Source organism: Corynebacterium afermentans subsp. lipophilum (assembly GCF_030408375.1).
GTDB classification, from domain to species: Bacteria; Actinomycetota; Actinomycetes; order Mycobacteriales; family Mycobacteriaceae; genus Corynebacterium; species Corynebacterium lipophilum.
On the sequence record NZ_CP046530.1, the window covers coordinates 57,672 to 284,735 of the forward strand.

At 65.9% G+C, this 227,064-nt stretch carries 204 protein-coding genes, 8 tRNA genes, 1 other RNA gene and 1 pseudogene (2 of these 214 running past the window's edge); 124 read left to right on the plus strand and 90 right to left on the minus strand.

The annotated features are described in order from the left end of the window. A protein-coding gene (locus CAFEL_RS00210; protein ID WP_194559957.1) for a hypothetical protein crosses the window boundary here: on the plus strand, positions 1-6,288 show its 3' portion. It extends 2,247 nt beyond the left edge of the window; the window shows 6,288 of its 8,535 coding nt (coding positions 2,248-8,535); its start codon lies off the left edge, out of view; the stop codon is at positions 6,286-6,288. Between the two features lie 148 nt (positions 6,289-6,436). Here the strand turns inward: CAFEL_RS00210 and CAFEL_RS00215 are convergent, their stop codons facing one another. Further along, positions 6,437-7,456, minus strand: coding sequence for an endonuclease domain-containing protein (locus CAFEL_RS00215; RefSeq protein WP_194559958.1), 1,020 nt, complete (start codon positions 7,454-7,456; stop codon positions 6,437-6,439). A 250-nt stretch (positions 7,457-7,706) separates the two neighbouring features. On the opposite strand from CAFEL_RS00215, the gene CAFEL_RS00220 reads away from it, so the two are divergent. The 4 genes from CAFEL_RS00220 (at position 7,707) to CAFEL_RS00235 (ending at position 12,694) form a co-directional block, all read left to right on the plus strand. Continuing rightward, positions 7,707-8,258 (plus strand): LURP-one-related/scramblase family protein, encoded by a 552-nt coding sequence (locus CAFEL_RS00220; protein WP_194559959.1) that lies wholly within the window; start codon positions 7,707-7,709, stop codon positions 8,256-8,258. 500 nt (positions 8,259-8,758) lie between these two features. Then, positions 8,759-10,087, plus strand: coding sequence for a hypothetical protein (locus CAFEL_RS00225; RefSeq protein WP_194559960.1), 1,329 nt, complete (start codon positions 8,759-8,761; stop codon positions 10,085-10,087). Positions 10,088-10,155: 68 nt separating this feature from the next. Continuing rightward, positions 10,156-11,508: an MFS transporter gene (locus CAFEL_RS00230; protein ID WP_194559961.1), complete on the plus strand. Its 1,353-nt coding sequence runs from the start codon at positions 10,156-10,158 to the stop codon at positions 11,506-11,508. Next, on the plus strand, positions 11,501-12,694 hold the full coding sequence (locus tag CAFEL_RS00235; protein ID WP_194559962.1) for a copper oxidase: 1,194 nt from the start codon (positions 11,501-11,503) through the stop codon (positions 12,692-12,694). Before CAFEL_RS00230 ends, CAFEL_RS00235 begins: the two co-directional genes overlap by 8 nt. On the opposite strand, the gene CAFEL_RS00240 is transcribed toward CAFEL_RS00235, so the two are convergent. Continuing rightward, entirely contained in the window at positions 12,675-13,058 is a 384-nt protein-coding gene (locus CAFEL_RS00240) for a cupredoxin domain-containing protein (protein ID WP_194559963.1), read from the minus strand. The two genes, CAFEL_RS00235 and CAFEL_RS00240, sit on opposite strands and share 20 nt — an antisense overlap. A 92-nt stretch (positions 13,059-13,150) precedes the next feature. Between CAFEL_RS00240 and CAFEL_RS00245 the strand changes: the two genes are divergently transcribed. Then, a complete protein-coding gene (locus tag CAFEL_RS00245) occupies positions 13,151-13,837 on the plus strand; it encodes a winged helix-turn-helix transcriptional regulator (RefSeq protein WP_194559964.1) in 687 nt (228 codons plus the stop codon). On the opposite strand, the gene CAFEL_RS00250 is transcribed toward CAFEL_RS00245, so the two are convergent. Then, positions 13,834-15,006, minus strand: a complete 1,173-nt coding sequence (locus CAFEL_RS00250) for a globin domain-containing protein (RefSeq protein WP_194559965.1) — start codon at positions 15,004-15,006, stop codon at positions 13,834-13,836. The genes CAFEL_RS00245 and CAFEL_RS00250 overlap by 4 nt on opposite strands. A 57-nt stretch (positions 15,007-15,063) precedes the next feature. On the opposite strand from CAFEL_RS00250, the pseudogene CAFEL_RS00255 reads away from it, so the two are divergent. The 4 genes and pseudogenes from CAFEL_RS00255 to CAFEL_RS00265 all read left to right on the plus strand — a co-directional run. Beyond that, positions 15,064-16,302, plus strand: a pseudogene (locus CAFEL_RS00255) (glutaminase); the annotation flags it as partial. 18 nt (positions 16,303-16,320) lie between these two features. Further along, a complete protein-coding gene (locus tag CAFEL_RS11195; protein ID WP_353959482.1) occupies positions 16,321-16,686 on the plus strand; it encodes an SRPBCC family protein in 366 nt (121 codons plus the stop codon). A gap of 57 nt (positions 16,687-16,743) precedes the next feature. Next, entirely contained in the window at positions 16,744-17,988 is a 1,245-nt protein-coding gene (locus tag CAFEL_RS00260; protein WP_194559967.1) for an ATP-binding protein, read from the plus strand. 10 nt (positions 17,989-17,998) lie between these two features. Then, positions 17,999-19,156, plus strand: coding sequence for an alpha-amylase family protein (locus CAFEL_RS00265; RefSeq protein WP_194559968.1), 1,158 nt, complete (start codon positions 17,999-18,001; stop codon positions 19,154-19,156). Here the strand turns inward: CAFEL_RS00265 and CAFEL_RS00270 are convergent. After that, the gene (locus CAFEL_RS00270; protein WP_194559969.1) at positions 19,135-19,710 is read right to left on the minus strand and encodes a hypothetical protein; all 576 of its coding nucleotides are present in this window, start codon (positions 19,708-19,710) and stop codon (positions 19,135-19,137) included. The two genes, CAFEL_RS00265 and CAFEL_RS00270, sit on opposite strands and share 22 nt — an antisense overlap. Before the next feature lie 191 nt (positions 19,711-19,901). Between CAFEL_RS00270 and CAFEL_RS00275 the strand changes: the two genes are divergently transcribed. Further along, positions 19,902-20,900, plus strand: a complete 999-nt coding sequence (locus CAFEL_RS00275; protein WP_194559970.1) for an endonuclease domain-containing protein — start codon at positions 19,902-19,904, stop codon at positions 20,898-20,900. Positions 20,901-20,989: 89 nt separating this feature from the next. On the opposite strand, the gene CAFEL_RS00280 is transcribed toward CAFEL_RS00275, so the two are convergent. Then, a complete protein-coding gene (locus CAFEL_RS00280) occupies positions 20,990-22,300 on the minus strand; it encodes a M20/M25/M40 family metallo-hydrolase (protein WP_194559971.1) in 1,311 nt (436 codons plus the stop codon). A gap of 41 nt (positions 22,301-22,341) precedes the next feature. Between CAFEL_RS00280 and CAFEL_RS00285 the strand changes: the two genes are divergently transcribed. Both CAFEL_RS00285 and amn read left to right on the plus strand, forming a co-directional pair. Beyond that, on the plus strand, positions 22,342-22,929 hold the full coding sequence (locus tag CAFEL_RS00285; protein WP_194559972.1) for a TetR/AcrR family transcriptional regulator: 588 nt from the start codon (positions 22,342-22,344) through the stop codon (positions 22,927-22,929). A 9-nt stretch (positions 22,930-22,938) separates the two neighbouring features. After that, positions 22,939-24,297 carry an AMP nucleosidase gene (amn, locus tag CAFEL_RS00290; RefSeq protein WP_194559973.1) on the plus strand — a complete coding sequence of 453 codons (1,359 nt, stop codon included), beginning with the start codon at positions 22,939-22,941 and terminating at the stop codon, positions 24,295-24,297. 3 nt (positions 24,298-24,300) lie between these two features. On the opposite strand, the gene CAFEL_RS00295 is transcribed toward amn, so the two are convergent. Continuing rightward, the gene (locus tag CAFEL_RS00295; protein WP_194559974.1) at positions 24,301-25,530 is read right to left on the minus strand and encodes a dicarboxylate/amino acid:cation symporter; all 1,230 of its coding nucleotides are present in this window, start codon (positions 25,528-25,530) and stop codon (positions 24,301-24,303) included. Between the two features lie 136 nt (positions 25,531-25,666). Between CAFEL_RS00295 and CAFEL_RS00300 the strand changes: the two genes are divergently transcribed. The 3 genes from CAFEL_RS00300 to CAFEL_RS00310 are packed head-to-tail and all read left to right on the plus strand — an operon-like array spanning position 25,667 to position 28,486. After that, entirely contained in the window at positions 25,667-26,599 is a 933-nt protein-coding gene (locus tag CAFEL_RS00300) for a Sir2 family NAD-dependent protein deacetylase (protein WP_194559975.1), read from the plus strand. Next, complete coding sequence (locus tag CAFEL_RS00305) at positions 26,596-27,669, plus strand: glycosyltransferase 87 family protein (protein WP_194559976.1); 1,074 nt, start codon at positions 26,596-26,598, stop codon at positions 27,667-27,669. The genes CAFEL_RS00300 and CAFEL_RS00305 overlap by 4 nt, the downstream gene beginning before the upstream one ends. Next, positions 27,596-28,486 (plus strand): CAP domain-containing protein, encoded by an 891-nt coding sequence (locus tag CAFEL_RS00310; RefSeq protein ID WP_194559977.1) that lies wholly within the window; start codon positions 27,596-27,598, stop codon positions 28,484-28,486. Before CAFEL_RS00305 ends, CAFEL_RS00310 begins: the two co-directional genes overlap by 74 nt. Here the strand turns inward: CAFEL_RS00310 and CAFEL_RS00315 are convergent. Together CAFEL_RS00315 and CAFEL_RS00320 are read right to left on the minus strand one after the other, a co-directional pair. Continuing rightward, positions 28,421-29,206, minus strand: a complete 786-nt coding sequence (locus CAFEL_RS00315; protein WP_194559978.1) for a serine hydrolase — start codon at positions 29,204-29,206, stop codon at positions 28,421-28,423. The genes CAFEL_RS00310 and CAFEL_RS00315 overlap by 66 nt on opposite strands. Beyond that, positions 29,207-30,262 carry an ROK family transcriptional regulator gene (locus CAFEL_RS00320; RefSeq protein WP_194559979.1) on the minus strand — a complete coding sequence of 352 codons (1,056 nt, stop codon included), beginning with the start codon at positions 30,260-30,262 and terminating at the stop codon, positions 29,207-29,209. 66 nt (positions 30,263-30,328) lie between these two features. Here CAFEL_RS00320 and CAFEL_RS00325 point away from each other — a divergent pair, with 66 nt between their 5' ends. Next, a complete protein-coding gene (locus CAFEL_RS00325) occupies positions 30,329-31,972 on the plus strand; it encodes a DUF885 domain-containing protein (RefSeq protein WP_194559980.1) in 1,644 nt (547 codons plus the stop codon). On the opposite strand, the gene CAFEL_RS00330 is transcribed toward CAFEL_RS00325, so the two are convergent. Then, the gene (locus CAFEL_RS00330) at positions 31,947-32,936 is read right to left on the minus strand and encodes an AbrB family transcriptional regulator (RefSeq protein ID WP_194559981.1); all 990 of its coding nucleotides are present in this window, start codon (positions 32,934-32,936) and stop codon (positions 31,947-31,949) included. The two genes, CAFEL_RS00325 and CAFEL_RS00330, sit on opposite strands and share 26 nt — an antisense overlap. Before the next feature lie 18 nt (positions 32,937-32,954). Here CAFEL_RS00330 and CAFEL_RS00335 point away from each other — a divergent pair, with 18 nt between their 5' ends. Continuing rightward, a complete protein-coding gene (locus CAFEL_RS00335) occupies positions 32,955-33,704 on the plus strand; it encodes a TSUP family transporter (protein WP_194559982.1) in 750 nt (249 codons plus the stop codon). Here the strand turns inward: CAFEL_RS00335 and CAFEL_RS00340 are convergent. After that, positions 33,687-35,138 carry an amino acid permease gene (locus CAFEL_RS00340; protein ID WP_194559983.1) on the minus strand — a complete coding sequence of 484 codons (1,452 nt, stop codon included), beginning with the start codon at positions 35,136-35,138 and terminating at the stop codon, positions 33,687-33,689. The genes CAFEL_RS00335 and CAFEL_RS00340 overlap by 18 nt on opposite strands. A gap of 88 nt (positions 35,139-35,226) precedes the next feature. Here CAFEL_RS00340 and CAFEL_RS00345 point away from each other — a divergent pair, with 88 nt between their 5' ends. Beyond that, entirely contained in the window at positions 35,227-35,871 is a 645-nt protein-coding gene (locus tag CAFEL_RS00345) for a Rib/alpha-like domain-containing protein (RefSeq protein WP_194559984.1), read from the plus strand. On the opposite strand, the gene CAFEL_RS00350 is transcribed toward CAFEL_RS00345, so the two are convergent. Next, positions 35,852-37,954, minus strand: a complete 2,103-nt coding sequence (locus CAFEL_RS00350) for an ATP-dependent RNA helicase (protein ID WP_194559985.1) — start codon at positions 37,952-37,954, stop codon at positions 35,852-35,854. The genes CAFEL_RS00345 and CAFEL_RS00350 overlap by 20 nt on opposite strands. 25 nt (positions 37,955-37,979) lie before the next feature. On the opposite strand from CAFEL_RS00350, the gene thpR reads away from it, so the two are divergent. Next, a complete protein-coding gene (gene thpR, locus CAFEL_RS00355) occupies positions 37,980-38,522 on the plus strand; it encodes an RNA 2',3'-cyclic phosphodiesterase (RefSeq protein ID WP_194559986.1) in 543 nt (180 codons plus the stop codon). On the opposite strand, the gene CAFEL_RS00360 is transcribed toward thpR, so the two are convergent. Continuing rightward, entirely contained in the window at positions 38,519-39,841 is a 1,323-nt protein-coding gene (locus CAFEL_RS00360) for an HNH endonuclease signature motif containing protein (RefSeq protein ID WP_194559987.1), read from the minus strand. The two genes, thpR and CAFEL_RS00360, sit on opposite strands and share 4 nt — an antisense overlap. Before the next feature lie 232 nt (positions 39,842-40,073). Between CAFEL_RS00360 and CAFEL_RS00365 the strand changes: the two genes are divergently transcribed. From CAFEL_RS00365 to CAFEL_RS00375, 3 genes are read left to right on the plus strand one after another with little or no spacing between them, the layout of a single operon-like run. Further along, positions 40,074-40,700, plus strand: coding sequence for an alpha-ketoglutarate-dependent dioxygenase AlkB (locus CAFEL_RS00365; protein ID WP_290172057.1), 627 nt, complete (start codon positions 40,074-40,076; stop codon positions 40,698-40,700). Beyond that, entirely contained in the window at positions 40,697-41,269 is a 573-nt protein-coding gene (locus CAFEL_RS00370) for a LysE family translocator (RefSeq protein ID WP_194559989.1), read from the plus strand. Before CAFEL_RS00365 ends, CAFEL_RS00370 begins: the two co-directional genes overlap by 4 nt. After that, positions 41,266-41,976 carry an SDR family oxidoreductase gene (locus tag CAFEL_RS00375; protein WP_194559990.1) on the plus strand — a complete coding sequence of 237 codons (711 nt, stop codon included), beginning with the start codon at positions 41,266-41,268 and terminating at the stop codon, positions 41,974-41,976. Before CAFEL_RS00370 ends, CAFEL_RS00375 begins: the two co-directional genes overlap by 4 nt. Here the strand turns inward: CAFEL_RS00375 and CAFEL_RS00380 are convergent. After that, the gene (locus CAFEL_RS00380) at positions 41,973-42,998 is read right to left on the minus strand and encodes a CapA family protein (RefSeq protein ID WP_194559991.1); all 1,026 of its coding nucleotides are present in this window, start codon (positions 42,996-42,998) and stop codon (positions 41,973-41,975) included. The two genes, CAFEL_RS00375 and CAFEL_RS00380, sit on opposite strands and share 4 nt — an antisense overlap. Before the next feature lie 17 nt (positions 42,999-43,015). Between CAFEL_RS00380 and CAFEL_RS00385 the strand changes: the two genes are divergently transcribed. Then, a complete protein-coding gene (locus tag CAFEL_RS00385) occupies positions 43,016-43,303 on the plus strand; it encodes an RNA-binding S4 domain-containing protein (RefSeq protein ID WP_034996824.1) in 288 nt (95 codons plus the stop codon). Beyond that, positions 43,303-43,986, plus strand: a complete 684-nt coding sequence (locus tag CAFEL_RS00390; protein ID WP_194559992.1) for a VOC family protein — start codon at positions 43,303-43,305, stop codon at positions 43,984-43,986. The genes CAFEL_RS00385 and CAFEL_RS00390 overlap by 1 nt, the downstream gene beginning before the upstream one ends. On the opposite strand, the gene CAFEL_RS00395 is transcribed toward CAFEL_RS00390, so the two are convergent. The 7 genes from CAFEL_RS00395 to CAFEL_RS00425 are packed head-to-tail and all read right to left on the minus strand — an operon-like array spanning position 43,983 to position 53,711. Next, positions 43,983-44,660, minus strand: a complete 678-nt coding sequence (locus CAFEL_RS00395) for a hypothetical protein (RefSeq protein WP_194559993.1) — start codon at positions 44,658-44,660, stop codon at positions 43,983-43,985. The two genes, CAFEL_RS00390 and CAFEL_RS00395, sit on opposite strands and share 4 nt — an antisense overlap. Further along, on the minus strand, positions 44,624-46,504 hold the full coding sequence (locus CAFEL_RS00400; RefSeq protein ID WP_194559994.1) for a M13 family metallopeptidase: 1,881 nt from the start codon (positions 46,502-46,504) through the stop codon (positions 44,624-44,626). The genes CAFEL_RS00395 and CAFEL_RS00400 overlap by 37 nt, the downstream gene beginning before the upstream one ends. Further along, the gene (locus CAFEL_RS00405; RefSeq protein WP_194559995.1) at positions 46,497-47,348 is read right to left on the minus strand and encodes a cutinase family protein; all 852 of its coding nucleotides are present in this window, start codon (positions 47,346-47,348) and stop codon (positions 46,497-46,499) included. Before CAFEL_RS00405 ends, CAFEL_RS00400 begins: the two co-directional genes overlap by 8 nt. A 4-nt stretch (positions 47,349-47,352) precedes the next feature. Further along, the gene (locus CAFEL_RS00410; protein ID WP_290172059.1) at positions 47,353-50,532 is read right to left on the minus strand and encodes an arabinosyltransferase domain-containing protein; all 3,180 of its coding nucleotides are present in this window, start codon (positions 50,530-50,532) and stop codon (positions 47,353-47,355) included. Between the two features lie 10 nt (positions 50,533-50,542). Further along, entirely contained in the window at positions 50,543-52,372 is a 1,830-nt protein-coding gene (locus tag CAFEL_RS00415) for an arabinofuranosyltransferase (RefSeq protein ID WP_194559997.1), read from the minus strand. Between the two features lie 20 nt (positions 52,373-52,392). Next, the gene (locus tag CAFEL_RS00420; protein WP_194559998.1) at positions 52,393-53,037 is read right to left on the minus strand and encodes a response regulator transcription factor; all 645 of its coding nucleotides are present in this window, start codon (positions 53,035-53,037) and stop codon (positions 52,393-52,395) included. Further along, positions 53,034-53,711, minus strand: a complete 678-nt coding sequence (locus CAFEL_RS00425) for a sensor histidine kinase (RefSeq protein WP_194559999.1) — start codon at positions 53,709-53,711, stop codon at positions 53,034-53,036. Before CAFEL_RS00425 ends, CAFEL_RS00420 begins: the two co-directional genes overlap by 4 nt. Before the next feature lie 83 nt (positions 53,712-53,794). Between CAFEL_RS00425 and CAFEL_RS00430 the strand changes: the two genes are divergently transcribed. Both CAFEL_RS00430 and CAFEL_RS00435 read left to right on the plus strand, forming a co-directional pair. Further along, entirely contained in the window at positions 53,795-54,469 is a 675-nt protein-coding gene (locus CAFEL_RS00430) for an ABC transporter ATP-binding protein (RefSeq protein WP_194560000.1), read from the plus strand. Beyond that, positions 54,466-55,857 carry an FtsX-like permease family protein gene (locus CAFEL_RS00435; RefSeq protein WP_194560001.1) on the plus strand — a complete coding sequence of 464 codons (1,392 nt, stop codon included), beginning with the start codon at positions 54,466-54,468 and terminating at the stop codon, positions 55,855-55,857. The genes CAFEL_RS00430 and CAFEL_RS00435 overlap by 4 nt, the downstream gene beginning before the upstream one ends. 82 nt (positions 55,858-55,939) lie before the next feature. Here CAFEL_RS00435 and dprE2 read toward each other — a convergent pair whose 3' ends face one another. From dprE2 to CAFEL_RS00450, 3 genes are read right to left on the minus strand one after another with little or no spacing between them, the layout of a single operon-like run. After that, a complete protein-coding gene (gene dprE2, locus CAFEL_RS00440) occupies positions 55,940-56,704 on the minus strand; it encodes a decaprenylphospho-beta-D-erythro-pentofuranosid-2-ulose 2-reductase (protein WP_194560002.1) in 765 nt (254 codons plus the stop codon). Between the two features lie 12 nt (positions 56,705-56,716). After that, positions 56,717-58,114 carry a decaprenylphosphoryl-beta-D-ribose oxidase gene (gene dprE1 / locus CAFEL_RS00445; protein WP_194560003.1) on the minus strand — a complete coding sequence of 466 codons (1,398 nt, stop codon included), beginning with the start codon at positions 58,112-58,114 and terminating at the stop codon, positions 56,717-56,719. A gap of 21 nt (positions 58,115-58,135) precedes the next feature. Beyond that, a complete protein-coding gene (locus tag CAFEL_RS00450; protein ID WP_194560004.1) occupies positions 58,136-58,372 on the minus strand; it encodes a hypothetical protein in 237 nt (78 codons plus the stop codon). A 25-nt stretch (positions 58,373-58,397) separates the two neighbouring features. Here CAFEL_RS00450 and CAFEL_RS00455 point away from each other — a divergent pair, with 25 nt between their 5' ends. Together CAFEL_RS00455 and CAFEL_RS00460 are read left to right on the plus strand one after the other, a co-directional pair. Then, a complete protein-coding gene (locus tag CAFEL_RS00455; protein WP_194560005.1) occupies positions 58,398-59,180 on the plus strand; it encodes a hypothetical protein in 783 nt (260 codons plus the stop codon). Between the two features lie 11 nt (positions 59,181-59,191). After that, entirely contained in the window at positions 59,192-59,620 is a 429-nt protein-coding gene (locus tag CAFEL_RS00460; protein WP_194560006.1) for a GtrA family protein, read from the plus strand. Here CAFEL_RS00460 and glfT1 read toward each other — a convergent pair. After that, positions 59,607-60,509 (minus strand): galactofuranosyltransferase GlfT1, encoded by a 903-nt coding sequence (gene glfT1, locus CAFEL_RS00465; protein ID WP_194560007.1) that lies wholly within the window; start codon positions 60,507-60,509, stop codon positions 59,607-59,609. The genes CAFEL_RS00460 and glfT1 overlap by 14 nt on opposite strands. Before the next feature lie 54 nt (positions 60,510-60,563). Between glfT1 and CAFEL_RS00470 the strand changes: the two genes are divergently transcribed. Further along, positions 60,564-61,571, plus strand: a complete 1,008-nt coding sequence (locus CAFEL_RS00470) for a putative endonuclease domain-containing protein (protein ID WP_194560008.1) — start codon at positions 60,564-60,566, stop codon at positions 61,569-61,571. A gap of 87 nt (positions 61,572-61,658) precedes the next feature. Here CAFEL_RS00470 and wzt read toward each other — a convergent pair whose 3' ends face one another. Then, positions 61,659-62,465 carry a galactan export ABC transporter ATP-binding subunit Wzt/RfbE gene (wzt, locus tag CAFEL_RS00475; protein WP_194560009.1) on the minus strand — a complete coding sequence of 269 codons (807 nt, stop codon included), beginning with the start codon at positions 62,463-62,465 and terminating at the stop codon, positions 61,659-61,661. A 17-nt stretch (positions 62,466-62,482) separates the two neighbouring features. Next, complete coding sequence (wzm, locus tag CAFEL_RS00480; RefSeq protein WP_394354791.1) at positions 62,483-63,394, minus strand: galactan export ABC transporter permease subunit Wzm/RfbD; 912 nt, start codon at positions 63,392-63,394, stop codon at positions 62,483-62,485. A gap of 81 nt (positions 63,395-63,475) precedes the next feature. Here wzm and CAFEL_RS00485 point away from each other — a divergent pair, with 81 nt between their 5' ends. Next, positions 63,476-64,687 carry an aminotransferase class V-fold PLP-dependent enzyme gene (locus CAFEL_RS00485; RefSeq protein WP_194560010.1) on the plus strand — a complete coding sequence of 404 codons (1,212 nt, stop codon included), beginning with the start codon at positions 63,476-63,478 and terminating at the stop codon, positions 64,685-64,687. On the opposite strand, the gene CAFEL_RS00490 is transcribed toward CAFEL_RS00485, so the two are convergent. Next, entirely contained in the window at positions 64,684-65,619 is a 936-nt protein-coding gene (locus CAFEL_RS00490; RefSeq protein WP_194560011.1) for an NAD(P)H-quinone oxidoreductase, read from the minus strand. The two genes, CAFEL_RS00485 and CAFEL_RS00490, sit on opposite strands and share 4 nt — an antisense overlap. A 130-nt stretch (positions 65,620-65,749) precedes the next feature. On the opposite strand from CAFEL_RS00490, the gene CAFEL_RS00495 reads away from it, so the two are divergent. Both CAFEL_RS00495 and CAFEL_RS00500 read left to right on the plus strand, forming a co-directional pair. Further along, a complete protein-coding gene (locus CAFEL_RS00495; protein WP_194560012.1) occupies positions 65,750-65,896 on the plus strand; it encodes a hypothetical protein in 147 nt (48 codons plus the stop codon). Positions 65,897-65,981: 85 nt separating this feature from the next. Further along, positions 65,982-66,069, plus strand: a tRNA-Ser gene (locus CAFEL_RS00500). A gap of 1,104 nt (positions 66,070-67,173) precedes the next feature. Here the strand turns inward: CAFEL_RS00500 and CAFEL_RS00505 are convergent. Further along, entirely contained in the window at positions 67,174-67,746 is a 573-nt protein-coding gene (locus tag CAFEL_RS00505) for a hypothetical protein (RefSeq protein WP_194560013.1), read from the minus strand. Between the two features lie 109 nt (positions 67,747-67,855). Between CAFEL_RS00505 and CAFEL_RS00510 the strand changes: the two genes are divergently transcribed. After that, complete coding sequence (locus tag CAFEL_RS00510; protein ID WP_194560014.1) at positions 67,856-70,018, plus strand: SdrD B-like domain-containing protein; 2,163 nt, start codon at positions 67,856-67,858, stop codon at positions 70,016-70,018. Positions 70,019-70,084: 66 nt separating this feature from the next. Here the strand turns inward: CAFEL_RS00510 and CAFEL_RS00515 are convergent, their stop codons facing one another. Then, entirely contained in the window at positions 70,085-70,582 is a 498-nt protein-coding gene (locus CAFEL_RS00515) for a hypothetical protein (protein ID WP_194560015.1), read from the minus strand. An 85-nt stretch (positions 70,583-70,667) separates the two neighbouring features. Here CAFEL_RS00515 and CAFEL_RS00520 point away from each other — a divergent pair. Next, a tRNA-Ser gene (locus CAFEL_RS00520) sits at positions 70,668-70,758 on the plus strand. A gap of 2 nt (positions 70,759-70,760) precedes the next feature. Further along, positions 70,761-70,833 (plus strand) — tRNA-Arg (locus tag CAFEL_RS00525). A 199-nt stretch (positions 70,834-71,032) separates the two neighbouring features. On the opposite strand, the gene CAFEL_RS00530 is transcribed toward CAFEL_RS00525, so the two are convergent. Next, on the minus strand, positions 71,033-73,507 hold the full coding sequence (locus CAFEL_RS00530; protein ID WP_194560016.1) for a beta strand repeat-containing protein: 2,475 nt from the start codon (positions 73,505-73,507) through the stop codon (positions 71,033-71,035). 138 nt (positions 73,508-73,645) lie between these two features. On the opposite strand from CAFEL_RS00530, the gene mgtE reads away from it, so the two are divergent. The 4 genes from mgtE to CAFEL_RS00550 all read left to right on the plus strand — a co-directional run bounded on the left by mgtE (position 73,646) and on the right by CAFEL_RS00550 (position 83,286). Beyond that, a complete protein-coding gene (gene mgtE, locus CAFEL_RS00535; RefSeq protein ID WP_290172063.1) occupies positions 73,646-75,007 on the plus strand; it encodes a magnesium transporter in 1,362 nt (453 codons plus the stop codon). A 98-nt stretch (positions 75,008-75,105) separates the two neighbouring features. Further along, positions 75,106-75,181: transfer RNA gene (locus CAFEL_RS00540), tRNA-Arg, on the plus strand. A gap of 791 nt (positions 75,182-75,972) precedes the next feature. After that, positions 75,973-80,916: a carboxypeptidase regulatory-like domain-containing protein gene (locus tag CAFEL_RS00545; protein ID WP_290172064.1), complete on the plus strand. Its 4,944-nt coding sequence runs from the start codon at positions 75,973-75,975 to the stop codon at positions 80,914-80,916. 183 nt (positions 80,917-81,099) lie between these two features. Next, positions 81,100-83,286 (plus strand): hypothetical protein, encoded by a 2,187-nt coding sequence (locus CAFEL_RS00550; RefSeq protein WP_194560019.1) that lies wholly within the window; start codon positions 81,100-81,102, stop codon positions 83,284-83,286. Positions 83,287-83,299: 13 nt separating this feature from the next. Here CAFEL_RS00550 and CAFEL_RS00555 read toward each other — a convergent pair whose 3' ends face one another. Further along, positions 83,300-84,304: a prephenate dehydrogenase gene (locus CAFEL_RS00555; RefSeq protein WP_194560020.1), complete on the minus strand. Its 1,005-nt coding sequence runs from the start codon at positions 84,302-84,304 to the stop codon at positions 83,300-83,302. A gap of 50 nt (positions 84,305-84,354) precedes the next feature. Between CAFEL_RS00555 and CAFEL_RS00560 the strand changes: the two genes are divergently transcribed. The 6 genes from CAFEL_RS00560 to tgt all read left to right on the plus strand — a co-directional run bounded on the left by CAFEL_RS00560 (position 84,355) and on the right by tgt (position 89,448). Further along, on the plus strand, positions 84,355-84,837 hold the full coding sequence (locus CAFEL_RS00560; protein ID WP_194560021.1) for a tRNA adenosine deaminase-associated protein: 483 nt from the start codon (positions 84,355-84,357) through the stop codon (positions 84,835-84,837). A gap of 29 nt (positions 84,838-84,866) precedes the next feature. Further along, complete coding sequence (locus CAFEL_RS00565; protein WP_194560022.1) at positions 84,867-85,301, plus strand: nucleoside deaminase; 435 nt, start codon at positions 84,867-84,869, stop codon at positions 85,299-85,301. Positions 85,302-85,377: 76 nt separating this feature from the next. After that, positions 85,378-85,605, plus strand: a complete 228-nt coding sequence (locus CAFEL_RS00570; RefSeq protein ID WP_194560023.1) for a CsbD family protein — start codon at positions 85,378-85,380, stop codon at positions 85,603-85,605. A 38-nt stretch (positions 85,606-85,643) separates the two neighbouring features. Further along, positions 85,644-85,731: transfer RNA gene (locus CAFEL_RS00575), tRNA-Ser, on the plus strand. A gap of 109 nt (positions 85,732-85,840) precedes the next feature. Then, a complete protein-coding gene (locus tag CAFEL_RS00580; RefSeq protein ID WP_194560024.1) occupies positions 85,841-88,204 on the plus strand; it encodes an MMPL family transporter in 2,364 nt (787 codons plus the stop codon). After that, on the plus strand, positions 88,201-89,448 hold the full coding sequence (gene tgt, locus CAFEL_RS00585) for a tRNA guanosine(34) transglycosylase Tgt (protein ID WP_194560025.1): 1,248 nt from the start codon (positions 88,201-88,203) through the stop codon (positions 89,446-89,448). The genes CAFEL_RS00580 and tgt overlap by 4 nt, the downstream gene beginning before the upstream one ends. 57 nt (positions 89,449-89,505) lie before the next feature. Here tgt and CAFEL_RS00590 read toward each other — a convergent pair whose 3' ends face one another. Both CAFEL_RS00590 and CAFEL_RS00595 read right to left on the minus strand, forming a co-directional pair. Next, on the minus strand, positions 89,506-90,858 hold the full coding sequence (locus tag CAFEL_RS00590; protein WP_194560026.1) for a hypothetical protein: 1,353 nt from the start codon (positions 90,856-90,858) through the stop codon (positions 89,506-89,508). Between the two features lie 560 nt (positions 90,859-91,418). Beyond that, positions 91,419-92,060, minus strand: coding sequence for a queuosine precursor transporter (locus tag CAFEL_RS00595; protein ID WP_228496316.1), 642 nt, complete (start codon positions 92,058-92,060; stop codon positions 91,419-91,421). A 19-nt stretch (positions 92,061-92,079) separates the two neighbouring features. Between CAFEL_RS00595 and gluQRS the strand changes: the two genes are divergently transcribed. Continuing rightward, on the plus strand, positions 92,080-93,000 hold the full coding sequence (gene gluQRS, locus CAFEL_RS00600; RefSeq protein WP_194560028.1) for a tRNA glutamyl-Q(34) synthetase GluQRS: 921 nt from the start codon (positions 92,080-92,082) through the stop codon (positions 92,998-93,000). A 2-nt stretch (positions 93,001-93,002) separates the two neighbouring features. Here gluQRS and CAFEL_RS00605 read toward each other — a convergent pair whose 3' ends face one another. Both CAFEL_RS00605 and CAFEL_RS00610 read right to left on the minus strand, forming a co-directional pair. Next, a complete protein-coding gene (locus CAFEL_RS00605; RefSeq protein WP_290172065.1) occupies positions 93,003-94,727 on the minus strand; it encodes an alkaline phosphatase D family protein in 1,725 nt (574 codons plus the stop codon). Between the two features lie 131 nt (positions 94,728-94,858). Then, positions 94,859-94,947, minus strand: a tRNA-Ser gene (locus CAFEL_RS00610). Between the two features lie 122 nt (positions 94,948-95,069). Here CAFEL_RS00610 and ffs point away from each other — a divergent pair. From ffs to CAFEL_RS00640, 6 genes are all read left to right on the plus strand, one after another. Further along, positions 95,070-95,165, plus strand: an RNA gene (gene ffs / locus CAFEL_RS00615) — signal recognition particle sRNA small type. A gap of 21 nt (positions 95,166-95,186) precedes the next feature. Then, positions 95,187-96,467, plus strand: a complete 1,281-nt coding sequence (locus CAFEL_RS00620) for an aspartate aminotransferase type Ic (RefSeq protein ID WP_194560029.1) — start codon at positions 95,187-95,189, stop codon at positions 96,465-96,467. A gap of 10 nt (positions 96,468-96,477) precedes the next feature. Then, positions 96,478-98,646, plus strand: a complete 2,169-nt coding sequence (locus tag CAFEL_RS00625; RefSeq protein WP_194560030.1) for a DNA polymerase III subunit gamma and tau — start codon at positions 96,478-96,480, stop codon at positions 98,644-98,646. Positions 98,647-98,685: 39 nt separating this feature from the next. After that, positions 98,686-99,048, plus strand: a complete 363-nt coding sequence (locus tag CAFEL_RS00630) for a YbaB/EbfC family nucleoid-associated protein (protein WP_194560031.1) — start codon at positions 98,686-98,688, stop codon at positions 99,046-99,048. Between the two features lie 63 nt (positions 99,049-99,111). After that, positions 99,112-99,738, plus strand: coding sequence for a recombination mediator RecR (gene recR, locus CAFEL_RS00635; RefSeq protein WP_194560032.1), 627 nt, complete (start codon positions 99,112-99,114; stop codon positions 99,736-99,738). A gap of 103 nt (positions 99,739-99,841) precedes the next feature. Next, positions 99,842-100,933: an HNH endonuclease signature motif containing protein gene (locus CAFEL_RS00640; RefSeq protein ID WP_194560033.1), complete on the plus strand. Its 1,092-nt coding sequence runs from the start codon at positions 99,842-99,844 to the stop codon at positions 100,931-100,933. On the opposite strand, the gene CAFEL_RS00645 is transcribed toward CAFEL_RS00640, so the two are convergent. From CAFEL_RS00645 to CAFEL_RS00670, 6 genes are all read right to left on the minus strand, one after another. Next, positions 100,930-101,643: a type 1 glutamine amidotransferase gene (locus tag CAFEL_RS00645; RefSeq protein WP_194560034.1), complete on the minus strand. Its 714-nt coding sequence runs from the start codon at positions 101,641-101,643 to the stop codon at positions 100,930-100,932. The two genes, CAFEL_RS00640 and CAFEL_RS00645, sit on opposite strands and share 4 nt — an antisense overlap. After that, on the minus strand, positions 101,636-102,934 hold the full coding sequence (locus tag CAFEL_RS00650; RefSeq protein ID WP_194560035.1) for a MurT ligase domain-containing protein: 1,299 nt from the start codon (positions 102,932-102,934) through the stop codon (positions 101,636-101,638). The genes CAFEL_RS00645 and CAFEL_RS00650 overlap by 8 nt, the downstream gene beginning before the upstream one ends. A gap of 10 nt (positions 102,935-102,944) precedes the next feature. Continuing rightward, on the minus strand, positions 102,945-103,937 hold the full coding sequence (locus CAFEL_RS00655) for an exonuclease domain-containing protein (protein ID WP_194560036.1): 993 nt from the start codon (positions 103,935-103,937) through the stop codon (positions 102,945-102,947). A gap of 14 nt (positions 103,938-103,951) precedes the next feature. Next, positions 103,952-105,196: a hypothetical protein gene (locus CAFEL_RS00660; protein WP_194560181.1), complete on the minus strand. Its 1,245-nt coding sequence runs from the start codon at positions 105,194-105,196 to the stop codon at positions 103,952-103,954. Between the two features lie 56 nt (positions 105,197-105,252). Continuing rightward, on the minus strand, positions 105,253-107,064 hold the full coding sequence (gene leuA / locus CAFEL_RS00665; protein ID WP_194560037.1) for a 2-isopropylmalate synthase: 1,812 nt from the start codon (positions 107,062-107,064) through the stop codon (positions 105,253-105,255). Positions 107,065-107,246: 182 nt separating this feature from the next. Beyond that, a complete protein-coding gene (locus CAFEL_RS00670) occupies positions 107,247-108,098 on the minus strand; it encodes a DMT family transporter (protein ID WP_194560038.1) in 852 nt (283 codons plus the stop codon). Between the two features lie 90 nt (positions 108,099-108,188). On the opposite strand from CAFEL_RS00670, the gene CAFEL_RS00675 reads away from it, so the two are divergent. Further along, entirely contained in the window at positions 108,189-109,454 is a 1,266-nt protein-coding gene (locus CAFEL_RS00675; RefSeq protein ID WP_194560039.1) for an aspartate kinase, read from the plus strand. Positions 109,455-109,465: 11 nt separating this feature from the next. Beyond that, positions 109,466-110,491 carry an aspartate-semialdehyde dehydrogenase gene (locus CAFEL_RS00680; RefSeq protein WP_194560040.1) on the plus strand — a complete coding sequence of 342 codons (1,026 nt, stop codon included), beginning with the start codon at positions 109,466-109,468 and terminating at the stop codon, positions 110,489-110,491. A gap of 122 nt (positions 110,492-110,613) precedes the next feature. Here CAFEL_RS00680 and CAFEL_RS00685 read toward each other — a convergent pair whose 3' ends face one another. The 9 genes from CAFEL_RS00685 to CAFEL_RS00725 are packed head-to-tail and all read right to left on the minus strand — an operon-like array spanning position 110,614 to position 119,236. Continuing rightward, entirely contained in the window at positions 110,614-112,131 is a 1,518-nt protein-coding gene (locus CAFEL_RS00685) for a YkvI family membrane protein (protein ID WP_228496317.1), read from the minus strand. A gap of 25 nt (positions 112,132-112,156) precedes the next feature. Continuing rightward, positions 112,157-112,714 carry a YdhK family protein gene (locus CAFEL_RS00690; protein ID WP_194560041.1) on the minus strand — a complete coding sequence of 186 codons (558 nt, stop codon included), beginning with the start codon at positions 112,712-112,714 and terminating at the stop codon, positions 112,157-112,159. A 24-nt stretch (positions 112,715-112,738) separates the two neighbouring features. Beyond that, positions 112,739-113,278, minus strand: coding sequence for an RNA polymerase sigma factor (locus CAFEL_RS00695; protein ID WP_194560042.1), 540 nt, complete (start codon positions 113,276-113,278; stop codon positions 112,739-112,741). Positions 113,279-113,290: 12 nt separating this feature from the next. Continuing rightward, a complete protein-coding gene (locus tag CAFEL_RS00700; protein WP_194560043.1) occupies positions 113,291-113,605 on the minus strand; it encodes a Na+/H+ antiporter subunit G in 315 nt (104 codons plus the stop codon). Positions 113,606-113,607: 2 nt separating this feature from the next. Further along, complete coding sequence (locus tag CAFEL_RS00705) at positions 113,608-113,874, minus strand: cation:proton antiporter (protein ID WP_181890126.1); 267 nt, start codon at positions 113,872-113,874, stop codon at positions 113,608-113,610. A 3-nt stretch (positions 113,875-113,877) separates the two neighbouring features. Further along, entirely contained in the window at positions 113,878-114,315 is a 438-nt protein-coding gene (locus tag CAFEL_RS00710) for a monovalent cation/H+ antiporter subunit E (protein ID WP_194560044.1), read from the minus strand. Next, on the minus strand, positions 114,315-115,862 hold the full coding sequence (locus tag CAFEL_RS00715; RefSeq protein WP_194560045.1) for a monovalent cation/H+ antiporter subunit D family protein: 1,548 nt from the start codon (positions 115,860-115,862) through the stop codon (positions 114,315-114,317). The genes CAFEL_RS00710 and CAFEL_RS00715 overlap by 1 nt, the downstream gene beginning before the upstream one ends. Beyond that, positions 115,862-116,323 carry a sodium:proton antiporter gene (locus CAFEL_RS00720; RefSeq protein WP_194560046.1) on the minus strand — a complete coding sequence of 154 codons (462 nt, stop codon included), beginning with the start codon at positions 116,321-116,323 and terminating at the stop codon, positions 115,862-115,864. The genes CAFEL_RS00715 and CAFEL_RS00720 overlap by 1 nt, the downstream gene beginning before the upstream one ends. Positions 116,324-116,326: 3 nt before the next feature. Further along, on the minus strand, positions 116,327-119,236 hold the full coding sequence (locus CAFEL_RS00725) for a DUF4040 family protein (protein WP_194560047.1): 2,910 nt from the start codon (positions 119,234-119,236) through the stop codon (positions 116,327-116,329). Positions 119,237-119,384: 148 nt separating this feature from the next. Between CAFEL_RS00725 and CAFEL_RS00730 the strand changes: the two genes are divergently transcribed. Next, positions 119,385-120,773, plus strand: a complete 1,389-nt coding sequence (locus CAFEL_RS00730) for a hypothetical protein (RefSeq protein ID WP_194560048.1) — start codon at positions 119,385-119,387, stop codon at positions 120,771-120,773. Positions 120,774-121,136: 363 nt separating this feature from the next. Continuing rightward, a complete protein-coding gene (locus CAFEL_RS00735; protein ID WP_194560049.1) occupies positions 121,137-124,367 on the plus strand; it encodes an alkaline phosphatase in 3,231 nt (1,076 codons plus the stop codon). A gap of 86 nt (positions 124,368-124,453) precedes the next feature. Here the strand turns inward: CAFEL_RS00735 and CAFEL_RS00740 are convergent, their stop codons facing one another. From CAFEL_RS00740 to CAFEL_RS00750, 3 genes are all read right to left on the minus strand, one after another. Next, a complete protein-coding gene (locus CAFEL_RS00740; protein WP_194560050.1) occupies positions 124,454-125,200 on the minus strand; it encodes a hypothetical protein in 747 nt (248 codons plus the stop codon). Positions 125,201-125,439: 239 nt separating this feature from the next. Beyond that, positions 125,440-125,516 (minus strand) — tRNA-Pro (locus CAFEL_RS00745). Positions 125,517-125,600: 84 nt separating this feature from the next. Then, the gene (locus CAFEL_RS00750) at positions 125,601-126,497 is read right to left on the minus strand and encodes a metallophosphoesterase (RefSeq protein WP_290172066.1); all 897 of its coding nucleotides are present in this window, start codon (positions 126,495-126,497) and stop codon (positions 125,601-125,603) included. A 24-nt stretch (positions 126,498-126,521) separates the two neighbouring features. Between CAFEL_RS00750 and CAFEL_RS00755 the strand changes: the two genes are divergently transcribed. Then, positions 126,522-126,971 (plus strand): GatB/YqeY domain-containing protein, encoded by a 450-nt coding sequence (locus CAFEL_RS00755; RefSeq protein ID WP_194560052.1) that lies wholly within the window; start codon positions 126,522-126,524, stop codon positions 126,969-126,971. Here CAFEL_RS00755 and CAFEL_RS00760 read toward each other — a convergent pair. Beyond that, the gene (locus tag CAFEL_RS00760) at positions 126,968-129,391 is read right to left on the minus strand and encodes a penicillin-binding protein (RefSeq protein WP_194560053.1); all 2,424 of its coding nucleotides are present in this window, start codon (positions 129,389-129,391) and stop codon (positions 126,968-126,970) included. The genes CAFEL_RS00755 and CAFEL_RS00760 overlap by 4 nt on opposite strands. Positions 129,392-129,570: 179 nt before the next feature. Here CAFEL_RS00760 and CAFEL_RS00765 point away from each other — a divergent pair, with 179 nt between their 5' ends. The 4 genes from CAFEL_RS00765 to CAFEL_RS00780 are packed head-to-tail and all read left to right on the plus strand — an operon-like array spanning position 129,571 to position 131,410. Next, the gene (locus CAFEL_RS00765; RefSeq protein WP_194560054.1) at positions 129,571-129,930 is read left to right on the plus strand and encodes a WhiB family transcriptional regulator; all 360 of its coding nucleotides are present in this window, start codon (positions 129,571-129,573) and stop codon (positions 129,928-129,930) included. A 15-nt stretch (positions 129,931-129,945) separates the two neighbouring features. Beyond that, positions 129,946-130,101, plus strand: a complete 156-nt coding sequence (gene sp36, locus CAFEL_RS00770) for a Sp36 family protein (RefSeq protein WP_076590059.1) — start codon at positions 129,946-129,948, stop codon at positions 130,099-130,101. Continuing rightward, positions 130,102-130,557 carry a RidA family protein gene (locus CAFEL_RS00775; protein WP_194560055.1) on the plus strand — a complete coding sequence of 152 codons (456 nt, stop codon included), beginning with the start codon at positions 130,102-130,104 and terminating at the stop codon, positions 130,555-130,557. Between the two features lie 40 nt (positions 130,558-130,597). Next, positions 130,598-131,410, plus strand: coding sequence for an MBL fold metallo-hydrolase (locus CAFEL_RS00780; protein WP_194560056.1), 813 nt, complete (start codon positions 130,598-130,600; stop codon positions 131,408-131,410). Between the two features lie 174 nt (positions 131,411-131,584). Here the strand turns inward: CAFEL_RS00780 and glxR are convergent, their stop codons facing one another. After that, the gene (gene glxR, locus CAFEL_RS00785) at positions 131,585-132,268 is read right to left on the minus strand and encodes a CRP-like cAMP-activated global transcriptional regulator GlxR (protein WP_034996942.1); all 684 of its coding nucleotides are present in this window, start codon (positions 132,266-132,268) and stop codon (positions 131,585-131,587) included. A gap of 264 nt (positions 132,269-132,532) precedes the next feature. Between glxR and nth the strand changes: the two genes are divergently transcribed. Genes nth through CAFEL_RS00805 form a run of 4 tightly spaced genes read left to right on the plus strand, consistent with a single transcriptional unit; the run spans position 132,533 to position 135,733 of the window. Beyond that, on the plus strand, positions 132,533-133,306 hold the full coding sequence (gene nth, locus CAFEL_RS00790) for an endonuclease III (RefSeq protein WP_194560057.1): 774 nt from the start codon (positions 132,533-132,535) through the stop codon (positions 133,304-133,306). After that, positions 133,303-133,836 carry a TlpA family protein disulfide reductase gene (locus CAFEL_RS00795; protein ID WP_194560058.1) on the plus strand — a complete coding sequence of 178 codons (534 nt, stop codon included), beginning with the start codon at positions 133,303-133,305 and terminating at the stop codon, positions 133,834-133,836. Before nth ends, CAFEL_RS00795 begins: the two co-directional genes overlap by 4 nt. Then, positions 133,837-134,535 (plus strand): NUDIX hydrolase, encoded by a 699-nt coding sequence (locus CAFEL_RS00800; protein ID WP_194560059.1) that lies wholly within the window; start codon positions 133,837-133,839, stop codon positions 134,533-134,535. It abuts the gene before it with no gap. Between the two features lie 10 nt (positions 134,536-134,545). Beyond that, entirely contained in the window at positions 134,546-135,733 is a 1,188-nt protein-coding gene (locus tag CAFEL_RS00805) for a MarP family serine protease (RefSeq protein WP_194560060.1), read from the plus strand. Here CAFEL_RS00805 and CAFEL_RS00810 read toward each other — a convergent pair. Further along, positions 135,723-136,280, minus strand: coding sequence for a phage holin family protein (locus tag CAFEL_RS00810; RefSeq protein WP_194560061.1), 558 nt, complete (start codon positions 136,278-136,280; stop codon positions 135,723-135,725). The genes CAFEL_RS00805 and CAFEL_RS00810 overlap by 11 nt on opposite strands. A gap of 119 nt (positions 136,281-136,399) precedes the next feature. Between CAFEL_RS00810 and CAFEL_RS00815 the strand changes: the two genes are divergently transcribed. Next, positions 136,400-137,425 carry an acyl-CoA thioester hydrolase/BAAT C-terminal domain-containing protein gene (locus CAFEL_RS00815; protein WP_194560062.1) on the plus strand — a complete coding sequence of 342 codons (1,026 nt, stop codon included), beginning with the start codon at positions 136,400-136,402 and terminating at the stop codon, positions 137,423-137,425. A gap of 7 nt (positions 137,426-137,432) precedes the next feature. Here CAFEL_RS00815 and CAFEL_RS00820 read toward each other — a convergent pair whose 3' ends face one another. Beyond that, the gene (locus CAFEL_RS00820) at positions 137,433-138,245 is read right to left on the minus strand and encodes an HAD family hydrolase (RefSeq protein ID WP_194560063.1); all 813 of its coding nucleotides are present in this window, start codon (positions 138,243-138,245) and stop codon (positions 137,433-137,435) included. 179 nt (positions 138,246-138,424) lie between these two features. Here CAFEL_RS00820 and ssd point away from each other — a divergent pair, with 179 nt between their 5' ends. The 7 genes from ssd to CAFEL_RS00855 all read left to right on the plus strand — a co-directional run bounded on the left by ssd (position 138,425) and on the right by CAFEL_RS00855 (position 142,667). Then, a complete protein-coding gene (gene ssd, locus CAFEL_RS00825) occupies positions 138,425-139,441 on the plus strand; it encodes a septum site-determining protein Ssd (protein WP_194560064.1) in 1,017 nt (338 codons plus the stop codon). Then, positions 139,442-140,563 (plus strand): TadA family conjugal transfer-associated ATPase, encoded by a 1,122-nt coding sequence (locus CAFEL_RS00830; RefSeq protein ID WP_194560065.1) that lies wholly within the window; start codon positions 139,442-139,444, stop codon positions 140,561-140,563. Next, positions 140,560-141,303, plus strand: coding sequence for a type II secretion system F family protein (locus CAFEL_RS00835; protein WP_194560066.1), 744 nt, complete (start codon positions 140,560-140,562; stop codon positions 141,301-141,303). Before CAFEL_RS00830 ends, CAFEL_RS00835 begins: the two co-directional genes overlap by 4 nt. Continuing rightward, the gene (locus CAFEL_RS00840) at positions 141,300-141,848 is read left to right on the plus strand and encodes a type II secretion system F family protein (protein WP_194560067.1); all 549 of its coding nucleotides are present in this window, start codon (positions 141,300-141,302) and stop codon (positions 141,846-141,848) included. Before CAFEL_RS00835 ends, CAFEL_RS00840 begins: the two co-directional genes overlap by 4 nt. Before the next feature lie 76 nt (positions 141,849-141,924). Continuing rightward, positions 141,925-142,083, plus strand: coding sequence for a DUF4244 domain-containing protein (locus CAFEL_RS00845; protein ID WP_228496346.1), 159 nt, complete (start codon positions 141,925-141,927; stop codon positions 142,081-142,083). Next, positions 142,083-142,352 (plus strand): hypothetical protein, encoded by a 270-nt coding sequence (locus CAFEL_RS00850; protein WP_194560069.1) that lies wholly within the window; start codon positions 142,083-142,085, stop codon positions 142,350-142,352. Before CAFEL_RS00845 ends, CAFEL_RS00850 begins: the two co-directional genes overlap by 1 nt. After that, a complete protein-coding gene (locus CAFEL_RS00855; RefSeq protein WP_194560070.1) occupies positions 142,353-142,667 on the plus strand; it encodes an Rv3654c family TadE-like protein in 315 nt (104 codons plus the stop codon). 12 nt (positions 142,668-142,679) lie between these two features. Here CAFEL_RS00855 and CAFEL_RS00860 read toward each other — a convergent pair whose 3' ends face one another. Beyond that, positions 142,680-145,025, minus strand: coding sequence for a DEAD/DEAH box helicase (locus tag CAFEL_RS00860; protein WP_194560071.1), 2,346 nt, complete (start codon positions 145,023-145,025; stop codon positions 142,680-142,682). A gap of 180 nt (positions 145,026-145,205) precedes the next feature. Between CAFEL_RS00860 and CAFEL_RS00865 the strand changes: the two genes are divergently transcribed. After that, positions 145,206-145,409 (plus strand): cold-shock protein, encoded by a 204-nt coding sequence (locus tag CAFEL_RS00865; RefSeq protein WP_034996968.1) that lies wholly within the window; start codon positions 145,206-145,208, stop codon positions 145,407-145,409. A gap of 44 nt (positions 145,410-145,453) precedes the next feature. Here CAFEL_RS00865 and CAFEL_RS00870 read toward each other — a convergent pair whose 3' ends face one another. Continuing rightward, positions 145,454-146,080 (minus strand): DedA family protein, encoded by a 627-nt coding sequence (locus tag CAFEL_RS00870; protein WP_194560072.1) that lies wholly within the window; start codon positions 146,078-146,080, stop codon positions 145,454-145,456. Positions 146,081-146,216: 136 nt separating this feature from the next. Here CAFEL_RS00870 and topA point away from each other — a divergent pair, with 136 nt between their 5' ends. Together topA and CAFEL_RS00880 are read left to right on the plus strand one after the other, a co-directional pair. Next, on the plus strand, positions 146,217-149,087 hold the full coding sequence (topA, locus tag CAFEL_RS00875) for a type I DNA topoisomerase (protein ID WP_194560073.1): 2,871 nt from the start codon (positions 146,217-146,219) through the stop codon (positions 149,085-149,087). 154 nt (positions 149,088-149,241) lie between these two features. Continuing rightward, entirely contained in the window at positions 149,242-150,279 is a 1,038-nt protein-coding gene (locus CAFEL_RS00880) for an HNH endonuclease signature motif containing protein (RefSeq protein WP_194560074.1), read from the plus strand. A 54-nt stretch (positions 150,280-150,333) separates the two neighbouring features. Here CAFEL_RS00880 and CAFEL_RS00885 read toward each other — a convergent pair whose 3' ends face one another. Continuing rightward, positions 150,334-151,857 carry an adenylate/guanylate cyclase domain-containing protein gene (locus CAFEL_RS00885; RefSeq protein WP_194560075.1) on the minus strand — a complete coding sequence of 508 codons (1,524 nt, stop codon included), beginning with the start codon at positions 151,855-151,857 and terminating at the stop codon, positions 150,334-150,336. Between the two features lie 37 nt (positions 151,858-151,894). Here CAFEL_RS00885 and CAFEL_RS00890 point away from each other — a divergent pair, with 37 nt between their 5' ends. The 5 genes from CAFEL_RS00890 to CAFEL_RS00905 all read left to right on the plus strand — a co-directional run bounded on the left by CAFEL_RS00890 (position 151,895) and on the right by CAFEL_RS00905 (position 154,339). Beyond that, positions 151,895-153,094 (plus strand): DNA polymerase III subunit delta', encoded by a 1,200-nt coding sequence (locus CAFEL_RS00890; protein WP_194560076.1) that lies wholly within the window; start codon positions 151,895-151,897, stop codon positions 153,092-153,094. A gap of 65 nt (positions 153,095-153,159) precedes the next feature. Then, positions 153,160-153,235 (plus strand) — tRNA-Thr (locus tag CAFEL_RS00895). 150 nt (positions 153,236-153,385) lie between these two features. Then, positions 153,386-153,787 carry a DUF6941 family protein gene (locus tag CAFEL_RS00900; RefSeq protein WP_194560077.1) on the plus strand — a complete coding sequence of 134 codons (402 nt, stop codon included), beginning with the start codon at positions 153,386-153,388 and terminating at the stop codon, positions 153,785-153,787. Then, positions 153,780-154,013, plus strand: coding sequence for a DUF4258 domain-containing protein (locus CAFEL_RS11200; RefSeq protein ID WP_194560078.1), 234 nt, complete (start codon positions 153,780-153,782; stop codon positions 154,011-154,013). The genes CAFEL_RS00900 and CAFEL_RS11200 overlap by 8 nt, the downstream gene beginning before the upstream one ends. Before the next feature lie 2 nt (positions 154,014-154,015). Continuing rightward, positions 154,016-154,339 carry a DUF2283 domain-containing protein gene (locus CAFEL_RS00905; RefSeq protein ID WP_194560079.1) on the plus strand — a complete coding sequence of 108 codons (324 nt, stop codon included), beginning with the start codon at positions 154,016-154,018 and terminating at the stop codon, positions 154,337-154,339. A gap of 558 nt (positions 154,340-154,897) precedes the next feature. Here the strand turns inward: CAFEL_RS00905 and CAFEL_RS00910 are convergent. Both CAFEL_RS00910 and CAFEL_RS00915 read right to left on the minus strand, forming a co-directional pair. Next, a complete protein-coding gene (locus tag CAFEL_RS00910) occupies positions 154,898-155,287 on the minus strand; it encodes a tyrosine-type recombinase/integrase (protein WP_194560080.1) in 390 nt (129 codons plus the stop codon). A gap of 444 nt (positions 155,288-155,731) precedes the next feature. Then, positions 155,732-157,357 (minus strand): AMP-binding protein, encoded by a 1,626-nt coding sequence (locus CAFEL_RS00915; RefSeq protein WP_194560082.1) that lies wholly within the window; start codon positions 157,355-157,357, stop codon positions 155,732-155,734. Between the two features lie 53 nt (positions 157,358-157,410). On the opposite strand from CAFEL_RS00915, the gene CAFEL_RS00920 reads away from it, so the two are divergent. From CAFEL_RS00920 to CAFEL_RS00930, 3 genes are read left to right on the plus strand one after another with little or no spacing between them, the layout of a single operon-like run. Then, on the plus strand, positions 157,411-158,235 hold the full coding sequence (locus CAFEL_RS00920; protein WP_194560083.1) for a GDSL-type esterase/lipase family protein: 825 nt from the start codon (positions 157,411-157,413) through the stop codon (positions 158,233-158,235). A 9-nt stretch (positions 158,236-158,244) separates the two neighbouring features. Then, positions 158,245-159,339 (plus strand): S-(hydroxymethyl)mycothiol dehydrogenase, encoded by a 1,095-nt coding sequence (locus CAFEL_RS00925; RefSeq protein WP_194560084.1) that lies wholly within the window; start codon positions 158,245-158,247, stop codon positions 159,337-159,339. Continuing rightward, the gene (locus CAFEL_RS00930; RefSeq protein WP_194560085.1) at positions 159,340-159,960 is read left to right on the plus strand and encodes an MBL fold metallo-hydrolase; all 621 of its coding nucleotides are present in this window, start codon (positions 159,340-159,342) and stop codon (positions 159,958-159,960) included. On the opposite strand, the gene CAFEL_RS00935 is transcribed toward CAFEL_RS00930, so the two are convergent. The 11 genes from CAFEL_RS00935 to CAFEL_RS00985 form a co-directional block, all read right to left on the minus strand. Continuing rightward, positions 159,957-160,316, minus strand: coding sequence for a DUF2304 domain-containing protein (locus CAFEL_RS00935; protein ID WP_194560086.1), 360 nt, complete (start codon positions 160,314-160,316; stop codon positions 159,957-159,959). The two genes, CAFEL_RS00930 and CAFEL_RS00935, sit on opposite strands and share 4 nt — an antisense overlap. Then, a complete protein-coding gene (gene ppgS / locus CAFEL_RS00940) occupies positions 160,313-161,002 on the minus strand; it encodes a polyprenyl-phospho-N-acetylgalactosaminyl synthase PpgS (protein WP_194560087.1) in 690 nt (229 codons plus the stop codon). Before ppgS ends, CAFEL_RS00935 begins: the two co-directional genes overlap by 4 nt. 13 nt (positions 161,003-161,015) lie before the next feature. Then, a complete protein-coding gene (locus CAFEL_RS00945; protein ID WP_194560088.1) occupies positions 161,016-161,813 on the minus strand; it encodes a glycosyltransferase in 798 nt (265 codons plus the stop codon). A 2-nt stretch (positions 161,814-161,815) separates the two neighbouring features. Next, the gene (gene rfbA / locus CAFEL_RS00950) at positions 161,816-162,679 is read right to left on the minus strand and encodes a glucose-1-phosphate thymidylyltransferase RfbA (RefSeq protein ID WP_194560089.1); all 864 of its coding nucleotides are present in this window, start codon (positions 162,677-162,679) and stop codon (positions 161,816-161,818) included. A gap of 15 nt (positions 162,680-162,694) precedes the next feature. Further along, complete coding sequence (locus tag CAFEL_RS00955) at positions 162,695-164,023, minus strand: sugar nucleotide-binding protein (protein ID WP_194560090.1); 1,329 nt, start codon at positions 164,021-164,023, stop codon at positions 162,695-162,697. Position 164,024: 1 nt separating this feature from the next. Next, positions 164,025-165,008: a dTDP-glucose 4,6-dehydratase gene (gene rfbB, locus CAFEL_RS00960; protein WP_194560091.1), complete on the minus strand. Its 984-nt coding sequence runs from the start codon at positions 165,006-165,008 to the stop codon at positions 164,025-164,027. A gap of 6 nt (positions 165,009-165,014) precedes the next feature. Further along, complete coding sequence (locus CAFEL_RS00965; RefSeq protein WP_194560092.1) at positions 165,015-166,193, minus strand: hypothetical protein; 1,179 nt, start codon at positions 166,191-166,193, stop codon at positions 165,015-165,017. After that, a complete protein-coding gene (locus tag CAFEL_RS00970) occupies positions 166,190-167,437 on the minus strand; it encodes a M1 family metallopeptidase (RefSeq protein ID WP_194560093.1) in 1,248 nt (415 codons plus the stop codon). The genes CAFEL_RS00965 and CAFEL_RS00970 overlap by 4 nt, the downstream gene beginning before the upstream one ends. An 11-nt stretch (positions 167,438-167,448) precedes the next feature. After that, positions 167,449-169,416 carry a prolyl oligopeptidase family serine peptidase gene (locus CAFEL_RS00975; RefSeq protein WP_194560094.1) on the minus strand — a complete coding sequence of 656 codons (1,968 nt, stop codon included), beginning with the start codon at positions 169,414-169,416 and terminating at the stop codon, positions 167,449-167,451. A gap of 1 nt (position 169,417) precedes the next feature. Then, positions 169,418-170,539, minus strand: coding sequence for an alpha/beta hydrolase (locus CAFEL_RS00980; RefSeq protein ID WP_194560095.1), 1,122 nt, complete (start codon positions 170,537-170,539; stop codon positions 169,418-169,420). A 345-nt stretch (positions 170,540-170,884) separates the two neighbouring features. Further along, positions 170,885-172,315, minus strand: a complete 1,431-nt coding sequence (locus CAFEL_RS00985) for an alpha/beta hydrolase (RefSeq protein ID WP_194560096.1) — start codon at positions 172,313-172,315, stop codon at positions 170,885-170,887. 80 nt (positions 172,316-172,395) lie between these two features. Between CAFEL_RS00985 and lpdA the strand changes: the two genes are divergently transcribed. Continuing rightward, positions 172,396-173,808: a dihydrolipoyl dehydrogenase gene (gene lpdA / locus CAFEL_RS00990; RefSeq protein ID WP_194560097.1), complete on the plus strand. Its 1,413-nt coding sequence runs from the start codon at positions 172,396-172,398 to the stop codon at positions 173,806-173,808. Positions 173,809-174,302: 494 nt separating this feature from the next. Here the strand turns inward: lpdA and CAFEL_RS00995 are convergent, their stop codons facing one another. Next, positions 174,303-174,767: an SRPBCC family protein gene (locus tag CAFEL_RS00995; RefSeq protein WP_034997061.1), complete on the minus strand. Its 465-nt coding sequence runs from the start codon at positions 174,765-174,767 to the stop codon at positions 174,303-174,305. Positions 174,768-175,033: 266 nt separating this feature from the next. Between CAFEL_RS00995 and CAFEL_RS01000 the strand changes: the two genes are divergently transcribed. The 7 genes from CAFEL_RS01000 (at position 175,034) to CAFEL_RS01030 (ending at position 181,369) form a co-directional block, all read left to right on the plus strand. Beyond that, the gene (locus tag CAFEL_RS01000; protein ID WP_194560098.1) at positions 175,034-175,807 is read left to right on the plus strand and encodes a succinate dehydrogenase cytochrome b subunit; all 774 of its coding nucleotides are present in this window, start codon (positions 175,034-175,036) and stop codon (positions 175,805-175,807) included. A gap of 21 nt (positions 175,808-175,828) precedes the next feature. Further along, complete coding sequence (locus CAFEL_RS01005; RefSeq protein ID WP_194560099.1) at positions 175,829-177,907, plus strand: fumarate reductase/succinate dehydrogenase flavoprotein subunit; 2,079 nt, start codon at positions 175,829-175,831, stop codon at positions 177,905-177,907. Continuing rightward, complete coding sequence (locus tag CAFEL_RS01010; RefSeq protein WP_194560100.1) at positions 177,907-178,656, plus strand: succinate dehydrogenase/fumarate reductase iron-sulfur subunit; 750 nt, start codon at positions 177,907-177,909, stop codon at positions 178,654-178,656. Before CAFEL_RS01005 ends, CAFEL_RS01010 begins: the two co-directional genes overlap by 1 nt. 100 nt (positions 178,657-178,756) lie before the next feature. Beyond that, on the plus strand, positions 178,757-179,125 hold the full coding sequence (locus tag CAFEL_RS01015; protein WP_194560101.1) for a hypothetical protein: 369 nt from the start codon (positions 178,757-178,759) through the stop codon (positions 179,123-179,125). 83 nt (positions 179,126-179,208) lie between these two features. Continuing rightward, on the plus strand, positions 179,209-180,492 hold the full coding sequence (locus CAFEL_RS01020; RefSeq protein WP_194560102.1) for a DUF445 domain-containing protein: 1,284 nt from the start codon (positions 179,209-179,211) through the stop codon (positions 180,490-180,492). A 14-nt stretch (positions 180,493-180,506) separates the two neighbouring features. Next, complete coding sequence (locus CAFEL_RS01025) at positions 180,507-181,049, plus strand: CGLAU_01105 family protein (RefSeq protein WP_194560103.1); 543 nt, start codon at positions 180,507-180,509, stop codon at positions 181,047-181,049. 44 nt (positions 181,050-181,093) lie between these two features. Then, the gene (locus CAFEL_RS01030; protein ID WP_194560177.1) at positions 181,094-181,369 is read left to right on the plus strand and encodes a DUF2516 family protein; all 276 of its coding nucleotides are present in this window, start codon (positions 181,094-181,096) and stop codon (positions 181,367-181,369) included. A 14-nt stretch (positions 181,370-181,383) separates the two neighbouring features. On the opposite strand, the gene CAFEL_RS01035 is transcribed toward CAFEL_RS01030, so the two are convergent. The 3 genes from CAFEL_RS01035 to CAFEL_RS01045 are packed head-to-tail and all read right to left on the minus strand — an operon-like array spanning position 181,384 to position 183,473. Next, positions 181,384-182,163, minus strand: a complete 780-nt coding sequence (locus CAFEL_RS01035; RefSeq protein ID WP_194560104.1) for an LmeA family phospholipid-binding protein — start codon at positions 182,161-182,163, stop codon at positions 181,384-181,386. 9 nt (positions 182,164-182,172) lie between these two features. Beyond that, positions 182,173-182,982, minus strand: coding sequence for a class I SAM-dependent methyltransferase (locus CAFEL_RS01040; RefSeq protein WP_194560178.1), 810 nt, complete (start codon positions 182,980-182,982; stop codon positions 182,173-182,175). Then, a complete protein-coding gene (locus tag CAFEL_RS01045) occupies positions 182,982-183,473 on the minus strand; it encodes a DUF2505 domain-containing protein (protein ID WP_034997073.1) in 492 nt (163 codons plus the stop codon). The genes CAFEL_RS01040 and CAFEL_RS01045 overlap by 1 nt, the downstream gene beginning before the upstream one ends. 24 nt (positions 183,474-183,497) lie before the next feature. Between CAFEL_RS01045 and CAFEL_RS01050 the strand changes: the two genes are divergently transcribed. Then, positions 183,498-184,499 (plus strand): UDP-N-acetylmuramate dehydrogenase, encoded by a 1,002-nt coding sequence (locus CAFEL_RS01050; RefSeq protein ID WP_353959473.1) that lies wholly within the window; start codon positions 183,498-183,500, stop codon positions 184,497-184,499. 309 nt (positions 184,500-184,808) lie between these two features. On the opposite strand, the gene CAFEL_RS01055 is transcribed toward CAFEL_RS01050, so the two are convergent. Both CAFEL_RS01055 and CAFEL_RS01060 read right to left on the minus strand, forming a co-directional pair. Next, positions 184,809-186,545, minus strand: a complete 1,737-nt coding sequence (locus CAFEL_RS01055) for a long-chain-fatty-acid--CoA ligase (RefSeq protein WP_194560106.1) — start codon at positions 186,543-186,545, stop codon at positions 184,809-184,811. Between the two features lie 33 nt (positions 186,546-186,578). Beyond that, positions 186,579-188,273, minus strand: coding sequence for a long-chain-fatty-acid--CoA ligase (locus tag CAFEL_RS01060; RefSeq protein WP_194560107.1), 1,695 nt, complete (start codon positions 188,271-188,273; stop codon positions 186,579-186,581). A gap of 143 nt (positions 188,274-188,416) precedes the next feature. Here CAFEL_RS01060 and CAFEL_RS01065 point away from each other — a divergent pair, with 143 nt between their 5' ends. Continuing rightward, the gene (locus tag CAFEL_RS01065; RefSeq protein ID WP_194560108.1) at positions 188,417-189,403 is read left to right on the plus strand and encodes a MinD/ParA family ATP-binding protein; all 987 of its coding nucleotides are present in this window, start codon (positions 188,417-188,419) and stop codon (positions 189,401-189,403) included. A gap of 127 nt (positions 189,404-189,530) precedes the next feature. Next, the gene (mshA, locus tag CAFEL_RS01070) at positions 189,531-190,793 is read left to right on the plus strand and encodes a D-inositol-3-phosphate glycosyltransferase (protein ID WP_194560109.1); all 1,263 of its coding nucleotides are present in this window, start codon (positions 189,531-189,533) and stop codon (positions 190,791-190,793) included. A 9-nt stretch (positions 190,794-190,802) separates the two neighbouring features. Here the strand turns inward: mshA and CAFEL_RS01075 are convergent, their stop codons facing one another. The 3 genes from CAFEL_RS01075 to CAFEL_RS01085 are packed head-to-tail and all read right to left on the minus strand — an operon-like array spanning position 190,803 to position 194,281. Continuing rightward, on the minus strand, positions 190,803-191,948 hold the full coding sequence (locus CAFEL_RS01075; RefSeq protein ID WP_194560110.1) for a chymotrypsin family serine protease: 1,146 nt from the start codon (positions 191,946-191,948) through the stop codon (positions 190,803-190,805). Positions 191,949-191,958: 10 nt separating this feature from the next. Then, complete coding sequence (locus tag CAFEL_RS01080; protein ID WP_194560111.1) at positions 191,959-193,116, minus strand: chymotrypsin family serine protease; 1,158 nt, start codon at positions 193,114-193,116, stop codon at positions 191,959-191,961. A gap of 52 nt (positions 193,117-193,168) precedes the next feature. Beyond that, positions 193,169-194,281, minus strand: a complete 1,113-nt coding sequence (locus CAFEL_RS01085) for a chymotrypsin family serine protease (protein WP_194560112.1) — start codon at positions 194,279-194,281, stop codon at positions 193,169-193,171. Between the two features lie 147 nt (positions 194,282-194,428). Here CAFEL_RS01085 and CAFEL_RS01090 point away from each other — a divergent pair, with 147 nt between their 5' ends. From CAFEL_RS01090 to CAFEL_RS01100, 3 genes are read left to right on the plus strand one after another with little or no spacing between them, the layout of a single operon-like run. Next, entirely contained in the window at positions 194,429-195,175 is a 747-nt protein-coding gene (locus tag CAFEL_RS01090; RefSeq protein ID WP_194560113.1) for a phosphoglyceromutase, read from the plus strand. A 12-nt stretch (positions 195,176-195,187) separates the two neighbouring features. After that, a complete protein-coding gene (locus CAFEL_RS01095; protein ID WP_290172067.1) occupies positions 195,188-196,363 on the plus strand; it encodes a sensor histidine kinase in 1,176 nt (391 codons plus the stop codon). 1 nt (position 196,364) lies between these two features. Next, positions 196,365-197,054: a response regulator gene (locus CAFEL_RS01100; RefSeq protein ID WP_063937711.1), complete on the plus strand. Its 690-nt coding sequence runs from the start codon at positions 196,365-196,367 to the stop codon at positions 197,052-197,054. A 16-nt stretch (positions 197,055-197,070) separates the two neighbouring features. On the opposite strand, the gene CAFEL_RS01105 is transcribed toward CAFEL_RS01100, so the two are convergent. Next, the gene (locus CAFEL_RS01105; RefSeq protein ID WP_194560114.1) at positions 197,071-197,979 is read right to left on the minus strand and encodes a DUF3109 family protein; all 909 of its coding nucleotides are present in this window, start codon (positions 197,977-197,979) and stop codon (positions 197,071-197,073) included. A gap of 33 nt (positions 197,980-198,012) precedes the next feature. On the opposite strand from CAFEL_RS01105, the gene CAFEL_RS01110 reads away from it, so the two are divergent. The 5 genes from CAFEL_RS01110 to CAFEL_RS01130 all read left to right on the plus strand — a co-directional run bounded on the left by CAFEL_RS01110 (position 198,013) and on the right by CAFEL_RS01130 (position 201,420). After that, on the plus strand, positions 198,013-198,978 hold the full coding sequence (locus CAFEL_RS01110; protein WP_194560115.1) for a Ppx/GppA family phosphatase: 966 nt from the start codon (positions 198,013-198,015) through the stop codon (positions 198,976-198,978). Then, positions 198,978-199,898, plus strand: a complete 921-nt coding sequence (locus tag CAFEL_RS01115; RefSeq protein ID WP_194560116.1) for a hypothetical protein — start codon at positions 198,978-198,980, stop codon at positions 199,896-199,898. Before CAFEL_RS01110 ends, CAFEL_RS01115 begins: the two co-directional genes overlap by 1 nt. Positions 199,899-199,929: 31 nt before the next feature. Continuing rightward, positions 199,930-200,739, plus strand: a complete 810-nt coding sequence (proC, locus tag CAFEL_RS01120; protein ID WP_194560117.1) for a pyrroline-5-carboxylate reductase — start codon at positions 199,930-199,932, stop codon at positions 200,737-200,739. Positions 200,740-200,917: 178 nt separating this feature from the next. Then, a complete protein-coding gene (locus CAFEL_RS01125) occupies positions 200,918-201,109 on the plus strand; it encodes a helix-turn-helix domain-containing protein (RefSeq protein ID WP_194560118.1) in 192 nt (63 codons plus the stop codon). Positions 201,110-201,318: 209 nt separating this feature from the next. After that, a complete protein-coding gene (locus CAFEL_RS01130; protein WP_003855542.1) occupies positions 201,319-201,420 on the plus strand; it encodes a 30S ribosomal protein bS22 in 102 nt (33 codons plus the stop codon). Between the two features lie 172 nt (positions 201,421-201,592). Here the strand turns inward: CAFEL_RS01130 and CAFEL_RS01135 are convergent, their stop codons facing one another. Further along, positions 201,593-202,600: an HAD family hydrolase gene (locus CAFEL_RS01135; RefSeq protein WP_194560119.1), complete on the minus strand. Its 1,008-nt coding sequence runs from the start codon at positions 202,598-202,600 to the stop codon at positions 201,593-201,595. A gap of 84 nt (positions 202,601-202,684) precedes the next feature. On the opposite strand from CAFEL_RS01135, the gene CAFEL_RS01140 reads away from it, so the two are divergent. From CAFEL_RS01140 to CAFEL_RS01185, 10 genes are all read left to right on the plus strand, one after another. Beyond that, a complete protein-coding gene (locus CAFEL_RS01140; RefSeq protein ID WP_194560120.1) occupies positions 202,685-202,921 on the plus strand; it encodes a glutaredoxin family protein in 237 nt (78 codons plus the stop codon). 46 nt (positions 202,922-202,967) lie between these two features. Continuing rightward, positions 202,968-204,293 carry a glutamyl-tRNA reductase gene (locus tag CAFEL_RS01145; protein ID WP_290172068.1) on the plus strand — a complete coding sequence of 442 codons (1,326 nt, stop codon included), beginning with the start codon at positions 202,968-202,970 and terminating at the stop codon, positions 204,291-204,293. Continuing rightward, the gene (hemC, locus tag CAFEL_RS01150; RefSeq protein WP_194560122.1) at positions 204,294-205,175 is read left to right on the plus strand and encodes a hydroxymethylbilane synthase; all 882 of its coding nucleotides are present in this window, start codon (positions 204,294-204,296) and stop codon (positions 205,173-205,175) included. Positions 205,176-205,596: 421 nt separating this feature from the next. Beyond that, complete coding sequence (locus tag CAFEL_RS01155; RefSeq protein ID WP_194560123.1) at positions 205,597-207,333, plus strand: uroporphyrinogen-III synthase; 1,737 nt, start codon at positions 205,597-205,599, stop codon at positions 207,331-207,333. 48 nt (positions 207,334-207,381) lie between these two features. Then, entirely contained in the window at positions 207,382-208,383 is a 1,002-nt protein-coding gene (gene hemB / locus CAFEL_RS01160; protein ID WP_394354793.1) for a porphobilinogen synthase, read from the plus strand. 10 nt (positions 208,384-208,393) lie between these two features. Beyond that, the gene (locus tag CAFEL_RS01165) at positions 208,394-208,990 is read left to right on the plus strand and encodes a hypothetical protein (protein ID WP_194560125.1); all 597 of its coding nucleotides are present in this window, start codon (positions 208,394-208,396) and stop codon (positions 208,988-208,990) included. A 3-nt stretch (positions 208,991-208,993) separates the two neighbouring features. Continuing rightward, on the plus strand, positions 208,994-209,515 hold the full coding sequence (locus CAFEL_RS01170) for a hypothetical protein (RefSeq protein WP_194560126.1): 522 nt from the start codon (positions 208,994-208,996) through the stop codon (positions 209,513-209,515). Further along, the gene (locus tag CAFEL_RS01175; protein WP_194560127.1) at positions 209,512-212,118 is read left to right on the plus strand and encodes a heavy metal translocating P-type ATPase; all 2,607 of its coding nucleotides are present in this window, start codon (positions 209,512-209,514) and stop codon (positions 212,116-212,118) included. Before CAFEL_RS01170 ends, CAFEL_RS01175 begins: the two co-directional genes overlap by 4 nt. An 11-nt stretch (positions 212,119-212,129) precedes the next feature. Then, entirely contained in the window at positions 212,130-213,179 is a 1,050-nt protein-coding gene (hemE, locus tag CAFEL_RS01180) for a uroporphyrinogen decarboxylase (RefSeq protein ID WP_194560128.1), read from the plus strand. Then, positions 213,179-214,627 carry a protoporphyrinogen oxidase gene (locus tag CAFEL_RS01185; protein ID WP_194560129.1) on the plus strand — a complete coding sequence of 483 codons (1,449 nt, stop codon included), beginning with the start codon at positions 213,179-213,181 and terminating at the stop codon, positions 214,625-214,627. The genes hemE and CAFEL_RS01185 overlap by 1 nt, the downstream gene beginning before the upstream one ends. Here CAFEL_RS01185 and CAFEL_RS01190 read toward each other — a convergent pair. Together CAFEL_RS01190 and CAFEL_RS01195 are read right to left on the minus strand one after the other, a co-directional pair. Further along, positions 214,624-215,040, minus strand: a complete 417-nt coding sequence (locus tag CAFEL_RS01190) for a type II toxin-antitoxin system VapC family toxin (RefSeq protein WP_194560130.1) — start codon at positions 215,038-215,040, stop codon at positions 214,624-214,626. The two genes, CAFEL_RS01185 and CAFEL_RS01190, sit on opposite strands and share 4 nt — an antisense overlap. Continuing rightward, positions 215,037-215,444: a FitA-like ribbon-helix-helix domain-containing protein gene (locus CAFEL_RS01195; protein WP_194560131.1), complete on the minus strand. Its 408-nt coding sequence runs from the start codon at positions 215,442-215,444 to the stop codon at positions 215,037-215,039. Before CAFEL_RS01195 ends, CAFEL_RS01190 begins: the two co-directional genes overlap by 4 nt. 98 nt (positions 215,445-215,542) lie before the next feature. Here CAFEL_RS01195 and CAFEL_RS01200 point away from each other — a divergent pair, with 98 nt between their 5' ends. Next, on the plus strand, positions 215,543-216,304 hold the full coding sequence (locus CAFEL_RS01200; protein WP_194560132.1) for a DedA family protein: 762 nt from the start codon (positions 215,543-215,545) through the stop codon (positions 216,302-216,304). A gap of 199 nt (positions 216,305-216,503) precedes the next feature. On the opposite strand, the gene CAFEL_RS01205 is transcribed toward CAFEL_RS01200, so the two are convergent. After that, the gene (locus CAFEL_RS01205; RefSeq protein WP_194560133.1) at positions 216,504-217,340 is read right to left on the minus strand and encodes an NAD(P)-dependent oxidoreductase; all 837 of its coding nucleotides are present in this window, start codon (positions 217,338-217,340) and stop codon (positions 216,504-216,506) included. A 20-nt stretch (positions 217,341-217,360) separates the two neighbouring features. Between CAFEL_RS01205 and hemL the strand changes: the two genes are divergently transcribed. From hemL to CAFEL_RS01245, 8 genes are read left to right on the plus strand one after another with little or no spacing between them, the layout of a single operon-like run. Continuing rightward, positions 217,361-218,686 carry a glutamate-1-semialdehyde 2,1-aminomutase gene (gene hemL / locus CAFEL_RS01210; protein ID WP_194560134.1) on the plus strand — a complete coding sequence of 442 codons (1,326 nt, stop codon included), beginning with the start codon at positions 217,361-217,363 and terminating at the stop codon, positions 218,684-218,686. Continuing rightward, positions 218,687-219,289, plus strand: a complete 603-nt coding sequence (locus CAFEL_RS01215) for a histidine phosphatase family protein (RefSeq protein ID WP_194560135.1) — start codon at positions 218,687-218,689, stop codon at positions 219,287-219,289. An 8-nt stretch (positions 219,290-219,297) separates the two neighbouring features. After that, positions 219,298-219,870 carry a TlpA family protein disulfide reductase gene (locus CAFEL_RS01220; protein ID WP_194560136.1) on the plus strand — a complete coding sequence of 191 codons (573 nt, stop codon included), beginning with the start codon at positions 219,298-219,300 and terminating at the stop codon, positions 219,868-219,870. Next, positions 219,871-220,644 carry a cytochrome c biogenesis CcdA family protein gene (locus CAFEL_RS01225; protein ID WP_194560137.1) on the plus strand — a complete coding sequence of 258 codons (774 nt, stop codon included), beginning with the start codon at positions 219,871-219,873 and terminating at the stop codon, positions 220,642-220,644. Beyond that, positions 220,645-222,309 (plus strand): cytochrome c biogenesis protein ResB, encoded by a 1,665-nt coding sequence (locus tag CAFEL_RS01230; RefSeq protein WP_194560138.1) that lies wholly within the window; start codon positions 220,645-220,647, stop codon positions 222,307-222,309. It begins immediately after the preceding gene. 30 nt (positions 222,310-222,339) lie between these two features. Then, positions 222,340-223,317, plus strand: a complete 978-nt coding sequence (gene ccsB / locus CAFEL_RS01235; RefSeq protein WP_194560139.1) for a c-type cytochrome biogenesis protein CcsB — start codon at positions 222,340-222,342, stop codon at positions 223,315-223,317. Then, positions 223,317-224,336 (plus strand): UDP-glucose 4-epimerase GalE, encoded by a 1,020-nt coding sequence (gene galE, locus CAFEL_RS01240; protein ID WP_194560140.1) that lies wholly within the window; start codon positions 223,317-223,319, stop codon positions 224,334-224,336. Before ccsB ends, galE begins: the two co-directional genes overlap by 1 nt. Next, entirely contained in the window at positions 224,333-224,590 is a 258-nt protein-coding gene (locus tag CAFEL_RS01245) for a helix-turn-helix domain-containing protein (RefSeq protein ID WP_194560141.1), read from the plus strand. The genes galE and CAFEL_RS01245 overlap by 4 nt, the downstream gene beginning before the upstream one ends. Before the next feature lie 222 nt (positions 224,591-224,812). On the opposite strand, the gene CAFEL_RS01250 is transcribed toward CAFEL_RS01245, so the two are convergent. Next, complete coding sequence (locus CAFEL_RS01250; RefSeq protein WP_070844923.1) at positions 224,813-225,130, minus strand: hypothetical protein; 318 nt, start codon at positions 225,128-225,130, stop codon at positions 224,813-224,815. 40 nt (positions 225,131-225,170) lie between these two features. On the opposite strand from CAFEL_RS01250, the gene CAFEL_RS01255 reads away from it, so the two are divergent. Continuing rightward, a complete protein-coding gene (locus CAFEL_RS01255) occupies positions 225,171-225,482 on the plus strand; it encodes a DUF4229 domain-containing protein (protein WP_194560142.1) in 312 nt (103 codons plus the stop codon). Between the two features lies 1 nt (position 225,483). Here the strand turns inward: CAFEL_RS01255 and CAFEL_RS01260 are convergent, their stop codons facing one another. Both CAFEL_RS01260 and CAFEL_RS01265 read right to left on the minus strand, forming a co-directional pair. Further along, the gene (locus CAFEL_RS01260; RefSeq protein WP_194560143.1) at positions 225,484-226,242 is read right to left on the minus strand and encodes an ATP-binding cassette domain-containing protein; all 759 of its coding nucleotides are present in this window, start codon (positions 226,240-226,242) and stop codon (positions 225,484-225,486) included. Next, positions 226,243-227,064: the 3' portion of an ABC transporter permease gene (locus CAFEL_RS01265; protein ID WP_194560144.1), read on the minus strand. It continues 195 nt past the right edge of the window; only the last 822 of its 1,017 coding nucleotides appear in the window; its start codon lies beyond the right edge, outside the window; its stop codon occupies positions 226,243-226,245. It abuts the gene before it with no gap.

The window sequence follows — 227,064 nt, forward strand, 5'->3', positions numbered from 1 at the left end:
GACGTCCTCGCAGCGAACGCTAAGAAGATGGAGATCACGTACCGCGTGCGCAACACCGGTGTCGGCGAGGTCAAGGGCATCACCATCGCCGACGAGGTCACCGAGGGCGAGGACATCCCGAACCTGGCAGACAAGCTCGCTGCTGTCGAACCGTTCGACCTCGCGCCGGGCGCGTTCAAGGACGTCACCATCGAGGTGACCGCGCCAAAGGGCGGCCACGTCAACGTGGCTAAGCCGGTCGTGCCGCCGGTGACCGTTCCGGCCACCACGATCCCGGGCACCACGAACCCGAACACGACCATCCCGCCGACCACGGTTCCGGAGCGCGAGGTGACTCCGACGACGACGCCGTCCGACGATGCGCGCTCGAACGTTGTGAAGCTGGAGCTGCTCAAGGACATCTGGAGCAACGACACCAACAACTGGAAGACCGCTGACAAGGTCGATGAGGCCGCAGACGCCGCAGTGGTGGACGCCAACGGCAAGATGCGTATCCGCTACACGGTGAAGAACACCGGTTCCTTGCCGGTTTCCGGCATCGGCATCGTCGACGAGGTCACCGAGCTGACCAAGGGCACCGACGAAGACAAGCAGGCGCTGACTGACGCAATTAACGCCGAGCTGGAGAAGTACGGCAAGGACTTCACGCTGCAGCCGGGCAAGTCCCGTGCAGTTGAGATCTCCGTGGACGCGCCGAAGCAGCGCCACATCAACGTGGCTAAGGTGACTGCACCGCCGGTGACTACGCTGCCGGGCTCCACCATCCCGGGTACCACCGTGATGACTACCACCAACGGCTCCACCGTCCCGGTGACCACCGTGACCCCGCGTGTGGTTGAGCCGTCCACCGTCACCCCGAACACCCCGTCCAACACCGCGCACGCGACCCCGACCTCCTCGACGACTCCGGTTGTCCCGGCTCCGGTTGATCCGCAGTTCGCGGTGGAGAAGCTGGGTAACCAGTCTGGTATCTCGCTGGAGCGCAACAAGGACGGTAAGTACGGTTACTCTGCTGAGTACACGATCCGCGTGCGCAACACCGGCCAGGTTGCCGGTGAGCACGCGAAGGTGTGGGATGTGCCGGTGCGCGGTGTCGGCTTCGACATCAACTCCGTCACCATCGACGGCACCGAGGTCAAGCCGAATTCCGGCCGTTACCTCATCAGCGACAAGGCTGAGCTCGCAGTTGGCGAGTACAAGGACTACCAAGTGGTGGTCAACGGCACCCTCGCCGATAAGGCTGCAGACGCGCTGCCGGCCGCTGTCGGTCAGTGCGAGGCTGTGACCCCGGGTAACCCGGGTGCTGGATCCGGTCTGGTCAACACGGTGCAGATGGCGGGCGATTCCGATGGCCCGGACAACAACATCGTCTGCGAGCCGGTTGAGCTGCGCCGCCTGAACATTGAGAAGCGCATCGACGGCCGCGAGTCTGCGCCGGTTACCCCGGGCGAGAAGATGGAGATCTGGTACCGCGTCCGCAACACGGGCAACGTCACCCTCTCCGGCATTACGCTGGCAGACCAGATCAAGGAAGACAACAAGGAGCTCCAGGCGGAGATTGACGCTGAGATCGCCAAGATCGAGGCGTTCGACCTCGCGCCGGGCGAAGTCAAGGATGTGACGTTCGAGGTCACCGCGCACGAGGGCGAGCACACCAATGAGGTCGAGGCCCAGGTGCCGGAGACCACCGTGCCGGGCACGACCCGCCCGGAGACCTCCATCCCGGAGACCACCGTCCCGCCGGTGACCGTCCCGGGCACCACCAACTCGGAGACCACGGTTCCGGAGACCACCATTCCTGGCTCGACCATCCCGGCGACGACCATCCCGGGCACCACTGTGCCGGGCCGTTCGGTCCCGCCGACCACGGTGACCGCCACCGCGCACGCGAACTCGCCGAAGCTGGAGATCAAGAAGTACATCAACGGCTACGACGACGGCACGCAGGTGGCGCCGGGCGAGGACATGGAGATCCTCTACCGCGTGGCCAATACGGGCTCTGTGCGTATCGACGGCATCCGCCTCGACGACGAAGTCACCGAGGCCGCCGACGAGCAGGTGTCCAAGGCGCTTCAGCGCGACATCAATGCCGCGCTGAAGAACGAGGCGCCGTTCGCGCTGGAGCCGGGTGAGGTGCGCGAGGTTCGCATTACGGTGCCGGCGCCGGCTGGCGGTCACGTGAACGTCGCAAAGCCGATCGTTCCGCCGGTGACCGTCCCGGGTACCACGATCCCGGGTACGACGAACCCGAACACCACGGTGCCGGGTACGACGGTGCCGTCGACGGTGGTCACCGTGACCACCCCGTCGGACGACGCCCGCTCGGATTCGCCGATCCTGGACATCAAGAAGTACATCAACAACATCGACGACGGCGACATTGTCACCCCGGGCGATGACATGGTGATCACCTACCGTGTCTTCAATAAGGGCAACGTCGACGCCAAGGGCGTCACCATCGCCGACGAGGTCACTGAGGGCTCCAAGGCAACCAAGGCGGACCTGACCAAGCAGATCAAGGCGGAGCTGGACAAGCTCAAGCCGTTCGATGTCCCGGCCGGCGGCTACCACGACGTGGAGATCACGGTCAAGGCACCGGAGGGCGGTCACGTCAACGTGGCACGTCCGGTGGTGCCGCCGGTGACCGTGCCTGCGACCACCATCCCGGGCACGACGAACCCGCGCACCACGATTCCGGAGACCACGGTCCCGGAGCGCGTGGTCACGCAGACGACCACCCCGTCCGACGACGCCCGCTCCGATTCGCTGCAGCTGGAGATCCTCAAGGACATCTTCAGCCTGGAAGACAACGAGTGGCACGCCGCCGACTCCGAGGACGACGCGGCGGTTGTGGACGCGAACGGCAAGATGCGCGTGCGCTACACGGTGACTAACACCGGTTCCGTCACGCTCAGCGACATCGACATCATCGATAAGGTCACCCGCCTGGACGAGGGCGACCAGCAGGCGCTCACCGATGCGCTCAACGGTGCGCTCGAGGCTGAGGGCCGCGGCTTCACCCTGAAGCCGGGCGAGAAGAAGGTCGTCGAGATTACTGTCGACGCACCGAAGGGCTACCACGTCAACGAGGCCATCGCGACGGCCCCGGCGGTGCCCACCACCCAGACGCAGGTCTCCTCGGTGCCGGGCACCACCGACGCCACGACGACGGTGCCGGGCTCGCTGACCACCACCGTGGTCACCACCGAGAAGACGCCGAACGTGCCGACGAACACCGCGCAGGCAACGCCGACCACCTCGGCAACCACCCCAGTGCCGCCGCCGGTCACGACGACTGTGGCGCCTGAGCAGCCGCAGTTTGCCGTCGAGAAGCTTGGCGCCCGTGCGGGCAACGTTGCGCTGACCCGCAATGAGGAGGGCAGCTACGACTACTCCAACGAGTACGTCATTCGCGTGCGCAACTCCGGCCTGGTCGACGGCGAGCACGCCACCATCTGGGACGTGCCGCTGCGCGGCGCTGGCTTCACGGTCAACGAAGTGACTGTCGACGACAAGGCTGTGGAGGTCGAAAACGGCCGCTACAAGGTCGCCGACGCCGCCGCGCTGAAGGCAGGCAAGTACAAGGACTTCCACGTCACCGTCACCGGCACGCTGGCTGAGGCCGCGGCGAACAACCTGCCGGAGGCTGTCGGCCAGTGCACCGCCGAGGGTGCGAACCCGGGTGCGGATTCCGGCCTGGTCAACGTGGCCAACATGTCCGGCGACTCGGACGGCCCGGGCAACAACGTTGTCTGCACGCCGGTTGAATTGCGCCGCCTGAACATTGAAAAGCGCATCAACGGCCGCGAGGACGCCTCCGTCACTCCGGGCGAGAAGATGGAGATCTGGTACCGCGTTACCAACACCGGCAACGTGGAACTGAACGACATCGCACTCGCGGATCAGATCCGCGAGGACGACCCGGAGCTGCAGGAGGAGATCAACGCGGAGCTGGCCGAGAAGGCCAAGCCGTTCAACCTTGCGCCGGGCAACTTCCAGGACATCCGCATCGAGGTCACCGCGCCGGAGGGCGAGCACGTCAACGAGGCACGCGCCGAGGTGCCGGAGACCACGGTTCCGGAATCCACCCGTCCGGGCACCACGATCCCGGGCACGACCGGCCCATCCACCACGGTGCCGCCGGTGATCATCCCGGAGACCACCATCCCGGGCACCACTGAGCCGGGCACGACGGTGTCCACCACCGCGCGTGCGAACTCGCCGCTGCTTGAGGTGAAGAAGTTCATCAACGGCCGCGACGAGCACGCCCTGGTCAACGCCGGCGACGACATGGACATCACCTACCGCGTGACCAACAATGGCACCCTGCCGATCCGCGACATTCGCCTCACCGACGAGGTGCAGGAGGACAACGCCGAGCTGCAGCAGGCCATCGACGCCCAGCTGGGCAAGGTCGCCCCGTTCGCGCTGGAGCCGGGCGAATCTATGGACGTGACCGTGACCGTGAAGGCCCCGGCCGGCCGCCACGACAACGTCGCGGGCGTGACCGTGCCGCCGGTGACCATCCCGGCCACCACGATCCCGGGCACCACGAACCCGCACACGACCGTGCCGGGTACCACGGTGCCGTCGACAGTGGTGACTGTGACCGCGCCGCCGGATGACGCCTCCTCCGACTCCCCGCAGCTGGAGATCCTCAAGGAGATCAAGCGCGAGGACGAGGGCGACGACGCATGGCGCGACGCCGAAGAAGCCGGCGACGCACTGCCGATCGGCGAGGGCGAGCCGATGCAGCTGCGTTACACGGTGACCAACACCGGTTCGGTGGCGCTCGAGGGCGTGGATGTTGTGGACAACGTCACCCGCCTGGACGAGGGCGACGCCGACGAGTTCACCGCGCTGATCAACGACGAGCTGGAGAAGGCAGGCCGCGGGCGTGCCCTCGAGCCGGGCGAATCCGCCAAGATCGTGATCACGGTGGCGGCGCCGGCTGGCTACCACGTCAACGAGGCGATCGCGACCGCCCCGCCGGTCACCGCCACCGAGACTGTGGTCAGCTCCGTCCCGGGCACGACCAATGAGACGACGACGGTTCCGGGCAGCTTCGTCACCGAGACCACGGTGGTGGAGCGCACCCCGAACACGCCGACGAACAAGGCGCAGTCCACCCCGACCACGGGTGCGGCACCGTGCGAGTGCGAAGTCACCACCATCACGGAGACCCCGGATCCGGTGACCACCACCTTGGCAGGTGAGCTGACCACCATCACCCCGGACCCGGTGACCTCTGAGGTGACCATCACGGAGACCCCGGACCCGGTCACCTCCGAGGTGACCACCACGGAGATCCCGGAGCCGATCGTCACCACTGTGGTGCAGACGCAGGATCCGATCACGGTCACTCGCACCACGCCGGTCACCACCGTGCAGACGGTGACGCCGGAGCCGCAGACGGTGGTCACCACCGTTGAGGGTCCGGAAGTGACCACCACGCCGGATGTTCCGGGCCAGGTGGTTGTGGTTGTGGACGACTCCGGCAAGACCGTCACCGAGGTCGCACCGACCCCGGTGGATGGCTACACCCCGCCGGTGACCGCGACGGCAACGTACACGCTGCCGCCGGTGGTCACGGAGACACTGCCGCAGGTCACGGTCACTGAAGTGGGGACGAGCACCCCGGCCGTGGTCACCCCGACGGGCACGCCGGACGAGGGCAGCGTCCTCGGCCGCTGTGTGGCCAACGCGGTGCGCTCGCCGATCCTGTACATGGTGCCGCTGCTGCTGGCGGGCCAGGTGCTGGGTGAGGTCGCAGCCCCGTACGTCAAGGCGGTCAACGACCAGTTCAACCAGATCTCCGCGGAGATCCAGGACGAGATCCGCCGCAAGACGCCGAACTTCGGTCACGGCCGTCGCGGTCACGAGAACGAGCAGGTTGCCGAGCTGCGCGCGAAGGCCGAGGCCGCCAACCGCATGCTGCAGGAACTGGCAATGCGCCCGGAGGTGCAGGAGTACGGCCAGTGGGCAGCCATCGCCGCGGGCGTGGTTGTCGCGGGCTCCGTCCTCTACGATTGGTGCACCAACGAGGCTGGCGAGGCGTTCACCGCCATCGGCCCGAACAAGTCCAGCTCCATCGACGACGTTCGCGTGGGCGGCTCCTCGCTCCGCGGCCGCGGCGATGAGGCCGAGACCATCGTCGCGCCGGTGACCGACACCAACGCCGACGAGGCAACTGGCGAGGCTGAGGATGGTTCCTCTGAGGGATCCTCGGATGGATCCTCCGGCAGCTCGGATGGCTCCTCTGACGGATCCTCCGGCTCCTCGAAGTAACCCCTCGAGCGCGTAGAACCCCGGCAGGTCGAACCACCTGCCGGGGTTCTTTGCTGCCCGAGCCCTTTGCCCGAGCCCCTTGCCTCGCAAACCAGGAGCAAGCACCCAGGAGCATGGGCCTAAAACGGCTTTCCTCCGGTGTGCTTGCTCAGGGTCTGCGGAACATGTCGACGGCTTCCTGCAAGTCCGGCGGCAGCGCCACGTTGCGCCCCGGTCCGATCGGTGTGTAGCCCTTCGGCTTCACCTGCACGGGAAGCAGGCCCCGGGCAGCCGGCCACGCGTTGCGGATGCGTTGGATCAAATCGTCTTCATCGCCCCAGAAGTTGCTGGTGTAGAAGTGCAAGACTTTGTATCCGCGCTCGGCGAGCCAGTCGTCACGCACACGCTGCTTGCGCAGTACGTCATGGGGGACCTCCTCGTATTTTTCCCACCCGTCGACCTCCACGACGAGGTTGTCGCCGATGAGGAAGTCAACCCGGTACGGTCCGATCGCCGCCTGGGTGCGGTACGGGACCCCGTGGGCATCGAGGATCAGGCGCAGGAGGGACTCGTAGGGCGAATCCGAAAGTTTGCTGGCCAGCGGGAGCGCTTTGCGGGCGTTGGCGATTCCTTTCGTGCCGGCGAGCCGGGAGATGGTGGCGCGGAACTGGTGCAGCAGTTCCGCGTACAGGTGGTCGCCGTGGCCGGAGAGCACGCTGTCTATCGCTATGACGCCTTCGCGCACGCCGCGTTCACGGGCAATGTCGATGGCGGTGCGGATCGCGTTGGTGTAGCGCACGGGCCCGTCATAGATGATGTCGGCTTCCGGGATCTGCCGGTGGCGGTACTCGTACCCGGTCCAGCCGCCTTTGGTGGAGGCCGGGCGCCCATTCGGCACCGCAAGCGTGACGGGTTCGTTGCGTGCGATGGTCCACACACCGTTCAGCCTGGCTGCCGAGCAGTCGATGAGTACCGCGCGTCTGCTTTGGCACCCGGCTGCGTAGCACCGCAAAAACGCCCGCTGGTACTCCTTGAGCTTCTTCCACGTCGCGGCGCAGAAGTAGATCGACTTGGTCAGCTGCACCATCTCGCCGTCACTGATGCGCCGGTGCGTTTCGGTGTCCACGGACGACACCCTCCGCAGGTCGACGAGCTTTTCCCGCAGCTCTTTCTTCCGCGTGTCTTTCATTAGTCCCCCCCCTTGACTAATTACCCCGCTGCGGAGACTACCGGAGGCGCGTTGCTTCCGCCTGCGCACCCCTCACAGACCCTGAGCAGAACCCCCGGAGCATGGGCCGAAAACAGCCATGCTCCGGGGTGATTCCTCCTGGTTTGCGGGAAAGAGGCGGGAAAAGCGGCGGAAAAGGCAAAAGGTGAGGACCGACACTTTACTGCCCGGAACCCTTGTGCAAGCTGAGAGTCAGCGTTAGGGTGCGCGTGTGTTTACGGAACGTGAGGTCGTCGTAAAGCAAACAAAAGCTCTTGGCCGCGACACGTTCGCGATTGAGGGACCGGGTGGGACCCCGCTGGGCACGGCCCGTCAGACACTCAAGATGAGCGATTTGGTCAAGGCGTCGCGCGGGGTGGAGGTCTTCGATGCGGATGGCGCGCATGTGCTGAGCATTGAGGATCCGGTGAACTTCATCCGCGATAAGTACATCGTGCACCTGGTCACCCCGCCGCTGCAGCTGGCCAAGCTGACAAAGCGGTTTTCCTGGATCGGGGCGAAGTTCGATGTGGAGATGGCTGGCCTGCCGGACGTGCAGATCCAGGGCCAGGCCTTCCAGCTGAACTACACACTGACCAGCCAGGGGCGCGTGGTCGCGCGCGTGGACGCCGAGTATTCCGGCATGGGGCGGATGCTCATGGGCAAGACCAGCTACCGGGTGCGCATTGAGCCCGGGCTGGACGAGCGCCAGCACGCGGCGGTCATCGGCATCACGCTGGCGATTGACATGCGCCGCGCGAAGATGCGCAGGAACTCGAGTTAAGGGGCTTTTTGCTTTGCGACGGCTCCGTGGCCCCGCAGCGGGGGTAAAAAACGGGGGTAGGGGGTAAAACGGGATTGCTGAACAATCCGCCGATCTTTGAACAATCCGGTGCACACACCGGTATTTCACGGGAAAAACCGGGCTACCTGAGAGGCAATGAGTTGTATGTTCAACCCGAATGCGCTGGTAGAGCCGTGATTAGTCAGCATTATGCAAGAAAACACCTGAAAGTGCATAGTATGCAGTTGTGGTGGATTGTTCAACCATCTAACGCCGCGCGCGGTTCGATCGTTCAACAAAGCTGACGAAATCGCGGAAGTACCACCCGGATTGCTGAACAATCCGCAGGCCACAATGGGTGGAAACGTTGAACAATCCGGAAAGAATGTTCAACGATTTCAAGGTTTTTTCAGGCTTTCCCCGAGCGGTTTACCAGCGCATATTTGGTGCATAAACTCGTGGATGTAACAAAGAGAACACACCATCAAGGAGTCACCGAGATGCGAGCAGCATTCCGAAACACCATCGCCGCAGTAGTTGCCGCCGCCATCGCGGTGTCCGGCGTTACCGTCGCAGGCGCAGCTGAGGAGGTTCAGCTAGCGCCAGTGCGCACTAACACCGCAACGCTTATCGACTCCGATGGCGACGGCATTCCGGATATCTGGGAGGAACAAGGCGTCGTGTTAGCCGACGGCACGGAAATCCCCCTGCCGGACTGGGGCGCGGACCCCAACCGCCCGGATGTGTTCCTCCAGCTGAATTGGATGGCTTCCGAATACGACACTCTGGGCTGCAACACGTCCGCCGCCCGCGAGTGCGCAAGCGCCAACCGCACCTCCTACGCCCCGTCGACGCAGGCCCTGGATGATCTGGTGGACCTGTTCGACGATCACGGTATTAACCTGCACATCGACGCCGGTGCGCACTACACCAACATCGCCAACTACACCGATACTCACGGCGGCGAGAGCATCGACTACCGCGACGTCTACTTCAGCCCGAGCCGGCACGAGGCGTTCCAGCTCATCGACAACATCAACGCCCTCGGCGAGCGCGACAACATCTTCCGCTCCGGCGTACTCGGCGACCGGATGCGTGCAGGCTCGAATGCCACGGGCCTGTCGCTGGTGGGCGATAACGCCTTCTACATCGCCAACCCAGGCGGGCGCGCCACCGACATGCAGGTGCGCAACACCATCCTGCACGAGTTCGGCCACACGTTGGGCCTGCGCCACTGGGGTGCCGCCAAGTACGTCGAGGACTTCGCTGAGGGCTCGCCGATGCAAGACGGCTACCACTCGGTGATGAACTACAACCACCAGTTCGACTACTTCAACTACTCCGAGCAGCCCTACTTCGCCAACACCCCGCAGGGTAGGGTGTTCATCCCCGCCGACTGGGACAGCCTGGAAATCGACAGCCCGCGTATCGGTGTCTACGCCGAATCCATCGGCGCCCGCGCCGACATCGCCGACAAGGCAGACGTTGAAGAGGTTGCACAGCCCGAGGAAAACGTCGAGACCACCCAGCCTGCACCCGTCGAGGTCGCCGAAGAACACGCAATGGTCGAGCTCGTCCCGGCCGAAGAAATCACCGAGGAACCAGCCGTAGACGCCGAGTCCCAGCCGGGTGCCACCCCCACCACACCGGCCCAGGACGAACCCAAGGCCCACCCCAAGGTCGAAGAAGTCAAACCCGCCAAGGCAGACACCCCGAAGCAGACCAACAACCAGACCAACAACCAGCCCAACATCGCAATCATCATCGGCGGTGTCATCGCAGCCCTAGCAGCCCTCGGCATCGGCGCAGCATTCTTCGCAATGCGCTAAGAGCAACAAATACACAGAGTGCGTCCCGCAACCGGGGCGCACTTTTTTGTGCGCGGTACCATCTGCCCATGACTAAGGCGCAGCGCTGGGGATTTTTCGCGGTGGTTTCGCTCGGGCTACTCATGATCGGCCTGGATAACTCCATCCTCTATACGGCGCTGCCGGCGCTGGAGCACGCGCTCGGCGCGGGCCCGGAGCAGGGCCTGTGGATCATCAACGCGTACCCGCTGGTGCTCTCCGGCCTGCTGCTGGGCACCGGCGCGCTGGGCGACAGGGTGGGCCACCGCCTGATGTTCATCGTGGGCCTGACCATCTTCGGCCTGGCCTCCCTGGGTGCGGCGTTCGCGCCCGGGCCGCTGGAGCTGATTGTCGCGCGCGGGATTCTCGGTATGGGCGCGGCGGTGATGATGCCGGCCACGCTCGCGCTGATCCGCCTGACGTTTCCGGACGAGCGCGAGCGCAACACCGCCATCGGCATCTGGGGCTCGGTGGCGGTGGCGGGCGGCGCGCTCGGCCCGGTGGTCGGCGGCGCGCTGATCCAGCATTTCTGGGTCGGCTCCGTCTTCCTCATCAACGTGCCCATCGTGGTGATCGCGCTGGTGCTCACCGTCGCGCTCGCGCCGGAAAACCTGCCCAACCCGGACAAGCAGTGGGACGTGGTCTCTTCCTTCTACGCCCTGGTCGCGCTGTCGGGCCTGACCATGGCCATCAAGCAGGCCGCCCAAAGCCCCGCCTCCACTCTCGCCGCCCTGGCCGCGGCCGCCGTCGGTGCATGGTTGTTCGTGCGCCGCCAGCACCGCCTCGTGGACCCGCTGCTGACCTTCGACATCTTCCGCTCCCGCCTGTTCACCGGCGGCGTCCTCGCGGCAGCCGGCGGCATGTTCGTCCTCGCCGGCGCCGAACTGATGACCACGCAGAAGCTGCAGCTTGTCGACGCACTCACGCCCCTTACCGCCGGCGCCACCGTCGCCGTGATGGCCTTATCCGCCATCCCGGCCTCCGTCCTCGGCGGGGCATATCTGCACAAGATCGGCTTCCTGCCGTTGATCACGGGAGGGTTTTTCGGGGCGGTAGTGGGGGCGGTGGCGTTGGCGACCGGATGGACGTCGATAGGCATGGTGCTTTTGGGGCTGTCCGCTGGTTCGGTGATGAGTGTCTCCTCGATCGCGATCATCGGGTCCGCCCCGATGCACCGCTCCGGGATGGCCGCGGGTGTGGAGGAGGTGTCCTACGAGCTGGGCACGCTGGTTACCGTGGCGCTGACGGGGTCGCTGCTGCAGGCGGCGCTGGACCGCGGGGTGGAGTACACGGACGCTTACAACGGGGTGATCGGCGTGCTGGCTGCGGGCGCCGCGTGTTTTGCTGTGGCCACCTGGTGGTGTTTCCGCGACAACCCGAAGTCTGGAGGAGTCGATGCCTGACATGAACCCCCGCGCGTGGCACCGCAAAGCCTCGCGCCCGGTGAGCATCTGGATGGCGGTGTTCATCCTCGTCGGCCTTGCGCACCCGTTCATCCCGGACGGGTCGTGGCTGCTCATCCACATTTTCACGCTGGGGATTTTGACCAACTCGATTATGTTGTGGTCCCAAAACCTCACCGAGCGCTTCTTGGGGCAAAAGCTTGACCACGCTTCACGGCCCGCCCAACTGACCCGCACCTACCTCTTCAACGCCGCCACCATCGCCGTGCTGGTGGGGCAGCTTGCCCGGTGGTACTGGCTGGTGTGGGTTGGTGCTGCGGTGGTGGCGGTCGTGCTGGCCTGGCACGCGGCGGTGCTGGTGCGCCAGGTGCGTTCGGCGCCGCGCCAGCACGCCGGGGTGTTGGGCTTTGTCGCCTCCGCGTGCTGCCTGCCGGTGGGTGCCGTCTTAGGCGCGGCGCTTTCCGCGGGGCTGCCGGGGCAGTGGCATTCCGCGGTACGCCAGGCGCACATGTTCACCAACGTGGGCGGCTTCGTGGGGTTCGCGGCGATGGGTGCGTTGAGCGTCCTGTTCCCGGCGATGTGGCGCACCCGCGGCCAGGATCGCGTCGGCGTGGCGCTCGCGCTGGCCGGCATTGGTGTTGCTGTGGCGGTGGCGGGCTCGCTGCTGCGTCTGCCCGTGGTGGTGGGCGCGGGCACCGTGGTGATCCTGGCCGGCTGGGTGTGGCTCTACCAGGGGTTCGTGGCCAGCGCGCTGACGGTGCTCAAGGATCCGCGCGACCGTGTGACCTACCCGGCGCTGTCCGCGCTGTTCGCGGTGACCTGGCTTATCGGCGGGCTGACCTGGTATGCGGTGCGCCTGTTCGGCGGGGCGGGGGAGATTCCCACCCTGCCGCTGCTGCTCGGGTTCGCCGGCCAGCTGCTCATTGGCACCATGAGCTACCTCATGCCCACCACCATGGGCGGCGGGCCGGCGGCGGTGAAGGCGGGTCTGCGGGAGCTCAACCGGGGCGCCTACCTGCGCGCCGGCCTGTTCAATGCGTCGCTTCTGGCCTGGCTCGTGGTGGACAACTCGCATGCCCGCATCGTGCTGTCGTTTGTCGCCTTCGGTGTGCTGGTGGCGTTTCTGCCGCTCATGGCGCGTGCAGTGAAGGCGCAGGTGGCCGTGATTAGATCACGTCGACCTTAAACGTCATCCCCATCGTCTTGTGCCCGGCGATGGTGCACCACCCGCGGGTGTCCTTGTTGAATTCCCCGAAGTAGGTCGTGCTGGCCTCGCCGGGGGAGAGCCGGCCGGAGTTGGCCTCCCCGATTTTCAGGTCGTGCTCCTTCTCGCCGTCGTTGACCAGGTTGACCACCAGCTTGGTGCCGCGCGGGACCTCGATCCGGTCGGGGACGTAGCGCATACGCTCGATGCGCACGTCCGCGGTGACAACGTCGTCGCCGGTGGGCAGTTCACCTTCTTGGGACTGCGTGATCACCGCCGTAGCGGCGACGGCTGCGACACCCGCGGCGACAACCGTCCACGCTGCAGCATCTACCGCACGTGACATCGGGTCAGCTCCTCCCAAAAACCAAGTTGTCCAACATCTTAGATTGGAATATAATGCGGACGTAACAACAAGCCACTTCCAGGAGAACGCGTATGGAACGCCCTCGCGCGCCCCGTCCCGCCGGTGATTTGCTCAACGCGGTCGGCCACCTCAGCCTAAAGCAGCTCGAGGTGTTTCACGTGATCCAGGAAAACCCGGACGGCATCCAGGTCGCCGAAATAGGCAAATCCCTGGGCATGCACCCGAACACCGTGCGCGGCCACCTGGAGGAGCTCCTGTCTGCGGGAGTGGTCTCCCGCCGCGTCGCCCCCGGCACCGGCCGCGGTCGCCCCTCGCACGTTTACACCGCCCGCGTGGCGCGCACGAACCTGGCCTCTCATTCCATGATCGCCCTGGTGGAGGTGCTGGCCAGCACCCTGGCCGACCAGGACACCGACAGCGCGAAGCGTCTCGGCCGCCAGTGGGCCGAGCGGGTGAACACCCGCCGCCACGAAAACCTGCGGGTGGACCTGGACACCGCGGAGCGCCACACTTGCCAGACCCTGCGCGAAATGGGCTTCGACCCGGTGCCGCGCCCAGACGCCACCAGTGCCAAGGTGCGCGAGATCGGCCTCAACGCCTGCCCCTTCATTGCCGAAGAGGGCGTCCGCCCCGCCCCGGTGGTCTGCGCGTTGCACGAGGGCTTTTTGGACCGGGGCGCCGGCGACGTGGAGGCGCAGCTTATGCCGCACGACCGCCCCGGCCAGTGCGGCACCCGCCTGACCAAACGGGAGGTTTAGGCCACCAGCCAGTCGTTCGGGCTAAACAGCTCGTAGTACACGTTGGCGGGGGCCTTCTCAGCGGGCAGCTGCATCAGGTCCTCGCGCAGCGCCTGGAGGAAGCCGGTGCCGCCGCAGAGGTACACGTCCGCGCCGGCGAGGTCGAGCGCGCCCACGTCGACGCGCTCAGCGTCGCCGCGGAAGTAGGTCTGCAGCGACCCATCCTTCAGTTCATCCACCAGCTCGCGGGTTTCCTGCGCCTGCGCCCAGGATTCCTCGGAGTCGTCGGAATGCACGTACGTCACCCGGCGCGGGTCATCGCTCTGCGCCAGGTGGCGGAGGATGCCGGTCAACGGAGTGGAGCCGATGCCGGAGGAGATCAGCACGACCGGCCGCTCGCCCGGCTGCAGCACCAGGTCGCCGGCGGCCAGTGTCACGTCCACGGTATCGCCGACATCGACGCGCTCCTGCAAAAACGTGGAGACCTCGCCGTCTTTCTGCACCGCGATGCGGTAACGCGCCGGGCTGCCTTCGATGATGGAGTATTGGCGCAGCTGACGTGCGCCGTCGTCAAGCTTGACGCCTATAGACGTGTACTGGCCCGGCTTCGGCTGCGTAAAGTCGCCCTCCACGGTGAAAGCTGTCACGGTGCTCGAAAGATCGGTCTTTTCCACCACCGTGCCGCGGCGGAACACGTCGCCGTCGGCGACCCCGTCGGAGGCGTAGAGGTCCTTCTCGGCCTTGATCAGCACGTCTGCCATGAGCCAGTACACCGCGCTCCACGCCTCTGCCACCTCGGGCGTGACGGCGTCGCCGAGCACCTCTGCGATCGCGGCCATCAAGTTCTCGTACACGATCTGGTACTGCGCCTCGGTCACGCCGAGGGAGACGTGCTTGTGGGCGATGCGGTCGAGCATGACCACCGGGTCGGGCGCGGAGTCGTCCACAAGATGCGAGGCGAACTTCACCACTGACGCCGCGAGCGCCTTCTGCTGCGCCTGCTGCTTTTGATTGCCGCGGTTGAACAGGTCGGAGATGAGCTCGGGGTGGGCCGCGAACATCTTGGAGTAGAAGGTGTTCGCAATGGTCTGGATGTTTTCGCCCACCGGTTGGAGCGTCGCCTTGACGGTGTCGGCGTGCTCCTGGGAGAGGTGTGCGTGCGTTGAATCTGGGAGTGTGTCGTTGTACATAAACCCGATTATATCCGTTTTAAATTCCTTCGCAGGGTGGGCCTCTACACTTGCCCTATGCTCTCGTCAGTCAACGACCACCTCCAGGCCATCGTGGACAACGTCCGCGACCAAGACAGCGGCGAACTCGCCGACTACATCGACGTGCTCAAAAACGCCGATCCGGACAAACTCGCCCTGGCCATGTGCACCACGGACGGCCACCTGTACGCCATCGGCGATGCGGACTACGAATTTTCCATCCAGTCCATCTCCAAACCCTTCGTCTACGCACTCGCGCTGGACATGTACGGCCCCGATGAGGTGCACCAGCACGTGGGTGTGGAGCCGTCCGGCGAGGCGTTCAACGCACTTTCGCTTGACGACGACGGCCGCCCCGCCAACCCCCTCATCAACGCCGGCGCCATCACGGTCAACCAACTCATCGGCGGCCCCGACATCCCGGTAGAGCAGCGCAGCGAGAAACTGCGCGACTACTTCTCCCGCCTGGCCGGCCGCGAGCTGACCATGGACCAGCGCGTGCTCGACTCCGAACTGGAAAGCGCCGAGCGCAACAAGGCGTTCGCCCACATGCTTCGCGACGGCGGCATGATCACCGACGACGCCCACGACGCCGTGGCCAGCTACATCGCCCAGTGCGCAGTGCTGGTCACCGTCGGCGACCTCGCCACCATGGCCGCCACGCTGGCCAACGGCGGCACCCAACCCGTCACCGGCGAGAAAATCCTCTCCGCCGAAGCGGCGCGCCTCGCCCAGGCTGTCATGGTTTCCGCGGGCATGTACGACGCCTCCGGCCAGTGGATGGTCAACGTGGGCATCCCCGCCAAATCCGGTGTGGCCGGCGGTCTGATCGGCACACTGCCCGGGCAGCTCGGGATCGCGTCGCTAAGCCCGCGGCTGAACAAGCAGGGCAACTCGGTGCGCGGCGTGAAAATCTTCCGCGAACTGTCCAAGTCCATGGGGCTGAACCTGCTGTCCTCCAACTTCTACCTCGCGCCGGGCATTAAGTCCGTGGAGCGCCGCGAGGGCGCCGACATCGTGGAGCTGCAAGGCATGATCAACTTCACCGCCGCCGAGAAGATCCTGCGCGGGCTGGCGCAGCGCCGCCTCCACGGCGAGAAACTGATCTTCGACGTCTCCAACGTCACCGGCTTCAACAAAGCCGGCCGCGACCTGATCAAAGACGGGCTGATGAAGTACAAGGACGACGGTTTCGAGGTGGCCATCTACGACCCGGACCACACCCTGTCCGACTGGACCTTCGCCGACGGCACCACCGCCCAAGCCATCCGCGACTTCACCGCCTCCTTCTCCGTGCCAGCCACCCGCGAGGAGGTCTACCGCGCGATCACCAAACCCAACAGCTGGTGGGACCAGAAGGTCGAGGGTGAGGCCGGCGTGAAAGGCGGCGAGTTCCACGCCGAGGAGGGCGACTTCTCCGTGCAAGAAGCCGACGACGGCAAACGCGTGGTTTGGAACGTCGAACCCACCGAAGGCGAATGGGACGACACCTCGCTCATCTTCGACATCTCCGAAGACGACGACGGAGAAACCAAGGTCAATTTCACCCACCGCGGCATGCGCCCGCACGACCGCGGCTACGAAGAAATTGCCAAGACCTGGAAGGACCGCATCGCCAAGGGCCTGCAGCCTTTGATCAACCGGGAGGAAAATTTGTAGCGTTCAAGACGGAAAATTCGTAGCGTAGGAGACGGAAAATTAGTAGTGTAGGGCGCTATGAGTTACCTTCCGCGAGCTGTCGACGCGCAGCTTGACCAGCTCATTTCGCACGCTGCGGCAATTGCGCTGGAAGGGCCTAAAGCAGTAGGAAAAACCGAAACCGCGCGTCGCCGCGCCTCCACCGTTATGCGGCTGGATACGCAGGAGGGCGCCGGCGTGCTCGCCGCCGACCCCAACTTCAGCGCAGAAAAATCCGGCACAATCCTCATCGATGAATGGCAACGCCACCCTGAGTCCTGGGACTATGTGCGCCGCGCTGTCGACGAGGGCGCCGCGCCCGGCCGTTTCCTCCTCACCGGGTCAGCCACACCGGCGGCGGGCACGGACACACACAGCGGGGCCGGTCGAATCCTATCCTTACGAATGCGGCCGTTGGCGCTGTTTGAACGGGCGGGGGCGGAGCCGTCGATAAGCATGGGCGAGCTGTTCCAGGGCGGGGCAGCAATCGCAGGTGAGACCGACAAAACGCTCAAGCACTACATCGACGCCATCGCATCCGGCGGCTTTCCCGGGTTCTATGAGGCGCCCCCGGCGCTGCGCAACCAGCAGCTCGACTCGTACCTTGCACGCGTGGTGGACCGTGACCTGCCGGAGCAGGGCTACACCGCGCGCAACCCGGCGGCGCTGATGAACTGGCTGGCGGCGTACGCGGCGGCGAGCTCGACCACCACGAGCTACCAGGAGATCCTCGACGCCGCGACGCCCGGGGAGTCCAACAAGCCCGCCAAAACCACAACCATGGTGTACCGCGAGAAACTCGCCGAGGTGTGGATGCTGGACCCGGTGCCGGCGTGGGACATGCGGCGGTCCCCGTTCGCGGGCCTGGCAAAGGCGCCGAAGCACCAGCTCGCGGATCCCGCGTTTGTGCTCCGGCTTTTGGACATTCCCGCCGCGAAGCTGACCGGCCGGTTCAACTACCTGCTTGGCCCGCTCTTCGAGTCCCTGGCGACGTTGTCGGTGCGGGTGGCGGCGCAGGCGTCGTTCGGCAGCGTCGGCCATTTCCGCACCGTGAAGGGCGACCGTGAAGTGGACCTGATCGCGCAGGATCAAGACGGCGCCATCGTGGCGTATGAGGTCAAACTCGCCGCGAACATCAGTGACGACGACGTGAAGCACCTGCTGTGGCTGCGGGAGAAGTTGCCCGACGATGTGGTCGACACCGTCATTCTCACCACCGGCACCCGCGCCTACCGCCGCCCGGATGGTGTCGCGGTCGTGCCCTTGGCGTTGCTCGGTGCGTAGGCTCGAACCCATGCTGGACCGCACAATCTGGTGGCACGTTTACCCGCTGGCCGCCCTCGGCGCACCGATCCGCGAGGAGCACGACACCGCCCCCCGCCTCCGCGCCCTCGATCCGTGGCTGGACTACCTGGTGGAACTCGGCTGCAACGGCCTTTTGCTCGGCCCCATCTTCGCCTCCGCCACCCACGGCTACGACACCCTGGACCACTTTCGCATCGACCCCCGCCTCGGCGATGAGGAGGACTTCGCCTGGCTTATCGACGAATGCCGTGCCCGCGGCATCCACATCATGTTGGACGGAGTGTTCAACCACGTTGCCCGCACGCACCCGTGGGTTGAGCAGGGCCTGGCCGGCGACACGGATTGGGAGGGCCACGGTGAGCTGGCCACCCTGCACCATTCGGATCCCGCTGTCCGCGACGCGGTGGTGGAGATCATGCTGCACTGGCTGCGCCGAGGCATCGCAGGCTGGCGCCTCGACGTCGCGTACGCCGTGCCCGCCGACTTTTGGGCCGACGTGCTCGCGCGCGTGCGTAAAGAGTTCCCCGACGCGATGTTTTTGGGGGAGGTCATCCACGGGGACTACTCGTCGATAGGCAAGGCCGGCTCCCTGGACGCCGTGACCCAGTACGAGCTGTGGAAGGCGACCTGGTCCTCGCTGGTGGACGCGAACTTCTGGGAGCTCGCCCACGCACTCGAGCGGCATCCGACTGACGTCTTGCCCAACACGTTTGTGGGCAACCACGACGTGGACCGCATCGCCTCCACCGTTGGCGAGGAGAAGGTAGTGCTGGCCGCGGCGGTGCTGATGACGGTGCCCGGCATGCCGTCCATTTACTACGGCGACGAGCAAGGCTTTACCGGCGTGCGCGGTGAAAGCTGGTCCGCCGACGACGCAGTGCGCCCCGCCCTGCCCGCATCACCCGCGGAGCTGTCGCCTTTAGGTAGCTGGCTGTTCACCGAGTACCAGCGGCTGATCGGAGTGCGCCGCCGCAACGCGTGGCTCACCCGCGCGTCGGTGGAGGTGCTGGACAAGACCAACGAGACCATCTCGTTTACGTGCAGCGACGGCGAGCACTCCCTGCAGACGGACCTCTGGCTCACGCCCACCCCCGGCGTGCGGGTGCACTCAGGCGGTGACGAGCTCTACAGCTGGATGTTGAAGTAAGCCAGGATCTGCGCCAGCGCCTGCTGAATCATCTTGATGATGTCCGGCAGCTGCAGCGTAGTGATATTCGCCACCGGCACGTCGAAGGTGGGCGCACCCGCCGGCGCGAGGTTGATCCGCTCCGGGATCTGCGGGCTGACGTTCAGGTTCTGGGGGTTCTGTGCCTGCTTCGGCTGCTGCTGGTTGCTCTGGGTGTTCTGCTTCGGCTGGGCCTGTTGCTGGTTGCTCTGGGTGTTCTGCTTCGGCTGATTCTGTGCAGGCTTCGCACCGCCCTGCGTGCCCTTGAGGCCGCAGCGGTTCGCGGCTTCGTCGACACGCGAGAGTGCGTCCAGGATCTGCGGGCCGCGGCGGTCGAACGCGGCGATCGCGCGCGCCTGGCGGACTTTCTGCTGGTAGTCGGCGTCGTTGGTCCAGTAGCGGGAGGCCTGGTCGCAGGAGATTGGGCCGGACGGCATCTTGGCCAGGGCGTCGTCGATGGCGTCGGCGCCGCCGGTCGGGGCAAGCGCGACGGTGCCGGCGAGGGTGGCGGTCATTGCAAGGGTGCGGATCTTCATGCAGGCCAGTATGTCACGGATGGGGCAAATGTGGCAGAAGTGACGGCCCCTGGAGACAGACCCTGTCCGCTAAACCCTGGGATCGCGACAAAATCGGCCGATCCCAGGCTTTGGATCCCAGGGTCTGTGCAAGGGGCGCCGACCCGACGGGTGAGGTACGCTGCCAGGCGGGGACAAACAAGGGGGAAATCATGGACAGTGCTCGCCGGAGCGAACTTATCGGCCAGCTTGTGGACATGCGCCGCATCCCAGCGCACGACACCGACACCCGCACGAAGTTGATAGACGGCGGCCTGCACCGCCTGACCAAGTCGCTCTACTTTGACCGCGAAGCATGGGACGATCTGAAGCGTCATGAGCAGGACTATCTGCGGTGTTACGCGGCGTCGTCGCAAAGCATAAAGGCGGTGTTGGTGGGCAAATCGGCAGCGCGCCTGTGTGGCGTATGGACGATTCAGCGCAAGAACGAGCCAGTGACACTCGCCGACCCGGATGGGCGGCCGACCTCGCGAAAAGGTACATGGACCGGGTACGAATACCGCTACATGACGGTGCCTGAAAGCGACATCGTGCGAGAGGGCACGCAACGGTTCACCAACGCGGTGCGCACCGCCATCGATATCGCGCGCGAGCACGGCGTCGAAGAGGGCATCGTCGCCATAGATAGCGTCCTGTCCGGGCACGACGAGCGCACCGCGCAGGCGATTGTCGACGAATTCAGCCGAACCATCGCGCGCATGGCCGGAACCCGGGGCATCGCCAAAGCACGCGAAGCCCTCGCCCGCGCCAACAGGCTCTCTGAGTCTCCGTACGAGTCGATGCTTCGCACAATCTTTGAACGCTATGGCGTTCCGTTCCACCAGCAGGCGCAAATCGGCCGGTACAGGGTCGATTTTCTCGTCGGGGAAAACGTGGTGGTCGAGGTGGACGGGGACGAGAAGTTCGAGACAGACCCGGTTGAAGCGGGGCGGCGTCAGCGCATCCGGGAAGACTGGCTGCGCGAGCAGGGCTACGAGGTGCTGCGGGTGTATCCCAGCCAGATCCGGCGCAACGAGCTGACGGTGATTCAGCGCTTGCGGGAATGTTGGGGCCGCGCCCAGCAACGCGTGCCGGTGTCCGAGCCGGCGTGGCAGTGGTACCCGCAGGGGCCGGGTAGGCAGGTTCACCTCCCGGCCGGGTTTGCGGCCTAGCCAAACCCTGTCCGCCAAACCCTGGGATCGCGCAAAATTCGGACGAACCCAGGGTCAAGATCCCAGGGTTTGCGCAGGAGGGGGAAGCCCTAAGCCCCGACGAAGCGGCGGATCAGGGAACGGTACGCCCGCACGGTCAGGTCCACATCCTCCACGGAGACGGATTCATCGTGGCTGTGCAGCTGGCCCAGCACGGAGCCCAGCGTCTCCTCGCGGGCGTGCAGGGCGAACCCGTATCCGACGCCTTCGTTACGACGGGCAAAGCGCAGGTCCGACCCACCGGCCGCGATCGTGGGCACGACTGGCACGCCGGGGAAGAATTCGTCGAAGGTCTGGCAGATGGCGTCGTAAAGTGGCCCGGAGGTGGGGGAGACGGTCCCGTCTTCCGTGATGAGGTGGGTGATCTCCACCTCATCGGCGAGCTCGCCCAACGCAGAACGCAACAGCGAGTCGATCTCTTCCTGCGTCTGTCCGGGCAGGGGGCGGATGTCCAGCTCCAGCCACGCCTCGGACGGCAGGACGTTGATGCCGTTGCCCGCGCGCAGCACGGTCGGGGAGATGGTCAGGTGGCTCATGGCGTGGGAGTAGCTCTCCAGCTGGCCGAACGCCTCGTAGCCCTCTCCACGCATCAGGGCCGCCTCGGTCGCGGGGTCGAACTTCCAGGCGCGGACGTAGCCTTCCCAGATCTCGTCGGCACGCACCTCCGGTTCGATGGCGGCGACGCGCCGGGCCACCTCGGCGATCTTCGCCACCGCGAGATCTCGGCCATAGGGCGCAGAGCCGTGGCCGGCGTCGCCGTGGACGGTCAAGCGCCGCTGGCCGGCGCCCTTCTCGCCGACGACGACTGCCAGCGCGTCGGAGCCGTCCGCAGCGGGAATGTGCGAGCCGCCCTCCTCGGACAGGCAGTTCTTCCAGGAGAACTTTCCGTGTTCGGCCAGCCACTTCGCGCCGAGCCCGCCGCGGGCCTCCTCGTCGGCGCAGCCCACGAAGGTCAGGGTGCCGCGCGGCCTCTCCCCGCGGGCCACGTCGCGCACACACGCCGCCATCGCCGCGGTGATGTAGAGCATGTCGGTAGCACCCCGGCCGTACACGCGCCCGTCAATGATCTCGCCGCCGAACGGGTCGGTGGTCCACTTGTCCTCGTCTACGGGCACGACGTCGGTGTGGCCGAGGAGCGTCAGCGGCTCGGCGTCGGGGTCTGTGCCCTCCACAGTGAAACTGATGGACACTCGTCCAGGGTGCGGCTCGTAGCGTTCCACACTTACGTCGGTCCCCGCGAAGAAGGCCTCCAACGTGTCGGCGTTTCTTTCCTCCTGCCCAGAATCTGCCGAGAAATAGTTGACGCATCCATTCCGGATCAGGTCTTGCAAGAGTGCCAGGGTGTCATCGGTTAGGCTCATATCACAAAAGCCTAACGTCCAAAGTTTTTGGAGAGCCAAGGATGAACTACGACCTGCCCGGCCGCCGGTCTGACAGCACCGACCCGCGCGCCCTTCGTACCCGCAAGGCACTTGTCGACGCAGTGCTTCGCCTCCTCAACGACCACGAGGTGGCCGACCTCAATGTGTCCCAAATCGTGAAAGAGGCTGGGGTGAGCCGCCAGGTGTTCTACCAGCACTTCGCCGACCGTGACGCGCTCATCCTCGCCGCTGCCGCGGACTGGGTACTGGACGCTTACGAGCGCTTCGCGGAGCGTTTCGAGATCGACCAGAACTTCGAGGCATCAGTCGTCGAACTTGCCAGCGTCGTCGACGGAAAGAACGAAGCCGCTGTACGCCTGATCGATTCCCCGGTGCACACCGTGCTGGACAACGAGGTGCAGCGCGTCATGCAGGACACGATGCGCGAACAGCTGCTGCCGCGCGCGAAGCAGTGGGGGGATGCGGACGCCGAGCTCGTCGCCGACATGTCCCGCGTCTACGTCGCCGGCATCCAGCGCCTCATTGAGCAGTGCGTCCGCGAAGGCTGCACCGCGGAGGAGATCGGGCGCCGCGCCGAAGCCGTGCGCCGTGTGCTCATTCGTGAGTAGCCTGGCTGCATGTGTGAGGTACCGGAGGTCGTCGCAAAGCTGAAAGCCCTCTACGAGCAGTCGTGCGAAATCGCGCGCTCGGGGGAGTTCGACCGCTACGGGGAGGTGCGGTACCCCAAACTCACGGTGGAGGTGGAGCAGTGGCGGCCGATCGACCGCTCCGAGCCCTTCGGCTACGTCGACGAGGCCGGCACCTACTCCGCCGTCATCTCGCGCCCGGACCTCATGGAGCCGTACCTGACGGCCCAGCTTGAGGCGCTGACCTCCAACTATCCATGTTCGGTGGAGGTCGGGTACTCCGATGTGGCGATCCCGCCCGCCTACATCAAGGGCATGCCGCCTATCGACGAAACCGCGAACCTGCCGCGCCCCACCCTGGATGAGGTGCACGACGCGATTGTCGACGGCCACTGGGACGCCTTCACCGGCGACGAAAAACCGCTGTTCCACTTCGGGCCGCAACGCTTCGACCTCGCGCTGGCAAGGTTAGAGCACTACACCGGCATCGAAGCCGACTCGCTGCAGCGCTTCATCCTGTTCACGAACTACGCCATGCACGTGACCGAGTTTGTGAAGTTCGGGCTGCGCGAGCTGTCTGATCCTGACTCGCGCTACACGCGCCTGGTGCTGCCGAGCGGGGAGACCGTGTCCGACACCGTGGCGCTGGAGGACCTGGAGCTGGAGTCGAAGTTCCAGATGCCGCGCTACGACCTGGTCACCGAAAACGGCGACGGCATCACCATGATCAACATCGGCGTCGGGCCGTCCAACGCGAAGACCATCACTGACTCGCTGGCGGTGCTGCGCCCAGAGGCCTGGATCATGATCGGCCACTGCGCCGGCCTGGACGCGCGCATGCGCATCGGCGACTTGATCCTGGGCAACGCCTATGAGCGCCACGACCACGTGCTCGACGACTACCTGCGCCGCGAGCTGCCCATCCCCGCCGTGCCGGAAATCCAGCGCACGCTGGAAAAGGCGGTGTCCAAGGTCTACGGGTCGGACGCGTCGCTGATGCGCACCGGCACCGTGTTGAGCACCGGCGACCGGAACTGGGAGTGGAAGGACCCGCGCGACCTGTGGGAGTGGCTGCGCGGCTCCACCGCGGCGGCCGTGGACATGGAATCGTGCACCATCGCCGCCAACGGCTACCGCTACCGCGTTCCTTACGGCACCCTGCTGGCGGTGTCCGACCTGCCGTTGCACGCGGTGCCGAAGCTGCCCGCCGGCGCCCAGGCGTTCTACTCCAACTCGAAGGAAGCCCACGTCATGTGCGCCGTCCGGGCCGTGGAGAAGCTCGCGCGGCACCCAGAAAGATTGCGCACGCGCAAACTGCGCCGCGCGATCGGCGAGGTGCCGTTTAGGTAGGGCCTACCAGCGGGATTCGTCGAGGATCTTCTCGCGCTTCGCCACCACCGTCGCCACGACGGACTGACCGGTGACGTTGACGGCGGTGCGGCCCATGTCCACGATCGGGTCCACCGCAAGCAGCAGGCCCACGCCGGCGAGCGGCAGGCCCAGGGTGGACAGGGTCAGGGTGAGCATGACGGTCGCGCCGGTGGTGCCGGCGGTGGCCGCGGACCCCAGCACGGACACGATCACGATGAGCACGTAGTCCGAGATGGACAGGTCGATGCCGTAGAACTGCGCCACGAACAGGGCGGCGATGGCGGGGTAGATGGAGGCGCAGCCGTCCATTTTGGTGGTTGCGCCGAGCGGGATGGCAAAGGAGGCGTACTCGCTGGGCACGCCCATAGCTTCCTCGGTGGTGCGCTGGGTTACCGGCATCACGCCCATGGACGAGCGGGTGGCGAAGCCCAGCGTGGTCACGGGCCACACGCGGCGGAAGAACTCCAGCACCGGGATGCGGTGCGCGGCCAAAACAACGGGGTAGAGCACGAAGATCACCAGCGCCAGGCCGATGTAGATGGCCAGCACGAACTTGCCCAGCGAGCCGAGCGCGTCCCAGCCGTAGGACGCCACCGCGTTGCCGATTAGGGCGGCGGTGCCGATCGGGGCGAGGCGGATGATCCACCACAGCACCTCCTGGACCACCTTGAGCAGGGATCCGGAAAATTCGATGAACGGCTCGGCGGCCTTGCCCACGCGCACCGCGGCGATGCCGAGCAGCAGCGAGACCACCAGGATCTGCAGGACGTTGAACTTCACGGACTCGCCGGACACACCTAGGCCGAGGATGTTGGAGGGCACCACGGAGTTCAAAAAGCCCATCCACGAGCCTGTCGACGTCGGCTCCGCAGCCGTGCCCGCATCCACCGAGGTGTTCGCGCCGGGCTTGATCACCAGGCCGACGAGGATGCCAATGACCACGGAGAAGAACGCGGTGATGGCGAACCACACCAGGGTCTGCACGGCCAGGCGCGCGGCGTTGGTGACCTGGCGCAGGTTGGCAATGGAGGTGACCACCGCGGTGAACACCAGCGGCGGGATCAGCAGTTTCAGTAGCTGGACGTAGGTGGATCCGACCCAGTCCAGGGTGTCGGCCAGCGGCTGGACGTCCACGGCGATGAAGCCGAGGATGAGGCCGATGATCAGGCCGTAGATAACTTGTGCGCCGAAGCTAGTTGCCCACTTAGGCACGAGCGGCTCCTTCTAGACAGATGTGTTCACTTATGTAATAAAGACGTGGATAAACTACTCCTTCAGCCCGAAAACACAAACCGGACAACTAGACAACACGGTCTGTTACGGGCCCAAGGGATAGACTCCCCAGACGATGGAACCCCACTTCGACGACCCAGCTATCGCCATGGCGCACCGCTCCGCCGTGCGCTCGATCGAGCGGGTCGTCACCGAAACCACCGCGCCCACCCCGAACGCCAAAGCCAAGATCCTCGATCAATTAGGCAACCCAAAAACCCTGGTCATCACCGGCGCGGGCATCTCCACCGATTCGGGGATTCCCGATTACCGCAGCAAAAACGGGCGCCTGACCAAGTCCCGCCCGATGACGTTCCAGGAGTTCGCGCACTCGCCGAGGCAGGTGCACCGCTACTGGGCCCGCGCGTTCGTGGGCATGCGCTACATGCGCCAGGCCCGCCCCAACCGCGCGCACTTCGCGCTGGTTGAGCTGGAGAAGGCGGGGTTGATCCGCGGCATCATCACCCAAAACGTCGACGGGCTGCATACTCAGGCCGGCTCCGGCAACGTCATCGCGCTGCACGGGGACATGGAGCACGTCGTCTGCCTCGACTGCAAAACGCTGCACGAGCGTTCGCTTATCGACGCCCTGCTCACCGCCGCCAACCCCACCTACTTCGACTCCGTGGAAGTCGAGGGCTCCATGCTGAACCCGGACGGCGATGTGGAGCTCAAGCGTTCCGACGTTGAGCGTTTCCGCATGATCGCCTGCCCGACCTGCGGCAGCCACAGGCTCAAACCGCATGTTGTGTACTTCGGCGAGGGGGTGCCGAAAAAGCGCAGACTAGCTGCGGATGCTTGGTTAGAGGAATCCACAGGCGTGATCGCGATCGGCACCTCGCTGGCGGTGATGAGCGGCTACAAGTTCATCCTCGACGCGAAAAAGCAGGGCAAACCCACCGCCGTGATCAATGGTGGGCCGGGCCGCGCCGACGCGAAAGTGGACACGCTGTGGAGGGTCAACATCGCTGACGCGCTCGACGACATCCTGGACGGGCTCGACCTGTGATCGGCCTTCTCTTCCTGCTGGCGTTTTCAATCTGGCGCTACATCGACTCGGGCCTGCCCAACGCGTTCACCACCGAGTTCCCCAGCGACCTCAAGGTCTATCTCCTGGGCGGCGAGAAGGTCGCCGAACACCTGCCGCTCTACGACGCCGACCTGCTTCCCGGCCTGCCGTTTACCTACCCGCCGTTCGCGGGCGTGGTGTTTTCGTGGCTGACGGAAAGCACCGCGCTTGGTATCGCGTGGAAAGCATTATCCGTGCTGGTGGTTCTGCTCGTGGTGCGCGCGTCCACAAGCAAACATGCCCTCTTGCTTACCGCGGTGTTCGTGCTGTGTCTCTCCCCGGTGCAGGGCACCCTGTTTTTCGGCCAGGTCAACCTGCTGCTCATGGGGTTGGTGTGCCTGGATTTCCTCCCCCGTTACAGGCTTCCCGGCATCGGCGTCGGGCTCGCCGCGGGGTTGAAGCTCACGCCGGCGTTTTTCATCCTCCTGCTCATTCAACAGCGCCGGTGGGGTGCGGTGTTCATTGCCGCCTTCACGTTCCTGTGCACCGTGGCCACCGGATTTTCCGAGGTCGCAGACGCGAAGACCTTCTGGACCGACGCCATCTTCCGCACCACCCGCATCGGCGCCGACGACAATCCGGGAGCGCAGTCCATCCGCCAGGTCCTCGCCCGCGCCGGCTACGACGAGTTGTGGCTCTGGCTTGTCCTTAGCGCGCTGGTCACAGCCCTCGGGCTTTTTGCTTCTCGACGAGCTCCCGCCCCCCTCGCCGTCTCCTTCATCGGTATGACGGCCTGCCTGGTCAGCCCGTTTTCCTGGTACCACCACTGGGTGTGGATCCTGCCGATGCTGGCATACGTTTACAACCGCTGGGGCGCGATCGTGCTCGCGCTGTTTATGGTGCCGTTTGCGTCGGTGAACGTGCTCCACGCCTCGCAGCTGCTGTTCACCCTGGTCCCAGTCGGCTTTATGCTCTGGTACACGCTACTCTCAGATTATGCGCACCCGTTTATTCGCCGCGACAACCGCGGCCGCCACCGCCCTGACGCTCGCCCCGTTCGCCGCCGCTGACCCGGCGCCTGTCACCGGAGTGGAGCTGAACCAGCCCGCCGACCAGGTCATCGCCGTGGAGGCGAAGTTCAACCTCACCTCCGACCAACAAATCGCCATGCGCGAGCTGCGTAAGCTGCGCGCCGACATGTGGGACCGCAACGTGCCGTTCAACGGCACCACCCTGCGCCAGGCCGCCGCCCAGCACGGCCTGACCACCCGCGACGCGTACGTCAACGCCGCCAACTACGACGCCGGTCTGTCCCGCATCGCCCTGCAGCGCGGCGCCGAGGCTGCGAAGTTCTTCCGCCACCAGCGCCCGTACAACTCCACCTGCACGAACAACTGCGGCGACATCAAAACCGCCACGTACAAGGGCAAGGCCGCGCCGGGGGAGAACCTGCACTCCACCGCCAGCATGGACAAAGCGATGCAGGGCTGGGGCTACGACGAGGTAGGCGACCTCATCCGCGCGAACGGCCACTTCAACAACGGCAACGGTCACCTGCACAACCTGTTGGACCCGCGCATGCGCTACTACGGCTTTGCCAGCGTGGTCACCGCTGAGGGCGAGGCCAGCGTGACCTCCACTTGCGGCGTCGGCGCCGGCAACGAGGGCATCGAGGGCGCGCGGAACACCGTCCTGCACCGCCCGGCCAACGGCAGGGAAAAGCCCAGCACCACCCCGAAGAAGCTCATCTTCGGCGGTTCCGGTTCATCCTCGTCGCCCAGGGAGATCCTCAGCATCATCGCCACTGTGCTGACGGTGCTGTCAGTGCTGCAGACCCTGTACAGGTTCGTCGAGCCGCAGCTTCAAAACTTCCGCCACCTTGTCTAGTGCGGCCGTAGTGTCGTCGTAGCTGCCGTCTTCGCTGCGCGCGCCGATGGCTACCCCGTAGCCGTCGAACCAGCCGAACTGGCGGGTGTGCCAGGAGCCGTCGGTCTCGTCGTCGGACCAGCCGCCCTTGAACGGCACGGTCTCTAGCGTGCCTAGGCCGTAGGACTGGTCTTCGGCGATGTGGTGCATCTCCATGATCACTGGGTCGTCCTCGTCCTGCTGGCTGAGGTAGAACGCGTAGCGCGCCTGTCCGGGAAACGACCAGCTGGTGGTGCCGAAGGCGCCTTCCACCTGCACCTTGGAGCCGGACTTGGCAATCTCGTCGCGGACCTTCTCCCCGGCTTCTTTGTCGCTGCCCATGCAGTCCCACAGGGCGCGGGCGGAGTCGTTGTCGGACCACTCGATGGAGGCTTCGGTGAGTTCCTCGACGTACTCCTCGCCGTAGTCGCAGTGCTCCACCGCGGCGCGGGCGATGGGGATCTTGATGGTGGACCAGGCCGGTAGTGCGTAGAGGGATCCTGTTTGCGTCATCTCGGAGCCGTCGAAAAGCGCGACGCCCACCTCAGTGCCCGTCTCCTTCTCAATTGCGGCCACCTCTTTGTCCAGCCCCTCCAAGGGGTCGGGCGCGGGTTGGGTGGTCACCTCGGTGTGCAACGGCTCGGCCTCCTGGGCGGCACAACCGGCCAGGAGCAGCACGCAAGCCCAAACGGCGCGCTTCATCTACGCCCCCGCCACCTTCAGCGGCTCGCGCAGCACGTAGTCCAGCGCCACGGCGCGGGCGATGTCGCGCACGACCTCGCGGTGGGTGGGGATCAGGCGCAGCTCCGGGCTGCAGTTCGCCTCCGAGCGCACGGTGCGGGCGAACGGGGCGGAGGCCAGCGGGTCGTCGATAAACGCGCTGCCCGCCACCACCACCGTCGCGGGGGAGTAGTTACTGCACAGTCCCGCCACCAGCGAACCTAGGCCCCGCGCGCGGCGGTCCAGCGCGTAGCGGGTGTCCTCGCGCGAGTCGGTCACCGCGTCTTTGAGCGTGTGAATATCCTCCACGCCGATGGCGTCGATCAGGCCCCGGGTGGTCAGCTCGCCCTGCTCCACCTCGATCGGCTCCACGCCGTCCGGGTGGGAGATGGCGCAGGCGATGGAGTCGTCGGCGAACAGCGCCATCACCGACGGGATGTTCAGCGAGGCGGTGGACTGCATCTCCGAGCCGACAATCGCGCTGGAGATGGAGGAAACCTCCACCGGCACCGAGAACTGCTCGCGAAGCTGGTCACCGATGTCCACGCCGTCCCAGCCCAGGTTGGGCGCGAAGACCTTGCCGCCTTCACGCACCGTGCCGGAAGTGGTCACGCCCACGGTGCGGATGGGCCGCTCCAGCTTGGTGGTCATCTGGTTCAGCTCCGCCATCATGGACTGTATGAAGTCGTCCTCGCTGACGTTTTTCACCGTGATGTCCATGTCGCGGCACAGCAGCGTGCGGCCCTTCAGGTCGAACAGGGCCACGTAGGTGGATTCGGTGCCCACCGACACGCCCGCGTGCACGCCGGGGGTGTCCGCCAGCTCCAGCGGGATGGTGGGGCGGCCGCGCCCCTTGGACTGGGTCAGGTCGTTGCGCTCGGTGACGTAACCTGCGTCCACCAGCGCGGAGATCGCGCGTGTGACGGTTGGCTGGGACAGGCCGGTTGCTTTCACAAGATCGCTTCTCGACGTCGTCTCGTGCAGCCGGATAAGGTGCAGACACTTAGCTGCGGGCGTTCGCGGGCGTGAGAAGGGCATATGAATATATTTACCTGGACCCTGACGTAATTGTCCATTTGGCCAGCTCCGATACAATCGCTCGGCATGACCAACGAAAGCTGGCGCGAGCCGTCCTTATTGGACGCCACTTGTGAGGACTTCGTCTACGACCTCGCCGAGATCAGCCCCACCCTTGCCACCCAGATCGGCATCGACGGCCACGACGGGGAGCTGCAGGATTTTTCCCCGGACTACTGGGGGCGCCTGGCCGACAGGATGCGCGACCTTGTCGCGGACGTGGACGCGCTCAACGACTCCACGGACGCCTCCGACGACGAGGACGACTTCGACGACGTGGACAACCTCACCGCCGCGATCCTGCGCGACCGAATGAGCGCGGAGCTGGAGTTCCACCACCGCGGCGAGCTTCTGTGCCGGCTGAACAACATCGACTCGCCGGTGCAGACCATCCGCGACTCTTTCGCGCTGATGCCGAAGGTGACGGAGGAGGACTTCGACAACATCGCCTCACGCATGTCGCGGATTCCGAGTGCGTTGGCGGGCTACCGCGAGTCTCTGAGCGAAGCGGCGTCGACAGGCGATGTTGCTTCCCACCGCCAGATCGACGCAGTGATCAACCAGTGCGAGCTTCTGGGCGACACCGAATCCCAGCTGGACCACCTGGGCCTGTCGCCCGATTCGCACGTGGTGGGACACGCCAAGGAGGCCTTCCTGGAGATGGCGGACTGGCTGTCCACAGAGCTGTCGCCGCAGGCATCCCACAACGACGGCGTTGGCCGCGAGCGATACCAGCTGTTCGCCGAGTTTTTCCACGGCCGCGAGGTGGACTTGGACACCAGCTACGACTGGGCGCAGGAAGAACTGGCGAAGACCGTGGAGGAGCAGCGCGCCATCGCGCACGAGCTCTACGGCGACGTCTCCGTGGCAGGCGCCTACCGCAAACTGAACCAGGACGAGCGCTACATCCTCCGCGGCACGGACGCGCTGATTGAGTGGATGTCCGAGCTCAACGACAAGGCCGCCGGCGCCTTCCACGTGCCCGAGGGCCTGCACACGGTGGAGTGCGGCATTGACCGCGCCGGATCCGGCGGCATCTTCTACACCCCGCCCAGCGACGACATGATCCGCCCCGGCACTATGTGGTGGTCCGTGCCGGAAGGCCAAGAGACGTTCCACACCTGGCAGGAGATGTCCACCGTCTTCCACGAGGGCGTGCCGGGCCACCACCTGCAGCACGGCTACGCCTTGCTCAACCGCAGCGAACTGAATTTGTGGCGCCGTTCCGTGTGCTGGAACTCCGCCCACGGCGAGGGCTGGGCACTCTACGCCGAGCACCTCATGGAGGACCACGGTTTCTTCGAGGACCCCGGCTACCGCATGGGCCTGCTCGACTCCAGGCGCCTCCGCCTCGCCCGCGTGATGGTGGACATCGGCGTCCACCTGGGCAAGTGCACCCCGGAGGGCACCGGCACCTGGGACGCCCAATACGCGAAGGCCTTCCTGCGCGACAACACCGCGATGCCGGAGGCGAACCTGGCCTTCGAGCTGGACCGCTACATGGGCTGGCCGGGCCAGGCGCCTTCGTACGCGCTGGGCTACAAGGACTGGGTGGACCTGCGCCGCCAGGCAATGGCCCAGGGGATGACTGAGCACGAGTTCCACGTCAAGGCGCTGAAGCTCGGCTCCATGCCCATGGACATGCTCACGAACGAGGTGCTCCACCACTAAGGATCTTGGGCAGCCACCCGGCGAACAGGATCACCATGATCAGCCGGATCACCTGCAGCGCCACCACGGCCGGGCTGGTGGCCAGCACCAGCACCGTCTCCAGCGCGCCGGGGCTGGTGGCCAGGTAGCCCTCGTAGAAACTCAGGCCCAGCCACTTGGACATGAGCCACCCCATGCCGGCGCACGCGAGCATCAGCCCGGCGATGTAGGCCAGCGTGGCGGGCAGCAGGCGGGAGAACCGGCGCAGCGCGGGCACGGACAGCCCGCCGCCGCACATCCAGCCGATGGCCAAAAAGCCCACGATGGAAAGCAGCTGCGGCGGCACGATGGTCACGTCTATGAGCGCGCCCACCAGCACCGTCAGCGCCATCGGGCCGAAGACTGAGGGGTTGGGAAACCGCAGCAGTTTGCCCGCGAACAACCCGCAGACGATCAGCGCCGGGACCAGCAGCCACATCCACCAGTAGGGCTCGAGTTCGGTCTGGGTGGCGGGAGAAAACTGCGAGGCGACCAGCGGCAGCGACACGGACACGATGAGCAGGCGCAGGTACTGGCTGAGGCTGACGTAGCGGATGTCCGCGCCCACGTCGCGCGCGATCGCCGGCATCAGCGACGCCCCGCCGGGCAGAAGTGAAAGCACGCCCGTTTCCCGTGAAACGCCGTGGTTGGCCAAAATCAAACCGCCGGCGAACCCCATGGCAATCACCACCGCGCCCGCAACCACGCCCGGCAGCAGGTAGGGCAGCGGGTTCATCCCCACCAGCGGCAGCGCCGCAAACACGCCGACGGTGCCGCGGGCGAAGGTGAACAGGTGCTCGTTGACGGGCAGGTCGTCCTGCGTCACCAGCGCCACCGATCCGGCCCCCAGAATCCCGGCGAGGATCCACGCTGCTGGGACCCCCAAAAACCCAAACAGCAGCCCGAGCGCCACCGACAACGGAGCAGCCACAAGCCAACGGTTCATGTGGGGCATAGTAGTCCCGTGATCGTTTTCCTCCTCGCCGCGTCTGCGTTCGCCGGTTGGATCGACGCCGTGATCGGCGGCGGCGGTCTCGTGCTCATCCCGGTGCTGATGTCGGCCACGTCCATGCCGGCGGCGTCTGTGCTGGCCACGAACAAGGTCGCGGCGATCTCGGGCACCGCGTCCGCCGCCGCCACCCTCGTGCGTCGCGTCGGGGTCCCCAGGGTGACCTGGATCTACGCGTTTATCGCGGGTGCAATGGCCGCGCTCGGAGCCAGGGCGGTTTCGCTTATCGACGACTCCGTGGCCACCCCAATCATCCTCATCCTTCTTATCGGAGTGGGTGTCTTTGTGGCACTGAACCCGAAGTTCGGGCAGGAGGGTGCCGGCATCTTCTCCGGCAAACGCCTCGGACTCGCCGCGCTCGCTGTGGCGCTGATCGGCGGCTACGACGGCGTGTTCGGCCCCGGCACCGGCATGTTCCTCATCATGGCGTTTACTGCCGTGTTCACCCAGGGTTTTGTGCGTTCGGCGGCGATGGCGAAGGTGGTCAACACCGCAACGAACCTGGGCGCGCTGTTGGTGTTCGGGCTCGGCGGCTTCATCAACTGGAAGCTCGCCCTCGCCCTTGCCGCGGCCAACGTGGCGGGCGCGCAGCTGGGGGCGCGCACGGTGCTCAAGGGCGGATCGACGCTGGTGCGCGTGGCGCTCCTTGGGCTCGTCGTCACGCTGTGTGCGAAGTTGGGCTGGGACCTACTCCAGCACCAGTGACCCGTTGACCAGGCCAATCACCGCGATCACGGCCGCAACCAGCACTATCGCCACAACGACGCGCTCGAAGGGGTTGAAGAGCTTGTCGCCGTGCTTGCGGCGCGTCCAGATATACGGGGCCAGGCCCGGCACCACGGCGAGGGCGCCGAGCAGCACGTACACCGGGTCCGCGGCGTAGATCAGCCAGAGTGAGTACACCGAGCCGATCAGGCCCACGAAAAGGTGCCTGCGGTTGTCGCGGCGGGACACCTCCGGCCCGGAGTCGTCGAAACGCGTGCCGGCGTGCGGGTGGGTCAGCCCCTTGCCTCTGATAGTCAGAAGCACCAGGTAGATGGAGGAGAAGATGTAGGGCAGCAGGTACATGATGGTGGCCAGCTGCACCATGGCGTTGTAGGACGCCGAGGAGAGGAAGAACACCACCACGAAGAACTGGATCGCCAGCGTGGACAGCAGCTGCGCGCGCACTGGAGAACCGTTGGAATTGTGGCTGCCCATGGAGCGGGGCAAAAGGCCGTCGAGAGCCATGAGCACGATCGGTTCGGCGCACAGCATCTGCCACGACACATACGCGCCCAGCACAGACAGGCACAGACCGATGGAGATCAAGGCACCGCCCCACGGGCCCACCACCTGCTCGAGCACCGCACCCATGGAATTGTCCGGCAGCGCCGCCAGCTCTTCCTGGCTGAGCACGCCGTAGGAAAGGGTGGACACCGCCACCAGGAGGCCCAAAACGGACAGGAAGCCGATGATGGTGGCCTTGCCCACGTCGCTACGCACGCGCGCCTGCTTCGAGTACACCGAGGCGCCTTCGATGCCGATGAAGACCCAGACGGTGTAGAGCATGATGCCCTTGAGCTGGTCCGTGAAGGGGATGTGCGAACCCCAGAAATCCATGGTGAAGCGGTCCCAGGAGAAGCCGAGGAACGCCACCAGCACAATGAAGGCGAGGATGGGCAGCAGCTTTGCCACCGTCGTCACCGCATTCATCACCGCCGCCTGCCGCAAGCCGCGTGTCAGGCCGTAGAAGATCAGCCAGCTCAACGCACTCACTGAAAGGGCCAACACCCAGCGGTTGGAGAAGGCCGGGAAGTAGTAACCGAGTGTGTTAAAGAACAGTGTGGCATAACCCACCTGGGCCATCACGGAGCCGAGCCAGTAGCCCATGCCGGAGGTAAACCCGATGAAATCGCCCAGCCCCGCCCGCACGTAGGAGTAGACGCCGGAGTCCAGGTGCGGCTTCCTCACCGCGAGGATTTGGAAGACGAAGGCGATGGAAAGCATTCCCACGCCCGCAATAGCCCAGCCGGTGAGCATGGCGCCCGGGCTGGCTACTGAACCGATGTTTTGGGGCAGCGCGAAAATGCCGGACCCGATGGTGGATCCGATAATGAGTGAGACCAAGGTCCACACGGAAACAGTGCGCTTTGACATGGCGAGTAAGACTACATCAGGACTTGTCTACTACAATCATTCCATATTCAAAGCCGTATAAACATTTACAACTGAGGAAACCTTAGAAATGCGCAACAAACTTATCGCCTTCACGAGCGCGCTCGCGCTCGCCTGCGCGCCCGTTTCCCCAGCTCATGCCGAAGATGGGTACGACCCCACCAACGTGGTTCCGGGCCTTACAGCCACCGTAGAACCCCCGCTGCCACTCGGTGCAGCATGGTACGAAGCGAACTCCATGCCGAGCTGGGCGACGATCACGCCAGACGGCACCATCCGCCTCGAACCGGGGGAGGACATCACCCCCGGCGTGTACACGTGGACCGTGACCGCGACGTTCGCGGACGACACCACCCAGGACTTCCCGGTCCGCATCACTGTGGGCGACGAGACTGAGGAGGATGCGTCCCAGGAGGGCGCCGTCATCGACGCGTTTGTTCAGTACGCCCCGGAGGTCTCGCACCGCTGCGCCGCCACCGCCCTCGGCGTCGGCCTGCCGCTGCTTGTGTTGCTGCCCCTCGGGTTCGCGTCCCAGCTGAGCATCCCGTTCGTGGCGCGCCAGGACCACCTGCAGCTGCAGGTGGACGACATACCGGTCCAATTGGACGTGAAGCTGCGCGACCTCAACTCCAGGGACGTGGACATGGGCATCGCCGCCGTTCTCGCCGCCGCGGGCCTCGCCGGCGCCGGCGCCATCATTTCCCAGTGCCAGTAGGGTCCTCGGGCCATGCGTGTTTGGGGTAGCGGCCCCGCATCTCCTTGCGCACCTGCTGGTACGGCCCCTCCCAGAAGCTGTCTAGGTCGTCCGTCACCGCGAGCGGGCGCCCGGCGGGGGAGAGCAGGTGGTACAGCACCTTCACGCCCGACACCGTCTGCCCCTTCTGGCCAAACATGTGCTGCAGTTTCACGCGCTTCACCGGCCTGCCGCTGCCGTACTGGTATTCCTTCGGCGCCGCCGCATCCAGCTCCGCCATTTGCCGCCAATCCAGTTGGCGCAACATCGCCTGCCGCATGTCGCAGCTGCCTATCGACGCACCTTCGGCCACCCCACGCACCTCGACCGAATAATCGCCCTGGCTGACATCCGGCCAGCCCAGCGTCTCGTGCAGGAAGTCCAGCCGCTCCTTCAAGTGCTGCTCCTCCTTGGTGAGCGGGAAGCTTGCGAAATCCAGCCCGGTGAGCGCCTCCGCCGCCTCATCCGGCGTGAGCTTCACCGGCGTGGAGCTGAGCTCGATCGCACCGATCCTGGCCACCTTCCGGCCCCGGACCTTGCCGTCTTCCAGGTAGGCCACCTTTTCTTCCACCACGCGGTGCTCCGGAAACGCGATCGGCTCCGCTTCCCGGATGACCGCACCGTTGTGAGTCCTTTGCACCTCCGCGGCGGCGATCCACTCCGCATTCGAGTTGAACTTCGCCCTTGTTCCGGACGCCAGCTGGTAGTCCTCGCCCACCTTCTTGGCTATCCACTGCGGGAAGGCAGACGCAATGACCTCGCCCGGGTCCACCGGGCCCTTGTCTTCCACCAGCCTGCGCAGCCGCTTCGGGTCCGCCTCGCCCGCAAGTCTCGCTACCGTCGGCGCCGCCTGCGCGCCCCATTCCAGCAGTGCCGCACCGAGTCTCGGGTCCAGGGGCATACTCGCGAGCTTCTTGCCAAAGGCGGTGATTTTGCCGTTTTGTGTCGCCCCGAGCTGTTCGAGGTTGGATGCGGCTTCGGTGAGGTCCTTTGGTTCGTCGATAAGCGGTAAGTCCGGCGACCCCCACGCCTTCATGGTCAAAAGCGCGCCGGTGAGGTCCGCAGTGAGGATTTCCGGGGTGATGTCCGGCTGCATCTTTGCGTACTCGTCGCGGGTGAAGATGCGCACCACCTCGCCGGGGCCCTCGCGTCCCGCGCGCCCCGCCCGCTGGTCCGCGCTGGTTTTCGCCTCCGACACCGTGACCAGGCCCGTCATGCCCCTGGCGTCGCGCTTGGGCACCCTGGACAGCCCGGCGTCCACCACCTTGCGCACCCCCGGCACAGTTATCGACGACTCCGCCACCGACGTCGCCACCACCACCCTGTTTGTGCCTCTGAGTGCGTCGTCCTGCTCCTTGCTGGTTTGGCGGCCGTGGAGCGGCTTCGCGTCGTCGAGGAACCCGCACACCAAGTCCACCTCGCGCACGCCCGGCACAAACACGAGCGTCCGGTGTTCACTTTGGGTGTGGCCGGCGACGTGACGATAAAACTCCTTTGTCCCCTGGATCCTTTCTGCGTGCGGAGCGTACTGGATGTCCAGCGGGTGCGTCACCGCCTCCGAGGACAGAATCTGCGCGCCCATGTGGTCCGCGAACTTCCGCGCATCCAGGGTTGCGGACATGGCCGCCAGGTACAGGTCATCGCGCAGGAGCGCGACCTCCATGCACATCGCCAACACCAGGTCGGTGTCCAGTTGGCGCTCGTGCACCTCGTCGATCACCACCGCGTTGACGCCCTCGAGGCCCGGGTCCTCGAGCAGGCGGTTCAGTAGAACACCAGGCGTGACGAATTGGACCAACGAGCCGTCCTTGTGCTCGCCGCGGATGCTGTAGCCAACCTTTTCGCTGTCGCTGAGCTGCGCAAGCCTGTGCGCCGCGGACCGTACCGCCACCCTTCTGGGCGCTGTGACCAGCGTTTTTCCCACCTTGTTCGCGATCGCCGGCGGCACCAGCGTGGTCTTGCCCGTGCCGGGCGGCGCCTCCACCACCAGCGGGCCTGTGTCCGGCAACTGGTCGATGACGCGCGACACGGGCAAATCCCGTCCGATTTTCGCGAGGTCAAACATGGCAATAAAGGGTAGCGTGTGGGCCATGAGACGCCTCTTCGCAGCGATCGTCCCTCCGGCCGATGTTCGCGAACACCTCATCACCGCCCTGCGGCCCATCCGCGACTTCTCGGGCACAGAAGTGCGGTGGGCCGACCCCGACAACTGGCACGTCACGGTCGCCTTCTACGGGTCACAGCCCAACGACGCCGCCGCGGTCACCGACCACCTGGCCCAAGCCACCGCCTTCACCCGGCCCTTGAGGTTGCACCTCCGAGGAGCCGGGTGTTTTGATCGGCGCACCATGTGGATCGGGGTCGGCGGCGACAAGGCACCGCTGAAAGACCTCATGGCGGACTGCCAGCTCGACCCGGACATGCGGCGCCGCCAGCGCGCGCACCTGACCGTCGCGCGGACCGGGACTCGCACAAGGGATCCTTGGCTTCTCGACGACCACGCCCACGCCCTCGCCATCTACACCGGCCCCGAATTCGCCGCCGATGAAGTGCTGCTGTTGGAGTCACACCTAGGCAAGGGCCGAAGCGGCGGCCCGAAGTACGAGGTGGTGGATAGGTTCTACCTGCGTTAGTGCTCCTCTTCCGGGTCGGGGAACGGGGCGTCAACCGGTTCTTCGGGCAAGGGTTCCACGTACGGCATCTCGGGGGTGAACCCGAACTTCATGCCGTATTCCTGCTCCAGGTCTTTGATCGCGGCGGTGGCCTGCTCGAGGTCGAGGTCCTGGTCGAAGGTGTCCAGGATTTTGTGGCCTTTGGCGAAAAACTCCGCGGCCCGGGCGCGGTTCTTGCGCACTGCGGACATGCTCGACTGCCACCGAGGATTGTCTGGTGTGAACTGGTCGCGCAGGAGACCATCTTCCACGGTGACCACGTAGGAACCGTCGGCGAACAGCCAGATGATGTCCCCCGTGTACGGGTCCGGGATGTAGAACGCTGTCCGGTCGGTCTTCATGTTGTGGTGGTGTTGGCACAGGGGGTACAGGTTGTCCGCCTCTGTTGGGCCGCCCTCGTCGTACGGAATGCGGTGGTCCAGCTGGCACTGCTCGGCGGGGCGGTTGCACTCCGGGTAGATGCAGGTGCGGTTGCGGGCGTATACGGCGTGGCGCATGCCTTCGCTAGGGACGTAGCCCCGCAGGCTCTTTTTCAGCTCGGCGTCGAGGTCACGTTCGTCCAGGAACGTGTCGGCGATCCAGCGCTCGAAGGCGGTGGCGGCTTCCGGTTCTGTCCACCCGCGGCCGGGAATGAATACCGGGTCGCCGTTGCCGCGGCTCTTTGGGCTGTACACGTTGAGTACCGGCGAGACCTTAATGCCGAGGGTTTCTCCGGAGAGTAGTTTGATGGCCGCGTCGGAGGCGCTGATGCCGAGCTCGCGCGCCACCTCGGCGACATTGGCCTGGATCCTCCGTCCGTCCAGAGAATTCGTGTCCAGCTGCACGATCGCGCGGTCGCGGTACTCGTGGACGCCGAACTTCTCTGAGTTGTCCTGCTCGCGGTTTTCACGCTTGCGCTTGTCGTAGGCGCGGCTTCTATCCGTGCGCTTGATCGCGGCCCGGATGCGGTCCGTAACCGTCTTGCGCTGGGGCACTGCTTGGTCGTGGCGGGTGGGGGTGAAGGTGTCGAACAGGATGCCGTCGATAAGCATGAGTGCTTCCTCGTCCGCATCCGGGCCGAGCTCCTCGATCGCGGTGTAGACCGCGGTCAGGTGCCCCACGTCCATCAGGCGCGTTTCCTGCTGCAGTTCGCGCAGGCGCGGGAGGTCCTGCAGCGCGGCGTGCCCCAGGATCGCGTTTTTGACAAACCCCTTGTGCCAACCGGTGGCGAGCTGCAGCTGGGTCACTGTGGCGTCGAAATCTTCGACGTCGAAACCGGGGTACGCGTAGTGCCCAAACATGGTCCAATACGTGTCCCGGATGGCCTGGGCACATTCGCTATCCGGGTCGTGTTCTCGCTGGTTACGGAATTTTTTCGGTGCTGTGGTCGCGGTTGTCACGGTCGCCCCTCTCGTCGTGGCACCCTCCACAATATAGAACACACGAACGACTGTCAATGGATAGAACAGGACTAAAGAAAAATAAACCAATCACCCATTCGACAGCGACGTCCGGATGCGCTACATTAATCCCGTGCTCGTCATTCCGCGGCCACCCGCCCGCATCATCCCTGGTGCGGTCCATTTGCCTGCCTTTTTCGCGCCCACTGAGCAGGAGGAATTGGTCAATCAGGCGCGCGAGCTGGCAAGGAAGGCCGCGGGGACGCCGGTTGCTATGCGACGTCCAAAGGTCGGCCACGGCCAAATGGATGCCTGGCTGCTCTCGCTGGGCTGGTTCTGGGCGACGAATCCGTACCGCATGGTCAGGGAGGTCGACGGCCACCCGGTGCCGCCAATCCCGGAGAACTTCCAGGCCATCGCCGATAACGTCATGGCGAAGGCGAGGGAGATAGACCCGCTCGTCGGCCCGACCCCAACAATCGAAACTGCCCTAGTGAACTTCTACCCGCCGGGCAAGGGCATGGGGCAGCACGTGGACGCGGAGGAGAAGTCGGACAACGCGGTGGTCAGCCTGTCGTTCGGCCAAGACACGATCTTCCGCATCGCAGGGCGCGATACGCTGCTCCTATCGGGCGACGTCGTCGTCTTCGGCGGGCCCGCCAGAAGGGCGAAACACGGCGTGCTCGGCGCGAGAAAAGGGACGTCCGACCTGCTTGACGGCCGGTTGAACATCACGATGAGACAGATGGAGGCGACATGATTGCGCTACTCGGCGTGTGGCTGGCTGCGATCGCGAGCCCCGGTCCGGACCTGGTGCAGATCATCCGCGTGGGGTCGAAGGATCGCAGAGCTGGCGTGATGTGCGCGCTGGGCATCATGCTCGGCAACACCATCTGGATTGTGGCGTCCCTGGCGGGCCTAAGCGCGCTGATCCAGGCGTTTCCGCAGGTCCTGTCTGTGCTCCAGGTCGTCGGCGGGGCCTACCTGCTGTGGATGGGCATCGGCGCCATCCGCTCCTCCGACCCGGAAATCCCCGCCACGCAGCAGGTGCCAAGACCGCTGCTCACGGGTCTGCTCACCAACCTGTCCAACCCGAAGGCGATCCTCTTCTTCGGCGCCATCTTCGCGCAGTTCGCGCACCTCGGGTGGGTCGCCGCGCCAGTCATGGTCCTCACCGGCACCATCTGGTTCGTGGGCTTTGCGCTGGCAGTCCAAGCGATGTCGCAGCTGATAACCAAGTACAGCAAGCTTATCGACGTCATCACGGGCAGCATCTTCATCGCATTAGCAGTCTGGATGCTGTGGGAGGGCCTACACTTCGGCTCATGAGCGAGCAGAAGGTAGCAGTAGTCACTGGCGGATCGGCAGGCATCGGGGAGGCCACCTGCAGGGCGTTGGCCAAGGACGGCTGGAAGGTCGTCGTGGCGGCGCGGCGCCTGGAGAAGTGCCAGCAGATCGCAGACGAAATCGGCGGGGTGGCGATGGAGTTGGACGTGGTGGATCGGGGGAGCGTCGAGAAGCTTGCGCAGCTTGAACGCGTGGACCTGCTGGTCAACAACGCCGGCGGCGCGAAGGAGCTGGACTTTTTGCGCGACGCGGACGACGCGGACTGGGAGTGGATGTTCCAGACCAACGTGATGGGCACCATGCGTGTGACCCGCGCGCTGTACCCGCAGCTCAAGGCCGCCAAAGGCCTGGTGGTGAACATCGGATCGGTGGCTGGCACGGACGCGTACAAGGGCGGCTCCGGCTACAACGCCGCAAAGCACGGACTTCGCGGGGTGACCCGGGCGTTTCGGCGCGAGGAGGCGGAGAACGACATCCGCGTGTGCGAGATTGATCCCGGCAGGGTGAAAACGGACTTCGCGCTGAACCGCTTTGGCGGCGACGAGGAGCGCGCAAAGAAGGTCTACGAGGGCAAACAAAACCTCACCGCAGACGACATCGCCGAGGCCGTCCGCTGGGTGGCCAGCCTCCCGGCGCACGTGAACATCGACACGATGAGCATCATGCCGGTGGACCAGGCGGAGCGCTAGAGGTAATCCACCACCTCCACGTTGAGGCGCTCCCGCAGGTCCGTCATCCATTTTTGAACGTCCACGTAGTCGCCGGCCTCGACGAGGGGGAGCACGTGGTGGTCGTAGCTGATCGGCGGGCCGACGGTGTAAGTGGGCATGAACCGTGCGCCGGCAAGCGACACCTCGTCGCCGCGCTTGGTAAACGTGAACTCGCCGATGCCGCCGATCTTGGTCGGCTCTTCCAACTGGCCGTGGAGGAAGTTGCCGTGGGAGTACCAGACGGGCCCGTCGAACGGCTCGACCACGTGCGGGTGCCCGCCGAGCACGAGGTCAGCGCCCGCTTCCAGGGCAGCCGCGGCGGTCTCCTCCTGGAACTCGTTTTGCAGCGGGGCGTACTCATCGCCCATGTGCAGCATTACGACGGTCACGTCTACCTCGGAGTCCAGGGCGGTGATGCGGTCCGTGAGGTTGTCGTCGATAAGCGATGCGAAATGCTCCTCCTCCACAGGCAGGCCGTTGGTGCCGTACGTGGAGCCGAGGAAACCGACGGTGATGCCGTTCGCCTCGATGATGCGCGGGGTGGCGGCGTCGGCGGCGCTGGAGAAGCTGCCCGCGTAGAGCATCCCCCGGTCGCGCATGTGGCTGGTAGAGGCGATCACGCCCTCGCCGCCGCGGTCCATGGAGTGGTTGGTGGCGTTGTTCACGATGTCCACGCCAGAATTTTTCAGTGCGTCGATGATCTCGGGCGGAGAGTTGAACTGCGGGTACCCGGACAGGCCGAACGCCTCACCGGCGACGGGGACCTCCATGTTGGCGGTGGTGATGTCGGCGTCCGCCATGTACTGCCTGACCGGGTCGAACATGCGCGCAAAGTCGAAGCCGGTGTCCGTGCGTGCGGCGGTGTACACGTCGGAGTGGACGAGGATGTCGCCGACGGAGCGGATGGTCACGGTGGAGACGGCCTCTTCAACGACCTCTGGCTCCTCTGGTGTGCATCCCGCGAGCAGGAGCGTGAGGGCCAGCGCCCAGATTCTTCGCATGCCTTAGACTAACCTGCATGCATATCGACGTGCCCATTTCAGGCGAGACGATCAAACTCGGCCAATTTCTCAAACTGGCCAACCTCGTCGAATCCGGCGGCCACGCGAAGGAGGCCATCAGCGCCGGCGAGGTCACCGTCAACAACGAAGTGGTCACCTCCAGGGGGCATTCGCTTATCGACGGCGATACCGTCGGCCTAGGAGAAGATTCAGCCACGGTAGTAGTTGACGGAGACGGCGACGACTACTTCGACGAACGCACCGCCAACGACGACTTCGACCCCGAGAAGTGGAGGAACCTCTAATGCCCGCATTCGAAGGCAAAGAAGGCATGCCGTTCTGGCAGGACCTGGTCACCCAGAACCAGCTCAAGTCCACCCACTTCTACTCCGAGCTGCTGGGCTGGGAGATCGTGGACGGCACCGCCCGCAAAGAGGGCCTGCCGGTGGCCGGGCTGGTGCCGGCGCAGATGGACATGTGGGTGACGTCCTTTATCGGCAGCCCGGACAACGTGGAAAAGCTGGGCGGCAAGGTGCTCAGTTCCGACGATTCTGTGGTCCTGTGCCAGGACCCCGCTGGCGGCCTGTTCGGGCTGAAGGACCCGGAGGAGCGCTTCTTCGCAGCAGGTGAGCCGGGTGTTCCGGTGTGGTACGAGTACTCCGCGCCGAGCATGGACGCCATCGACTTCTACGGCGAACTCTTCGACTGGGAGATCCGCGAGGAAGACGGCTACTTCATCGCGCTGGAGGACGGCGCGCCGTTTTTGGGCATGTTCGTCGGCGAGCACGCCCAGTGGTTCAGCTACTTCGGCGTGCGCGACGTGGACGCGGCCTGCAAGCAGGTGGAAAACCTCGGCGGCGGGGTGGAATTTGGACCCGAAAATGGCACCGCGGGCGTGCACGACGCCAACGGTGCGCAGTTCTTCCTCGCCGAGGTGGAAGAACCCACCTTCGACGAGGTCAGCGAAGCCGAGTCCGTCCTGGACTAGAGCGCCTCGGCGGCGTCTTTGACCCGGCGGCGGATCTCCGCCGGCGTGGAGATGAACCCGTCGGCGTGGTACTCGGTGCCCTCGAGGCCCGACCCGGCCCTGACCTGGATCAACCCGCCCACCGTTGGCTGCGTGGTGGGGAAGGTGACGATGTAGCGGGGGGCCGGTGGGAGCGAAACATCACCAAGCGCCCACACCACCTCGGCGCCGACCGAGTCTACTGCTTCCGCGGCGTTGTCCACCGAGTCCACATCCAGGATCGTGGTGCCGGACAGCTCCGCGGCGGCGGCCACGTCCGGGCGCCAGAGCATTTCCTTGGCGTTGGCGGGGCCGTCCCAAAGCGAGACTGCCCACCCCCCGTTCGGCTCCGACGGGCGGAACACGGCGCCCAGCTCGTGATTTTCTACCGTGACCCCGCCGGCCCACTTCGTGGCTGGCAGGGCGTGGTCGACGGCGGTGCCGAGCATCAGCATCGCGGCGTGGGTGATGCGGTCCGGAAGCAGGGCCAGGTAGTTCGGCCCGTCCTCGTAGGTGGCGTGAATGTAGGACGCCAGCTGCTCCAGCTGCAGCTCCGGCGGCATGTCTCTTTTTATGCCGCCGACGTTGAAGTCCGGGTCGCCCTGCTCGTTGATGTGCTCTACCAAATCGTCACCCTGTCCTCTGGGTCGATCCACATCTTGGACTCCTTTTCCACCTCGAACGCCTCGTAAAACTCGGCGATGTTGGCGGCGATGACGTTGCAGCGGAACTCGTTTGGCGCGTGCGGGTCGATGGCCAGCAGCTGCGCGGCCATCTCCGGGCGCGCCTTGGAGCGCCACACCCGCGCCCACGCCAAAAACAGGCGCTGGAAGCCGGTGTACTCAGAGTTTAGGTCGCCGAACTTCTGCGGCTGAACGTCCTCGAGGCCGTTTTCCTCCAGGTACTTCTTGTACGCCACCACGGCGATGCCCAGGCCGCCGAGGTCGCCGATGTTCTCGCCGAGGGTGAACTCGCCGTTGACGCCCTTCGTCTTCGTGCCCTCCAGCACGGACGGCACCAGGCCGTTGAACTGGCCGACCAGCTTGGCGGTCAGCTGCTCAAAGTTGGCGCGGTCCTCGTCGGTCCACCAGGAGTTGAGGTTGCCCAGCCCGTCGTAACGCGAGCCCTGGTCGTCGAAGCCGTGGCCGATCTCGTGGCCGATCACCGCGCCGATCGCCCCGAAGTTCTCCGCGGCGTCGGCGTCCGGGTCGAAGAACGGCGGCTGCAGAATCGCGGCGGGGAAGGTGATGTCGTTGACCACCGGGTTGTAAAACGCGTTGACCGTCTGCGGGGAAGAAACCCATTCCTGCCGGTCAGAGGCTTTGCCAATTTTGGACAGCTGGTAGTCGTGCTCGAACGCGGCGCCGCGGCGCACGTTGTCCACCAGGTCCTCGCTGAACTCCAAGCCGTCGTAGCTGCGCCACTTTTCCGGGTAGCCGATCTTGGCGTTGAACTGCGCGAGCTTCTCCAGCGCGCGCTGCTTCGTCGGCTCGCTCATCCACTCCAGCTGCTGGATGCGGGAACGGTAGGCGGCGATCAGGTACTCGACGAGCTCCAGCATCTTCTCCTTGGATGAGGGCGGGAAATGCTTGTCGACGTAGCTGCGCCCGATATCCTCGCCAACCAGGCTTTCCGCGAGTCCCACTCCACGCTTCCAGCGGTCGCGCTGCTCGGTGGCGCCGCTCAGCTTCTTCCCGTAGAACTCGAAGTTGGCCTCTCCGATTTCCTCGGAGAGCACGCCGGCGCGGGAGCGCAGGATGTTCCACGCGGCCCACAGCTGCCAGTCCGCCAGGGTCTCGCGGCGCAACATGCCGTCCAGGTCAGAGGTAAACGACGGCATCATGTTGACGACTTTCCCGGAGAGACCGGAGGCGCCCAGAAGCGTGCGCACCAAAGGCGGCATCTCCTCGAGGGTGGTGGGGTTGTAGGTGGCCACCGCGTCGCGCGCCTTGACCACGTCCCAGTGGCTCGCGGCCAGCTGAGACTCCAGGTTGACGATGCGCTCGGCGGCGATCTGCGGGGTCAGGCCCTGCAGGTACTTCGGCTCGAGGAAACCGAGCATCTTCTCCACGTGAGTCTTGTACGCGGCTAGGGTTTCCGCGTGGTCCTCGTCGCGGTAGTAGGCCTCGTCCGGAAGGCCCAGGCCGGACTGGAAAATGTAGGCCACGGACTCCTCGCCCTGCGAGTCCTTCTCCACCCAGTAGCTCACCGGCCCGCCGATGCCGACGCGCTCCAGTTCCCCAAGGCCGCGGACGAACTCGTCGACGTCCGCGACCTCGATCTTGGCCAGGTCGGGGTCGAGGGAGCTGATGTCGCCGGGGTTATCCATGAAGGATTTGAACAGAGTGCCGCCGAGACCGGTGCCGTCCTCCAGGATGGCGTGGACGTCTTCTTCGGATTTGTCGCGCAGCACGTAGAACGCGCCGTCGATGCCGCGGTCAGCGGGGATTTCGTGGGCGTTGACCCACGCGCCGTTTACAAGCTCAAAGAGGTCATTCATGCCCCAATTCTACGGGAATTTGGATGGGGGCTTGGGACTGTTCGATGATCCAGTTGCTGGCCTCTTGCTGCTGCGCCAGCGTGTAGCCGCCGTGGGAGCCGATGTCGAAGAAGATGCCCAGCGACTTCAAGCCGAGCGCGCGGAACAACACATTGAACTCGGCGAGCGGTATCCGGCCCGCGGCCAGGTTGGTGCGCATAGCGGGGGCCACCAGGCCGCGGTGCGACTCCTGCATGGAGCACACCAGGTCGTCGCTGCGGCAGATCTCCAGCACGCGGGGGCCGAGCACGCCGTAGCCGTCCGGAAGCGAGCCCAGCGAACCTCGCGAATGCGGCGACGTGCCAGCGGAGAGCACCGCGCCGTTTCCGCCCTGGTGCGGGTTGGCAAACAGCGCCACGCCGGAAACGCGCTCCGGTTCGATCGGACCGCGGCCCGCGGCGATGTCGCTGGTGATGGTGGCGGCGATGTCCGCGCCCAGCGAGTAACCGGTGAAGCTGAACTTCGCGTTAGGACACGCGTTGGCCAGTTTCTTCACAGTGGATCGTGCGCGCTTGAGCCCGCCCGCCTTGGACTTCGCGTACTCCGAGGTGGCAAACGGGGTGGAGGTGTAGGACACCCACAGCGGCTGGATCTCCCCGCCGGTGCCGAGGCGGGTGAGTATGCCGGTCATGAACACGTTGCCGCCGTGCGGCACGTAGTCCGGGATGCCCTCTGCCGTGTTGGCGCCGCCCGGCACCGCGACCAGGTAGTGCGCCGCGCAGCTCTGCTGGGCCTGGGCCTGAACGGGGGAAGCGACCAGGGAAAGCAGCAGGGCAGCTGCGGCGGTTACTTTGGGCAGTTTCATCGCGTTATTCCTCCGGATCGCGCACCTTCATCGGACCAGGAGTGTACAGGCCCCACCGGGTGGTTTCAGCGATGTCCACCTGCGCCAGCGCAGGCACGTCGCCGGCGGAGTTGGTGCGGCGCTCGTACTTGGCCACAGAGCCCCAGTCGCGCTGCCAGTCGCCCTTGAGGTAGCCCGGCACCTCGTAGGAGGTGTTCACGGCCTCTACCGGGGCGAGCGAGCCGCCGCCGAGGAAGTCCATGAAGCCGGACAGCTTCGCCTTGCCCGGGGCGTCCGGCATGATGCGGTACTCCGGGATCTCGTCCACGCCCGCGTGGTGGTAGAAGGGGCGCTGGCAGGGGTATTGGAACGCCACGGTCCAGTCCAGCAGGCCCGGGGTCTCCGAGTCGAACATGGTGTTCAGCTCCACCAGCTTCGGGTTGCGCAGCGGGGTCACCGCCACCCAGTCCCTCTCCGCCAGGGAGGTGTCCTTGGCCACCAGGCGCACAACGTCCGCCTCCTCGGGCAGGTCTGCGATGGGGTAGCGCAGGTTGCGCCACTGCGGGGTCGGGCCCTGGTCCAGCATCTCCACCGCGCCGAGCTTCTGCACGCCGCCATCAGTTTTTCGGCCGTACTGCAGCTCCAGCTCGCTGCCTTCTTGTTCGATGCCGTTGATGTCGTGGTGCTCGATGCGGCCGGCCACGGACGTCACCAGCAGCGGGTGCTCCTCGGAGGCGGACGGCAGGTCGAACCAGGAGGTCTCCAGCTTGGCAGACTGCGTCGGCTCGTCCTCGAAGGTGCCCAGCACCGGCACGCGGGTGTAGTCCAGGCCGAACGGCAGGCGCACCGTCGAGCCGTTCACGCCGCGCATGGAGCGCGGACGGTTGCCCTGCGTGTTCACGCGCGAGGTGGACTGCGCTTCGTCGGAGCCCGGGTCCACGTCGGCGGTGTCGTCGTCCTGCACCTGCTGGTTGCTCGAATCAGAGGTGTCGGCGTTTTCAGACGCGATGAAGGCCGGAACCCCGTCCGGGTGGAAGCCGTAGTTGTCGCCCGAATCCAGGGAGCGGCCGAGCGGGACGCCGTCGATAGGCGAAAGGAATGCGTCGTTGGTGTCCTCCTCCAGCAGCACGTCCGCGCCCTGGGCGCAGCGCTCGCCCGCGAAGGTGCGCACGTTGCCCATGCCCACGGAGTAGTCCGGCGCCTGGGAGATGAAGGACTTCACAAACGTCAGGCAGGACAGCGCCACAATCAGTGCCGCCGCCACGGCGATGGGGGCGGACATGACGCCGGCCCAGCGGGAGGCGTCCACAGGCTTCGGCGGGCGCATGGACTGCACCACGCCCACCACGAACACCACGAGCGCGATGGCCAAAACGATGGTGTTGAACTCCACGGCCTTCAGCTGCGGGGTGCGGTCCCACCACGGCACCGCGTAGGAGGACACGTACCACCAGCCGTTCCAGCCCGCCAGCGTCAGGGCCAGCAGGAACAGCACCGCGGCCGTGGCAAAGGAGCGGTTGCGCTTCGACTGCAATGCGATGCGCGAAAGCACCACCGAGCCGTAGGCCGCGATCGCCGCGCCAAGGCCGGCGTAGATGCCGAAGTGGTGCGTCCACTTCGTCGGCGTGAACATGAGGAAGAAGGTGGAAAAACCGATGATCAGCATCATGCGCTGCGCGGTCTTGGTCCTTTCGCCGCCGCGGGCGAACCACCACAGGGTCAGGCCGATGCACATCAGCAGCACGAACATGGGGAAGCGGCGCGCCAGCGAACCGTCCACCGTCTGCTCGAACAGCACGGAGTAGCGGCTCCACTCCTCAAACCAGCTCATCGCCGGGCCCACCTCGGAGCGCACCGCGGTCGCCTCCAGCACGGTCGCCAGCGTCTGGTCCTTGAACACCGGCGCCATCACAGCCATGCCCGCGCCCAAAAACGGCGCGACGTTCGCGAGCGTTGCTTTTCGACGCCCAATGGTCCCCAACACCCAGGGCAAAGAAATCAGGAACACACCGACTGCCGCCAAACCGGTCGGGCCGCACGCCAGGGTCAGCGCCGCCACGACGGTGCCCCACGCGGCGGGGACCAGGCGGTCGGTTTCCATGGCGCGCTCGAACAGCGCCCACGTGGCCATCAGGCCGAAGGCGATGATTGGCTCCGGGCGGGTGCCGTTGTTGTACGGCAGCCAGAACGCCAGGAACACCAGCGCCGCCGTCCAGTGGGCGACCCTTCTTTGGGTTCCCAGCTTCGGCAGGATCTCGCGGGAAAGCAGCCACCACGTGCCCAGGCCCGCGAGCAGCGCCGGCAGGCGCATCCACATCGACGCCGTGCTCACCTGCGACAGCAAAGCGAGTAGGTCGTAGAACGGGGAGCCGAACGGGGCCTCCGGCACGCCGTACCAGCGGTAGTAGTTGGCCATGTAGTCCGTGTTGGCGGCCACGCGGGCCATGGTGAGCAGGTAGCCGTCGTCGGAGGTGTTGGCGCCGAAGACGTGCCAGAATCCGAGGACGGCGGCCACCAGGCCGTCGAGAGGCTTGAGCCCCTGGCGGCGCAGACGCGGGGCGGGGCGGTCCATCTTCCGCAGCGCGGCCAGGGAGATCAGGGCGCTGATCAGGCCGAGCACCATCGCCAGCGTCTTGATCAGTGTCGGCTGGGAGGTGAAGCGGGAGTTGATGTCCACGTGGGCGGACAGGCCTGCGTCGATGAGCTGCTGCTCATCCTCGAGCTCGGTGTAGATGCCGGTGAGCTGTGGGCGGTAATCCTCATCGTCGGAGTATTCGGTTCCCGGGACCTCCACGGTGGTGGAGTCGTGGGTGAGGGTGGCCTTGAGCTGCGCATCGTCCGGCAGCTTGTTCACCTGCGCCGGGGTCAGCTGCAGCAGCACCTCGTTCAGCGAGCTGACCACCAGGCCGCCGTCGGGCGAGGTGACAAAGAAGCCGCGGTCGCTGGCCTTGGGGGAACCCTCAGGCAGGGTGCCCAAAAGCAGCGACTGGCCGTCGCGGAGCTCGTCGATAGCCGAAAGCGGCACGGTGACATCGAGCTGCTGCGGCGCCAGCGAAATCAGCGGTGCGTTGACGGACGCCACCGAGCCATTCTGCGGCCACGACACGGAAGATTCCGTCTGCTTGACCGGCAGAAACGGCACGAGCAACAGCAGGACAAATGCGATCAAACCCGCGACAGTCGCGGTGGTCTGGACTCTTTTCACAGCGGACACCTTACTTCCTCACCGCCACAGCAAATGGGCCGAACTGCTCGACGTCCCAGTCCTGCTCAAATGCGTCTGGGTTGAAGAACAGGCCCTCGTAGCGCACGTTCGGCTGGCTCGGGTAGATGTCGTGCGCGATGTGCGTCTTCAGCCCGTCCTTGCCGTTGTCGCGGAACACGAACGCGACCGGCGGCTCCCACTGCGAGTTGTCCACCGCCTCGGTGAACTTCTCCGGGTCGTCGTAGGAGATCTCCGCCCACTGCTTCAGCTCGTCGTTGCGGTGCTCGAACTCACCCAGCGGGTTGGCGTAGTGGCTGGTGTAGGCGTTAAACGCGTAGAAGGGGTGGAAGGCCATGAAGTTGATCTCGTCGGTGTAGATCACCGCGTCGTTCTTGATGTGGCCGTGGGCCTCAATGAAGTCCGCCATCTCCTGGTAGTAGCGGCCCGCGTCCGGCGGGAAGCGGTCCGCGCGCTCGCCGTTGCCGTCGGTGTCGGCGTAGGCCTGGTCGATGTAGTCCTCGTTTTCCACCGGGATGTTCTGCACCATCTGCAGCGCGCCCACCGCCAGGACCGCGGCGACAGCGGTGGTGTACTTGTTCAGCCCGAACTCGGAGATCGCAATCACGCCGAGGGTGGCAAACAGCGCCACAATTAGCACCTCCAGGCGGAAGCCCAGCAGGGAGGTGCCCAGCAGAGTGACCGCCATCGAGGCCAGCGCCCACAGGTAGCACACGCCTATCGACGCCCCAAGGGCCGCCAACTCAGGCTCCTTGATCCTATAAATCAGGTAGATCAACCCGATCATGGACAAAAGCCCGATCAGCGAGAACGACAAAAACGGCAGCGGGAAGTACGTGCCCTCGATGGGCAGGAAGTGGTTCGCGGTGGACTCCAGCTGCTCGTCGCCGGTGAGCACGCGCCAGACGTACGGACCCCAGGAGATCGCGGCGATAGCCAGCGAGCCCAGGCCCGTGACCAGCAGGTGCACCAGCGGCTTGACCGAGTGCTTGGTAAAGGCGTGGATGATCGCCAGCACCACCATGGTCAGCGCCGCAATCGCGGTGAACAGCGTGTAGAAGCTGGCGGAAATGCCCAGGTAGACGGCCAGCGCAATGGTGGACGCCCACGAGCCATTGACCGCCCGGTACGACAACACGGCCGCCGCCGGCACGAACATGGCCACCACCGCCGCGTACGGCTCCTCCGGCACCTCCGTGAGCACGACTGCCGTGGTCACGGTGGCGATGGCGAGGGCGGTGGGCAGCGAGCCGGTGAGCCTGCGCCACACCGGCGTGAGCATCGCCGCGGCCGCCGCCAGCGTCGCGATCGCGAACGGCTGGTACACCTCCCAGCCTTCCATGCCCAGCACGTTGGCGGTGCGCCCGCCCAGCCAGAACCAGCCCATGGGGTAGAAGGTGGGCAGGTCCTTGTAGGCCATGTCCGCGTGGCTTAAGTTTTCCGTCATGCGCGACAGGAACTGGGTGCGGAAGCCCTGGTCCACCTGGATGCCGTCCAGGTACAGCCGGGTCGCGCCCAGCGGGATGCCGATGGAGGACACCACCAGCCCCGCCGGCACCAGCGACATCACGGCGGAGGAGATCCAGGGTTTCTTGCCCTTGGTCCACAGCACGGCCAAAACGACGCCGATGCCGATGCACACGAAGGAGGCGGCGGTGGCCAACGACCTGGTCACCATCGACGTATTAAACGCCGGCAGCGAGATCTGGTGCAGCACGAACCAGGCAGCAAGCGCGAGCACGCCGCCAGCGAGCCCGGCCGCGACAGCCCGGGCGGCGGTTTGCCCGACCGACAGCTCGTCAGGGTGGTAAGCGGTAGTCATGCGTAACAGTTTCGCATACGCTACCCAACTCCACGTTCTGCCAGGTACATCAGGATTGCCCGTACTCGACGGTTGTCCTCGCCCGGGGTGAGACCCAGCTTGGAGAAGATACTGGAAACGTGCTTCGCCACCGCTGCGCCAGAAAGGTAGAGCTTCTCGGCGATCTGCGCGTTGGACAGGCCCTCCGCCATGTGTTCGAGTACCTCCATCTCGCGCGGGGTGAGCGTGGTCAGCCAACGCGAGCTCGCGGCCATGAGTGCGCTGGCGACGTCCGGGTCGATAACCACACCGCCGGACGCCACGGTTTCGCACGCCTGGATGAAGTCTTTCACCTCGGCGACGCGGTCCTTGAGCAGGTAGCCGGTGCCGCCGTCGCCGCCGGAGAACAGCTCCCGCGCGTAGGCGGGCGCGACGTACTGCGAGAGCACCAGCACGTTGACCGGACCCTGCTTGCGTAGCGCCAGCGCGGCTTGGAGGCCGTCGTCACGCATGTTCGGTGGCATCCGCACGTCCGTGATCACCAGGTCGGGCGCATGCGTATCGACGACCCCCTGCACCCGATCCGCACTGTCCACCTGCGCCACAACCTCGTGGCCGCGCCGGGTGAGCAGGCCGGCAACACCTTCCCGCAGCAGTGCGGAGTCGTCCGCGATGGCAATCCTCATGGCACAATCCCACTTTCTCCCCGGAACAGCAGCAAAGGAATACGCGCGGTGACGGTTGTCGGCCCGCCGTCAGGCGAGTGAAGTTCCAGCTCGCCGCCGAACGCCGCGATGCGCTCCTGCATCCCGTCAAGCCCGCCGCCGGGGGTGATGCGGGCGTTTCCGCCGCCTTGGTCGGTTACCGAGATGTTCAGGGTGTGGTCGCAGGTCACCAGCACGCTGACCGGTTGCTGTGGTGCATGCTTCGCGGCGTTGGTGAGTGCTTCGGCGGTGAAGAAGTAGGCGGCGGCGGTGACGGAGTCGTCGATACGCGGCAGCGCGTGCGGCGCGCGGACCGTGACGTGCGGGCCGTACTGCGCGGCGGCCGTCTCGATCGCGGCGATGAGCCCGTGGTCCGATAGCTCGCGAGGGTGGATGCCGCGCACGGTTCTCCTAAGTGCGTCGAGGCCGTTGTGGAGGTCGCGCGCGGCGTCGTCGAGAAGCGGCGAATCGACATCGAGCCTGGCCTCGCCCAGCTTCATCGCCGCGGCCACGAAATGCTGCTGCGCGCCGTCGTGCAGGTCGCGCTCGATGCGCAGGCGCTCCACCTCGTACGCCTCCGCAATCTTGCGCCGCGATGCGGTGAGCTGGTGGATTTTTGCCGCTGCCCGCTGCTCGTGGTTTATTCTTCGCCGCATGTCCGAAAGCGTAGCGGGGTAGAGCTAGCACTACCCATATTCGGGAGTCAGGGCCATAGTGCTTAGCGACGACCACCTGTGAAATGGAAACCATGCTTGAACTCAGAGACATCACTAAGTCATTCCCCCAGCAGCGGGTCCTCGAAGGCATCAGTCTGACGGTGGGCGACGGCGAATCCGTGGCCATCATGGGACCCTCGGGTTCTGGTAAATCGACGCTGCTGCACTGCATGTCCGGCGTGCTCGTTCCCGACCAGGGCGAGGTGCTTTTCGACGGCCTCGATGTGGCCGCAATGAGCGACGCCGAACGTTCGCGTCTGCGCCTGGAGCAATTCGGCTTCATCTTCCAAGACGGCCAGTTGCTGCCGGAGCTGACCGCCACCGAAAACGTCGCCCTGCCGCAGATCATGCGCGGGGTGCCGCGGCCGCAGGCACACGACGAAGCCATTGACATGCTCACTCGCCTAGGCCTGGGTGCCTATGTGGACCGGTATCCGGGGCAGCTCTCCGGCGGGCAGGGACAGCGCGTAGCCATCGCGCGTGCCTTGGCCGGGCCGCCGTCTGTGGTCTTCGCTGACGAGCCGACGGCGGCGTTGGACCAGGCCACCGGCCACGAAGTTATGCAGCAAATCGTGGCCGTGTGCCAGAAATTCGGAGTGGCACTCGTGGTGGTCACGCACGACCCGAAGATCGCCGACTGGTGCAGCCGCCGCGTTGAAATCCGCGACGGCCTGATCCACTCGGAGGTGGCGCTATGAGTTCGGTGACGTTGATGCGGTCGGCGGTGTCGCAGACAAGCGAAGGGCGCTCGCAGCGGCAGATCGGCGAGCGCTGGGTTCGTGCGCTGTCGCTGGTTGCGGTGACGGTGGCGACCTGGATGCTGTGCACACTCATGGGCGGCACCTGGATGTTCGTGGCGCGCAACATGCACCCGCACGAGGCGCTTGTGGCGATGGAGCAGAACCTTGGCCAACCAATCTCGTTGCCCTATGTATTTCTCGCCTTGTTCGCCAGCGTGCTGCTCGTGCCGAGCCTGTTGGGGCTGCTCACCCAGGCCGCCAGGGCGAATCTCGGCGGGCGCGAGGAACACCTAGCGGTGCTTCGTCTCATCGGCGCGACGGCCGGCGAGGTGCGCGGGATGATGATCCTGGAATCGCTGCGCCAGGCGTTTGTCGGGTTGGTGTTGGGGTCGGTGCTGTACGTGGTCGCGTGCCCGGCATGGTCGTTGCTGACGTTCCAGGAAAAGCGGGTCGGCGCCTGGGAGATGCTCACCTGGTGGGCCATCCCCGCCGCGTGGATCGTGGTGTTGATCCTGGCCGCGTGCTCCGTGTGGCTCGCGTTGCGACGAGTCGCCGTGACCCCACTCGGCGTGACCAAGAAAATCCCGCCGAAGGGCCAAAGCGTGATCACGCTGGTGTTGTCAGTGGCTGGCGCGGTGGTGCTGTACCGCTACCTGAGTTCGCTGACCATCGCGCCGGAGGCAGACGCGTTGGAATTCGTGGTGATGCTGGTCGTAGCCGGCAGCATTCTCACCGTCAACGCGCTGATCGCGGTCGGTGTGATCCAGCTGCTCGCGCGGCTGAGTTACCGGGTGCCCGGGGCCGCCAACTACGTGGCCACGCGCCGGGTGGGCCGCGGCGCTAAAACCACCTGGAAGCGCGTGACCGCTTTGTACTTCGTGGCGTTTATCGGCGGCATTGGCGGCTGGTTCTCAGCGGTACCTGAAATTGACGAAGCCCCTGCCCTGAAGATGATCGCGGGTGATATCCCCTCCGGTGTGGCTATCACCGTGGTCTTCGCGACGGTGCTGATGGTGTCGTCCACGCTGCTCACCCAAGCGCTGAGCGTGGTGGAGCAGAAGCAGCTGACCAAGTCGTTCTACTTCATCGGCGCGCCCGCAGCCTTCCACACCAAGGTGGCCGTGCGCGAGGTTGGGGTGCCCATGCTGGTGGTGGCGCTGCTCGGGTTCGGGATGGGCAGCCTGATGGGCACCGCCATGGTCTTGGTCCACGTCGATGTGCTGGACAAACTGGCGCTGTTCGGCGCGCTCGTTGTGGTGGCGCTGGTCGGTTGCGTCCTGGCGGTGCTGGGGACCGGCCGGTTGCGCGAGAAGGTGCTGCTCGGGATGGGCCGGGCGAACGACTAAGTGGTCCTGACACTTTCAGGCAGAAAAAGTCAGCCGCGATCCGTCAGCGGGGACGGATCGCGGCTGAATTATGCGGGCAGTACTAGAAGCTCAGCTTGCTCATGATCGGCGCCGGGATGGCCTTCAGCACCAGGGAGATGGGGCCGAAGAGCTTGTGCACGAACACGGAGGGCTTTCCGGCCAGGGCGGCTTCGACGGCAGCCTCAGCCACGTCTTCCTTGTTCACGGTGAGCGGGGCTTCATCCAAGCCGTCGGTCATCTTGGTGCGCACCTGGCCGGGGCGGACCACCGTGACGGTCACGCCGTCGTCTTTCAGCGCCTCGCCGAGCTGCAGGTAGAACCCGTCGATGCCGGCCTTGGAGGCGCCGTAGACGAAGTTGGAGCGGCGCACGCGCTGGCCCGCCACGGACGACATCGCAATGATCGTGCCGTGGCCCTGGCGCTTCATGTGCTGGCCCAAAAGCACGCCGACGGACATCGGGGCGGTGAAGTTCGTCTGCGCGGACGCGACTGCCGCCGCCTGGTCTTGCCAGAGCTGCTCCTGGTCGCCGAGGGTGCCGAAGGCGACCACAGCGACATCGACGTCGCCGTCCTCGAACGCCGCGTCGAGCACGGCCGGGTGGGAGGCGAAATCGAGGGCGTCGAAGTCCACGAGGCGCACGTGGCCTGCGCCGGCTTGTTGGACGACCGAGATCGCGCCGTCGATACGCGGGGAGTCCTTGCGCGCACACAGGGTGACGGTGGGGTTGCCGCCGCGGGAGGCGAGCTCGGCGACGATGGCGAGGCCGATCTCGCTGGTGCCGCCGAGGAGCAGGATGTGCTGGGCTTGGCCTACTGCATTCAACATGGTCGGTTCTCCTTAGTTCAGCTCGAGTCGGCGGGACATGTCGGACGCGAACACGCCGGTCGGGTCGATTTCGCGGCGGGTCTTCAGCCAGCCGGGCAGCTCCGGGTACATCTTGTGGAACTTCTCGGCGGAGGTGCGGGACTCCTTAGCCAGGTAGAGGCGGCCGCCGAACTGCATGACCTGGTCGTCCAGGCGGTCCAGGAATTCGTTGAGGCCCGGGCGGATTGGAAAGTCCACGCACACGTTCCAGCCCTTCATGGGGTAGGACAGCGGCGCCTGGTTGCCCTCGCCGAACAGCTTGAACACGTTCAGCGCGGTGTAGTGGCCGGAAGCCTGGATGTCGTAGATGATGTCCTTGAACGGCTCGACGGCGTCGGTGGGCACGACGAACTGGTACTGCAGGAATCCCTTCGATCCGTAGCCGCGGTTCCACTCGCCGATCAGGTCCAGCGGCTGGTAGAACTGCGTGAGGTTCAGTACCTGGTTACGCGCGGGTTTGCCCATGAAGTAGTACGCCTCGCCGATGGCCATCAGCGACAGCTTGTTCATGGTCCAGGACGGGAAGATGTCCGGCACCGTCATCAGCTGCGGGGCGTTGAACTTCAGCGGGTCCTTCGCCAGCTTCGGGGCGAACTCCTTGAGCTGGTCCAGGGTGGCCAAGGAGCCACGGGAGATGGTGGAACGGCCGGTCTTCGGCGGCGCGGAGATGGCGTCGAACCAGGCCGAGGAGTAGGTGTAGTTCACCTCGGAGCCGTCGGAGTGGGCCGCGATCGTTTCATCGAGGGTGTCGGTGCGGTCGGTGTCCGCGATGAAGTACGCGGTTTCCGTGAACGTCATCTGGATGCGGGCGCGCAGGATGATGCCGGTCAGGCCCATGCCGCCGACGGTGGCCCAGAACAGCTCGGCCGTTTCGCCGGTCGGCTCGAGGTGCAGCACGCGGCCGTCCGCGACCAGCAGCTCCATGGACAGTACGTGGTCGCCGAAGGAGCCTGCGGAGTGGTGGTTCTTGCCGTGGATGTCCGGGCCGATGGCGCCGCCGATGGTGACCTGGCGGGTGCCGGGCAGCACTGGGACCCACAGGCCGTAGGGCAGCGCGGCCTTCATCAGCTGGTCCAGGGTCACGCCGCCGTCCACGTCGACGATGCCGGTGTCCGGGTCGATGGAGTGGATGCGGTTCAGCGGCGTCATATCCACGACGAGGCCGCCGCCGTTTTGGGCGGGGTCGCCGTAGGAGCGGCCCATGCCGCGGGCGATGACACCGCGGCGCTTATGCTCCGGAAGCTCGGAGTTTTCGTCGGCCACCTGCTTGACCGCCTGGGCGATCGTGTCAACGTCGGCGGTGGACAACACCTGTGCGGTAGAGGGGGCGGTACGGCCCCAGCCGTAGAGGGATTGGGTTGTCAGTTCCATGCCCACAACACTACCGCCGGACTACAGATCCATGATGCTACGAATCTCCGCGGGGAGCTCTTCTTGGCTGGAAATCACAGGTTTGCCGGCGGCCTTGTGCTCGCGCAGGATCTCGTAGATGCGGGTGCGTCCCTTGGAGTCCACGAAGGGCAGTTCTTCCGCCATGAGGCGGACCATGAAGTCGGATAACGGAGCGTCGATACGCTGTGCTGCCTCGTGGATCGCGTGCGGGTCGTCGCCTTTGTAATGCTTCCTCATGGAAAGAAAGCCTATATTGGGCGCCATGTCCAGCACCCTCTACCGCTCAGACCACCTCGCGCCGGTGATCCGCCTCACCGAGCGCCGGGCTGGTGCGACGCTGCTTGTGCGCGTTGGGCTGGTCTCCGATGACGTTGTGTACCGGTGGGTGGGCATCGACGAGGACGCGACCATCGCGGATTGCTGCGAGATCGTGGGGGAGGTCTTCGGCGTCGAGGGTGTGGGTGCGGATGCGCCACAGGGGCGTTTGCTTTGCGACGTTCTAAAGTCCCCCGGCGATTCCACCCACTTTTCCCACGGCTTGTGGTCCTTTGAAATGCAGTTGGCCAACGTGTACCCGCGCGACGAGTCCACGCCACCGTCCGTGTGCGTGGCGGGCTCCGGGTCGTTCGGCGCGGCGCCCTTCGACATCCGTACAGTCAACGCCCGGTTGATGGGAGAGGTCGAGGTGCCGGGCCTGCGCGCCGAGGTGCGCGAGTTCATGGCGCGTGCCCGCGGGCACGACTTCGCCCCGTTGATGCATGCGCTGGATGTGGGGACGGGGAAGCGGATAGCGGCGCTTCCGGTGGAGTCCGGGCGGTTGGAAAGGGACGCCTTCTGGTCCCTGGTCTTCGCGCTGACCTGCTGCGCGGGCGGGGAGACCGCGCACATCGCCGAGAGCATCTTCGCCTCGCTGGGGCACGGGGATTTGGGCATCGGGGAGATTCGGGCGCTGTGCGCGGAATCGCTCGCTGAGCTGGACGCAATCGGCGGGGAAAGGACCCCGGCGGAGATGCTGGATATCTACCGCCAGCTCATGCGCGGGTAGGGTATTCGCCCGTGGCTTCAAGTTCTACCCTGAAACAGCAGCTCGTGCCCTTCCTCTTGGTCGGCGTGGGCTGCGCAGTCATCGACTTCGGCATCACCCACAGCCTCGACGAATTCATGGGGGTGCAGCGCGACCTTGCCAAGGCCGTGGGCTGGGTGTTCGGCACGCTCGCCGCGTACGTGCTCAACTCCAAGTTCTCCTTCCAATCCAAGATCAACGCGAAGAAGGCCGGGGCGGTCTTCGTGCTCTACGCGGTGACCTTTGCGGTGCAGATGGTGCTGTGGCGCGTGACGGACTCGCCGCTGACGTCGCTGGGCCTGGTCAACCCGTGGAAGAACGTCGTGTCCTTTGTCATCGCCCAGGGCGTGGCCACCGTGGTCAACTTTGAGCTGCAGCGGCACCTGATCTTCCGCGAAGCCAAGAAAACTATGGCCGCCTAAAGTCCTCTTTCGCCCCGCGGCGCAGCAGCTTCAGCCACTGGTAGAAGCCCTTCGGGTCCTTCTTCTCCAGCAGGAAGAACCAGCCGAAGCGGACCACCTCCTGCAGCTGCATCTTCTTCATGCCGCGCTGGTTAATGATGTAGCCGCGGTTGCGGTACGTGAAATACCGCTTGGTGGGGTTGTCGGGGAACTGCGCGTGCGCGCGACCGCCCATGATCGGGTGGAACTCGCCCGAGCCGTCCGGGTGCAGATAGAACGTGGTCAACGCCGTGCCGTAGGGGAGGCCGGATTGTGCCAGGCGACGGTGGTACTCCACCTCGTCGCCCCGGATGAACAGGCGGTAATCCGGCACGCCGATGCGCTCCATCGCCTCCGCCGAGATCAGCGCGCCATTGAACAGGCTCGCGTACTGGGGCAAAAAGTCGCCTTCGAGCTCATTTACGCGGCGGTGCCAGGTGGTGCCCTGCCTCAACGGGAACGCCAGCTTCTCCGGGTCGTCGATGTTGGCCACCACCGGGGAAACCTCCGCCAGCTGGTGCTTTACTGCGACCCGATACAGCTCTTTGAGCACGTGCTCGTCCTTCGGGCGGCCGTCGTCGTCCGCGCACCAGATGGCGTCCGCGCCGAGTGCCAGGGCGTGCAGGAATCCGTAGGCGAACCCGCCTGCGCCGCCCAGGTTGGTTTTGGATGGGAGGTAGACGGCGCGGTCGGCCGCGAGGTCGTCGAGAAGCTCCTGCACCTCGTCTTGCGCCCCGTTGTCCACCACAATCACCCAATCCACCGGATGCGTCTGGTTGACCACCTGCTCCAACGAGTGTTTCAGCAGGTCAACGCGGCGGTGGGTGACAATCACGGCGGCGGTCGTGCCGTTCGGATTCAACGCAGTCATGCCTTTTATTGTGCCCGAGGGATCCAAACGCGCATTCTTCACGTCTAAGTAGGCATGGTGAATTTGTATGACGGGATGAATGTGAACTTCGAAGCGCGCCTCCTTGCCGCGGCCGACCGGGTAGCAGGCACGCAGTACAGGCAGGTGACGAAGCAGTGGTTCTTGTCGGCGGACCATTGCCGGAAGGACTGGCAGGTGGAGCTGTGCGCTCGCAGCCACCCGCGCCGGGTGCTGTACTGGGCCCCTGCGGCGGCGCGTGCTGCGGCCCACGCTGTGGAGCGGCCCGGGTCGGTGGTCGGCGGATTCTCGGCGCTAGCGCTGTACGGAATGCCGTTTTTGGTGGAGGGGGCGGACACGCTGTTGTTCTCCGCCACGGCGAAGAACCAGGTGGGCGGGACGCGCACACCGACGGTACGTCGGCCCAGCGCGAGGCCTGGAAGCGTGTGGTCCTTGAGCCATCGCGGAGTAACGCTTCGGGCGGCCGCGCCCGCCGACGCTGTTGTGCAGGCGCTGAAGGAGATCCGGCGCGGCGGGCATCGGTGGGCGACGGTAGCTGTCGAAGGTTTCACGGCCGAGGAGGTGATGGCCATCCAGCTCGTGGACTGCGCCCGCCGGTTCCTTGGTGTGCAGTTGCCGCACATCCGGGCGGCGGCTGCGCAGAAGATTAACGTGGAATGGCTCAACCGTGTGCTCGAAAACAGCAGCGTGTTAGCGGATTCGCCAAAAGAGACCGAGATGCGCCTGTTGGTCACGGCGCTTGCTGCCCGCTACGGGTGCACTGTTCAGGAGCAGGTCCCGTTCATCGTCGACGGCGTCATAGTCACCGTATTCGACCTGGCCATTCCGGAGCTGAAGATTGCCATCATGTACGACGGTGTCCACCACGGGGACCGGAAGCAGCGGAACAAGGACTCCTCGATAAACCTGCAGATGATCCGCGGCGGATGGACCCCCGCCCGGTGCGCCTCAGACACAATGTTTGAGTGCCTCGGGCTCGTCGAGGACCTACTCCGGGAAATGAATTCACTGCACACTCCCGGCCACGTGAACAAATCCGGGTAGACGACGTTTTTACCTGGGAGTTGTGAACAAACCCCGGTGCTTTTCCGGGATTGATTCATCTGCTAGTGAATAAATCCCGGGAGGGGGCTAGGGCTTCTCGACGTCACCGTCACCGTGGAAGCGCTCCACCAGCTCCGCGACGTACTCGCCGGTCTCGGGGCCCTCGTACGCGCCCACGACGTCGGCGACCAGGCCGGCCTCGCGGATCTCGCCCTTGTCCACCCACAGGGCGGTGTTGCACAGCTGGGCCAAAAAGTCGTTGGAGTGGGAGGCGAAGACCAGGATGCCGGACTTTTTCACCATCTCTGCGAGCCGGACGCGGGCTTTGGCCATGAAGGCGGCGTCGACGGCGCCGATGCCCTCGTCCAACAGCAAGATCTCCGGCTCGATGGAGGTGACCACGCCCAGCGCCAGGCGGACGCGCATGCCGGTGGAGTAGGTGCGAAGGGGCATGTTGAGGTAGTCGCCGAGCTCGGAAAACTCGGCGATTTCGTCCATCTTCGCCTTCATCTGCTTGCGCGTCTGGCCCAGGAACAACCCGCGGATGATGATGTTTTCGTAGCCGGAGATCTCCGGGTCCATGCCCACGCCCAGGTCGAAGACGGGCGCGACGCGGCCGCGCACGTCGGCGACGCCGCGGGTGGGCTCGTAGATACCGGACAGCAGGCGCAGAAGGGTGGACTTGCCGGCGCCGTTGTGGCCGACCAGGCCGACGCGGTCGCCTTCCCTCAAATGAAGGTTGATGTCGCGCAGCGCCTCCACGACCACGGTGTTGGAGGCGTTCTGGCCGATCTTGCCGCCCGCGGAGGACATCATGGCCTTCTTCAGGGAGCGGGATTTGGCATCGAAGATGGGGAAGTCGACGCAGGCGTTGTAGGTGTCAATGGAAACCATGTGAAACTCCTAACCTCCTAAACCCAGTACGGCACGCGGAAGCGCCAGCGCTTCATGGCCAGCAGGGTGATCAGGACGCCGACAACGGTGCAGGCGAGGACGATGCCCCAGTGGTAGGCGGCCAACGGTTCGTCGATAAGCGGGGCGCGCACGATCTCGAGGTAGTGGTAGAGGGGGTTGACCTCGGCGAGCATGGCCCGCTGCGCGACCTCGCCGCCTTGGTCCTTGAGGGTGCGGGTGGTCCAGACGATCGGGGTGACGTAGAAGAGGAGCTGCACCAGGGCCTCGAGAAGCGGGGCGACGTCGCGGAAGCGGGTGGCCACCATGCCGAAGAACATCGCCACCCACACGCCGTTGACCACAAGCAGCGCCAGACCGGGGATGAAGAGCAGCGTGTGCAGGGTCAGCGGGATGCGGAAGATCAGCACCAGCAGCAGCCAGATCACCATGTTGTGCGCCAAAAACAGCAGTTGGCGCCACACCAGGCGGTAGACGTGCACCGACAGGGCGGACGGGAGCTGTTTGATCAGGCCTTCGTTTTCGATGAAGACGTTCGCGCCGTCCTTGATGCAGCCGGAGAGGAAGCCCCAGACGATGAAGCCGACGGTGACGTGGGGGAGGAACTCAGCGACGTCGATCTGGAACAGCATGGAGTACAGAAGGCCCAGCGCCAGCGACATCACGCCGGTGGCGATGGTGATCCAGAGCGGGCCGAGGGTGGACCTCTTGTACCGCTGCTTGATGTCTTGCCACCCCAGTTGCAGCCAGAGTTCGTGCTGGCCCCAGCCGCGGATGAGGTCGTCGAACGCGCGCCGGAAGGTCCTGGACTTCGACGGCGGCGTGTCTTCGCCCGGAGGGCTGGTCATGCGGGCGACGTCTTGGCGCAGCTGATCTTCGTTGTGCACGCAGATCACCCTAGTGCACTGCATTTGCGCACCCGAGCTGGCGGTGTGCGCCGTGTCGGACGGGCGTGCATAATTGGGGCATTCTTGCCTGAAGGGAGGTCGGCCGTGGCGTATGACGTGTGGGGAGTGCGTGGACTCTACACATCGCTCGGTAGCGGCTGGACGTACCTGAACGCCCACACGCAGCCGCAGGTGCCGGAGAAGGTGGCGACGGCGGTCTCGCGAAGCTTCCGCAGCGCGGCGCTGGTGCCGCCGCCGGAGCCGGTGCTGGGATCGCACTCGAAGGAGGCCTTGGGCCAGCCGGAGGGCGTGCAGTACCCGGAGATGGCGCGGGTGGCCATCGCGGACCTGACCGGTGTGGCGGCGGACCAGGTGGTGCTGGGCCCGAGCGTGCCTGCGCTGTACTCGGCGCTGGTCAACGCGATGAAGCCGATGCTGCGCCGCAACTCCTCCGTGGTGCTGAACCCGCTGGACCGGCCGTATTTGAGCAAGCGTCTGCGGCGCGCCGGGCTGGATGAGACGTGGGCGCAGGCGGACCTGGCCACCGGTGATCTGCCGGCGTGGCAGTACAGCGAGATCGCGGACGGCTCCACCCGCCTGGTGTCCGTGCCGGCGGCGCACGCGGAGCTGGGCAACGTGGTGCGCGTCGCCGACATTGTGGAGGCGGTGCGGGCGAAGTCGAGGGCGTGGGTGCTTGTGGACGCCACCGCGTACGCCCCTTACCGGCCCGTTGACCTCGAGGCCTGGGGCGCGGACGTGGCCGCGGTGGACATCGCTCAGCTGGGCGGGCCGGACATCGCCGCGCTGATCTTCCGCGACACCGCCATGTTCAAGCGCCTGGACATGGACGCGCTGGACCTGGAGGTTTCTCAGGGCTTGGCGGGCGCGGTGCCGGCGGTGGTGGACCATTACGCCTCCTTGGTGGAGGGTTTCTCTGGCCGTGCGACCCGCCGCAACCGCCTGAAGTACTCCCTGGACGCGACCACCGCCTACCTCAACGGCCTGCGGGATGACCTGCACACGTTCTTGGGAACCCTGCCCGCCGTGCACATCGTCGGTGTGAGCGGCGAGGCGGCCGCGGACGCGCGGGTGGAGCGCATCCCGCGCCTGGCGTTCGGCGTGACGGGCGTGCCCAGCGAAACTGTGCTGCAGCGGCTGCTTGCCAACGGCATCGTGGCCACACAAACGTGCGCCACACCGCTTCTCGACGACATGGGCGTCGCTGACATGGGCGGCGCCGTGACCATCGCCATGTCGCCGTTTAACACCCAGAACGACATTGAGCAGCTGGTGCGGACGGTGGCGTCTCTGGCTTAGAGAACCAGGAGGACCTTCCCGGTGTTGTCGCCGGAATCCAGGTGCTCGTGGGCCAGCTTGGCGTCCTCAAGCGGGAAGCGCGCGGAGATGTTCGGGGTGATCTTCCCGGCCTCGATGAGCGGCCACACATTTTCCACCGTGGAGGCGACAATGGCCGCCTTCATCGGCCGTGGGCGGGCGCGCAGGGTGGTGGCGGTGACGGACAGGCGCCGCGGCATCATCCGGCCCAGTGACAGGGTGCCCTTCGGCCCGCCCTGCACCGCGATGACGATGAGGTGCCCGTCGGTGTTCAGCGTCTTGATGTTCTGCTCCAGGTACGGCCCGCCGACCACGTCCAGGATCGCGTCCGCCCACCCGGGCAGCTCCTCGGCGAAGTCCTGCTCCTTGTAGTTGATCAGGATGTCGGCGCCAAGCTCCTTGCAGTAGTCGAGCTTTTCCTGGCTGCCGGCGGTGACGGCCACCTCGCAGCCGAGCGCCTTGCACATCTGGATGGCAAAGGAGCCGATGCCGCCCGCGCCGCCGTGGATGAGCACGCGGTCGCCCTCCTTGATGCCGGCGATCATGCCCAGGTTCGACCACACCGTGCACGCCACCTCGACCACGCCGGCGGTCTCCTCGACAGTCAGGCCCTTTGGGATGGGTGTGAGCTGTCCTTCCGGGACAGTGACGTATTCGGCGTACCCGCCGCCAGCGAGCAGGCAGCCGACCTCCTCGCCTTCCTTTCGACCAGTCGTGCCCGGGTCTGTAATGATTCCCGCGCATTCCAGACCCATAATCTCGGACTCGCCCTTCGGCGGCGGGTACTTCCCGGCGGCTTGCATCAGGTCGCCGCGGTTCACGCCGGCGGCAACCACCTTGACTATGACTTCGCCGTCTTGCGGGGTGGGCCTTTGGGCGTCGTAAAGCATGAGCTCTTCATTGATTGCTTTCATGCGGCCCAGGGTAGCCAGTCGGAGGGTGTCATTTACAGTGATGAATTAATTACGCAAACAGACTGCGCACAGCTGACATGCGGGTTAAGCTACGGGTGTTCCGCTCGTTTCCTAATGTAAAGGAATCCTCATGATCTACACCATCCTCAGCCTCATGTCCTCCGCAGCCTTCATCTGGTCCATCCTTGAGGTGTTCACCGTCACCCAGCAGCGCCCGGGTATCTCCATCCCGGATGCGGCTCGCGTTGCAGCTGCGAAGTACGGCATCCACTTCTAATCGCTGCTACGAAGACGGGCCTCCGCCGAATGGTGGGGCCCGTTTTTACATGCTGTAAGGTGAACCCGTCGCTTTTCAGCGACTTGGAGACGTGGCAGAGCGGCCGAATGCACCGGTCTTGAAAACCGGCGAGGTTTATCCCTCCGCGGGTTCAAATCCCGCCGTCTCCGCCAACTACTTTTCGGGGGCCTTTGCTTAACGACGCCTTCCGGTTTCCCTCGCTTCCTTAAATGCAAATGAATTTATGGGAAGAGCCTAGGGGAGGACTTCTGGTCGGGTGTAAAGTCTCTGTCACTCCCGTTTTCTACGCTGGCGTGAAGCGGGAAAGCTAGTTTCAAAAAACATTACTCGCTGATGTGGAGGGCATGGATGAGCGAGAATAAACGACCAAACACGAGGAATAACCGCTGGTGGCGCAGCGTCGCTGCGGTAGTCAGCACAGTGGCGCTGGGCATCGGCGGGGTTGCGGTGCCGCCGGTAGCGGGGGCGTACATCCAGGACGATTCGCTTTCGCAACCGCATGGCGACGACCTTGGTGCGAAGCCGGCTACTTCGATCTCAGTTAGCCCTGAGAAGGTGAATGTTCAGCCAGGCGACACCTTCGACATGGAAGTGCGTGTGGACTCTGAGGTGCCCCATCCAGAGAGTGCTGCCGGGGCATATGGTAAATCGGATGCGACTGCGTTGATCGTAGAACTGCAACTAGACAAAAGGTTCACGGTGGACCCTTCCGAAGCGGTGTTTAAGTGGAACGATGGGCAAACCCGCGAGTTGGCAAATTTGAGTAAAGAAGACTCCGCGACGACTCAATCGTTTTTGTTTGAGTTCGATCAAAAAGCGTCCTTGGGAGCGAATCCTGGCTTCACGCTAACCCTGCCGGTAACTGTCTCGGAAACTGCCGAACAGGGAGACGAGATAGATGTCACTGTGGCATCTCAAGTTGTTATCCGCCCAACGCTGGATTGGACCTACGGGGATTTTGGCCTAGAAGAGACAAACGACAAATGCGTTCAAAAAGCTGTAGGAGATCTTTGGTTTGACAATCCGGACCAATACGGCACTTGGCTCGCTGACCTGTGGTTAGGCTCTGACTCGCCCAACTTCTCGCTCGAAGGTGATCCTGTCTTCAAAGTGACGGGGCCGAAGGGTGAGGACTTAACGCAAGAGGTGTTCGCTTCAGCGGACTATCCGCAGTCGACCCTTGATCCGTCCGAGTCTCCGGAAATCTTCACAGGGGCGGATGGAACTACCTTCGAGAACTACCGTTGGCTTCGTCGTTACGAGTGGCGTCTTAATGAGAAGGCCTTTTCGGGAGACATCTGGATACCTGAAGGGTCCACAGTGCATGTCGAACAAAACATTCGATCCTCGCAGTGTGCGTTTTCCCCCGACGAGAAGTTCGGCGTGAAGATTGAGAGTCGCAACGCTCCGCTTTTCACAAATGCGGTAGACACGCTGAACGCGACTGTAGCTGAGGAGCCGGAGACACCTGAGGATCCGCCTGCAGAACCACCTGCGACAGTAACCGAATCCGTGACTGCGACCACGACTGTCACCACTGAATCAGTGACGGCTACGGTAACTCCGACGACGGTGACCACGACGCCGACGTCGACGGCACCGACGGAGGTGACCACGCCGACCTCGACGGCACCGACGGAGGTGACCACGCCGACGTCGACGGCACCGACGGAGGTGACCACGCCGACCTCGACGGCGCCAACGGAGGTGACCACGCCGACCTCGACGGCACCGACGGAGGTGACGACTCCGACCTCTACGGCTGGCACCGTTACCACCACAGTTGGGACCAAGACCGTCACGGCAACCACGACGCCGACGACCGTCACTACCACCCCTACTTCGACCGCACCGACGGTAACGGTCACTCCGACTGCTACGGCAGATTGTGACTGCGAACCCACGACCACTACCAAGACTGAAAAAGTCCCGGAACCGGTGCCAACCACAATTCACACCACCACGACTGCGGAAGCGCCGAAGCGCAGCTCCATCGGGGACAAGGTCTGGGAGGACACCAACGGTGACGGTAAGGAGGACCCGAATGAGAAGACGGGTGTCCCCAACGTGCCGGTGATAATCACGGACAAGGATGGCAATGAGATCACTCGTACGGTGACTGATGAGGATGGCAACTGGAAGGTTGACGTGGAGCCGGGCGAGTACACCGTCCGCTACGAGCCGGGCGAGCGCACTCCGAGCGACAAGGAGCAGGTTGAGCGCACTGTCATCATCGAGCCGGGCAAGGACAACCTCGACGTTGACCTCGGTGTTCTGCCGTCTGGTTCTGTTGGTGATCGTGTTTGGGTTGACGAGGACGGCGACGGTGAGCAGGGCGAGGACGAGAAGGGCCTTGAAAACGTTGTTGTGTTGGTGTCCCGTGAGGGTGAGCCAACGCGTTCTGCAGTCACCGATGCAAACGGTGATTGGAAGATTGAGGGTCTGAACCCGAATGTGGAGTACGACATCCGCTTTGTGAAGCCGGATGGCTGGGAGGTCACCGGTAAGGTTCCGGGTTCGGATGAGTCCGGTCTGGCTTCGAAGGTGACGGTGAAGCCGGGTGAGTACAACGACACTTACGACCTTGGTCTGAGGAAGCTCGATCCGGATTGCGATTGTGAGCCGGTGGAGCCGGGCACGATCGGTGATCGTGTGTGGGTTGATGAGAACGGTGACGGCAAGGAGGACCCGGATGAGAAGACGGGTGTTCCGAACGTGACTGTGATTGTGAAGGATCCGGAGGGCAACGAGGTCACTCGTACGGTGACCGATGACGACGGCAACTGGAAGGTTGACGTCGAGCCGGGCGACTACGTTGTTGAGTACGTTCCGGGTGGTCACACCCCGTCGCAGCCGGATCAGGTTAAGACCACTGTGGCGATCAAGCCGGGTGAGAAGCGCGACGACGTTGACCTCGGTGTTCTGCCGTCTGGTTCTGTTGGTGATCGTGTTTGGGTTGACGAGGACGGCGACGGTGAGCAGGGCGAGGACGAGAAGGGCCTCGAGAACGTCGTGGTGCTGGTGTCTCGCGAGGGTGAGCCGACACGTTCTGCAGTGACCGACGAGAACGGTGACTGGAAGATTGAGGGTCTGAACCCGAACGCTGAGTACGACATCCGCTTTATCAAGCCTGAGGGCTGGGAGGTCACCGGTAAGGTTCCGGGTTCGGGTGAGTCCGGTCTGGATTCCACGGTGACGGTGGATCCGGGTGAGTACAACGACACCTACGACCTTGGTCTGAAGAAGATCGATACGTGTCGCGAGTGTGAGCCGGTCAAACCGGGCACCATCGGCAACCGCGTGTGGATCGACCTCAACGGCAACGGCAAGCAAGACCCCAACGAGACTGAGGGTGTGCCTGACGTGACCGTGATCGTCCGCGATGCTGATGGCAATGAAGTCACCCGCACTGTCACCGACGAGGACGGTAACTGGAAGGTCAACGTTGAGCCGGGCGACTACGAGATTGAGTACCGCCCGCGCGACTGGAAGCCGACTGACCCGAAGCGCGTGACTCAGAAGGTCACTGTGGAAGAGGGCAAGGAGTACCTGGACCTCGACCTTGGCGTGCAGAAGCCGAAGCCGGGTGAGCCGACCCCGCCGACCGATGAGCCGCAGCCGGAGAAGGGCTCGTCTACTGAGACCCTGGATCGCTGTGTGGCTAACGCGGTGCGCTCTCCGCTGCTGTACCTGGTGCCGGTGGCGCTGCTGGGCGCGTTCGGCGGCGAGATTGCCCGTCCGTACATGGGCGCGATCAACGAGCAGGTCAACCAGATCAACGCGCAGTTCCAGGAGGCCATGCGCCGCAACAGCCCGGACTGGGGCCATGGCGGCCGTGGCGGTCGCGACAACGACCAGTTCGCTGAACTGCGAGGCCAGATCGATGCAGCGAACCGTCGTATCGCGGAGCTCGGCCAGGACCCGAACGTCCAGCGCTTCGGCACCGTCGCCGCTGGCATCATCGGACTGATCGCCGCGGGCGGCGTGCTCTACGACTGGTGCTCCAACGAGAAGGGTGAGGCTTTCACCTCCATCGGTGGCTCCTCCGCCAAGGAGTCCGGTGCGGAAGGCCGCCAGTCCTCCAGCAAGGACGCGGCATAACCGCTAAGTAACAGCGAAAACCGGCCAGGCTACCCGCCTGGCCGGTTTTTCTGTTGCTGACGTCGGTTAGACGATCTCGTCCGGGAAAAGCTCTGGCATGGTGTGGAATTGGCGGGTGCCCGGGAAGTCCGAAGGGACGTCGATAAGCAAATCCTTTGCTCGCTTCGTATCCGGGCGATTCTGGCCGGCGACGACCTGCACCTTCTCAATCGGGAACTCGCCGCGCAGCTGCACCACCGCGGAACCGTCGTTGCGGTACGCGAAGTTCTCGCCGAGCAGGCCGGCGACCTCCGAGACGGACTCGACGGAGCTGCCCAGATTGTCCGCGCGCCACGAACCCTCGAGATCGCCGAGGGGGACGCCGAGGAGGACGATGCCGTCCGCCGACTTAGCTAGCGCGGAGGTCTTCGGGGTGAAGTAGAACGGCACGGACGCGCTTTCGCCCACCAACGGGCCAGCAGTGAGCGAATCCAGGTTGGCCGGGAACCAAACTAAGTAATCAGACGGGTCATTTGAAGTATCGCGGGCGGCGAGGCCGGAGGTGAGCCAGGTGTGGATTTTCATGCGACCGAGTATACGGATTTCGCGCAGGGCGATCCGGGGTGTATTTGGACGCGCGGGGCCGACAGAGTAATGTGGAGCAAGGTCTGGAGATGTGCCAGAGTGGCCGAATGGGGCTCCCTGCTAAGGAGTTGCCCCCTTGACGGGGGCCGCAGGTTCAAATCCTGTCATCTCCGCCACCGCGCCCGTAGCTCAACGGATAGAGCATCTGACTACGGATCAGAAGGTTGGGGGTTCGAATCCCTCCGGGCGCACTCGTGTTTTTCGTGCGGAAATCCCTGCTTCGGCGGGGGTTTCGGCGTATGTGGGGTTTGGGGGCGAGTCCTGACAGATTACGGCGGGCGTTTGCGTCGACCTGGGGGTTCGAGGGCGCTCTGACAGATTCCGCCGCGATGTGTCGGGCGATATAGCGAAAAGCCCCGCCGGCTAGGGCGGGGCTGGGGTGCGACCGTGCTAGCTCTGGCGGGTTTCCACCACCGGGGCCGCGACGGTCTCGGCCGGCTTGTTGTTGCCGTTGCTGCTGCCGCCGACGGTGACATCAACGCCGTTGACGCTCGGGATGCAGGTGCGGACGGCTGCGGTGACCAGCAGGGCAGCGACGACGCCAACGGCCGCGCCACCAGCGGCGGTGAGCTGTGCGGGCTCGACGTTGAACTGACGGGCAGCGTCGTTGAATGCGCGCTCAGCTCGCTTGGCAGCCTCGTCGAGGCCCGGGACGTTAACCTGGCCGGCCAGCGCGAGCGGGATCAGTGCGACCAGCGGGAAACCCAGGCCCACCAGGGACGCGATGCAGCGCGGGTCGGATGAACCGCCGTCGATGCCGACGTTCGCGTCAACGAGGTGGTCGCCGTTCTGGCCCTGGCGCTTGCGGGAGGAGCCGACGCCCACCAAGCCGCCGTTGGCGTTGCCAGTGACGAGCACCTCCGGATTTGCGTTGCCGGTTGCGACCACGCTGTTGTTCGACCCGTTGTTGTTGCCGATGTTCGACGGGTTCGCATTGTCAGTGATGACCACGGTCGGGTTGGCGTTGTTGGTCACCACTGCGGAGTTGTTCGAGCCAGCGTCGCGCAGGTTGTCGTTGGCGTTGTTGGTGACGACGGCGCTGTTGTTGGAGCCGGCGTCGCGAAGGTTGTCGTTGGCGTTGTCGGTGATGACTACCGTCGGGTTGGCGTTGTTGGTGACCACGGCGCTGTTGTTTGAGCCGTTGTCGTTGGCGTTGCCCGTGACGACCACCGTCGGGTTGGCGTTGTTGGTCACCACAGCAGAGTTGTTCGAGCCGTTGTCGTTCGCGTTGCCCGTGACGACAACCGTCGGGTTCGCATTGTTGGTGACCACGGCGGAGTTGTTGGAACCGTTGTCGTTCGCATTGCCGGTGACGACGGCGCTGTTGTTCGAGCCGTTGTCGTTCGCGTTGCCCGTGACGACAGGGTTCGCGTTGTTGGTGACGACGGCGGAGTTGTTGGACCCGTTGTCGTTCGCGTTACCGGTGACGACAGGGTTGGCGTTGTTGGTGACGACGGCGGAGTTGTTGGAACCGTTGTCGTTCGCGTTACCGGTGACGACAGGGTTCGCGTTGCCGGTAATGACCGGGTTCGCGTTGCCCGTGATGACCGGATTGGCGTTACCCGTGACAACAGGGTTCGCGTTGTCAGTCACCACAACGGAGTTGTTGGAACCGTTCTCGCGCAGGTTGTCGTTCACGTTGCCCGTGATGACTACGGACGGGTTGGCATTGCCAGTGATCACCGGGTTGGCATTGCCGGTGATGACCACCGTCGGGTTGGCGTTGTTGGACAGGTTGTCCTTGATCTCAACCGTCGGGTTGGCGTTGTTTGTGATCACCACGGACGGGTTGCCGTTGTTGGACAGGTTGTCCCGCGGGTTGACGTTGTCGGTGATGACCACGTTCGGGCTGCCGTTGTTGTTGCCGATGTTGGACGGGTTCGCGTTGTTGGTGATCACAACGTTGATCAAGCGTCCGGCACCGCCGCCGCTGATTCCACCCTCACCGCCGCTGGTTCCACCCTCACCGCCGCCGGTTCCGCCCTCGCTACCGCCGTTTCCGCTTCCGGTGAGGCCACCGATGATGTCGCCCAGGCCGCCGAGTAGAGCGCCACCGGTACCGGCACCGACCAGGCTGCCCAGGATCGGCCCGAGGATGCTAGCGACGGTGCCTGCAGTTTCTGCAGGTGTCTTTGACGGGTTCTTGGCCGCAATCTTTAGAGTGGCCTCGAACTTGTCAGTTCCGTCGTTCACCTCAATTGGAAGGTCGAAGTCGCCCTCCTTGAACGTGGTTGGTGGGGTGACGCGGACGGTGGTGCCGTCGTTGGAGACGGACCAGCCAGTCGGCAGAGCGGCGCCGCTCTTAGACACGCTGACGCCCTCCGGCAGGGTGATTCCCTCGACGGACTGCGCTGACGTGGACTTCTCAAAGTCCATCGGGTAGCGGGAGGTCAGCTGGTTTTCCCATTCGGCGCCCGGGCGCTCGTCGATGATGTTGACGCGCAGCGTCGTGTCAAAGGTCTCGCCGGCGGCGGTGGTCACGCGCACCGGGATGTCCTTCTTACCTGCGTCAAAGGCGGCGGTGGACTTCGGACGGATTAGGGTCAGCGTGCCGTCGTTGTTGTTGAAGCCCCAGTTGAAGATGGTGTTCGTGCGCGGTGCGACGGTGTCGCCGGGCTGAAGCTGCAGCCCTTTGACTACAGCTTCATCGGCGTTCCAGAAGTTTGCGGTGTCAAAGCGCTGCTCGAAGGTGGCGGCAGAGGTGCCTTCGCTTGTCGACGGCTGCTCCGCCGGCGCCGGTTCAGCATCACTCGTCGGCGTGGTTGTCTCCTGGGCTTGGACAGGGGAGACAAGCGGTGCCACGAGGGCAAGGGACAGGGCGCCCGCCGCGATGACGGTACGGCGGGAACGTACGGACTTTGCCATGGTGGCTCCTTTAAAGGGGTCAGCGGATTATCAGCAGCATATGACGCGTATCGCAGATCACGCGTAGATTTTTGCATACATTTGGCAAGAATGAACGCGCCAGCGACAAAAAACTTTCCGGGTGGGTACCCTCACCGTGTGACTACGGCCAACGCGGCGGCGATCACGCACCTGGAAAAACAGCTCAACCGGCACCGGCTGGACTCCGGCGACCTGGACGGCCTCCACGAGGAGCTGGCAGAAATCCCGTTGCACGATGTGGTGCACGTGGTGGAGCGGCAGCCGTCGAAACGCGGCGCTGTGCTCATCCGCCTGCTGCCGCCAGAGCGTGCCGCGGCGGCTTTCGACGCGCTGGATCCCGCCCACCAGGCGGAGATCGTGGAGGCGCTCGGGCGTGAAGACGTCGCCGGGCTGTTCAGCGCGCTGGGCGCCGAGGACCGCGTGCGCATGCTGGACAACATGCCCGCGGAGATCGCGGAGCGGTTCCTGGGGGATCTGGACGAGGACGCGCGTGCGGACACCAACCTCATTCTCGGCTACGAGAAGGGCTCGGTCGGCCGTGCGATGAGCCCCAATGTGGCGGCGGTTGGTCCGGGTGAGGGGGTGCGGGACGTCGTCGACAAGCTCAGGGCTCAGGCGGATGACTTTGAGACCGTCTACACCATCGCAGTGGTGGATCCGGAGCGCACGCTGTGCGGCGTGGTGTGGCTTCGCGACCTGTTCAGGGCGGCGCCGGACGCCCGAGTCGGCGATGTGATGCGGGAGCGCCCGGCGGTGCAGGTCAGCGACGACGCCGAGGACGCCGCCCGCCGCCTGCTTTCATCCGGCCAGCTCGCGTTTCCGGTGGTCGACGACGGCAACCGTCTCATGGGCATCTTCACCTTCGACGAGGCCCAAGACATCGTGGAGCACGCCGACAGCGAGGACACCGCGCGCCAGGGCGGCTCCGAGTCCCTGAAGCAGCCGTACCTGTCCACCCCGGTGCTCAAGCTGGTGCGCTCGCGCATTGTGTGGCTGCTGGTGCTGGCACTCTCCGCGATCCTGACGGTGCAGGTTCTCGGCGTGTTTGAGGGCACGCTCGCGCAGGTGACCGTGCTGTCGCTGTTCATCCCGCTGCTCACCGGAACCGGCGGCAACACTGGCAACCAAGCGGCCACGACGGTGACAAGGGCACTCGCGCTTCACGACATCACCAAAGGCGACATCCTGAAAGTCATGTGGCGCGAACTGCGCGTCGGCGCGACCCTCGGAGCAGTGCTCGGGGTGCTCGGATTGGCCATCGCGTGGGCCGTTTTCGGCCAAGACATCGGAATAGTGATAGGAAGCACACTCTTTTGCGTCTGCGCTATGTCCGCGACCGTCGGCGGCATGATGCCGATCGTGGCGAAGACCGTCGGCGCGGACCCCGCGGTGTTTTCCAACCCGTTCATCTCCACCTTCTGCGACGCGACCGGTCTGGTGATCTACTTCGCCATTGCCAAGGCGGTACTCGGCTTGTAGGTGGGGTGTTGTTTGCCGGTTTGAGCTGCGGTTTTGGTGGTGAGTTCACCCGGGTGTAATGTTCTTCTTCGTTGTCCACACGGCAACGAACTGAATACGCGCCCGTAGCTCAACGGATAGAGCATCTGACTACGGATCAGAAGGTTGGGGGTTCGAATCCCTCCGGGCGCACCATCTGTTTGAACGCCCCGAGCATCCCGCTCGGGGCGTTTTCATTTCTCTCAGGTTTCGGTAGCACCTAAGCGTTCATTATTAGGAACTTCAGAAAACCGTTTGAATCTGAAAAAGGCCTGATTAACTGCCCTTTCAGGGTTGCCACTTGCTTGAAAGCAGCTGTCCAAATTGGTAGGTTTTACGGCAGTTCCGCGGGAGAAGTGTGTTCTATGTACTTCTTCCTCGAATTTCTCCCATTTACAAAACCAACCATTGGAGCCATCTTGAAGAACGCTTCCTCCCCGTTCGAGTTCAACTCGGACGCTGCCGCCCAGGGACCTTCGAACCCTGCGCGCTACAACGCAATGTCCTCCGCGGGCCACACCCCGCGCCGCCACTCCGGCAAGCGCTCCGTCATCGCCGGCATGACGTCTGTCTCCCTGGCGCTGGCGGGGCTGACGGTGCCGGGGATTAGTGGGGGTGTGGGAAGTGGCGCATCCTTGGCAAGTGCTCAAGAGACTGACACCACCACTATTGCTGCGAGATTCTCGGATTCTAAACTAACTGACAATAAGTGGGCTGCGACGCTCACCCTTGACTTCGGCCAAGCTGCTCAGACTTTCAACAGTGTTCGTATCGAGGTACCTGCTGAAATTGAGTCGACTGACACGTTCCCGGATAAAGCAAATTACAGCGTGCGATTGCTTAAAGGTAGAGACCTCGTTGAGGATCTCGGAGTTATTGAGGGAGTTGGGGGAGGCTCCCCTAAGGAACTACGGACGTTGGCGTTTACTCTTCCAAAGAGCGTGACCTTGCCTGATGAAAATCTGGCGCTTCAGTTCCGCTACGAGGATGGCACCTATTCCGATTTTCCTACCGACGCGGGGGCTTCCGCAGCCAAGCTCCGAGCCGTAATCAACGAAGTTGATATGACGGGTTCGGTGTCTGATGTGGTGGTGGATCAGTACAAGAAGCCGGTTGAGGGCACCACGGTTGAGTTGGTTGACGGCAACGGTGAGGTTGTGGAGTCGACGACTGTTGGTGCTGATGGCAAGGTTGACTGGGCTGGTGTTCAGCCGGGTGATTACACGCTTCGTGTGACGACGCCGGATGGGTATTCCGATGTTGCGGACCAGTCGTTTACGGTCAAGCCTGGTGAGACCGGTAAGAAGCTTCCGGACCTTGGTATCGAAGCGCTTGATGGTTCGGTGTCTGATGTGGTGGTGGATCAGTACAAGAAGCCGGTTGAGGGCACCACGGTTGAGTTGGTTGACGGCAACGGTGAGGTTGTGGAGTCGACGACTGTTGGTGCTGATGGCAAGGTTGACTGGGCTGGTGTTCAGCCGGGTGATTACACGCTTCGTGTGACGACGCCGGATGGGTATTCCGATGTTGCGGACCAGTCGTTTACGGTCAAGCCTGGTGAGACCGGTAAGAAGCTTCCGGACCTTGGTATCGAAGCGCTTGATGGTTCGGTGTCTGATGTGGTGGTGGATCAGTACAAGAAGCCGGTTGAGGGCACCACGGTTGAGTTGGTTGACGGCAACGGTGAGGTTGTGGAGTCGACGACTGTTGGTGCTGATGGCAAGGTTGACTGGGCTGGTGTTCAGCCGGGTGATTACACGCTTCGTGTGACGACGCCGGATGGGTATTCCGATGTTGCGGACCAGTCGTTTACGGTCAAGCCTGGTGAGACCGGTAAGAAGCTTCCGGACCTTGGTATCGAAGCGCTTGATGGTTCGGTGTCTGATGTGGTGGTGGATCAGTACAAGAAGCCGGTTGAGGGCACCACGGTTGAGTTGGTTGACGGCAACGGTGAGGTTGTGGAGTCGACGACTGTTGGTGCTGATGGCAAGGTTGACTGGGCTGGTGTTCAGCCGGGTGATTACACGCTTCGTGTGACGACGCCGGATGGGTATTCCGATGTTGCGGACCAGTCGTTTACGGTCAAGCCTGGTGAGACCGGTAAGAAGCTTCCGGACCTTGGTATCGAAGCGCTTGATGGTTCGGTGTCTGATGTGGTGGTGGATCAGTACAAGAAGCCGGTTGAGGGCACCACGGTTGAGTTGGTTGACGGCAACGGTGAGGTTGTGGAGTCGACGACTGTTGGTGCTGATGGCAAGGTTGACTGGGCTGGTGTTCAGCCGGGTGATTACACGCTTCGTGTGACGACGCCGGATGGGTATTCCGATGTTGCGGACCAGTCGTTTACGGTCAAGCCTGGTGAGACCGGTAAGAAGCTTCCGGACCTTGGTATCGAAGCGCTTGATGGTTCGGTGTCTGATGTGGTGGTGGATCAGTACAAGAAGCCGGTTGAGGGCACCACGGTTGAGTTGGTTGACGGCAACGGTGAGGTTGTGGAGTCGACGACTGTTGGTGCTGATGGCAAGGTTGACTGGGCTGGTGTTCAGCCGGGTGATTACACGCTTCGTGTGACGACGCCGGATGGGTATTCCGATGTTGCGGACCAGTCGTTTACGGTCAAGCCTGGTGAGACCGGTAAGAAGCTTCCGCCGCTTGATATTCAGAAGGATGCGCCACCGGTTTCTGCGACGCCAACTAGTACGGCTGCGCAGCCGTCGAAGCCGACTACCTCGGCTCCGTCCTCGACCGCGAAGCCGACTACGACGAAGCCGACCACTTCGGCTCCGTCCTCGACCGCGAAGCCGACTACGACGAAGCCGACTACCTCGGCTCCGTCCTCGACCGCAAAGCCGACTACGACGAAGCCGACCACTTCGGCTCCGTCCTCGACCGCGAAGCCGACTACGACGAAGCCGACCACTTCGGCTCCGTCCTCGACCGCGAAGCCGACTACGACGAAGCCGACCACTTCGGCTCCGTCCTCGACCGCGAAGCCGACTACGACGAAGCCGACCACTTCGGCTCCGTCCTCGACCGCGAAGCCGACTACGACGAAGCCGACTACGACGAAGCCGACCACTTCGGCTCCGAAGCCGACTGCCGCACCCGCACCTTCCACGGACTCCAAGCCGGAGGAGAAGAACCCGAGCATCGTCGGTACCATCACCGACCCGGAGGGCAACCCGCTTCCGCCGACGAAGGACAAGGACGGCAAGCCGCAGCTGCCGACCGTGATCGTCAAGGACAAGGACGGCAACCAGGTCGTCGACCCGATCCAAGTGGACGAGAATGGTAACTTCGAGGTGCCGGCGCTGCCGGAGGACGGCGATTACGTGGTGATCGTCGACGCGCCGGACGGCTTCAATGATCCGAAGCCGCAGGTTGTGCCGGTGCAGAAGGGCGAGACCTCCAAGCTGCCGCCGATCACGGTGGACAAGCCGGAGATCGATCTGGACAAGAACAAGCCGGCTGCGAAGCCGGGCTCTGTCCACGGCTGGTTGGTCGATGAGTCCAACCGTCCTATCACTGGCTCGGACATCAAGCTGGTGAAGAAGGGGGTTACGGACCCGGAGACCGGTGAGACGTTCGATTACGAGGTCCCGATCGAGGTTGACGCGGATGGCTACTTTGTCACCCCGCCGATCGACTTCAAGTACTTCCCGGAGGGCAAGGCTGACTTCGATCTTGAGGTCACCCTGCCTGAGGGCTGGCCGGATGCGGACATCAACGGCGACAAGATCAACCGCACCGTGACTGTCGAGGCAGGCGAGTCCACCCCGGTTGAGATCAAGGTTGAGGCGCCGAAGACGCAGTCCATCGTCGGCCGCGTCGACGACGGCAACGGCAAGGCTGTGCCGGGGACCACCGTTGTGGTGACCGACCCGCGCGGCAACTCCCGCGTCATTCCAGTCGAAGACGACGGCACCTTCGAGGTTGACGATGTCATTCCGGGTGTCCACGACGTGGAGATCCTGACCCCGGGCCGCGGCAACGACGCGGACCCGATCAAGGTCCCGGTGCGCACCGGCGAGAAGGTCGAGCTGCCGGAGATCCACCTGACCACGAACAAGTCCCTGAAGCTTGAGAAACGAGTATGGGGCCGCGACGCCGACAACAACGGCAAGGTCAAGAATGAAGACGGTGAGCTTGTCGACGATGTGATGACCGTCAAGGACGGCGAGGACCTCATCTACGCCCTCATTGTCACCAATGACGGCGACGAGCCGATCAAGGACATCGAATTCGATGATCCGGAGCTGGAAAAGCGCAACATTGAGCTGACCATGCCGGAAGGCTGGACCGCCGAGTCTGAACTGGCACCGGGCGAGTCTAAGGTTTGGAGCGCCAAGATGAAGGCGCCGGAAGACGCGTTCGACTTCAACAACGTCGCAACCGCAAACGGTGTCACCTCCAAGGGTGAGAAGGTCGGCTCCCTGCCGGATTCCGCTTACACCAAGTTCCTGCGTGGTGCCGTGGACAAGAAGGTCAACGCCCGCTTTGCCACGAACAAGGACAAGCCGGTTCAGGCTGCGGCCAACTCGCCGCTGGGCTTCACCTACGAGGTGAAGAACACCGGTTCCACCGCGATGGTTAACGTCAAACTCACCGACATCGTCTACGAGGACGGCATTGACGAGAACGAGTGCAAGCCGGTTAAGGCGTCCGAAAAGACCGAGGACAGCCAGTGCTACGACCTTGATGTCAAGGCACCGGAAGGCTTCACCGGCACGCTGCTGCCGGGCGAGCGTGTGGTCTTCACCGCTGAGCTGCCGGAAGGCCTCAAGCCGGGCGCGAAGCACCACAACGCTGCTGAGGCTCGCGGCGAGCTTCCGGCACGTCCGGGTCGCGGCGGTAGCTACGAGGGCGAACCGGACTACGGCGACGACCCGTCGTCCGTGCTGATCATCTCCCCGAAGGACAACATCAAGGGCAACGCCCACGTTGTGGTCTCCGAGGGTGCGGAGCTCGACTCCAGCGACCTCCGAGTTGTCGCCTGGGTCGATGAAAACGCCAATGGCAAGCAGGACCCGGACGAGAGCCTGAGCGGCCTGAAGCTCACGCTGGTGCCGTCCGACGGCACGCCGTCCTTCGCCGGTAATGCCGATGAGAACGGCAACGTCCTGTTCGAGGGCACGCCGTACGGCAAGTACACGGTGAAGATTGACAGCCCGGGCGAGCTGCGCCTGGTCGACCCGAAGGATCCGGAGAACAACTCCTTCGATCCGGGTGCGGTCCTCGAGTCCAAGGAGTTCGAGGTCAACAAGGACGAGCAGTACATCAACCTCCAGCTGGAGACCCCGCGCACCGCGGGTATCTCTGAAGGTAATGCCGGACAGCCGCAGGGCGAAGAGGAAGACAGCTCCCTGGGCAAGTGCCTGGCCTCTGCCTCCTCCGTGTCCAACCCGGTCGCGTGGCTGGTCCCGCTCGGCCTGCTCGGTGCCGTCATGGGTGGCATCGGCGTGATGTTCGAGGATGAGCTGAACCAGATTTCTGCTCAGGCCAACGCAGCAATCCGTGAGGCAATGCCGAACGTCGATCTTGGTATCGGCTTCCAGCAGCCGGAGTGGGTCACTGAGATCCAGGGTCAGTGGCAGGCGCAGATCGACCAGGTGAACCGTCAGCTGGCACAGATCAACCCGGCAGCCCCGGCTGCTGCGGGCGGCGTCGCTCTGCTGGCTATCGCTGGTTTGCTCACGGGTATCTTCTACGCCGGCTGTGAGGCGGGCTGGTTCGAGCCGAGCGAGGAGGGCAGCTCCGCTGGTAGCTCCTCCAAGGCAGACGCTGAGGGCACTGAAGATGTCGCTGGCTCCAGCAGCTCCAGCTCCGAGGGTGGCAGCTCCAAGAAGGATGAGGCTGACTCTGAGACTCAGCCGGAAGAGGCCGCCAACTAAGGTCCCGAGGGCTCTAGTCCATGGCTGAGCTCTCAAACGTGCCCCGGTCTCGTCGATAGGCATCGGCGAGGCCGGGGCGCTGTATATTTACAGGTTTTAAATATTGAGACGACGCGCTGAAACGTATACATTCGTAGGTGCTTTCTGGGCTTTCGCGCGCTTTTTCACATTCGAGAGGTAATAATGGCTTCAAACTCCAAGGTCAACCGCATCGCCGGGCTGTCGCTCGCCGCTGCAGTCGCGGGCACGCTGACGCTTGTGCCCGTTGCGAAGGCGGAAACCACGTCTCCGTCCTCGGAGTCCACCACGTCGAAGGCTCCGGTCGTCTCCACGGAGGACACCAGCTCCGCCGCCCCGGTGACGACGTCGAGTGAGTCGGCTGCGGGGTCCCCGAAGGCGTCGACAAGCAATGTTGCCCCCACGACCAAGGCGGACACCGCGCAGGAGTGGGCTGACATTCTCAAGGGATTCGCCTCTCTGATTGTCTCCTCGACGGCCGCGGGTTCCGGCACCTCGGGTGTGCAGTACACCTCCGACGACCACACCTACAGCGCAGTAGCCAGCAACCCGACCAACGGCCGCCTCTACGCCGTCTCTGACGAGGGCCACCTGCTGCGCATCCACCCACAGAGCGGCAACCTGAAGGACCTGGGCGAGATCCCGGGCTTCGACGCCGAGGAGATCACTTCCGCCGCCTTTACTAAGGACGGCACGCTCGTGCTTATCGACGGCGAAAACGTCTACACCAAGGACCTCGCCGACGACGAAACCGGTACGAAGAGCACGCCGGAGAACCTCGATTTTGTGAAAAAGCCCGTTGAAGGCGTGCTCGATCTGCCCGAGCTTGCGTGGGCTCCGACAGACAATGACGCCGAGCTGGTCGCGCTTGCCACCGAGGGCGGCAAGGCGACGCGCTACACCCTGAACGTGAAGGACGAGAAGGCCACCGCCGACGAGGCTCCCGCCAAGGTTGACGAGAGCGTCAACCTGGACGACGTCGTCGCGTTCGAGTACGCCTACCTGGCCGATGACGCCACCTTCTTCGCCGACGGCGAGGGCAACGCTGTCAAGCTTGACGACGGCAAGATCGTCGCCGTTGAGACGGACCGTACGGAAGAGGACAACTACAAGGCCGTGGCGGGCCTGGAGGCGAAGCCGCAGTCCGCTGACGTCGAGACCCCGGCAACCGAAGCTAACGCGCCGACCACCACTGCCGCCGATGCGCCCGCTGCTGCTGACTCCGCGACGGTTACCCCGACCACCACCGCTGAGCCGTCCCCGTCCAAGAAGGCCCCGAGCGTTGGCCAGCGGGACGTTGAGGTCGTCGAACTCGACGTTGAAGTTGTCACTGCGGACGGTCGTTTCGTGGAGGGCGTCAACTTTGTCAGCAAGGACGGCGCCGTCGACGGCAGCACCGACGAGACCGGCAAGGGCAAGGTTTCCCTGAAGCTGAACGATGCCTCGCGCGACAAGGACACCTTTAACCTGGCCATCGACGTGGCACCGGAAGGCTGGGGCGGCTCCGTGGCCGAGGTTCAGCGCGGCGCCAAGTCCGTGAAGTTCGTCCTCCCGGAGGGCGAGAACGCTTCCGCCACCACCACCGTTGCTGCGCCGAAGGACACGCCGACGTCGACGAAGAAGACGTCCGAGTCCAAGGACAACTTCTTCGAGGTGGACGTCCTGGTCAAGACCGCCGACGACAAGCTCGTCGAGGGCGCTGAGTTCAAGAGTGAGGACGGCCGCGTGGTCGGCACCACCGACGCCGACGGCCGCGGCCGTATCGGCATCGACTTGAAGAAGGACTCGCGCGACAGCAACCTCATTCAACTGACCCTGAAGGAAGCTCCCAAGGGCTACAAGAACACCGAGGTGCTCATCCGCCGCGACGAGGACAAGGCCGAGCTCGTGCTTCCGCGCGACCCGAACGCCACCCCGTCGTCCACGCTGAGCAAGCCGGACCAGGTGCTGAAGGTTATCGACCAGGTCCGTCCGGTGGCGTCGTCCTTCCTCGCCCCAGCGGCCGCACTGGCCGGCGCCGGTGGTCTGGCGGGTGCTGGCGGCTCGAAGAGCACCAATTCCACCAAGACCACGTTCGGCGGCACGAAGGTCACCTCCAGCAAGACCACGGGTCGTTCCACGGGCCGCTCCACCAGCGTGACCCCGTCCGCGAAGGTGGTTACCCGCAGCGGCAACTCCACCAATGTGGCGAAGTCGACTTCGACGACGCGTACAACCTCCTCCGACAATGAGCGCGACGGTGATCTCGCGGATACCGGTACCCCGATGCGCGCAATCATCGCGCTCGGTGTGCTGTCCGTGCTCATCGGTGGCGCCTACCTGGCACTGGGGCGCCGTCGCGAGAACCAGTAAGGCCGCGTCGGGCCTAGAACACCTCGACGCGCCCGCCGACGGACTCGATCTGCACCAGCTGCTTCTCCCAGCCGGGGGTGCCCGGGTGCACGCGCATGATCGGGCGCGAGGAGATCTCCACGGGCGAGACGGACTCGCGTCGCGCCCCCTTGCGCGCGGCCATGCGCAGGTGGGCGCGGTGGCCGGACTTGGTCAGCTCTTCAAGTGACTGGCTCTCGCCGGACAGTGAGTCGCGGGCGTCTTGGAGAAGGGTGATGAACTCGTCGAGCACGGGCACCAGCGATTCTGCGTTGGTCTCGCACATGTTGCGAACCAGGTCGGGGTCGGTGCTGGCCACACGCGTGGCGCCGCGGAAGGACCCGGCGGACAGGGATTGCGCCAGGGTGCCGCCGTGGTCGCCGACTAAAGCCAGCGCCTCGGCGATGACGTGGGGCAGGTGGGACACGCGGGCGACGGCCTCGTCGTGGCGGTCCACAGACACCGGCACCGCCTCCGCGCCGACCACTGCGGCCAGGCGGCACACCACGGTGAACAGCTCGGCCCACTCGGGGTTGCCGGGGTGCTCGCGGGCGTAATCGAAGGTGACGGCCCACGCGGCGCTTGCGAACAGCCCTTCCTGGGAAGCGGTCCACCCGGAAAACTCCGTGCCGGCCATGGGGTGCCCGCCCACGTAGCGCGACTCCAGCCCGCGTTCGACCACCAGGTCATAGACCGGCTTTTTCACGCTGACCACGTCGGTGATGCCGCACGACGGCGCGAACTCGGCCACCTGGTCCAGCACCGAGGCCACGGCACGCATCGGCACCGCCACGACCACCAGCGCGCCGTCGTCCTCGGCGCGGCGCAGCACTTCTTCCACGGAGTCGGACACGTCGAAGCCGTCCCTGCGTGCGGCACCTGCGCCGTGCAGCGTGAACCCGTAGACGCGCTCGCCGCGCGCGTGTAGGTCGCGCATGAGCGATCCGCCGATGAGTCCGAGGCCGACGATGCACACTGGGGGCAGCTGATGTGTAGTCACTACACACAGTCTAGTGACACCTCCGCGCCCGCGGACTACGCTTCGACACCATGAGCCAGGATTTCCCGGACGGGTACGCAGTCACCGTCGAGCGCACCGGCGGCGCGTGGCGTGTGCGCGAGTTCGACGACGACTTTTCGGACCTTTCCACCTCCGTCACCGCGGTGCGGAACCTGCGCGCGGAGGGGCCGGCGTTCGCGCTGCTCAATGTGGAGGAGGACTACCTGGTCATCGTGCGCCCGGGCCCGTCGCAAACCCGCGTGCTCATCTCGGATGCGACGATGGCGGTGGACGACGATTTCGCCGCCGACATCCTCGACGAGGCGGGCGCCGAGATCCCGGACATCGACCCGGACGAGCTGGACAATGTGGACGCGTGGGCGGATGGGGACTTCGACATCCTCGCGGATCTCGGCCTGTCGGAAGAGCAGATGAGCATTTTGCTTGACGACGACGCCGACCCGGCCGACCTCGCCCTGGCAATCGCCGATGAGCTCAGCTTCGGCGACGAGTTGGACGACGTGGTTGGGTGAACGCCCCGCTGAGACGCGCCGAGGGGCGCATGCGCGTCGCGCTCGAGACTGCGAAGCGCACCCCCGCCGGCGACGTGCCGGTGGGCGCTGTCGTGTTTGCTGCTGACGGGGAGGTGGTGGGCACGGGCGTGAACCGTCGAGAAGCGAACTGCGATCCCACCGCCCACGCCGAGGTGGAAGCGATCCGCGACGCCGCGCGGACGTTGGGGACGTGGCGGCTGGACGGCTGCGAGCTGGTGGTGACGCTGGAGCCGTGCACGATGTGCGCCGGGGCGATTTTGGGCGCGCGGGTGTCCTCGCTGGTCTTCGGCGCGTGGGAGCCGAAGACGGGTGCGGTGGGCAGTGTGCTGGACGCGATCCGGGGCCCGCGCCACCTGCACACCCCGGAGGTGCGCGCGGGTGTGCTGGAGGCGGAAGCTGCCAAAATGCTGGCGGAGTTCTTCGAGGGTCTGAGGAGTAATTGAATCGTTACCCAACGCCGCGCCGTTCGGACCTATAGTGGGGCACCTAGCTGATTCCAACGAACAAAGGAGGAAGACAATGGGTATTGAGGACAAGGCAGACCAGCTCAAGGGCGGCGCTAAGGAAGCTCTGGGCAACGTCACCGATAACGAGAAGCTGACCAACGAGGGCAAGGCTGACCAGCTGGTCGGCTCCGCCAAGGAGAAGCTCTCCGACGCAGGCGACGCCATCAAGGACAAGGCCAACGAGGTCGCCGCGAAGGTCGAGGACAAGCGCGACGAGGCTGAGGACGCCGCAGAGCGCTAATTTGGTTATCCGGCAACGCTGCCGTTAATCTGTTCGGCGGTAGCGTGTCCGAGCGGCCGAAGGTACTCGCCTCGAAAGCGAGTGAGGGTAAAACCTCCGCGGGTTCAAATCCCGCCGCTACCGCCAACGCGTCAAGCCCCCGGAAACGGGGGCTTTTCGCATGTCTGGGGCTGCCACTAGGATGGGCCGGGTTACGCTCGCGCGGGCCGCGGGCGGGAAGGAACGGGTCTTTTACGTGGCGAAACTGCTGTACAAACTCGGGCGCTGGTCGTACCTGCACAAGTGGCGGGTGATCGTCGCCTGGCTGCTGCTGCTCGGGGCGACGGCCGCTGGCGCGCTGTCGCTGATGAAGCCGTTCACGGACGAGTTCGCCATCGAGGACACCCCGGCCATCAACGCGCTGGACACCATGGCGGAGAACTTCCCGGACGCGGGCAACGTGGCCACCGCGCCGAGTGTGAACCTGGTCTTCGCCGCGCCGGAGGGGCAGCGGCTGGACACCCCGGAGCACATGGCGGCGATGGATGCCACCGTCGGCTACATCCAGGACCACCTGGGCGTGGAGGGCCAGCGTTTCGGCAACCCGGTGCAGGTCAACGAACAGTTGCAGCGCACCATCGTCGACCAGATGTCTGAGATGGGCATGCCGCCCGAGCGTGCGGAGGCGGACGCGCACAATTTGCGGATGCTTTCCGACGACGCACGTATCGGCTACACCACCTTCGACTTCGATGCCCCGTCGTCGATGTCCGTGGACCAAGCGGACCGCGACGTGGTGACTGAGGCCATGCAGCTGGGCCGCGACGCCGGGCTGCAGGTGGAGGCCGGCGGCGCCGGATTCGGCGACCCGATCGCGGTGAAAACCACCTCCGAGCTGGTTGGCCTGGGCGTGGCGTTTGTTGTGCTGGTGGTCACGTTTGGTTCCCTCGCGGCGTCGGTGATCCCGCTGATCTCCGCCGTGGTGGGCGTGGGCATCGGCGCACTTTTGGTGATGCTGACCACGCACTGGGTGGAGCTGAACAACGTCACCCCGGTGCTGGCCGTGATGATCGGCCTGGCGGTGGGCATCGACTACGCCCTGTTCATCCTCTCGCGCTTCCGGCAGGAGGCGCGGAACCTGCCGCCGGACAAGGCTGCGGGCATGGCCGTGGGCACCGCCGGGTCCTCGGTGGTCTTCGCCGGCACGACGGTGTTCACGGCGTTGGTGGCGCTGGCACTGGCGCAGATTGAGTTCCTCACCTGGATGGGCCTGGCGGCCGCAGCCACCGTGGCCATCGCGGTGCTGGTGGCGCTCACCCTCGTGCCGGCGCTGCTCGGTCTGTGGGGCTCGAAGGCGTTCGCCGGCAAGATCCCTGGCCTGGCGGGCAACCCTGGGCCCGGGAAGCGCCCGGGCAAGGACCTGGACGAAAACTCCATGGGCCGGCGCTGGGTCCGCTTCGTGGAAAAGGCCCCCGGCCTGGTCATGGCTGTGGTGGTGCTGGGCCTCGGCGCCCTGAGTATCCCGGTGCTGAACCTGGAGATGGCGCTGCCGTCTGACACCACCTCCAACCTGGACACCACCCAGCGCAAATCCGCCGACCTCATGGCGGAAGGCTTCGGCCCCGGCGTCAACGCCCCGCTGCTTTTGGTGGTGGACGCGCACAGCGCCAACCCGGATTCGGAGATCCTGCAGCCGTACATGGACGCCATCCCGGACGAGGCCGGCGGCGACGCCGAAAAGGCGGCGCTGGCCAGCTTCATCTACACCGTGGGCGAGGTCGGTTCCGTCGGCGGCATCACCCACGCCCAGCTCATTGGCGCCAACGAGGACCTCACCGCCGCGCAGATCCTGGCCACCCCGGACGGCGGGCCCGAGGAGCAGCGCACCCTCGCCGTCGCCCACGGCGTGCGCGACACGATCGGCCAGGTGGAGGACGCCACCGGGGTAGACGTGGGGCTGACTGGCCTGACTGCGGTGCAGATGGACATCACCGAGGAACTCGCCGAGGCCATGCCGCTGTACCTGTCCATCGTGGTGGGCCTGGCCATCGTGCTGCTCATGGTGGTGTTCCGCTCCCTCCTCGTGCCCCTGGTGGCCGGGCTCGGCTTCTTGCTCTCTGTCGGCGCCGCGTTCGGCGTGACCGTCCTGGTTTTCCAGGAGGGGCTGTTCGGCCTCGTCAACACCCCGGGCCCGATCCTGTCGTTCTTGCCCATCTTCATGATCGGCGTGACCTTCGGCCTGGCCATGGACTACCAGGTCTTCCTGGTCACCCGCATCCGTGAGGCATATCTGAAACGTGGGGACGGGGATAAGCTTCGCGCCGTCCACGAATCCACCGTCGAAGGCTTCGCGCAGGGCGCACGCGTGGTCACCGCTGCCGCGATCATCATGATCGCCGTGTTCATCGCCTTCCTTGACCAGCCGCTGCCGTTCATCCAAATCTTCGGCTTCGCCCTCGGCATCGCCGTGCTTTTCGACGCATTCTTCATCCGCATGGCCCTCGTCCCCGCCACCATGTACATCCTGGGCCGCTCCACCTGGTGGATGCCCAAGTGGCTCGACCGCCTCCTGCCCGAAGTGGACGTCGAGGGCACCGAACTAGAAAAGGAACACGCATGACCGACGTGACGTTTGAGGCCCACACCCAACTCGAGCCGGCACCGGGCCGCCACGGCCGCACCGGCGTGATCCACACCCCGCACGGTGACATCCAGACCCCGGCGTTCATCCCCGTGGCCACGAAGGCGACGGTGAAGACACTCACGCCGGAGCAGATCCGCCAAACCGGCGCGCAGGCGATCTTGTCCAACGCGTACCACCTGTACCTGCAGCCCGGCCCCGACATCGTGGACGAGGCCGGCGGCGTGGCCTCGTTTGAAAACTGGCACGGGCCCACCTACACCGACTCCGGCGGCTTCCAGGTGATGAGCCTCGGCGTCGGGTTTAAAAAGGTGCTGGCCATGGACGTGGCCGGGCTGACCGATTCCGACATCCGCGCCGCGAACAAGGACCGCATGGCGCGCGTGGACGACGACGGCGTGGACTTCAAATCCGTCATCGACGGCTCCTCGCACCGCTTCACGCCCGAGGTGTCCATGCAGATCCAGCACCAGCTCGGCGCCGACATCATGTTCGCTTTCGACGAGCTGACCACGCTCGTGGACACCCGCGCCTACCAGGAGCATTCCGTCGAGCGCACGCGCCGCTGGGCCCGCAGGTGCCTGCTCGAGCATGACCGCTTAACGACGGCACGTTCCGACAAACCCCTCCAATCCCTCTGGGGCGTGGTCCAAGGCGCCCAATACGAGGACCTGCGCCGGCAGGCGGTGCGGGGCCTGCTGGACCTGGACAAGGAGGCGCGCGCCGAGGGCCGCCGGGGCTTCGGCGGCTTCGGCATCGGCGGCGCGCTGGAGAAGGAGAACCTGGGCACCATCGTCGGCTGGGTCACCGACGAGCTGCCCGTTTCGATGCCCCGGCACCTGCTTGGCATCTCCGAACCGGACGACATCTTCACTGCCGTCGAGGCCGGCGCCGACACCTTCGACTGCGTGGCGCCGACCCGCCTGGGCCGCCGCGGCGGGGTATACACCCTGGACGGGCGGATGAACCTCGCCGGCGCCCGCTTCAAGCGCGACTTCGCCGGCGTGGACGAGGAGTTCGGCGGCTACGTCTCCGAGAACTACTCCCGCGCGTACATCCACCACCTGCTCAAGGCCAAGGAGTTTTTGGCCGGCACGCTTTGCACCATGCACAACCTGGAGTTCATGATCCGGCTCGTGGACAACATCCGCGCCGCCATCGACGCCGGCGACTACGAGGCCTACCGCGACGAGTTCCTCGGCCGCTACTACGCGGGGAAGTAGCAGACACAAAAGCGGGCCCTTCCCTTATCGGGGAGAGCCCGCTTTTGTGGCTGGTTCTTACTTCATTGCGAGGAAGCCTGCGCCGATGCCGATGATGGCTAGGGCTGCGATGACGCCGCCGATGATGGCTGCGATGTTGACGCCGTCGTCGGCCTTCGCGGGTTGGGCGGCCTTCGCGGGCTGGGCTTTGACCTGCTCGACCTTGACCTGCTCGACCTTGACCTGTGCGTCGGCCTTGTCTGCCTTGTCTGCCTCGTTGGCTTGCGGCTTTTCGGCGGGGACGACGCCGCGTTGTGCTTCAACCTCTTCAGCTTCTTCAGCCTCGTCGACCTCAGCTACTTCTGCTTCGATCTCGGCGGGAACTTCGGGTTCTGCGACCTCGACGGGTGCCGGGGTTTCGATTTCGATGTCTTCTTCGACCTTTTCGGCTTCGACTGGTGCGGTGAAGCGGGCGCCGATGGCGTCGGCGTAGGCGCCGATGCGCGGGTTGTCGAGTACAAGCGCGTCCCAGTCGGCCGGGACCAAGATGCGGCCTGCGTCGGTGGCGGCGAAGTAGGGCTGCTCCGAGTAGTTGAAGTGGCTGAACTGGTCGTTGTAGTTCATCACCGAGTTGTAGCCGGCCTGCATGGGCTCGCCGTCTTTGATGGCGGCGACGTGGGCGGCGGCACCGTAGTGGCGCAGCCCCAGGGTGTGGCCGAACTCGTGGAGGATGGTGTTGCGAAGCTGCTTATCAGTCATGCGGCCGCCGGGGTTAGCGACGTAGAAGGAGTTATCACCCACCAGTGCCAGGCCGGTGGCGTCGTAGCCGTAGTACATCCGGTCGCCGATAACGCCGGGGCGGAAGATGTTTGCGCGGTCGCCGAGCTCGTTGATGGTGTTGATGAGCTTCTCACCGCTGTACGCGTCGTTGTGGAAGTAGGCGGGGGTGTACTCGACGGTTTCGCCGCCAAAGAACTCGACGTAGTTGTCGATGTTGGTGTAGTGGTCACCTGCGTCGATGTGCAGGTTGATGCCGTGGTCGGCAAAGAGGTCGACCAGCTCATCGAGCGATTCGGTGCTGGGTGCGTAGGTGGCGCGGTTAGCCTTCGCGCATGCTGCGGCAGCGACAGTGTCGCAGTTGAGGCTGTCGTATTCCGACGGCATCCAGTTCAGCTGCATGAACAAATCCGGTCTTGTGGGGTCTGCTCCCCAGTCCGGCAGGGGGATTTCTGTGCCGTCGGCGAGGATGACGCCTTCTTCTTCCCAGATGTCCGGCAGGCCGTCACCGTCGGTGTCGATCAGGTCGGTGGTGTTGGTGGTAATGGGTGCGAGTGCAATACCGGCCGGGGCGGCGGTCGCGACGTTGACGCCCGAGATGGCGATGGCGGCGGTCAGGGCGGCTGCTGCGGTGTTTCGGATTGCTGCTCGCATGGTTTCTGTCTCCTTGGTGCGGTCCCGGTTTCCCGGGGTGTTTTTGTTTTGTTCTTTGTTACAGCCATGAGTTTATGCACCGGGTATGCGCAGGTAAAACGCTCGGAGGGTGGGAAGAAAAAAGGGCGGATCGTTGAACAAACTTTCCGGATTGTTCAACGTTTGCACACCGTTTGGCCTGCGGATTGTTCATCAATCCGGGCCTTGAAATCCGGGCTGCCGACGCATTGTTGAACGATCAGCCACCGGGCGGTCGTAGATGGTTCAACAATCCATACCATGTGCATAGTATGCACCTTAAGGAGTAATAACGCACCGCCTCGGGCAATCATGGTTTTACCTGCACGTTTGGGGAGTGCATACAACTCATCGTCTCTCAGAGTTCCCCCAAAACCGTTAAGAAACTGCCGGTCATGGCCGGATTGTTGAAAGATCCGTGGATTGTTCGACAATCCCGCTCTGCTCTCTACCCCCGTTTTTTACCCCCGCTGCGGTGGCAGGGGAGCGTCGATACGCAAAAAGCCCGCAACCGTAACGGCTGCGGGCAGAAACAGCCTGGTTTAAACGGACGCCTCCGCCCGGCGCACCGCCGCGATGGTCGGGTAGGTCACCGGCAGGAGCAGCACCTCCATGGCGGTCTTCCACAGGAAGCCGACCACCACGTAGTTCACAAACGCGCCGGTGGAGTCGATTCCAATCACAGCTGCGGCAATCGAGCAGAACAATAAAGTGTCGGCGAACTCGCCCACGATGGTGGAGCCGATCAGGCGCGCCCACAGGCGGTCGGTGCCAAAGCGGTCCTTCATCTTCTGCAGCACCCACGCGTTGAGCAGTTGCCCCACCACGTAGCCGGTCAGCGAGGCCACCACGATCCGCGGCAGGAGGCCGAGGACGGCGGCGAAGGTGTCGTTCATGTCGTAGAAATCCGCGGCCGGCAGCCAGATCGCTATATAGAAGGACAGGACCGCAACGACGGCGATGCCGAAGCCGGTGAACACGGCGCGGCGGGCCGCTTTGAACCCGTAGACCTCGGCGATCACGTCGCCGATGACATACGAGATGGGGAAGAGGAAGAACGCGCCGTCGGTGATCAGCGGCCCGAGGGCCACGCCTTTTTGGGCGGTGATGTTGGAAATCAAAAACACTGCGCAGAAGATGGCGAGCAGGTACGGGTACGGGGAGCGGGAAACGCGAGGTGACATGCGCTTTATCATGGCACACATGTCTGATTTTCAAGCTCCCGCCGGCCGCTACGCCCCGAGTCCCAGCGGCGATCTCCACTTCGGCAACCTCCGCACCGCGGTGCTGGCGTGGTTGTTCGCGCGCCAGACCGGCCGCAACTTCTACCTGCGTGTGGAGGACATTGACTCGGAGCGCTCGTCCGCGGAGTCCGCGCAGCGCCAGATCGAGGATCTGCAGATGCTCGGCCTCGACTTCGATCCGCCCGTGATCTACCAGCACGATCGGGGCGACGCGTACGCCGATGCGCTGTCCCGCCTGGACACCTACGAGTGTTATTGCTCCCGCCGCGACATCCGCGAGGCGGCTTCCGCGCCCCACGCCCAGCCCGGCATGTACCCGGGCACCTGCCGCGATCTTTCAGAAGAGCAGCGCGCTTTACGACGCTCCGAGCTCCACGCCGCCGGCCGCCTCCCGGCAATCAGGCTGCGGGCGCACGTGCGCGAGTGGACGGTGCACGACTTCTACCAGGGCGAATACACAGGGCCGGTGGACGATGTGATCTTGAAACGCGGCGGGCGCGTCGACCAGGCGCAGGCGGGGGACTGGGCGTACAACCTGGCCGTGGTGGTCGACGACGGCTACCAGGGCGTGGACCAGGTGGTGCGCGGAGACGATCTGCTGTTTTCGGCGCCGGCGCAGGCGTACCTCGCCGACCGCTTAGGGCTCACAATTCCCTCGTATGTTCATGTTCCGCTCGTGGTGGGGCCGGAGGGACGTCGATTAGCAAAGCGCGATGGGGCGGTGACGTTGCGGGAGATGCCGCGCGAAAACAGTGCGGAAGAAGTGGTGGCGCAGATCGCGGAATCGCTCGGCTGTGCGGGCGTTTCGAGCGTCCAGAAGCTACGGGAGGTTTTTGATCCGGCGCAGCTGTCGCGCCAGCCGTGGCCGTGGGCGCGATAGGCTTATTGCCCGAAGCCCTCGCCGTTGCGCCACGTCAGGGTCGCGCCGGGGGAGACGGGCGAGGCCGGGTCCAGGATGTTGTGCACGCGGAGCCACTGCATGTCCACCTGCTCGGGCGTGATGTCCACAACCGTGTAGCCGTGTGTGTCCAGCGCCACGTGGTGCAGGCTGGGGTTCGCCGCGCGCAGGTAGCTGCATGCCGCGCCGAAGATGGGGTGGCCGGTGCGGATCTTCGTCGACTCCGCCACGTTCGGCGCGGTGATGGAGGAGCAGACGATCTCGCAGCCGATCTCTTCGCCGCCGTGGGTGATGGTGTGCGCCCACTCGGAGTGGATGTCGCCGGTGAGGAAGATCGGCTGCTTGCCTAAACGGCCCAGGGCGTTGATCAGGCGGCGGCGTTCGAAGTCGTAGCCGTCCCACTGGTCGCCGTTGAGTGGCAGGTCGTTGAGCTCGGGCAGCGGCGCCTGCGCCGGCACGATGTTCGCGCTGAGCGACTTAGCGACAGGTCGCGTGGCCGCGTGGTTGAACGCCGCACCGAGATGCAGTGGGGAGAACATCACGGAGTTGCCCAGTGCGTTCCATGTCGCCGTGGAGCGCTCGAGTGTGTCGATGAGCCAGTCGTACTGCTCGGAGCCCAGCATCGTGCGCGCATCGCCCGACTGGCGGGCGCCGCCGCGCCAAAACTCCTTGTCGCGGTAGGTGCGCAGGTCCATGATGGTCAGCTCCACCAGGTCGCCGAAACGCAGGGAGCGATAGATGTGGCCCTCGTCGGAGGTTTCGGTCAGGCGCACCGGCATCCATTCGTAGTAGGCGCGCATGGCGGCGTCACGGCGGGTGTGGAAGTCGCCCTCGTCCGCGTTGTGGTTCTCGGCGCCGTCGCGCCAGTTGTTGTTGGCGATTTCGTGGTCGTCCCACACCACCACCCACGGCATGGCGGCGTGGGCGTCGCGCAGGTGCGGGTCGGTGCGGTAGCGGCCGTAGCGGGTGCGGTAGTCCGCCAGGGCGACAATTTCGTGGGCGGGTTGGTGCAGGCGCACGGGCCCGTAGCCGGCGTATTCGTACTGGGCGTATTCGTAGATGTAGTCGCCGAGGAAGACGGCCAGGTCCAGCTCGCCCGCCCATGCGCGAGCCGCCATGTCCTGGTAGGCGGCGAAGAAGCCGGATTCCCAGTTGGCGCAGGAGGCGACGGCCCAGCGCTGCCGGTCCACGTGGCCAGTGGGCGCGGTTTTGGTGCGGCCGAGCGGGGAAGCGGCGCCCTCGTGCGGGCCGTTGGCCACGGTGAACGCGTAGTAGTAGACGGTGTCCGGTTCCAGGCCGGACACGTCGACGTGGATGGTGTGGTCGCGCTCCACGCGGCTTTCGGTCTCGCCTTCGGCGACGACGTCGCGAAGCTGCGCGTCGCGGGCGACCCGCCAGCGCACCCGGGTGTTGGCGCCGCGGCCGGAGCCGGGCATCGCGTGCTCGTCGGGGGTGATGCGCGTCCAGATCACCACCGCGTTAGGCAGCGGGTCGCCGGAGGCCACGCCGTGTACAAACGGCAGCGGCGCAAGCTCCATTTCCACGGGCACCGGCTTCGTCGGCAGCGTGCTCTGCGACTGCGCGCTCGGGACCGCCACCGCTGCCCCCGCCGCCGAGGTTGCCACGGCGGCGGTGCGTAAAAAGCCGCGTCGAGACAGGCGCTTTTGCTTATCGACGCCCTCCGGTTGCCTCCGCTCACACCCGTACACGCCCCACAGTGTGGGCTGTGCGCGGCCACTGCGCTACCGGGGGAGGGCGATGTAGCTGGGAATTCGCCGGAAGTTCGCGCGGAGTTTACTTCGGCAACGCAAAAGCCGGCACCCCGCGGGGTACCGGCTTGTGGCGGAGGATGTGGGATTTGAACCCACGAGGGTCGTGAAACCCGCACGCGTTCCAGGCGTGTGACATAGGCCGCTAGTCGAATCCTCCAGCGACACTCGAAAGCGTCTTGCGATATATTAGACCACCCAGCGCCCACGACCAAAACCGCAGCGCATCCGGCTTATGCGCCCTTGGCTTGTTTCTGGAGGGGCAACATGGCTACAGTATCGGGCAGGATCCCACGCGGTGTTATCTTGTGAACTCCCCCAGGGCGGGAACGCAGCAAGGGTCAGCGAGCTCTGGCAGGTGCGTGGGGTCCCTTTTTAGTGCGCTGTACGATGTAACCCATGTCTCTTTCGGATCTTGATCCCACCCAGTTCTCCGAGCTGGCCCAGCGCACCCGTCAGCAGTATGACGAGCTCAAGGCCCGCAACCTCAACCTGGACCTCACTCGCGGCAAGCCGTCGAGTGAGCAGCTCGATTTCTCCAACACCCTGCTCTCCCTGCCGGGGGAGGGCGATTACACCGACAACACCGGCGCGGACGTGCGCAACTACGGGGGCCTGACCGGCATCCCCGACATCCGCGAACTGTGGGCCGAGGTGCTGGGCATCGACCCGGACAACCTCATCGCCGGCGACTCTTCCAGCCTGAACATCATGTTCGACCTGATCTCCTGGGCGTATATCTGGGGCACCAACGACTCGCCACGCCCGTGGAAGGACGAGGAGCGCGTCAAGTGGATCTGCCCGGTGCCGGGCTACGACCGCCACTTCGCCATCACCGAGCACTTCGGCTTCGAGATGGTCCAGGTGCCCATGACCCCGACCGGCCCGGACATGGACGCCGTCGAGGAACTGGTGAAAGACCCGCAGGTCAAGGGCATGTGGACGGTGCCGATTTACGGCAACCCGACGGGGGTGACGTTCGCACCGGAGGTCGTCGAGAAGCTTGCCGCGATGGAAACCGCGGCCGAAGACTTCCGCATCATCTGGGACAACGCCTACGCCATCCACACGCTTACCGGCGCGCTGCCGGACAACCCCGACGTGATCGCACTGGCGGAAAAGCACGGCAACCCGAACCGCTTCTGGTACATGTCGTCCACCTCCAAAATCACCCTCGCTGGCTCCGGCGTGGCATTCTTCGCCTCCTCGAAGGCCAACCTGGAGTGGTACGCCTCCCACGCCTCCATCCGCGGCATCGGCCCCAACAAGGTCAACCAGCTCGCACATGCGCGTTTGCTTGGCGACGTCCAAGGGTTGCACACGCTCATGAAACAGCACGCCAACTCGCTGGCGCCGAAGTTCGAGGCCGTCATCGGGATCCTCGAAGACCGCCTCAGCGAGTTTGGGGTGGCCGAGTGGACCGAACCGGAAGGCGGCTACTTCATCTCCCTCGACGTGCTGGACGGCTCCGCCACCCGCGTGTGGGAGCTGGCCAAGGACGCCGGCATCACCCTGACCAAGGCCGGCGCGTCCTTCCCCGGCGGGGTGGACGAGAACGACCAGAACATCCGCCTCGCACCGTCGCTGCCGCCGCTGGATGAGGTGCGCACCGCCATGGACGGCGTCGCCACCTGCGTGCTGCTCGCCTGCGTGGAAGCTGCGGAGGCACAGGCGGACTAGACTTGCCCGCGTGGCTCTGTACAGGAAATACCGCCCCGCAACGTTCGGCGAGGTCATCGGCCAAGAGCAGGTGACCCGCCCCCTTTCAACCGCCCTGGACAACGGGCGGATCTCGCACGCCTACCTCTTTTCCGGCCCGCGCGGCTGCGGAAAGACGTCCTCGGCGCGCATCCTGGCGCGATCCTTAAACTGCGTCGAGGGGCCCACCTCCACCCCCTGCGGCGTGTGCGAATCCTGCGTCGCGCTCGCGCCGGGCGGCAGCGGCAACCTGGACGTGATGGAGCTCGACGCCGCCTCCCACGGCGGCGTGGAGGACATGCGCGAACTGCGAGAGCGCGCCCTGTTCGCGCCGGCGGAATCGCGCTACCGCGTCTTCATCATCGACGAGGCCCACATGATCACGAAGGAGGGCAACAACGCCCTGCTGAAGATCGTGGAGGAGCCGCCCGCCCACCTGATCTTCATCTTCGCCACCACCGAGCCGGAGAAGATGCTGGGCACCATCCGCTCGCGCACCCACAACTACCCGTTCAGGCTGCTGGCGCCGCAGGCGATGCGCGAGCTGGTGCAGCACGTGGTGGAAGAAGAAGGCGTCCACGTCGACGAGAACGTCTACCCGCTGGTCATCCGCGCCGGAGGCGGCTCGCCGCGCGACACACTTTCGATCCTGGACCAGATGCTCTCCGGCGCCGGCGAGGACGGCCTGACCTACGAGCTGGCGCTGCCGCTGCTCGGGGTGACGGACCTGACGCTGCTCGACGCCGCCGTCGACGCTTTGGCGGACCGCGACGCGAGCGCGATGTACCGCACCATCGACCAGGTCATCGAGTCCGGCCACGAGCCCCGCCGCTTCGCCCTCGACCTGCTGGACCGCATGCGCGACCTGCTGCTCATCCGCACCGTCCCGGACGCCTTCGGGCAAGGGCTTGTCGACGCACCTTCGGACCGCGCCGACATCCTCACCCAAGAGGCCCACCAGTTTTCCCCGCAGCACCTGGCCCAGTTGGCGTCCGAGGTCAACGACCGCATCGCGAGCTTGCGCGGCGCCACCTCTCCGCGCCTGCTGCTGGAGATCATGGCCGCCCACCTGCTGACCCTGCAGCCGGCCGGCGGGGCCGAGCTGCCCCAGCCTGCGGCGTCTCCTGCGCCGTCTCAGCCTGCGACGCAGACCACGCAGCCGCAACAGGCACAGCAGCCGCAGCAACCCAGCCCCGCGCGTGCGGGCGGTGGCGCGGCCGCGGCGGCCGCCGCAGCTGCCGCGGCCGCGTCGAGGGGCCGCCAGCAGGAGCAGCAGGCCCCCGCACAGCCGGAGCAACCGGAGCAGCCGGCGCCGGACCCGCGCCCGCAGCCCGCCGAGCAGCCGCGGGAACAGCAGGCGCCCGACACCGACGAGCTGTTTGAGCGCATCGACAAGGATTGGACGCGGCTGCGCCAGTCCGTCGGCGAGCGCAACAAGGTCGCGGAGATCATGCTCACCGAGGCCACACCGCTCGGCTTCGACGGCGACGTGCTCGTGGTCGGCCACCACACCGGCGCGCTGGCCGAGCGCATCAACGCCGAGAAGAATAACGCCGACATCGCCACCGTGCTCTCCGAGAAGCTCGGGGCGAAGATGCAGGTGCGATGCGTTATCGGCACCGACCCGGCGACAGCGAACCTGCGCCGCCCCGCCAAGCGCGAGGTGTGGAACCCGGGCGCGGAGACCGGTGAGGGCTCGGACGGTGCGAGCGACTCTGACAGCTCGGACGGCTCAGATTCCGACGACCCCGCGCCCGCCCCGGCCGCAGGCTGGGACGCGCCCGCCCAGATCGGCGGGCCCGCACCGGCTCAGCAGCAGAAACAGCAGCAAGAACAGCAGCCGACACAGCAGGCACCGCAGGCATCAGCAGCGCAGTCGACCCCGCCGATGCCCGCCAAGCGCGAGGACGACTGGCGCACCGCCGCACTGGCCGCCAGCCAAAAGGCCGCCGAGAAAGCCAAGCGCGAACGCGACGAAATCCCGCCGCCGCCCGAGCCGTACAACTATGACGAGGAGGCGCCGCCGGAATACACCCGCGAGGACGAAGAACGCGACATGGCCGACCAGGCGCGCGACGAGGCAGGCACCGCCGACCGCCGCGACGCCACCGAAGTGGCGATGGACCTGCTCGCCGCCGAGCTCGGCGCGAAGCCGTTGTAGACTGGCGCGAGAACTATTAGTGAACGAAAGGGGACAACCATGACCCAGCCGCAAGATATGCAGGAACTCATCCGCCAGGCCGCCGAGGTGCAGGCCGCCCTCCAGCAGGCGCAGATGGAACTTCTGCAGACTGAGGTCACCGGCACCGCCGGCGGCGAACTCGTCACCGTCACCATGACCGGCGGCGCCGAGATCACCGACATCAAGATCAAGCCGGAGGCCGTCGACGCCGACGACATCGAGTCGCTGCAGGACCTCATCCTCGCCGCGTACCGCGACGCCCACAACCAGGCCGGCAAGCTCGCTGAAGAGAAGATCGCCCCGTTGACCGGCGGCGCGATGGGCGGCGGCCAGGCCCCGCAGGCAGGCCCGGGCGAGATCCCGTTCGGCGGCATCATCTAACTCCCGCTCCACCGCGTCCGGCCCCCTTGCGGTCGGGCGCGTTTTCTTTTGTGAAAGGACGCCGTGTTCGAAGGACCACTGCAGGACCTTATCGACGAGCTATCGCGCCTCCCCGGTGTCGGACCGAAGTCCGCGCAGCGGATCGCGTTTCACTTGTTGAAGGAGGAACCGGAGGACGTCGATAGGCTGCGCGCCGCATTGGCCGCCGTGCGCGACGGGGTGGCGTTCTGCCGCATCTGCAACAACGTCTCGCGCGAGGACGTATGCCGCATCTGCGCCGATTCGGGGCGCGACAAAGCGCTCGTGTGCGTGGTGGAAGACGCGAAAGACATCCAGGTCATCGAGCGCACCGGCGAATACTCCGGCCGCTACCACGTGCTTGGCGGGGCGCTGGACCCGCTGGCGAACGTCGGGCCGAAAGACCTCGCGATTGCGCCGCTTTTGCAGCGCATCGGCGGCGTCCTGCCGGACCTGGAGGGCGCCGAGGCGCCGGCGGTGAGCGAGGTCATCTTGGCCACCGACCCCGACACCGAGGGCGAGGCGACCGCGTCGTATCTCGTGCGCCTGCTCAAGGACTTCCCGGACCTGACCATTTCGCGGCTCGCTTCTGGCATGCCGTTGGGCGGGGACTTGGAGTTTGTCGACGAGCTCACGCTCTCCCGCGCACTGACCGGCAGACTGCAGCTTTAAGTGCCCTTTTTACTGCGGGAATGCCGGTTATCCACAGGGGTGGTGTTGTAAATTCCACAGGGCGGGTCGGGGTGGGGTTGCGTTGGGTTTAGGGTCTGTGGCCATGAACCCGTTCGAGGCATTCATCGAGGCGATGTCCGCAGTATCCATGGAGACACTGCGGCACTTCGACCTGCCCGTCGCCCTGGCTGCCGGCATGGCGCCGGAGCGGGCGCGTGCCTGGGATGAGATGCAGAACGTCTACTACGGGAAAACGAAATTCACCCGCAAGCAATCGGAAGCCGCGCAGAAAGCCCACGGGTTCTCACTCGACGAGCTCGGGCTGATCGAACGGCGCATCCGCGGTGTGAAGGATGCCGGTGAGCGGTGGCGGCTGCGGCTGGAACTGTTGGATGTCACCGGCGGGTACAACACCATCGAGCGCGCCGCCCGCGAGCTCATCCCCCGCGACGACACCACCCCGACAAAGAAACAGGTCGCGTTCTCGCAGCCGAGAAACGGACGCGCACGCATCACCATCGACACCACCGACCGCAACGCCGCAGACTTAGAACACCGCCTGCGCCAAGACATCGATGACACGCAGCCGGCCGCCGCCCAGATGGAGGAGGCGTTTTGGCGCATCGTCGAAGGCACCACCGGCGGAGTCGTCCCTGCGGCCCCCAGGCCGATTGTGATGGTGCCCATCACGGAGCACGCCCGCATTATGACCGGTGATGGCGACGACGTCATCCTCACACTGACCGACGGCACCATCATGACCGGTGCGGAGTACCTCCAGCAAGAGTTCGGCGAAGAGCTCGAGGTCGCAGCCTTCCACCCCGAGCACGGGGCGGTGAACCTCTACGACACCGAACGTTTCGCCAACCAGAAACAGCGCGACCTGGCGTGCATGGTCTCACCCGTGTGCGCGTTTCCGGGCTGCCGCCACGGCGCCTACGCTTCCGAGATCCACCACGTGACAGCGTGGAAACACGGCGGGCTGACCAACATCGACAACCTGGCGCCACTGTGCCGGTACCACAACCGGATCAACGACGATGACCCCTGGCGCAACACCAGCGGACGCATCACCATGATCCGCGGCGCGCCCTGGTGGGTCTCACCCCGCGGGTTCTACATCAAAAACACCGACCGCGGAGCACTCGACCAACTCTTCGGACCGGACATAACCCCGTCAGGCATGCCTGTTTAGCGCAGGCGTTCTTCGCGCAGCTTGGTCACCGCGTCGAGCTCAAGCGGCTCTAGCTCTGCGAGCGGGATGTCCAACGCGCGGGCGATGAGCAGGTCCGCCAGCTGCGGGTTGCGGGCCAGCGCCGGGCCGTGCATGTAGGTGGCGACCACGCTGCCTTGCACCACACCGTCGACCTTCGCATCGCCGTTGCCGACGCCGCGGGTCACGCGCCCCAACGCGGAGGCGTCCGGTCCGAGCACGGTTGCGCCCATGTGGTTTTCGAAGCCGGTCAACGGCTCGGAAAGCTCGGCGGTGACACCGGCTCGGGTGGGCTCGGAGGCGAGTTCGCCGGTGGCGCGGCGGGGAAGCGGGGCGGTGGTGACGTCGAGAAGCCCGACGCCCTCGGCCTCTTCGCCGTGCGCGCGGAACGTGTGGCCGAGCACCTGCAGGCCGGCGCACACTGCGAAGATCGGCCGGCCGTCGGCGGCCGCGGACTGCAGCCCCGGCGATGCGCTCAGACGCGCCGCGGCGAGCAGTTGGGCGGAGTCTTCGCCGCCGCCGAGGGTGTAGAGGTCGTAGGAGGGCGGGATGTCGTCGTGAAGCAAAATGCGCTCGATGGTCGCCTCGATGCCGCGGCGGCGCGCACGTTCGCGCAGGACAAGGGCGTTGCCGTCGTCGCCGTAGGTGCCCAACACGTCGGGCAGGACGAGGCCGATGGTGAGTTTAGGCACGGTAGTCCTCCTCCTTGGTCAGCGCGCGGCGCAGGTTGAGCAGCGCGGTGTAGTTGGCCAGCACCTCGACGCGCCCGGGCGGGCAGGCGCGGATGGCGGCGATCGCGTCGTGGATGGTGTCGTGGTCGATGCCGCCGTAGGTCAGGCGTACGGCGAGGTCGGTGGCGCGCTCGCCGGCGGCGACGACGTGGGTGTCGCCGAAGTCCTCGAATTTGACGTCCCAGAGCCAGGAGACGTCTTCGCCGTCGCCTTGTTGCGCGTTGACGGCGATGACCACGCCGTCGGCGTCGCGGTCGACCATGGACAGCGCCTCCTGCCAGCCGGCGGGGTTTTTGGCCAGCAGGAGGTGGACGTCGCGCTCGCCGAGGTGGACGGTGGTGTAGCGGCCGGCGACGTTGTCCACCTCGGCGGCGGCGTGCACGGCGGCGTCGAGGGGGACGCCGAACGCTTCGACGGCGGCGGCGATGGCTTGGGCGGCGTTGCCTCGGTTGGCGCGGCCGGGGAGTTTGAGCTCAAGCTTTGCGACGCCCTCCGGTCCCACCAACGTTTCCCCCTCGACCGCGTACTTGGGGGTGGGGCGGCGGAATTCGCGGCCGTCGGGCAGGGGGTCGACGGCGTACCAGTCGCTTTCGCCCGTGGCGTTGTCGTCGTGCGCGACGGAGGAGCGCACGATGTGGCCGCCGGAGCGGGGGTTGGTCACGGAGTCGCCGGTCCAGCCGGCGCCGGCGGAAACCCAGACGACGTTCGGGTGGTCGTAGGCGATGGAGGTGATCAAAACGTCGTCGCAGTTGGCGACGACGGTGGCCTCCGGGTGGGCCATGACCGCGTCGCGGAGGGCGCGTTCGATGGAGTTGATTTCGCCGACCCGGTCGAGCTGGTCGCGGGTGAGGTTGAGCAGCACGAACGCTGTCGGCTGCAATCGTTCGGCCACCTTGGGCACGTGCAGTTCGTCGCATTCTAAGACGATGGCGTCGGCGTCTTTGCCGGCGAGGAGGGCGGAGATGATGCCGGCGTCCATGTTGTCGCCGCCGTCGTTGGTGGCCACGTTGTGTTTGGTGCCGACGGCGCCGGCGAGCATGCGGGTGGTGGTGGATTTTCCGTTGGTGCCGGTGACCAGGACGGTGGGGCGGCCGCCGCCGAGGGAGACCATGATGTTCGGGTCGATCGCCGCGGCGACGAGGCCGCCGATCATGCCGCCGGCGCCGCGGCCGGTGGCGCGCGAGGCGGCCGTGGCCAGGTTGGCGGCGGTGGCGGCTACCGCAGTGCGGATGCGGGAGATGGGTCCTTGCATGCGGACAAGGCTACTCCGCGGATTCCATCTGGCCGACTAGCCGCGCGAATTCTTCCCCGGAGACGACGGGGATTTCTTTGCGGTGGGCGTGCATGGCTTTTCCGCGCAGCTCAGCGCCGTGCTCCATGGCGTCGGAGACGGCGACGGAGGTTTCGCGGGTGAGTTTTTCGCGGTAGGTCAGCCCTGCGCGCACGCCGGCGTCGATGAGGTCGTCGGGGTCGAGGGCGATGTCGTCGGAGACGACGAACTCCATGCCGCGCAGCAGCCCGCCTTTGCCGAGGCGCCCGGGGTTCGCGCTGACGGCGGGGGCTTTTTCCGCGTCCACGCGTATCGACGAGCGCTGCAACCCGAAAGTGTCCGGCGCCAGGTCCTCGGGGTTGAGCTCGACGAGCCCGCCGGGGGCGAGCTGGAGGTACATGGCCACCAGTTTCAGGGTTTGACCGCGTGAGAAGTCCGCTTCGGGCTCGCCGATGCGCTCGGTGGAGGCGGTCGGCGGGGTGGACGCTACGCCGACGAGGTTGGCCACGGCGTTGATGCGGGTGTCCACCGGGATGTGGCTCTGCCGGCGGGCGGTGGCGAGCAGGTCCACGATCGCGGTTGGCTTAGGGACGTGGCCGACACGCTGGCGGCGCCTATTGCCGCGGCCGCGGCGCGAACGGTTCGCCCGGGCCGCGGCGTTCATGGCGCGGCGCGCCTCGGAAACAATGTATCCCCAGGTGACGGGGGAGTCGTGGGTGACCAGCACGCGACCGTCGAGAAGCTTGTCCAGCGTGCGCAAGAAGCGGGAAAAGCGTGGGGCCTGGGCGAAGTCGTGCGGGGTCAGGCCGTGAGTGTGGGCGGGGCCGGGATCTGTGGCGGGGTTGACCACGGCGTGGAACTCCTCGCCCACGCGCCCGGCGGCGTCGAACGTGACCGCGTCGATGGTGAGCAGGCGCCCCGTCGACGGGTGAATCCCCGTGGCCTGTGTAAACAGTGCCACGTAGGGGTAGTCGTTCTCAGTCATCGTTCCAAGGTAGCTTACGGCTCGGCCACCTCGTACAGCGGCTGATCCAGCCTGGTGTTGGAGCGCACCTTCAGCCCGCCGATGGAGTATTCGTACTGCTCTTGCTGCGGGGCAGGCGCTGGCGCGGGAGCCGGCGCGGGGGCTGGCGCAGGCGCAGGTGCAGGCGCCGGGGCTGGCGCTGGCGCTGGCGCGGGGGCGGGTGCCTGCTGACGCGGCGCCGGTGCGGGTGCCGGGGCAGGTGCGGGCGCGCGCTGAACCGGGGCTTGCTGCGGCGGGGCAGGCGCTGGCTGCTGGACCTCCACCACCGGCTCCGGGGCCTTCTCCGGCAACGCGGTGCTGAACGGCGAGGTCGTCTCCGAAGGTTCGGTGGGCTCGGTTGGCTCCGTCGGCTCCGTTGGTTCAGTTGACTCGGTGGAGCTGCTCGGCTGCGAGACCTCCGTGGTTTCCCGGTAGGCCGAGGTGGAGTCGCGCTGCATGCTCGACGGTGAGCTCATCACCACGGCGCCGATGCCAACCAGCACGAGTGCCGCGACCGTCGCGGCAATCAGCGGGCCGCGGACCGTGCTCGGCTCGCGTGCGGCGTCCGCCGGGGACTCCTCGGTGTCCGCCGCCAGAGCCGCAGCTTCCGCGTCCACGGTGGCGAAGAAGTTCGTGCCCGGGTGCGTTACCTCCACCTCGCGCACGATCGGCGGAAGCGGGGAGATCGAGATGTCGTCGCCCTCGATCGGGCCTGCGATGACGGCCAGTGAGGTGCCGCCTGCCACCGAGGTGGTGTAGCCGCGCGCCACCGCGATAAGCCCGCGGTCCTCCAAACGCCGCAGCGTTGGGGTCAGCGCTTCGCCGGCGGCCGGGTCCAGCTCGCCGACGATGTCGCCGTCGACGCACAGCTCGATGTCGCCGGCGTCGTCGAAGCCCATCGACACGAGCACCTGCGCCGGTGCCTCCACCGGCAGCTGTTCGTGCAAATCTGCCACGTAGCGCCCGCCGGCGGGCAGCAGCGCCCATGGCTCGCGTGGCGGTGTGTTCACTGGCAGCACCTGGCCCGCTGGCGGCAGCGCAACCGCACCGCCGTCGGCGGCCACCACCGGGGTCACGCCAGCCGCGGCCAGTTGGGCCAGCTCCGCGTCCTCCACCGAGCCGACGACCTCACCGTCCACCACTACGTCGAGGTCCGGGGTGAGGGTGGCCGAAGGGGCGTCGATAGGCAAATGCTCCACGGGGAGGCGACGGGTGCCCGCAGGCACCTCGTACATAGCCATCACGCAACCTCCCGCTGAAATGTGTGGTCAAGTCAAGCAAGTATAGCGCGCCGCCGCTAGTTCGCGGCAGTCGAGCGGTTGACCGCCGAGACGATCGCCTCCAGCGACGCGCGCGTGGTCGACCCGGCGATACCCACACCCCAGGCGGAGGTGCCGTCGACGTCCGCGTGGATGTAGCAGACCGCGTCCGCGTCGTCGCCGGCCGTGCGGGCGCGCTGCGAGTAGTCCTGCACCTCGAAGTCGATGCCGACCTGCTCCAGCGCGTTCGCGAACGCCGCGATCGGGCCGTTGCCGGTGCCCGCGACCTCGCGGGACGCACCCTCGTAGACCACCGTCGCCGCGACGCGGGTGTCCTGGCCTTCCTCCTCGGCGGCGTCGATGCGGTAGTGCGCCAGCTCCAACGGCGAATCCAGGTCCAGGTAGGTGGTGGCGAAGACGTCCCACATGTTCTTCGAGTTGACCTCGCCGCCCTCCGAGTCGGTGATGTTTTGCACGATGGCGGAAAACTCCGGCTGCATGGCGCGCGGCATGTTGATGCCGTGGTCCGTCTTCATGATGTAGGCCACCCCGCCCTTGCCGGACTGCGAGTTCACGCGGATCACGGCCTCGTAGGTGCGGCCGACGTCCTTCGGGTCGATGGGCAGGTACGGCACCTCCCAGGTGGTTTCGCGCAGCTCTTCCCAGGTGACGTCGGAGCTTGTTGCTTCTGGACGCACATTCTGTGCCAGCGCATCCAGCCCCTTATTAATCGCGTCTTGGTGGGAGCCGGAGAACGCGGTGAAGACCAGGTCGCCGCCGTAGGGGTGGCGCTCCGGCACGCGCAGCTGGTTGCAGTACTCGACGACTTCGCGGATGCGGGTGATGTCGGAGAAGTCGATTTGCGGGTCCACGCCCTGGGTGAGCATGTTCAACCCCAGGGTGACCAGGTCGACGTTGCCGGTGCGCTCGCCGTTGCCGAACAGGCAGCCCTCGATGCGGTCGCCGCCGGCCAGGTAACCCAGCTCGGCTGCAGCGACGCCGGTGCCGCGGTCGTTGTGCGGGTGCAGGGAGATGATGATGGACTCGCGGTTGTTCAAGTTGCGGTGCATCCACTCGATGGAGTCGGCGTAGACGTTGGGGGTGATCATCTCCACCGTGGACGGCAGGTTGATGATCATCGGGTTCTCCGGCGTCGGCGCCATGACGTCCACGACCGCGTCGCAGACTTCCTTGGCAAACTCCAGCTCGGTGCCCGTGAAGGACTCGGGCGAGTACTCCCAGCGCCAGTTGGTGTCTGGGTAGTCGGCGGCGATGGTCTTGATCAGCTCCGCGGCGTCGGTGGCCAGCTTCTTAATCGCGTCGCGGTCCTTGCGGAAGACCACGCGGCGCTGCAGCTTCGAGGTGGAGTTGTAGAAGTGCACGATGACGTTCTTCGCGCCGGCGCAGGCCTCGAAGGTGCGGCGGATCAGGTGTTCGCGCGCCTGCACGAGGACCTGGATGGTCACGTCGTCGGGGATCATGTCCTTTTCAATGATCTCGCGCACGAAGTCGAAGTCCGTCTGGGAAGCGGACGGGAAGCCCACCTCGATCTCTTTGAAGCCCATCTCCACCAGCAGGTTGAACATGCGGCGTTTGCGTTCGGGGCTCATCGGGTCGATCAGCGCCTGGTTGCCGTCGCGCAGGTCCACGGCGCACCACTGCGGCGCGCTGGTGATTTTCTTGTCGGGCCAGGTGCGGTCCGGCAGCTGGATGTCTTCGACCTCTTCGGCGAAGGTGAGGTAGCGCTCTACCGGCATCTGGGAGCCGCGCTGCTTGTTCCACGCGGGCTGGCCGTCGTTGCGCGGGCCGGAAGGGGTTTGGATCTCGCGGGGTGCGAAAAAGTCGGTCATTGGAGCTCTCCTTTGTCGGGGGTGTGTGTTCCACGGCCGGCCAACAGAAACTCCGCGACGGGGTGCCGGCCGTGTTATCTGGCCTGATTCCCGCCGCGGCGTAGAAGGAGAAGCGCCCTGTGCGACATGTGGCACACCTTACATCAGGCGGGCGGTGTCGTGCGGGATTTATATCCACCAAGTCATCGGACGGACACGCGAGTCAGTATCGCGGCGGAGGTGAGCATTACGCCTATCGACGTCCCAACGGCCGCCCACCCGGCAGCCGAATCAACGCGGAAGGATTCGCCGAGCAAAAACACGCCCAGGGAAAACGCGACGAGCGGCTCGATGATCTTCGACGCCGGAAGCGAGGTGGCCAGGTTGCCCGCGGCGAACGCGTACTGCTGCACGACCGTGCCGGCCGTGGCCGCGAGCAGCATGGCCCACAGCTGCCACGTGGCCAGCAGGCCGGGCACGCCGCCGTCGACGAAGCCATCGACCGCCACTTTGGAAAACACGGCCTGGTAGCCGTACATGGCGCCGCAGGCGGAGCCGAAGATGAGGGCTTTGGAGGCCGGAGGGCGTCGAGAAGCAATGGCGTACGAGGCCGCGATGATCGCGACCGCGGTGCCCACGACGATCCCCCACTCCCAGGCGGCCGGGTCGCGCTCGCCGGGCAGCGGGCGGCCGAGCACAACCACTCCGCCCACGGAAGCGGTGAGGAGCACCGCCCAAAACGCCTCCGAGGTGTGCATGTGGCGCTTGTCCGCCCACGCCGAAAACAGCAGCGTGAGCATCAGCGACAGCGCGAGGATCGGCTGCACCACCAGCAGCGAGCCGAACGCCAGCGCCGCCGCCTGGAAGCCGTACGCCACAAACGCAATGCCCATCGACGCCCACCACGCCGGCCGCTTCAGCGACTGCAACGGCGAGTCGTTGTTCTCGCCCTCGGGGGTGCCCGCGCGCATGATGCGGTGGCGCCACACGGTCCCCGCCGCCATGGTCGCGGCCGAGATCAGCGCGAACGCGACGGCGAGAAAATTGTTGTGCACGGTGAATGATATTAACTCGGGTGGCTGAAACGGCAGTTTTGGGACGCTATTCTTGAACGCTGGAATGCACCCAGATCCGCGGAGGTACGAATGGCACTGATCGTTCAGAAATACGGGGGCTCCTCCCTGGAAAGCGCGGAGCGGATCAAGGCCGTCGCCCAGCGGATCGTGGACACGCGCCGCGCCGGCAACGACGTCGTGGTGGTCTGCTCCGCCATGGGCGACACCACCGACGAACTGCTCGACCTCGCAGCCGAAGTCAACCCCACCCCGCCCGCGCGCGAAATGGACATGCTGCTCACCGCCGGCGAGCGCATCTCCAACTCGCTGGTGGCCATGGCGGTGCACGCGCTGGGGGAGAAGGTGCAGTCGTTCACCGGCTCCCAGGCCGGCGTGATCACCACCGAACGCCACGGCAACGCCCGCATTCTGGAAGTCACCCCGGGGCGTGTGCAGGAGGCAGTCGACGAAGGCAAGATCGCCATCGTCGCCGGCTTCCAGGGCGTCAACCGCGAAACCAAAGACGTGACCACCCTCGGCCGCGGCGGCTCCGACACCACCGCCGTGGCCCTAGCCGCGGCGATGGGCGCCGACGAATGCGAGATCTACTCCGACGTCGACGGCGTCTACACCGCGGACCCGCGCATCGTGCCGGACGCACGCAAGCTGGACAAGATCTGTTTCGAGGAGATGCTCGAGCTTGCCGCATCCGGGTCGAAGATCCTGGTGTTGCGCAGCGTGGAGTACGCCCGCGCATTCAACGTGCCCATGCGGGTGCGCTCGTCTTACAGCACAGATACCGGCACCCTGGTCGCCGGAGCATTGGAGGATATCCCCATGGAAGAAGCAGTACTTTCCGGCGTAGCCACCGACGACTCGGAGGCCAAGATCACCATCCTGGGCATCAAAGACGAGGTCGGCGAGGCCGCCAAGGTCTTCCGCGAACTCGCCGACGGCGAAGTCAACATCGACATGGTGATCCAGAACATCTCCAACTCGCACGACAACAAGACCGACATCACCTTCACCCTGCCCAAGGCCGACGGCGCACGCACCATGGAGAAACTGCGCGTCCTGCAGGCCACCGAGGGCTGGGAGGATTTGAGCTACGACGACCAGATCGGCAAGGTCTCCCTCGTCGGAGCCGGCATGAAGTCCCACCCGGGGGTCACCGCCGACTTCTGCGACGCGCTGCGCGACGCCGGCATCAACATCGAGATGATCACCACCTCCGAAATCCGCATCACCGCCGTGGTGCGCCAGGCGGACGTGGCTGAGGCCGCGCGCGCGATCCACACCAAGTTCGACCTCGGCGGCGACGAGCCGGCCGTGGTCTACGCAGGCACCGGACGTTAGAAGGAGTTTCAATGACCACCCTTGCAGTCGTCGGCGCCACCGGCCAGGTCGGCCGCGTGATGCGCGACATCCTCACCGAGCGCAACTTCCCCGCTGACAAGGTCCGCTTCTTCGCCTCTCCGCGCTCCGCGGGCACACAGCTCGAGTTCCGCGGCGAGCAGATCACCGTCGAAGACCTGACCCAGGTCACCGAGGAATCTGTCGCCGACGTCGACATCGCGTTGTTCTCCGCCGGCGGGTCCACCTCGCGCGAGTGGGCGCCGGTGTTCGCCGCCGCGGGCGCGACCGTGGTGGACAACTCCTCGGCGTGGCGCAAGGACGACGAGGTCCCGCTGATCGTCTCCGAGGTCAACCCGGAGGCCGCGCGCGAGCTGCCCAAGGGCATCATCGCCAACCCGAACTGCACCACCATGGCGGCGATGCCGGTGCTCAAGCCGCTTCATAACGCCTTCGGTCTCACCACCCTCCGCGTCGCCTCCTACCAGGCTGTCTCCGGCTCGGGGTTGGCCGGCGTGGAAGCGCTGGCCACCCAGGTCGAGGCGTTGGGGGATCCGCGTGGGTTGGTCCGGGAGGACGTCGAAAAGCCAAGCGATCTTGGGCCGTACGTGGAGCCCATCGCGTTCAACGCGCTGCCGTTTGCGGGCTCGCTTGTCGACGATGGCTCCGCCGAAACCGACGAAGAGCAGAAATTGCGCAACGAATCGCGCAAGATCCTGGGTATCCCGGAGCTGAAGGTGGCGGGCACGTGCGTGCGCGTGCCGGTGTTCACCGGCCACACGATGGTCGTGCACGCCGAGTTCGAGCAGGCCGTCACCCCGCAGCAGGCGGAGGAGACCCTGGCGGGCGCACCGGGCGTGAAAGTGGTGGACGTGCCGACGCCGCGCGCCGCCACCGGCATCGACGAGTCCCTGGTGGGCCGCATCCGCCAGGACCAGACCGTCGACGGCGGCCGCGGGCTCGTGCTCGTCGTCGCCGGCGATAACCTGCGCAAGGGCGCGGCGCTGAACACCATCCAAATCGCCGAGCTTCTGGTGTAGCCCGGCGGCGCTGCGCGGTGGCGCTGACAAATCCCGCCGCCCGTTTGCACCGACCAGGCACGATAAAGCCCCACTGACAGATTCCGCCGGGGAACGTCAGTGGGGCTTCGGCGTTGAAAACGCTACAGCTTTGTGGAGCCGGTGTCCTTCGCGGAAACAGCGGTGGAGCCGCCGGTTTCCTCGGCAGCGTCTTCCTCCTCCTCGTTGGCGTCGCCGCCCAGGCTGTTGTCCGGTCCGGCTGCGGCCTCTTCGGCCTCTTCTGCGGCGATCATGTCGTCGACGGTGTGGTCGTTCCACGGCTCGTCGGGGTTGGCCGCGTACTCGTCGGCGGAGACGGGGTCGGTGTAGGAGACGTAGACGACGTCGGAGGGGTTCTCGCGGTCTTCTTCCTCGAACTCGCTCTCCTCGTCGTCGAGCAGTTCCTGCGCGACTTCCTCTTCGAGGGCCTCGACGAGCTCCTCTTCGTCCACGTTCGACTTGGCGGTGAGGTACTCCAGCTCGCGCGCGTCGTTTTTGGTGAAGCGCTCGGCCGGGTCCATCTTCTTGCGGGTCAGCTCAAGCGCGCGGCGGCGGCGGTCGCCTTCCTTGCGCAGCTTGGGGATGCCGCGGATCCACGCGATCGTCATCACCACGATGAGCAGCAGACCGAGGTAGCCCAGGATCGGGTAGACGGTGGAGACGAGCTGCTGGAAGCCCACGAACGACAGCACGAAGCCGATCAGGCAGGCGGAGATGAAAATGACGCGGAACTTGTCTTCGCGGCCGCGGGAGAGGCGCTTGCCCAGGGCGAAGAACATGCCCAGGCAGGTGGCGAAAATCATGCCGAAGATGACCAGGGACATGATCAGGCCCATGGTGGGGTTGATGTCCGCAATCAGGGTCAGCAGCGGCATGTCCTGGCCGGAGACGGTGTCGATCTTCACCAGCAGCGCCATGGCCAGCAGCATGAGCATGACTAGGTAGCCGATGCCGCCGAAGAGTCCGCCGAGGCCGGCTGCGCGGGTGTCCAGCTGGTTACCGCCGATGACCAGCGCCATGGACACCACGCACATGACGTTCAGGCCGGTGTAGTTCAGTGCGGAGATCCACCAGTTGGGCAGGGAGGAGTCCACCTGCGCGGCTGCGGCGTTGAGCGCGTCCCAGTCCGGGTGGGCGTTGATCAGGGTCCAGCCGCAGCCGAAGATGACAAAGATCAGCAGAAACGGGGTGAGTGCGCCGATGGCGCCGGTGACTTTGTCCACGTCGAGCATGCCGAATCCGATGGTGGCGGCGAGCATGAGCACCGCGCCGATCCACACGGGGATGCCGAACTGCTGGTTCAGGTTGGCGCCGGCGCCGGCGAACATGACAAACCCGATGGAGAACAGGGTGACGATGGTGGCGATGTCCAGGATCCAGCCCATCACCTTCGAGGAGATTGAGCCGAGGACTTCCATGTGCTCTTTGGCTTGAAAGAACGAGCCGAGCTGGAGAATGGTCACACCGGCGATGAGCATGAGCACCGAGCCCAGGACTGCGCCCCAGAGGCCTTGGGTGCCGAAGGCGGAGAAGTACAGCATCGCTTCCTGTCCGGATGCGAAGCCTGCGCCGACGACGGTGCCGATGAAGGCGAATGAAATTAGTAGTGCGTTCTTCAACATAGTGTGATCAGTCTATTCAAAGGTTCTACTTGGGCTGGATTTCGCTTTCGACGACCCACTTGTGCCGCTTCATGGTCATTTCCGGCGAATCGATGTCCACCATGTAAACCGTCTCGTCGGTGGCGGAGTCGATGGTCGTTTCCGCGCCCTGCATGCCGGACATGTGCTCGGCGGTGATCGTGGCCGTGTCGCCCGCGCCAAGCTTCTCGCTGCCAACACCGTCGAGCTCTTCCTGCACGACCCACTTGTGGTTGGTCACCGGGTCGCCGCCGTCCGTGGGGGTGTAGGACACGGCGTAGGCGGTGGTGTCGAAGGCGCCGGAGATGGTTGCGGTGGCGCCGTCCATGCCGGGCATGTGGTCGGCGGTGAGCGTGACTTCGGTGCCCACGGGGTAGGTCGGGTCGGCCGCCTCGGCGATGCCGGCCGGGGCAGGCCCGCCGTCCGCCGGGTGGTCGTGCCCACCGTGCCCACCGTGGTCAGCGTGCTCTGCGGGGGCGTCGTCGCTTTCCGACGCACACCCAGCCACCGACAGAGCCGTCACCGCCGCAAGGGTGGTCAGTGCAATTGATCGAGAGATACGCATGCCTTCAACCCTAGCTCTACCCGCCTAGTTACTCCCGGCAACCAGATCCCTGCGTGCCCGCGCGACGCGGGATCTAATGGTGCCGACGCGCACGCCCGCGATGCGGGCCGCTTCTTCGTAGGTGTAGCCCATCACCTGCGTCAGGACTAGGGCTTCGCGGCGTTCGGGCGGCAGCTCGTCGAGAAGCGAGCGTGCGTCGATGACGTCGCCCCAGGTGTTGGGGTTGTCGGGGCTGGGGTTGGCGGCGGCGACGTCTTCGTACTCGGCCGCGGATTTGCGGGGCCGGGCCATGTCGTGGCGCACGGAGTCCACCCAGGCGCGGCGCGCGAGCGACAGGATCCAGGTGCGGGCGGTAGAGCGGGCCTGGAAGCGCGGCAGGGAGCCGAGCACTCGCAGGTAGGTCTCTTGGGTGAGGTCGTCGGCGTGTTGGGGCCCGGCGAGGTGGGCGAGCAGACGCCACACGTCGTTTTGGGTGAGCCGGATGAATTCGGTGAGCGCGTGCTTGTCGCCACGGCCGGCGCGCAGTGCCAGGTCCGTGACGTACGCGTCGTCGCTAGTGCTCACAAGCCAATTACATTAGTTCTTTTTGTCGGAGACAGTGACGCCGTACAGGGAGCGGCCCATGATGAACGACGCCACGGAGCCGACGATCCACACCGCGGCGATGGCCAGCACGGCGCGGATGAAGTCGTTGAGGTCGAAGCCGGTGGTGGTCCAGGAGTGGATGAGTTTGGACACGATGAGGATGGGAAAGGCCACGACCACCAGGGGGCCGAGCAGGTTCACGCGCGTCAGGGCATCGGGGGCGCGCAGCTGCAGGATGGTGGTGGCGACGACGCAGATGGTGGCGACGATGACGAGGGCGGCGACGATGATTTCGGCGATGGTCATGTTTAGCGGCGTCCTCTCGAGATGATGCGGGCCATGGAGATCGTCGGGATCACGCCGCACACCAGGCCGGCGAGCAGCGGGATTTCGTAGGCGATGGCGGACGAGTTGAACAGCGTCCACACGAGGAAGATCGCGATCATAGAGTAGAAGATCACGTCTGCCATCACGGCGCGGGAGAGCTCGTCTTTGGTCAGGATCACGGCGCCGAGCGCGATAAGCAGGCTGACCGCCATGATGATCAGGCAGATCTGCATGATTGTGGTGAACATGGGCTACACCATCCTTTCGGCCGGCGGCACGTGGTCGCCGTCGGGGTCTGGGCCGTGGTCAACGTAGGGTTCCCAGGCGACGGTTTTCGGGTCGATGGGGCTTTTGCTTAGCGACGGCCGAAGGTGCTCCTCCATATCCGCCAACCCCGCAATGACATCTTCCGGGTCTGAACCGAACGCGGCCTGCACCAGCAGGGTGATCGGACCGTCTTCGTCGACCGGGTGGCGCAGCCCCATGGACAGGGTGCCCGGGGTTGCGGTGATGGAGGTGGAAAACCAGAACACGTCCCAGTCGGTGTTTATGCGCAGTGGATAGTAGATGACGATGGGGTCGAACTTCGTGGCGGGGTTGAACGCTTTGGCGACGGCGTCGAAGCCTGCCACGAAGATCTCTTTGGCAATCCAGATGGCGTATTTCACGCCGTGGAAGAAGCCTCGCATTAGTTCTCGCCTCCATTGGTTTGGGCGCCGAAGGTGTCGCCGGGTGCGGGGACGCCGATGGGGTCGTCGCCGAGCACGGCGGTGGTGTAGGCGTCAACGTCGAGCAGGTCGTCGACGGCGTTAGTGGTGATGTCCCACATTTGGCCGGCGAAGATGAACATGCACAGCGACATGACCATCAGTACTGCGGACGGCAGCATGAAGCTCGCGCGGACGTTGAGCGCCTCGGGGTAGTTCTGCATCGGCCGGCCCCAGAACACGCGCTGCCACAGGCGCATCATGGACAGCAGCGCGCCGAAGGAGGCGATGATGATGGCGGTGATGGCCACCCAGGAGCGCCAGTCCCCGGCGGAGGCGGCTGCCAGCACAACGGTGACCTTGCCGAAGATGCCGGAAAACGGCGGGAAGCCCACGATGGAAAACGCGCCGGCGACGAACACGGCGGACGTCCACGGGTCGCGCCGGGCGATGCCGGAGAGTTTCGCCATGGTGCCGGTGCCGTAGGTTTCCTCGATCGCGCCGGAGTTCAGCACGAGTGCGGCGATGGTGATCATGTGGTGCAGGGTGTAGAGCAGGCCGGCGGCGAGGGCGTAGCGTGCGTCGTCGTTAGTAAAGGCCAGCATGATCAGGATGAACGGCATGCCGTTGACCATCTGGTAGGCCAGCACGCGGCGCATGGTGGCCTCGGTCAGGCCGGCGAAGCCGCCGATAATCATGGAGATGACCATGACCACGATGAGCAGCGTGTTCCAGCGCGGGTCCATGTCGAACATGATCACCCAGATGCGGAAGAGCATGTACACGGCCACCTTGGTGTGCAGGCCGGAGAACAGGCCCATCACGGCCGCGGAGGTGGACGGGTAGGTGCGCGGCAGCCAGGTGTAGACGGGGAACACGCCGGCTTTCGCGGCGATGGCGATGACGACGATGCCGGTGGCCACCGTCGCCGGGCCGCCGCCCGCGGCCACGCCCTGCAGCGACGCCAGGTTCACGGCGCCGGTGACGGCGTAGAGGTAGCCCACGCCGAGCACCAGCATTGTCGACGCCGCCAGGTTGACCAGCACGAACATGCGCGCGGACAACAGGCGGTGGCGGGTGCCCGTCATGGCGATCAGGCCGTAGGACGGCAGCAGGCACACCTCGATCATGACGAAGAAGTTGAACAGGTCGGCTGTGAGTAGCGCGCCGGAGACGCCGGTGACCAGCACGAGCGAGAGCGGCACGTAGAACCGGGACTGGGTTTCGCCGACGACGATGGCGAACCAGTTGGACATCAGCGCCACGATCATGGTGGTCACGATCATCACGGCGGAGAATGTGTCGGCGGCGAAGGAGATGCCCACGCCGCCCTGGTACAGGCCGATGACGTGGCTGATCGTGCCGTGGTCGCGGGTGTAGCCGTAGAGCCACACGCCGAGGCCTAGGTTGATGGCGGGGATGAGGATCGCCAGAGCGTCGTTGAGCCACTTCCAGGGGCTGAGCGCCGTGACCGCGGAGACGATCAGCGGCAGCGCGACAAATACGGGCAGGATTGCGTCTACGGCCATTAGTCGGTCACCCTCAGGCTTTCGTTGTCAACGTGGCTGATCTCGCGTGCGCGGATCTCCTCCAGCTTCTTCTGGTTCAGCCGGGCGTTGCGGCCGGCGGTGGACAGGGCCGACGGGCTCAGCCGCATCTTGGAGTAGCCGGCGTCGGTGCCGGTGGGCTGCTCCGCGGTGTCGTCGTTACGCCCCAGCGCGGAGAGCATGAGCAGGATCGTGGTGGTGGCCATCGCGATCACGATGGCGGTGAGCACGAACGCCTGGGGCAGGGGGTCGCCCATGTCCTCGAAGGCCACACGCGAAGGGAAGGCTTCCCCGCGCCACGCGCCGACGCCTGCTGCGAGCAGGGTGAGGTTGGTGGCGTGGCCGAACAGGGAAATGCCGAAGATCACCCGCACGAGGCCGCGCTGCAGAACCAGGTACACGGATCCTGCGACCAGGACTGCGATGGTAAGTGCCATGACCATGGGTTAGTGCTCCTTCGTGGTAACCGGTCGCGGGTCGTGCGCCGGGTTGATCGGCTCCGGGTGCGCGTCCACGGGGTTTTCGGGTGCGAGCGGGGCCGGGATGCTCGGCAGCGGGTTGCCCTCCTCGTCGCGCGAGTAGTCCAGGTCCGACAGGTCCATGCCGGGGCGCAGGTAGCCGCCGAGCGCGTTGATCGCGGCGGTGACCATGCCGAGCACGGCGAGGTAGATGCCGAAATCGAAGATCAGCGAGGTGGTCATGTGCTCGCCGGCGATCTCGCCGTGGATGGCGTACATGAACCCGCCCTCGATGAAGCCGAGGAAGCCGGAGGCGATGGCGATGATGATGCCCCAGCCGGTCAGGCGGATCGGGGTGAAGTTTTGCACCACGTCCGCGTCCGCGCCGCGCGACAGGTAGTTGATGGCGAACGCCGTGGCCATCACAAGCGCGGCGACGAAGCCGCCGCCGGGGGCGGTGTGGCCGCGGAAGAAGATCAGCACGGACAGCACCACCAGCACCGGCGCCACCAGGGCTGCGGCCTTGCGCAGCGGGATGGAGTTGAGCTGGGACTGGCCGAACGGGCGCGGGCGGGTGCCGGCCTCGAACAGGTGGCGCGGCATGGAGCTGACCACCGCGGCGATGACCACGGCAGCCATGCCCAGCACCGACAGCTCGCCCAACGTATCGAAGCCACGGAACTCGACGATGATCACGGCGACGATGTTGTCGGCGCCGGTGACGTCGCCGCCTTCGGTGAGGTACCACTCGGCCAGTTCGGAGCGGCCGCGACGGCCGGTCAGGCCGTAGACGCCGAAGAAGGTGACCACGCCTGCGAGTAGGGCGAATGCGCCGGCAAACGCCTTGCGGCGCGGCTTCGTCTCCGGGAACATACGCGGCTGGTAGCGAAGCACCACCAGGATGACCACCACGGTCAGCGACTCGACCAGGAACTGCGTCATGGCCACGTCCGGAGCGCCCAGCAGGAACATCTGCAGAGTCATGCCCACACCGACGGTGCCGAGCAGCACGGCGGAGGCGAGGCGGGAGCGGGTGAACACCATGCCCAGCACGGACATCGCGATGATGGCGAACGGGATGAGGTCCCACCACACGTCCAGGCCTTCGGCGCGCGGGGCCGGGGTGACGCCGTCGATGCCGTCGGTCAGGCCGATCACGCACAGGCCCATCGCGGTGACGGACGCCAGCAGCGGGAAGAGGTGGCGCGACGGGTTGAAGCCGTCGGCCAGCGAGCCGAGCTGCTTGCCCAGGTTGGACAGGCTGCGGGTGAGCCAGGCCAGCACCTCGGTTCCGTCTGCGGGCAGAAGGTCCTTGTTCTCCAGTGCGGCGAAGACGCGCTTGCGGAAGAACACCACGAACACCACGCCGGCGACCAGCACTGCCACAGACACCAAAAATGGCGGGGTCACGCCGTGCCAGAGTGCGAGGTGGGTGGCGAAGCTGTCGTCGCCCGTCACGGCGCGCACGCCTGCGGAGACGGGGTTGTCCACCCAGAACAGCACAAACGGCAGGACCGCGGAGGTCAGACCCGGCAGTGCGGCGGGCAGCCAGAGGGCGGTGGGGGCTTCGTGGACGTCGGGGAGGTCCTTTGGTCCGTCGATAAATGCGCCGAAGACGATCTTCGCGGAGTAGACGAAGGTGAGGAACGCGGCGATGCCGGCCACCGTGAGCAGGAGCGCCCCGTAGGAGGATTCGTGGAAGGCGTCCAGGATGGATTCCTTGGACACGAAGCCGAACAGCGGCGGGATCGCGGCCATGGATGCGGCGGCGACGACGGTGGAGGCGAACGTGAATGGCATCTTGTTGTAGATCGGGCCTAGGCGGCGCATGTCGCGCGAGCCGGCCTCGTGGTCCACCACGCCGATGAGCATGAACAGGGAGGACTTGAACAGCGCGTGCGCCAGCGTGTGCGTCAACGCCGCGGCCAGGGCGACCGGGGTGCCGATGCCGATGGCGGCCACGATCCAGCCCAGGTGGGACACGGTGGAGTACGCCGTGAGGTGCTTCAGGTCCGTCTTAGTGATGGCGAACAGCGCGGACATCAGCGCGGTGAACAGGCCGGCGGTGACAAGCAGGTAGTTCCACGCGGCGACGTCCGAGAAGATGGTGGAAAAACGCACCAGCAGGTAGACGCCGGCTTTGACCACGGCCGCGGCGTGCAGGAACGCGGAGACCGGGGTGGCAGCGGCCATGGCCTCGGGCAGCCAGAAGTGGAAGGGGAACTGCGCTGCCTTGGTAAACGCGGAAAACGCGATGAGCAGCGCGACTACGACGGTGACGCGGTTGTCGCCCCAGATGTCGGCAGCGAGGATGTCCTGCAGGCGCGTCGTGCCGGTCTGCGCGGAGGCCACAGCCAGGCCAGCCAGCAGCGTCAGGCCGCCGAAGAAGGTGAGGATCAGGGTGCGGTAAGACCCGGCCTCACCGGAGGAGCCGGAGCGTGCGATGAGCAGGAACGACGCGATGGAGACGAGCTCCCAGGCGATGAACAGCAGCACGGCGTCGTCCGCAAGCACGAGCAGCAGCACCGACAGAGTAAACGCCGTCATGATGGTGTAGAAGCTGGTGTTGCCGTCGCGTTCGGGCAGGTACGCGGCGGAGTACAAAAAGACCACGCCGCCGATGACCAGCGCCAGCAGCGCGAAGAAGATGCCCAGCCCGTCCGCGCGCAGCGCGAAGTCCACGGAGGTGCCCGTGCCCATCACGTCGCGCGCCCACTCCTTGGACCATTGAAGGTCCGTGCCGCGGGAGACTTCTGTGAACTTGGAGCCCAGCACGGCCGCGGCGGCGAAGAGTATCGCCGCGAGCGGGTACCCGGCCTTCTTGTCCATGACTCGCACGAGGATCGGTGAGAGCACCACCGTCGCTGCGACGAGCCCGATGACAAGGGGAAGTGTCATGGTGAACCCATTTCATTCCATGGTTTTGGCAAGAACCCTTACGACAGTATCAAGGCCGCCGACACGGTTCTAACGGTGCGCGTTCCCGACGATGTGCTGGCGGTGCGCCTCCCGCAGCAAGTCGGGCGCGAGTGCTAAGAACAATGCCATGAAATCGGGCAACGCGTGGCGGTTGGTGTGTGCGCTTCTGGCGCTGGTTGTCGGGGTGTTTTTGCCCATGAATCCGGCCGAAACGTGGACGAACGCGGGGCGCGATGCTGAGGTTTCGGGCGCCCCGCAGGTTGGCCCCGACAATCTCGGCGACGCGCGCCGCGCCGCCGGTGAGGCCGGGCAGCAGGCGAAGGTGCTCAAGGAGGGCGCGGGCCAGCTCGCCGCGGGCATCGGGGAGGCGCAAGGGCAAACTCAGCAGCTTATCGACACCCTCGCCACCGCCCAGTCCGGATCCCAGCAACTCGCCGACGGCATGGTCGAGCTCCAGGCCGGCACCGGCCAACTGGGCGCGGGCGCGACGCAGCTTGCGGATTCCATCGGCGAGGTGGTCGGCCAGGTGTCCGGGTTTGAGGCGGTGCGCGGCCAGGTGGTCGGCGCGATCGACCGTTCCCTGGAGGAGCTCAAGGACGCAAAGGACCCGGAGGCGGTCAAGGCCCGCAAGTCGCTGAAGGAACTGCGGGCCCAGGCAGAGACCGCCCAGCTGCCGCCGGACGTGGTGGCGAAGATGAACCAGCTTCGCGACGGCTCCCGCGACCTGGCCAACCAACTCGCCGTGCCGGGCTACGGCTACCACGACGGCATATATACAGCCACCAACGGCTCCGCCGAGCTGGCCGCGGGCTTGCGTGAGCTGCAGGCGCAGACCGGGCAGGCCACCGGCGGCATCGACGAGCTGGTCGCCGGCGTGGAAAAGATCAACCAGATGGCGGGCATGAACGCCGACAAGGTTGGCGCGGTGCGCGCGGCCCTGCCGGTGCCGGCGGCCGCGCCGGGTGCCGCAGAGAACGCGCCGGCCGGCTCCACGCTCGCCCCGGTGGCCGCGATGTTGCTCGCGGCGATGGCCGTGCTGGGAGGCACCGCACTCGCGGCGGCGGCGTGGTTCGCATCCCGCGGCCGCTGGTGGGTCCTGGGCGTCGGTTCTGTGCTTGTTGCTGCCGCGGGCACCATCCTGGCCGGGGTGATCGGGTCCGGGTTTGGTGTGCAGGAGTACGGGGTTGCGTTTGCGGGGCTGCTGCTGGGCACGCTCGCAAGCGCGGGACTTGCATCCGTGTTCAATGGAGCATTCGGCGCTAGGGCTGGTCTTGGCATGGCCGGAGTGCTTGCCTTGGTGCAGACCGGGCTCGTCGGCTGGGTGTGGCGCACCGCGACCACCGCGCAGGTCGACTCTGTGTGGGTGGCGTTGTCGCAAGCAGCGCCAATGCACTGGGTGTCCACCGCTGTCTCGGCGGGCGGCAACGGCGGCGACTACCGCGGCATCGTCTCGGCGGTGCTGCTGTCCGCTCTGCTTGCGGTGGCGGGATTGGTTGGGGCACGGGGGCGTCGTTAAGCAAACGCTTAGGTAGACAGCAGTTTCTCCGGTCCCTAAAATGTGATGTCATCTGCCACCTCTCCGTTGGGATGTGGTGACACCCGCGCTAGCCCGCGCGAAGAAAGACGGCCTCCGGAGCGATCCGGGGGACGTCTTTTGCATTGAAGGTCCGGTTGCGGGGGAGTAGTCAGACCTCTCGTGACGAATAAAACGCCGCTAGTTGAACACCGATTTCACTTACCTGCAACACATATAGGGGCCAGGAGCTGCGCCGATGTGGACGTAACCTGAAATTAACCTGAATGTCGCCTCCTGTACGCAACCTGGGAGTAGCTTGCGCCGTGGTTACAAAAACCGTCCCTCTTACCTCAAGGAATTCTTATGCGTTTCTCCTCCAAGGCAGTGGCAGCTGTCGTCAGCGTCTCCGCGCTGGCACTGGCGAACCTGCCGGTTTCTCTCGCTCAGTCCGCAGAGCAGGCGTTCAACGGCAAGGACACCTGCATCACCATTGATTCCGAAGGCAACGTCGTCGCGCCGCAGCCGGGCGACTGCACCCAGTTTGGCAAGGGCGGCCAGGGCAACTCCGACGCCCAGGCCCGCAACGTCATTTTCATCCTGGGCGACGGCATGGGCCACCAGGAGATCACCGCGGCGCGCAACTACCTCAAGGGCGCGAACGGCCGCTTCGAGGGCCTCGACGAGCTCACCGCGTCCGGCGCGTACACCACTTTCGCAATCGGTGAGGACGGCAAGCGTCAGTACGTCACCGACTCCGCCGCGTCCGCAACGGGCTGGTCCACCGGTGGAAAGACCTACAACGGCGCGCTGTCCGTGGACATCACAGGCAAGCCGCACGAGAACCTCCTGGAGATGGCCAAGAACGCCGGCATGCGCACCGGCAACGTCTCCACCGCGGAGATCCAGGACGCCACCCCGGGCGCGATGCACTCCCACATCTCCAAGCGCGGCTACTACGCGCCGTCCGGCGACGCGAAGCCGGTCAAGGGTGCTGAAGCTCGCGAAAACGGCGGCCTCGGCTCCATCTCCGAGCAGATCATCGATACCCGCGCCGACGTCACCCTGGGCGGCGGCCGCAAGTACTTCGACGCCGAGGTGCTTGCCGGCGGCGAGAACCGCAACCCGTTCCTGACCGAGAAGAACGACGGCGGCACCGACTGGGAGGCCGGCAAGTCCGTCCGCGAGAACGCGATTGCCAAGGGCTACCAGGTTGTCGACGACAAGCAGGGCCTCCAGGGCATCACCGTCGCGAACCAGGACCAGCCGGTGCTCGGCCTGTTCCACGACAAAAACATGACCCGCAAGTTCGAGCAGACCGTGCCGGTGAAGTCCGATGGCACCACCGAGCCCGAGGTTTGCAAGGAAGCTGATCGCGGCGACGAGCCGTCCGCAGCTGAAATGACCAAGAAGGCCATCGAACTTCTCGACGATCCTTCGGCGGACAAGGGCTTCTTCCTGCAGGTCGAATCCGCATCCATCGACAAGGCAGACCACGCGGCCGACGCCTGCGGAATGATCGGCGAGACCGACCAGATCGACGAGGTGATCAAGGAAGCCCTGGACTTTGCCAAGAAGGACAAGGACACCCTGATCGTGGTCACCGCCGACCACGCGCACACCGCCGAGATCATTCCGGACGGCCGCCCGTCCGTCTCTGCTGTGACCCGCCTGCAGTCCCCGAAGGACGGCGGTGCGGTCATGTCCGTCGGTTTCGGCACCCAGCCGTGGCTGGATGAGGAGGGCAACCCGGTCTTTGACAAGAAGGCAAACGGCGACCCGTTCGACACCCCGAACTTCTCCATGATGCACACCGGCACCCAGGTGCGCATCGCAGGCTTCGGCCCGGGTTCCGAGAACGTCAACGGCCAGCTCGATCAGACCGACGCCTTCTACGTCATGGCGAACGCGCTCGGACTCAACGGCGGCACCGACGGTGGCCAGAAGCCGTGGAAGATCAATAAGGACAACAAGGTCGTATCCCTGGCCAACCGGTCGAAGGCCAAGTCGGGCGACGAGCTGTGCTACCTCGTCGCCGCCGGCGAAGCTCCGAAGGTGGGCGACTGCGCCCAGTTTGGCAAGGACGGCCAGGGCATCGACAACGCCAAGGCGAAGAACGTCGTGGTCCTGATCGGCGACGGCACCGGCGACTCCGAGATCACCGCAGCCCGCAACTACCTGAAGGGCTCCGCTGGCCGCTTCGAGGGCCTGGACAACCTGGACTACACCGGGTACCTGACCACCTTCTCCCTGGATAAGGAGACTGGCCTGCCAAACTACGTGGCAGACTCCGCCGCCACCGGTACCGCGTGGAACTCCGGCGTGAAGTCGTACAACGGCGCCATCGGTGTGGACAACGCCGGTAAGCCGGTCGCCACCATGGGTGAGCTGGCCAAGGCCCGCGGGATGAAGATCGGCAACGTCTCCACCGCCGAGATCCAGGACGCCACCCCGGCTGCCTTCGCCGCGCACGCGTTCGACCGTTCCTACTACGCACCGTCCGGCGACAAGAAGGTGGCTAAGGGCGACCAGCTGCGTGAAAACGGCGGCTTGGGCTCCATCTCGGAGCAGATCGTGGACCTGCGCGCCGACGTCACCCTCGGCGGCGGCAGCAAGTACTTCGACACCGAGGTCGTTCAGGGCGGCAAGTGGAACGCCAGCGGCAACACCTGGACCGCCGGCAAGTCGGTGTTGGACAACGCGAAGGACAACGGCTACCAGGTGGTGACCAACGCGTCCGAGCTTGACGCCATCGCCGAGGCCAACTCCGACAAGCCGGTGCTGGGCCTGTTCTCCGAGGGCAACATGCCGCGCGTGCTCAACCAGTCCATCCCGACGACTGACGGCGGCGACCTGCAGCCGGCGACCTGTGTGGCGAACCCGGAGTTCACCGAGGAGACCCCGCGCCTGGGCGCGATGACCTCCAAGGCGCTCGAGCTGCTGCAGAACGACAACGGATTCCTGCTCCAGGTCGAGTCCGCGTCCCCGGACAAGGCCGACCACCAGGCGGATGCTTGCGGCCTGATCGGTGAGGTCGGTCAGCTCGACGAGGCCGTCCAGGCTGTGCAGAAGTGGGTCGAAGAGACTGGCGAGGAGACCCTCATCGTCGCCACCGCCGACCACGCCCACACCGCGCAGATCACCTACGACAACGCCAACACCGCTGGCCGCGTGACCCAGCTGACCACGGCGGATGGCTCCACCATGGCGGTCAACTTCGCCACCTCCAAGACGAACGAGGACGAGGATGCCCTCGGCGGCCAGCAGCACACCGGTGCGCAGCTGCGCGTCGCAGCATCCGGCCCGGGTGCGGCGAACGTGACTGGCCAGATCGACCAGACTGACCTGTTCTTCCTGGTCAATAACGCTCTCGGCATCGAGAGCATCAACCACGGTCTCACCTTCGACACCACGATGACGCCGGTTGAGGCCCAGCCGGAGGGCAATTCGGAGGGCTCTGCGCAGGGATCCTCGACCACCAGCCCGTTGCTGATCGCCGTGCTGTCCATCTCGGGCATCATCGGCCTGCTGTCGCTCATCGCGCTGCTCTTCCCGTTCCCGATCGATGAGGTGCTCGGCCCGATCGCGAAGCGCTAGTCGCCTCACGCCTATCGACGCCACATCCCGCCCACCCCGCAATGCTCAGGGGTGGGCGGGATATGTCGTTGACGCGGCTGTAGCGACTACATGCGCGGCATGTTCATGCCGGGCACGTTGATGCCCAGCATCGGCAACGCCGCCACGATGCCAGCCAGCGCCAGCAGGGCAGCGATCACGCCGCCGACGATGGCGGCGACATTCGGAGTGTCCTTCATGTCGCCCGGCTTGGTCTTGTCCAACGCGATGGGGGCGGTGGGGTAGTCCATGTCCTTCGCGTCGCCGCTGGCGCAGGAGGCGGCGGCTGCGGCGTTAGCTACGTCGATAAGCTGCTGGTTCATGAAGAGCATGCCGCTGGGGGTTGCGGACCATGCCTCGTAGAGCTCGGTGCCCTCGGTGAACGGGGCTTCAGCCATCGGCATGGTGGAGGGGCCGACCATCCACGCGTCCACGTCGACATCCTCGAGGGTGGTGTCGGTGGTCGGTTCGGTCTCGTCGAGCATCCGCAGTGCATCGGTGTACGGCTTGACCAGCTCAGCCGGCGGGATCGTGGAGTAGTCCGGCGCCTCGCCCTTGAGGTCGGACTCGTTTGCGGCCATGGCACCCGGGTAGACCGTCTCCACAGCGGCGATGAAATCGCGGGCGCGCTCGTGCTCGCCGATCTGCTTGGCCGCATCGAAGGTGTCCATGATGAACTCCTTCTCCATGTCCGTCAGGGTGACGGCGCAGTTGCCGTCCGCGTCCTTTTCGCCGACGGTGGCGGCGTGTGCTGGGGCGGCGACGGTGCCGAGCGCGATCGCGCACGTGGCGGCGCTGGTGATGATGCGTTTCATGTGGGCCTCCTTGAGGTGTAGGTGCGTCCTCGAAGCGGTACACACACCAGTGTGATGGGGGCCATGTTGCGAGAGCGTTAACGTGGGGGCGGGCATGCACCCCGACACTTCGCGGCCGAATCTGTCAGGCAGCCCGCATATCCCCAGGTCGGCACAAATGCCTGGCGGAATGTGTCAGAGATCCCGGGTTTAGGGCGCGCATCAAACGCGAAAACCCGCCTTGAAAGGCGGGTTTGTGCTGGTCGGGATAACAGGATTTGAACCTGCGACCTCTTCGTCCCGAACGAAGCGCGCTACCAAGCTGCGCCATATCCCGGTTGTATCTGCAGGCTCTCGCCCGCGGTACTGGCAACACATTACCCCCGGGTGGCGATTCGGCCAAAACGCCAGGTAGGTCGGCCTATTCTCCGCGCTCCACCACGCGGATCAGGCTCGCGGACGGCGGGCAGAACAGCCGCACCGGCGCGTACTTGGACTGGCCCAGGCCGTTGGAGACCTCCATCCACATCTCGCCGTACTTGTGCAGGCCGGACGCGCGTTCGCGGTCGATGTCCGCGTTGGTCACAATCGCGCGCTGACCAGGGAGGCAGATCTGCCCGCCATGGGTGTGGCCGGCCAGGGCAAGCTGGTAGCCGTCGGCCTCAAACGAATCCAGCACCCTCCTATACGGCGCGTGGAGCAGGCCAATAGACAGATCCGCGTCCCTGTTCGGCGCGCCTGCCACCTCGGAGTAACGGTCCAGCTCGTGGTGCGGGTCGTCCACGCCCGCCAGCGCCAGGCGCACCCCGGACGCCTTGAACTCCAGCCGGGCGTGGGTGGCGTCTTGCCAACCGCGCTCCACAAACGCGGCGCGCATGCCCTCCCATGGCAGGTCCTCGTACGACGGCTCGCGCTTCGCCCCGGTCAGGTACTTCAACGGGTTGACCGGCCGCGGCGCCCAGTAGTCGTTGGTGCCGAACACGAACGCGCCCGGGCGGTTCAGCAGCGGGCCCAGGGCGTCGAGCACCCACGGCACACCGCCGACATCCGACAGGTTGTCGCCGGTGTTGATCACCAGGTCCGGCTCGAGCGCGTCCAGATTGGAGACGAACTCCACCTTCTTTCGCTGCCCCGGGATCATGTGCAAGTCGGACACGTGCAGCACCCGAAACTCCCCGCGCCCGTCCAACACGCCCGGCTCAAGCAGGGGCAAGGTGTACTCGCGCAGCTGGAAATTGTTGCGTTGGGTGTACCCCCACGTCAGCGCGGCGGCGCCCGTCGATAGGCAAAGTGCTCCGATTCCCGTCAACTTCTTCACCCGCACCACTGTAATCTCGCATGCATGAGTGCACTGAAAGACCAGATCCGCGCAGACCTCAAGGAAGCCATGAAGGCGAAGGAAAAGGAGCGCACCGGCACCATCCGCATGCTGCTGGCCGCGATCCAGACCGCCGAGACCGAGGGCTCCAAGCACGAGGTGGACGACGCGGAGGTTCAGAAGATCATCGCCCGCGAGATCAAGAAGCGCCGCGAGTCCGCGGACATTTATAAAACCAACGGCCGCGACGATCTTGCTGAGGCCGAGCTCGCGGAGGCAGGCATCCTCGAGGCGTACCAGCCGAAGCAGTTGGATGACCAGGAGCTTGCCAAGCTTATCGACGAAGCTATCGCCGAAACCGGCGCCGAATCCATGGCCCAAATGGGGCAGGTCATGAAGGCCGCCACGGCGAAGGCTGAGGGCCGCGCCGACGGCAAGCGCCTGTCCGAGGCCGTCAAGGCCCGCCTGAGCTAGTTCGGGGCCCCGTCGTTGCCGACGCCGAAAGCGTCGGCGATGGCATCGCGGGCGTCGTTGAGCGATTGCTCGAGCCCCTCGATACCCGGTGGGGGAGCGGGGCTTGGCGGAGGCGGCGCGGTCGGCGACGTGGGCGCCGGCGAGGCGGCCGGCGACGCGGTGGGGCTGGCGCCGGCGCCGTCAGAGATGTTGAGGGTCACCGTGGCATTCGGGCCGTCCTGGATCGCAGAGACCACCGTGCCAGCCGGCGCGCCGGCGCCGTTAACCGTGTTCAACGTGACCGTGTACCCCTGCGCCTCAAGCTGGGACTTCGCGGCGGAGGAGTACTGGCCGACCACCGCGTCCAGCGCCCCGCGCTTGGTCCCGCGCACGTGCTCCGGGCTCGCAGGCGGCAGACCGCCCGCCGCGGCACCCGGCACCCCGGCCGCAGCCTGGAACCAGGTGTCGGCGGCCTCGTTGCCGCCGAACAGGGTGCCGTACTGGCACTGGCGCACAGGCTGGGTGCAAAGCGGGGTGGACTGCACGCCGTCGTTGTAAATGTACGGCGCTGCCGCCATGCCGCGGGTGAATCCCAAAAACGCGGTGGAGTGGTGGGACTCCGTCGTGCCGGTCTTCGCGGCCGTTTGGGCGGACCAGCCGTTGTTGCGGGCTGAGGCGGACGCGGTGCCGTCGATAACGTCCTTGGACATGCCGTGCGACAGGGCGCCGGCGACCTCCGGCGTGACGGCCTGCTCGCAGGCGGGGCGGTCGATGAAGACCTGCTTGCCGTGCTGATCCAGCACTTCCTTGATCGGGTTCGGCTCGCACCAGCGCCCGCCAGAGGCCAAGGTGGCGCCCACGTTGGACAGCTCCAGCGCGTTGACCGCCAGCGGGCCCAAGGTGAAGGCACCCATGTTCTCATCCTTCGCCGCCTGGGCGATGGAGCGGCCGTCGCCGAACGAGTTCTCGTCCGCGTACGAGCGCAAGCCCAGGCGCACCGCCAGGTCAACCACCGGAGCCACGCCGGTTTTCTGGATCAGCTCCACAAAGGTGGTGTTCGGCGACTGCGCCAACGCATCCTGCAGCGTCATACGCGGGGCGTAGGTGCCAGCGTTTTCCACGCAGTACGCGCCCGGCGGGCAGTTGGCTGCGCCGCCGCCGCCCATGCCGTAGAGCACCGAGCGCGCCGGCGTTTCCAGCATTGTGTTCAAACCGTAGCCCTGCTCCAGTGCCGCGGCGGCAGTGAAGATCTTGAACACTGAACCTGCGCCGGCACCCACCAGCGACGCCGGCTGCGGCAGGATCGTCTGGCTCTGGTCCAGGTCCAGGCCGTAGAAGCGCGAGGACGCCATGGCCAAAATGTCGCGGGAATCAGCGCCGGGGCGGACGATGTTCATCACCTCGGCCACACCCGGGGCGTAGGGGCTGACGTTGTTGCGAACCGCATTGTTGGCCACCTGCTGCACCGCCGGATCCAAGGTGGTGGTGATGGTGTAAGAGCCGTTGAGGATGGTCTCCGTGTCCAGCCCCTTGTCCTCCAGGTAGCGCAGGGCGTAGTCGCACATGAACCCCTTGTCGCCGGCGGCGATGCAGCCCTGCGGCAGCGTCTTCGGCTGCTCCAGGATGCCCAGCGGAGTGCCGGCCAAGCGGTCCGCTTCCGCCTGGTCCAGGTAGCCCTGGGCTGCCATGTTGTTCAAAACAACGTTGCGGCGCTGGGTGGCTCCCTCCGGGTTGGTGTACGGATTGAGCGCTTCGACAGACTGCAGGATGCCCACCAGGAGCGCGGCCTGTTCCGGCTTGAGGTCGCGGGCAGGCATGTCGAAGTACGTCAGCGCCGCCGCCTCGATGCCGAAGGCGTGATTGCCAAAGGAAACGAGGTTGAGGTACCTGGTCAGCACCTCGTCCTTTTCCAACGTCTTGTCCAGGTCGGAGGCCATGCGCATCTCGCGCAGCTTGCGCGGGATGGACTGCTCGGTGGCGGCGTTGGCCTCTTCCTCGTTTTCCGCGTCGATGAGCCAGAGGTAGTTCTTCACGTACTGCTGGTTGATTGTGGATGCACCCTGCTCCACACCGCCTGCGAGCACGTTGGTCACCATCGCGCGGGCGAAGCCTTGCATGTCCACGCCTTCGTGCTGGTAGAAGCGGCGGTCCTCCGTTGCCACCAGGGCGTCTTTGACGTGCTGGGAGATCCCGTCGCTGGCCACCTCGTAGCGGCGTTGCTTGAAAATCCAGGCCATGGGGGCGCCGGTGGCGTCGTTGATCGTGGTGACGCCGGGGACTTCGCCGTGCGTGAGGTCGGAGAGGTTCGACTGCATCGTCTCGTCGGTGCGGGCGACGGCGGCGCCGCCCAGACCTGCGACAGGAGCGAGGCACAGGGCAATGGCCAGCGCCGCGGCAACGAGCGCGGCCAGCAGGCTTCCTAGGGATTTCAGTGCGGACACGCCATTACCTTAAATGACTGGGCCTGCGCGCGGGAATATAAAAGACCCCCCGAAAATGTGATCCATTCGACAGAAAACTTTTTTATGTGATTATATTTACATAGACCGGAGATATACGGTCGGATGTATAAAACTGCGCCCACGAGGCGGCGCAGGCGAACGAGAAAAGGAGCACGGCTATGAGCACGGCTTTGGGTAACAGGACGCAACGAAACGCACAACGGACCACGTCCCGCAAGTGCGACGCATCCGGACATCTCGTTTTTGACCGGGGGGATTGGGTAACCCACGCACAGTGCCGCGGCAAGGACCCGGACGCCTTGTTCGTGCGCGGCGCGGAGCAGCGCAAGGCGGCCGCGATCTGCCGCGCGTGCCCGGTGCTCACCGAGTGCCGAGCGGACGCGCTGGATAACAAGGTCGAGTTCGGCGTCTGGGGCGGGCTGACGGAGCGTCAGCGCCGCGCGGTGCTGCGGAAGAACCCGCACGTGACCGACTGGGCGGAGCACCTGTCTGCCGGCGGCGAAGTTATCGGCCTGTAGGTAGTCTTGGGCGCCATGACGAAATGGGAGTACGCAACGGTTCCGTTGCTCACGCACGCCACCAAGCAAATTCTGGACACCTGGGGCGAGGACGGCTGGGAGCTCGTCTCCGTCGTTCCGGGCCCAACCCAGGACAATGTTGTCGCTTACATGAAGCGGGAGGTCGAGTAAATGTGGACTGACCGTCTGAAGGAGCTGGACATCGAGCTGCCCGCCGTCGCCGCGCCTGTGGCGGCGTACGTGCCCGCTGTCCAGGCCGGCAACCAGGTGTGGACGTCCGGCCAGCTGCCGTTTACCGACGGCAAGCTGCCCGCCACCGGAAAGGTCGGCGCGGAAGTCACCGAGGAGGCCGCCTACGGCTACGCCCGCCAGGCCGCGCTCAACGCGATCGCCGCGGTGGACGACCTCGTGGGCATCGACAACGTCGCGCGTGTGCTCAAGATCGTCGGTTTTGTCGCCTCTGACCCGGCGTTTACCGGCCAGCCAGCCGTGATCAACGGTGCCTCCGAGCTCATGCAGGAGGTCTTCGGCGAGGCCGGCGCGCACGCCCGGTCCGCAGTGGGCGTGGCTGCGCTGCCGATGGACACGCCGGTCGAGGTCGAGCTCGTCGTCGAGCTGAAGAGCTAGAACTCCAATAAACGGCTGCTAAGCGGGTACGCTGGGGCACATGCAACATCCCGCTTACAGCCAACTGCGCCCTGTGACCGCCAACGCCGCGGTGGTCCTGGCGCCGAACCCCAGCTACGCGGCGCTCGAGGGGACCAACTCCTGGGTGATCAGGGGTGAGGGGGATCAGCGAAGCATCGTCGTTGATCCGGGTCCGGAGGACGAGGGCCACCTCAACGTCCTCCACGCCAAGGCGGGGGAGGTGGCGCTGATTTTGCTGACGCACCGCCACCACGATCACGCTGATGGCGCGGAGCGTTTCCGCCAGCTCACGGGCGCGCCGGTTCGCTCGCTGGATCCGCAGTACAGCTCGGGGGCCGATCCGCTTGTCGACGGCGAAGTGGTCGCCGTCGACGGCATTACCCCACGCCTGAAGGCCGTGGCCACCCCGGGCCACACCAGCGATTCCGTGTGCTTCTTCGTCTACCCGGGCGACCCGGACTCCACCGAGCTGGAGGGCATCATCACCGGCGACACCATCGCCGGCCGCCACACCACCATGATTTCGGAGACCGACGGCGACCTGGGCAAGTACCTGGATTCCCTGGAGCTGCTGGAAGAGCAGGGCAAGGACATCCCGCTGCTGCCGGGCCACGGCCCCGAGGGCGCGGACCTGTCGGCCTATGCCCGCAAGTACATCGACCGTCGCAACCAGCGCCTGGAGCAGATCCGCGAGGCACTGAAGACCCACGGTGAAAACGCCGACATCAACACGCTCGTCGACGCCATCTACGACGACGTCGACCCGGTGCTGCGCGGCGCCGCTGAGCAGTCCACCCGCGTGGCTCTGCGCTACCTGAAGGCCGCGCCCTAAGGACGGCCGTCGTAAAAGCTGACAGCGCCGATTTTTCACCTGGGGTTTTGTCGCCCCAAATCCGCCGGAATGTCAGCTTTTGCGAGGTTTTTACGAATGACAAAACGCCAACGCTCCGACAACTCCCACCTGGGGAACTGCCGAAGCGTTGTCGATTTGTGCAAACGGGGCGCGCTACCGCGCGCGGCGGGCCAGGTGCTCGGTGTCGACGATGAGCACGCTCTTGCCCTCCAGGCGGATCCAGCCGCGGTGGGCGAAGGTGGCCAGCGCCTTGTTCACCGTCTCGCGGGAGGCGCCGACGAGCTGGGCGATTTCTTCCTGCGTCAGGTCGTGGTTGACGCGCAGCGCCCCGCCTTCGTGGGTGCCGAAGCGGTTGGCCAGCTGCAGCAGCGTCTTGGCCACGCGGCCGGGCACGTCGGTGAAGATGAGGTCCGCCAGCGAGGCGTTAGTGCGGCGCAGGCGGCGGGCCAGCACGCGCAGCAGCTGCTGGGAGATTTCCGGGTGGGTGTCAATCCAGGTGCGCAGCATGGTGGAGTCCATGGTGGCGCAGGTGACTTCGGTGACGCACACGGCGGAGGAGGTGCGCGGGCCCGGGTCGAAGATGGACAGCTCGCCGAACATGTCGGACGGGCCCATCACGGACAGCAGGTTCTCGCGGCCGTCCGGGGCGTGGCGGGCGAGCTTAATTTTGCCGTCCACGATGATGTAGAGGCGGTCGCCGGGCTCGCCTTCATCGAAGATGGTGGTGCCCTTGGGGAAGGTCACCGTGTCCATCTCGTTGATCAGCGCGGCTACTGCTTCCGGGTCCACGCCCTGGAAAATGCCGGCGCGGGCGAGTGTGTCCTGTACGCCTTCCATGAATCCTCCTCATTGCGGGACGGCCAGGGGCAGTGGTTAGAGTCACTTTCGCGTAACTTTTTAGCAGCCGTCACAGTGCGTTTCGCACTTTACCACCCATTTGCAGTCTTGGTCAGGTGGTTGGCCAAGTTGGTGTTAATCCACTACGCGCGCCTCGAGCCGCTCCATCGCCAGCGGGAATGCTCCGAGCACAAGCGGGACCAGCAGCACGAGGATCACATTCATAGGTGTCATTTTACGCCACGGGTAACTAGCATGTCCGTCATGTCCTCCACCTCTCCGAAGAAGCACCGCCGTCCTGGGGCGCACCCGGCGGCGAAGGGGGCGGAGACGGATTTAGGGCGCACCAGGAGGGCCCGCCGCATCAATCGCACGCTGGCGGAGACGTTCCCAGACGCGCACGCTGAACTGGACTTTTCCAACCCGCTGGAGCTGCTGGTGGCAACGGTGCTCTCGGCGCAGACCACTGACGTGCGCGTCAACATGGTCACGCCGGCGTTGTTTGCCAAGTACCCCACCGCCGAAGCGTACGCGGAAGCGGATCAGGCGGAGGTGGAGGAGCTCATCCGCTCCACCGGTTTTTACCGCTCGAAAGCCAAAAATCTGATTGGCCTGGGACAGAAGCTTGTCACCGATTTCGGCGGGGAAGTGCCCACCAAGCTGGAGGATCTCGTGTCGCTTCCTGGGGTGGGCCGCAAGACGGCGCACGTGGTGCGCGGCAACGCGTTCGGCATCCCGGGGTTGACGGTGGACACGCATTTCCAACGGCTGGTGGGGCGCCTCATGCTCACCGATGAGACGGACCCGGTGAAGATCGAGCACGCCATCGCCAAGCTGATTGAGCGCCGCGAGTGGACCATGTTCTCCCACCGCATCATCTTCCACGGCCGCCGCATCTGCCACGCCCGTAAACCGGCGTGCGGCGTGTGCCCGATCGCGTTCGACTGCCCCAGCTTCGGCACCGGCCCGGTCGACCCCGAGGCGGCCGCGGACCTGGTCACGGGCCCGGAGCGCGACCACATCCTGGGGCTCGCATGAAGCGCGCGATCTGGGTGAGCGTTGCGGTCATCATCGCGGCCACGGTGTTGCTCGTGTTCGGGGCGCGCAGTTTGCTTGTCGACGATCAACCTCCGGGGGAACCTGTGGCCGTCGACAAGCAAGTGCCTCAACGGCCCGATTGCCCGGCTGGTCTGGACCTGCCGTGCCTGGGCGGGGACGTGGCCGGCGACGCCAAGGAGATCACCGTGGTCAACGTGTGGGCCTGGTGGTGCCAGCCGTGCCGCGCGGAGCTGCCGGCGGTGGAGGAATTCGCGCGGACGCACCCGGAGTACACCGTGGTGGGTGTGCACGCGGACCGAAACGCCGGCAACGGCGCGGCGCTGCTGGAGGATCTCGGGGTGGGCCTGCCCAGCTACCAGGACGACTCGGGCGCGTTCGCCGCGGCGCAGGGGCTGCCGCCGGTGGTGCCGGTGACGGTGGTGCTGCGCGGCGGAGAGCAGGTGGCGGTGTTTGCCAGGGAATTCACCTCGGCCGATGAGCTCGCCGAGGCGGTCGAGGGGGCTGTGTAAGTGGACGCGCCGCTGCGCCCGGACCGCGCGCCCAGGTGGCTCGTGCCGCTGCTTGAGGCCATCGAGGATGGCGGGGCGGAAATCCCGCGCAGGCTCCTGTCGCCGCGCGTGCTGCAAAAAGACGGTGCGGATCAAGCCGCGGTGCTGATCCTGTTCGCCGGCGACCCGCGCGCCACCGAGCTGCCGGAAGACGCGCGGGTGCTGATTACCCACCGCACCCCGCGCATGCGCAGCCACTCCGGGCAGATGGCCTTTCCCGGCGGCCACATCGACGCTGACGACGGCGGGCCGGTTGGCGCCGCGCTGCGCGAAGCGTGGGAGGAAACCGGCCTGGACCCGGACCGGGTGATCCCGCTGGCCATGCTCGATGCGGCCACCACCGGCGGCAGCAACCGGCGTGTGCGCCCCGTGGTGGCGTTCACCCCGGAGCCGGGGGAGGTGTACCCGGCCAGTGAGGAGGAGACCGACGCGGTGTTTTTCGTGCCGGTTCGCGAGCTGGTGGATCCGCGAAACCGGGCGATGCTGGGCATCAAGGAGTGGTCGGGGCCCGCGTTTTGGGCGGGCGAGTTTCTGGTGTGGGGCTTTACCGGCGTGCTGCTCGCTGTGGTGCTGAAGCTGGGCGGCTGGGTGCGGCCCTGGGACGAAAAGCCCGGCGACTTGCGGGCTGCGCTGGCGCGTTCTGCCAACCGTGAGCGGTAACATCACCGAAATGTACCTGGTTATCGACGTCCTGCTCGTGCTCGCCGTCGTCGCCGCCTGTATCAGCGGTTGGCGCCAGGGGGCGCTGTCCGCGGTGCTTTCTATGGTTGGCGTTGTGGCGGGCCTGGTCATCGGTCTTGCGTTGGCGCCGTTCGCGCTGGACTTGTCGGAGTCCCAGACGGTGCGCATAGTCCTGCTCATCGCCTTGGTCGTGCTGTTTGTGGGGCTGGGCAACCTGGTCGGCGTCACCGTCGGCGGGAGCTTGCGCGGGCGTGTGCGCTCGAAGGGTCGCCGCACGCTGGATTCCGCGCTTGGCGCGACGTTCCAGTCGGTGGCGGTGGCGGCGGTGCTGTGGTTCATCTCCATTCCGCTGGCGGCCTCGGTGCCGGGCGAGATCGGCGACGGCATCCGCTCCTCCCGCGTCTTCGGCGCCATCGACGCCGCCGCCCCCGAGGCGGCATCGAAGCTGCCGGCGAGGTTCGCCGCGCTTCTCGACGAATCGGGGCTACCGCCACTGGTATCGCCCTTCCATTCGCCGGGCGGGGCGCAGGTGGCGGCGCCGGATGGGTCCGTGGTGGAGCTGGAGGTCGTGGAGAAGCTGCGCCCAAGCGTGGTGCACGTGATGGGCGACGCGGAAACCTGCCGGCGGCGCCTCATGGGCACCGGCTTTGTCATCGAGGACGGCTACGTGCTCACCAACGCGCACGTGGTGGCCGGCACTGAGCGGGTGGCCCTGGATACCGTGGTGGGGGTCAAGCCCGCGCAGGTGGTGCTGTTCGACCCCGACACCGACATTGCGGTGCTGCGCGCCGAGGAGCTGGGCCTGCCGGAGCTGCGGTGGGCCGACGACGAGCTGGCGGTGGGCGACGACGCCGTGGTGATGGGCCACCCCCGCTCCGGCCCGTTCGAGGCGGCGCCGGTGCGCATCCGCGGCAAGCTGGAAATCGCAGGCCCGGACATCTACACCACCGGGCGTGTGGAGCGCGAGGCGTACACCATCCGCGGCAACATCCGCCAGGGCAACTCCGGCGGGCCGCTGCTCACCCCGGAGGGCGAGGTCGCGGGCATGATCTTCGGGGCGTCCCTGGACACCTCAGAAACGGGATACGCGCTGACTGCACACCAAGTGCAGCAGCGCGTAGGGGATGTGCGGAGCTTAACGCGCCCCGCGGATACGCAAGCGTGCGTTAGCGGTTAACGGCGGTGGAGCCGGTGCGCGGCAAAGAGGAGCCGGTGCCGGAGGAGGTGTAAAGACCAGCCTCGTCCTTTGCCAGGTTCTTCTGTGCTTGGCCCGGCTTGAGGTTCTTCAGCTCGTTGACAGACTCGATGGTCTTCTCCGGTGCCTTGATCTTCTTGAACTTCTTGAAGCCGATGAAAGCGAGCAGGCCCGCCAGCGCCAGCATGACCAGGAAGACGATCAGGAATGCCCAGCCGCGGTGCATCCAGGACGCGAGCATCTCCGCGATGGCGAAAAAGAGGAAGAAGGAGGAGTACAGGGCGATCACGCCGGCCGCGGCGAACAGGCCGCCGCCCATCGCGCCCTTCTTCACCTCGCCGACAACCTCGGCCTTGGCCAGCTCGATCTCGCCGCGGACCAGGGTGGAAACCTGCTGGGACGCGTTAGAGATGAGGGTGCCGATGGAGTCGTTGCCCGGCTGGGTGGCGTAGGTGTCGCGCAGCGGGATGGAGTCCACCTTGGCGTTCACGGCGGTGGAGCCGCTGGTGTAGAGGCCTTCGTTGCTCACTTGTAGTTCACCTTCCTGGGTGGCTTTTACACGGCACCCGGGAAGGTGCCTGGAAATTCTTCACACGATGTTAGCGATGTATGGAGGCATTTGCCCGAATCGGGGTAGAAATGTAGAGCATGAGGGCGCTGAAACGCATTGGCAAAGTGGCGGCGTGGTGCGTTGCCGTGGTTGCGGTGCTGGCGCTTGTGGTGGCCGGCCTGCGTGCCTACAACGCGAACAAGTACCCGATCGCGCAGATCGAAGCCTCGGGCGGTGCCAGCGCGGCGGAGTACCCGCAAAGTGATCACGTGCGCAAGATTTCCGGCGACTACTTCAACGGCTTCCACTTCCTGCCCGCCGACGGCGCGGCCGAACGCCGTGGCGTGGTGGTGGTCTACGGCGGGTCCGAGGGCTCGCCGGACTACTCGCGCGCGGAACGGCTGGCCCAGGACGGCTACGAAGTGCTCAGCCTGTACTTCTTCGGCCAGGACAACCAGCGCCCCACGCTGGCCGAGGTGCCCCTAGAGCAATTCGACGAGGTCACCGGCTACATCGAAGAGCACGTGACGGACCCGTCCCCGGTGACGGTGGTGGGCACCTCCAAGGGGGCGGAGTTTGCGTCGCTTTTGGCCGCCAACGGGTTCGCGGTGGACAACCTCGTCGCGTTCGTGCCCGCGCACTACTCCTACAGCGGCCTGGATTTCTCTACCGGCCAAGACCTGCCGTCGTTCACCCTGCGGGGCGAGGCGGTGCCGTTCGCGTCCTTCAGGCAGTCCGGCGTACTCACGGGGCTGAACATGCTCGGTCGCATGATCGCGGCGTACCCGGTGGCCTACCGGCCGACCTACGAGGGGGCGGCCAGCTCCGCCGAGGATGCCGCCCGGATCGAGCTTGGCGGCTTCGACGGCAACGCCGTGTTCTTCGGCGCCGGCGACGACCGGATGTGGCAGTCCGACGTCGCAGCGCGTGCGCTGGCGGAACAGTCCCCGCGCGCCGAGGCGCACGTTTTTGAGGACGCGGGCCACATCTTCTTCGAGGACTCGGGCGCGCAGCAGAACGGCTGGCAGATCATGTTCGGTGGCACGCAGGAGGCCAACCGGCACGCCCACGACGAGTCTTGGCAGGTGCTGAGCCAGGGCCTGGCCGAGTGGCACGGACAGTAGAGGTGGCTTACGCCGAGCGCTCGTCGTTGCTGCCGCCCATGGCGCGGGCGATGAGGATGCCGGCAACCGCCAGGGCGGTCACGCCCGCGATCACGCCGGCGCCGATGCCCACCTCGCGCGCGTTGGGCATCTGGAACAACGGCTCCGGGTTTTTGAAGGTGCGGGCCTGCCAGCCGTTGGCCAGCGCGTGCTTCTTCAGCGCCCGGTCCGGGTTCACGGCCACCGGGTTGCCCACCAGCTCCAGCATGGGGATGTCGGTGGCGGAGTCGGAGTACGCGTAGCTGTTGTCCAGGTCGAAGTCGTGCTCGGCGGCGAATTGGCGCACCGCCTCGGCCTTCGCGTCGCCTTTGAGGTAGCGGGTGATTTCGCCGGTGAGCTTGCCGTTTTCAACGGCCATTTCGGTGGCCACCACGGTGTCCACGCCGAGTTCCTCGGCGATCGGCTCCACCAGGATTTTCGCGGAGGCGGAGATGATGATGACGTGGTGGCCGGCGGCGACGTGGTCGTCGATAAGCTGGCGCGCCTCGGCGTAAATGGCGGGGGCGACGACCTCGCGCAGGGTGTCGCGGGTGATGCGCTGGATGTCCTTGACATCCCAGCCGGCGACCATCTGCGCCAGCGCGTCGCGCGTGGAGTCCATCTTCTGGCTGGACTGGCCCACCAGCATGTACTGCGCTTTGGTGATGTAGAGCTCCCAGGCTTCCTGGCGGGTGATCATCCCGTTGTTCAGGAATTCCTTGCCGAAGGCGAACGCGGACGACGTCGCAATGATCGTCTTGTCCAGGTCGAAGAAGGCCGCCACCGGCGTGTTAGCAGACATACTCCTGCAGTGTAGACCCCAATCCCTACGGCTGCGTAGCTAATGCCTGAGAAACCAGTGTGACGTGTGGTGCAACTTATCCACAGGGGAATTGTTGAAGCGTCCGCAAGTAGGGTGGGTTATCCACAGAAAAAATTTTGGCCATTGTTTCGGGGTTGTCGCGGTTGCACGCTACCGCCATGACACACACGAACACAGGCCCCATCGTCGTCGCGGTCGCGGACCCGGCGCTGCACTCCGAAGCCATCCACATCGCCGCCGCCACAGGCCGCAAGGTCATCGACGCCGCCGACGACACCCAGCTCGCCCGCCACGCACCCAAGGCGCATGCCTTGCTTATCGACGACCTCCGGGCCCCCTCCCTACACCCCCAACCACGGGGACCGAACGTGTTTACCGTGGTAGCGGACACCGCCCCGGCCGCGACGCGCGAGGACGTCTTCGCCCTGCCCGCGCAGGCCGCGGACGTGCTGCGCAGCATCGGCGCGCTGGCGCTGGCGCCGACGGCGCACACGGCACGCGGCAAGGTGGTCGCCGTCCTCGGCGCGTGCGGCGGGGCTGGCGCATCGGTGCTTTCCGCGGCGCTGTGCCGCGTGGCGGGCGACGCCACGTTGATCGACGCCCACCAGTTCTCCGGCGGACTGGACCTGCTGCTGGGCCTGGAGGCCACGCCCGGCGCGCGCTGGGGCGAAATCGATTTCACCGCCGGCGGGGCGGTCTCGCGCGCGGAGCTGCGCGGGGCGCTGCCCGCCACCGAGGACGACACCGCCTTGCTGACGTTTCCGCGCACAACGGTGGCGGATCCGTTCCGGCTCTCGCCCGAGGAGCTCAACGCGGTGGTGCATGCCGCCGGCACGGAGGGCCTGACTGTGGTGGATACGCCGATTGCGCTGCTGCCGGACCGATGCGACCTCGCCGTGGTGGTGCTGCGCCCGGAGCTGCGCGCCGCCGCTGCCACCGCCCGGGTCGTCGCCGAGTGCAACGCCGCTGGGGTGGCCAATGCGCTACTGCTGCGCCAGAGTTCCTGGGCATCGCTTCAGCCAGCGCAGGTGGAGGACACGGCGAAAGCGCCCGTGATCGCGCAGGTGCAGCAGGTCCGGGGGCTGACCAAGCAGCTGGACCAGTCCGGCCTGCCGGCGAAGCTGCCGCGCACGCTGAACCGCGCCGCCGAGGCTGTGCTGGGGGAGGTGGCCTAAATGGACGACGTGCTCGCCCGCGTGAAGCGCCGCCTGGCCGACGAGCTAGCCCAGCCCGACCCGGCGCGCATCGCCGCGATCATCCGCGAAGAAGCGGTGGTGATCAGCGACATCGGAGTGTTAGACATCATGCGCAAGCTTCGCGACGACACCACGGGCGCCGGGCCCTTAGAAGCCATCCTGGCGGACCCGGCCGTGACCGACATTTGCGTCAACGCCCCAGACGAGGTGTACGTGGACACCGGGCAGGGGCTGGAGCGGACGAGCCTGACGTTCGACTCGGAAGCCTCCGTGCGCCGCCTGGCCACCCGCCTGGCCGTCAGCTGCGGGCGCAGACTGGACGACGCGCAGCCGTTCTGCGACGGGCACGTCACCCGCGACGACGGCACCCTGTTGCGCTTCCACGCCGTGCTCGCACCGACCGCCCAGGCGGGCACCTGCATCTCCCTGCGCGTGCTGCGCACTGCCTCGGCCACGTTGGACGACTTGGTGGCGCGCGGCGCTCTCGACGATGAGAGGGCGGCGCTGGTGCGGGGGATCGTCGCCAAGCGAAAGGCGTTCGTGGTCGTCGGCGGCACCGGCTCCGGCAAGACCACGCTGCTGTCCGCCCTGCTCGCGGAGGCGGATCCGGCCGAGCGCATCGTGGCGATTGAAGACACGCTCGAGCTCACGCCGGACCATCCGCACGTGGTGAACCTGACCAGCCGCGGCGCCAACGCCGACGGGGCTGGCGCGATCACGATCGCGGACCTGGTGCGCCAATCGCTGCGCATGCGCCCGGACCGCATCGTCGTCGGCGAGATCCGCGGCGGGGAAGTGGTGGACCTGCTCGCCGCGCTCAACACCGGCCACGACGGCGGCGCCGGCACCCTGCACGCCAACTCCATCGAGGAGGTGCCCGCCCGCTTCGAGGCGCTCGCCGCACTCGGCGGGATGGACCGCGCCGGGCTGCACGCCCAGCTCGCCGCCGCCATCGACGTGGTGCTGGTGGTCAAACGACGCACCGACGGCACCCGCTACCTGCAGCAGATCGGTGTGCTCGAGGGCGAGCCGGTGCGCGCGAAGGTGGTCTGGGACGCCGAGCGCGGCGAGCTGGACGGCTACGAGGAGCTGGCCCGATGATCGCCGTGGTACTCCTCGCCTGCGCTGTCGCCGTCGCCGCGCCGTCGCCCGTGTACCGGATGGTTGAGCGCACCCTGCGGCCCGCGCCTCGGCTCATCCCGGCCGCTGTGACGCTCGCAGCTGTTGGCGCGGTGGTGTTCGGCCGGGTCAGCCTGGTGGTCGCCGCGGCCATGGCCGGCGCGACGCTGGTGCACGTGCTGCGCGCCCGCCGCGACGACAGAGCCGCCCGGCGGCGCAGCGAGGCGGCCGCGACGTACCTCGGTGCGGTGTCCACCAACCTGCAGGCCGGCGCCGCCATGCCGGACGCGCTCGCGCGTGCCGCCGAGCAGGTGCCGCCGCCGTTGCAGCAAGAAGCTGCCCGCCTAACGCAGCTTGCCCGCTCCGGTGCGACGCTGGAGACCCACGTGCCGGAGCTTGAGCGCCTCGGCACGCTGTGGGCCCTGTCGGTCTCGCGCGGGGTGCCGCTGGCGAAGCTGGTCGCCGCACTTCGCGACGACATCGACCACGCCAACCGCCACCGCGACGCCACCCGCGCAGCCCTCGCCGGCCCGCAGACCACCGCCGTGGTGCTGGCGCTGCTGCCGATTGCCGGGGTGCTCATGGGCACCGCGATGGGCGCGAAACCGCTGGCGTTTCTCACCGGCGGCGGGCTCGGCGGGGTGCTGCTGGTTGTCGGCACCGCGCTGGTGTGCGCCGGGGTTGCGGTTTCGCGCCGCATCATCGAGGGGGCCAGCGCATGATCGGCCTCGTTCCCGCACTCCTTGTCGCCGCGGCACTGTGCGTCGCACCGGCCGGGCCAGGCAGCCGCGTCACCGCAACCACGCCGAAGGCGCCCCGAGACGGCCCCACAGGGGCCGACCCGGAGCGCTGCGCCAGCGACATCGAAGTGTTCGCGGCATGCGTCTCAGCAGGCCTGCCCGCCGCCACCGCGGCAGCTGCCGTCGCCGACACCCACGGCGAACGCAGCCCGTGGCGCACCGTGGCCTCGCTGACGGCGCTGGGGGTTGAACCCCAGCGCGCCTGGGCCGTGATCCGCCACCTGCCAGGCGGCGAGGATCTCGCCGGGCTTGTTGCCCTATCCGCCACCTCCGGAACCTCGCTGGCCGCAGGCTGCGGGCGCATCGCCGCCCAGCTGCGCGCGTGCGCGGGGGACCGGGCCAAAGCCAAAGCGGAACGCGCTGGCGTGCTCATCGCCATCCCGCTGACCGCGTTTTTCCTGCCGGCGTTTTTCGTCCTCGGGCTCGCGCCCGCGGTGATCAGCCTCGGCACCTCACTGATCAACTAGAAGGAGTTTTCCCATGCACCATCTCAATTCCGCACTCACCACTGCCTACCTGTACGCTGCCTCGAGAGCTCAGAAAATGCGCTCTGACCAGGGCATGTCGACCATCGAGTATGCCTTTGGCAGCCTCGCGGCCGCGGCCCTGGCCGGCGTGCTGTACCTCGTGGTCAACGGCGACGCCGTCACCAACGCCATCGAAAGCGTCATCACCGACGCGCTGAGCAACACGCCGGGCTAATGAGCACCATCGAAACCGCGCTGTCGCTGTCGGCCCTCGTGGTGGTCACCGCCGCGATCGTGGGCGGGATCGCCACCGTTGCCGCCTACATCACGGCCGTGGACATCGCAGGCGCCGCCGCCCGCGCCCACGCCCTGGGGGTGGACTACGCCGCGCCCCGCGGCGAGGTCGCCGTCACCGAAAACGCGGGCTTGGCCACCGCCGCGGCCTCGGTTCCGGCGCCGATCGGCACCATGCGCGCCACCGCCGTGTTCCCCGTGGAGTTCTAGATGCGTTTGCTTTCTAGCGACGGCTCCGCCACCGTCACCGCCACCGGCATCATCACCTCCGTGGTCTCGCTCGCGCTGGCGGTGGTGGCGTTCGGGGTGCATGTGTCTGACACGCACCGGGCCCGCGTCGCTGCCGACCTCGCCGCGGTGGCCGGGGCGACCGCGATGTATCACGGCGCCGACGCCTGTGCCAGCGCCGATCGCACCGCGGAGCTCAACGGCGCGCGCGTGGTGTCCTGCGACGTCACCGCAGGCGACGTCGTGGTGGCAGCCACCCGCCGCCGGGCGGAGGCCGCCGCCCGCGCCGGGCCGTGACCTACGCACCGCCTAGCGCGGTGCCCCGCCCGCCGTCATGGTCACAAGCGCGCCGAGCAGCTTCAGCGCGGCGCGCTTGTCCAGCGGCTGGTTGCCGTTGCCGCACTTCGGCGACTGCACGCACGACGGGCAGCCGTCCTCGCAGCCGCATGAGCGCACGGTCTCCCAGGTCGCCTCGATCCACTCGTGGAAGCGGGCGAAGCCCTCGTCGGCGAAACCCGCGCCGCCGGGGTGGCCGTCGTAGACGAACACCGTGGGCAACATCGTGTCCGGGTGCAGCGCGGTGGACACGCCGCCGATGTCCCAGCGGTCGCACGTTGCCAAAAGCGGCAGCAGCCCGATCGCGGCGTGCTCGGCGGCGTGCAGCGCGCCCGGGATCTCGCCGGCGGTAATGCCCAGCTCGTCCAGCACCATCGGGTCGATGGTGTACGCCACCGCGCGGGTGACCAGGCGCTGCTCGGGCAGGTCGAGGGGGATGTGTTCGCTGACGGTGCCGTCGGAAAGCCGCACCACGTAACCGGTGACGCGGTCGATGACCACCACGTCAACGCTGGCCACCCACAGCCCCGGCGAGGGGTTGACCAGCTGGTGAGCCTCGCCCAGGATCGTGATGTCCGTCGTCGAGCGCGCCTGCGTGGAGTAGTCCGGCCGCTCCGGCGCCACGAGTGCCACGTAGTCGTCCAGATCCAGCGCCTGGACCACGAAGTACTCGCCCTGGTGGATGTACACCGCCCCGTCGTGCACCTGGCTCATCGCGCGCGCCGCGTCCACGGTGCCGAGCAGCCGCCCGTCGGTGACGTCCACGATCATCACCTGCTCACCAACCCCGCCGCGCAGCGACACCGAGGCGTGCGCCGACTCCGGCGTGACCTCGCCGTCCAGCTGCGGCACCGCGAACCAGCCGGCCGGCCGGCGGCGCAACAAGCCTGCGGCTGTCAGGTCGTCCACCACGTCGCGCGCACCGAACGCCTCCACGTCGGCCTCACTCAACGGCCGCTCCACCGCGGCGCAGTACACGTGCCCGCGCAAAATGAACGGGTTGGTGGGGTCGAACACCGAATTCTCCACCGGCGTGCCCAGAAGCGCGTCGGGGTGGTGGACCAGGTAGGTGTCCATCGGCTCGTCGCGCGCCACCAGCACCGCAACCGAGCTCTGCCCGCGCCGGCCCGCGCGCCCCGCCTGCTGGCGAAACGACGCCACCGTGCCCGGAAACCCCGCCATCACCACCGCGTCCAAGCCGCCGACGTCGATGCCCAGCTCCAGCGCGTTCGTGGACGCCACGCCCAACAGCTCACCGTTGTCCAGGCGGCGCTCCAGCTCGCGGCGGTCCTCCGCCAAATACCCCGCCCGGTACGGCGCGACCCGCTCGGCCACATCAGCGCGGCCCGCCGCCGACAGGTGCTCCTGGGTGCGCATCGCCACCGTCTCCGCGGCGCGCCGGGACCGCACGAACGTCAACGTCCGCGCACCCTGCAGCAACAGCTCCGCCGACACCGAAGCAGCCTCCGTGGTGGCGGGGTAGCGCACCGGCGCGCCACCTTCGCCTTCCGCCCCTTCGATGAAGCCGGGCTCCCACAACACGATGGTGCGCTCGCCGGCCGGGGCGGCGTCGTCGGTTATGGCCACCGCCTCGCGGCCGCTCAACCGGCGAGCCTGCCCCGCCGGGTCCGCCGCGGTGGCGGAGGCGTAAATCACCGTCGGCGACGCACCGTAGGCGGCCGCGATGCGCAACAGCCGTCGCAGCACCAGCGCCACATTCGCGCCGAAGACTCCCCGGTAGGTGTGGCACTCGTCCACCACAACGTACTTCAAATGCCGCAGCACCCGCGCCCACCGCGCGTGCGAGCCCAATACAGACGCGTGCAGCATGTCCGGGTTGGTGAACACATAGCGCGTGTGCTCCCTAATGCCCGCGCGCGACTCCGCGGGCGTGTCCCCGTCGTAAGGCGCCGGGTGGATGCCCTCCAGCCCCGCGGCCTGCACCATCCGCAGCGTGGCCTGCAGCTGGTCCGAGCCCAGCGCCTTCGTCGGCGTCAGATACACCGCGCACGCCGTCGGATCCTGCGCCAACGTGGTCAGCACCGGCAGTTGGTAGCCCAAAGACTTGCCGGAAGACGTCCCCGTCGCCACCACCACATCGCTGCAGCGCCACGCATGTTCTGCGCACTGGGCTTGGTGGAGGTAGGGGGAGGCGAAGCCTTCGTCGATAAGCAATTGCTTCAAACGCGGCTCCACCCACCCCGGCCACTCGCCGTAACGGGCGTGACGTGCGGGAACGTGCTCGACATGCGTGATCGTCGCCGCGGGGTGGCGGCGCTTCAGCGCGCCGAGCAGCTCAGTACCGAACGGGGAAACCATAATCACAGGGAAGTATGCCAGTTCCCAGTGCTAAGGCCCGCACTTCATGGCACACTAGGTGGCGGTCACAGATTTTGTGTGCGCCCGAAGCGGTGCTCGCGAGGATTGTGCACGCGGGCACCAGGACCCGTTAGGCCCTGGTGGACGACATCTCTACGCAAATTTTTGAAAGGTTTCACCATGGCAACCGGTACCGTGAAGTGGTTCAACGCCGAAAAGGGCTTCGGCTTCATCGCCCCGGACGACGGCTCCTCCGACGTCTTCGTCCACTACTCCGAAATCCAGGGCTCCGGCTTCCGCACCCTGGAAGAAAACCAGCAGGTCGAGTTCGAGGTCGGCGAGGGCGCCAAGGGGCCGCAGGCACAGCAGGTGCGCGCGCTCTAAGCACTCCTTGCTTATCGACGGGGCTTCGCTCGAAGCCCCGTTTTTTACACGTTACTCACGCCTTGGCGCACATCACGCCACTCGGCCAGCTTGTTCTGGCCCTTTTGAATCAAGTAGCCGACAGTCGAGCCGAGCACCACGCCCAGAAGCATCGCCAACAGCGGGTAGTCCTGCAAGATGCGCCCACCCAGGTAGCCGACGCCGACGCTCAACAACGCCCACAGAATCACGCCGATGGTGTCGAAGAAGACGAACTTGAACCAGTTGTAGCGCACCGACCCCAGCACAATCGTGGCCACCCAGCGCGCCCAAGGAATGAAACGCGCGACGATAAGCGTCGCGCCCGCGCCGCGGTTCATGTTCCGGCGCACCCACCGGATCGCCTGGCCCGCCTTCGACTCCGGGTCCAGCGCCTCCACCCGGCCGATGAGCTTGCCACCGAGCGCGAAGCAGATGTTGTCGCCGATGATCCCGCCGATGATCGCCGCAACGATCACGCCCCACACGCTCGGCACCCCGCGGGAGGCGGAAAACGCGCCCGCCAAGTTCAGCACCGTCTCCGACGGCACCACGGGCGCCAGCGCATCAGCGACAATAAGTACTGTCACCAGCGGGTAAAACACCGGCATCGCCATGAGCGTGTGCAGGAAATCGATGAGGGAATCGACCACGTAGACGCATCCTTTCCGCCCCCGGCCAATACGGCACCGGGGCACCCGAGCAGTGTAGTCCTATTACCCGGGTGCACAATCGTGTGCTAGTTGTCTGTTAGGCAATAACTCTGTGCAAAGCGAGGTGTCAGTCAACGTGGCTGAAGGCGGCAAGACTCTGGTGATCGTGGAGTCCGCGACGAAGGCGAAGAAGATCCAGAAGTACCTGGGCGACGACTTTATTGTGGAAGCCTCCGTCGGCCACATCCGTGACCTGCCCGGCCGCGCCGCCGACATCCCCGCCAAGTACAAGAAGGAGGCGTGGGCGAAACTCGGCGTCAACCCCGAAGACGGCTTCACGCCCATCTACGTCGTCTCCGCGGACAAGAAAAAGAAGGTCACCGACCTCAAATCCAAGCTCAAGCAGGCCGACAAACTCCTGCTCGCGACAGACCCCGACCGCGAAGGCGAAGCCATTGCCTGGCACTTGCTGGAAACCCTCAAGCCCAAGGTGCCGGTGGAGCGCATGGTGTTCAACGAGATCACCGAATCCGCCATCCGCGAAGCCGCCGAAAACACCCGCGAGCTGGACATGGCGCTCGTCGACGCCCAGGAGACCCGCCGCATCCTCGACCGCCTCTACGGCTACGAAGTCTCGCCCGTGTTGTGGAAGAAGGTCATGCCGCGCCTGTCCGCCGGGCGCGTGCAGTCCGTGGCCACCCGCGTCATCGTCGAGCGCGAGCGCGAACGCATGGCCTTCATCTCTGCCGAATATTGGGATCTGGTGGCGGAGCTGCACAAGGACGAGACGTTCGACGCGAAGCTCGTCGCGCTCGACGGCAAGCGCATCGCCCAGGGCCGCGATTTCGATGACCGCGGGCGGCTGAAGGGCGAGGCGGTGGTCGTCGATAAGCAAAAGGCGCACTCGCTTGCCGACGCGCTGGGCACCGCGCCCATGCACGTCACCGCAGTGGAGGAAAAGCCCTACTCGCGCAAACCGTACGCGCCGTTCATGACCTCCACGCTGCAGCAAGAAGCCGGGCGTAAACTGCACTTCACCTCCGCGCGCACCATGCGCATCGCGCAACGGCTGTACGAAAACGGCCACATCACCTACATGCGTACAGACTCGACCTCCCTGTCCAAGCAGGGCCTCGATGCCGCGCGCTCCGCCGCCCGCGAACTGTACGGTGCCGATTACGTCACCGATGCGCCGCGCATCTACGACCGAAAAGTGAAAAACTCGCAGGAAGCCCACGAAGCCATCCGCCCCGCCGGCGAACGCTTCGCCACCCCCGGGCAACTGGCGGGGTCCTTGGACGCCGAGGAGTTCAAACTCTACGAACTCATCTGGGCGCGCACCGTCGCCTCCCAGATGCAAGACGCCCGCGGCACCTCAATGAAGGTCACCGTCGCCGGCGACGCCGCCGGGGAGAAGTGCGAGTTCGCCGCCACCGGCCGCACCGTCACCTTCCCCGGCTGGCTCCGCGCCTACTCCGACCGCCAAGCCAACGAAACCCGCCTGCCGCAACTGGCCAAGGGCGACGAGTTGGCCACGCAGAAGGTCACGGCCGACGGCCACTCCACCAACCCGCCGGCGCGCTACACCGAAGCCTCGCTGGTGAAAAAGATGGAGGAGCTCGGCATCGGGCGCCCGTCGACCTACGCGTCGATCATCAAAACCATCCAGGACCGCGGCTACGTCTTCGTCCGCGGCAACGCGCTGGTGCCGTCCTGGGTCGCGTTCTCCGTGGTGGGCCTGCTGGAGAACAACTTCGATGCGCTGGTGGACTACGACTTCACCTCGTCCATGGAAGACGAGCTCGACGAAATCGCCCACGGCAACCAGGACCGCACCAAGTGGCTGTCCGGCTTCTACTTCGGCGACGCCGACGCGCGCGAATCCATGGCGCAGGCACTCGCGCGCCGTGGCGGGCTGAAGCACATGATCGAGAACAACCTCGAAGCCATCGACGCGCGCGCCGCGAACTCGCTGACGCTTTTCGACGATGCCGAAGGCCGCCCCGTCGTCGTCCGCGTCGGCCGCTACGGGCCCTACATCGAGCGCGTGATCGGCGAGAAGGACGGCGAGCCCGAGTACCAGCGCGCCAACCTGCCCGAGTCCGCCACCCCGGACGAAATCACCCTGGAGATGGCAGAAAAACTCTTCGCCACCCCGCAGTCCGGCCGCGAACTCGGCGTCAACCCTGACAACGGCCGCACCGTGGTGGCGAAGGAGGGCCGCTTCGGCCCGTACGTCACGGAGCTCGTGCGTGACGACGAGCGCGCCACCGCCGAAGCCCGCGCCGAAGAAATCATCGCCGCAGAGCGCGCCGAAGAGGATAAGCAGCGCGCCGAGGAAGGCAAACGCGCGAAGAACTGGGAGACCAAGACCGCGGCTGCTCAGAAGGAAAAGCGCATGGCGCAGCTTGTCGACGAGCAGCTCAAGCCCGCCACCGCGTCCCTGTTCTCCTCGATGGAGCCGTCGAGCGTCACCTTCGACGAGGCGATGCAGCTGCTGTCACTGCCGCGTGAAGTCGGTGAGGACCCGGCGGACGGCGAGATGATCACCGCCCAGAACGGCCGCTACGGCCCGTACCTGAAGAAGGGCTCCGACTCGCGCTCGCTGGCCAGCGAAGACCAGATCTTCTCCATCACCTTGGATGAGGCCCGCCGCATCTACGCCGAGCCGAAGCGCCGCGGGCGCGCCGCCGCGAAGCCGCCGCTGAAGATGCTCGGCGACAACGACGTCTCCGGCAAGCCCATGACCGTCAAGGACGGCCGCTTCGGCCCGTACGTCACCGACGGCGAGACGAACGCGTCCCTGCAGCGCGGCGACACCCCGGAAACCATGACGGACCAGCGCGCCAACGAGCTGCTCTCCGCCCGCCGCGCCCGCGAGGCGGAAGGCGGCGGCAAGAAAGCCACCAAGAAGAAGGCGACCAAAAAGGCCAGCAAGAAGGCCGCCAAGAAGGCTACGAAGCCGAAGCAGACCACGAAGCGCGTAGTGAAGGCCCGCAAGCGCTAAAACTGGGCAACGTATACTGCGGTGGTGCTGTTGCGCCACCGCGTTTTGCGTTCCTGTGGACAACTGTGTTGCGGCGTCAACAACCGGCGGTGCTTATCCACAGATTTTTATTTGGGTCTTGTTCGGGTTGTGTCGCCGCCATAGCTTTCGGGCCATGAACTTCACCGACTTTGTCTCCGCAGGTGTGGGTGTCCTAGCCGACTTCGACCGCGACACCGCTATGGCCGCCGGCCTGTCCACCGGCCGGGTCCGCGATTTGGCGCGGGTGCACCACGCGTATTACGGGCCGACCCAGTTCACTCGCAAACAACGCGACGCACTCGAGGCTGCTCACGGTTTGCCGGTCGAGCAGCTCGTGCATATCGAGAAAAAGTTGCTCGCCGTCGAAGGAGCCGCGGAACGCTGGCGCATCCGGTTGGACCTGGTGCGCCACCGCGGCTCGTATAGGGCACTGACCAAGCGCATCAAACGGTTAATCAAACAACCCGTCAAACCCGCCCCACCCTCGTGCAGGTTTTCCCGCTCGAAAGCGGGCATGCGCACCATGATCCTGACCTACAACGAGCGCGACCTCGCCGACCTTGAGCACCTGCTGCGCCAACTCATCGACGCAGACGACCCAGCCGCCGCCCAAATGGCCCACACCCTCATCAGCATCCTGCGCGACGGCAAAGGCATACCGAAGGCGAATTTCCGGCCGATCATCCTGGTGCCGATCGCCGACTGGGCCCGCATCCAATCCGGCACCGGCGATGAGGTCACGCTGATCTGCACCGACGGCACCACCATGACGGGTGCGGAATACATGGAGCACGAATTCGGCGACATACTCGAAGTTGCCGCGTTCCACCCCCAAGAAGGCCCCGTCAACCTCTACCACGCAAAGCGCTGCGCCAACCCCAAACAAAAGACCATGTCGAAACTGCTCTGCCCGTCGTGCGCGTTTCCCGACTGCAGGCATTCGGCGGAGACCACACAAACGCACCACATCAACGCCTGGCGCTTCGGTGGGATGACCAACATGGACAACCTCGCCGAGTTGTGCCCGTTCCATAACGGGGTCAACGCCGACAACCGCAACGGCCAGTTCGGCTACATCGACAACCCCAACGCGCGGATCCACTGGGTCGCGCCCAACGGAGTCAAAGTGCCCATGACCACCCCAGGGGCGATGGAGCTGCTCTTCGACTGAACCGCACCCCGGACACCCCGCCCCATCAGGCGGGGCAACACGCATGCCCAAAAACTACGAGCGGTCGGCCAACGTGGAGCGCACTGGGCGCGCCAGCTGCGTCATCTTGCCGCGGCCGCGCAGCTCCACGGACTTCATCAGCGTCCAGCGCTGCTGCTCCACCTCGTTCGCCGCGCGCAGGGTCGCGGCGTTGGTCAGCACCAGGCCCGGGGTGTCCTTCGCCATATCGGTCAGGCGCGCCGCGGCGTTGACGGCGTCGCCGATCACGGTGTACTCGAAGCGGTCCGAGCCGCCGATGTGGCCCGCCACCACGTGCCCGGACGCCACGCCGATGCCGGCGCGCAGCTCCTGGCCGGCCAGGTCCCGTTGGAGTTCGCGGGCGGTTTGGAGGGCGTGCGACGCGGCGTCGTGAAGCGAAACGGGCGCCCCGAACACGGCCAAGGCCGCATCGCCCTGGAACTTGTTAATCACGCCCTTGTTGCGGTGCACCACCTCGACGACGACGTCGAAGAAGTCGTTCAACGCAGCGACGACCTCCTCCGGGGTGTGGTCCACGGCGTAGGTGGTGGACCCGACGACGTCGATGAACAGCACCGCCACCTTGCGCTCCTCGCCGCCGAGCTCCGGGATCTCCTCCAGCGCCTTCTGCGCCACCTCCGCGCCGACGTACTGGCCGAAGATGTCGCGGACGCGCTGGCGGTCGCGCAGCCCCTTCATCATCTCGTTGAACCCTGCCTGCAGCACGCCGATCTCGGAACCGTCGTAGATGTCCACCTGCGTGTTCTGCTCGCCCCGGCGCACACGGTTGATCGCCGCCTGCAGCTCCTTGATCGGGTCGACCACGCTCATGATCACCAGCGCGGTGCCCACAAACCCGGTGGCCATGCCGGCAGTGATCAGCGCGACAATAGCGGAGGTGAGCTCGCCCACGTTGCCGGTGAAGTAGCCGTGGCGCTGCGCCACCGTCAGCAGCAAAACGCCCACCATCGGCACGGCAGAGGTGGTGAACCACGTCAGGTACAGCTGCCACTTGATCGGAGGCTGCAGCGTGGAGTCCTCGAAGCGGCGCGCCAGTGCGGAGGCGGCGATGGGGCGCACGAGGCGCTCGGCCTGCAGGTAGGTCAGCACCGCGGTGACGAAGGCAGTCAGCGAGGCGGTGGCGAGGACGACGGTGGCTAGGCGGGCGTCGACACGCCAGGCCCCCACGGTGACAATCGCGATGCCGATACCCCACACGCCCACCACAATGATGGTTTGCAGCACCGGCAGCCGCATGACCAGGTGGCGCACCATGTTCGGGTCGTGCCCGTCGGGGTGGCGCTGCCATTCCAGCACGGGCCGGAACAGGTACAGCGTGACCACAATGCCCAGCACGACGGCGACGGCCGCGTAGATCACGCCGATGGCGCCGAGTTGCCCGCCGAGGCCGAGTTCACGCACTTCCGGCATGGGGATGAGGTAGCGCACGAACAGCATCGAGCCGATGGCGGCGATGACGTTGGTTCCCAGCACGGTCGCGGCATACAGGGGCCATGACGTGCCCCAGAGCCACCGCAGCTCGCGCCAGAATCGTTCCATGGTGTATCACCTTAGCGCGCGGGTACTGTGATCATTCGTGACTACCCGTAGCGTCAGTGAGCGGCTTGCCGGTACGCCGGCGGTGCGCGAGGCAATCATGTCGGCGGCGAGGGCCGCAAGGCTTGGCGACGGCTACGCCATGACCCACGCCTGGCTTTTCACCGGCCCTCCGGGGGCGGGCCGCTCGCAGGCTGCGTTGGCGTTCGCGGCGGCGCTGATGTGCACGGACCCGGACGAGATCGGGTGCGGGCGCTGCGAGGCGTGCCGGCTGGCGTTGGCGGGCACGCACACTGATCTGTTGCACGTGGTGCCGCAGCGGGTGAACATCCCGGTTGATTACGTGCGGCGCACGATCGTGCCGCAAGCAGCCCGCCTGCCGACGGTCGCCGCCTGGCGCGTCATCGTCATCGAAAACGCCGACCGGTTGAACACGGACGCCGCCGACGCGTTGCTGAAGACCGTGGAGGAGCCGCCGGAGCACACCGTGATCATCATGTGCGCCCCGTCGGCGGACCCGCAGGACTTTTCGCAGACGCTGCGGTCGCGCTGCCGCCACCTGTACGTGCCGGCGCCGACGGAGGACGAGGTCGTGCGCATCCTGGTCGAGGAGGAGGGCGCGAGCGAGCACGACGCGCGTCTTGCCGCCGCCGCGACGATGCGGCACGTGGGGCGGGCGCGGCTACTGGTGCGCTCCGACCAGGTGCAAAAACGCCGCTCCATGGCGATCAACCTGGCGGAGCTGGTGTTCCACGGCGCGCAGGCGTTCCAGGCCGTCGGCGGTCTGGTCAAAGCGGCGGAAACCGAGGCGGTGGAGGCCCACAAGGCCGAGGACGAAGCCGAGCGCGCGAAGCTGGAAAACGCGCTCGGCATGGGCGCGAAAGGCAAGGGGGCGGGCAGGGCGTTGGGTGGCGTTGCGTCGTCGATAAAAGCGCTCGAAGAGGAGCAGAAGAAACGCGGCACCCGCCGCAAACGCGACATGTTCGACCTGGTCCTGGTGGACCTGGCGGGGGTGTACCGCGACGCCATGATCATCCAGTCCGGCGCCGGCCTTGCCCTGATCCACCCGGACTACGAGGGCTTGGCGCGAGAGATCGCGGAGCGCACCACCCCAGAAGGCCTGGTGGAGTGCCAGGAGGCCATCGCGCAGTGCCGGGAGCGACTGGCGCAGCAGGTGCAGCCGGCGGTGGCGTTTGGTGGGATGCTCGGCCGCATTCGGCTCGCCTGCAAGGTGTCCTGAGCTGCCGGTTTCTTAGTTGCCCTCGGCTGCACTACACTTTCACGGTGGTGCATCTTGCATGCCCGGCCACTATAGCTCAGTCGGTAGAGCATCTCACTCGTAATGAGAAGGTCGCGAGTTCGATTCTCGCTGGTGGCTCCACCAAAAGCCCAGTTAAACACCCGTTTTAACTGGGCTTTCTTTTCGTCTCCAACATTTCGCGTTGTCCCGAGTTGTCCCAGGTTGTTTCTTTTATTGGCGCACACAGAGCGCACACAGAGCGCACACGCGCCGCTGTGGTTAACTGAGTCCATGACTGCGGAACTTGACTACGCGTTTCTGGCGGAATTCGCGAAAACGGAAAAAGGGACGCTTAGCGTCATCGGAGGCAGCTTTACCCAGGTGGTCTCGCATAGCTATCCGGGAATGATGGAGCTATCCGTCGCTGGGCGCATTCGTCGTCTGGAAGAGGATCCCGCGCCTCTTGTGTCGATCCGTTTCTACGCAGACGGTGATGACGCGGATCTGGTCTCGACAGAGCGTTTTCTCGAAGACGAGGACGATGCAGTGCACTACGCCGGGAAAGTGGCGTCTATTTTCGTGCTTAGGGGGCCGCTATTCCTGGAGAAGCCGGGTCTCTACTGGTGCGAGATCAGTATCAATGGAGAAGTGGTGCGAAAGCTTGCTTTCGAGGCGCTCCCCGCAGATGACTAGCGAACTCGTCCTAACCGCGCACGCGCGTCGGCGTATGAGGCAGCGCGGAATCAGCCAGAACGAAATCCTCCAAGTGCTGCGAGATCCCGAAACGAGATTTCCAGGTAAGAGTCCGGGTACTACCCAGTACCGCAAAAAGTTGGGTAATGTCATTTGCGTTGTGGCCGTCGATGACGAGTACCCATGGAAAATAGTTACGGTGTTTAGCGTGGAAGAGGGGTTTTAGGCATGAGTTTGGAGGTTTCATACGGCACTGAGTCGGGAGTCGCGTACATCCAGCTGAATAACGAGAAGATAGCGACCTCCAGGGAACTGGAAGAAGCCGTAGTAGTGGACGTCGATGAATACGGGTGTGCAGTGGGTGTCGAAATCCTGAACTTGCGTGCAATCCCCTCAGCTGAATACATCGCGAAACTCGTTCATGTGAAAAAAGCGGATATGAGAGCGCTGCAGGTGTACTTGCGTCAACTGATGGGACTGACTTTTACGAATAGCTCGCTCACCCGTCGCTCGCGGGTGCAGGTCGAATCGGCCGAAGGCGAACTCGTCTAGTTGATCGGTGAAGCCCCAGCTGCGGCTGGGGCTTTTTGCGTGCCAGAAGCGTGGCCATAGCACTGGCCGCAGGCCATTGGCACAAAAAGAACGCCAACCCTTGGAGCAAAGGAATTCTCGGGCCGAAGCCCTACTCCCATTCGGGAACCCAGCTATACCCTTCTTGGGTTGGCGTTGCATCCGCGAGGGTAGTAGCTACAGGGTGGTCGGGTCGATTCGGCGGCCCTCGGCGGCGCCGTCCAGGAGCATCTGGCCGAGCCGCTCGGCATGCTCTAAGGAAAGACCCAAGCCATACCGCTCTTCCCCAGCGCCCAAGGTGAGCTTCACAATGGCCGTGCGCCCGAGGGGGCTCCACCGTCACTTCGCTCTGCCGCGCCCAGCCGCGCCAATTGCTGTGCTCGACAGCGTCCGCCTGGCGGAGCAGTCCGCGGCTGGCAAGGTCGCGGGTGATCAGCTCGGCGTATCGCGGATCGTTGAGCATCGGGGCGATCGCTTCACTAACCTGCTGCATCGTCTCTTGTGTGGGTTCCATGGTGTTCATTCTCCTTGATTCTCGGTCTACCCAGCATCCGGCACCGCGCGCAGACCTTCGCGCCTGGCGGTGCGCTCTGCGCGGCGTTGAGCGCGGGCGGCGTCACGTTCGCGCTCGGCGGCGAGGTAGGCGTCCATTGCGTTGGGGACGGCGTCGAGTCCTTCGTCCCAGAGATGGCCGTAGATGTTGAGGGTGGTGGAGGCGTCGGCGTGGCCGCACATGCGTTGCACCGCGTATACGTCAGCGCCGGAGGCGATGGCCATGGAGACGCCAGTGTGCTTGAGGGTGTAGGTGTCAACGCCTTCCAGGCCGGCGTCTTTGCACATCTGTGCCCAGATGCGTCGCCATCGCGCGGTGGTCCATACGTTGCCGTGTTCGTCCGGGAGTAGGGGAGCGGTGGGGACTTGCCGACGCATTCGTCCTCGAAGTCTAGGAGGAGCTCGGTGCCGACGGGCACGTCACGGCGGCGGTGGTTGTTCATGTCACCGGCGTGGCCAAGCTGATCGACGGTGCGCCGCGCAATTAGGCGTCGGCGGCGATAATCGAAGTCCTCCACGCGCAGGCCTCTGGCTTCGCCGGAGCGCATGGCGGCCATGAGCAGCACCCGGACGAAAAGCTTGGCCTCCGGCGAGGGCGCTGCTTCGAGTAGCCGGTCGACCTCGGCCGCACGCAAGGCGCGCCGCGGCCTTTTCTTGTCAGACGAGGTCGCCGGATTCGAGCGGGTGGTCGTAGATGATCTTCTGCTTCACCGCGAGCGTGCATAGGGCGTTGGTCACGATGCCGACCTTGCGCTTCTGCCCTGAGCCGAGTGGTTTCGCTTCCTTCCGATGGGGGCGCCACGATTGCAGGCTGTCAATTTTTTACCCTAAACCGGGCAGGAACCGCGGCACGACCTTGCCTACGGCGTTGCGCGGCAGCTCGTCCACGAAGTGCACGTCCCGGGGGATGGAGTGGTCGGCGAGGTGGGCGCGCACCCAGTCGCGCACCGCATCGGCGGTGAGGTCGGCGCTTTTGACCACCCACACGGCGATGCGCTTGAACATTTGCTCGTCGTCGACGCCGTGCGCGTACACCTCGCCGACTCCCGGCATGTCCTCGAGCACTTCCACCACGGATTGCGGGTGGACGTTTTCGCCGCCGACGATGATCATGTCGTCGTTGCGCGACTGCACGTGCAGGTACCCGCGGTCGTCGAGGTAGCCGAGGTCGCCCATTTCCACCAGGCCGTCGATCTCTACCATCTCGGTCGCCGGGTTGGTGTAGCCGCGCAGCGCCGTTTCGTTGTGTAGGAAGATGCGGCCGGTTTCGCCGGGTGGGACTTCGTTGCCGTGGTCGTCGTAAAGCTTGAGCACCGTGCCGGGCGGGATTTTGCCAACGGTGGTGGGGTCGGCCTGCATCTGTTCGGGCGAGGCGGCCGCGGCGAGTGCGAGTTCGGTGGAGCCGTAGATGTTGGCCAGAATCGGGCCGAAGCGTTCGGTGGTGCGGCGCAGCAGCGACGGGGTGACGGCGTTGCCGGCGGAGGCGAGGTAGCGCAGCGTGGACGTGTCGTAGCTTTCCTCCAGGTCCAGCATCTGTTTGAAGAAGATGGGCGAGGAGATCAGCCCGTCGCAGCGGTATTTCTGGATGTCGCGGAAGCAGGCTTCCGGGTCGAAGATGCGGCGGGTGACGATGGTGGAGCGCGTCGCCAGCGCGACCTGCAGCGCGGACCAGCCCCAGGTGTGGAAGATCGAGGCGGTCAGTTGCACGGTGTCGCCCGCGCGCCACGGGATGGCTTCGAGGTAGCCGGCGACCACGAACGGCATGCGTGGCTCGGGCCGCACGATGCCTTTGGGGATGCCGGTGGTGCCGGAGCTCATCAGGACAAGGTTGCCGTGTTTCGGCCAGCGGGGCAGTTGCCTATCGACGTCCATCCGGACCACCTGCCCAATCGAAAGCCCGGCGCCGCCGTCCTCGTGCGCGCGGACAACCGTGATGCCAGCGGTGTCGGTGGTGCCGGCGGGGAGGCGGTCGGCGAATTCGTCGTCGATGAACAGCACGTTGATGTCGTTTTCGGCGAAGATGCCCGCGAGCTGCTCTGGCGAGGAGCCGATGTTGAGCAGGAAGATGTGCGCCCCGGCATAGCCTTTGGCGGCGAGCGGGAGGATGATGCCGCGGCCGTTGCGGGCCATGACGCCGATGCGCAGTTCGTCGAGGCCGCGTTCTTCCTTCACGTCGAGCAGCCACTTGGCTAGGGTGCGTGAGTCGTCGCGGAGTTGGCGGTAGGTGAGGACGCCGGTGTCGTCGATAAGTGCGATGCGGTCCGGTGCGGCGGCGGCGCCCTGTTCGACTTCGCGGGCGGTGGTGAACCAGTAGCGCGCGAGGTTGGGGGCGAGCGCGAGGGCCGCGCGGGGGCCGCCTTCGGCGCTGACGAAGCCGGCGCGTGTAACGGCGGGCACGAAGCGGGCGAAAGACTTGAGTAAGAACAGCGGACGGTGGGTGGGTCGCATGTGGATAATGTAGCCTACTGTTACGCAAGAGCTCTCTGTGAAAGGATTTCGCCGTGTCATTTTCCCGCCGCCTTGCCGCCATTTTCGTTGCGGCGGCCGCCCTTGTCGCCCCGCTCGCCCCGGCGGCGCAGGCGCAGGACCGCAACATGGTCATCTTCGGCGACTCTGTCATCGCCGACCCGAACATGGGCCAGTGGGCCGCCGGCAAGCTGGGGCTGGACCCGCGCGGGCGCTCGGATAACGGCACCTGGTGCCCGACCTCCCCCACGAACTGGGGCAAGCGCTCCGCCGCAAAGCTCGGCCTGGCCACGCGCGACTACTCCTGCACCGGTGTGGTGACGATCTCCAAGGGTCCGGGCTTGTTCCAGCAGGTGGACCGCGCTATCGCGGACCGGGGGCTGTCCCCGGCGACGGCGCGCGTGATCATCTCCGTCGGCTTCAACGACACGTACAACAACAACTCGCGCCCGGACGGCGACATCCGCCGCGACTTCACCCGCTACATGGTCCCGCAGATCAACCGCATCCGCGCCGCCGCGCCGAACGCGCGCATCCAGATCGTGGGCTATCCGAAGATCACCGCCGGCGACCGCGTGTGCCTGTTCCACATCGCCCCGAACGTTGCAGACGCCACCCGGTTGGTGGAGGTGCAGCGCTGGGAGAACCTCGCGCAGTGGATGCAAGTTGACGCCGCCCGGGCCGCCGGCGTGGAGTTTTTGGACCTGAAACCCTCCACGTGGCACAACAACATGTGCGCTCCGGACAACAAGCGCATGTGGGCCGGACTGGTGGACTTCTACGGCGGCCCGGGCAACCTGCCTATCCACGTGAACCAGCGCGGACACGAGCACGTGGCAAACGTCATCGCCCGCTCGTAGTCTGGGGGCATGACACAGACTGTTCAAGGAGTAATCGCCCGTTCCAAGGGCGCCCCGGTCGAGGTCGTGGACATTGTGATCCCGGAACCCGGCCCCAACGACGTGGTGGTCAAGGTCCAGGCCACCGGCGTGTGCCACACGGACCTGGCCTACCGCGACGGCGACATCGAGGACGCCTTCCCGTTCCTCCTCGGGCATGAGACGGCCGGCATTGTGGACCAGGTCGGCGAGGACGTCACCCACGTTCAGGAAGGCGATTTCGTGGTGCTGAACTGGCGCGCGGTGTGCGGCGAGTGCCGCGCCTGCCGCAAGGGCGACACGAAGAACTGCTTCAACACCCACAACGCCTCGCAGAGCATGACGCTTGACGACGGCACGCCGCTCACCCCCGCACTCGGCATCGGCTCCTTCGCGGAGAAGACCCTCGTGCACGAAAAGCAGTGCACCAAGGTCGACCCGGACGCCGACCCGGCGGCGGCCGGCCTGCTCGGCTGCGGCATCATGGCTGGCCTGGGCGCCGCGGTAAACACCGGTGACGTGCAGCGCGGCGAGTCCGTGGTCGTGTTCGGCCTCGGCGGGGTTGGCTTGGCGGCTGTCGCCGGTGCGGCGTTGGCGGGGGCGACGACGGTGGTGGCTGTAGACGTCGATAAGCGAAAGTGCGACGCCGCTGCCAAGTTTGGCGCCACCGACGCCATCTGCGCCAAGGATATGAGCGAGGACGAGGTGATCGAGGCCGTGCGCGAACTCACCGGCGGCTTCGGCGCGGACGTGGCCATCGACGCCGTGGGCATCCAGCCCACCTGGCGCCAGGCGTTCTACTCGCGCGACTTCGCCGGCCGCATGGTCATGGTCGGCGTGCCCAACCAGACCGACCACGTGGACATCCCCGCGATCGACCTCTACGCCCGCGGCGGCTCCATCAAGCCGGCCTGGTACGGCGACTGCCTGCCGGAGCGCGACTTTCCCGCGTACGTGGAGCTTTACAAGCAGGGCCGCTTCCCCCTGGGCGAGTTCGTCTCCGAGCGCATCGGCGTCGGCGACATCGAGGAATCCTTTGAGAAGATGAAGCGCGGCGACGTGCTGCGAAGCGTGGTGGAGTTCTAAATGCGCATCGACAACGTCGTCACCTCCGGCCTGTTCAAGCTCGACGGCGGCGAGTGGGAGGTGGACAACAACGTCTGGATCGTCGGCGACGACTCCGAGGTCTACATCATCGACGCCGCCCACAACGCCGAAGCCATCGCCGAGGCGGTTGGAAACAGGCGAGTGAAGGGCATCTTGGCCACCCACGGCCACTCCGACCACATCGACGCTGCACCTGAACTTTCGCGGCTTGTGGACGCCCCGGTGTACCTGCACCCCACCGACGGCTTTTTGTGGCAGCGCCAGAACCCGGGCGCGCACTACCGCCAGCTTGTCGACGGCGCCACGTTCGCCATCGCCGGCACCGACCTGCGCGTGATGTCCACCCCGGGCCACTCACCGGGCTCCGTGGTCATCTACGCCGAAGAAGCCGGCGAGTTGTTCTCCGGCGACACCCTGTTCCAGGGCGGGCCGGGCGCGACGGGGCGGTCGTTCTCCTCCTTCGACACCATCATCCACTCCCTGCAGAAGTCCGTGCTGGACCTGCCGGCGGAGACGGTGGTGCGCACCGGCCACGGCGACCACACCACCATCGGCGCGGAGGCGCCGCACCTGGAGGAGTGGATCCGCCGCGGCTTCTAACGCTGCTGGCTAGCGTCGCGGTCTGCCTGCTCCGGCGCCTGCGCGTTCTGCAGCGCGACGGCGCGGGCCAGGCGCGCGTAGCGCAACTCCTGCTCGCGGAAGCGCGTCCACGTGGAGATGGTGACGAAGAAGAACGCCACCACCAGCACGTACAGCATCAGGTCGGTGCCGCGGGCCACACCCAGCCAGTTGGCAACCACCGTGACATCGTCGGGGCGGGCAATCGCCCACACCGCCGCCACCATCATGAGGGCGAAGCCGATTTTTACCCAGGCTTTGGCGTTAGCTTTTCGTCGATTAGCAAAGAAGTACCAGGCCAACGCAACGATAGCGAGCAGCAACAACGCTTGAATCATGGCAACCTCCTTGCAACGAGCCCGTCGGCGAGGATGTTCACGCCGTTGATCAGCGACTGGCCCTTCGACATCGAGTACTCCGTGTAAAGGATGTCCACCGGCTCCTCGTCCACGCGCCAGCCGTGCTTGTCAATCATGGACACGATCTCCGAGGCGTGCGACATCCCGTTCATGCGGATGTTCATCTCCTCGGCCACCCTGCGGTTGAAGGCTCGCAGCCCGTTGTGGGCGTCCGTGAGCCCGAGCTTCTTCGTGCGCGGCGACAGCATCACCACCGTCTTCAACACCGCGCGCTTGATCCACGGCACTTGCGAGTTCTCCTGGCCGGCAAACCGGGTGCCCACGATGATGTCCAACGGCTCTGTGCGCAGCCGCTCGATCATCCGCATAACGTCTTTGACCTGGTGCTGGCCGTCCGCGTCGAAGGTGACAAAGTACTTCGCGCCGGGCTGGGCGCGGGCGTACTCCACACCGGTCTGGATTGCCGCGCCCTGCCCCAGGTTGACCGGGTGGTCCACCAGGTGGGCGCCTGCGGCGCGGATCTGCGCGGCCGAGTCGTCGGCGGACCCGTCGTTGACACCCACGATGTTGGGGAACGTCTCGCGCGCATTCGTGAGCACGTCGAAGATGACCGTGCCCTCGTTGTAGCAAGGCACGATCAGCCAAGTGTCTGAAAATCCGCTCATATCGCCCGTTAGGTTACTCCCCGCGGTGGAACAAAGCGGCGTACACGCGCCGGAGCAAACCTGTGGGTAGCGCGCGGTATGCGGTGCGCGCCGCCAGGTTGAACGCCGCCCGCGGGCGCGAAACAAAGCCGTAGGCGACCAGGTTGCGCTGCATCTGCACTTCCGCGGCGAGCATCTCGCGGCCGGTGCGGCGGGAAAACTGCGCGTCGGTGACCTGGAAGTCCGTCAGCGCTTCCGGCAGGTTGCGCACGTGCCAACCGCCCGCGATCAGCCGCGCGTAGAGGTCGTAGTCCTCCATGAAGTGCACGTCCCGGTAGCCCCCGACCTCCTTGACGGCGCGGGTGCGCAGCATCACCGAGGGGTTGTTCACCGGCGAGTTCATCTTCGCGTACGCGTGCGGGTTTTCCGGCAGGGCGCGCACCTTGCCGGTGTCGCCGGGGGTTTCCGCGAACTCTTCGACGGCGCTGCCCAGCGCGCCGACCTCCGGGTGCGCCTCCAAAAACTCCAGCTGCCGGGCGAAACGTGTCGGTTTCGCGGCGTCGTCGGAGTCCAGCCGTGCGGTGTAGTCGGAATCGATCGTGGCAAGGCCAGCCTGCGACGCCGGGCCCGCGCCGACATTCTCAGGCAGCCGAATCACCCGGGCATCTTGCTTCTCGACGACCCTCCGGACCCCCTCCGACACCGGCCCGTCCGCCACAATGACCAGCTCGTCCGCAGGCCGCGTCTGCACCGCCAGCGAGTCGAGGGCGCGGACCAGGTCGTGTTCGTCGGTGCCGTGGTAGACGGTCACCAGTGCGGTAATCGTGGCCATGGTTAGTCCCTTGCTGCGTCGATGAGGTAGCGGCCGTAGCCGGATTTCAGCACCTGCTCGCCCAGGGCCTCCAGCTGCGCGGCGTCGATGAAGCCCTCGCGGTACGCCGCCACCTCTGGCGAGCCGATGACGGTGCCGGTGCGCTTTTGCAGCACCTCCACGTAGGCGCTGGCTTCGCTCATGGAGTCGATGGTGCCGGTGTCCAGCCACACATCACCCCGGTGCAGGCGGTGCACCTTCAGGTCGCCGCGGTTGAGGTAGGCCTCGTTGACGGAGGTGATCTCCAGCTCCCCGCGCGCCGAGGGGGTGATGGATTTGGCGATGTCCACAACATCGTTGTCGTAGAAGTACAGCCCCACCACGGCGAAGTTAGACTTCGGAGCCTCCGGTTTCTCCTCGATGGACAGCGCGGTGCCGGAAGCGTCGAACTCGACCACGCCATAGCGCTGCGGGTCCGAGACCTCGTAGGCGAAAATCGCCCCGCCGTCGATGTCGCGCACCTGGCCGAGCACCTGGGCGATGCCGCTGCCGTCGAAGATGTTGTCGCCGAGCACCAGCGCCACCGAGTCGTCGCCGATGAACTCCTCGCCGATCAAAAACGCCTGCGCCAGTCCCTCCGGGCGGGGTTGTTCGGCGTAGTGGAGCATGATGCCGAGACGTGAGCCGTCGCCAAGCAAACGCTCGAAGTTCGGCCGGTCCTCCGGGGTGGTGATGATCAAAATCTCCCTGATACCCGCGCTGATCAGCGTGGATAGCGGGTAGTAGATCATCGGCTTGTCGTAGATGGGCATGAGTTGCTTCGAGATGCCCTGGGTGATCGGGTACAGGCGCGTGCCCGAGCCGCCGGCGAGAATGATGCCCTTCATGGAAGCGAAGTCTAGCTACCGCAGCGCCACATACAGCGCCAGCGCCGCGCGCCAGTTCGTCGGGTTGAAACCTGTGGCTTTGATTTTGTCCAGCACCAGGGTGGATTCGCGGGGGCGCGGCGCCTCCACGCCGAATTCGGCGCCGTACTGCTCGGTGGTCACGGGGTGGACGTCCGCCGGGTCGCCGCCGACGGCGATGAACACGGCCATGGCGATCTCGTCGCGCGTGGCGGCGTCGCCGTCGGAGGTGATGTTGTACACGCCGTACTCGGCGCCGGTGTCGAGCAGGTGCGCGATACCTTTGGCCAGGTCCTCCGCCCAGGTGGGGCGGCCGCGCTGGTCGCAGACCACCTTCGGCGCCGCACTTTTCGCCGCGAGGTCGGCCATGACGGACATGAAGTTGCGGCCGTCGCCGAACACCCAGCTCGTGCGCACCACGTAGTGCTTGCGCGCGACCTGCGCGGCAGTGTCGCCGGCGGCCTTCGACGCGCCGTACGCGCTCAGCGGCGACGGGGCCTCAGCCTCGTCGTGCACCTCGACGTTGCCGTCGAAGATGTAGTCGGAGGAGACATGGACGAGCGTGAGGTCGTGCTCATTGCTTATCGACGCAAGCTCCGCCGGCGCCGCCGCATTCACCCTCCATGCCCCGGCCCGGTCGTCCTCCGCGCCGTTGACGTCGTTGTAGGCGGCGCAGTTCACAATCGCCCAGTAGTCCGCCCAGTCAATGCCGGCGCTTTTCGCCGCGTCGGCGACGTGGCAGATGTCGAACTCGTCGTGGCCCACGAAGTGGGCCTGGTCCTCCGACCAGATTTGGCGCAGGGCGCGTCCAAGCTGGCCGTTGGCGCCGGTGACGAGGATGCGGCGTGGGGGCAGCGCTGTGGCGTCGATAAGCATGGGATGCTCGAGGTCTTTGGCGGACAGCTCGGTGGGCTCGAGCGGCCAGTCGATTTCCTTGTAGGAGCAGAACGCGCCGCCGGGGGAGTAGCGCTGGTTGACCAGGTAGATGTAGGTGGTGTCGTCCTCGAGCGCCTGGAAGCCGTTGGCCACGCCGCGGGGGACGAACACGGCGGTGTCCGGGCCGATCTCGCAGGTGAACTTCTCGCCGTACGTGGCGGAGCCTTCGCGCATGTCCACCCACGCGCCGAACACGCGGCCGGTGGCCACGGAGACCCACTTGTCCCACGGCTCGGCGTGCATGCCGCGGGTGGCGCCGCGGCGGGCGTTGAAGCTGACGTTGTGCTGCTTCGGGGTGAGTTTTTGGCCGGACCAGTTCTCTTTGAACCAGCCACGGTTGTCCTCGTGGACGGTAAGTTGGTGAACCTCGAGGCCGTCGATGGTGGTCATTTCACTGTCCCCTTTCCGCGTACCCGCGTTCAATGCCTGCCTTGTCGTTTTCCCACCACCAGCGGTTGTCGGTGTACCAGGCGATGGTTTGCTCCAGCCCGCTGCGCAGGTCCGTGTGCTGCGGTTGCCAGCCGAGTTCGCGGCGCAGCTTGGTGGCGTCCATGGTGTAGCGCTGGTCGTGGCCGGGGCGGTCGGCGACATGGACGTATTCGCCGCCCATGAGCTCGCAGATGGTCTCGATGACCTGCTTATTCGTGACGTGAGCGTCGCCGGGGTTGCTCGCGCCGATGCTGTAGGTCTCGCCGATGCGCCCGCGCTCCAAGATGGCCAGGACGGCGTCGTTGTGGTCGTCCACGTGGATCCAGTCGCGCACCTGCGCGCCGGTGCCGTAGAGCTTGGCGGGCTGGCCGGTGAGGATGTTGGTGATCTGGCGGGGGATGAACTTCTCTATGTGCTGGTAGGGCCCGTAGTTGTTGGAGCAGTTCGAGATCGTCGCGCGCACCCCAAACGAGCGCACCCAAGCGCGCACGAGGTGGTCGGAGCCGGCCTTCGTTGCCGAGTAGGGCGAGGAGGGGTTGTACGGCGTGGTCTCGGTGAACGCGTCCGTGCCGCCGAGCTCCAGGTCGCCGAAGACTTCGTCGGTGGAGATGTGGTGCAGGCGCTTATTACTCTTGCGCACCGCCTCCAGCAGAGCGAATGTGCCGTTGATGTTGCTGTGCACGAACGCGGACGGGTCCCTCAGTGAGTTGTCGTTGTGCGATTCGGCGGCGAAGTGGACGACGGTGTCTGTGTCGGCCACGAGCTCGTCGATAAGCGGTTGCTCACAGATGTCCCCGCGCACGAACTCGATGCCCTCGGGCAGGTTCGCGCGGTTACCAGCGTAGGTGAGCTTGTCCACGACGGTGACGCGGAAGCTTTGCGACGCCTGCCGGACAAAATTCGCCCCTATGAACCCCGCACCGCCAGTGACAAGCAAACGTTCCATGGCCAGCTACCTTACAAGGCCCGCCAGGTGCACGAGCGCGCCGACGATCGGCCCGGCGAACAGCGCCACCACAACCGTTGTGGCGACGCCCCACGGCGCGAGGAACAACACGGCGAACGCGGTGGCGGTGGCGGCGAGCCAGCCGGCGACGTAAAACGCGTGGCGCTCTAAGGCGAGCACGGCCACGCCGGTGATCATGAGCATGCCCATGAACGCGGAGGCGAAGGTGAGCAGGCCGAGCGTGAGCCCGTCGACAAACAGCTCCGGTTTGTACACCACCCGCAAAATCCACGGGCCGATCAGCCAGGCCGCCGCGAAGCCGATGAGGCCGACGCCCATGATCGCGCCGACCGGGGCGGCGAGTGCCTTATAGACGGCGCCGCGGCGCTCCACGAAGCGCACCACCAGCGCCGATTGGAAACGCTGCAGCGGCACCAGCACCGGCGCGCGGGTGAGCATGACGGCGTTGTTGATCGCGGCGACGGCAGCGCCAGCAGTTGCCGCGGGGAAGGCAGCGGAGGCGGCGGTGGGAAAGCCCGTGATCAGCGCGGCCGACGCCCCGGAGGCCACCATGGCGGAGCCGACGCGGCGCACAAACGCCCCGCGGTCCACGTCCAGCTGCACGCGCACCGGCGCCAGCGCCAGGACCACCGCCCAGCTCAGCGCGCCGATGACGGTGATAGCCAAAAACTCCACCAGCCCGCCGCCGAGCGCCCACACCACCACCGCAAGCACGAGGCGCACACCGGAGTCCAGGGCGACCAGCGCGGCGTAGCGGTTCCACAGCCCGGAGCCGCTCAAGATGCCGGAGAGCACCGCCTGGAAGGCGTAGCTGAGCAGGCCGAACGCCAACAACCCCGTGGCGGTGCCCGGGTGGGCGGGCACGATGCGGCCCATGGTGAAAAACCCCACCAGCAGCACCACTGCAGCTAGCGCCGCGCCGATCGCCGCGCCGAGCTTCCACGGGTTAGCGCTGCCACGCACCTGCGTCTCGCGCGAGGCTGCCACGGCGCGGGTGGTTTCCTGCGTGATGCCGTCGATGAGCCCGGTGCAGGCGAAAAACAGGCCCCAGTAGGCCAAGAAGGAGTTGTAGCCGTGCTCGGCGTCCAGGGCCCAGCTGGCAATCCACATGACCACAAAGCCGCTGGCCGCGGCGAAGATGGTGGCCAGGGAGAGGTTTTTCACGGGCACTCCGGAAGCTCGGGGTGCTGGATCCACGCGTCCAGGATCGGGGAGATGTCCACGCCCTGGCGCTTAAACGCGTTGACCAGGTCGAAGGTCTCCACGATGCCGTGGGCGTTGGTGGCCACGTAATCGCGCACCGCGTTGAAGAACACGGCGTCGCCAAAGGCGCGGCGCAGTGCGTGGAGGGCGATGGCGCCGCGTTTGTACACGCGGTCGTCGAACATGTCGCGCGGGCCCGGGTCCGCGAGGGTGAACCGCATGGGCGTGATTTTGGCGTAGTGGGCGCGCACGGAGGCGTCGATAGGCATTTGCCCCGTAAAGTCCGCCCACAGCCACTCGGCGTAGCAGGCGAAACCTTCGTTGAGCCAGATGTCCTCCCACTGTGCGATGCCCAGCGAGTTGCCGAACCACTGGTGCGCCAGCTCGTGCGCGATGAGGCGCTCGTTGCCCTGCAGGTGGTTCACGCCGAAGATGGACAGCCCCTGGGCCTCGAGCGGGATCTCCAGCTCATCTTCATGCACGACCACCTGGTAGTTCTCAAACGGGTAGGGGCCGAAGACGGTTTCGAAGTAGTCCAGCATGGCCTGCTGCTTGTCCAAGTCGCCCACCTGGGTCGCCGGCGGCAGCCACGCCACGGTGTTGCGGCCCAGATCCACGCGGTGGAACTGGCCCACCTGCACCGTGGCCAGGTAGGTGGCCATGGGGCGGGCGGTGGTGTTGGTCACCGCCACGTACCCGCGGTCCGCGCGCACGTTGAAGGTGTAGGTGGCCTTCTCGTCCGGGGTGTCGTCGCAGGGGAACCAGGACGGCGCGCCGTCGGGCTGGTTGGCGGTCAGCGCGCCGTTTTCCAGCTCCTCCCACCCCAGCATGCCCCACGCGGTACGGCGGGGGCGCGGGGAGCCGGCGTAGCGGATGGTCATCTGCAGCTCCGTGTCCACCGGGATGAACTGGTCGAAGGTGATGCGCAGCTTGCCGCCGTGGTGGCGGTAGCGCTTGATTTCAAAGCCTCCGGATACCTCCACGCGGCGCACCGACAGGCCCTGGGTGAGGTCGAGGGTGAGGTGGTTCAGCTCCCGCCAGGTGCTCAGCGTCAGGGTCGCAGTTGCTTCGAGACGGTTCGGGGCAACCTTGTAGTCAAAATCCAGGTCGTAGTGCGTGACGTGGAACCCCAGGTTGAACTCCACGCCGGTGTAGCGGTCGCGGGTGCCGGGGATGGGTGTGGAGCGAAGCCTCAGGTTTCTCATCGCCGGGAAGTCTACGCCAGGGTGTTGCCGATCTTGTCGTTGATCCACAGGTAGATCAACGCCTCCACCCGCGACACCTGTGCGTTATCCGCGGCACCGGCGTGACCGCCTGCGGTGTTTTCGAAGTAGTCCACCGGCTGGCCCGCCCGCCACAGCGCGAGCGCGAAGGTGCGGGCGTGGGCGGGGTGGACGCGGTCGTCGCGCGTGGAGGTGGTCACCAGTGCCGGCGGGTAGGCCACTTCCTCGCGCGGGCGGACGTTGTGCAGCGGCGACCAGGTTGCAATCGCGGCGCGCTCTTCGGGGTTGTCCGGGTCGCCGTACTCCGCCATCCAGGACGCGCCGGCGGACAGAGTGTGGTAGCGCAGCATGTCCGTCAGCGGCACCTGGATCACCGCCGCCCCAAAGCACTCCGGGTACTGCACCAGCGCGCCGGAGGTGAGCAGCCCGCCGTTCGAGCCGCCACGGATGGCAATCTGCGCAGCCGTGGCGTAGCCGCGGGCGACGACGTCCTCGAGCACCGCCTTGTGGTCCTCCCACACCTTGTGGCGGTTGGTCTTGACCACCTGCGAGTGCCACTCGGGCCCGAACTCGCCGCCGCCGCGCAGGTTGGGCTGGACGTAGAAGTTGCCCTGCTCCAGCCACGCGATGCCGCGCACGTTGGAAAACGCGGGCGTGAGCGAGACCTCGAAGCCACCGTAGCCTCCCACCAGCGTGGGGCGGGGGCCAAGGGAGAAGTTGCCGGTGATGAAGTACGGCAGGCGCGTGCCGTCGGCGGAGGTCACCCAGTGCTGGCGGGTTTCAAGCCCGCTCGTGTCGAAGTGGGCGGGGGCGCGCTTGGCTTCGGCGAGCGCGCCGGAGGCGTCGCCACGCAACAGCGTTGTCGGCGTGGTGAAGGAGGAGGCGGCGACCCAGAACTCGTCGCCGGCGAGCGGGCTTGCGGCCACCACGTGGGCGCTCGCGGCCTCGGGCAGCGTGAGCTCGGTGCGCTCCCAGGTGCCCAACGCGACGCGGGAGATGCTGGTGGCCACGTCCACAAGGCAGGTGATAAGCAGCGCGTTTTCGGTGAACGCGATCGATTCGACGGTGGCGTCCTGCTCGAGCACGGTGAAATCGCGGGCGCCTTGCTGGAACGCATCGAGGTCGATCACGCCGAGGGCACCCGCGGGCACGCCCGCGAACTCGGTGCGCGGCTGGATGAACAGCCACTTCCGGTGGGGGATGGCGTCGCAATCGTCCGGCACGTCTACATACTCGCCGTCCACCCACGTGCGCGAGGTGTAAAAATCGAGCGCCCGCGTGACGACGGTCCTCCGGTCCACCACGTCATAGCCCGCCCCGACGGCCACGTCGTCGGGTTCGCCGGTGAAGATGACGGTCTTGTCGCCGCCGCGGGTCCAGCGCGCCACCTGCATGGGGTAGCCGGAGTTGGTGACCGTGCCCGGGCCTTCGTCGGTGCCCACCAGGATGGTGTCGCGGTCTACCCAGCTGACATCCGTTTTCGCCTCGTCGATGGTGAAGCCGCCCGCTGCTGCATCGACGAAGGTGCGGGTTTCAAGGTCGAACTCGCGCACCATCACCGCGTCCGCGCCGCCTCGCGACAGGCGGATCAGCGCCCGGTCCCAGCTCAGCGGCAACACGGTTGCGCCCTTGTACACCCAGTCCTCGTCTTCGTCGGCGGCCAGCGCATCGACGTCGAGGAGGACCTCCCAATCAGCTTCTCCCTCGGCGAGGAACGAGGCGAGCGTCGTGCGGCGCCACAGTCCGCGCTCGTGCTCGCTGTCGCGCCAGAAGTTGTACAGGTACTCGCCGCGCCGGGTGACAAACGGGATCCGGTCGTCCGAATCCAAAGCGGCGCGGATCCGCTTACGCAGCGCGGCCGAATCGAGCCGCGCTTCTGTCGCGTCGGACCACTCCCGGGCCCATTTCAGGGCGGGGGCGGCCGTGAGGTCGTCGAGAAGCTTGGGCTCGATGTCGCGCACGCTAAGCCCCCAGAGCAGGCTTGATTGTGGTGTGCCAGGCGCGGTCCATGTCCTCGGTCCAGTACGGCCAGGAGTGGGTGCCCACGTTGCGCAGCTCGAAGTGCGCCGGGATGCCCAGGCCGTCCAGCTTGGCCTTCAGGTCGTGGGTGCACTTGTTCACCGCGGCCTCGATCACGCCGCCTTCGACCTGCAGCACGCCCGAGCCGAGCTGCGCCGCCGGCATCGGGGCACCCTTGCCCAGCAGGTAGCTGACCTGGTCCGGGTGGCCCGCCAGCCCCGTGCCGGAGGAGACGTACAGGCGGGTGCCGCGCAGCTTCTCCGCGCCCAAAAGCGCGTCGTTGTAGCGGTTGTACGGCCCGTTCATCGGCCCCCACATCATCTCCGGGGTGACCGTTTGGAAATTCGGGTTACCCGCGCGGTTGACGGTCACGCGCGCGAAATTGTAGCCGTGCGGCGAAGACGTGGACGCGCAGCCGGAAAACGCCGCCACGGCCTGGTACATCCCCGGGTTATGCTCCGCGAACAGCAGGGCAGAAGTGGCGGACATGGACAATCCGGTTACGGCGCGGCGGCCGTTGGCGCCCACCACGCGCTCGATCGGGCCGGGAAGCTCCTTGGTCAAAAACGTCTCCCACTTCTGCGGGCCGTTGATGTAGTCGGAGGCGACGTCGTCTTTCACCCAGTCCGTGTAGTAGGAAAACGCGCCGGCCTGCGGCACCACCACGTTGACGCCTTTGCCGGCGAAGTAGTCCTTCACCGGGTAGAGCTTCAGCCAGTCCTGGTTCTGCTCCGCGCCGCCGGCACCGTTGAGCAGGTACAGCGTCGGTGCGTTGCGCACGCGGTTGCCGGCGGCGTCGGTGGCCGGCACCACTGCGACCGGGATGTCGCGGCGCATGGAGGGGGAGTACACGTTGTAGGACAGCACCGTCTTGTGGTCCACCTGGTTGGCCCACTCCTGCGGCTGGCCGGTGCGGGTGATCCGCGGCGGGTTCGATCGCGCGTCCCACGCCTTCACAACGCCTTCCTGGCCGGCTGGCTGCTGGGCGGAGGTCGCCGGTGCGCTGGTGCCGGCGAGGGAGAGTGCCGTGAGGGCGGCAAGCGCCGCCGCCTTGATCTTTCTCATATGTGTATCCAGTCCTGGGGAGGGGGCTAAACTGACAGGCAATTATTGCGCCATTCTATGGGACATTCGTTACTGTAGTGGCCAGCGTTACGCGTGTGGCGTGTTGCGCCGCCCGCCCGGAAACCCCGAAAGGACCCCCAAAATGAACCCCATCGAAACTGTCCAGGTGCAGATCAACCAGATTCTCGGCGAGCTCGTGCACGCAGGCTCCTCCATGTCCTCCACCATCGCCTACGGCATGGGCATGTTCTAAAAAGGGCATGTTCTAGCGCGCTACGCAGCGAAAAAGGTGCCTCCCCGGACTGTTTTCGGGGAGGCACCTTTGGTTCGTCGAGAAGCAGGTGCCTACTGCTCCAGGCCGAGCGCCTCCTTGAACACCTTGTCAAAGGAAAGCTTCACGTCGTCGCGCCAGGACGCCCAGCTGTGGGTGCCCACATTGCGCAGCTCAGCGTGGGTGACCTCCACGTCGTTAGCGCGCATCTTCACCATCAGATCGTGGGTGCAGGCGTTCATCGCAGCCTCGATCACGCCGCCTTCAACCTGCAGAGTCATCGCGTTTGACAGCGCGCGGGCCGAAGCCGAGTCCGGGTCCACGCCGTACTGATTGATCAAGCGGTCCTTCAGGTAGCCCGGCGTATCGCTCTCGCCCGCCAGGCCGGTGCCGGTGGACAGGTACACCGCAGTGCCCTTCAGATCGGCAGCGTTGACCAGCGCGTCGTAGTGGCGGTTGTAGTCCGAGCCGCGCTCTCCGAAGATGTACTCCGGCGACATCACATTCGGCGCGCCGCGGCTGACGGTCAGGTTTAGATACTCCCAGGGGATCGGCGTGGACGTCGCCGCGCAGCCGGAGAAGGAGCCGACAGCGTCGTAGAAACCCGGGTTGTGCTCCGCCAGCAGCAGCACGGAGGTCGCGGCCATGGACAGGCCGGCCGCCGCGCGGTGCTCCTTGTCGGCCTTCATGTACGGTTCAACCGCCTGCGGCAGCTCATGAGCCAGGAAGGTCGACCACATCTGCTTGCCGTGGAAGAACGGGTTCGTGTCCGTGTCCACCGGCGGCTCGGCGGCCCAGTCCACGTAGTAGGAGAACGCGCCTTCCATCGGGATGACAACGTTCGCGCCGGAGTCCTTGTAGGTCTTCTCCAGCTCGTCGTAGGCTTGCGCCACCCAGTCGGTGTCCTGCTCGGAACCGCCGGCGCCGTTGAGCAGGTAGACCGTCGGGGCGTTCTCCTTGCGGTCGCCGTTTTCGTCGGTGGCGTAGAAGATCGCCACCGGGATGTCGCGCTCCATGGACTCGGACTTCACGGAGATTGCCTCGTTGTCCCAGGCGCCGCGGTGGCGAGCGAGGATGCGCACCCACGCTTGGTCCTTGCCCTGGTAAGTCTTCGGCGCTTCGTCGAGCGGGCGGATATTCGGGTGCTCGTCCGTCGGCTCCGGGTCCTCGGCGGGTTCCACAATCGTTGCGGTCGGGCTCGTGCTTGTCGACGTCGCATCCGTCGCCGCCGTCGTCGTTGTCGTGGGTGCCGTTGTGGAAGGTGTTGCCGTCGAGGACTTCGGCACAACCTTCGGCTTCTCCGACGTGGTCGGGCTCGTGGTCGAGCTCGCGGTGGTGCTGGTTGTTGGGGTGGGAAGCGAGGTCTGCACCGTCGTCGCCGCCGGGGACAGGGTGGTGACCGGCTCGTCGGTGCCGCCCTCCGCAAAGTGCTGGACGGCGGGCACGGAGCCTGCGGCGATAAGGGCGGCGGCGCCCAGGGCTACCGCCGTGCGAGTGAACTTCACAGTGAATCGCTCACTTTCATTCAAAAAACAAACAAGATGCTTCGCAACATTTTGCCAGACGGGCACGTACGATATGCAGCGTGAGTAAAGAACATTTTGACGTTGTTGTCCTCGGCGCTGGCCCCGGTGGCTATGTCGCCGCCATCCGTGCAGCTCAGCTGGGTAAAAAAGTAGCTGTTATTGAGAAGCAGTACTGGGGCGGTGTCTGCCTCAACGTGGGCTGCATCCCCTCCAAGGCCCTGATCAAGAACGCTGAAGTGGCTGAGATCTTCAACCACGAAGCGAAGACGTTCGGCATCAAGGGCGACGTGGAGTTCGACTACACCGACGCCCAAAAGCGCTCCCGCAAGGTCTCCGAGAAGATCGTCGGTGGCGTGCACTACTTGATGAAGAAGAACAAGATCCAGGAGATCAACGGCCTGGGCTCGTTCAAGGACGCCAAGACCATCGAGATCACCGACGGCGACGACAAGGGCATGACCGTCACCTTCGACGACTGCATCATCGCCACCGGTGCCGTTGTGCGCACCCTGCCGGGCATCGAGCTGTCCGAGAACGTCGTCTCCTACGAGGAGCAGATCCTCAACCCGGAGGCCCCGGAGAAGATGGTCATCGTCGGCGCCGGCGCGATCGGCATGGAGTTCGCCTACGTGCTGTCCAACTACGGCGTGGACGTCACGGTCATCGAGTACATGGACCGCGTCCTGCCCAACGAGGACAAGGACGTGTCCAAGGAGATCGCCAAGGCCTACAAGAAGCTTGGCGTGAAGCTGCTCACCGGTCACGCCACCACCGAGGTGCGCGACAACGGCGATTCCGTCGAGGTGGACGTGAAGAAGAACGGCTCCGACGACGTGGAGACGCTCACCGCGGACCGTGTGATGATTTCCGTGGGCTTCGCCCCGCGCACCGAGGGCTACGGCCTGGAGAACACGGGCGTCGAGCTCACGGACCGCGGCGCCATCGCCATCGATGAGCGTATGCGCACCAACGTCGACGGCATCTACGCCATCGGCGACGTGACCGCGAAGCTGCAGCTCGCCCACGTGGCTGAGGCTCAGGGCATCATCGCCGCCGAGACCATCGCGGACGCGGAGACCCTCGAGATCGAGGATTACATGATGACCCCGCGCGCCACCTTCTGTAACCCGCAGGTCGCTTCCATGGGTTACACCGAGGAGCAGGCGAAGGAGAAGTGGCCGGACCGCGACATCAAGGTCGCCACCTTCCCGTTCTCCGCGAACGGCAAGGCAGTGGGCTTGGCGGAGACCGCTGGCTTTGGCAAGCTCGTCGCGGACGCCGAGTTCGGCGAGATCTTGGGCTGCCACCTCGTCGGCGCAAACGTCTCCGAGCTCATACCGGAGGTCGTCCTCGCGCAGCGCTTCGACCTCACCGCAGGCGAGATCGCGCGCTCCATCCACATCCACCCGACTCTGCCGGAGGTGATCAAGGAGATCGCGCACGGCATCGAAGGCCACATGATCAACCTGTAAAAGCCTTCTGCTTTACGACGCACCAAAGGCGGGCCCCGCTTTCCAGCAGGGCCCGCCTTTTTGCGTGCCGTGGCGGCTTCCCGCGCCTGCCCGCGCCTGCCCGTGCCCGAACTCGCGGATCGTCTAGCAGTGCGGGCGATCCTGCTAGACGATCAGCAAACGCCGACTGCATTTCCCCAGGTCAGTATCGGGGCGGTGTGGGGGGCAGCCCGGACGGTGAAAATGGCGCGGCTGGGCCGCTTCAGCGGCAGATCTGCTAGTTCCCCGCCCCGCCTTCCTCCGGGCAACTAGCAGATCAGGCTCGCAGTGAAAGTGATTTCCGATATCAACTGCGGAAACGAAAAGTTGGACAGTTGATCTGCTGGTTCGGAAATTTGGGGAACTAGCAGATTAGGAGAGCGGGCGGGGCGATCGGGCGGGGCGGGCATGCAAAAGGCGGCTGGCCGGGCGCTGGGTCCGGCGGGCCGCCTTTGGTGACGTCGAGAAGCGAAGGCTTATGCGCCTGCGACTGCCTCTGCGAGGGAGTCGAGGGACTTGGCCAGGAAGTCGTCGTCGAACTTCTCTGTCATTGCGAGGAGGTTCTCCTCCAGCTCATCGCGCTGGTAGGTAAGGGTGACGTTGGTGTTGTCGGCGTCGATCGGCTCGAGCTCGTAGAGCCACTTCGCGCCGACCTTCACCTCGGCAGTGGTGTTTTCCACGTTCTTCCAACCGATGACGCGGTCGTCCTGGATGGCGAAGACCTCGTTGACGGTCTGGTAGTCGCCGTCCTCTTTGGTCATGTTCATGGTGAAGGTGTCGCCGACGTTCTTCAGGCGCTCGCCCTGGTCTGCGGAGACGACCATGCCGGAGTTGTCCGTCTCGGCGTGGCGCTCGGGGTTGGAGAGGATGTCGAAGATCTCGGCTGCGGGAGCGTCGATCTGGCGGGTTGCTTTGTTTTCAGTGTTCTTGTCGATAGCCATGGCAGCCAGGGTACCGATTTTCGGCAGATGGAGTCGGTGTCGGAGTTAGGTCCAGCTAACCAACCAAAGATTGACACTGAACGGGGTGAAGGATGTGGGATTCAAAGCGGATTGCCGTGGCGGTGGCGAAGGTCACAATCAATGTGGAGCGCTGGATGAATGGCTCAAGTGGGGGTTGAGGTTAAGGAGGGCGTGGGGTGAACCTGGCAATCCAGTGTGTGTGAGCGGGGGCTATCTCTTAGAGTATTAGCGACACTGGAGGTGCCATGACTGTACAAAACGCAGACCGTGAAGCCATTCGTCACGGAAAAATTACTGAGAAGCCGCTGCGCGAGCGGCCGTCCTACCCCACGTGGGCCATCAAGCTGACCATGGCGATCACCGGCCTTATCTTCGGCCTGTTCGTCCTTGGCCACATGGTGGGCAACCTGAAGATCTTTATGCCGCTGAACGCCGACGGCTCCGCGCCGATCGACGACTACGGCGAGTTCCTGCGCACGATCGGCGAGCCGCTGTTCCCGCGCGAGGGCTTCCTGTGGATTCTCCGCATCGCCCTGCTGGCCTGCCTGGTGCTGCACGTGTGGGGCGCATTCACCCTGCGCGCCCGCTCCAGCGCATCCCGCGGCCGCTTCAAGCGCACGAACCTGATGGGTGGATGGCAGTCCACCGCCACCAAGTCGATGATCTGGACTGGCATCATCCTGCTGCTGTTCATCATCTTCCACCTGCTGGACCTGACTCTCGGCCAGGCTGTCGCCTCCGACGAGTTCGTCCAGGGCGCGGTGCGCAACAACTTGCTCGCCACCTTTGCCCCGGGCCGCTGGTGGGTCACGCTGGTGTACGTGGTTGCCAACCTGGCGCTGCTGCTGCACCTGACGCACGGTATTTACCTTGCGGTGTCCGACCTCGGTTGGCTGGGTAAGCGCGGCGAAGGCCTGATGGTCATCCTCGCGTACATCCTCCCGTTCATCGTTGTCGCTGGCAACGTTGTCATGCCGCTCGCTATCGCGTTCGGCTGGGTCCCGGATTTTTCCAGGTAACGGCTTTTTAGGAGAACAACTATGACTACCTCTATTTCCGGTCTTTCCGGGGCCCAGGGTTCCGACGGCGGGGAGCAGACCCCCGCTCAGTCCAAGGGCCAGCAGAGCACTGGCGGTTTCCGCCAGCCCGAGTCCGCCGCTGCAGGCGTGACCCCGGGTAACGTCCTCGAGTCCAACGAGCCGAACCGCGACGAGGTTCGGATGAAGGACATGTGGCAGCACCAGAAGGACCACATGAACCTGGTCTCGCCGCTGAACCGCCGCAAGTTCACCGTGCTGGTGGTCGGCACCGGCCTGTCCGGCGGTGCTGCGGCTGCCGCGCTCGGCGAGCTGGGCTACAACGTCAAGGCCTTCACCTACCACGACGCTCCGCGCCGTGCGCACTCCATTGCGGCCCAGGGTGGCGTGAACTCCGCCCGCGGCAAGAAGGTGGACAACGACGGCGCCTACCGCCACACCAAGGACACCGTCAAGGGTGGCGACTACCGCTGCCGCGAGTCCGACTGCTGGCGCCTGGCCGTTGAGTCGGTCCGTGTGATCGACCACATGAACGCCATCGGTGCCCCCTTCGCCCGCGAGTACGGCGGCACCCTGGCCACCCGCTCCTTCGGCGGTGTGCAGGTCTCGCGCACCTACTACACCCGCGGCCAAACAGGCCAGCAGCTGCAGCTGTCCACCGCGTCGTCGCTGCAGCGTCAGATCCACCTGGGCAACGTGGAGATCTTCACCCACCACGACCTAATGGACCTGATCATCACCGAAAAGGACGGCAAGAAGCACTGCGAGGGCATTGTCACCCGCAACCTGATCAACGGTGAGATCGCGCCGTTTACGGGACACGCTGTCATCATCGCCACCGGCGGTTACGGCAACGTGTACCACAAGACCACGCTGGCCAAGAACTCCAACTCTTCCGCCATGATGCGCGCATACGAGCGCGGCGCGTACCTCGCATCCCCGTGCTTCGTGCAGTTCCACCCGACCGGCCTGCCGGTCAACGCGAAGTGGCAGGCGAAGACGACGCTGATGTCGGAGTCCCTGCGTAACGACGGCCGCATTTGGACCCCAAAGGAAAAGGGCGACGACCGCGACCCGAACACCATCCCGGAGGAGGAGCGCGACTACTTCCTGGAGCGCCGCTACCCGGCCTTCGGCAACCTCGTGCCCCGCGACGTGGCTTCGCGCGCCATCTCCCAGCAGCTCAACGCCGGCTACGGCGTGGGCCCGCTGCACAACTCCGCGTACCTGGACTTCGCCGACGCCATCGGGCGCCTCGGCGAGGACACCATCCGCGAGCGCTACTCCAACCTGTTCGAGATGTACGAGGACTCCACTGGCGAGGACCCGTACAAGGCCCCGATGCGTATCGCCCCGACCGTCCACTTCACCATGGGCGGCCTGTGGACCGACTTCAACGAGATGACCTCCATCGACGGCCTGTTCGCCGCCGGTGAGTGCTCCTGGACCTACCACGGAGCGAACCGCCTGGGCGCGAACTCGCTGCTGTCCGCTTCTGTGGATGGCTGGTTCACCCTGCCGTTCACGGTGCCGAACTACCTGGCCGACCACCTCGGCGAGGAGAAGCTTCCGGAGGATTCCCGCGAGGCCCAGGACGTGGTGGCTGACGTCACCGAGCGCATCGAGCGCATCATGTCCATCCGCGGTCCGGAGCCGCACGGCCCGGAGCACTTCCACGAGCAGCTCGGCGACATCCTCTACGAGCACTGCGGCGTGTCCCGCACCGTGGAGGGCCTGGAGGAGGGTATCCGCAAGATCCGCGCCCTGCGCGAGGACTTCTGGACCAACATCTCCATCCCGGGTTCCCCGAACGACATGAACCAGACGCTGGAGGCTGCGCTGCGCCTCGTCGACTACATCAACCTCGGCGAGCTCATGTGCATCGACGCTCTGGACCGCGACGAGTCCTGCGGTGCGCACTACCGTATGGACCACCTCACCGATGACGGCGAGGCAGAGCGTGACGACGACAACTGGTGCTTCGTGTCGGCCTGGGAGCCGGCCGGTGAAGGCCAGTTCATCCGCCACGCTGAACCCCTGCACTTTGATTCGATCCCGCTGATGGCAAGGAACTACAAGTAATGAAACTGACACTTGAAATCTGGCGCCAGGCTGGTCCTGACACCGAGGGCAGCTTCGAGACCGTACAGGTCGATGACGCTGTGGAGCAGATGTCCATCCTGGAGCTGCTCGACCACGTGAACGAGACCTACGTCGAACAGGGCAAGGAGCCGTTCGTCTTCGCCTCCGACTGCCGCGAGGGCATTTGCGGCACCTGTGGCCTGCTGGTCAACGGCCGCCCGCATGGCGCAGGCCAGAACACCACTGCTTGCCTGCAGCGTCTGTTCAACTACAACGACGGCGACACCCTGAAGATCGAGCCGTTCCGCTCCGGCGCGTTCCCGGTGATCAAGGACCTCGCCGTGGACCGCTCCGCGCTGGACCGCGTGATGGAACAGGGCGGCTACGTCTCCATCAACGCCGGCACCGCACCGGACGCTGACACGCTGCTGGTCAACCACCACGACGCTGAGACCGCGCTCGACTACGCTGCCTGCATCGGCTGTGGTGCATGCGTGGCTGCGTGCCCGAACGGTGCCGCGCACCTGTTCACCGGCGCGAAGCTGAAGCACCTGAAGCTGCTGCCGTTGGGCAAGCAGGAGCGTTCCCGCCGCGCCCGCAAGATGGTCGACGAGCTGGAGACCAACTTCGGCCACTGCTCGCTGTACGGCGAGTGCGCTGATGTGTGCCCGGCTGGCATCCCGCTGGATGCAGTTGGCGCCATCAACGCCGAACGCGCCCGCGCTGCCTTCAAGGGCGGCGACGACTAGAGGCGACAACTAGGGCCAATAACGAAGCCTGTCGTATACTCGAACTATCGCAGCAGCTCACGCTGAAGCCACACCGAAGCTGAAGAAGGAAGCAAGAACAATGGGTTCCACCGCAGTTGCAGATATCCGCAACGAGTCCTACCCGGAGTACGCGGGCCGCATCGATGACACGTACATCGACGGCTACGATCCGGTGTCCCTGAGTGCTCCGCACTCCTCCCTGACCCGGATCCCGACCTGGGTTGCAATGGGCCTGATCCTGTCCACCCTCTTCGGCATCGGTCTGGCCGTGTGGGGCGCCGGCGCGATGGCGTTCGGCTTCGGTTCCCAGACGCACGGTCTGGCGGAGCGCCTGCTCATCCTCGGCGTTATTGAGGCAGTGGTCACCGCAGTCCTCGGCGCCATCTTGATTGCCGTAGGCCGCAAGGACTACAAGGCCTACCGCAAGCGCACCGGCCGCGTGAACTAACCGCGCGCACCGAAAATGCCCTCTCCACCTGCGGAGGGGGCTTTTTTCGTGCCCGTGTCGGCACGCCTGCTTTAATCATGGGCATGAGCGAGCAGCTTTCCATGATGCCCACCCCCACGAACGAGGAGGAGCGCCGCCGCGTGCTGCGCAAGCACAAGATCGCGGTGACCAGCCTCCTGGGCCTGATGGCGGTGGTGTTTTTGTCCTGCTCTTGGGCGCAGTCCCAGGGCAACGACGCCGCCTGGATCGGCTACGTGCGTGCCGCAGCGGAGGCGGGCATGGTCGGCGGGTTAGCGGACTGGTTCGCCGTCACCGCGCTGTTTACGTACCCGATGGGCATTCCCATCCCGCACACCGCGATCATCCCCAACAAAAAGGACCAGGTTGCCGGTGTGCTCAGTAATTTCGTGTCTGAGAACTTCCTCAACGCCCGCACCATCACGGACAAGGTGATGGCCGCCGGCATCCCGGAGCGCGTCGGGCGCTGGCTGGCCAAGCCGGAGAACGCGGAGCGGGTCAGCGAGGAGGCTGGCAAGTTCACCGTCCGCATGGTGGAGGGCATTGACCCGGCTGAGGCGGAGGCGTTCATTAACGCCCAGCTCATTGACCGCCTGGCCGAGCCGATCTGGGGCCCGCCGCTGGGTCGCACACTGGAGGGGCTGATCACGGACGGCAAGGTGGATCCGGTGGTCGACGACATTGTCGCCTGGGGGCGCCGCAAGGTCGACAACATGGAGGCCACCGTGGTCACCATGATCGACGAGCGGATGCCGCGTTGGGCCCCACGGTTTGCAAAGGAGCTGGTGGGCCAGCGCGTCTACGACGAGATGGTCGCGTTCATGGAGGACGTGGACACCAACCCGCACCACGAGGCGCGCCGCGCGATCCGCCGCCAGATCAACCAGTTCGCCCAGGACCTCCAGTTCGACGGAGAGATGATTTCTCGGGTGGAGACGCTTAAGGCCGACATCATGGGCTCCGGCGCGGTCACGTCCGCCGCGGGCAGCATCTGGGAGCAGGTCTCGGCGTCGATTGTGGCGCAGGCGTCGGATGGGGGAAGCGGGTTGCGTCGCAAAGCGGCTGCCTCGGCGCGCGAGTGGGGGCAGAAGCTTGTCGACGACCCTGCGGTCCGCGCCGACGCCGAACGAGCCCTGGAAAAGGCCACCCACTTCGCCGCGGACAACGGCGCCGACCAGATTGTGGGCATCATCGCGGAGACCATTGAGCGCTGGGACGGCGAAGAAGCGGCGGAGAAAATCGAGCTCATGGTTGGTAAAGACCTGCAATTCATCCGCCTCAACGGCACGATCGTCGGTGCACTGGCCGGGTTAGCTATTTACACTGGTTCTCAACTGATCTTCTACTAGCGAAGGAGCGAATGATGACCGAGAACAACAACCTCAACAACGACCTCAACGACAACACCGGCGAGGAGGTGCGCAACAACCTGCGCGAGGCTGGCGACGCGCTGCTGTCCGCTGGCTCCGCCATCGGCGCGGCGCTGAGCAAAGCCACCGGCGAGCTGTCGGACCGTTTCAAGACCGCCACCGAGGACGCGCGCCAGAACCTGAGCAACGCGAACACCGAGCGCGAGGTGCGCGGCGCCGCCACCAACTTCACGGACGAGGCCGAGAAGCTCTTCAACAGCCTGCGCGAGCGGGACCTGCAGTTCACCGACGACATGAAGGTGAAGCTGCGCAGCACCATCGACGAAGCACGGACCGCGTTCAACGAGCGCCTCGACGGCACCCAGACCGAGGGGATTGAGGGCACCGTGGAGGACCTGCGCGCCCGCTTCGAGGGCATGGTGCAGCGCATCCAGGACCAGTTCGCCGGCGAGAAAACTGACGGCGATATCATCGACGGCGAAATTGTGGACAACTCCAACTCCACCACCGTCAACGTCGAGGACCTGAAGAAGTAAACGCCATGGAAACCGCCGCAGTCAGCCAAATTCACCAGATTATGATGCTGCCGTCCCGCGTGGGGATGGTGCTGATGCTGGTGGTGGGCGTAGCCGGCATCGTCGGCGCTGTCATGGCGGCCACCACCCGCGCGGACGCCTTCGAGGCGGCGAACCGCCAGTCCAAGGGCGCCTGGGTGGGCATCCTGGTGCTGGCGTCGCTGGCGTGCCTGCTGCGCTTCCCCTTCATTGCGTGGTTCGGCGCGGTGGCCATCGGCATTTACTTTTTCGACGTGCGCCCGCAGATCCAGCGCATCGTCAACGGCGACTACGGCTGGTAGGCGGGCTGTGGCGGCTACTGCGCCGGCTGCAGCTCAGGCTGCTCGGGCTGCTGTGGCTGCTCAGGCTGCTGGGACTGCTGCATATCCTGCAGTTCCTTGAAGTTCACGTCGTTGCCGGAAACCGTCACCCGGAGGCCACCGGGGATGACCGTGAAGTCTTCCACGCTCATCCCGCCGGTGGCCTCTTGCGCGACACCCTGGGACATGGCGGAGCTGATCGCGTCGGCGACGTCGTCCGGCAGGGCGAACCCGAATAGCTCGGTGCTGCGCGCCTGGAACGTCAGCTGGCCGTCCTGCATCACCGGCTGCAGCTCAATTCCGGCGGCGCCCGAGGTGAACACGATGGAAAACGTGCCGGCCTCCTCGTTGGATACCACGTCGGACACGGTGATCACGTTGGCGAGGAAGTTGTCGCCGATCTGATCCTGGATCTGCTGGTTCAGCATGGCGCGCACGAAGTCGTTGGGCAGCTCCGTGGTCAGGCGCACGGACTCGGCCACCGGCTCGCCGTTGTTCAGGCGGACGTTGTCCATGTCCACCACGGATGCCGGGTTGCCGGTGATCTGGTCGCCGTTGACCTTGAGGTCGGACTGCTGGTCCACCGTCATGTGCGGGAACTTCCCGCCGAGCAGGCCAATGGTCACGGGGCTGGCGCCGAAGGACACCGACGTGCCCTCCGGGGCCTGGGAGGTGACCTGGTGGGCGACGAACGCCCGGATGCCTGCCTCCGCCACGATGAACAGCAGCAGCACCGCCACGATGATCGACAGGACAACTTTCCACGCAGTTTTCATGCGGCCAGTTTACGAAGCAGGAGCGACTGCCAGCCAATCCACAGTGACAAAGTTGTCGGCCAGGCGGCGCCGCTGCGGGTGCACGGGCCAGTCCCGGGCGAGGTCTTCGAGGGCGTGGCGCCACCGCACCCGGGGGCCGTGCGGGTCCCAGCCGCTGGCGCGTTCCCAGGCGGCGTCGGCGTCGGCAAGAAACTGGTGGATCGGCTCGCCCGGCACGTTGCGGTGGATCAGCGCCTTGGGCAACCGCTCCGCCACCTCCGAGGGGTTGGAGGTGTGGAAGGGGCTCCAGGACAGGGTGAGGGTGCGGGGACCGGAGGCGTCGAGAAGCAGCCAGGCGCAACGCCTCCCCAGCTCGTCGCAGGTGCCCTCGATGAACAGGCCGCCGGGGGCAAGCTTCGAGCACATCGTACGCCACACGTCCGGGACCTGGTCCACGTCGTATTGCCGCAGCACGTTGAACGCGCGAACGAGGTGGGGGCGGTAGCCGGCGAGTTCGAAGCCGCCGAGTTCGAAGCGCACGCCGTCGCGCGGCGGCAGTACGCGCTCGGGGTTGATTTCTAAGCCGACGACCTCGATGTCGGGGCGGATCTGGCGCAGCCACCCGGCCCACTCCACGGTGGTGGTGTGGGACGCGCCGTAGCCCACGTCCACCGCCAGTGGCGCGGCGGCGGAGCGCAACAGGGACTGGACCCGCGGGTTATAGCGGGTCCAGCGGTCTGACCTGCGTAAACGATTCACTCCGGTGGTGCCGCGGGTGATTACCCCGTAGGGCTTGCCGGCGGCACCCGGAGTGGCGCGCAGGTTGTGGTAGTGGGGAATTAGAGGTTCTCGCTAATCCACTGCTCGGTCAGCTTCGCCTCGTTTTCCACGATCTCCTCCAGCGCGTCGGCCACCTTCGGCTCCAGCGCGGCACCCATGAACGGGATGTTCACCTTCGCCTCGAGCTCGTAGTCCAGCTTGGTGTTATCGCCGTCGCGGGTCGCGGTGTACTCGGCGCCCAGGTCCACCGGGGTGCCCTTCACGTCGCCGGTCATGGTGTGCTTGGCGGTGTCGCCGTCCAGCTCGCCGACGGTAACCACGCGCTTGAGCTTCAGGTCCTGCGAGACCATGGCCTGGGCGGCTTCCGGGAGGATGGACTTGGGCAGGATCTCAAACAGAGTGGCGGTGTTGTCCGCGAACTCGTTGAGCTCGCCCGGCTCCGGGGAGAGCTTCTCAGCGATGAACTCCCAGTATTCGCGGGTGCTGTAGGCCTGCGCGACCTTCTCGATCGGCTGGTTAATGGTCACAGTGATCTCACTACGTGCAGTCATGGCTCACAGACTACCGTTGTGGACGTGATTGCCCCATCATTCGCCTCCCTGACCACGCTGCGCGTCGGCGGTACCCCGGCCGCGGCCTACGAGTGCCATAGTGCCGACGAGCTCGCCGAAACCGTGGCCAAGCTCGACCGCGACGGCACCCCGCTGCTGGTCGTCGGCGGCGGCTCCAACCTGGTCGTCGCGGACGGTGATCTCGATCTCGCGGCGGTGCTTGTGCGCAACGAGGGCATCTCGCTTATCGACGACCTCCGGTTGCGCGCCCAAGCCGGCACCGAATGGGACGCAGTTGTCGCCTACGCGGTGGAGCACGGACTCGGCGGCATCGAGGCCCTGTCCGGCATCCCTGGCTCCGCCGGGGCGACCCCGGTGCAGAACGTGGGAGCCTACGGCGCGGAGATCGCTGACGTGCTCACCCGCGTGCGCCTGTACAACCGCGAGACAGGCGCGGATGAGTGGGTGCCGGCGTCCTCGTTGGATCTGGCGTACCGGTACTCCAACCTGAAGTTCACCTCGCGGGCCGTCGTGCTGGAGATCGAGCTGCAGCTGGAGCGCACCGACGAGTCCATCCCCCTGCGCCACCTGGGCGGGGCGCGCGTGCCGCTGGCCGAGGCCCGCGAGTCCGTGCTGGAGACGCGCCGGGCGAAAGGCATGGTGCTGGACGCGGAAGACCACGACACCTGGTCCGCGGGCTCGTTTTTTACCAACCCCGTGGTGCCGTCCGCGCTTGCCGACGAGATCGCCGCCCAGGTCGGGGAGGAGGCGATGCCGCGGTTTGCCGCCGGTGACGGCAAGGAGAAGCTGTCGGCGGCCTGGCTCATCGAGCGCGCAGGCTGCCACCGCGGTTTCCCCGGCGATGACGCCCCCGCGCGTCTGTCAACCAAACACACCCTCGCGCTGACCAACCGCGGTAACGCCAGCGCCGGCGACATCGTCGACCTCGCCCGCAGCGTGCAGGCGCAGGTCCGCGATGCGTTCGGGGTGGAGCTGCACCCGGAACCCGTCTGGGTCGGCCTCTAGGGGCCGGGCCCAGCCTGCTTCGTGCCCCCAGCCCCGCTTCCGCCGCCGCGCACTAGCGCAGATGGTGAAAACCGAGTGGTGAGAACGCGAAAATTTAGCCGGATTCACCATCAGCGTTTCACCATTTGTGGGCCAGCGCGGTCCGATGACACAGAGCGCGGAAAACCGGTTACCTACAACCGGCTACTATGCCGTTTTTGTGCTGGCAGCCGGTTGTAGGTAGCCGGTTTATGGGTGGGTGGGGCCTCGGGGTGGCCGCGGCTACGCGCTGAACGCCGGCCGGCCCGCGCCCGGGCACGCGCCGAAGTGCTAGCGCTCGGCGAGCTTGGACAGCAGGTCGTCGCGCACTTCGCGGCGGCGGATCTTGCCCATCTGGTCCTTCGCCAGCTCGTCGAAGTGGTAGAAGGTGCGCGGGACCTTGTAGCGGGTCAGGCGCTCGCGGGCGAAGTCTTTGAGGCCGTCGGGGTCGAGGGCGGAGCCGTCGTTAAGCACGATGCATGCGACGACATCCTCGGATCCGTCTTCGCGCGGGCGGCCCACGACCGCGACATCGGCGACGTCCTTGTGGGTGCGGATGACCTCCTCGACCTCGGCCGGGTAGACGTTGAAGCCGCCGGTGATGATGAGTTCCTTGATGCGGGAGACCAGCTTGATAAAGCCGTCTTCTTCCATGATTCCCATGTCGCCGGTGCGGAACCAGCCGTCGTGGAAGACCTTTTCGGTGGCTTCGGGGTTGTTGAAGTAGCCGGAGAATACCTGGGGGCCCTTGGCCAGGATCTCGCCGGCTTCGCCGAACGGCATGTCCTCGTCCGGGTTGTCGGGGTTGACAATGCGGATCTGGGTGTCGGGGAAGGGGATGCCGATGTAGCCGGGGCGGCGGTCCGAGGATTCGGGGTTGCCCACGATGATGGGGGAGGTTTCGGTGAGGCCGTAGCCCTCGACGAGGCGGCCGCCGGTGGCGCGCTCCCAGTCCTCGATGACCTCTGCGGGCAGGGACGACGCACCGGAGAAACCGATTTTGATGTCGGAGAGGTCCACGTTTTTCTTCTTCGCCGTTTTCACGATGCGCTCGAAGACGGTGGGCACGCCCGGGATGAAGGTGGGCGGGGTGATGCGGATGGCCTTCATGATCAGGTCCATCTTCGGCGCCGGCAGCAGCACGAGTTCGGAGCCGACCAGCATGGTCAGCGTCAGGGAGAACGTCAGGCCGTAGGCGTGGAAGAACGGCAGGGTGGCCAGCATGCGCTGGTTGCCTTGCTGCAGCTCGTTGACCCAGGCCTGGCCCTGCAGCGGGTTTGCAATGAGGTTGCGGTGCGACAGCGCCGCGCCCTTGGGGGTGCCGGTGGTGCCGGAGGTGTAGAGGATCACGGCGGTGGAGTCCGCGGTGATCTCTTCTGGCGTTTGCAGGTCCGCGCCCAAACCGCCGATGGCGGAGCTGGTCAGCGACTCCCAGGGCACGGTGTGCAGGGAGGTGTTCTTGCTGGTGGCGGTGAGTGCTGCGCGGGCCTCCAGGATCTTCGGCAGCGGGATGCGCAGGGCGAGCTGCTGGGCGCGCGGCATGGCCTTGGTCATGTTGACGCTGACCACGGTTTCCAGCGGGGTGTCCGCGCGCAGTTTCTCCAGCGTGTCGGCGGCTTTGTCCCAGGCGATGGCGATGCGCGCGCCGTGGTCGATGAACTGGGGGCGCAGCTCGTGGGCGGTGTAGAGGGGGTTGTGCTCAACCACCACGCCGCCGATCATCTGCACGGCGAAAAAGGCGGCGACATGTTGGGGGCAGTTGGGCAGCATGATGGCCACGCGGTCGCCGGGGCGCACGCCGAAAGCCTTCAGGCCGGCGGCGGCGCGCCGCACTTCGCGGTCGAGCTCGCCGAAGGTTTGGGTGCGGCCGAAAAACCGGGTGGCGATGCGCGAGACGTTCTTTGACAGGTTCTGCTGGTACAGCTCGCCGAGGGTTATCTCGCCGTACTCGAGCGAGTGCGCGGTCCACTCGGGGTAGTACTGCAGCCAGGGTTTGACGTCGTTGACGTTCGATGGGGTGAGAGCCATGCGCACCACCCTACGCGCTTTGCCGTCCGTAACCTACGGTTGCGTAAGCAATTGGAGTAGCGTGTCGCGCACCTCCCTCCGCCTGATCTTGCCGGTCTGGTCTCGGTTGAGCTGGTCAAAGTGGTAAAAGTCCCGCGGGACCTTGTAGCGGGTCAGGCGCTGCCGGGCGTAGGCCTTGAGGCCGTCGGGGTCGAGGGCGGAGCCGTCGATAAGCGTGATGCATGCGACGACATCCTCGGAGCCGTCCTCGCGCGGGCGGCCCACGACCGCGATGTCCTCGATGTCCGGGTGGTTGCGCATGACGCCTTCGACCTCGTCAGGGTAGACGTTAAAACCGCCGGTGATGATCATTTCCTTGATGCGCGCAACCAGTTTGATCCAGCCGTCGTTTTCCATCACGGCCATGTCGCCGGTGCGGAACCAGCCGTCGTGGAACGCGCGCTCGTTGGCCTCGGGGCTGTTGAGGTAGCCGGAAAAGACCTGCGGGCCGCGCGCGAGGAGCTCGCCGGGCTCGCCGTCGGGCATGGTGCGCGACGGGTCTTGCGGGTCGGCGATGCGGATTTCGGTGTTGGGAAACGGCAGGCCGATGTAGCCGGGGCGCCGCGTGCCGTCGAGAGGGTTGCCGGCCAGGATCGGGGCGGTCTCGGTCAGCCCGTAGCCTTCGATCAGGCGCCCGCCGGTGGCGTTTTCCCAGCGCTCGATGGTTTCCACGGGCAGGGTCGACGCGCCGGAGATGGAGGTGTGGATCGAGGACAGGTCAGCGTTGGATTCCACCGCCCACTCGATGATTTTGTCGTACAGGGTGGGCACACCCGGCAGCACCGTGGGGCGCGTTTTGGTGATCGCCGCCTGGTAGAGCTTCGGCTTCGGCGCTGGCACGAGCACCATCTCCGCGCCGATGCTCAGCGGCAGCGCGTAGTTCAGCGCCAGGCCGTAGATGTGGAACATGGGCAGCACGCCGAGGACTTTTTCGCGCACCGCGCCCCAATCCTCCAGCCACTCCATGCCGGCTTTCAGCACGGACACGATGTTGCCGTGCGTCAGCGGCGCGCCTTTGGGCTTGCCGGATGTGCCGGAGGTGTAGAGGATGAACGCGGTGGTGTCCTGGGTGATCTGCGGGAAGTGCACGGAGCGGGAGCGCTGCCGCAATAATTCGCGCCACGGCATCGCGCCGGGGGCGGGTTGTGTCAGCTCAGCGCGCAGCTTGGTCACCGGCGGGATGGGCGCCGACAGCGCGGCGCGCAGGTGTAGCGGGGTTTCCTCGAGCATGTTCACGGCCACCACGGTTTCAAGCTGGGTGCTTTTGCTTAACGACGCAAACGTGCCCGCCACCCGGTCAAAGACAATCGCTACCCGCGCCCCGTGGTCTTCGAATTGCGGCTGAAGTTCCGCCGCGGTGTAGAGCGGGTTGTGCTCCACCACGGTCGCGCCCAGGCGCAGGATGGCGGTGACGGCGATGACGTGCTGCGGGCAGTTCGGCAGCGCGACGGCCACGCGGTCGCCGCGGCGCACGCCCAGCTGCGTCAGGCCGGCGGCGGCGCGGACGACCTGTTCGTTCAGGGCGGCGTAGGTGAGTGTTTTGCCCATGAACCAGGTGGCGGTGCTCTTCGGCTGCATGGCCACCGCCTGGTTGAACCAGCTGACCAGCGTGTCCGTCCCGATGGCGGGGTTGGGGTCGGTCCACTCGGCGTAGTGGTCGATCCAGGCTTTGGTGTCAAAGGCTCCCACGTAGGTCCTCCTTGTAGTTAGTTCGGCAAAACAAGTTGGCGACGAGTGTAACCTACGTAGCGGTAAGTCTGTTGCGCTGCGCCGTCTGTGGGTTTGCTCTAGGCTGTGCCGCGACACCATTCAAGGGGGAATTGGGGGAAACCATGACTACCTATTTCGAGCCGTCCATCGACGCCGACGCTGCCTTTGAACTCACCCCGCCCGCAGGTCTGGACCAGTCCAACCTCGTGGACCCGGTGAAGGCGCCGCCCAAGCAGGGCTGGCGCAAACTCGTCCACTCCGTCACGCGCGGCCGCATCAACCCGGGCGGCTCCCGGCAGGAGCTGGAGCAGCAGCAGCTTTTCGACGCCATCCGGGCACCCCTGCGCGGCGACTACCGCATCGCGGTGATGAGCCTGAAAGGCGGGGTGGGCAAAACCACCACCACGGTCGCGCTCGGCGGCGTGTTCGCCCAGACCCGCGGCGACCGCGTCATCGCCATCGACGCCAACCCGGACTTAGGCACGTTGGCGCAGCGCGCCGCCACCGCGCCGCCGGCGACCATCCGCGATCTGCTGCAGGCGTCGGGCACGGAACGCTACCCGCAGGTGCGCTCCTACACTAACCAGGCGTCCTCGCGCCTGGAGGTCATCGGCTCCGAGCGCGACCCGGCCGTGTCGGAGGCGTTTTCTGAGGACGACTACCGCCTTGCCATCGACATCCTGCAGCACCACTACAACGTCATCCTCACCGACTGCGGCACGGGACTGATGCACTCCGCGATGGCAGGCGTGCTCGACCTGGCCAACACGCTGGTGCTGGTGACTTCGCCGGCGCTGGACGGGGCGCAGTCGGCGTCGGCCACCCTGGACTGGCTGAATCTGCACGGCTACGACCAGCTTGCCGCCAACGCCGTGGTGGTCATATCCGCGTCCGCGCCGGGCAAGCCGACCATCGATATGGCCAAGGTCGCCGACCACTTCGCCTCCCGCACCCGCGCGGTGCACACCATCCCGTACGACCGCCATCTCGCCGAAGGTGCCGTCGTGGACCTGGAGCGCGTCGCGCCGGCGACGTTGAAGGCCTACCAGCACCTTGCGGCCACGGTTGCCGCGGACTTCGGCTCCTGGCACCGCCACGCCGCCCACTGACGTGGTGGCTATTTTCTGCTCCGACACTTCCCGGCGGAATCTGTCAGACAGCCCCCAAACGCCCAGGTCGGCATAAACGGCTGGCGGAATCTGTCAGGAACCACACAGCCGCGCTAGTCTTGCCCGCATGCGCGTCGCCATGATTTCAATGCACACCTCCCCGCTCGAGCAGCCGGGGACCGGCGACGCGGGCGGCATGAACGTCTACGTCCACAACACCGCCACCCAGCTGGCCCGCAAGGGGGTGGCGGTGGATGTGTTCACCCGCGCGACCCGTCCCAGCCAGGGCGAGGTGGTGGAGGTGGAGCCCGGATACCGGGTTGTCAACGTCGTGGCCGGGCCCTACGAGGGGCTGGAGAAGGACGACCTGCCCACCCAGCTCGCCGCGTTTTCCGGCGGGGTGGTGCAGTTCGTCCGCGCGAACAACCTGGACTACGACCTCATCCATTCCCACTACTGGCTGTCCGGCCAGGTGGGGTGGCTCTTGGCGGACCTGGCCGGTATCCCGCTGGTGCACACCGGGCATACCTGGGCGGCGGTGAAAAACGCCTACGCCACAGACGCTTCAGAGTCGGAGGCGCGCCGCATCTGCGAGCAGCAGTTGGTGGACAACGCTGAGGTCCTGGTGGTCAACACCGACGACGAGACCAACGAGCTGGCGCGCTTCTACGACGTGGATCCGGCCAAGATTTCCGTGGTCAGCCCCGGCGCAGACACGGAGCTGTACACGCCGGGCACGAACCGCAACACGGAACTGGCTCGGCGCCACCTGGGTATTCCGCTGCATGCGAAGGTGGTGGCGTTTGTGGGCCGGCTGCAGGATTTCAAGGGTCCGCAGGTGCTGATTCGGGCGATGGGGGAGGTGGTGCGCCGCGGCCGCGTGGATGGCCCGTTGCGCGTGATCATCTGCGGCGGCGCGTCCGGTGCGGGTTCGTCGGTGGAGCGCTACCGCGAGCTCGCGGCGTCGGAAGGCATTGGCGGCTGCACCCGTTTCCTCGGGCCGCGGCCGCCGGAGGAGCTGGTGAGCATCTACCAGGCCGCGGACATCGTGGCGGTGCCCAGCTACAACGAGAGTTTCGGGCTCGTGGCGGTGGAGGCGCAGGCGACGGGCACCCCGGTTGTCGCGGCGCGCGTCGGCGGCCTGCCGCTCGCGGTCGCGGACGGTGAGACGGGCTTGCTGGTCGACGGCCACGGCCACGAGGACTGGGCAAAGGCCTTGGAGCAGTTGCTTATCGACGATCCCACGCGCATCCACATGGGCGAACAAGCCGTCGCCCACGCGAAAGCGTTCAGCTGGTCCGCTTCGGCAAGCAAACTGATAGAGGTCTACACCGACACTTTGAACGGCTACGTCCCGGGCGTGGCCGCCCGGGACGCGGGCGGAATGTAGGGGCCGCGCCTAGAGGCGCTTGCCGATCTCCTCGCCGATGGATGCCCCGCCCCAGTAGCCGATGCGGTCGGAGTGGTGGCTGATGGCGCGGTCGATTTCCGCCGGGTCGAACTGGCCCTGCGAAGCCTTCTGCGCCAGACCGGCGGCCTCTTGCTTGGCGTTGTCGACGGCTTTGCGCAGCTCCTCGCGAGGCACCGGCGGCTTGAGGTTGGGGTTGAGGCGCTCGATCTCGGCGGAGACGCGTTCCTCCTCTTCACCGGAGGTGGTGAAGTTCTCGCGCGGCGCGGTGGAGTCGGTGGGGGTGAACACTTCGTTGACCTGGCCGTCGGGGATGCCGTAGGCGTCCTCGATAATGCGGTCCACCGGCTGCGCCTTGCCGAGTGGCCCGAGCGTCATGGAGGACACGCCGATGGCGGCGCCGTCTCGCGGGTCGTAGTTGATGCCGCCGGAGTCGCCCTGCACGTAGTTCAGCCCCCAGCTGTAGATGCCGTTTCTGGTGCGGCCGATCTGCTTGGCGCAGGTGCGGCCCGTGGTGGCGCCGTCCTTGCAGATGGGCTGGCCGAAGTTGTCGACCGAGACCTCGCCCGGGGCGAGCGTGCGGAAGTCGCGCACATGCGTGATCTTCACCGGTTCGCCCTGCACGCCGCCGTTGAAGTCGCGGGAGTGGGACAGGCCGGTTTCGGTCACGCCGTCGTCGATGCGCACCACGCCCCAGTCGGCAGTGCGGATGGACTGCATCGGGTCGCTCAGGTTCATGGCTTCCGGGGTGACGTGGTTGGACGCCACGCGCTCGCCGAAGCGCTTGTACTCGGTGCCCACGGGGGCGTAGAACTCGTTTTTCACCTCTGGGAAGCCTGGCATGGTGTTCACGCAATGGGAGACAGTGAGCATCACGCGCTGCGGCTCCTTGCCAGGCAGGTGCAGGGTGCCGTTGGGGCCCTGGGAGCAGGTGCTGATCCAGGCGTCGCGCGGCATGGTCGCCTTCTCGCCGGTGGGCAGGTCGATCGTCTTAGGCGGGTCCTGCGGCATCCCTCTCATTGGCGCGCCGGGTGCCACGAGCGCGGGTTCGGCCTCCGCCGGCGCGGGGAGGGCCTGAAGTGCGAGCAGGCTGGCTGCTGCAAGTGCTGTTGCTGGTGTTCGAAGACTGAATCGCATGAGAATTACCTTAACGTGCAGACTTGATCTTTGCGTCCAGTGCGAACCCGCCCCAAAAGGCGATGTCGTTGCCATGCTTCTCGACGAGCCGCTGGACCTCACCAGCATCCACCCCGCCATGCAGCGCTTGACGCGCGGTTTCGTGGGCGGCCTGGCTTGCTTCGTCGACGGCGCGGCGCAGCTCCGCTTCCGGGTTCGGCGGAACGAAATCGGGGTTGAGCTCCCATGTGGCCTGGTCGATGCGCTCGCGTTCCGCGCCGGTGGTGGTGAATTCTGCGCGCGGGGCAGGGTCTGCGATTTTGAATGCCTGGTTGACCTGGCCGTCGGGGATGCCGTATGCGCTCTCAATCGCGCGGTCCGCGGCCTGGGAGCCGAACAGCGGCCCAATCCCGCCATTAGTGGTGCCGATGACGGCGCCGTCGCGCGGGTCGAAGTTCACCCCGCCGGAATCGCCTATCTCTACGGCAACACCGATGCTGTAGATGGTGTTGCGGCTGCGGGCGATCTGCCTGCCGCAGGACCGTCCAGTGGTGGCGCCGTCCTTGCAGATCGGCTGGCCGAAGTTGTCCACCGAGTACTCGCCGGGGCGAAGCGTGCGATAGTCGCGGATGCCGGTGAGCTGCACCGGATCACCCGCAGAACCGCCGGCGACGTCGCGGGAGTGGGAGAGGTTTGTGGCGGTGACCGTGTCGTCGATAAGCACGAACGCCCAGTCGGGTTCCGTGAGCGCGGCGGGCAGATCGGCGGGCGAGCGGGTTTCAGTGGTGGGCCCGCTATTCGGGCCGCGGGTGCCGATGCGGGTGTAGCCGTCGCCGATCGGCACGGTGATTGTCGTGGACGGCTCTGGCAGGCCAGGGATCTGGTTCACACAATGCGAGGCCGTGAGCATCACGCGTTGCGGGCCCGTCGGGGTGGCAACGGTGCCGGTCGGGCCCTGCGAACAGGTCACGGTGTAGCGCTCCGGGGGGACGAAGACCTGTGCTCCCCACGGTGTGGCCGCCTGCGCGGGCGGGTTGACGGCGGGGACGCGGTAGGGCGCGCCGGGCGCGGCGTGCGCAGGCTCCGCGGCGTGCGCTTGGGGCACTGTGGGGGACACTGCGGGGGTGGCAAAGGGCGCCGCCAGGCACAACAACAGTGCTCCGGCAGCGAGAGACGCAGGGGTTCGCATACCTCTAGTGTAAGTCCGCAGCGCCGGTGTTTCAGGTGGTCAGCTGTGTGATTTAGCGCAGGAACGCGTCGACGGCGCCGCGCACATCGCCCGCGTGCTGCTGCGCCGCCGCGCCTGCGCGACCGGCGAGGTCCTGCGCCGCTGCGACCGGATCGGCGGCCTGGGGGAGCTGCGCGGCCTCCGCGCTGAACCGCGCCGCGTCCGCCTGCGCGCCCATGACGGCGCGGTCGAGCAACTCGCGTGGCTGGGGGCCGTCGACAAGCTGGGGCGCCTGAGGAGAGGACTGCGCAACTTCCTCGTACAACGGCGCGAAGTCGGCGCGCTGCGCGTCGCCTGCCGGGGTGAACGCCTCGTTGACCTGGCCGTCGGGGATGCCGTAGGCGTCCTCCAGAGCCCTATCAACTTGCTGCGAATTCCCCAGCGGCCCGAGGCCGACGATGCTCAGCCCCACAGCCTCGCCGGTGCGCGGGTCATAGTTGATGCCGCCCGAATCGCCCGATTCGTAGCCCACGCCGAAGTGCCACACGAAGTTCTGGGTGCGAAACATCTGCACGCCGCAGGAGCGGCCGGTGCGCATGCCGTCCTTGCAAATGGGTTGGCCGGCATTGTCGAAGCTGATCAGCTCGTCTCCGCGCAGGTTGCGGTAGTCCTTCACCCCCGTGATCGCCACCGGCGCGGACGGGCCGCGACCCTGCTGATCCACCGACGACGACACGCCCGAAGCCTCCACACCGGGAGCGAGGTGCACCGTCGTCCAGTCGGGCTCGTCGATGATGCGGTAGAAGTCCATCAACTCTCCGTTGCCGAGTTCAAACGGGGTGCGTTGCTTATCCACGTCACCCACCCGCGGGTACTCCACCTTCCCGTGTTCGCGCACCGGTGCGAACACGACAGGGCGGACAGTTTTGCCCTTGACTTCGAAACAGTGCGCCGCGGTGACCATGATCTGCTTCGTTTGCCCGTCCGGGGTGCGGACGGTGCCAGCCGGGCCCTGGCTGCATCGCGCGCTGTGGGCGAAGGAGTCGGAGTCGTCGTTGAGCATGGCGATCGGTGCGCCGGGGGCGGCGAGTGCGGGGGCTGCTGCGGCGGCGCTTGGGGCGCCGAGGGTGGCGCAGGCAGCTGCGAGGGCTGCTGCGAGGGCTGCTGTGAGGCGTGATTTCAACATGTCTTCAAACTTTAAACCCCTGCCCGTCCTCTGCCCGGCACACCCTTCCGGTTGCGGATCCAGCTACTCGGCTCCCGCGCGGCAGAGATTCCGCAACTGCCCGGCAAACCGCCGACAGTTGTCCCCATCCGTGGCATGCTTGAAGGTATGGGTAACGGAAAGCTGATTCTCGTTCGCCACGGGCAGAGCGAGTGGAACAAATCGAACCAGTTCACCGGCTGGGTGGACGTGGACCTCACCGAGCAGGGCGAGGCCGAGGCTGTCAACGCCGGCAAGCTCATGGTTGAAAAAGGTGTCCTCCCGGACATCCTGTTCACCTCGCTGCTGCGCCGCGCGATCCGCACCGCGAACATCACGCTGAACGCGGCGGACCGCCACTGGATCCCGGTGGAGCGCAACTGGCGTCTCAACGAGCGCCACTACGGCAAGCTGCAGGGCCTGAACAAAGCGGAGATCCGCGACGAGTTCGGCGAGGAGCAGTTCATGGAGTGGCGCCGCTCCTACGACACCCCGCCGCCGAAAATCGACACGGACAACGAGTACGCGCAGACCAATGATCCGCGCTACGCATTCCTGCCGGAGGTGCCGCGCACCGAGTGCCTGAAGGACGTGGTGGAGCGCTTCCTGCCGTACTACATCGACGTCATCGCGCCGCACGCCATGGCTGGCAAGAACGTCATGGTCGCAGCGCACGGCAACTCGCTGCGTGCGCTGGTGAAGTACCTGGACAACATCTCCGACGAGGACATCGCAGGGTTGAACATCCCCACCGGCATGCCGCTGGTCTACGAGATTGACGAAAACGGCAAGGTGCTCAACCCCGGCGGCACCTACCTGGACCCGGAGGCCGCCGAGGCCGGCGCCGCTGCTGTGGCGAACCAGGGGCAGAAGTAGCACACTGTCCCCGTGACGCCGATTCTCGCTTTTCTCATCGGCGCTGCGCTGACCGTGCCCGCTGTGCTGCTCGGCCAGTGGGCGCTTCGCTGGCGCGCCCGAAACCGGGCTGACGATGGCGCACAGGACGATACCGTCGCCGCGGTCAGCCAGGTGCTGCACCTAGTCACCCAGGGTTCGCCCACCGGTATCGCGGTGATCAACCGTAGCGGCAACGTGATGCTGTCCAACGCGCGGGCCCACGACATGTCCATCGTGCACGACGGCAGCGTCAACCCCCGCGTGTTAGAGGCGGCGAAGGAGGCACTTGAGCAGCAGGAAGAGCATGTCCTCGACCTGGATCTGCCGCAGCGCACCACCGGCAGCCGCATCCGGAACGTGCGCGCGCTGGTCGCGCCGCTGACGTTGACGGACAACTCGTACGCCATTGTGTACGGCTCGGACGAGTCTGAAAACGTGCGCATGGAAAATGCGCGCCGCGACTTCGTGGCCAACGTTTCTCACGAGTTGAAGACCCCGGTGGGCGGCATGGCGCTTCTCGCGGAAGCGCTGCTGCAGGACCCCACGGACCCGGAGATGGTGGAGTACTTCGGCAACAAACTGCAGAAGGAAGCTCACCGCATGGGGGAGATGATCACGGATCTGATTTCCCTTTCCAAGCTCCAGGGCGCGGAGGCGTTGCCGGATATGGCGCCGGTGCGGGTGGACGACATCGTGGACGACGCGGTGGCGCGCAACCTGGTCGCCGCCGAGAACCACGGCATTGAGCTCACCCGCGGCCAGCGTCTTGGCCTGCGGGTGATGGGGGAGCGGGCCATGCTTACTGTCGCGTTGTCGAACCTGATCACCAACGCGATCAACTATTCGCCGAGCGGGCAACCGGTGAGCGTGACGCAGAAGCTGGTGCGCGACAACGTGGTGTTGATCAGAGTCACGGACCGGGGAATCGGTATTGCGCCGGAGGATCAGAAGCGCGTGTTTGAGCGGTTCTACAGGGTGGACAAGGCGCGCTCGCGCTCCACGGGCGGCACGGGACTGGGGTTAGCCATCGTGAAGCACGTGGTGGCCAACCATGGCGGTACCATTACATTGTGGTCGAGGCCTGGGACGGGCTCAACGTTCACCATCGAGCTGCCCCTGTACGACCCCGAGGCCGCTGGCGGAACAGGAACAGAAAAGGAAGAGTGAAGTGACAACCATTCTTATCGTTGAAGACGAGGAATCGCTGTCGGATCCTTTGGCCTACCTGCTGCGCAAGGAAGGTTTCGAGGCCGTCGTGGCCGCCGACGGGCAGGAGGGGCTAGACCTGTTCGCCTCCCAGGACATCGATTTGGTGCTGCTGGATCTGATGCTGCCGGGCATGAGCGGCACTGACGTGTGCAAGAAGCTGCGTGCGGAGTCGTCTGTGCCGATCATCATGGTCACCGCCCGCGACAGCGAGATCGACAAGGTTGTCGGCTTGGAGCTGGGCGCGGACGATTACGTGACTAAGCCGTACTCCACGCGCGAGCTCGTCGCCCGCATTCGTGCGGTGCTGCGCCGCGGACCCGAGACCGAGGTGGTGGAGGAGGTCGACGACCAGCTGCTGCAGGGCGGCCGCGTGACCATGGACGTGGAGCGCCACACGGTGCTTGTGGACGGCCAGCCGGTGCCCATGCCGCTCAAAGAGTTCGATCTTCTGGAGTACCTGCTGCGCAACGCTGGCCGTGTGCTCACCCGCGGCCAGCTGATCGACCGTATCTGGGGCGCCGATTACGTCGGCGACACTAAAACCTTGGACGTGCACGTAAAGCGCCTGCGCACCAAGATCGAGGCGGAGCCCTCGCGCCCCACCCAACTCGTCACCGTCCGCGGCCTCGGCTACAAGTTCGAGGCGTAAGCGCGCAAGCGCGCGGTTATGAGTGCGCGGCTTGGGTTGCGGGGTGGGTGGCCCGGAGGTCGTCGCTAAGCTGGGCGCGCTTTTCGCAATGCTTCGCGACGACACCGTACGGCTTTTCCCCGATCAAGGCGATGAGCTCGTCTTTCATGGACTGCCAGATGGGCGTGCCGCCAGAGTGGCAGGCGGGCGCGGAGGTGCACCACCAGTCGAAGTCCTCTCCACCGCCGCCCCACTGACGGCGGTGGTACTCGCCGATGGTGGTGCGAAGAATCTCTTGGCCGTCTGAGCGCTCCTCCCACGCGTCCTCGCGGGAAAACGGCACCTGCCAACACACCTCCGGCTTCGTGCCCACGATGTTGCGTCCTTCAGCCATCGCGAACTGGTGGAACGCGCAGCCTGCGCCGGTGGGGTGGCCGGGGCGGTTGGCGAAGATGCAGGCGCCGTCGACGACCTTGGTCTTGATGTGGGGGTCGGCCTCCTCGTCGTCGGGATCGGGCTCCATGGCATCTTCCTCTTCATCCCACTCCAGCCACGGCTCGAGCCAGGTCGGGTCGTTGGCGGCGAAGTAGGCGTCCGTCTCAGCTGGGCGCAGCTGCCAGTACTTCGCCGGCATTTCCTTGACGGCGTTGTAGACGGTGTCGCGGTCTTCCTCGTCGGCGATGTAGGCGCCGTGGATGCAGCAGCCGACAGCCGGGTTGGATTCGTCGATGCCGTGGCACTCGGGCGTGCCGAAGCGGCAGGACCAGGTCGCTTCCGCCCAGGTCAGATCGATGGAGAAGATGTGGTTTGGATCATCCGGGTGGACGAATTCGAACCACTCGCGGGGGAAATCGGGGCGGGTTTCGCGCCCCGCCAGGATGGAGCGGCCGGCCGGCGAGTCCGCGGGGAAGCCGAGAAAAACGGGTTTCGGGGCTGGTTGATTCACACCTGGACACGGTAGACCCGTTACCCTGGGGTGGTGCGATTAGGTGTATTAGATGTCGGCAGCAACACGATCCATCTCGTGGCGGTCGACGCGTACAGCGGTAGCCGCCCGACGCCGATGAGCGATTGGAAGCAGCCGCTGCGTCTCGTTGAGCTGCTGGACAAAAAGGGCAATATCGAGGACAAGGGCGTAGCCAAGCTTGTCGACGCTGTCCAGGAGGCATCCGACCTCGCGGACAACCTCAAGTGCGAGGAGCTCGTGGCATTCGCCACCTCGGCGGTGCGTTCGGCCACCAACTCCCAGGACGTGCTCAAGCGCGTGGAGAAGAAGACCGGCGTGAAGCTGAACATCCTCTCCGGAGAGGAGGAGGCGCGCCTGACGTTTCTGGCGGCGCGCCGCTGGCACGGCTGGTCCGCCGGCCGCATCACCAACTTCGACATCGGCGGCGGCTCGCTGGAGATCTCCACGGGCACCGAAGAGATGCCGGATCTGGCCGTGTCCCTGGACTTGGGCGCGGGGCGTTTGACCCACGAGTGGTTCGACACCGACCCGCCGGAGCGCAAAAAGATCAACATGCTGCGCGACTACATCGACGCCGAGCTCGCCGGGCCTGCCGAGCAGTTCAAGGCGATGGGGGAGACCGGCCTGGCCGTGGGCACGTCTAAGACCTTCCGCTCCCTGGCGCGCCTCACCGGCGCTGCGCCGTCGTCCGCCGGCCCATTCGTGCAGCGCACGCTTACCGCCCCGGGTCTGCGCCAGCTCATCGCGTTCATTTCCCGCATGACGGCGGCGGACCGCGCGGAGCTCGAGGGCATCAACTCGGACCGCTCCCACCAGATCGTCGCTGGTGCGTTGGTGGCGGAAGCTGCGATGCGTGCGTTGAATGTTGATAAGTTGGAGATCTGCCCGTGGGCTTTGCGCGAGGGCGTGATTCTCAAGCGCATCGACAAGGGGTCTTTGGACGCTGAGCAGGAAGCTAATAAAGGAGACGACAACTAATGGCCGACAAACAGCTCACTGTTGCCGAGCTCCTCGCGCGCGCCGAAAAGGAAAACCCGTCCGGCCCGCGCCGCCCGCGCCGCCGCCGCAGCCTCGAGGACGGCGGTGTCTCCGTCGCCGAACTGACCGACTCGTTCAAGAAGGTCGATGCCAAGCCGGCTGAGGTGAAGCACTCCAGCGTGCCTATCGACGCACCTTCGGATACCCCCAAAAAGACCCCCACCCAGGCGCCGAAGCCAGAGCCGACGCCGGTAGAGAAAACACCGGCCGCCCCGGAGCCGGCAAAGCCGAAGCCGAAGCAGGCAGACAAGCCTGCCCCGGCCGCGTCCGTGAAGCTGCGCCCTGCAGACAAACCCGCCTCGAAGCCAGCCGAGAAACCGGCAGAGAAACCAGCCGCGCAGACTCCGAAGCCGGCACCCGCGGGGTCCTCGGTCACGAAGATCCAGCCGGCCACCGACGACACGACCGTGCTGCGCAAGGTCGAGGGCAAGGTCGAGGGCACGGCTGACGGAAAGGTCGAGGGCAAGGCGGAGCCCGTCGTCAAGCAGAAGTTCTCGCAGCCGGACGACACCGGCGAGATCCGCACGGTAGATACGCCGGAGCCGCAGCAGCGAGCGGACGTAGAACCCCTCGACGCCCCTGAGTACGACACCGAATACGAAGTCGAAGAGGCCGCAGTCAACCCGATCCTGCTGGTCCTGCTGGTGTTTGCCGGCGTGTTGTTGGGGGTGCTGGGCTTCCTGGCATTCAAGTGGCTGTGGGCCAACACGATGGCGATTGTGGCGGTGCTCGTTGGCGTCGGTGTGGTTGCCGCGGTGGTCGCCGCCGTCGGCGCGATGGCTAGCGGCCGCGACAAGGTCACCATGATCATCGCCGGCCTGGCCGCCGCGGTGGTGGCCTTCGGCCCGGCACTGCTGTAAAAACCTCCAAACGACCTTTTTCAGGAGCGACATGGAACGCATCGCCGTAATTGGTGCAGGCAATATCGGCGAGGCCTTCATCTCGGGTCTCGTTGCTAATGGGGTGGAGCCGGGCTCCATCACAGCGACAAACAGGTCCTCGTCGCGCAGTGCCGAGCTGGCCGAGCGCTACGGCGTGCGCACCACTTCCGACAACCGCGACGCCGTGCGCGACGCAGACGTGGCGCTGCTGTGCGTCAAGCCCGCGCAGATCTTGGACGTCATCGCGGAGGTGGGCGAGGAGCTGACAAACTCGGACTCGTCTACTGTGCTGGTCTCTATGGCAGCGGGCGTGACTATCGCCGCGATGGAAGACGCCGTGTCCGCCGCCGGTACCCCGATTGTGCGCGTGATGCCGAACACGCCGATGCTGGTGGGCAAAGGCGTCCTCGCTGCCGCTTGCGGGCGGTTTGTCGGCGAGGAACAGCGCGATGCTGTGGTGGAGCTGTTGTCCGCCGCGGGCCAGGTTGTCCAGGTTGCCGAATCGCAGATCGATGCGGTGACCGCCATCTCGGGATCGGGCCCGGCGTACTTCTTCCTGGTGGCCGAGGCGCTGGTGGATGCGGGCGTGTCCCTCGGCCTGTCGCGCGACCTGGCCGAGCAGCTGGCCTGCGCCACCGCCGCCGGTGCCGGCGCAATGCTCGAGGGCGAGGACAGCCCCGTGCAGCTGCGGGCGAACGTCTCCTCACCGGCCGGCACCACGGTGCGCGCGATCCGTGAACTGGAGGAGTCCGGCATGCGTGGCGCGTTCTACCGGGCCACCGAGATCTGCGCGGAGCGTTCGGCCGAGCTGGGCAAGTAGCCCAAATCCCACTATTCACACCCGTTTCTGTGGGTTCACTGCCTGCACTTTGAAAATTTTCTTCCACTTAAGTCGCACTCGACGCTGGTTTCACGTTAGGGTGGTTCAAGCACGTGCGTGTTCGTCCTGCGGGAGGGGAAGCCTGCAGCGCGTTTGCGTGCCGAGAGGTATGAATTAAGTGGTTAACGAAGATAAAGGAAAGTTCCTGACGGTCGCCGAGGTCGCGGAGATCATGCGCGTATCCAAGATGACCGTTTACCGCCTCGTCCACTCCGGCGAGCTGCCCGCCGTCCGTGTGGGCCGCTCCTTCCGCGTGAACGAGACGGCAGTGAACGAGTACCTGGAGTCCTCCGTCTACGACGTGGGATAGTCCAAGGTCTCGTTTACAGGGCCCCGAGAAAACACCCGCCGCACCGGTTTTCACGGTGCGGCGGGTGTTTTGGCACTGAAAAGGCCTGCCGGTATGCTTTGAACGATCAGGTCGGCCACCCCCTGTGGGAGTGTGCACCTCCCGCGAGCCGCGGAAGCGGTTGCGCCGGCCGCGTACGTACGCACTTTGAACAGAAAAGAGGTAGCCCAATGGGTTCAGTGATTAAGAAGCGCCGCAAGCGCATGTCCAAGAAGAAGCACCGCAAGATGCTCCGCCGCACTCGCGTGCAGCGTCGTAAGCTCGGCAAGTAAGCCGCGAGCTTTACCCGCCCCATCGAGGGCGGGTTTTTCATTTCCGCGGGGAGGATGCTTACCCTCAGATGCTTACTCCTCGACGAACCATCGGCCCCACCCCGCAACAGTCCCCAGAAATAAGCATCCTGGGGTAAGCATCTAGCACCCAGTGCCCTGACCCGGACCGCCCCTACCGGCGGCGGCGCCACCACCACAGGCCCGCGGCAGCCAGCACGGCCGGGACCGCGCCGGCGCGCACCACCCTGCGCATGGAGCGGTAGTCGCGCACCGCCCAGCCCTGGGCCTTGGCATGCTTGCGCAGCGCACGGTCCGGGTTGACCGCCACGGGGGAGCCGACCATGTTCAGCATGGGCAGGTCGTTGATGCTGTCGGAGTAGGCGGTGCACTTGGACAGGTCCAGCTGCTGCAGCGCAGCCAGGGCCGCCACGGCGTGCTTCTTGCCGGGGCCGTGCAGGATGTCGCCGACCAGGCGGCCGGTGAACTTGCCGTCTTCCTCTTCCGCCACGGTGCCCAGCGCCCCGGTGAAACCGAGTGTTTCGGCCAGTGCCTGGCCGATCTGCACCGGGGTGGCGGAGACTAGCCACACCTGCTGGCCGGCGGCGAGGTGCATGGAGGCCAGCTCGATGGTGTCGGCGTAGGACTTTTGTAGCATCCGGTTGTCCACAATCTCCCGGCAGGCCTGCTTGAGCTCCTCGACGCTTTTGTCCTTCACAATAGCCAGGGCTTGCTCGCGGCCCTCGGCGATGTCGTCGGCGTTTTCGGAGCCGGAGACGCGGTAGCGGATCTGCTTGCGCAGGGCGGGCGCCAGCTCGGACAGGGTGATGAAGCGTTTCTTAAACAGCCCCTGGGCAAGCAGAATCAGCGAGGAGCCTTGGATGAGCGTGTTGTCCACGTCGAAAAACGCGGCCGCTTCAGTGTCCTGGGGGATTTCCGGGTCGGGCGGGGTGATCTTTTGGCGGCCGGCGGTTTCGAAGGCGCCGCCGACGGAGTCCACGCCGAGCGCAAAGTCGTCGATGTTGATGCCGAAGGTCTCTTCCACCGCGGCGGCTGCGGCGGCGCGACCGGCGGTGCGCTGCGCGTCGTCGTCGAGAGGCGGCATGACGCGCTCTTCGAGGAAGCGGCGCAGGTTGCCCTGGGACTGGGACCACTGCGCGAGGAATTCGCGCTGATCAGACATGAAGCTTCGGGCCCTTTCGGGTGGGGGTGTTAGCGTGTGCAATCGTACAACGCCCTGGCAACAGCACTCACAGGAGGAGCGGGGATGAAAAAGGTGGAGCTGATGGTCCGGTCCACGTGCGGTTCGTGCGAGCGGGTGGCCGGCCAGATCGCCCCTGTGGTGGCAAAGCACGGCGTTCAGCTCGCGCTGGTGGACGTGGACCAAGACCCGGAGCTGGCTGCGGAATACGGCGACCGGGTGCCGGTTGTGGTTATCGACGGCGATGAGTTCGCTTGCTGGGAAGTGGACAACGACGACCTCGACGCGGCGCTGTCCAACTAAAGGTCTATCCTTTAGTGTGATTTTCAACCGGACTGGAGGGTTTTGCGTGAGTGTTCTGCTTGTGGGGATGTCGCACAGGTCCGCGCCTGTGGCCCTGCTGGAGCGGCTCAGCATGGACACGGCGGTCCAGAACGGGGCGGCCGGCGCACTGGTGAAGCAGCCGTCTTTGTCGGAAGCGATGATCATCTCCACGTGCAACCGCCTGGAGGTCTACACCGTCACCAACGCGTTCCACTCGGGAGTCGAGGACGTGCTGCGGGTGCTTGCAGACGTCTCCGGCGTAGACGCCGCCGAGCTGCGCCGCTACCTGTACGTGCGTTACTCGGACGCGGCCGCGGAGCACATCTTCACCGTGGCATCCGGCCTGGATTCAATGGTGGTTGGCGAGCAACAGATCATCGGCCAGGTGCGTTCCGCCTACGTCGACGCCGTGGAGCGGGGCACCGTGGGCCCGAACCTGCACTCGCTGGCCCAGGCGGCGCTGCACACCGGCAAGCGCGTCCACACCGAAACGGGCATCGACGACTCGGGCGCGTCCATGGTCACCGTCGCACTCGAGGAGGCGATGGAACTCATGCGTATCGACGACCTCCGGGGCAAAACCGCACTCGTCCTAGGCGCCGGCGCGATGAGCTCGCTTTCCGCCACGCACCTGGGCAAAAAGGGCATTGACAAGCTGGTGCTGGCCAACCGCACCCGCGACCGCGCTGAGCGCCTCGCCGAGCACTCCCGCGAGGCCGGCGTGCCCGCCGACGTGGTGGACTTCGCCGACCGCGCCTCGGTGCTGGACCGCGTGGACCTGGTGGTCTCCGCCACCGCCTCCGACGAGTTCACCATCACCCCGGCCGACATCCCGGGCCCGCTGGTGCTCGCGGATCTGTCGCTGCCGCGCGACATCGACGACGCCGTCGCAGACATCGACGGCGTGCACCTGGTCAACATCGAGTCACTGCACGAGAAGATGCGCGGCAGCGACACCGCGGACTCCCGCGCGTTGCGCCGCGCCGAGGAGATCGTGGCGGAAGAGGTGGACACGTTCGGCTCGGAGCAGCGCGTACGCGAGGTGGCCCCGGCGGTGACCCGTCTGCGTCGCAACGCCGCGGAGATTTCCGGCCAGGAACTACAGCGTCTGCGCACCCGCCTTCCGGAGATGTCCGAGGACGACTTTGATCAGGTCAGCCGCATGGTCAAGCGTGTCGTCGATAAGCTTTTGCATCAGCCGACAGTGAAGATCAAAGAGCTGGCGGCGACGGCGGAGACGGTGAGTGTAGAAGAGGCGGTCACCGAATTGTTCGGGCTGGAAAGCCCCTCCGTGGCGGTGGACGCGCAGAAGCTGCCGCTGCCCGAGGAACTGCACGGCAAGGAGAAGTAGATGTTCAAAATTGGCACACGCGGATCCCACCTGGCCACCACCCAGACCGGGCACGTCCGCGACGCGCTGGGCGAGCACGGCCACGCGGCCGAACTGCAGATCGTGACCACCCCGGGCGACTTGTCCCAAGCGCCTGTGGAGCGCATCGGCATCGGCGTGTTCACCTCCGCGCTGCGCGACGCACTGTTTAACGGCGAGGTGGACATCGCCGTCCACTCGTTCAAGGACCTGCCCACTGCCGACGAGCCGCGCGCCCACATGATCATCCCCACCCGCGAGGACAGCCGCGAAGCGCTCATCGCCCGCGACGGACTGACCCTGGCTGAGCTGCCCGAAGGCTCGCGCGTGGGCACCTCCGCGCCGCGCCGCATCTCCCAGCTCAAGGCGACGCGCCCTGACCTGGACATCCGCCCGCTGCGCGGCAACATCGAGCGCCGCATGAGCTACGTGGAAGACGGCGAGCTGGACGCGATCATCCTGGCCTACGCAGGCCTCGTGCGCGGCGGCTACGGCGACCGCGCCACCGAAGTCTTCGCGCCCGAGGTGTTCATGCCGGCTCCCGCCCAGGGGGCGCTGGCCGTGGAGTGCCGCTCCGACGACGCTGTGGCGCGCGAAGCAATCGACAAGCTTGTCGACGCCGCCGCCACCGCCGAATCCACCGCAGAACGCTCAGTGCTGGCCCGTTTGGAAGCAGGCTGCACCGCGCCGGTCGCAGCCTCGGCCGTATTCGACGGCGCGGGCGTGACCCTGCGCGCGGGCGTGTTTGCACTGGACGGCTCCCGCCAGCTGGTGGAGGAAGCGCAGGGCACCGACCCGGCCGAGCTGGGGCGCGAGGTCGCCGAGGCGCTGCTGGAGCGCGGCGCCGCCGACCTGATCGAGTAGCGCTGGGGGGCAGAGGGGGCGAATCTGCTCGTTCGCGGACCGTCTAGCAGTCCCTCTCGTGCTGCTAGACGATCCGCATGCGCGCGAGGCATTTCTCCAGGTGATATTGGAAATGCTTGTCGGTAGTAGCGTCATCGTCTAGTAGGGGGACCGTGCTGCTAGACGGTCCGGGGGCTGAAGGCCCGGGGGATGTTGGCAGCAGAGGGGGCGCGGGGGCCTGGCGACGTACGCGACGCGGCAGCGCCAAGAAGCACTGGAATGCAGCGCTGGTTTTGTTCTCGGGCTGAAGCATTTTATGGTGGAGATACCATACGTTCGATACCCTCCGTGCAATCGGGTCGGTGGGCCGCTTTCAGGCCGATCAACACCGCGAACCCAGCCGCGCGGGGGCGGTTTATTTGTGCCTAGAAGAGATTTCTCCATGACAGAGCCCACTCACACCCCCCAGCCGGGGAAGGTGATCTTCGTTGGCGCTGGACCGGGCAACCCAGAGTTGCTCACGGTTCGCGCCCGCGAGGTAATGGAATCCAATTCTATCGCCCTCGTGGACCCTGAGGTGTCAGCGGGGGTCCGAAGCGTCGTCGGGTCGGCGCTGCCAGTGCCGAAAGCCAAGATGGACGCGGCGAACGAGCGATACGAGCAGATGTGCGCCGAGGCGAAAGCGGCCGGTGCGAGGCGTAAACCGCCCCGCCCCGAGGACCCGACTGCTGCGGAGCTGCAGGAGGTTGGGCTGGACGGCGGCGTGATCGTCGAGAAGCTGAAGCTCGCGCTGAAAGAAGCCGCGGACATTGTGGAACGCGGCGAGGCTGGCGACGGCGACGTGATCCGCCTGGTGTCCGGCAACCCGCTGACGCGCGACTCCGTGATGGAGGAGATCTCCGCGGTCGCGGCCGAGGGCATGGAGTTCCAGGTCGTGCCGGGGATGTCGCTGCCGTCGACGGTGCCGTCGTTCGCCGGTATCGCGCTGGGCTCGACCTACACGGAAGCCGACTTGAACAACGGCGACGTGGACTGGGACCAGCTCGCCGCCGCGCCGCAGCCGCTGGTGCTGCAGGCGAACCAGGAGCACCTGGCGGATATGGTGGAGCAGCTCACGCAGCGGGGCTTCCAGGCGTCCACGCCGGTGACGGTGACCACGCGCGGCACCACCCGCCTGCAGCGCACGTTCGACGCGACGCTGGGCACCGTGGGCAAGCTCGACGCCGAGCTGGAGGGGCCGCTGGTGGTCACCCTCGGCACCGCGGCGGACGACCGCTCGAAGTACTCGTGGTGGGAAAACCGTCCGCTGTACGGCTGGCGCGTGCTCGTGCCACGTGCGAAGTCCCAGGCGGGGCCGATGAACGCCCGCCTGTCGCAGCACGGTGCGATTCCGCAGTCCGTGCCCACGATCTCGCTGGAGCCGCCGCGCAACCCCGCGCAGATGGACCGCGCGATCAAGGGCATCGTGGAGGGCCGCTACCAGTGGATCCTGTTCACCTCGGTCAACGCCGTCGACGCGGTGTGGTCGAAGTTTGAGGAGCTGGGCTTGGATGCCCGCTCGTTCGCCGGCGTGCACTTGGGCGCGGTGGGGCAGAAGACCGCCGACGCGCTGATCGCCCGCGGCATGCAGCCGGAGCTTCTGCCGCACCGCACGAAGCAGAATGCGGCCGGACTGGCGGAGGCGTTCCCGGAGTACGTCGAGGACATCGACCCGGTCTCGCGCGTGCTGCTGCCGCGCGCGGACCTCGGCTCCGACGTGTTGGTGGACGGCCTGCGGGAAAAGGGCTGGGAGGTCGACGACGTGGTCGCCTACCGCACCGTGCGCGCCGCCCCGCCGCCGCCGGAAACCCGCGACATGATCAAGACCGGCGGCTTCGACGCCGTGTGCTTCACATCCCCGTCGACGGTAAAGAACCTCGTGGGTATTGCGGGCAAGCCTCACTCGCGCACGATCATCGCCTGCATCGGCCCGGTCACCGAGGCGGAGGCGCGGGAGCAAGGCTTGCGTGTCGACGTCGTCCCGGAGGTCGCCGACATCCCCAACCTCGTCGACGCCCTGGCGGAGCACGTGGCGGGTCTGCGTGCGTCGGGGCAGTTGCCGCCGCCGCGCAAGAAGCGTCGGAAGGCAGCGAAGGCTGACAAGAGCACCGGCGGGGATACCGCGGCCGCGGCTGGCTAACAATGCGCCAGCTGGGTCGTGTCGGGTGCGCGTTCTAAGATGTGGCGCATGGCTGATTACGACTTGACTCGACGCCCCCGCCGCTTGCGGCAAACCCCCGCTATCCGTGAGTTTGTCACGGAAACGCGACTGCACCCGGCAGACTTCATCCTTCCGCTGTTCATCGCCGACGGCATCGACGCCCCGCGGGAGATTCCGTCCATGCCGGGCGTGTACCAGCACACCCCGGAATCGCTGGTTGAGATCTGCCGCGAGGCACTCGACGCCGGCGTGAAGTGCGTGGACCTGTTCGGCGTGCCGCGTGATGAGGACAAGGACGCCACCGGTTCCGTTGCGGTTGCCGACGACGGCGTGCTCAACCGCGCGATTGCGCTGCTGCGTAAGGAGTTCGGCGACGAACTGATCATCATGGCGGACACCTGCCTGGACGAGTTCACTGACCACGGCCACTGCGGCGTGCTCACCACCGACGCGCACGGCAGGGAGGTGGTGGACAACGACCCCACCGTGGAGATCTACTGCGAGATGGCGGTGGCCCAGGCGCGCGCGGGCGCGCACATCGTCAGCCCGTCCGGCATGATGGACGGCCAGATTGAGCAAATTCGCAAGGCGCTTGACGACGCGGGCTTTGCCGACGTTGCCATCATGGCCTACTCCGCGAAGTACGCCTCCAAGTTCTTCGGGCCGTTCCGCGACGCGGTCGGCTCCTCGCTGAAGGGCGACCGCCGCACCTACCAGCAGGACCCAGCGAACGTGCGCGAGTCGCTGCTGGAGACGGAGCTGGACATCGCCGAGGGCGCGGACTTTGTCATGGTCAAGCCCGCGCTGCCGTACCTGGACGTGCTGGCCAAGATCGCGGAAATGTCCCCGGTGCCGGTGGCCGCCTACCAAGTCTCCGGCGAGTACGCCATGCTCAACGCCGCCGGTCAGAACGGCTGGATCGACTATGAAGAGACGATGATGGAAGCGTTGGTATCCATCAAGCGCGCCGGCGCAGACCAGATTTTCTCCTACTACGCCATCGAGGCAGCAAAGAGGCTCAATGGTTAGCTTGCCGCCAATGACTCCGGGGTCGCCGAGCAGGGTGGGACCGGAGGCCGTCGAGAAGCACAAGGGCTCCGTGCCAGAAGCTGTGCGCTACATGCTCGCGGCCTGGACCGTGATGATCGGCGGGGAACTGCTGCACCAGATTTTTGCTGTGGCGGCGAGTGTGATCGACCCGTCCGCGCTGCGTGAGGTGGCCAAGGAACGCGCCAAAAACAGCGACGGCGAGGTCTCCGAGGCGCTGATGAACGCCAGCGTGTACGGCTCCATCTTCATCATGGCGCTGTTGCAACTCGGTGTGATCCTGCTGTTCGTCTTCGCGCTGCGGGCGGTGCAAAAACAGGCGAAGTGGGCGGAAAACGCCCGTCGGCTGCTGCAGATCTTCTCCGTGTTTTTCGCACTGCGCATGCTCACGCTGTTCATGATGGTCCCGGCCTCCACCACGGTGCCGACGGCGATGTTCGGTATCGACGGCGTTATCCAGATCGTCCTTGGTGTTGCGGGCGTGATGGGCGTGATCTATTCAGTGGATAAGGACTCCGTGGCGTGGACCAAGCCGCCCAAGGACAAAGACAGCGCCACTGCGGAGCCGGCGGAGAAGAAGGAGCACTAAACCGTGGCAGGGATGTTCCCGACGATGGTGTCGGACCCGAACGACAGGAACCGGCGCTTCACCGGCGAGGTCGGCCAGACGTGGCCGAAACCGCTGAAGATCGGCTACTACCTGTGCCTTCTTGCGGCGCTGCTGATGTTCGTCATCGCGTTTCTCACTATGGCAAAAGGGGTGCCGGACCGGCTGCCGGATTTGTGGATGATCGAAGGCGCCGACGAGGAGCTCTACGATACTTTCGCACGGAACCAGCGGATCTACACCTGGGGCAGCATCATCCTCGGCTCCCTCATCACATCGTGCTGTGCCTATTTGCCACAAGGCTCGAAAGTCGCACGCCGCTGGCTGGCCGGGTTCATCGGCCTGGCGGTGTTTTTGCAGCTGGCCAGCTTCTTCGTCGGCGTGGCGGGGCTGGCATCCGTCGTCGTGGTTGTCGTTCTGGTTTTCGCTCTGTTTTTCGTGTTCCGCCCGGCCGCCAACGCGTTTGTGGATAAGCGCAGCGGGGACGTGTGGGAAGGGGTGGAATGAGCAAGTACGAGGGCGAGGACCTGGAAAAGCTCAGCACCACCGGGCGCGAAGGCGCCAAGTTGGCCCAGCTGAGCGGAGAGGAGCTCGACGAATACATCGAGGCCGCCCGCGACGCAGCCAGGGAAGCCGGGGTCGACCCGGCCACTGCCCGTCGTGACTTGGACGGCGAACTCGTGCGCCCCAATGCTTCCTACGCCTTCGAGCTGCACGGGCTGGAGGACGGCCCGCAGCTGACAGAGATCGAAGACGCCCTCGAATCCCTCGACGGCGTTTCCGCCCGCCTGGTGTACCCCACCCGCATGGCGTGGGTGACGGCGCCGGCGACCATGCCGCTGCCGCAGCTGATCAAGACCATCGAAGAGTTCGGCGTGACAGCCGTGGTCACGGACTCCACCCTGCAGCGCCGCGCCCACGGCCGCTACTGGACGGAACACCCCATGCCGCGGCGCGCCAAACACCACCGGAAAGAAGAAGCGGCGCACCTTTTGGCCCGCGCCCAGGGGTTCGTGCAGAACAAAACCCGCGCGGAACGCCGCAGCGGCGACGTGCTGTTTACCGCCCGCGACCTAGTCACCCCGGGCAGGCTGTGGCTGGCGGTGGTGCTGACCATCCCGGTGCTGCTGCTGACCTACGTGCCTGCCCTCGGGTTCCCGGGGTGGCAGTGGGTGGCGTTCGCGCTGACCACCCCGGTGGCGCTGTGGTGCGCCTCCCCGTTCCACCGCGCGATGGCCGGGGGCGTGCGCCGCGGGCTCTCGGCGCTGGACGGTGCGAGTTCCATCGCCATTTTGGCGTCGTACCTGTGGTCCTTTGCCATGCTGCTGTTTACCGACGCCGGGCGCATCGGTTACCAATCCAGCGGCACCTGGGTGCCGTTAGACATCGGCCGCGGCCCGGAGCTCTACCTGGAAGTCTCCTGCACGGTGACGACGTTGCTGCTGCTCGGACGCTTCTTTTCTATGCGGGTGCGCACCAACCTGTTGGACGAGTTGGAGGCGCGCCGCCCCGGCGCAGAGTCGACCTACGAGGTCACTCACCGCAAGAAGGGCGGCGGCTGCGAGCGGCTCCCAGCGACGGAGATCATGCGTGGCGACGACGTCCGTGTCCGCGCAGGCCAGGTCATCCCCGTCGACGGGGAAGTGGTCGGCGGATCCGGCGCGATCGGCTGGGAGCTGGTGAACACCCATGACAGCCCACAGTTGAAGGTGGGCAAGCGCGTCGTGGCGGGCTCCGTGCTGCGTGAAGGCGACATCAAGGTCCGCACGATCCGCGTCGGCCACACCACACTTTTGACGGCAGTGCAGCGATGGCTGGAGGAAGCCTCGCGCCACCAGAACGCCGCCACGATGGTCTCCACCCGCTCCGCCAGCATGCTCATCCCGGCCGCGTACGCGATTGCGGTGCTGGACTTCGGCCTGTGGCTGCTGTTTACCGGAAACGTCAACACTGCGGCGTCGACAGCCTTGGCGATCCTGGTGGTGGTTGCCCCGTTTAGCCTTGCCATCTCGCCGGCGCTGGCGATCCGCCAGGGCATCGAGGCCGCCGTGCGCAACGGCGTGCTTATGAGAGACGGCAACGCTTTGAGAGTCCTGTCCAAGGTGGACACCGCCGTGTTCAACCGCGTGGGCACCCTGGTGCTGCCGCAGATGCACGTGGAAACGGTCACCGCCGCAGACGGGGAAAGCAGCGAACTGGTGGTGCGCATCGCCGGCGTGCTTTCTGCAGATTCGGACCACCCGGCCTCACGCGCCATTGTGAAGGCGGCCCGCGAGGTGCGCGACGCCCGCTCCGGAGACCCGCGCGTGCCGGATTGGATTGAGGTCGGCGACGACACAGTCACCCCCGACGGCGAACTCGGCGGCCGCCTCACCGCCACCTGGGGCTCCGGGGAGAACGCCCGCACCCATACTTTCGACGCCTCCCTGTGGCGGCCCACCAACCTGTCCCAACTCAATGGCAAGCTGTTGGTGGCTGCCACCACAGGCGGCACCCCAGTGGTGGTGCGCTGGGACGGCAAAGACCGCGGCGTGATCACACTTTTCGACCCCGCCAAGGAAGACGCTATCCAGGCGGTGGACACCCTGGAATCCATGGGCGTGGAAACGGTGATGCTCTCGCGCGACACCTATCCGGTCGCGCGTCGCTTCGCCGACTTTTTGGGCATCTCCCAGGTGCTCGCGGGCATCCGCTCCCACCAGAAACCCGCCGCGGTGCGTGCCCTGCACACCCAGGGCGGCATTGTGGCAATGGTGGGCGATTCCAGCGTGCTGCCGGTGCTGCGCGTGGCGGACTCCGGCATCCTGTACGCCGGCGAGGACCTCTACGGCACCAAGGCGCCGAGTTGGAACAACGTCAGCGACGTGGTGCTCGTGCGCAACGACGTCATGGCCGTGCCCCAGGCCATTGAGCACGCCCGCCGCGTCAACCGCATCGCCGACAGGAACCTGTGGTTCGCCGGCATCTACAACGCGGCCGCCATCGTCCTGGCCGCCGCAGGCGTGCTGCCCCCGGTGGGCGCAACCCTGCTCATGCTGGGAAGTTCCCTGCTTGTGGAGTACAGCTCGCGCCGCGCCAGCCGGTTCCGGGTTCAGGGTCTGCGCCGGTAGGCTTGGGTGCCATGACCAGACGCGATCTCACCAACGCACCACTGCTCGAGGCGGCCTGTGGCCGTACCCCCTCGCGCACCCCGGTGTGGTTCATGCGCCAGGCCGGCCGCTCCTTGCCCGAATACCGCGAAGTGCGCGAAGGCATCCCCATGCTGGACTCGTGCTTCATGCCGGAACTTCTCGCGGAGATCACGCTGCAGCCGGTGCGCCGCCACGACGTCGACGCCGCGATCCTGTTCTCCGACATCGTGGTCCCGCTCAAGGCAGCGGGCGTGGACGTGGAGATCGTGCCCGGCCGCGGCCCGGTGATGCGGGAGGCGGTGCGCACTCGCAGTGACGTGGAGAAGCTGCCCGTGCTGGACAGCGAGGTCGCCGCCGTCGCCGACGGCATCCGCATCATCCTGGACGAACTGAACGACACCCAAGCCCTCATCGGCTTCGTCGGCGCGCCGTTTACCCTGGCCAGCTACCTCATCGAGGGTGGTCCGAGCAAGAACCACGAAAAGACCAAGGCGATGATGCACGCGGAGCCGGAAACCTGGCACGCGCTGATGCGACACCTGGTGCCCACGATCATCGCGTTCCTGCGCACGCAGGTCGAGGCCGGCATCGACGCGATGCAGCTGTTCGACTCCTGGGCGGGCTTCCTCACCGAAGTCGACTACCGCGAATTCGTCCTGCCGTACTCGGAGGAGATCCTCGAATCCGTCGCCGGGGAGATCCCACGCATCCACTTCGGGGTGAGCACCGGCGAGCTGCTCGGCGCGATGTCCGAAGCCGGCAGCGAGGTCATGGGCGTGGACTGGCGCGTACCGCTGGACACGGCCGCGACCCGGTTTGCCTCCCCGCGCGTGCTGCAGGGCAACCTGGATCCGGCGATGCTGTTCGCCGGCACTGACGTGGTTCGCGGCGAGGTCGCACGCATCAAGGCGGAAGCCGCCCGCGCAATTGCAGCGGGCGACGCCACCGGACACATCTTCAACCTCGGCCACGGCGTGCTGCCCACCACCGATGCAGACGCGATCACCGAGGCCGTGCGCATCATCCACGAGGAGAGCTAATGAACATCGCCATCATCGGCGCTGGCCTGGCGGGCCTGACCGCCGCGTACGAACTTCGCAGCACGGGCTCCGCCCGCGCCGGGGCAGAGAACGACCTGAAGGTCGACGTTTACGAGGCTACCGACCGGCTTGGCGGCAAACTGCACACCGTCGCTTTTGAAGCCGGCCCTACCGACATGGGCGCCGAGGCGTTCATGGCGCGTCGCCAAGACGCTGTGGACTTCTTCACCGAGCTCGGCCTCGCCGGCTCGCTGGTGGAACCCTCCGGCCTGCGCTCCCTGGTGTGGGTCGACGGCGAGACGCGGGGGTTGCCCACCGGCGGCGTGATGGGCATCCCGTCCACGTCCGAGACCGTCAAGCACCTGGTCAGCGAGGACACCGCCCAGCGCATCGACACCGAGGCCGACCGCGAAGGCTTCGACTGGGAAGTCGGCGGTGACGCCAACGTGGGCGCGCTCGTGCGCGAACGCTACGGCGACGAGGTGGTGGACAACATCGTCTCCTCCCTGCTCGGCGGGGTGTACTCCTGCACCGCCGACGACCTCGGTGTGCGCGCGACCATCCCGCAGCTGGCCGAGGAGCTCGACCGCCTCGCCGCCGCAGACGGCAAGGTCCACCTGTCCACCGCCGTGGCCAACCTGGAGCGCTCCCGCCGCGAGATGCCCACCGGCCAGGGCGCGGTGTTCAAGACCTTCCGGGACGGCTACCAGGAGGTCTACGAAACGCTAGCCGAGAAATCCGGCGCGGACATCTACATCGACGCGTTTATCTCCGCCATCAGCCTCGCAAGCTCGGCAGATGGGACAGAAGGACCGAAGTACCGCCTCAAAGGCGGCGAGGACAAGGTCTACGACCACGTCATCCTCGCCGTGCCCGCCCCCACCGCGGCGCTGCTGCTCAAAGAGGTCGCGCCTGAGGCCTCCGAGGCGCTGAAAACTGTGAAGCTGGCCAACTCCGCGGTGGTGGGCATGCGGTTTGCCACCGACGAGGGCTTGCCGCAGAACTCCGGTGTCCTCGTGTCTACCGGCGCGGAGGACGTCCGCGCGAAGGCGTTCACGTTTTCCTCGCGCAAGTGGCCGCACCTTGCCGAGCGCGGCGGCGCACTCGTGCGCGCCAGCTTCGGCCGCTTCGGCGACAACGTCGCCATCACCGCCACCGAGGACGATCTCGTGGACTGGGCCCTCGACGACCTTAAAACCATCACCGGCTTCGACGGCCGCGCCGCCGGCCTCGAGGAAATCTACGTCCAACGCTGGCTCGGCGGCCTGCCCCGCTTCGACGAGAACCACCTCGCCACCGTGGCCAAGGTGCGCAGCCTGCTTCTCGACGAACCAAAGGCCTCCCACATCTCCCTCACCGGTGCCTGGGCCGGTGGCGTCGGCGTGCCGGCAGTTATCGCCGATGCGAGGGCCGCGGCGGCAGCTGCCGTCGATAAGCAAAAGCCCTAAGCCCACGGGTTGTGCAGTTCCACCCCTGTGCCCTCGAAATCCTTGGTGTTACGGGTGGCCAGGGGAGCGTTGTGGGCGCGGCAAATCGCGGCGATCATCGCGTCCGCGTCCTGAATCGGCCTGCCCGCCGCCCTACGTGCCGCCTTAACTTGGCCGAACTCGGCGGCAGCGGCGAAGTCGTAGTCCAACACGGCGCCTCGCAACAACAGCTCGTCGAGTGTCGCGGCGACAACCGCAGCCAGCTGCCTAGTTCTACGGCCAGGTGGACGAAGAGCCACGCCGGCCAAGAGTTCGCCAGCTGCGATTGAGGTCGTCCACTTCTCCTGCGCCACCGTGTCCAACCAATGCACGCACCGCTGGTCCGGCTGGGGCTTCAGCAGCTCCGACATGACATTCGTGTCGAGGACGATCATGACAAACCCGGGAGGTTCCTGCTGCCGGTGCGTTCTGGGAGTTCGAAGTCCTCGAAACCACCGTGCTCCCTGGAAAGCTCGTAGATGAGCCGGCCCGCGTCAACGGGGCGGGTGCCCCTCTCCAGGATCGCGCGAGCTTCGTCCTCAACCGAGCGGCTGTGTTTTTGGGCCAGCTCGCTGAGTCGACGTTGCGTCTGGTCCGGCAAACTGAGGGCCGAAAGCCCACCATGCTTCACGTAGGCCACCTGCTGCTTTCCTGGAAAGGCTGCCGCCTGAAGAATGCTCCTCGCCTGTGACTCCATCGATCTGCCATTTTGCTTCGCCTGGCGTTGGAGCTGCTCTTTGACAGCTATATCCAGCCCCCGGATGGTCAGGGTCGCTGTAGTGCGGTCTTTGCGGGACACCGTTGGCCTCCTCTTTTTGCAAGTGCTGGCACAATGCTAGCAACGTGCGGGCACTTTGGGTATGGGGTGCACGCGAATGTGCACTAGGTTGATCACCTATGGAAGAACACGCGGATCCACGCGAGACCACCGCCGAGAAGGAGTGGTGGGAAGAAGACGGCCTGCCGTGGAACGGCAAACCCACCAAGGCTGACTACTGGTGCCTGGGCTGGTTCGGCTTCGTCGGTATCTTCGGCCTGGCCATGATCCCGCTGCGGGCCTGGCTTTTGGGCCTGGACCCGCCGATTATGCTGGCTCTGACCGGCTCGCGCGTCGGCGCCGCGTCCACAGGTGCGCTCGCCGCGGTGGGGGAGGCGCCGCACTGGCTGTTGTTCCTGCTCATCGGCTCGATCGTGAACATCAAGTTCGACTGGATCTACTGGTGGGCAGGCAAACTCTGGGGGCGCGGGATCTTGGACGTGCAGGCCGCGAACTCGCCGCGCGCCGCGAAAAACATCGAGCGCGTGGAGAAGTGGGCCGTGAAGCTGGGCTGGCTGGGCATCTTCCTCGCCTACGTGCCCATCCCGCTGCCGATCGCGTTCGTGGTGTTCGTGCTCATGGGCATGACCAGGATGCCGCTGCGGAAGTTCATGGTCCTGGACTTCATCTCCAAAACCATCTGGTCCTTCCTCTACCTGGGCCTGGGCTGGTGGATCGGCGAGCCGGTGGTGATGGTGCTGGAGCAGTACGCCAAGGTGGCCAACTGGATCGCCATCGCGCTGCTGGTGGTGGTGTTCTACGGCATTTTCCGCAACCAGAACAAGAAGAAGCCGGCGGTGCAGCCCGAGGTGGTGGGCAACGAGCTCGAGGCCGGGCGGTAGGCCGGCCGAGCGGCGCCAAAAGTCGAGCGGCGGAGGTCGAGTACGCCCTGTTTTAGGCCCGTACTCGACCTCCCGGACTCGACTTTCGCGTCGGTGGGTGAAGGGGCCTGACAGATTCCGCCGGGCGTCTGCGACGACCTGGGGGTTTAGGGCCCGTCTGACAGATTCCGCCGCGAAGTGTCGGGCCCCGGGCCCGCCGCTAGCGGTTGACCACGACGGTGGAGAAGTCCTCGTCGCCGTGGCCGGCGTCCTGCTGGGCCTCCAACGACGCCAAGGCGGCGCGCACCGCGGGCAGGTCCGCATCGGCGGTATCAAGCATTAACCGGGCGTCCTTGGCAATGGCATCGGCGGTGAAGTCGCCGGGCGAGGTAGAGCGCTCGCCCAAAAGGAACGGCGACTTCATGTTCACGATGAACTCCAGGCCGGTGGAGCCGAGCATGTCCACCACCTGCTCTTCCGACAACCCCTGGGACTCGCCCAGGTAGAGCGCCTCCTTGAAGCCTTCGATGGTCACGGCGAGGGCGAGGTTGGCGAGCAGTTTGCCGGTCGCGGCGCCGGCGGCGGTGTCCACTTCTTTCAGACGCTCGGGGTTGGCGGCGGCCCAGGGGGCAACGACGTCGGCGACTTTAGAGCGTCGAGAGGCATCGGCGCCTCCGACGTACACGCCGAGCTTGCCGGCGCGGGCGGGCGGGAGCGACCCGACGACCGGGGTGTGCACGTAGCCGGGCACGGCGTCGGCGAAGGCGGCGGCGTCGGCGGGGGAGATGGTGGTGGCATCGGCCCAGGTCACGCCGTCGGGGATCAGCGCGGGCTCGATCACCACCTCACGCACGATGTCGGGGCCGAACAGGCAGGTGATCACCAGCTCGGCGCCCTCGACTGCCTCCGCGGGCGTCGAAGCAGCGGTAGCCCCGCGCGAGACCAACGGTTCGGTCTTCTCTGCGGTGCGGTTCCATACGGTGAGTTCGTGGTCGTCGACAAGCTTGAGCGCGAGCTCAGTGCCCATGCGACCGAGGCCTAAAAACGCGATTTTCATATGGCCTAGGATAGACAACCATGACTGCGGAAAAGCCGACTTCAGCTAACACCCAGCGCTCGCACGAACTGTTCGAGCGGGCGCAGAAAACCACCCCGGGCGGCGTGAACTCGCCGGTGCGCGGTTTCGGCTCGGTGGGCGGGCAGACCCGCTTCATCCAGAGCGCGCGCGGCTCGCAACTCATCGATGTGGACGGCAACTCGTACGTGGACCTGGTGTGCTCCTGGGGCCCGATGGTGCACGGCAACGCCCACCCGAAGATCGTCGAGGCGGTGGAGAAGGCCCTGCACAACGGCCTGAGCTTCGGCGCGCCCACGGAAGCGGAGATCCAGATCGCGGAGCACATTGTCAAGCGCACGTCGGTGGAGGAAGTGCGCATGGTCAACTCCGGCACGGAGGCCACCATGTCCGCGGTGCGTTTGGCGCGCGGGTTCACGGGCCGGCCGAAGATCATCAAGTTCGAGGGCTGCTACCACGGCCACGTGGACGCGCTGCTGGCGTCCGCGGGCTCCGGCATCGCCACGTTCTCCCTGCCGGATTCCCCGGGCGTCACTGGTGCACAGGCGCAGGACACCATCGTGGTGCCGTACAACGACATTGAGGCCGTGGAGCGCGCGTTCCGCGAGAACGAGGGCCAGATCGCCGCGGTGATTGCCGAGGCGGCCGCGGGCAACATGGGCACCGTCGCCCCGCAGAACGACTTCAACGCCAAGCTCAAGGAAGTCGCGCATCTTAACGGCGCGCTGTTGATCCTGGACGAGGTGATGACGGGCTTCCGCACCTCCTACGCCGGCTGGTACGGCGTGGACAACGTCGCGGGCGACCTGACCACCTTTGGCAAGGTTGTCTCCGGCGGCCTGCCGGCGGCGGCGTTCGGCGGCCGCCGCGACATCATGGAGCACCTCGCACCGAACGGCCCCGTTTACCAGGCGGGCACCCTGTCCGGTAACCCGGTGGCGATGGCGTCCGGCCTGGCCTCGCTGGAGCTGGCGAGCGAGGACATCTACCCCACGCTGAACAAGAACGCGGATTTGCTGGAGCGTTTGCTTCACGACGCCCTGACGGCCGAAGGCGTCACCCACCACATCCAACGCGCGGCGACCATGCTGTCCATCCGGTTCGGCGAGGGCGAGGGCCACAACTTCGCCGACATGCAGGCCGCCGACACGTTCCGCTACGCTCCGTTCTTCCACGCCCTGCTGGACGCTGGCGTGTACGCGCCGCCGAGCGCGTTTGAGACCTGGTTCGTCTCCACCGCGCTGACGGACGAGGACTTCGGCCGCATCGAGGACGCGCTGCGCGGCGCCGCGAAGGCCGCCGCTGCGGCGCAACCCGCGGAGGCCTAGATGACGAAGACGACGGTGCACCTGGTGCGCCATGGCGAGGTGTACAACCCGAAGAAGATCCTCTACGGGCGTATGCCGGGCTATCACCTGTCTTCACGCGGCAACTCCATGGCCGTGGCTACCTCGAAGTTCTTCCGCGGCCGCGACGTGGTCTACCTGGCGGCGAGTCCGCTGGAGCGCGCGCAGGAAACTGCGCGCCCGATCGCTGAGGTCACCGGCTGCGAGGTGGACACCCGCGACGACATCCTGGAGGCCGGCAACACGTTTGAGGGCCTGCGTACGAAGGGGTGGCGCTCGCAGCTGATCAACCCGATCCGCTGGCGGCACATGACCAACCCGCTCGAGCCGAGCTGGGGCGAGCCCTACCAAGAGATCTTCGAGCGCATGTGGTCTGCGGTCGAGGACGCCCGCAACAGGGCCGAGGGCCACGAGGCCGTGATGGTCAGCCACCAGCTGCCGATTGTGATGGTGCAGCGCCACGTGCAGGGCAAGCGCCTGGCGCACGCGAGCCGCAACTGCGACCTGGCCAGTGTGACCTCACTTGTGTTTGACGGCGGCAGTGTTGTTGACTGGGCCTACAACACCCCAGCCCAGCACATCTGAGAGGTACTATGCGCAAGCTTTTCGCCGCGCCGCTTTGCGCGGCCGCGCTTTTGCTGACCGCCTGCTCCGGCGCGGACAACGGCGGCAACTTCGCGTTCCACTCGCCGGGCGGGCAGACTGAAATCTTCTACGAGGAGGCGGACCGCAAGCCCCTGGCCGGCTTCGAGGGCGAGTCGCTTCTCGACGAAGGCCAGACCATCGCCCTGAGTGATTTCGACGGCCAGATCGTTGTGCTCAACGCGTGGGGCCAGTGGTGCGCGCCGTGCCGTGCGGAGGTTGACGACTTGCAGCAGACCCACGAGCACCTCCAAGCGCGTGGCGTCGGCACCGTGCTGGGCATCAACGTACGCGACCCGAACCCGCAGATCGCGCTGGACTTCCTGGCGGATAACGGGGTGACGTACCCGTCCATCTACGACCCGCCGTTTAAGACCGCCGCCAACCTGGGCGGCGTGCCGTCCTCGGTGATCCCGACGACGATCGTGCTGGACAAGCAGCACCGCCCGGCCGCGGTGTTCCTCCGTGAGATCACCGCGGACGATCTGCTCGAGGTCATCGACCGTCTCGACGGGGAGGCCTAGGTGGGCTTCGCCGATCTTGTCGCCGACGGCCCGCTGCTGCTCGGCCTGCTCGCCGCCGCGGTTGCCGGATTAGTCTCCTTCGCCTCGCCGTGCGTGATCCCGCTGGTGCCGGGCTACATCTCCTACCTGACAGGCGTGGTCGGCGGGGAGATGACGCTGGATGAAAAGGGCGCGCGCGTGTCCCGCAAGCACTGGGCGGTTGCCGGTGCCGCCCTGCTGTTCATCGCCGGGTTCACAGTGGTGTTCCTGCTGGCCACCGTCACCGTGTTCGGCGCGGTCAGCGCCATCGCGCTCAACGCGCAGACGCTCACCCGCATAGGCGGGGTGGTCACCATCCTCATGGGCCTGGTGTTCATGGGCGCCGTGCCCGCGCTGCAAAAAGACACCCGCTTCCAGCCGAAAAAGTGGACCACCATCATCGGCGCGCCCCTGCTCGGCGGGATCTTCGCACTCGGCTGGACACCGTGCCTGGGTCCCACGCTGGCCGCCATCGTCTCGGTGTCCGTGGGCACCCAGGGCTTTACCGCGGCGCGCGGCGTGCTGCTCGTCATCGCGTACTGCATCGGGCTGGGTTTGCCGTTTCTGCTTGTCGCGTTCGGCTCGTCAAAGGCCGTGCGCAGCATCGACGTGCTGCGCCGCCACTCCCGCGGCATCCAGATCGCTGGCGGCATCGCCATGATCGTTGTCGGCATCATGCTGCTCACCGGCGCCTGGGACGTGTTTATCGGTTGGTCGCGCCAACTCGTCGACGGATTCGGAGGGACGATCATCTAAATGAAGACGGCACAGACCTGGCTGAAAAAGGCGTGGCACTGGCTCACCAGCATGCGCACCGCCTTGATGCTGCTGTTCGTGCTGGCCGTGGCGTCCATCCCGGGCGCATTGTTGCCGCAGCGCACCGTGTCGTCCTCGCTGGTGGATGACTACCTCAAGGCCAACCCCACCACCGGCCCGATCTACGACAAGCTGCAGCTTTTCGACGTCTTCCAGTCCACGTGGTTCCTTGCCATCATCGTGCTTCTGACCATCTCCCTGGTCGGCTGCATCATCCCGCGCTCCATCGACCACTGGCGCGCCTACAAGGCCAAGCCGACGCGCGCGCCCAAGTACTTGGGACGCATGCCGCACCACGTGGAGGGGGAGGTTGCGGGGGCGCCGGAGGACGTCGAGAAGCAGTTGCGTAAGCAGCTGAAACGCTGGCACGTGGCGTCCTACACCCCGGACGAGGACCGCGCCGGGGCGTACTCCATTTCGGCCGAGCGCGGCTACACCCGCGAGCTGATGAACCTGATTTTCCACATCGGCATCGTCGCCATGATCCTCACCTTCATGGCCGGCCGCATGGTGTTTTATGAAGGCCAGGTCATCGTGGTCACCAACTCGGAGGCCGAATCCGCGGTGCCGGTGGAGCAATCGCGGGTGTTCTGCAACACTTCGCCCGCCAACTTCGACGTCTTCCGGGCAGGCCCGCTTTTCGACGGCACCGGCCTGACCCCGTTTTGCTTCGAATCCCAGAACTTCTCGGCCACCTACCTGAATAACGGGCAGGCCAACGAGTTCTCCTCCGACATCACCTACACCGACGACCTGTCTGTCCCGCAGGAGGAGTGGACGCCCACGAGCCTGGCGGTGAACCACCCGCTGCGCGTGGGCGGCGACCGTGTCTACCTGCAGGGCCACGGCTTCGCCCCGCAGGTGACGCTGACGTGGCCGAACGGGGAGACCCGCACCCAGATGGTGCAGTTCCGGCCCACCGACGTGTTCACGTTCCTGTCCTCCGGCGTGATGCGCTTCGACCCGCCCGCCGGCATGTACCCGGACCTAACGGAGCGCCGCCAGCACCAGATCGCCATCGAGGGCAACTTCGCGCCCACCGCCCGCTGGGCCGGGCCGAACGGCGACCAGCTGCAGTCCGCGTTCCCCTCCATGGACGACCCGGCAGTGTCCGTGGACGTCTACGTCGGCGACGCCGGCTTGGACACCGGCCGGCCGCAAAACATCTTCGTGCTGGACCAGTCCCTGGTCGCCGACGGACGCCTGGAAAAAGTCTCCCGCGTCCAGCTCACACCTGGCTCCGTCGCCACCGTGGACACCGGCGACGGCGAGGTGAAGGTGCGTTTCGACGGCGCCGCCGAATACGCCAACTACCAAATCTCCCGCGACCCGACGCAGGTGTGGGCGCTGGTGGCATCCGCGGTGATGCTCGCGGGCCTGGCGGGCTCGCTGGCGATTAAGCGCCGCCGTATCTGGGTCCGGCTACGTCCTCGTACCTCGGACGTAGGGGAGAGCCCCGTCACCCAAGTCGAAATCGCCGGGCTCGCCCGCACCGACCGCGCCGGGTGGGGCCGCGAATTCGACGACATCGCCGCCGCCATCCTCGGGCTCGGCCCCGACGACGATGAGGGCGTGCAGGGGGAGTTCAACCCCTATGACCTTTGATAACGCCTGCTAGTGGGGTAGGTTATGGGCATGCTCGTCAACACAACCATGGCGGAGCTGTCTGACCTGACGTTCCGCACCGCATTCATCGTCTACATCGTGGCGCTGATTCTGGCGTTCATCTACTACGGCCGCGTCAACAGCGTCATCGAGGCGCGACGCGAGGCCCTGGCAGAGCAGAAGGTGCTGGTTGGCGCGGGGGGACCGGAGGTCGTCGAGAAGCAAAAGTCCGACGAGGACATGATCGCCAACGCCCGCAAATGGGCCGGCATGACCCAGGCGCTTGTCTGGGTCGGCGTGGTGCTGCACCTGGTGGCGTTTGTCACCCGCGGGCTCGCCGCCGGGCGGTTCCCGCTGGGCAACCTGTACGAGTACATCCTGTTCATGACCGCCGTGATCATGGTTGTCGCGGCCGTGGTGGTGCAGCGCAAGAACTGGCACACCGTGTGGCCGTGGCTGCTGTTCCCCATGGTCATCGCGATGTTCTTGAACTCCACGGTGTTCCACATGCAGGCCGCGCCCGTGGTGCCGGCGCTGCAGTCCTACTGGCTGCCGGTGCACGTCTCCTCGGTGTCCATCGGCGCGTCCGTGGGCCTGGTGTCCGGCGCGTTCGCTTTGTTGTACCTGCTTCGCATGCGCCAACCGCGCGGCGAGGAGCACGGTGTCCTCGGCGCAATCGCACGTCCCTTGCCGGACGCGAAAACGCTGGACCAGATCGCCTATAAGACCGCGGTGGTGACCCTGCCACTGTTCGGCATCGGCATCGTCTTCGGCGCCATTTGGGCCGAGGTGGCCTGGGGCCGTTTCTGGGGCTGGGATGCCAAGGAGACCGTCTCCATGATCACCTGGATCCTCTACGCCGCCTACCTCCACGCGCGTGCCACGGCCGGCTGGAAATCCACCGCCGCCGCCTGGATCAACGTCTTCGCCATGGCCATGACGATCTTTAACATGACCTACGTCAACACCGTGATCGCCGGCCTGCACTCCTACGCGGGGCTGAACTAGTGAAGGTCCTGATCACCGGCGGCGCCGGCTACATCGGCTCCACTATTGCGTCCTGCTGCGCGGACGCCGGGATCACCCCAGTGATTGTGGACGACTTCTCCACCGGCCTGCGCGTCTTCGGCCAGCGCTTCGCCTGCTACGAGGGCGACGTCGCCGACGTTGATCTGCTGGAGCGGGTGTTCACCGAGCACCCGGACATCGACGCGGTGATCCACTGCGCCGCCAAAATCGTCGTGCCCGAGTCGGTGGAACGGCCCTTGATGTACTACGACAACAACGTGGGCAAGGCCATCACGCTGTTGTCGGTGATGGAGCGCTTCGGCGTGCGCCGCTTCGTGCTGTCCTCCACGGCGTCCATGTACGAGCCGGGCGAGGATTACATGGTGGACGAAACCAGCGCGGTGGACCCGCAGAGCCCGTACGCGGCGTCGAAGTGGCTGCTGGAGCGTGTGCTTCGCGACGAAGCCGCCACCGGCCGCCTCGGCGTCGTCGCGCTGCGCTACTTCAACCCGATCGGCGCCGACCCCGCGCTGCGCACCGGCTTACAGAACCCGCACCCGACCCACGCCATGGGCAAGATGATCTCCGCGCACGCCGCCGGCGAGCCCTTCACTGTCACCGGCGTGGACTGGCCCACCCGCGACGGCTCTGGCCTGCGGGATTACATCCATGTCTGGGACCTTGCCCGCGCGCACGTCGCGGTGCTTCAGCGCTTCGACTCTGTGGTGGGGGATTCCGGCTACGACGTGATCAACCTCGGCACCGGCCAGGGCACCACCGTGTTCGAGCTCGCCGAGGCGTTCGGCGAAGCCACCGGCACCCCGCTTGAGGTCCGCACCGGCCCCGCCCGCCCCGGCGACGTGGTCGGCAGCGCGTCTCGCACCGACAAAGCCAAGTCGGTTTTGGGGTGGTCCGCGGAGCGCTCGCTTGTCGACGGCGTCCGCGACGCCCTCGCCTGGGCCGAGAAACTGCCCGCAGTGCTCACCGAGGAAGCCGGCCGGAAGGAGGCGGGCCGATGAGCGACGCCCACCACAAACCCCGCAACAAGCAGGGCAAACCCGCCAGCGACGACCCGGTGCTGATCGCACTGGGGGAGCAGATCGCCTCCCGGCGCCGCGCCACCGGCCGCCTCCAACAAGACGTCGCCGACGCTGCCGGGGTGTCCCGCTCCACCCTGCACACCATCGAGCACGGCGGCGCCGGCGTACGCTGGGAGAAGGTCATCGCCGTGGCGGCGGAGCTCGGCCTGCGCGTCGGGTTCACCGAGGCGTAGGGGGTTCCGCCGGCCGCCACGCCTGGGCCTCCCGGCCGCGTTCCGCCCCCCGCCGCGGCCGCGTTCCGCCCCCGCCGCTGACACTCCGCGGCTGAATCTGTCAGAGGGCCCCTATTTGCCCAGGTCGGCGCAAACGTCCGGCGTGATTTGTCAGGAATCTGGCGCCCGTTCGAAATTTGTTCACTGGGCTAGTGAACAAATTCAGACGGGCTGGCAAAAGCCCTAGATGTCGTCGCGCTGCTCGTCGTCGCGGCGCTTCCGCTCCGCCTCGGCCTCGGAACGACGCCGCTCCAGCTCACGTCGCTCGGCCTCCCGGCGCTCGGCCTCTTCGCGGGCGCGGCGCTCCTTGAACCGGTTTTTCTCGATGTTCCAGAGGAACTCTTCGTCGTCGTCCGGGCCCTTAATCACGGGTTTTTGCTCCACCTGCCGCTGCGAGCCGCCACGCAGCGACCCGTAACGCTCGGCGGAGCCGGGGCCGAACGCGCGCCAGAGCAGCACGGCGGCCAGGACGACCAATGCGAGGAGTAGCAACCTTCCCATGGTTTTAAACATACTTGGCCACCGGATAGGGTGAACAACCGTGACTGATCAAGTTTCCCCGCAGGTAGACCCGGAGGCGAAGTCCCGGGCGAACAAGGCCGTGGCTATCTACGGCTTGGACCGCCTGCTGTTGTTCATCGCGCTGACGGTAGTGATCCAGCTGCTGGCGGTGCTCATCGGCGCGCCGGTGCCGGTGATCATGTCGGCGCTGCTGGCGCTGATTGTGGCGTTCCCGCTGTCGATGCTGCTGTTTAAGCGCCACCGCCTGGAGGCCAATGAGGCGGTGGCGGAGCTGAAGCGCCAGCGGGCGGCGCGCAAGGACTGGATCCAGTCGGAGCTCGCGGAGCGCTAGCTTATCGACGCAACTCGTGGCTGAGCGCCTCCAGCTCTCCGCCTCCGGCCATCTGGTGGGTCAGCTCCTCGAGGGTGACCTCGGAACGAGGCGCGTCGAGCTCCTGGTGGCCGAGCTTCAAGATGGTGAAGTGGTCGCCCACCAAGAAGGCGTGGTGGGGGTTGTGGGTGACTAACACGACGGCGATGCCGCGCTCGCGGGCGGCGGCGACCATGCGCAGCACCGCCCCGGACTGTTTCACGCCGAGGGCGGCGGTGGGCTCGTCGAGGATGAGCACTCGTGCGCCGAAGTAGACGGCACGGGCGATGGCGATGACCTGGCGTTGGCCGCCGGAGAGGTTGCCGGCCTCGACGTCCACGTCGGGGATGTCAATGCCCATCTCTAGAAGCTGCTCGGAGCAGATCCGCTTCATCTCGGCCTGGCGCAGCACGCCGAACGCGCCGGTGAGTTCCTGGCCGAGGAAGAAGTTGCGCCACACGCTGAGCTCGTCGACGATCGCCAGCGTCTGGTGGACGGTGGCGATGCCGGCGCTGATGGCGTCGCGGGGGGAGGTGAGGGTGGAGGCGGAGCCGTCGATAAGCATGGTGCCCGAGGTGGGTTGATGCAGGCCCGACAGGATTTTGATCAGGGTGGACTTGCCGGCGCCATTGTCGCCGAGCACGCAGGTGACTTCGCCTTCGCGCACGGCGAGGTTGACGCCGCGCAGCGCCTCGAAGCTGCCGTAGGACTTGGTGATGTTTTCCAGTTCGATGACAGCCACTTAGCGCCCCTTGGTGTATTTGGCGAAGGAGGTGTTTGCGAGCACCGCCACCAGCAGCGTCGCGCCGAGGAAGAACTTGAACCAGTCCGGGTTCCAGCCGGCGTAGACGATGCCCTGGTTGGTCATGCCGAAGATCAGCGCGCCGATGGCGGTGCCGACGGCGGTGCCGCGCCCGCCCGTCATAGCGCAGCCGCCGATGACCGCGGCGATGATGTAGAGGAACTCGTTGCCCACGCCCTGGCCGGCCTGGATGGAGTCGAAGGCGAACAGGGTGTGCATGCCGACGAACCACGCGGCGAAGCCGATGCCCATGAACAGCAGAATCTTCACGCGGCGCACCGGCACGCCGACGGCGCGGGCGGCATCGGCGTTGCCGCCGACCGCGGTGATCCAGCCGCCGAGCTTGGTGCGGAACAGCACGAACGACGCCACGGCGACGAAAAAGATCCACCACAGGACGGTCACCGAGATGCGCACGTTGCCGATGTGGAAGTTGCCGGCGAACACGGCGTGGGCGGACGGGAAGCCCTCCATGTCCGCGATGGTGGGGGTGGCCACTTGGCCGGTGACCAGCTTCGTCACCGCAAGGTTGAGGCCTTGGAGCATGAGGAAGGCCGCCAGGGTGATCAGGAAGGAATCGATGCCGGTGCGCGTAACCATAATGCCGTTGAGCGCGCCGATGGCCAGCGAGATCCCCAGCGCGAGGAACGCGCCCACCCACGAGTTCAGGTGCAGGTTGTAGTTCAGCATCGTCGCGGCCAGCGCGGCGGTGGTCACGGCGACGCCGGAGGAGAGGTCGAACTCCCCGCCGATCATGAGCAT

Coding starts and splice junctions, on each gene's coding strand:
- CAFEL_RS00215 (WP_194559958.1), bottom strand. CDS start 7,456: ATGAAAGACACGCGGAAGAAAGAGCTGCGGGAAAAGCTCGTCGACCTG.
- CAFEL_RS00225 (WP_194559960.1), top strand. CDS start 8,759: ATGCGAGCAGCATTCCGAAACACCATCGCCGCAGTAGTTGCCGCCGCC.
- CAFEL_RS00230 (WP_194559961.1), top strand. CDS start 10,156: ATGACTAAGGCGCAGCGCTGGGGATTTTTCGCGGTGGTTTCGCTCGGG.
- CAFEL_RS00235 (WP_194559962.1), top strand. CDS start 11,501: ATGCCTGACATGAACCCCCGCGCGTGGCACCGCAAAGCCTCGCGCCCG.
- CAFEL_RS00240 (WP_194559963.1), bottom strand. CDS start 13,058: ATGTCACGTGCGGTAGATGCTGCAGCGTGGACGGTTGTCGCCGCGGGT.
- CAFEL_RS00245 (WP_194559964.1), top strand. CDS start 13,151: ATGGAACGCCCTCGCGCGCCCCGTCCCGCCGGTGATTTGCTCAACGCG.
- CAFEL_RS00250 (WP_194559965.1), bottom strand. CDS start 15,006: ATGTACAACGACACACTCCCAGATTCAACGCACGCACACCTCTCCCAG.
- CAFEL_RS00260 (WP_194559967.1), top strand. CDS start 16,744: ATGAGTTACCTTCCGCGAGCTGTCGACGCGCAGCTTGACCAGCTCATT.
- CAFEL_RS00265 (WP_194559968.1), top strand. CDS start 17,999: ATGCTGGACCGCACAATCTGGTGGCACGTTTACCCGCTGGCCGCCCTC.
- CAFEL_RS00270 (WP_194559969.1), bottom strand. CDS start 19,710: ATGAAGATCCGCACCCTTGCAATGACCGCCACCCTCGCCGGCACCGTC.
- CAFEL_RS00275 (WP_194559970.1), top strand. CDS start 19,902: ATGGACAGTGCTCGCCGGAGCGAACTTATCGGCCAGCTTGTGGACATG.
- CAFEL_RS00280 (WP_194559971.1), bottom strand. CDS start 22,300: ATGAGCCTAACCGATGACACCCTGGCACTCTTGCAAGACCTGATCCGG.
- CAFEL_RS00285 (WP_194559972.1), top strand. CDS start 22,342: ATGAACTACGACCTGCCCGGCCGCCGGTCTGACAGCACCGACCCGCGC.
- amn (WP_194559973.1), top strand. CDS start 22,939: ATGTGTGAGGTACCGGAGGTCGTCGCAAAGCTGAAAGCCCTCTACGAG.
- CAFEL_RS00300 (WP_194559975.1), top strand. CDS start 25,667: ATGGAACCCCACTTCGACGACCCAGCTATCGCCATGGCGCACCGCTCC.
- CAFEL_RS00310 (WP_194559977.1), top strand. CDS start 27,596: ATGCGCACCCGTTTATTCGCCGCGACAACCGCGGCCGCCACCGCCCTG.
- CAFEL_RS00315 (WP_194559978.1), bottom strand. CDS start 29,206: ATGAAGCGCGCCGTTTGGGCTTGCGTGCTGCTCCTGGCCGGTTGTGCC.
- CAFEL_RS00320 (WP_194559979.1), bottom strand. CDS start 30,262: ATGCCCTTCTCACGCCCGCGAACGCCCGCAGCTAAGTGTCTGCACCTT.
- CAFEL_RS00325 (WP_194559980.1), top strand. CDS start 30,329: ATGACCAACGAAAGCTGGCGCGAGCCGTCCTTATTGGACGCCACTTGT.
- CAFEL_RS00330 (WP_194559981.1), bottom strand. CDS start 32,936: ATGAACCGTTGGCTTGTGGCTGCTCCGTTGTCGGTGGCGCTCGGGCTG.
- CAFEL_RS00340 (WP_194559983.1), bottom strand. CDS start 35,138: ATGTCAAAGCGCACTGTTTCCGTGTGGACCTTGGTCTCACTCATTATC.
- CAFEL_RS00345 (WP_194559984.1), top strand. CDS start 35,227: ATGCGCAACAAACTTATCGCCTTCACGAGCGCGCTCGCGCTCGCCTGC.
- CAFEL_RS00350 (WP_194559985.1), bottom strand. CDS start 37,954: ATGTTTGACCTCGCGAAAATCGGACGGGATTTGCCCGTGTCGCGCGTC.
- thpR (WP_194559986.1), top strand. CDS start 37,980: ATGAGACGCCTCTTCGCAGCGATCGTCCCTCCGGCCGATGTTCGCGAA.
- CAFEL_RS00360 (WP_194559987.1), bottom strand. CDS start 39,841: ATGTTTGGGCACTACGCGTACCCCGGTTTCGACGTCGAAGATTTCGAC.
- CAFEL_RS00370 (WP_194559989.1), top strand. CDS start 40,697: ATGATTGCGCTACTCGGCGTGTGGCTGGCTGCGATCGCGAGCCCCGGT.
- CAFEL_RS00375 (WP_194559990.1), top strand. CDS start 41,266: ATGAGCGAGCAGAAGGTAGCAGTAGTCACTGGCGGATCGGCAGGCATC.
- CAFEL_RS00380 (WP_194559991.1), bottom strand. CDS start 42,998: ATGCGAAGAATCTGGGCGCTGGCCCTCACGCTCCTGCTCGCGGGATGC.
- CAFEL_RS00385 (WP_034996824.1), top strand. CDS start 43,016: ATGCATATCGACGTGCCCATTTCAGGCGAGACGATCAAACTCGGCCAA.
- CAFEL_RS00390 (WP_194559992.1), top strand. CDS start 43,303: ATGCCCGCATTCGAAGGCAAAGAAGGCATGCCGTTCTGGCAGGACCTG.
- CAFEL_RS00400 (WP_194559994.1), bottom strand. CDS start 46,504: ATGAATGACCTCTTTGAGCTTGTAAACGGCGCGTGGGTCAACGCCCAC.
- CAFEL_RS00405 (WP_194559995.1), bottom strand. CDS start 47,348: ATGAAACTGCCCAAAGTAACCGCCGCAGCTGCCCTGCTGCTTTCCCTG.
- CAFEL_RS00415 (WP_194559997.1), bottom strand. CDS start 52,372: ATGACTACCGCTTACCACCCTGACGAGCTGTCGGTCGGGCAAACCGCC.
- CAFEL_RS00420 (WP_194559998.1), bottom strand. CDS start 53,037: ATGAGGATTGCCATCGCGGACGACTCCGCACTGCTGCGGGAAGGTGTT.
- CAFEL_RS00425 (WP_194559999.1), bottom strand. CDS start 53,711: ATGCGGCGAAGAATAAACCACGAGCAGCGGGCAGCGGCAAAAATCCAC.
- CAFEL_RS00430 (WP_194560000.1), top strand. CDS start 53,795: ATGGAAACCATGCTTGAACTCAGAGACATCACTAAGTCATTCCCCCAG.
- CAFEL_RS00435 (WP_194560001.1), top strand. CDS start 54,466: ATGAGTTCGGTGACGTTGATGCGGTCGGCGGTGTCGCAGACAAGCGAA.
- dprE2 (WP_194560002.1), bottom strand. CDS start 56,704: ATGTTGAATGCAGTAGGCCAAGCCCAGCACATCCTGCTCCTCGGCGGC.
- dprE1 (WP_194560003.1), bottom strand. CDS start 58,114: ATGGAACTGACAACCCAATCCCTCTACGGCTGGGGCCGTACCGCCCCC.
- CAFEL_RS00450 (WP_194560004.1), bottom strand. CDS start 58,372: ATGAGGAAGCATTACAAAGGCGACGACCCGCACGCGATCCACGAGGCA.
- CAFEL_RS00455 (WP_194560005.1), top strand. CDS start 58,398: ATGTCCAGCACCCTCTACCGCTCAGACCACCTCGCGCCGGTGATCCGC.
- glfT1 (WP_194560007.1), bottom strand. CDS start 60,509: ATGACTGCGTTGAATCCGAACGGCACGACCGCCGCCGTGATTGTCACC.
- CAFEL_RS00470 (WP_194560008.1), top strand. CDS start 60,564: ATGGTGAATTTGTATGACGGGATGAATGTGAACTTCGAAGCGCGCCTC.
- wzt (WP_194560009.1), bottom strand. CDS start 62,465: ATGGTTTCCATTGACACCTACAACGCCTGCGTCGACTTCCCCATCTTC.
- wzm (WP_394354791.1), bottom strand. CDS start 63,394: ATGCAGTGCACTAGGGTGATCTGCGTGCACAACGAAGATCAGCTGCGC.
- CAFEL_RS00490 (WP_194560011.1), bottom strand. CDS start 65,619: ATGAAAGCAATCAATGAAGAGCTCATGCTTTACGACGCCCAAAGGCCC.
- CAFEL_RS00495 (WP_194560012.1), top strand. CDS start 65,750: ATGATCTACACCATCCTCAGCCTCATGTCCTCCGCAGCCTTCATCTGG.
- CAFEL_RS00515 (WP_194560015.1), bottom strand. CDS start 70,582: ATGAAAATCCACACCTGGCTCACCTCCGGCCTCGCCGCCCGCGATACT.
- CAFEL_RS00530 (WP_194560016.1), bottom strand. CDS start 73,507: ATGGCAAAGTCCGTACGTTCCCGCCGTACCGTCATCGCGGCGGGCGCC.
- CAFEL_RS00550 (WP_194560019.1), top strand. CDS start 81,100: ATGGCTTCAAACTCCAAGGTCAACCGCATCGCCGGGCTGTCGCTCGCC.
- CAFEL_RS00560 (WP_194560021.1), top strand. CDS start 84,355: ATGAGCCAGGATTTCCCGGACGGGTACGCAGTCACCGTCGAGCGCACC.
- CAFEL_RS00565 (WP_194560022.1), top strand. CDS start 84,867: ATGCGCGTCGCGCTCGAGACTGCGAAGCGCACCCCCGCCGGCGACGTG.
- CAFEL_RS00570 (WP_194560023.1), top strand. CDS start 85,378: ATGGGTATTGAGGACAAGGCAGACCAGCTCAAGGGCGGCGCTAAGGAA.
- tgt (WP_194560025.1), top strand. CDS start 88,201: ATGACCGACGTGACGTTTGAGGCCCACACCCAACTCGAGCCGGCACCG.
- CAFEL_RS00590 (WP_194560026.1), bottom strand. CDS start 90,858: ATGCGAGCAGCAATCCGAAACACCGCAGCAGCCGCCCTGACCGCCGCC.
- CAFEL_RS00595 (WP_228496316.1), bottom strand. CDS start 92,060: ATGTCACCTCGCGTTTCCCGCTCCCCGTACCCGTACCTGCTCGCCATC.
- gluQRS (WP_194560028.1), top strand. CDS start 92,080: ATGTCTGATTTTCAAGCTCCCGCCGGCCGCTACGCCCCGAGTCCCAGC.
- CAFEL_RS00620 (WP_194560029.1), top strand. CDS start 95,187: ATGTCTCTTTCGGATCTTGATCCCACCCAGTTCTCCGAGCTGGCCCAG.
- CAFEL_RS00630 (WP_194560031.1), top strand. CDS start 98,686: ATGACCCAGCCGCAAGATATGCAGGAACTCATCCGCCAGGCCGCCGAG.
- CAFEL_RS00640 (WP_194560033.1), top strand. CDS start 99,842: ATGAACCCGTTCGAGGCATTCATCGAGGCGATGTCCGCAGTATCCATG.
- CAFEL_RS00650 (WP_194560035.1), bottom strand. CDS start 102,934: ATGCAAGGACCCATCTCCCGCATCCGCACTGCGGTAGCCGCCACCGCC.
- CAFEL_RS00655 (WP_194560036.1), bottom strand. CDS start 103,937: ATGACTGAGAACGACTACCCCTACGTGGCACTGTTTACACAGGCCACG.
- CAFEL_RS00660 (WP_194560181.1), bottom strand. CDS start 105,196: ATGGCTATGTACGAGGTGCCTGCGGGCACCCGTCGCCTCCCCGTGGAG.
- leuA (WP_194560037.1), bottom strand. CDS start 107,064: ATGACCGACTTTTTCGCACCCCGCGAGATCCAAACCCCTTCCGGCCCG.
- CAFEL_RS00675 (WP_194560039.1), top strand. CDS start 108,189: ATGGCACTGATCGTTCAGAAATACGGGGGCTCCTCCCTGGAAAGCGCG.
- CAFEL_RS00680 (WP_194560040.1), top strand. CDS start 109,466: ATGACCACCCTTGCAGTCGTCGGCGCCACCGGCCAGGTCGGCCGCGTG.
- CAFEL_RS00685 (WP_228496317.1), bottom strand. CDS start 112,131: ATGTTGAAGAACGCACTACTAATTTCATTCGCCTTCATCGGCACCGTC.
- CAFEL_RS00690 (WP_194560041.1), bottom strand. CDS start 112,714: ATGCGTATCTCTCGATCAATTGCACTGACCACCCTTGCGGCGGTGACG.
- CAFEL_RS00700 (WP_194560043.1), bottom strand. CDS start 113,605: ATGACCATCGCCGAAATCATCGTCGCCGCCCTCGTCATCGTCGCCACC.
- CAFEL_RS00705 (WP_181890126.1), bottom strand. CDS start 113,874: ATGTTCACCACAATCATGCAGATCTGCCTGATCATCATGGCGGTCAGC.
- CAFEL_RS00710 (WP_194560044.1), bottom strand. CDS start 114,315: ATGCGAGGCTTCTTCCACGGCGTGAAATACGCCATCTGGATTGCCAAA.
- CAFEL_RS00715 (WP_194560045.1), bottom strand. CDS start 115,862: ATGGCCGTAGACGCAATCCTGCCCGTATTTGTCGCGCTGCCGCTGATC.
- CAFEL_RS00720 (WP_194560046.1), bottom strand. CDS start 116,323: ATGGTCATGGCACTTACCATCGCAGTCCTGGTCGCAGGATCCGTGTAC.
- CAFEL_RS00725 (WP_194560047.1), bottom strand. CDS start 119,236: ATGACACTTCCCCTTGTCATCGGGCTCGTCGCAGCGACGGTGGTGCTC.
- CAFEL_RS00730 (WP_194560048.1), top strand. CDS start 119,385: ATGAAATCGGGCAACGCGTGGCGGTTGGTGTGTGCGCTTCTGGCGCTG.
- CAFEL_RS00735 (WP_194560049.1), top strand. CDS start 121,137: ATGCGTTTCTCCTCCAAGGCAGTGGCAGCTGTCGTCAGCGTCTCCGCG.
- CAFEL_RS00740 (WP_194560050.1), bottom strand. CDS start 125,200: ATGAAACGCATCATCACCAGCGCCGCCACGTGCGCGATCGCGCTCGGC.
- CAFEL_RS00755 (WP_194560052.1), top strand. CDS start 126,522: ATGAGTGCACTGAAAGACCAGATCCGCGCAGACCTCAAGGAAGCCATG.
- CAFEL_RS00765 (WP_194560054.1), top strand. CDS start 129,571: ATGAGCACGGCTTTGGGTAACAGGACGCAACGAAACGCACAACGGACC.
- sp36 (WP_076590059.1), top strand. CDS start 129,946: ATGACGAAATGGGAGTACGCAACGGTTCCGTTGCTCACGCACGCCACC.
- CAFEL_RS00775 (WP_194560055.1), top strand. CDS start 130,102: ATGTGGACTGACCGTCTGAAGGAGCTGGACATCGAGCTGCCCGCCGTC.
- CAFEL_RS00780 (WP_194560056.1), top strand. CDS start 130,598: ATGCAACATCCCGCTTACAGCCAACTGCGCCCTGTGACCGCCAACGCC.
- glxR (WP_034996942.1), bottom strand. CDS start 132,268: ATGGAAGGCGTACAGGACACACTCGCCCGCGCCGGCATTTTCCAGGGC.
- nth (WP_194560057.1), top strand. CDS start 132,533: ATGTCCTCCACCTCTCCGAAGAAGCACCGCCGTCCTGGGGCGCACCCG.
- CAFEL_RS00795 (WP_194560058.1), top strand. CDS start 133,303: ATGAAGCGCGCGATCTGGGTGAGCGTTGCGGTCATCATCGCGGCCACG.
- CAFEL_RS00805 (WP_194560060.1), top strand. CDS start 134,546: ATGTACCTGGTTATCGACGTCCTGCTCGTGCTCGCCGTCGTCGCCGCC.
- CAFEL_RS00815 (WP_194560062.1), top strand. CDS start 136,400: ATGAGGGCGCTGAAACGCATTGGCAAAGTGGCGGCGTGGTGCGTTGCC.
- CAFEL_RS00820 (WP_194560063.1), bottom strand. CDS start 138,245: ATGTCTGCTAACACGCCGGTGGCGGCCTTCTTCGACCTGGACAAGACG.
- ssd (WP_194560064.1), top strand. CDS start 138,425: ATGACACACACGAACACAGGCCCCATCGTCGTCGCGGTCGCGGACCCG.
- CAFEL_RS00830 (WP_194560065.1), top strand. CDS start 139,442: ATGGACGACGTGCTCGCCCGCGTGAAGCGCCGCCTGGCCGACGAGCTA.
- CAFEL_RS00835 (WP_194560066.1), top strand. CDS start 140,560: ATGATCGCCGTGGTACTCCTCGCCTGCGCTGTCGCCGTCGCCGCGCCG.
- CAFEL_RS00840 (WP_194560067.1), top strand. CDS start 141,300: ATGATCGGCCTCGTTCCCGCACTCCTTGTCGCCGCGGCACTGTGCGTC.
- CAFEL_RS00845 (WP_228496346.1), top strand. CDS start 141,925: ATGCGCTCTGACCAGGGCATGTCGACCATCGAGTATGCCTTTGGCAGC.
- CAFEL_RS00850 (WP_194560069.1), top strand. CDS start 142,083: ATGAGCACCATCGAAACCGCGCTGTCGCTGTCGGCCCTCGTGGTGGTC.
- CAFEL_RS00855 (WP_194560070.1), top strand. CDS start 142,353: ATGCGTTTGCTTTCTAGCGACGGCTCCGCCACCGTCACCGCCACCGGC.
- CAFEL_RS00860 (WP_194560071.1), bottom strand. CDS start 145,025: ATGGTTTCCCCGTTCGGTACTGAGCTGCTCGGCGCGCTGAAGCGCCGC.
- CAFEL_RS00865 (WP_034996968.1), top strand. CDS start 145,206: ATGGCAACCGGTACCGTGAAGTGGTTCAACGCCGAAAAGGGCTTCGGC.
- CAFEL_RS00880 (WP_194560074.1), top strand. CDS start 149,242: ATGAACTTCACCGACTTTGTCTCCGCAGGTGTGGGTGTCCTAGCCGAC.
- CAFEL_RS00885 (WP_194560075.1), bottom strand. CDS start 151,857: ATGGAACGATTCTGGCGCGAGCTGCGGTGGCTCTGGGGCACGTCATGG.
- CAFEL_RS00900 (WP_194560077.1), top strand. CDS start 153,386: ATGACTGCGGAACTTGACTACGCGTTTCTGGCGGAATTCGCGAAAACG.
- CAFEL_RS11200 (WP_194560078.1), top strand. CDS start 153,780: ATGACTAGCGAACTCGTCCTAACCGCGCACGCGCGTCGGCGTATGAGG.
- CAFEL_RS00905 (WP_194560079.1), top strand. CDS start 154,016: ATGAGTTTGGAGGTTTCATACGGCACTGAGTCGGGAGTCGCGTACATC.
- CAFEL_RS00910 (WP_194560080.1), bottom strand. CDS start 155,287: ATGCGTCGGCAAGTCCCCACCGCTCCCCTACTCCCGGACGAACACGGC.
- CAFEL_RS00915 (WP_194560082.1), bottom strand. CDS start 157,357: ATGCGACCCACCCACCGTCCGCTGTTCTTACTCAAGTCTTTCGCCCGC.
- CAFEL_RS00925 (WP_194560084.1), top strand. CDS start 158,245: ATGACACAGACTGTTCAAGGAGTAATCGCCCGTTCCAAGGGCGCCCCG.
- CAFEL_RS00930 (WP_194560085.1), top strand. CDS start 159,340: ATGCGCATCGACAACGTCGTCACCTCCGGCCTGTTCAAGCTCGACGGC.
- CAFEL_RS00935 (WP_194560086.1), bottom strand. CDS start 160,316: ATGATTCAAGCGTTGTTGCTGCTCGCTATCGTTGCGTTGGCCTGGTAC.
- ppgS (WP_194560087.1), bottom strand. CDS start 161,002: ATGAGCGGATTTTCAGACACTTGGCTGATCGTGCCTTGCTACAACGAG.
- CAFEL_RS00945 (WP_194560088.1), bottom strand. CDS start 161,813: ATGGCCACGATTACCGCACTGGTGACCGTCTACCACGGCACCGACGAA.
- rfbA (WP_194560089.1), bottom strand. CDS start 162,679: ATGAAGGGCATCATTCTCGCCGGCGGCTCGGGCACGCGCCTGTACCCG.
- CAFEL_RS00955 (WP_194560090.1), bottom strand. CDS start 164,023: ATGACCACCATCGACGGCCTCGAGGTTCACCAACTTACCGTCCACGAG.
- rfbB (WP_194560091.1), bottom strand. CDS start 165,008: ATGGAACGTTTGCTTGTCACTGGCGGTGCGGGGTTCATAGGGGCGAAT.
- CAFEL_RS00970 (WP_194560093.1), bottom strand. CDS start 167,437: ATGAGAAACCTGAGGCTTCGCTCCACACCCATCCCCGGCACCCGCGAC.
- CAFEL_RS00980 (WP_194560095.1), bottom strand. CDS start 170,539: ATGAGAAAGATCAAGGCGGCGGCGCTTGCCGCCCTCACGGCACTCTCC.
- CAFEL_RS00995 (WP_034997061.1), bottom strand. CDS start 174,767: ATGGCTATCGACAAGAACACTGAAAACAAAGCAACCCGCCAGATCGAC.
- CAFEL_RS01000 (WP_194560098.1), top strand. CDS start 175,034: ATGACTGTACAAAACGCAGACCGTGAAGCCATTCGTCACGGAAAAATT.
- CAFEL_RS01005 (WP_194560099.1), top strand. CDS start 175,829: ATGACTACCTCTATTTCCGGTCTTTCCGGGGCCCAGGGTTCCGACGGC.
- CAFEL_RS01010 (WP_194560100.1), top strand. CDS start 177,907: ATGAAACTGACACTTGAAATCTGGCGCCAGGCTGGTCCTGACACCGAG.
- CAFEL_RS01015 (WP_194560101.1), top strand. CDS start 178,757: ATGGGTTCCACCGCAGTTGCAGATATCCGCAACGAGTCCTACCCGGAG.
- CAFEL_RS01020 (WP_194560102.1), top strand. CDS start 179,209: ATGAGCGAGCAGCTTTCCATGATGCCCACCCCCACGAACGAGGAGGAG.
- CAFEL_RS01025 (WP_194560103.1), top strand. CDS start 180,507: ATGACCGAGAACAACAACCTCAACAACGACCTCAACGACAACACCGGC.
- CAFEL_RS01030 (WP_194560177.1), top strand. CDS start 181,094: ATGCTGCCGTCCCGCGTGGGGATGGTGCTGATGCTGGTGGTGGGCGTA.
- CAFEL_RS01035 (WP_194560104.1), bottom strand. CDS start 182,163: ATGAAAACTGCGTGGAAAGTTGTCCTGTCGATCATCGTGGCGGTGCTG.
- CAFEL_RS01045 (WP_034997073.1), bottom strand. CDS start 183,473: ATGACTGCACGTAGTGAGATCACTGTGACCATTAACCAGCCGATCGAG.
- CAFEL_RS01055 (WP_194560106.1), bottom strand. CDS start 186,545: ATGGCTCTCACCCCATCGAACGTCAACGACGTCAAACCCTGGCTGCAG.
- CAFEL_RS01065 (WP_194560108.1), top strand. CDS start 188,417: ATGACTACCTATTTCGAGCCGTCCATCGACGCCGACGCTGCCTTTGAA.
- mshA (WP_194560109.1), top strand. CDS start 189,531: ATGCGCGTCGCCATGATTTCAATGCACACCTCCCCGCTCGAGCAGCCG.
- CAFEL_RS01075 (WP_194560110.1), bottom strand. CDS start 191,948: ATGCGATTCAGTCTTCGAACACCAGCAACAGCACTTGCAGCAGCCAGC.
- CAFEL_RS01080 (WP_194560111.1), bottom strand. CDS start 193,116: ATGCGAACCCCTGCGTCTCTCGCTGCCGGAGCACTGTTGTTGTGCCTG.
- CAFEL_RS01085 (WP_194560112.1), bottom strand. CDS start 194,281: ATGTTGAAATCACGCCTCACAGCAGCCCTCGCAGCAGCCCTCGCAGCT.
- CAFEL_RS01090 (WP_194560113.1), top strand. CDS start 194,429: ATGGGTAACGGAAAGCTGATTCTCGTTCGCCACGGGCAGAGCGAGTGG.
- CAFEL_RS01115 (WP_194560116.1), top strand. CDS start 198,978: ATGGCCGACAAACAGCTCACTGTTGCCGAGCTCCTCGCGCGCGCCGAA.
- proC (WP_194560117.1), top strand. CDS start 199,930: ATGGAACGCATCGCCGTAATTGGTGCAGGCAATATCGGCGAGGCCTTC.
- CAFEL_RS01130 (WP_003855542.1), top strand. CDS start 201,319: ATGGGTTCAGTGATTAAGAAGCGCCGCAAGCGCATGTCCAAGAAGAAG.
- CAFEL_RS01135 (WP_194560119.1), bottom strand. CDS start 202,600: ATGTCTGATCAGCGCGAATTCCTCGCGCAGTGGTCCCAGTCCCAGGGC.
- CAFEL_RS01140 (WP_194560120.1), top strand. CDS start 202,685: ATGAAAAAGGTGGAGCTGATGGTCCGGTCCACGTGCGGTTCGTGCGAG.
- hemC (WP_194560122.1), top strand. CDS start 204,294: ATGTTCAAAATTGGCACACGCGGATCCCACCTGGCCACCACCCAGACC.
- CAFEL_RS01155 (WP_194560123.1), top strand. CDS start 205,597: ATGACAGAGCCCACTCACACCCCCCAGCCGGGGAAGGTGATCTTCGTT.
- hemB (WP_394354793.1), top strand. CDS start 207,382: ATGGCTGATTACGACTTGACTCGACGCCCCCGCCGCTTGCGGCAAACC.
- CAFEL_RS01165 (WP_194560125.1), top strand. CDS start 208,394: ATGACTCCGGGGTCGCCGAGCAGGGTGGGACCGGAGGCCGTCGAGAAG.
- CAFEL_RS01175 (WP_194560127.1), top strand. CDS start 209,512: ATGAGCAAGTACGAGGGCGAGGACCTGGAAAAGCTCAGCACCACCGGG.
- hemE (WP_194560128.1), top strand. CDS start 212,130: ATGACCAGACGCGATCTCACCAACGCACCACTGCTCGAGGCGGCCTGT.
- CAFEL_RS01185 (WP_194560129.1), top strand. CDS start 213,179: ATGAACATCGCCATCATCGGCGCTGGCCTGGCGGGCCTGACCGCCGCG.
- CAFEL_RS01190 (WP_194560130.1), bottom strand. CDS start 215,040: ATGATCGTCCTCGACACGAATGTCATGTCGGAGCTGCTGAAGCCCCAG.
- CAFEL_RS01200 (WP_194560132.1), top strand. CDS start 215,543: ATGGAAGAACACGCGGATCCACGCGAGACCACCGCCGAGAAGGAGTGG.
- CAFEL_RS01205 (WP_194560133.1), bottom strand. CDS start 217,340: ATGAAAATCGCGTTTTTAGGCCTCGGTCGCATGGGCACTGAGCTCGCG.
- hemL (WP_194560134.1), top strand. CDS start 217,361: ATGACTGCGGAAAAGCCGACTTCAGCTAACACCCAGCGCTCGCACGAA.
- CAFEL_RS01215 (WP_194560135.1), top strand. CDS start 218,687: ATGACGAAGACGACGGTGCACCTGGTGCGCCATGGCGAGGTGTACAAC.
- CAFEL_RS01220 (WP_194560136.1), top strand. CDS start 219,298: ATGCGCAAGCTTTTCGCCGCGCCGCTTTGCGCGGCCGCGCTTTTGCTG.
- CAFEL_RS01230 (WP_194560138.1), top strand. CDS start 220,645: ATGAAGACGGCACAGACCTGGCTGAAAAAGGCGTGGCACTGGCTCACC.
- ccsB (WP_194560139.1), top strand. CDS start 222,340: ATGCTCGTCAACACAACCATGGCGGAGCTGTCTGACCTGACGTTCCGC.
- CAFEL_RS01245 (WP_194560141.1), top strand. CDS start 224,333: ATGAGCGACGCCCACCACAAACCCCGCAACAAGCAGGGCAAACCCGCC.
- CAFEL_RS01250 (WP_070844923.1), bottom strand. CDS start 225,130: ATGGGAAGGTTGCTACTCCTCGCATTGGTCGTCCTGGCCGCCGTGCTG.